Origin of the sequence: Reyranella sp. (assembly GCF_965279625.1) — a bacterium.
GTDB lineage: Bacteria > Pseudomonadota > Alphaproteobacteria > Reyranellales > Reyranellaceae > Reyranella.
Genome location: NZ_OZ257251.1, coordinates 1908219 through 2133160 on the forward strand (window position 1 = coordinate 1908219; position 224942 = coordinate 2133160).

The 224942-nt window shown below is 66.1% G+C and carries 210 protein-coding genes, 1 tRNA gene and 2 pseudogenes (2 of these 213 cut by a window edge); 90 read left to right on the forward strand and 123 right to left on the reverse strand.

All coding sequences use genetic code 11. The features are described 5' to 3' along the window. The 13 genes from hisD to ACQY78_RS09385 all read right to left on the reverse strand — a co-directional run. On the reverse strand, positions 1–971 hold the 5' portion of the coding sequence (gene hisD, locus ACQY78_RS09325) for a histidinol dehydrogenase (RefSeq protein ID WP_428684905.1). It extends 328 nt beyond the left edge of the window; 971 of the gene's 1299 nt are visible here — the first part of the coding sequence; its start codon is at positions 969–971; its stop codon lies beyond the left edge, outside the window. Then, positions 961–1641: an ATP phosphoribosyltransferase gene (hisG, locus tag ACQY78_RS09330; protein WP_428684907.1), complete on the reverse strand. Its 681-nt coding sequence runs from the start codon at positions 1639–1641 to the stop codon at positions 961–963. The genes hisD and hisG overlap by 11 nt, the downstream gene beginning before the upstream one ends. Positions 1642–1689: 48 nt before the next feature. After that, complete coding sequence (locus ACQY78_RS09335; RefSeq protein WP_428684909.1) at positions 1690–2115, reverse strand: DUF2948 family protein; 426 nt, start codon at positions 2113–2115, stop codon at positions 1690–1692. A gap of 5 nt (positions 2116–2120) precedes the next feature. Continuing rightward, complete coding sequence (gene murA / locus ACQY78_RS09340) at positions 2121–3404, reverse strand: UDP-N-acetylglucosamine 1-carboxyvinyltransferase (RefSeq protein WP_428684911.1); 1284 nt, start codon at positions 3402–3404, stop codon at positions 2121–2123. A gap of 12 nt (positions 3405–3416) precedes the next feature. Beyond that, a complete protein-coding gene (dcd, locus tag ACQY78_RS09345; RefSeq protein WP_428684913.1) occupies positions 3417–3971 on the reverse strand; it encodes a dCTP deaminase in 555 nt (184 codons plus the stop codon). A 33-nt stretch (positions 3972–4004) separates the two neighbouring features. Beyond that, complete coding sequence (locus ACQY78_RS09350) at positions 4005–4181, reverse strand: hypothetical protein (RefSeq protein WP_428684915.1); 177 nt, start codon at positions 4179–4181, stop codon at positions 4005–4007. A 75-nt stretch (positions 4182–4256) separates the two neighbouring features. Then, positions 4257–7352, reverse strand: a complete 3096-nt coding sequence (locus ACQY78_RS09355; RefSeq protein ID WP_428684917.1) for an efflux RND transporter permease subunit — start codon at positions 7350–7352, stop codon at positions 4257–4259. Between the two features lie 22 nt (positions 7353–7374). Next, positions 7375–8505 carry an efflux RND transporter periplasmic adaptor subunit gene (locus tag ACQY78_RS09360; protein ID WP_428684919.1) on the reverse strand — a complete coding sequence of 377 codons (1131 nt, stop codon included), beginning with the start codon at positions 8503–8505 and terminating at the stop codon, positions 7375–7377. Positions 8506–8561: 56 nt separating this feature from the next. Next, positions 8562–10097: an efflux transporter outer membrane subunit gene (locus ACQY78_RS09365; protein WP_428684921.1), complete on the reverse strand. Its 1536-nt coding sequence runs from the start codon at positions 10095–10097 to the stop codon at positions 8562–8564. A gap of 16 nt (positions 10098–10113) precedes the next feature. Further along, positions 10114–10812 (reverse strand): CerR family C-terminal domain-containing protein, encoded by a 699-nt coding sequence (locus ACQY78_RS09370; RefSeq protein ID WP_428686346.1) that lies wholly within the window; start codon positions 10810–10812, stop codon positions 10114–10116. A 217-nt stretch (positions 10813–11029) separates the two neighbouring features. Next, positions 11030–12826: an acyclic terpene utilization AtuA family protein gene (locus ACQY78_RS09375; RefSeq protein ID WP_428684923.1), complete on the reverse strand. Its 1797-nt coding sequence runs from the start codon at positions 12824–12826 to the stop codon at positions 11030–11032. 2 nt (positions 12827–12828) lie between these two features. Then, positions 12829–13806 (reverse strand): Bug family tripartite tricarboxylate transporter substrate binding protein, encoded by a 978-nt coding sequence (locus ACQY78_RS09380; protein ID WP_428684925.1) that lies wholly within the window; start codon positions 13804–13806, stop codon positions 12829–12831. A 37-nt stretch (positions 13807–13843) separates the two neighbouring features. After that, entirely contained in the window at positions 13844–14629 is a 786-nt protein-coding gene (locus ACQY78_RS09385; RefSeq protein ID WP_428684927.1) for an enoyl-CoA hydratase, read from the reverse strand. Positions 14630–14707: 78 nt separating this feature from the next. Here ACQY78_RS09385 and ACQY78_RS09390 point away from each other — a divergent pair, with 78 nt between their 5' ends. Further along, positions 14708–15622, forward strand: coding sequence for a PaaI family thioesterase (locus tag ACQY78_RS09390; RefSeq protein ID WP_428684929.1), 915 nt, complete (start codon positions 14708–14710; stop codon positions 15620–15622). On the opposite strand, the gene ACQY78_RS09395 is transcribed toward ACQY78_RS09390, so the two are convergent. Continuing rightward, the gene (locus tag ACQY78_RS09395) at positions 15586–15942 is read right to left on the reverse strand and encodes an Hpt domain-containing protein (RefSeq protein ID WP_428684931.1); all 357 of its coding nucleotides are present in this window, start codon (positions 15940–15942) and stop codon (positions 15586–15588) included. The genes ACQY78_RS09390 and ACQY78_RS09395 overlap by 37 nt on opposite strands. Beyond that, positions 15939–18065 carry an ATP-binding protein gene (locus tag ACQY78_RS09400; protein WP_428684933.1) on the reverse strand — a complete coding sequence of 709 codons (2127 nt, stop codon included), beginning with the start codon at positions 18063–18065 and terminating at the stop codon, positions 15939–15941. The genes ACQY78_RS09395 and ACQY78_RS09400 overlap by 4 nt, the downstream gene beginning before the upstream one ends. Positions 18066–18228: 163 nt before the next feature. On the opposite strand from ACQY78_RS09400, the gene ACQY78_RS09405 reads away from it, so the two are divergent. Both ACQY78_RS09405 and ACQY78_RS09410 read left to right on the forward strand, forming a co-directional pair. Beyond that, positions 18229–18936 (forward strand): response regulator, encoded by a 708-nt coding sequence (locus ACQY78_RS09405; protein WP_428684935.1) that lies wholly within the window; start codon positions 18229–18231, stop codon positions 18934–18936. Between the two features lie 54 nt (positions 18937–18990). Next, a tRNA-Ile gene (locus ACQY78_RS09410) sits at positions 18991–19066 on the forward strand. Positions 19067–19531: 465 nt separating this feature from the next. Here ACQY78_RS09410 and ACQY78_RS09415 read toward each other — a convergent pair. The 4 genes from ACQY78_RS09415 to ACQY78_RS09430 form a co-directional block, all read right to left on the reverse strand. After that, complete coding sequence (locus tag ACQY78_RS09415; protein WP_428684937.1) at positions 19532–20110, reverse strand: NADPH-dependent FMN reductase; 579 nt, start codon at positions 20108–20110, stop codon at positions 19532–19534. A 259-nt stretch (positions 20111–20369) separates the two neighbouring features. Then, positions 20370–21809, reverse strand: coding sequence for an amidase family protein (locus ACQY78_RS09420; RefSeq protein WP_428686347.1), 1440 nt, complete (start codon positions 21807–21809; stop codon positions 20370–20372). A gap of 294 nt (positions 21810–22103) precedes the next feature. After that, positions 22104–23204 (reverse strand): mandelate racemase/muconate lactonizing enzyme family protein, encoded by a 1101-nt coding sequence (locus tag ACQY78_RS09425; protein ID WP_428684939.1) that lies wholly within the window; start codon positions 23202–23204, stop codon positions 22104–22106. 272 nt (positions 23205–23476) lie between these two features. Continuing rightward, a complete protein-coding gene (locus ACQY78_RS09430) occupies positions 23477–23863 on the reverse strand; it encodes a GlcG/HbpS family heme-binding protein (RefSeq protein ID WP_428684941.1) in 387 nt (128 codons plus the stop codon). 315 nt (positions 23864–24178) lie between these two features. On the opposite strand from ACQY78_RS09430, the gene poxB reads away from it, so the two are divergent. Beyond that, the gene (poxB, locus tag ACQY78_RS09435; protein WP_428684943.1) at positions 24179–25900 is read left to right on the forward strand and encodes a ubiquinone-dependent pyruvate dehydrogenase; all 1722 of its coding nucleotides are present in this window, start codon (positions 24179–24181) and stop codon (positions 25898–25900) included. Positions 25901–25946: 46 nt separating this feature from the next. On the opposite strand, the gene ACQY78_RS09440 is transcribed toward poxB, so the two are convergent. Then, a complete protein-coding gene (locus ACQY78_RS09440; RefSeq protein WP_428684945.1) occupies positions 25947–26957 on the reverse strand; it encodes an alpha/beta fold hydrolase in 1011 nt (336 codons plus the stop codon). Between the two features lie 153 nt (positions 26958–27110). Next, a complete protein-coding gene (locus ACQY78_RS09445; protein ID WP_428684947.1) occupies positions 27111–28268 on the reverse strand; it encodes a carbohydrate porin in 1158 nt (385 codons plus the stop codon). Positions 28269–28645: 377 nt separating this feature from the next. On the opposite strand from ACQY78_RS09445, the gene ACQY78_RS09450 reads away from it, so the two are divergent. Both ACQY78_RS09450 and ACQY78_RS09455 read left to right on the forward strand, forming a co-directional pair. Further along, on the forward strand, positions 28646–29497 hold the full coding sequence (locus tag ACQY78_RS09450; RefSeq protein ID WP_428684949.1) for an enoyl-CoA hydratase/isomerase family protein: 852 nt from the start codon (positions 28646–28648) through the stop codon (positions 29495–29497). 70 nt (positions 29498–29567) lie between these two features. Further along, the gene (locus ACQY78_RS09455) at positions 29568–30245 is read left to right on the forward strand and encodes a type 1 glutamine amidotransferase domain-containing protein (protein WP_428684951.1); all 678 of its coding nucleotides are present in this window, start codon (positions 29568–29570) and stop codon (positions 30243–30245) included. Between the two features lie 2 nt (positions 30246–30247). Here ACQY78_RS09455 and ACQY78_RS09460 read toward each other — a convergent pair whose 3' ends face one another. The 8 genes from ACQY78_RS09460 to ACQY78_RS09495 form a co-directional block, all read right to left on the reverse strand. Continuing rightward, positions 30248–30706 carry a MaoC family dehydratase gene (locus tag ACQY78_RS09460; RefSeq protein WP_422033919.1) on the reverse strand — a complete coding sequence of 153 codons (459 nt, stop codon included), beginning with the start codon at positions 30704–30706 and terminating at the stop codon, positions 30248–30250. Then, a complete protein-coding gene (locus ACQY78_RS09465; protein WP_428684953.1) occupies positions 30703–31008 on the reverse strand; it encodes a sigma factor in 306 nt (101 codons plus the stop codon). Before ACQY78_RS09465 ends, ACQY78_RS09460 begins: the two co-directional genes overlap by 4 nt. Before the next feature lie 3 nt (positions 31009–31011). After that, complete coding sequence (locus ACQY78_RS09470) at positions 31012–31545, reverse strand: cupin domain-containing protein (RefSeq protein ID WP_428684955.1); 534 nt, start codon at positions 31543–31545, stop codon at positions 31012–31014. 2 nt (positions 31546–31547) lie between these two features. Continuing rightward, positions 31548–33689, reverse strand: coding sequence for a molybdopterin cofactor-binding domain-containing protein (locus ACQY78_RS09475; protein ID WP_428684957.1), 2142 nt, complete (start codon positions 33687–33689; stop codon positions 31548–31550). Position 33690: 1 nt separating this feature from the next. Further along, positions 33691–34170 carry a (2Fe-2S)-binding protein gene (locus tag ACQY78_RS09480; protein ID WP_428684959.1) on the reverse strand — a complete coding sequence of 160 codons (480 nt, stop codon included), beginning with the start codon at positions 34168–34170 and terminating at the stop codon, positions 33691–33693. An 88-nt stretch (positions 34171–34258) separates the two neighbouring features. Next, positions 34259–36055 carry a succinate dehydrogenase flavoprotein subunit gene (sdhA, locus tag ACQY78_RS09485; protein ID WP_428684961.1) on the reverse strand — a complete coding sequence of 599 codons (1797 nt, stop codon included), beginning with the start codon at positions 36053–36055 and terminating at the stop codon, positions 34259–34261. After that, positions 36056–36304: a tautomerase family protein gene (locus ACQY78_RS09490; protein ID WP_428684963.1), complete on the reverse strand. Its 249-nt coding sequence runs from the start codon at positions 36302–36304 to the stop codon at positions 36056–36058. Between the two features lie 11 nt (positions 36305–36315). Continuing rightward, positions 36316–37026, reverse strand: a complete 711-nt coding sequence (locus ACQY78_RS09495) for an SDR family NAD(P)-dependent oxidoreductase (protein ID WP_428686348.1) — start codon at positions 37024–37026, stop codon at positions 36316–36318. 281 nt (positions 37027–37307) lie between these two features. Here ACQY78_RS09495 and ACQY78_RS09500 point away from each other — a divergent pair, with 281 nt between their 5' ends. Continuing rightward, on the forward strand, positions 37308–40223 hold the full coding sequence (locus tag ACQY78_RS09500) for an ATP-binding protein (protein ID WP_428684965.1): 2916 nt from the start codon (positions 37308–37310) through the stop codon (positions 40221–40223). Here ACQY78_RS09500 and ACQY78_RS09505 read toward each other — a convergent pair. Then, positions 40133–40909 carry a response regulator transcription factor gene (locus ACQY78_RS09505; RefSeq protein ID WP_428684967.1) on the reverse strand — a complete coding sequence of 259 codons (777 nt, stop codon included), beginning with the start codon at positions 40907–40909 and terminating at the stop codon, positions 40133–40135. The genes ACQY78_RS09500 and ACQY78_RS09505 overlap by 91 nt on opposite strands. Before the next feature lie 250 nt (positions 40910–41159). Between ACQY78_RS09505 and ACQY78_RS09510 the strand changes: the two genes are divergently transcribed. The 7 genes from ACQY78_RS09510 to ACQY78_RS09540 all read left to right on the forward strand — a co-directional run bounded on the left by ACQY78_RS09510 (position 41160) and on the right by ACQY78_RS09540 (position 44979). Further along, positions 41160–41705 carry a cytochrome P460 family protein gene (locus tag ACQY78_RS09510; RefSeq protein WP_428684969.1) on the forward strand — a complete coding sequence of 182 codons (546 nt, stop codon included), beginning with the start codon at positions 41160–41162 and terminating at the stop codon, positions 41703–41705. A gap of 10 nt (positions 41706–41715) precedes the next feature. Next, entirely contained in the window at positions 41716–41979 is a 264-nt protein-coding gene (locus ACQY78_RS09515; protein ID WP_428684971.1) for a high-potential iron-sulfur protein, read from the forward strand. Further along, positions 41976–42611 (forward strand): isochorismatase family cysteine hydrolase, encoded by a 636-nt coding sequence (locus tag ACQY78_RS09520; protein ID WP_428684973.1) that lies wholly within the window; start codon positions 41976–41978, stop codon positions 42609–42611. Before ACQY78_RS09515 ends, ACQY78_RS09520 begins: the two co-directional genes overlap by 4 nt. A gap of 51 nt (positions 42612–42662) precedes the next feature. Next, a complete protein-coding gene (locus ACQY78_RS09525) occupies positions 42663–43535 on the forward strand; it encodes an alpha/beta fold hydrolase (protein WP_428684975.1) in 873 nt (290 codons plus the stop codon). A gap of 157 nt (positions 43536–43692) precedes the next feature. After that, a complete protein-coding gene (locus tag ACQY78_RS09530) occupies positions 43693–44112 on the forward strand; it encodes an organic hydroperoxide resistance protein (RefSeq protein WP_428684977.1) in 420 nt (139 codons plus the stop codon). A 33-nt stretch (positions 44113–44145) separates the two neighbouring features. Then, positions 44146–44379: a hypothetical protein gene (locus tag ACQY78_RS09535; protein ID WP_428684979.1), complete on the forward strand. Its 234-nt coding sequence runs from the start codon at positions 44146–44148 to the stop codon at positions 44377–44379. Between the two features lie 3 nt (positions 44380–44382). Further along, positions 44383–44979, forward strand: a complete 597-nt coding sequence (locus ACQY78_RS09540; protein WP_428684981.1) for a hypothetical protein — start codon at positions 44383–44385, stop codon at positions 44977–44979. A 43-nt stretch (positions 44980–45022) separates the two neighbouring features. On the opposite strand, the gene ACQY78_RS09545 is transcribed toward ACQY78_RS09540, so the two are convergent. Continuing rightward, the gene (locus ACQY78_RS09545) at positions 45023–45835 is read right to left on the reverse strand and encodes an enoyl-CoA hydratase/isomerase family protein (protein ID WP_428684983.1); all 813 of its coding nucleotides are present in this window, start codon (positions 45833–45835) and stop codon (positions 45023–45025) included. A gap of 201 nt (positions 45836–46036) precedes the next feature. Here ACQY78_RS09545 and ACQY78_RS09550 point away from each other — a divergent pair, with 201 nt between their 5' ends. The 3 genes from ACQY78_RS09550 to ACQY78_RS09560 all read left to right on the forward strand — a co-directional run bounded on the left by ACQY78_RS09550 (position 46037) and on the right by ACQY78_RS09560 (position 52255). Then, the gene (locus ACQY78_RS09550) at positions 46037–47617 is read left to right on the forward strand and encodes an aldehyde dehydrogenase (NADP(+)) (protein WP_428686349.1); all 1581 of its coding nucleotides are present in this window, start codon (positions 46037–46039) and stop codon (positions 47615–47617) included. Between the two features lie 265 nt (positions 47618–47882). Beyond that, the gene (locus ACQY78_RS09555) at positions 47883–51071 is read left to right on the forward strand and encodes an efflux RND transporter permease subunit (RefSeq protein WP_428684985.1); all 3189 of its coding nucleotides are present in this window, start codon (positions 47883–47885) and stop codon (positions 51069–51071) included. Continuing rightward, positions 51068–52255, forward strand: a complete 1188-nt coding sequence (locus tag ACQY78_RS09560) for an efflux RND transporter periplasmic adaptor subunit (protein ID WP_428684987.1) — start codon at positions 51068–51070, stop codon at positions 52253–52255. Before ACQY78_RS09555 ends, ACQY78_RS09560 begins: the two co-directional genes overlap by 4 nt. 189 nt (positions 52256–52444) lie before the next feature. Here ACQY78_RS09560 and ACQY78_RS09565 read toward each other — a convergent pair whose 3' ends face one another. Genes ACQY78_RS09565 through ACQY78_RS09590 form a run of 6 tightly spaced genes read right to left on the reverse strand, consistent with a single transcriptional unit; the run spans position 52445 to position 57593 of the window. Then, positions 52445–53755: an NtaA/DmoA family FMN-dependent monooxygenase gene (locus ACQY78_RS09565; protein WP_428684989.1), complete on the reverse strand. Its 1311-nt coding sequence runs from the start codon at positions 53753–53755 to the stop codon at positions 52445–52447. A gap of 2 nt (positions 53756–53757) precedes the next feature. Beyond that, a complete protein-coding gene (locus ACQY78_RS09570; protein ID WP_428684991.1) occupies positions 53758–54468 on the reverse strand; it encodes a DUF1028 domain-containing protein in 711 nt (236 codons plus the stop codon). Then, a complete protein-coding gene (locus tag ACQY78_RS09575) occupies positions 54465–55172 on the reverse strand; it encodes a DUF1028 domain-containing protein (RefSeq protein ID WP_428684993.1) in 708 nt (235 codons plus the stop codon). The genes ACQY78_RS09570 and ACQY78_RS09575 overlap by 4 nt, the downstream gene beginning before the upstream one ends. Beyond that, the gene (locus tag ACQY78_RS09580; protein ID WP_428684995.1) at positions 55169–55888 is read right to left on the reverse strand and encodes a DUF1028 domain-containing protein; all 720 of its coding nucleotides are present in this window, start codon (positions 55886–55888) and stop codon (positions 55169–55171) included. Before ACQY78_RS09580 ends, ACQY78_RS09575 begins: the two co-directional genes overlap by 4 nt. Continuing rightward, on the reverse strand, positions 55885–56601 hold the full coding sequence (locus ACQY78_RS09585) for a DUF1028 domain-containing protein (RefSeq protein WP_428684997.1): 717 nt from the start codon (positions 56599–56601) through the stop codon (positions 55885–55887). The genes ACQY78_RS09580 and ACQY78_RS09585 overlap by 4 nt, the downstream gene beginning before the upstream one ends. Further along, positions 56598–57593, reverse strand: coding sequence for a LysR family transcriptional regulator (locus ACQY78_RS09590; RefSeq protein ID WP_428684999.1), 996 nt, complete (start codon positions 57591–57593; stop codon positions 56598–56600). The genes ACQY78_RS09585 and ACQY78_RS09590 overlap by 4 nt, the downstream gene beginning before the upstream one ends. 135 nt (positions 57594–57728) lie before the next feature. Between ACQY78_RS09590 and ACQY78_RS09595 the strand changes: the two genes are divergently transcribed. Genes ACQY78_RS09595 through ACQY78_RS09630 form a run of 8 tightly spaced genes read left to right on the forward strand, consistent with a single transcriptional unit; the run spans position 57729 to position 66565 of the window. Next, positions 57729–58748, forward strand: a complete 1020-nt coding sequence (locus ACQY78_RS09595; protein ID WP_428685001.1) for a glutamate cyclase domain-containing protein — start codon at positions 57729–57731, stop codon at positions 58746–58748. 35 nt (positions 58749–58783) lie between these two features. Next, entirely contained in the window at positions 58784–59812 is a 1029-nt protein-coding gene (locus ACQY78_RS09600) for a glutamate cyclase domain-containing protein (RefSeq protein WP_428685003.1), read from the forward strand. 22 nt (positions 59813–59834) lie between these two features. Beyond that, complete coding sequence (locus ACQY78_RS09605; protein WP_428685005.1) at positions 59835–61412, forward strand: ABC transporter substrate-binding protein; 1578 nt, start codon at positions 59835–59837, stop codon at positions 61410–61412. 37 nt (positions 61413–61449) lie between these two features. Continuing rightward, positions 61450–62400 carry an ABC transporter permease gene (locus ACQY78_RS09610; RefSeq protein WP_425064371.1) on the forward strand — a complete coding sequence of 317 codons (951 nt, stop codon included), beginning with the start codon at positions 61450–61452 and terminating at the stop codon, positions 62398–62400. Next, positions 62400–63311 carry an ABC transporter permease gene (locus ACQY78_RS09615; RefSeq protein ID WP_428685008.1) on the forward strand — a complete coding sequence of 304 codons (912 nt, stop codon included), beginning with the start codon at positions 62400–62402 and terminating at the stop codon, positions 63309–63311. Before ACQY78_RS09610 ends, ACQY78_RS09615 begins: the two co-directional genes overlap by 1 nt. Further along, positions 63308–64294 carry an ABC transporter ATP-binding protein gene (locus ACQY78_RS09620; RefSeq protein ID WP_428685010.1) on the forward strand — a complete coding sequence of 329 codons (987 nt, stop codon included), beginning with the start codon at positions 63308–63310 and terminating at the stop codon, positions 64292–64294. Before ACQY78_RS09615 ends, ACQY78_RS09620 begins: the two co-directional genes overlap by 4 nt. Next, positions 64291–65265: an ABC transporter ATP-binding protein gene (locus ACQY78_RS09625; protein WP_428685012.1), complete on the forward strand. Its 975-nt coding sequence runs from the start codon at positions 64291–64293 to the stop codon at positions 65263–65265. The genes ACQY78_RS09620 and ACQY78_RS09625 overlap by 4 nt, the downstream gene beginning before the upstream one ends. Beyond that, complete coding sequence (locus tag ACQY78_RS09630) at positions 65258–66565, forward strand: NtaA/DmoA family FMN-dependent monooxygenase (protein WP_428685014.1); 1308 nt, start codon at positions 65258–65260, stop codon at positions 66563–66565. Before ACQY78_RS09625 ends, ACQY78_RS09630 begins: the two co-directional genes overlap by 8 nt. A 101-nt stretch (positions 66566–66666) precedes the next feature. On the opposite strand, the gene ACQY78_RS09635 is transcribed toward ACQY78_RS09630, so the two are convergent. From ACQY78_RS09635 to ACQY78_RS09665, 7 genes are read right to left on the reverse strand one after another with little or no spacing between them, the layout of a single operon-like run. Continuing rightward, entirely contained in the window at positions 66667–67971 is a 1305-nt protein-coding gene (locus ACQY78_RS09635) for an NtaA/DmoA family FMN-dependent monooxygenase (RefSeq protein WP_428685016.1), read from the reverse strand. Further along, positions 67968–68786, reverse strand: a complete 819-nt coding sequence (locus tag ACQY78_RS09640; protein ID WP_428685018.1) for a GntR family transcriptional regulator — start codon at positions 68784–68786, stop codon at positions 67968–67970. Before ACQY78_RS09640 ends, ACQY78_RS09635 begins: the two co-directional genes overlap by 4 nt. Positions 68787–68808: 22 nt before the next feature. Next, complete coding sequence (locus tag ACQY78_RS09645; protein ID WP_422030290.1) at positions 68809–69651, reverse strand: ABC transporter permease; 843 nt, start codon at positions 69649–69651, stop codon at positions 68809–68811. A gap of 4 nt (positions 69652–69655) precedes the next feature. Then, complete coding sequence (locus ACQY78_RS09650) at positions 69656–70570, reverse strand: ABC transporter permease (protein ID WP_428685021.1); 915 nt, start codon at positions 70568–70570, stop codon at positions 69656–69658. Between the two features lie 18 nt (positions 70571–70588). Next, positions 70589–72094: an ABC transporter substrate-binding protein gene (locus ACQY78_RS09655; RefSeq protein ID WP_428685023.1), complete on the reverse strand. Its 1506-nt coding sequence runs from the start codon at positions 72092–72094 to the stop codon at positions 70589–70591. 44 nt (positions 72095–72138) lie between these two features. Then, positions 72139–72819 (reverse strand): DUF1028 domain-containing protein, encoded by a 681-nt coding sequence (locus tag ACQY78_RS09660; RefSeq protein ID WP_428685025.1) that lies wholly within the window; start codon positions 72817–72819, stop codon positions 72139–72141. Continuing rightward, positions 72816–73544 (reverse strand): DUF1028 domain-containing protein, encoded by a 729-nt coding sequence (locus ACQY78_RS09665; protein WP_428685027.1) that lies wholly within the window; start codon positions 73542–73544, stop codon positions 72816–72818. The genes ACQY78_RS09660 and ACQY78_RS09665 overlap by 4 nt, the downstream gene beginning before the upstream one ends. A 122-nt stretch (positions 73545–73666) precedes the next feature. On the opposite strand from ACQY78_RS09665, the gene ACQY78_RS09670 reads away from it, so the two are divergent. Both ACQY78_RS09670 and ACQY78_RS09675 read left to right on the forward strand, forming a co-directional pair. Beyond that, positions 73667–74641, forward strand: a complete 975-nt coding sequence (locus ACQY78_RS09670) for an ABC transporter ATP-binding protein (protein ID WP_428685029.1) — start codon at positions 73667–73669, stop codon at positions 74639–74641. Then, entirely contained in the window at positions 74638–75600 is a 963-nt protein-coding gene (locus tag ACQY78_RS09675) for an ABC transporter ATP-binding protein (protein ID WP_428685031.1), read from the forward strand. Before ACQY78_RS09670 ends, ACQY78_RS09675 begins: the two co-directional genes overlap by 4 nt. 75 nt (positions 75601–75675) lie before the next feature. Here the strand turns inward: ACQY78_RS09675 and ACQY78_RS09680 are convergent, their stop codons facing one another. The 6 genes from ACQY78_RS09680 to ACQY78_RS09705 form a co-directional block, all read right to left on the reverse strand. Further along, positions 75676–76305: a hypothetical protein gene (locus ACQY78_RS09680; RefSeq protein ID WP_428685033.1), complete on the reverse strand. Its 630-nt coding sequence runs from the start codon at positions 76303–76305 to the stop codon at positions 75676–75678. Positions 76306–76525: 220 nt separating this feature from the next. Further along, positions 76526–77221, reverse strand: a complete 696-nt coding sequence (locus tag ACQY78_RS09685; RefSeq protein WP_428685035.1) for a CBS domain-containing protein — start codon at positions 77219–77221, stop codon at positions 76526–76528. A 98-nt stretch (positions 77222–77319) separates the two neighbouring features. Next, positions 77320–78303, reverse strand: coding sequence for a zinc-dependent alcohol dehydrogenase family protein (locus tag ACQY78_RS09690; RefSeq protein WP_428685037.1), 984 nt, complete (start codon positions 78301–78303; stop codon positions 77320–77322). A 216-nt stretch (positions 78304–78519) separates the two neighbouring features. Beyond that, the gene (gene torT / locus ACQY78_RS09695) at positions 78520–79581 is read right to left on the reverse strand and encodes a TMAO reductase system periplasmic protein TorT (RefSeq protein WP_428685039.1); all 1062 of its coding nucleotides are present in this window, start codon (positions 79579–79581) and stop codon (positions 78520–78522) included. Between the two features lie 45 nt (positions 79582–79626). Beyond that, the gene (locus ACQY78_RS09700) at positions 79627–80409 is read right to left on the reverse strand and encodes an ATP-binding cassette domain-containing protein (RefSeq protein WP_428685041.1); all 783 of its coding nucleotides are present in this window, start codon (positions 80407–80409) and stop codon (positions 79627–79629) included. Between the two features lies 1 nt (position 80410). Beyond that, on the reverse strand, positions 80411–81454 hold the full coding sequence (locus tag ACQY78_RS09705) for an ABC transporter permease (RefSeq protein WP_428685043.1): 1044 nt from the start codon (positions 81452–81454) through the stop codon (positions 80411–80413). A 141-nt stretch (positions 81455–81595) separates the two neighbouring features. On the opposite strand from ACQY78_RS09705, the gene ACQY78_RS09710 reads away from it, so the two are divergent. Further along, positions 81596–82642 carry a LysR family transcriptional regulator gene (locus ACQY78_RS09710; protein WP_428685045.1) on the forward strand — a complete coding sequence of 349 codons (1047 nt, stop codon included), beginning with the start codon at positions 81596–81598 and terminating at the stop codon, positions 82640–82642. On the opposite strand, the gene ACQY78_RS09715 is transcribed toward ACQY78_RS09710, so the two are convergent. The 4 genes from ACQY78_RS09715 to ACQY78_RS09730 are packed head-to-tail and all read right to left on the reverse strand — an operon-like array spanning position 82624 to position 86517. After that, positions 82624–83628 (reverse strand): FAD-binding oxidoreductase, encoded by a 1005-nt coding sequence (locus tag ACQY78_RS09715; protein ID WP_428685047.1) that lies wholly within the window; start codon positions 83626–83628, stop codon positions 82624–82626. The genes ACQY78_RS09710 and ACQY78_RS09715 overlap by 19 nt on opposite strands. Positions 83629–83636: 8 nt before the next feature. Beyond that, positions 83637–84674 carry a hypothetical protein gene (locus tag ACQY78_RS09720; RefSeq protein ID WP_428685049.1) on the reverse strand — a complete coding sequence of 346 codons (1038 nt, stop codon included), beginning with the start codon at positions 84672–84674 and terminating at the stop codon, positions 83637–83639. Between the two features lie 26 nt (positions 84675–84700). Beyond that, positions 84701–85336, reverse strand: coding sequence for a flavin reductase family protein (locus tag ACQY78_RS09725; protein WP_428685051.1), 636 nt, complete (start codon positions 85334–85336; stop codon positions 84701–84703). Between the two features lie 11 nt (positions 85337–85347). Further along, positions 85348–86517: an aromatic ring-hydroxylating oxygenase subunit alpha gene (locus ACQY78_RS09730; protein WP_428685053.1), complete on the reverse strand. Its 1170-nt coding sequence runs from the start codon at positions 86515–86517 to the stop codon at positions 85348–85350. 205 nt (positions 86518–86722) lie between these two features. Between ACQY78_RS09730 and ACQY78_RS09735 the strand changes: the two genes are divergently transcribed. Together ACQY78_RS09735 and ACQY78_RS09740 are read left to right on the forward strand one after the other, a co-directional pair. Continuing rightward, positions 86723–87034: a non-heme iron oxygenase ferredoxin subunit gene (locus tag ACQY78_RS09735; RefSeq protein ID WP_428685055.1), complete on the forward strand. Its 312-nt coding sequence runs from the start codon at positions 86723–86725 to the stop codon at positions 87032–87034. A gap of 32 nt (positions 87035–87066) precedes the next feature. Then, positions 87067–87858 (forward strand): alpha/beta fold hydrolase, encoded by a 792-nt coding sequence (locus ACQY78_RS09740; protein WP_428685057.1) that lies wholly within the window; start codon positions 87067–87069, stop codon positions 87856–87858. Here ACQY78_RS09740 and ACQY78_RS09745 read toward each other — a convergent pair. The 7 genes from ACQY78_RS09745 to ACQY78_RS09775 form a co-directional block, all read right to left on the reverse strand. Beyond that, a complete protein-coding gene (locus ACQY78_RS09745) occupies positions 87855–88475 on the reverse strand; it encodes a L,D-transpeptidase family protein (RefSeq protein ID WP_428685059.1) in 621 nt (206 codons plus the stop codon). The two genes, ACQY78_RS09740 and ACQY78_RS09745, sit on opposite strands and share 4 nt — an antisense overlap. Before the next feature lie 415 nt (positions 88476–88890). After that, complete coding sequence (locus ACQY78_RS09750; protein WP_428685061.1) at positions 88891–91416, reverse strand: cation-translocating P-type ATPase; 2526 nt, start codon at positions 91414–91416, stop codon at positions 88891–88893. 3 nt (positions 91417–91419) lie between these two features. Then, positions 91420–92526 (reverse strand): SbmA/BacA-like family transporter, encoded by a 1107-nt coding sequence (locus ACQY78_RS09755; protein ID WP_428685063.1) that lies wholly within the window; start codon positions 92524–92526, stop codon positions 91420–91422. Beyond that, positions 92526–93470 (reverse strand): glucokinase, encoded by a 945-nt coding sequence (glk, locus tag ACQY78_RS09760; RefSeq protein ID WP_428685065.1) that lies wholly within the window; start codon positions 93468–93470, stop codon positions 92526–92528. Before glk ends, ACQY78_RS09755 begins: the two co-directional genes overlap by 1 nt. Continuing rightward, a complete protein-coding gene (locus ACQY78_RS09765; protein ID WP_428685067.1) occupies positions 93467–94852 on the reverse strand; it encodes a GH1 family beta-glucosidase in 1386 nt (461 codons plus the stop codon). The genes glk and ACQY78_RS09765 overlap by 4 nt, the downstream gene beginning before the upstream one ends. Positions 94853–94866: 14 nt before the next feature. After that, a complete protein-coding gene (locus ACQY78_RS09770) occupies positions 94867–95940 on the reverse strand; it encodes a zinc-binding dehydrogenase (protein ID WP_428685069.1) in 1074 nt (357 codons plus the stop codon). 114 nt (positions 95941–96054) lie between these two features. Then, entirely contained in the window at positions 96055–96585 is a 531-nt protein-coding gene (locus ACQY78_RS09775) for a DUF308 domain-containing protein (protein WP_428685071.1), read from the reverse strand. 100 nt (positions 96586–96685) lie between these two features. Here ACQY78_RS09775 and ACQY78_RS09780 point away from each other — a divergent pair, with 100 nt between their 5' ends. From ACQY78_RS09780 to ACQY78_RS09790, 3 genes are all read left to right on the forward strand, one after another. Further along, positions 96686–97489 (forward strand): CBS domain-containing protein, encoded by an 804-nt coding sequence (locus ACQY78_RS09780; RefSeq protein ID WP_428685073.1) that lies wholly within the window; start codon positions 96686–96688, stop codon positions 97487–97489. A 77-nt stretch (positions 97490–97566) separates the two neighbouring features. Next, the gene (locus ACQY78_RS09785; RefSeq protein WP_428685075.1) at positions 97567–97776 is read left to right on the forward strand and encodes a hypothetical protein; all 210 of its coding nucleotides are present in this window, start codon (positions 97567–97569) and stop codon (positions 97774–97776) included. A gap of 19 nt (positions 97777–97795) precedes the next feature. Next, on the forward strand, positions 97796–98092 hold the full coding sequence (locus ACQY78_RS09790; protein WP_428685077.1) for a c-type cytochrome: 297 nt from the start codon (positions 97796–97798) through the stop codon (positions 98090–98092). Between the two features lie 27 nt (positions 98093–98119). On the opposite strand, the gene ACQY78_RS09795 is transcribed toward ACQY78_RS09790, so the two are convergent. Beyond that, positions 98120–98479 carry a hypothetical protein gene (locus tag ACQY78_RS09795; RefSeq protein ID WP_428685079.1) on the reverse strand — a complete coding sequence of 120 codons (360 nt, stop codon included), beginning with the start codon at positions 98477–98479 and terminating at the stop codon, positions 98120–98122. Positions 98480–98641: 162 nt separating this feature from the next. Between ACQY78_RS09795 and ACQY78_RS09800 the strand changes: the two genes are divergently transcribed. Further along, positions 98642–99121, forward strand: coding sequence for a DUF992 domain-containing protein (locus tag ACQY78_RS09800; RefSeq protein ID WP_428685081.1), 480 nt, complete (start codon positions 98642–98644; stop codon positions 99119–99121). A gap of 126 nt (positions 99122–99247) precedes the next feature. On the opposite strand, the gene ACQY78_RS09805 is transcribed toward ACQY78_RS09800, so the two are convergent. Both ACQY78_RS09805 and ACQY78_RS09810 read right to left on the reverse strand, forming a co-directional pair. Next, positions 99248–99535, reverse strand: coding sequence for a hypothetical protein (locus tag ACQY78_RS09805; protein WP_428685083.1), 288 nt, complete (start codon positions 99533–99535; stop codon positions 99248–99250). After that, entirely contained in the window at positions 99532–99867 is a 336-nt protein-coding gene (locus ACQY78_RS09810) for a hypothetical protein (protein ID WP_428685085.1), read from the reverse strand. The genes ACQY78_RS09805 and ACQY78_RS09810 overlap by 4 nt, the downstream gene beginning before the upstream one ends. A gap of 95 nt (positions 99868–99962) precedes the next feature. On the opposite strand from ACQY78_RS09810, the gene ACQY78_RS09815 reads away from it, so the two are divergent. The 3 genes from ACQY78_RS09815 to ACQY78_RS09825 all read left to right on the forward strand — a co-directional run bounded on the left by ACQY78_RS09815 (position 99963) and on the right by ACQY78_RS09825 (position 100827). Continuing rightward, entirely contained in the window at positions 99963–100178 is a 216-nt protein-coding gene (locus ACQY78_RS09815; RefSeq protein ID WP_428685087.1) for a hypothetical protein, read from the forward strand. 64 nt (positions 100179–100242) lie between these two features. Further along, positions 100243–100656 (forward strand): translational machinery protein, encoded by a 414-nt coding sequence (locus ACQY78_RS09820; RefSeq protein ID WP_428685089.1) that lies wholly within the window; start codon positions 100243–100245, stop codon positions 100654–100656. A gap of 24 nt (positions 100657–100680) precedes the next feature. After that, a complete protein-coding gene (locus ACQY78_RS09825; protein ID WP_428685091.1) occupies positions 100681–100827 on the forward strand; it encodes a hypothetical protein in 147 nt (48 codons plus the stop codon). Positions 100828–100875: 48 nt separating this feature from the next. Here ACQY78_RS09825 and ACQY78_RS09830 read toward each other — a convergent pair whose 3' ends face one another. From ACQY78_RS09830 to ACQY78_RS09865, 8 genes and pseudogenes are all read right to left on the reverse strand, one after another. Continuing rightward, complete coding sequence (locus ACQY78_RS09830) at positions 100876–101556, reverse strand: helix-turn-helix domain-containing protein (protein WP_428685093.1); 681 nt, start codon at positions 101554–101556, stop codon at positions 100876–100878. A gap of 88 nt (positions 101557–101644) precedes the next feature. Then, entirely contained in the window at positions 101645–102637 is a 993-nt protein-coding gene (locus ACQY78_RS09835; protein ID WP_428685095.1) for an ABC transporter ATP-binding protein, read from the reverse strand. Then, complete coding sequence (locus tag ACQY78_RS09840; protein ID WP_428685097.1) at positions 102624–102995, reverse strand: response regulator transcription factor; 372 nt, start codon at positions 102993–102995, stop codon at positions 102624–102626. Before ACQY78_RS09840 ends, ACQY78_RS09835 begins: the two co-directional genes overlap by 14 nt. Before the next feature lie 50 nt (positions 102996–103045). Then, a complete protein-coding gene (gene fixJ / locus ACQY78_RS09845; RefSeq protein WP_428685099.1) occupies positions 103046–103657 on the reverse strand; it encodes a response regulator FixJ in 612 nt (203 codons plus the stop codon). Next, positions 103650–104780: pseudogene (locus ACQY78_RS09850) on the reverse strand (two-component system sensor histidine kinase NtrB); the annotation flags it as partial. The gene fixJ and the pseudogene ACQY78_RS09850, both read right to left, overlap by 8 nt. Before the next feature lie 101 nt (positions 104781–104881). Continuing rightward, complete coding sequence (locus ACQY78_RS09855) at positions 104882–105097, reverse strand: hypothetical protein (RefSeq protein ID WP_428685101.1); 216 nt, start codon at positions 105095–105097, stop codon at positions 104882–104884. A gap of 13 nt (positions 105098–105110) precedes the next feature. Further along, on the reverse strand, positions 105111–106454 hold the full coding sequence (gene hemN / locus ACQY78_RS09860) for an oxygen-independent coproporphyrinogen III oxidase (RefSeq protein ID WP_428685103.1): 1344 nt from the start codon (positions 106452–106454) through the stop codon (positions 105111–105113). Then, on the reverse strand, positions 106454–107293 hold the full coding sequence (locus ACQY78_RS09865; protein WP_428685105.1) for a universal stress protein: 840 nt from the start codon (positions 107291–107293) through the stop codon (positions 106454–106456). The genes hemN and ACQY78_RS09865 overlap by 1 nt, the downstream gene beginning before the upstream one ends. A 145-nt stretch (positions 107294–107438) precedes the next feature. On the opposite strand from ACQY78_RS09865, the gene ACQY78_RS09870 reads away from it, so the two are divergent. Beyond that, entirely contained in the window at positions 107439–108128 is a 690-nt protein-coding gene (locus tag ACQY78_RS09870) for a sulfite exporter TauE/SafE family protein (RefSeq protein WP_428685107.1), read from the forward strand. A 189-nt stretch (positions 108129–108317) separates the two neighbouring features. Here ACQY78_RS09870 and ACQY78_RS09875 read toward each other — a convergent pair whose 3' ends face one another. Both ACQY78_RS09875 and ACQY78_RS09880 read right to left on the reverse strand, forming a co-directional pair. Beyond that, a complete protein-coding gene (locus tag ACQY78_RS09875) occupies positions 108318–108452 on the reverse strand; it encodes a hypothetical protein (protein ID WP_428685109.1) in 135 nt (44 codons plus the stop codon). A 99-nt stretch (positions 108453–108551) separates the two neighbouring features. Next, positions 108552–109388, reverse strand: a complete 837-nt coding sequence (locus tag ACQY78_RS09880) for a DUF2189 domain-containing protein (RefSeq protein ID WP_428685111.1) — start codon at positions 109386–109388, stop codon at positions 108552–108554. Positions 109389–109512: 124 nt separating this feature from the next. Here ACQY78_RS09880 and ccoN point away from each other — a divergent pair, with 124 nt between their 5' ends. From ccoN to ACQY78_RS09930, 10 genes are all read left to right on the forward strand, one after another. Beyond that, positions 109513–110976 (forward strand): cytochrome-c oxidase, cbb3-type subunit I, encoded by a 1464-nt coding sequence (ccoN, locus tag ACQY78_RS09885; RefSeq protein ID WP_428685113.1) that lies wholly within the window; start codon positions 109513–109515, stop codon positions 110974–110976. A 12-nt stretch (positions 110977–110988) separates the two neighbouring features. After that, on the forward strand, positions 110989–111714 hold the full coding sequence (gene ccoO, locus ACQY78_RS09890) for a cytochrome-c oxidase, cbb3-type subunit II (RefSeq protein ID WP_425064317.1): 726 nt from the start codon (positions 110989–110991) through the stop codon (positions 111712–111714). Between the two features lie 13 nt (positions 111715–111727). Further along, on the forward strand, positions 111728–111880 hold the full coding sequence (locus ACQY78_RS09895; RefSeq protein WP_428685115.1) for a cbb3-type cytochrome oxidase subunit 3: 153 nt from the start codon (positions 111728–111730) through the stop codon (positions 111878–111880). Between the two features lie 10 nt (positions 111881–111890). Next, on the forward strand, positions 111891–112751 hold the full coding sequence (gene ccoP, locus ACQY78_RS09900) for a cytochrome-c oxidase, cbb3-type subunit III (protein ID WP_428685117.1): 861 nt from the start codon (positions 111891–111893) through the stop codon (positions 112749–112751). A gap of 19 nt (positions 112752–112770) precedes the next feature. Beyond that, positions 112771–114243 carry a cytochrome c oxidase accessory protein CcoG gene (ccoG, locus tag ACQY78_RS09905; protein ID WP_428685119.1) on the forward strand — a complete coding sequence of 491 codons (1473 nt, stop codon included), beginning with the start codon at positions 112771–112773 and terminating at the stop codon, positions 114241–114243. Between the two features lie 10 nt (positions 114244–114253). Further along, a complete protein-coding gene (locus ACQY78_RS09910) occupies positions 114254–114730 on the forward strand; it encodes a FixH family protein (RefSeq protein ID WP_428685121.1) in 477 nt (158 codons plus the stop codon). Beyond that, the gene (locus tag ACQY78_RS09915; RefSeq protein ID WP_428685123.1) at positions 114727–117102 is read left to right on the forward strand and encodes a heavy metal translocating P-type ATPase metal-binding domain-containing protein; all 2376 of its coding nucleotides are present in this window, start codon (positions 114727–114729) and stop codon (positions 117100–117102) included. The genes ACQY78_RS09910 and ACQY78_RS09915 overlap by 4 nt, the downstream gene beginning before the upstream one ends. Continuing rightward, entirely contained in the window at positions 117102–117257 is a 156-nt protein-coding gene (gene ccoS, locus ACQY78_RS09920) for a cbb3-type cytochrome oxidase assembly protein CcoS (protein WP_295137193.1), read from the forward strand. Before ACQY78_RS09915 ends, ccoS begins: the two co-directional genes overlap by 1 nt. Beyond that, positions 117257–117448 carry a hypothetical protein gene (locus ACQY78_RS09925; RefSeq protein WP_428685125.1) on the forward strand — a complete coding sequence of 64 codons (192 nt, stop codon included), beginning with the start codon at positions 117257–117259 and terminating at the stop codon, positions 117446–117448. Before ccoS ends, ACQY78_RS09925 begins: the two co-directional genes overlap by 1 nt. 71 nt (positions 117449–117519) lie before the next feature. Next, positions 117520–117891, forward strand: a complete 372-nt coding sequence (locus ACQY78_RS09930; RefSeq protein WP_428685127.1) for a hypothetical protein — start codon at positions 117520–117522, stop codon at positions 117889–117891. Positions 117892–117917: 26 nt separating this feature from the next. Here the strand turns inward: ACQY78_RS09930 and ACQY78_RS09935 are convergent, their stop codons facing one another. Further along, a complete protein-coding gene (locus tag ACQY78_RS09935) occupies positions 117918–118667 on the reverse strand; it encodes an alpha/beta family hydrolase (protein WP_428685129.1) in 750 nt (249 codons plus the stop codon). Between the two features lie 212 nt (positions 118668–118879). On the opposite strand from ACQY78_RS09935, the gene ACQY78_RS09940 reads away from it, so the two are divergent. Next, positions 118880–119863 (forward strand): Bug family tripartite tricarboxylate transporter substrate binding protein, encoded by a 984-nt coding sequence (locus ACQY78_RS09940; protein WP_428685131.1) that lies wholly within the window; start codon positions 118880–118882, stop codon positions 119861–119863. Here ACQY78_RS09940 and ACQY78_RS09945 read toward each other — a convergent pair. The 4 genes from ACQY78_RS09945 to ACQY78_RS09960 form a co-directional block, all read right to left on the reverse strand. After that, entirely contained in the window at positions 119860–121725 is a 1866-nt protein-coding gene (locus ACQY78_RS09945; protein WP_428685133.1) for a TRAP transporter large permease subunit, read from the reverse strand. The two genes, ACQY78_RS09940 and ACQY78_RS09945, sit on opposite strands and share 4 nt — an antisense overlap. A gap of 67 nt (positions 121726–121792) precedes the next feature. Next, positions 121793–122806 carry a TRAP transporter substrate-binding protein gene (locus tag ACQY78_RS09950; RefSeq protein ID WP_428685135.1) on the reverse strand — a complete coding sequence of 338 codons (1014 nt, stop codon included), beginning with the start codon at positions 122804–122806 and terminating at the stop codon, positions 121793–121795. 123 nt (positions 122807–122929) lie between these two features. Then, positions 122930–124015, reverse strand: coding sequence for an amidohydrolase family protein (locus ACQY78_RS09955; RefSeq protein ID WP_428685137.1), 1086 nt, complete (start codon positions 124013–124015; stop codon positions 122930–122932). Positions 124016–124022: 7 nt separating this feature from the next. Next, positions 124023–125006, reverse strand: a complete 984-nt coding sequence (locus tag ACQY78_RS09960) for a Bug family tripartite tricarboxylate transporter substrate binding protein (RefSeq protein WP_428685139.1) — start codon at positions 125004–125006, stop codon at positions 124023–124025. A 328-nt stretch (positions 125007–125334) separates the two neighbouring features. Here ACQY78_RS09960 and ACQY78_RS09965 point away from each other — a divergent pair, with 328 nt between their 5' ends. Both ACQY78_RS09965 and ACQY78_RS09970 read left to right on the forward strand, forming a co-directional pair. Further along, positions 125335–126675 carry a glycosyl hydrolase 108 family protein gene (locus tag ACQY78_RS09965; protein WP_428685141.1) on the forward strand — a complete coding sequence of 447 codons (1341 nt, stop codon included), beginning with the start codon at positions 125335–125337 and terminating at the stop codon, positions 126673–126675. Positions 126676–126699: 24 nt separating this feature from the next. Beyond that, on the forward strand, positions 126700–130299 hold the full coding sequence (locus ACQY78_RS09970; RefSeq protein ID WP_428685143.1) for a hypothetical protein: 3600 nt from the start codon (positions 126700–126702) through the stop codon (positions 130297–130299). Positions 130300–130332: 33 nt separating this feature from the next. On the opposite strand, the gene htpG is transcribed toward ACQY78_RS09970, so the two are convergent. From htpG to ACQY78_RS09990, 4 genes are all read right to left on the reverse strand, one after another. Beyond that, positions 130333–132237, reverse strand: coding sequence for a molecular chaperone HtpG (htpG, locus tag ACQY78_RS09975; RefSeq protein WP_428685145.1), 1905 nt, complete (start codon positions 132235–132237; stop codon positions 130333–130335). A 79-nt stretch (positions 132238–132316) separates the two neighbouring features. After that, positions 132317–135157 carry an autotransporter outer membrane beta-barrel domain-containing protein gene (locus tag ACQY78_RS09980; RefSeq protein WP_428685147.1) on the reverse strand — a complete coding sequence of 947 codons (2841 nt, stop codon included), beginning with the start codon at positions 135155–135157 and terminating at the stop codon, positions 132317–132319. Between the two features lie 270 nt (positions 135158–135427). Beyond that, positions 135428–135961 (reverse strand): inorganic diphosphatase, encoded by a 534-nt coding sequence (gene ppa, locus ACQY78_RS09985; protein ID WP_428685149.1) that lies wholly within the window; start codon positions 135959–135961, stop codon positions 135428–135430. 91 nt (positions 135962–136052) lie between these two features. Beyond that, positions 136053–137720 carry an MFS transporter gene (locus ACQY78_RS09990; RefSeq protein WP_428685151.1) on the reverse strand — a complete coding sequence of 556 codons (1668 nt, stop codon included), beginning with the start codon at positions 137718–137720 and terminating at the stop codon, positions 136053–136055. A gap of 160 nt (positions 137721–137880) precedes the next feature. Here ACQY78_RS09990 and ACQY78_RS09995 point away from each other — a divergent pair, with 160 nt between their 5' ends. Then, positions 137881–138525 carry a response regulator transcription factor gene (locus ACQY78_RS09995; protein ID WP_428685153.1) on the forward strand — a complete coding sequence of 215 codons (645 nt, stop codon included), beginning with the start codon at positions 137881–137883 and terminating at the stop codon, positions 138523–138525. Between the two features lie 112 nt (positions 138526–138637). Here ACQY78_RS09995 and ACQY78_RS10000 read toward each other — a convergent pair whose 3' ends face one another. Then, the gene (locus ACQY78_RS10000) at positions 138638–142057 is read right to left on the reverse strand and encodes a NahK/ErcS family hybrid sensor histidine kinase/response regulator (protein WP_428685155.1); all 3420 of its coding nucleotides are present in this window, start codon (positions 142055–142057) and stop codon (positions 138638–138640) included. A 76-nt stretch (positions 142058–142133) separates the two neighbouring features. Here ACQY78_RS10000 and ettA point away from each other — a divergent pair, with 76 nt between their 5' ends. After that, a complete protein-coding gene (gene ettA / locus ACQY78_RS10005) occupies positions 142134–143807 on the forward strand; it encodes an energy-dependent translational throttle protein EttA (protein ID WP_428685157.1) in 1674 nt (557 codons plus the stop codon). Between the two features lie 29 nt (positions 143808–143836). Then, positions 143837–144292 (forward strand): hypothetical protein, encoded by a 456-nt coding sequence (locus ACQY78_RS10010; RefSeq protein WP_425064295.1) that lies wholly within the window; start codon positions 143837–143839, stop codon positions 144290–144292. A 162-nt stretch (positions 144293–144454) separates the two neighbouring features. On the opposite strand, the gene ACQY78_RS10015 is transcribed toward ACQY78_RS10010, so the two are convergent. Both ACQY78_RS10015 and ACQY78_RS10020 read right to left on the reverse strand, forming a co-directional pair. Continuing rightward, the gene (locus ACQY78_RS10015) at positions 144455–146107 is read right to left on the reverse strand and encodes a tetratricopeptide repeat protein (protein ID WP_428685159.1); all 1653 of its coding nucleotides are present in this window, start codon (positions 146105–146107) and stop codon (positions 144455–144457) included. 89 nt (positions 146108–146196) lie between these two features. After that, positions 146197–148068, reverse strand: a complete 1872-nt coding sequence (locus tag ACQY78_RS10020) for a nitrilase-related carbon-nitrogen hydrolase (RefSeq protein ID WP_428685161.1) — start codon at positions 148066–148068, stop codon at positions 146197–146199. A gap of 78 nt (positions 148069–148146) precedes the next feature. Here ACQY78_RS10020 and ACQY78_RS10025 point away from each other — a divergent pair, with 78 nt between their 5' ends. Continuing rightward, entirely contained in the window at positions 148147–149247 is a 1101-nt protein-coding gene (locus ACQY78_RS10025) for an NAD(P)/FAD-dependent oxidoreductase (protein ID WP_428685163.1), read from the forward strand. Here ACQY78_RS10025 and ACQY78_RS10030 read toward each other — a convergent pair. The 5 genes from ACQY78_RS10030 to ACQY78_RS10050 all read right to left on the reverse strand — a co-directional run bounded on the left by ACQY78_RS10030 (position 149244) and on the right by ACQY78_RS10050 (position 153294). Further along, positions 149244–149771, reverse strand: coding sequence for a hypothetical protein (locus tag ACQY78_RS10030; RefSeq protein WP_428685165.1), 528 nt, complete (start codon positions 149769–149771; stop codon positions 149244–149246). The genes ACQY78_RS10025 and ACQY78_RS10030 overlap by 4 nt on opposite strands. Before the next feature lie 246 nt (positions 149772–150017). Then, on the reverse strand, positions 150018–150842 hold the full coding sequence (locus ACQY78_RS10035; protein ID WP_428685167.1) for a sugar phosphate isomerase/epimerase family protein: 825 nt from the start codon (positions 150840–150842) through the stop codon (positions 150018–150020). A gap of 66 nt (positions 150843–150908) precedes the next feature. Then, entirely contained in the window at positions 150909–151718 is an 810-nt protein-coding gene (gene cysE / locus ACQY78_RS10040; protein ID WP_428685169.1) for a serine O-acetyltransferase, read from the reverse strand. Between the two features lie 103 nt (positions 151719–151821). Continuing rightward, positions 151822–152418 (reverse strand): MlaC/ttg2D family ABC transporter substrate-binding protein, encoded by a 597-nt coding sequence (locus ACQY78_RS10045; RefSeq protein WP_428685171.1) that lies wholly within the window; start codon positions 152416–152418, stop codon positions 151822–151824. Between the two features lie 81 nt (positions 152419–152499). Then, a complete protein-coding gene (locus ACQY78_RS10050; protein ID WP_428685173.1) occupies positions 152500–153294 on the reverse strand; it encodes an MlaA family lipoprotein in 795 nt (264 codons plus the stop codon). Between the two features lie 227 nt (positions 153295–153521). On the opposite strand from ACQY78_RS10050, the gene ACQY78_RS10055 reads away from it, so the two are divergent. The 7 genes and pseudogenes from ACQY78_RS10055 (at position 153522) to ACQY78_RS10085 (ending at position 162047) form a co-directional block, all read left to right on the forward strand. Beyond that, positions 153522–154502, forward strand: a complete 981-nt coding sequence (locus ACQY78_RS10055) for an ArsR/SmtB family transcription factor (protein ID WP_428685175.1) — start codon at positions 153522–153524, stop codon at positions 154500–154502. Beyond that, a complete protein-coding gene (metF, locus tag ACQY78_RS10060; RefSeq protein WP_428685178.1) occupies positions 154499–155425 on the forward strand; it encodes a methylenetetrahydrofolate reductase [NAD(P)H] in 927 nt (308 codons plus the stop codon). Before ACQY78_RS10055 ends, metF begins: the two co-directional genes overlap by 4 nt. Further along, positions 155422–159128: pseudogene (gene metH, locus ACQY78_RS10065) on the forward strand (methionine synthase). The gene metF and the pseudogene metH overlap by 4 nt, the downstream one beginning before the upstream one ends. Before the next feature lie 74 nt (positions 159129–159202). Continuing rightward, a complete protein-coding gene (locus tag ACQY78_RS10070; RefSeq protein ID WP_428686350.1) occupies positions 159203–159925 on the forward strand; it encodes a sulfite exporter TauE/SafE family protein in 723 nt (240 codons plus the stop codon). Between the two features lie 50 nt (positions 159926–159975). Then, a complete protein-coding gene (locus ACQY78_RS10075; protein WP_428685180.1) occupies positions 159976–160497 on the forward strand; it encodes a hypothetical protein in 522 nt (173 codons plus the stop codon). A 105-nt stretch (positions 160498–160602) separates the two neighbouring features. Continuing rightward, positions 160603–161469, forward strand: coding sequence for a phytanoyl-CoA dioxygenase family protein (locus ACQY78_RS10080; RefSeq protein WP_428685182.1), 867 nt, complete (start codon positions 160603–160605; stop codon positions 161467–161469). Positions 161470–161534: 65 nt separating this feature from the next. Further along, positions 161535–162047 carry a DUF992 domain-containing protein gene (locus ACQY78_RS10085; RefSeq protein ID WP_428685184.1) on the forward strand — a complete coding sequence of 171 codons (513 nt, stop codon included), beginning with the start codon at positions 161535–161537 and terminating at the stop codon, positions 162045–162047. A gap of 4 nt (positions 162048–162051) precedes the next feature. Here the strand turns inward: ACQY78_RS10085 and ACQY78_RS10090 are convergent, their stop codons facing one another. The 5 genes from ACQY78_RS10090 to ACQY78_RS10110 form a co-directional block, all read right to left on the reverse strand. Beyond that, entirely contained in the window at positions 162052–162909 is an 858-nt protein-coding gene (locus tag ACQY78_RS10090) for a TauD/TfdA dioxygenase family protein (protein ID WP_428685186.1), read from the reverse strand. 22 nt (positions 162910–162931) lie between these two features. Continuing rightward, positions 162932–163891: an AEC family transporter gene (locus tag ACQY78_RS10095; protein ID WP_428685188.1), complete on the reverse strand. Its 960-nt coding sequence runs from the start codon at positions 163889–163891 to the stop codon at positions 162932–162934. A 135-nt stretch (positions 163892–164026) separates the two neighbouring features. Beyond that, positions 164027–165169: an acyl-CoA dehydrogenase family protein gene (locus tag ACQY78_RS10100; RefSeq protein WP_428685190.1), complete on the reverse strand. Its 1143-nt coding sequence runs from the start codon at positions 165167–165169 to the stop codon at positions 164027–164029. Between the two features lie 40 nt (positions 165170–165209). After that, positions 165210–166406: an acyl-CoA dehydrogenase family protein gene (locus ACQY78_RS10105; RefSeq protein ID WP_428685191.1), complete on the reverse strand. Its 1197-nt coding sequence runs from the start codon at positions 166404–166406 to the stop codon at positions 165210–165212. Then, positions 166407–167603: an acyl-CoA dehydrogenase family protein gene (locus ACQY78_RS10110; RefSeq protein ID WP_428685193.1), complete on the reverse strand. Its 1197-nt coding sequence runs from the start codon at positions 167601–167603 to the stop codon at positions 166407–166409. Positions 167604–167873: 270 nt separating this feature from the next. On the opposite strand from ACQY78_RS10110, the gene ACQY78_RS10115 reads away from it, so the two are divergent. Beyond that, complete coding sequence (locus ACQY78_RS10115) at positions 167874–168524, forward strand: OmpW/AlkL family protein (protein ID WP_428686351.1); 651 nt, start codon at positions 167874–167876, stop codon at positions 168522–168524. 121 nt (positions 168525–168645) lie between these two features. After that, positions 168646–169116 (forward strand): DUF2867 domain-containing protein, encoded by a 471-nt coding sequence (locus tag ACQY78_RS10120; protein WP_428685195.1) that lies wholly within the window; start codon positions 168646–168648, stop codon positions 169114–169116. Here ACQY78_RS10120 and ACQY78_RS10125 read toward each other — a convergent pair. Further along, entirely contained in the window at positions 169113–170324 is a 1212-nt protein-coding gene (locus tag ACQY78_RS10125; protein WP_428685196.1) for a CaiB/BaiF CoA transferase family protein, read from the reverse strand. The genes ACQY78_RS10120 and ACQY78_RS10125 overlap by 4 nt on opposite strands. A gap of 142 nt (positions 170325–170466) precedes the next feature. Between ACQY78_RS10125 and ACQY78_RS10130 the strand changes: the two genes are divergently transcribed. Then, the gene (locus ACQY78_RS10130) at positions 170467–171594 is read left to right on the forward strand and encodes a CaiB/BaiF CoA transferase family protein (protein WP_428685198.1); all 1128 of its coding nucleotides are present in this window, start codon (positions 170467–170469) and stop codon (positions 171592–171594) included. Then, positions 171594–172811: an MFS transporter gene (locus tag ACQY78_RS10135; protein WP_428685200.1), complete on the forward strand. Its 1218-nt coding sequence runs from the start codon at positions 171594–171596 to the stop codon at positions 172809–172811. The genes ACQY78_RS10130 and ACQY78_RS10135 overlap by 1 nt, the downstream gene beginning before the upstream one ends. A gap of 49 nt (positions 172812–172860) precedes the next feature. Here ACQY78_RS10135 and ACQY78_RS10140 read toward each other — a convergent pair whose 3' ends face one another. The 4 genes from ACQY78_RS10140 to ACQY78_RS10155 all read right to left on the reverse strand — a co-directional run bounded on the left by ACQY78_RS10140 (position 172861) and on the right by ACQY78_RS10155 (position 179673). Further along, a complete protein-coding gene (locus tag ACQY78_RS10140) occupies positions 172861–174021 on the reverse strand; it encodes a DSD1 family PLP-dependent enzyme (RefSeq protein ID WP_428685202.1) in 1161 nt (386 codons plus the stop codon). Next, the gene (locus ACQY78_RS10145) at positions 174018–174896 is read right to left on the reverse strand and encodes an SDR family NAD(P)-dependent oxidoreductase (RefSeq protein WP_428685204.1); all 879 of its coding nucleotides are present in this window, start codon (positions 174894–174896) and stop codon (positions 174018–174020) included. The genes ACQY78_RS10140 and ACQY78_RS10145 overlap by 4 nt, the downstream gene beginning before the upstream one ends. Positions 174897–174960: 64 nt before the next feature. After that, positions 174961–177735 (reverse strand): phosphoenolpyruvate carboxylase, encoded by a 2775-nt coding sequence (gene ppc / locus ACQY78_RS10150; protein ID WP_428685205.1) that lies wholly within the window; start codon positions 177733–177735, stop codon positions 174961–174963. A 39-nt stretch (positions 177736–177774) separates the two neighbouring features. Then, entirely contained in the window at positions 177775–179673 is a 1899-nt protein-coding gene (locus ACQY78_RS10155) for an AMP-binding protein (protein WP_428686352.1), read from the reverse strand. A gap of 42 nt (positions 179674–179715) precedes the next feature. On the opposite strand from ACQY78_RS10155, the gene oxlT reads away from it, so the two are divergent. The 3 genes from oxlT (at position 179716) to ACQY78_RS10170 (ending at position 182777) form a co-directional block, all read left to right on the forward strand. Further along, complete coding sequence (oxlT, locus tag ACQY78_RS10160) at positions 179716–180984, forward strand: oxalate/formate MFS antiporter (RefSeq protein WP_428685207.1); 1269 nt, start codon at positions 179716–179718, stop codon at positions 180982–180984. Between the two features lie 112 nt (positions 180985–181096). Beyond that, positions 181097–182320: an acyl-CoA dehydrogenase family protein gene (locus ACQY78_RS10165; RefSeq protein WP_428685209.1), complete on the forward strand. Its 1224-nt coding sequence runs from the start codon at positions 181097–181099 to the stop codon at positions 182318–182320. 88 nt (positions 182321–182408) lie between these two features. After that, on the forward strand, positions 182409–182777 hold the full coding sequence (locus tag ACQY78_RS10170; RefSeq protein WP_428685211.1) for a YidH family protein: 369 nt from the start codon (positions 182409–182411) through the stop codon (positions 182775–182777). Here the strand turns inward: ACQY78_RS10170 and ACQY78_RS10175 are convergent. Further along, positions 182774–183382 carry a VOC family protein gene (locus tag ACQY78_RS10175; protein ID WP_428685213.1) on the reverse strand — a complete coding sequence of 203 codons (609 nt, stop codon included), beginning with the start codon at positions 183380–183382 and terminating at the stop codon, positions 182774–182776. The two genes, ACQY78_RS10170 and ACQY78_RS10175, sit on opposite strands and share 4 nt — an antisense overlap. A 25-nt stretch (positions 183383–183407) precedes the next feature. Further along, complete coding sequence (locus ACQY78_RS10180; RefSeq protein ID WP_428685215.1) at positions 183408–185345, reverse strand: primary-amine oxidase; 1938 nt, start codon at positions 185343–185345, stop codon at positions 183408–183410. 120 nt (positions 185346–185465) lie between these two features. On the opposite strand from ACQY78_RS10180, the gene ACQY78_RS10185 reads away from it, so the two are divergent. The 6 genes from ACQY78_RS10185 to ACQY78_RS10210 all read left to right on the forward strand — a co-directional run bounded on the left by ACQY78_RS10185 (position 185466) and on the right by ACQY78_RS10210 (position 190110). Continuing rightward, positions 185466–186392: a DMT family transporter gene (locus tag ACQY78_RS10185; protein WP_428685216.1), complete on the forward strand. Its 927-nt coding sequence runs from the start codon at positions 185466–185468 to the stop codon at positions 186390–186392. Continuing rightward, positions 186389–187159, forward strand: coding sequence for an SDR family oxidoreductase (locus ACQY78_RS10190; protein ID WP_304853707.1), 771 nt, complete (start codon positions 186389–186391; stop codon positions 187157–187159). The genes ACQY78_RS10185 and ACQY78_RS10190 overlap by 4 nt, the downstream gene beginning before the upstream one ends. A gap of 104 nt (positions 187160–187263) precedes the next feature. After that, complete coding sequence (pcaD, locus tag ACQY78_RS10195; protein WP_428685219.1) at positions 187264–188058, forward strand: 3-oxoadipate enol-lactonase; 795 nt, start codon at positions 187264–187266, stop codon at positions 188056–188058. A 31-nt stretch (positions 188059–188089) separates the two neighbouring features. Further along, positions 188090–189256 carry an acyl-CoA dehydrogenase family protein gene (locus ACQY78_RS10200; RefSeq protein WP_428685221.1) on the forward strand — a complete coding sequence of 389 codons (1167 nt, stop codon included), beginning with the start codon at positions 188090–188092 and terminating at the stop codon, positions 189254–189256. Positions 189257–189391: 135 nt separating this feature from the next. Next, positions 189392–189775 (forward strand): hypothetical protein, encoded by a 384-nt coding sequence (locus ACQY78_RS10205; protein WP_428685223.1) that lies wholly within the window; start codon positions 189392–189394, stop codon positions 189773–189775. Between the two features lie 65 nt (positions 189776–189840). Continuing rightward, entirely contained in the window at positions 189841–190110 is a 270-nt protein-coding gene (locus tag ACQY78_RS10210) for a hypothetical protein (protein ID WP_428685225.1), read from the forward strand. On the opposite strand, the gene ACQY78_RS10215 is transcribed toward ACQY78_RS10210, so the two are convergent. Next, entirely contained in the window at positions 190038–190457 is a 420-nt protein-coding gene (locus ACQY78_RS10215; protein WP_428685227.1) for a VOC family protein, read from the reverse strand. The two genes, ACQY78_RS10210 and ACQY78_RS10215, sit on opposite strands and share 73 nt — an antisense overlap. Before the next feature lie 92 nt (positions 190458–190549). Here ACQY78_RS10215 and ACQY78_RS10220 point away from each other — a divergent pair, with 92 nt between their 5' ends. Genes ACQY78_RS10220 through ACQY78_RS10235 form a run of 4 tightly spaced genes read left to right on the forward strand, consistent with a single transcriptional unit; the run spans position 190550 to position 194822 of the window. Next, positions 190550–191692 carry an alpha/beta fold hydrolase gene (locus ACQY78_RS10220; RefSeq protein WP_428685229.1) on the forward strand — a complete coding sequence of 381 codons (1143 nt, stop codon included), beginning with the start codon at positions 190550–190552 and terminating at the stop codon, positions 191690–191692. Continuing rightward, on the forward strand, positions 191689–192180 hold the full coding sequence (locus ACQY78_RS10225; protein ID WP_428686353.1) for a GNAT family N-acetyltransferase: 492 nt from the start codon (positions 191689–191691) through the stop codon (positions 192178–192180). Before ACQY78_RS10220 ends, ACQY78_RS10225 begins: the two co-directional genes overlap by 4 nt. 17 nt (positions 192181–192197) lie before the next feature. Next, positions 192198–193244 carry an MBL fold metallo-hydrolase gene (locus ACQY78_RS10230; protein ID WP_428685231.1) on the forward strand — a complete coding sequence of 349 codons (1047 nt, stop codon included), beginning with the start codon at positions 192198–192200 and terminating at the stop codon, positions 193242–193244. Positions 193245–193292: 48 nt separating this feature from the next. After that, on the forward strand, positions 193293–194822 hold the full coding sequence (locus ACQY78_RS10235) for an MFS transporter (protein ID WP_428685233.1): 1530 nt from the start codon (positions 193293–193295) through the stop codon (positions 194820–194822). Here ACQY78_RS10235 and wrbA read toward each other — a convergent pair whose 3' ends face one another. Both wrbA and ACQY78_RS10245 read right to left on the reverse strand, forming a co-directional pair. Continuing rightward, positions 194823–195422, reverse strand: a complete 600-nt coding sequence (gene wrbA, locus ACQY78_RS10240) for an NAD(P)H:quinone oxidoreductase (RefSeq protein WP_428685235.1) — start codon at positions 195420–195422, stop codon at positions 194823–194825. 50 nt (positions 195423–195472) lie between these two features. Then, positions 195473–196357 (reverse strand): pirin family protein, encoded by an 885-nt coding sequence (locus tag ACQY78_RS10245; protein WP_428685237.1) that lies wholly within the window; start codon positions 196355–196357, stop codon positions 195473–195475. 91 nt (positions 196358–196448) lie between these two features. On the opposite strand from ACQY78_RS10245, the gene ACQY78_RS10250 reads away from it, so the two are divergent. After that, a complete protein-coding gene (locus ACQY78_RS10250; RefSeq protein ID WP_428685239.1) occupies positions 196449–197342 on the forward strand; it encodes a LysR family transcriptional regulator in 894 nt (297 codons plus the stop codon). A 3-nt stretch (positions 197343–197345) separates the two neighbouring features. On the opposite strand, the gene ACQY78_RS10255 is transcribed toward ACQY78_RS10250, so the two are convergent. Then, positions 197346–198611, reverse strand: a complete 1266-nt coding sequence (locus ACQY78_RS10255; RefSeq protein ID WP_428685241.1) for a M28 family peptidase — start codon at positions 198609–198611, stop codon at positions 197346–197348. A gap of 4 nt (positions 198612–198615) precedes the next feature. Further along, positions 198616–199494: a LysR family transcriptional regulator gene (locus tag ACQY78_RS10260; protein WP_428685243.1), complete on the reverse strand. Its 879-nt coding sequence runs from the start codon at positions 199492–199494 to the stop codon at positions 198616–198618. A 116-nt stretch (positions 199495–199610) separates the two neighbouring features. Here ACQY78_RS10260 and ACQY78_RS10265 point away from each other — a divergent pair, with 116 nt between their 5' ends. The 5 genes from ACQY78_RS10265 (at position 199611) to ACQY78_RS10285 (ending at position 204204) form a co-directional block, all read left to right on the forward strand. After that, positions 199611–200375 carry an amino acid ABC transporter ATP-binding protein gene (locus tag ACQY78_RS10265; protein ID WP_428685245.1) on the forward strand — a complete coding sequence of 255 codons (765 nt, stop codon included), beginning with the start codon at positions 199611–199613 and terminating at the stop codon, positions 200373–200375. Positions 200376–200403: 28 nt separating this feature from the next. After that, positions 200404–201210, forward strand: a complete 807-nt coding sequence (locus ACQY78_RS10270; RefSeq protein WP_428685247.1) for an ABC transporter substrate-binding protein — start codon at positions 200404–200406, stop codon at positions 201208–201210. Between the two features lie 126 nt (positions 201211–201336). Next, positions 201337–202002 (forward strand): amino acid ABC transporter permease, encoded by a 666-nt coding sequence (locus tag ACQY78_RS10275; RefSeq protein ID WP_428685249.1) that lies wholly within the window; start codon positions 201337–201339, stop codon positions 202000–202002. Then, on the forward strand, positions 202002–203258 hold the full coding sequence (locus ACQY78_RS10280; protein WP_428685251.1) for a M20/M25/M40 family metallo-hydrolase: 1257 nt from the start codon (positions 202002–202004) through the stop codon (positions 203256–203258). The genes ACQY78_RS10275 and ACQY78_RS10280 overlap by 1 nt, the downstream gene beginning before the upstream one ends. 1 nt (position 203259) lies before the next feature. Further along, positions 203260–204204 (forward strand): arginase family protein, encoded by a 945-nt coding sequence (locus ACQY78_RS10285; RefSeq protein ID WP_428685253.1) that lies wholly within the window; start codon positions 203260–203262, stop codon positions 204202–204204. Between the two features lie 144 nt (positions 204205–204348). Here ACQY78_RS10285 and ACQY78_RS10290 read toward each other — a convergent pair whose 3' ends face one another. Both ACQY78_RS10290 and ACQY78_RS10295 read right to left on the reverse strand, forming a co-directional pair. Next, positions 204349–205134 carry a dienelactone hydrolase family protein gene (locus ACQY78_RS10290; RefSeq protein ID WP_428685255.1) on the reverse strand — a complete coding sequence of 262 codons (786 nt, stop codon included), beginning with the start codon at positions 205132–205134 and terminating at the stop codon, positions 204349–204351. Between the two features lie 93 nt (positions 205135–205227). Continuing rightward, positions 205228–206205, reverse strand: coding sequence for a Bug family tripartite tricarboxylate transporter substrate binding protein (locus ACQY78_RS10295; RefSeq protein ID WP_428685257.1), 978 nt, complete (start codon positions 206203–206205; stop codon positions 205228–205230). A gap of 60 nt (positions 206206–206265) precedes the next feature. Between ACQY78_RS10295 and ACQY78_RS10300 the strand changes: the two genes are divergently transcribed. Further along, entirely contained in the window at positions 206266–207951 is a 1686-nt protein-coding gene (locus tag ACQY78_RS10300) for an N-acyl-D-amino-acid deacylase family protein (RefSeq protein WP_428685259.1), read from the forward strand. Between the two features lie 26 nt (positions 207952–207977). On the opposite strand, the gene ACQY78_RS10305 is transcribed toward ACQY78_RS10300, so the two are convergent. From ACQY78_RS10305 to ACQY78_RS10330, 6 genes are all read right to left on the reverse strand, one after another. Continuing rightward, the gene (locus ACQY78_RS10305; protein ID WP_428685261.1) at positions 207978–208286 is read right to left on the reverse strand and encodes an RNHCP domain-containing protein; all 309 of its coding nucleotides are present in this window, start codon (positions 208284–208286) and stop codon (positions 207978–207980) included. A 92-nt stretch (positions 208287–208378) separates the two neighbouring features. Then, positions 208379–208609, reverse strand: coding sequence for a bacteriocin (locus ACQY78_RS10310; protein ID WP_428685263.1), 231 nt, complete (start codon positions 208607–208609; stop codon positions 208379–208381). Between the two features lie 337 nt (positions 208610–208946). Next, complete coding sequence (locus tag ACQY78_RS10315) at positions 208947–209894, reverse strand: OmpA family protein (RefSeq protein ID WP_428685265.1); 948 nt, start codon at positions 209892–209894, stop codon at positions 208947–208949. Positions 209895–210045: 151 nt separating this feature from the next. Then, a complete protein-coding gene (locus ACQY78_RS10320; RefSeq protein ID WP_428685267.1) occupies positions 210046–210261 on the reverse strand; it encodes a hypothetical protein in 216 nt (71 codons plus the stop codon). Between the two features lie 181 nt (positions 210262–210442). Next, positions 210443–212011 (reverse strand): ABC transporter substrate-binding protein, encoded by a 1569-nt coding sequence (locus tag ACQY78_RS10325; RefSeq protein WP_428685269.1) that lies wholly within the window; start codon positions 212009–212011, stop codon positions 210443–210445. Next, positions 212004–213653, reverse strand: coding sequence for a GMC family oxidoreductase (locus tag ACQY78_RS10330; protein WP_428685271.1), 1650 nt, complete (start codon positions 213651–213653; stop codon positions 212004–212006). Before ACQY78_RS10330 ends, ACQY78_RS10325 begins: the two co-directional genes overlap by 8 nt. Before the next feature lie 106 nt (positions 213654–213759). On the opposite strand from ACQY78_RS10330, the gene ACQY78_RS10335 reads away from it, so the two are divergent. Further along, on the forward strand, positions 213760–214902 hold the full coding sequence (locus ACQY78_RS10335; protein ID WP_428685273.1) for an amidohydrolase family protein: 1143 nt from the start codon (positions 213760–213762) through the stop codon (positions 214900–214902). A gap of 163 nt (positions 214903–215065) precedes the next feature. On the opposite strand, the gene ACQY78_RS10340 is transcribed toward ACQY78_RS10335, so the two are convergent. From ACQY78_RS10340 to ACQY78_RS10365, 6 genes are all read right to left on the reverse strand, one after another. Then, positions 215066–215680, reverse strand: coding sequence for a hypothetical protein (locus ACQY78_RS10340; protein ID WP_428685275.1), 615 nt, complete (start codon positions 215678–215680; stop codon positions 215066–215068). After that, positions 215677–216210 (reverse strand): TIGR00645 family protein, encoded by a 534-nt coding sequence (locus ACQY78_RS10345; RefSeq protein WP_428685276.1) that lies wholly within the window; start codon positions 216208–216210, stop codon positions 215677–215679. The genes ACQY78_RS10340 and ACQY78_RS10345 overlap by 4 nt, the downstream gene beginning before the upstream one ends. 11 nt (positions 216211–216221) lie before the next feature. After that, on the reverse strand, positions 216222–217307 hold the full coding sequence (locus tag ACQY78_RS10350) for a serine hydrolase domain-containing protein (protein ID WP_428685278.1): 1086 nt from the start codon (positions 217305–217307) through the stop codon (positions 216222–216224). 62 nt (positions 217308–217369) lie between these two features. Next, positions 217370–217609, reverse strand: a complete 240-nt coding sequence (locus tag ACQY78_RS10355; RefSeq protein ID WP_425067410.1) for an Lrp/AsnC ligand binding domain-containing protein — start codon at positions 217607–217609, stop codon at positions 217370–217372. A 27-nt stretch (positions 217610–217636) separates the two neighbouring features. Further along, positions 217637–219250: a DEAD/DEAH box helicase gene (locus tag ACQY78_RS10360; RefSeq protein ID WP_428685281.1), complete on the reverse strand. Its 1614-nt coding sequence runs from the start codon at positions 219248–219250 to the stop codon at positions 217637–217639. Positions 219251–219401: 151 nt separating this feature from the next. Continuing rightward, complete coding sequence (locus tag ACQY78_RS10365; RefSeq protein ID WP_425067412.1) at positions 219402–219698, reverse strand: cupin domain-containing protein; 297 nt, start codon at positions 219696–219698, stop codon at positions 219402–219404. Positions 219699–219836: 138 nt separating this feature from the next. Here ACQY78_RS10365 and ACQY78_RS10370 point away from each other — a divergent pair, with 138 nt between their 5' ends. The 3 genes from ACQY78_RS10370 to ACQY78_RS10380 are packed head-to-tail and all read left to right on the forward strand — an operon-like array spanning position 219837 to position 222265. Beyond that, positions 219837–221129, forward strand: a complete 1293-nt coding sequence (locus ACQY78_RS10370) for an MATE family efflux transporter (RefSeq protein ID WP_428686354.1) — start codon at positions 219837–219839, stop codon at positions 221127–221129. Between the two features lie 28 nt (positions 221130–221157). Further along, a complete protein-coding gene (locus ACQY78_RS10375) occupies positions 221158–221841 on the forward strand; it encodes a class I SAM-dependent methyltransferase (protein ID WP_428685283.1) in 684 nt (227 codons plus the stop codon). A 10-nt stretch (positions 221842–221851) separates the two neighbouring features. Continuing rightward, entirely contained in the window at positions 221852–222265 is a 414-nt protein-coding gene (locus tag ACQY78_RS10380) for an MAPEG family protein (RefSeq protein ID WP_428685285.1), read from the forward strand. Here ACQY78_RS10380 and ACQY78_RS10385 read toward each other — a convergent pair. Next, positions 222262–224942, reverse strand: partial view of an FAD-dependent oxidoreductase gene (locus ACQY78_RS10385; protein WP_428685287.1) — the 3' portion only. 823 nt of this gene lie beyond the right edge of the window; only the last 2681 of its 3504 coding nucleotides appear in the window; its start codon lies off the right edge, out of view — the gene reads right to left on this strand; it ends in the stop codon at positions 222262–222264. The two genes, ACQY78_RS10380 and ACQY78_RS10385, sit on opposite strands and share 4 nt — an antisense overlap.

Genomic DNA, 224942 nt, shown 5'->3' on the forward strand with positions numbered 1-224942 from the left:
ATGGCGTTGACGATGGCCGGCGCGGCAGCGAAGTCTGGAACGAGGATGACGGCGCCATTGTCGCGCCAGCTGGCGGCGGCGATCTCTGCTCGAGCCAGGGTCTTCAGCTCGTCTTCGACGGCGCGCATGACGGCATCGGCGAAGGCCGCATCGTCGGCGATCAGCACCGATTGCGAGGACGGATCGTGCTCCGCCTGCGACAGCAGGTCGGCCGCGATCCATCGAGGGTCGTTGTGACGGTCGGCGACCACAAGAATTTCGGAGGGGCCGGCGATGAGGTCGATGCCGACCTGACCGAACACGCGACGCTTGGCGGCAGCGACGTAGGCGTTGCCGGGCCCGGTGATCTTGTCGACCGGCTTGATCGATTCCGTGCCGTAGGCCAGGGCCGCCACCGCCTGGGCGCCGCCGATGCGCCAGATCTCGTCGGCGCCGGCAATCCCGGCCGCGAGCATGACCAGGGGATTGAGCGTGCCGCCGGGAGTGGGCACCACCATGACGATGCGGCCAACGCCCGCGACCTTGGCCGGCACGATGTTCATCAGTACCGAGGACGGGTACGCCGCCGTGCCGCCCGGCACGTAGACCCCGGCCGCATCCACCGGCCGGTAGCGCGCGCCCAGCCGCGTCCCGGTCGAGTCGGTGAAGTCGACATCCTTCGGCATCAGCTCACGGTGGAAGGCCTCGATGCGCCCGGCGGCGAAGGCCAGCGCCTCACGCTGCGCCGCCGGAACCTGCGCCGCCGCCGCGTCGCGCTCGGCTTCGGAGACGCGCATGTTGGACGCCGTGATGCCGGCCCAGTCGAATTTGGCAGTGTAGTCGACGACGGCCGCATCGCCGCGCGCGCGTACGTCGGCCACGATGCCGGCGACCACGCGGTCGACGTTTTCGTCGGTGTCCCGATTGCGCCCGAGGAAGGCCGAAAATTCCTTTTCGAAACCCGGCGCCGAGGCATCGAGCCTAAGCGGCACGGGAAACCCCGAGGGCAACGTCGCGGAAACGGTCGATCCAGTGGCCAACCCGCTCGGGCCGCGTCTTAAGCGCGGCACGGTTCACGATGAAGCGCGAGGTGATGTCGGCGATGTGCTCGACCTCGACGAGGCCGTTCTCCTTCAGCGTGCGGCCGGAATCGACGAGATCGACGATGCGGTGGCTGAGGCCGAGCGACGGCGCGAGTTCCATCGCGCCCGACAGCTTGACGCACTCCGCCTGCACGCCGCGCGCCGCGAAATGCTTGCGCGTCACCTCGGGATACTTGGTGGCGATGCGCACGTGGCTCCAGCGCCGCGGATCGTCCCTGCCCGCCATCTCGACGGGCTCGGCGACGGCAAGGCGGCACTTGCCAATGCCGAGATCGATCGGCGCGTAGATCTCCGGATAATCGAACTCCATCAGCACGTCGGCGCCGGCGATGCCGAGATGGGCGGCCCCGAAGGCCACGAAGGTCGCCACGTCGAAGGAGCGGACCCGGATGATGTCGAGGTCGGGATGGTTGGTTGCGAAGCGGAGCTGGCGGGCATCGGGGTCGGCGAAGGCCGCTTCCGGTACGATGCCCGCACGCGCGAAGACGGGGCCGGCCTCCTTGAGGATTCGGCCCTTGGGCAGCGCCAGGATGAGTTTCTCGTTAGCGTCGCTCGACACGACATGTCTCCAGTAACGAATGCCCGCCCCTGATCGGAGCCGGAAAGGCTATTCGACCGGGTGGGCGGGCTTCCACGGGGTGGGCCAAGGCTCCCCAACATCCCCCAAATGGCATGCGAGCCGGCCGATTTCCAGCCGGATAGCCCGGCCCGCCGAAAAGCGCAGCAGGACTGAATGGTCGTTCTCCAGCACTACCGCGAGCAGTTCCAGCATCCGATCGGGCTCAGCCGTGGGGATGTCATGGTGCCGCACGGCCGTCACATCGTTGAAAACGAGGGCGGAATGGGTCCGGGAATGGCCGGTTCCAGCGTCCGGATCGGCTTCCCAGCGGAACCGGTTCAGCAGCAGGACGAAGCGCCTTTCGTCCTTCAGGAAGGCGCAGTCGCGGACCGCCACCAGCGCGTCCTGGATGGCGGCCGAAAGGATGGCCAGGTCGTCGGCATCGAGCGCGCTCAGCTTCAGCTTGGCCGTCATGCGCTTCAGCCCTTCAACCGCTCGATGTCGGCGCCACAGGCGCTGAGCTTCTCCTCCAGCCGCTCGAAGCCACGATCGAGATGGTAGACGCGATGCAGCATGGTGTCTCCCTCGGCCGACAGGCCGGCGATCGCCAGCGACACCGAGGCACGCAGGTCGGTCGCCATGACCTCGGCGCCGCGCAGCTTCGGAACCCCGCGCACCAGCGCCGACTGGTGATGGATGGTGACGTTGGCGCCCATGCGCGCCAGTTCCGGCACGTGCATGAAACGGCTCTCGAAGATGGTCTCGGTGATCATCGAGGCGCCCTCGGCCCTCGTCATCAAAGCCATCATCTGGGCCTGGAGATCGGTCGGGAAGCCCGGAAACGGCTCCGTCATCACGTCGACACCGTGCAGCGCGCCGTTGGTCCGGTGCACGCGCATGCCCTTCTCGGTGTCCTCGAGGGTGACGCCGGCCGAGCGCAGGCTGGCCGCCACCGTGTCGATCAGGTCGACCCGACCGCCGATCAGTTCGACGTCGCCCGCCGTCATGGCGACGGCCATGGCATAGGTGCCGGTCTCGATACGGTCGGCAATGACCGCATGCTCGATGGCGTTGAACGAGGTCACGCCCTCGATGGTGAGAGTCTCGGTGCCGATCCCGCCCACCGGCACGCCCATCGCCGACAAGCACTCGGCGAGATTGGCGATTTCGGGCTCGCGCGCGGCATTGTCGAGCACGGTCGTGCCCTTGGCGAGCGCGGCCGCGATCATCAGGTTCTCCGTGGCGCCGACCGACACTTTGGGGAAAGTGTAGCGTGCGCCCTTCAGGCCGTTGGGGGCCCCTGCCACCATGTAGCCGCCGTCGATGTCGATCTCCGCGCCCATCGCCCGCAGGCCGGCGATATGCAGATCCACGGGTCGGGCGCCGATGGCGCAGCCGCCCGGCAACGAGACCTTGGCCTGCCCCTCGCGCGCCAGCAGCACGCCCAGCACCAGCATCGACGCGCGCATCTTGCGCACGATGTCATAGGGCGCGGTGGTCGAAGTGATCTTCGACGCCTTGAGCACCATGGTCGTGCCGTGGCTGTGGCCGTTTTCGCCAGCGGTGGCGTCGATCTCCACGCCGTGCTGGCGCAGCAGCTGCATCATGGTCGTGATGTCGGCCAGCCGCGGCACGTTATGGAGGGTGAGCGGCTTGTCGCTCAGCATGGAGGCCACCATCAGCGGCAGGGCCGCGTTCTTGGCGCCGGAGATGTGGATCTGGCCCTTGAGCTGGCGGCCGCCCCTGATGCGAATTCTGTCCATGGTCGCCTCCGCTCAGATTTTCGGCAGGGTGACGCCGCGCTGCCCCTGATACTTGCCGGCCTTGTCCCGGTAGGAAACCTCGCAGGGCTCGTTGCCCTGGAGGAAGAGGAACTGGCAGGCGCCCTCGTTGGCGTAGATCTTCGCGGGCAGCGGCGTGGTGTTGGAGAATTCAAGGGTCACGTGTCCCTCCCACTCCGGCTCGAGCGGCGTCACGTTCACGATGATGCCGCATCGCGCATAGGTCGACTTTCCGACGCAGATCACCAGAACATCACGCGGTATGCGGAAATATTCCACCGTCCGGGCGAGTGCGAAGGAATTCGGTGGGATGACGCAGACGTCGGTATTGCGGTCGACGAAACTCTGCTGGTCGAAGTTCTTGGGGTCGACGACCGAGGAATTCACATTGGTGAAGATCTTGAAGTCATTCCCAACCCGGGCGTCGTAGCCGTACGAGGACAGGCCATATGAAATGACGCCTTCGCGCTTCTGGGCGTCGACGAAGGGCTCGATCATGCCCTTCTCCTGCGCCATGCGGCGAATCCAGCGGTCCGAGAGAATGCTCATTGAGGGCGCTTCTAAACGAGGGAGGGGGTCGGCTCAACCGCCGGTCTTGCCTGCGGTCCGGCCAATGTCCTGTCCCGTATCCGCCGGTTTCGGGACGTCCCCCTTGGCGCGCGCCTGCGCCTTGCGCCGCTTCAGGTTCTCGCGCAGGGCGGCGGCGAGCCGATCGGCGCGTTCGTCCTTCTCCGGGACCTGCTTCGAGGGGATGGTCATCCCGGAGAGGATACACCATTGCGGGTCGGCCGGGGCAGTCCTGTCTGCCGCCCCGGTCGAATATCGGCTCCCGCGTCAGTCGCCCGCCGCCGGGGCCTCGAGGGGCTCGCCGGCCCCCCGCTTCTTCGAATGGTCCGCTGCCAGCATCACGTAGACGGCCGGCACCACGAACAGGGTGAACAGCGTGCCAACCGAGAGGCCGCTGGCGATCACCAGGCCCATCGAGAAGCGCGACAACGCGCCCGCACCGGTCGCCACGATCAGGGGCACGACGCCCAGCACCATCGCCGCCGTGGTCATCAGGATCGGCCGCAGACGGATGGCAGCGGCTTCCTGGATGGCCTCGCGCCGTGACTTGCCGGCTTCCTGCAGTTCGTTGGCGACTTCGACGATCAGGATGCCGTGCTTGCTGATCAGGCCCATCAGGGTAACCAGGCCGACCTGGGTGTAGATGTTCAGGGTCGCCCCCGGCATGCCCACCGTGCTCAGCGCCATCAGGAAGATGAGCGCCCCCGCGATCGACATCGGGACCGAGAACAGGATGATCAGCGGATCGCGGAAGCTCTCGAACAGCGCGGCGAGCGACAGGTAGATGATGATCAGCGCGAAGCCGAAGGTGACGATGAAGCCACCGCTCTCCTGCACGTACTGGCGCGACGCACCGCCATAGTCGATCGAGTAGCCCTGGGGCAGAGTGCGCTGCGCCAGCTCCTTCAACGTGTCCAGCGCCTCGGCCTGCGACACGCCGGGGAAGGCGACGCCCTGGATGGTGGCGCTGTTGAGCTGCTGGAAATGGTTGAGCGACTGCGGGATCGCCTTGGTGGCGATCGACGCCACGGTAGACAGCGGCACCGTCGTGCCGTCGGCGGCCTTGATGTGGTAGTCGAGGATCTGGTCGACGTTCTGCCGCGACGACTGCTGGACCTGCGGGATCACCTTGTAGGAGCGGCCGTCCAGCGCGAAGTAGTTGACGTAGCCGCCGCCCAGCATCGAGCCCAGGGCGCCGCCGATATCGCTCATCTGCAGGTTCAGCGCCGAGGCCTTGTCGCGATCGATTACCACCGTTGCCTGCGGCGCGTCGATCTTGAGGTCGGTGTTGAGGAAGATGAAACGGCCCGTGGCGAGCGCTTCCTGCAGGAACTTCTGCGCCACGTCGTTCAGCGCCTCGAAGCCGCCCGTGGTGTTGATGACGAACTGGATCGGCAGGCCGGTCGAGCCCGGCAGCGGCGGCGGCTGGAAGGCCACGACCTGCGCGCCGGCGACACCTGCCAGCTCCTGCTGGACAATCGGCTGAAGCTGGTTGGAGGTCATGGCGCGCTTGTCCCACGGCTTCAGCACGTAGCCCGCGATCGACTGGCCGGGCACATCGAGCTGGAAGACGTGATCGGTTTCCGGATGGCTGGCGCCGATCTTGTAGATTTCGCGCGAATAGATCTGGCGCTGGTCGATGGTCGAGTTCGGCGCCGAGGTCGCCAAGCCGATGATGATGCCCTGATCCTCCTGCGGTGCCAGTTCACTGCTGGTGGCGGAGTAGAGGTAGAAGATGCTGCCGAGCACCAGAACGGCGAAGGTCCCGGTCACCGGCAGGTACTTCAGGCTGCCGGTCAGCCAGCGGGAATAGCCGCGCCGCAGGCGGTCGAAGACACGGTCGATGGCGCGGATCAGGCGCGCCTCCAAGCCGCGGTCGTCGTGACCGTGCGGCTTCAGCATCAGCGAGCACATCATGGGCGAGAGCGTCAGCGCGACGATCGCCGAGATGGTGACGGCCCCCACGAGGGTGAAGGCGAACTCGGTGAACAGCGCACCCGTCAGGCCGCGCTGCAGGCCGATCGGCACATAGACCGCGACCAGCACCACGGTCATGGCGATGATCGGCCCGCCCAGTTCGCGCGCCGCCTGGATCGCGGCCGCGAAAGGCTTCTGCCCCTCCTCGAGATGGCGGTTCACGTTCTCCACCACGATGATGGCATCGTCGACCACGAGGCCGATCGCCAGCACCAGCGCGAGCAAGGTCAGCAGATTGATGGAAAAGCCGAAGACGGCCATCATGGCGAAGGTGCCGATCAGCGACAGGGGAATGGCAATCACCGGGATGATCACCGAGCGGAACGACCCCAGGAAGGCGAAGACCACCAGCGTCACGATCACCAGCGCCTCGAGCAGGGTGTGGATCACCTCCTCGATCGAGCTGTTCACGAATTCCGTCGAGTCGTAGATGATCTGTCCGTTCAGCCCCTGCGGGAGCTGCGCCTGAATCGACGGAAAGACATCCTTCACACCCTTGATCACATCGAGGAGGTTGGCCGCCGGCGCCACCTGGATGCCGATATAGACCGCCTTCTGGCCGTCGAAGCTCACTTCAGATTCGTAGTCGTCGGAACCCAGGGTCACGTTGGCCACGTCGCTGAGGCGAACGATCGCGCCCTTGTCCTGCTTCAGCACGAGGTTGCGGAATTCCTCCAGCGAGCTCAGCGCCGTCGACGCCTTGAGCGTCACCTGCACCATCTGACCCTTGGTCGTGCCGAGGCCTGCAATGTAGTCGTTCGCCGTCAGCGCCAGGCCGACATCGGCCGCGGTCAGGCCATAGGCGGCGAGCTTCTGCGGATCGAGCCAGGCGCGCAATGCGAAGTTCTTGGCGCCCAGCAACTCGGCCGTCTGCACGCCTTCGACCGCCTGCAGCCGGGGCTGCACGACGCGCACGAGATAGTCGGTGATTTGATTGGGGGCCAGCTCCTTGCTGTTGAAACCGATATACATCGCGTCGATTGTCTGGCCGATCTTTACCGTCAGCACGGGCTGCTGCGTCCCGCTGGGCAGCCGGTTCAACACCGAGCTCACCTTGGTATTGATCTCCGTCAGGGCCTTGCTCGAATCGTAGTTGAGACGGAGATAGACCGTGATGGTGCTGACGCCGCTCTGGCTGGTCGAAGTCATGTAGTCGATGCCATTGGCTTGGGCGACCGCCTGCTCCAGCGGAGTCGTGATGAAGCCGGCGATCACGTCGGGATCGGCGCCGTAGTAGGTCGTCGTGATCGTGACGACGGCATTCTCGGTGCGGGGATATTGCAGCACCGGCAGGGCACTGATGGCGCGCAGGCCGACGACCAGGATCAGCAGGCTCACCACGCTCGCCAGCACCGGGCGGCGGATGAAGATATCGGTGAATTTCATGGGACGATGTCCTGCAGGCTGGCTATTTGTCGGCGATCTTCGGAGCGGCGTCGTTGGTCGGCACCGCACGGTTGTCGACCAGCACCGGCACGCCGTTGCGCAGCTTGATCTGGCCGGAGGTGACGACCGTGTCGCCTTCGGAAACGCCTTTCAGGATCGCCACCTGGTCGCCGCGCGTCGCGCCCGTCGTGACGAAGACCTGTCGCGCGACGAGCGCGGGCTTGGCATCGGCGCCCTTGCCCTTGTCGTCGACGATGTAGACCAGAGAGCCGTAGGGGTTGTAGCTCACCGCCGTCTGCGGCAGCGTAACCAGGCGCTGGGCCGTGCCGGTGTCCAACTCGACCGTGGCAAACATGCCGGGCAGCAGCTTCTGGTCCGCGTTCGGCAGGGTGGCGCGCACCTGCACGTTGCGGCTACCCGTCTCGATCTTCGGATTGATGGCCGTGATCTTGCCTTCGAAGGTCCGGCCGGCGAAGGCGTCGATCTTCGCCCTCACCCTGTCGCCGACCGCGATCTGCGCCACTGTCTGCTGAGGCAGCAGGAAGTCGACGAAGATGGGGTCCAGCGACTGCAGGGTCGCAATCATGGTGCCGGCCGCCAGGAACTGGCCGAGATCGACCTGCCGCAGGCCGAGCTTGCCGTCGAACGGCGCCCGCAGCGTCTTCTTGTCGAGGATCGCCTTCTGGACGGCGACCTGCGCGCGGGCGTTGCGCAGATTGGCTTCGTCGCTGTCCACGACTGCCTGGCTGATTGCCTGCGCCTTGAGCTGCTTGACGTCACGGTCGTAGGTGATCTGCGAGAGGGACGCCGTCGCCTCGAGAGACTGAAGTCGGGCTTCCTCGTCTTCCTTGCGCAGGGTCAGCAGCACCTGCCCGGCCTTCACCTCGTCGCCCGACTGGAAAGTAATCGTCTCGACGACGCCCGCCACTTCAAGCGACAGCTCGGCCCCGCGCACGGCGCGCAGGCTGCCGACCGCATCGATCTTGGGTTGCCAGTCGCTGGTCTCGGCCTTCGTGGCGGAGACGGTCTGGGGCATGTTGGCCATGCCGGCCATGGCTTCCTTGATCTTCCCGTTGACGAAGGTCTTGAAGCCGAACAACCCGCCGAGCACCGCGCCGACGAGAATGAGCATGATGAGCATTCGCTTGATCATCTTATGCCTCTTGAGCTGATCAGGATGACTTGATGTGAATTCGAGGGAGCGGCGGGTCAGTGACCCGCGCGCGGAAGCTTGATGTCCTGGATGGGCGGCAACGCGAAGCGCGTCGGCTTGCCCATCGATTTCGGATCGACGTCGCTGCGGTTCCACCAGCCACCGCCCAGCGCCTGAAACAGCGCCGCCGTGTCGGAGTAGCGCGCCGCCTGCGCCTTCAGCCGGTTGATGACTGCGGTCTGGTACGTCTGTTGTGCATTGAGCAGAGTGAGATAATTCACGGCGCCCAACTGGTACTGCTGTTCGGAAAGCCTGAGGCTCGCCGCCGCTGTCTGCTCGGCAGCGACCTGGGCGCGCAGCGTGTCGGCATCGTACTGCACGGCACGCAGGGCGTTGGCGACATCCTGGAAGGCCGACAGCACGACGCCGCGATACTGCGCAGCCGCGCGCTCATAGGCCGCGATCGCGGCTTGGCGCTGATGGTCGAGCCTGCCGCCGTCGAACACGGTCTGCGCGATCCCGAGGCCGATGCTCCACACGCCCGAGCCCGGCACGATCAACGAGCTGATCCCGCCCGAAGTGAACCCCAGCATGCCGGTGATGGTGAACTGCGGCATCTGGTTGGCGACCGCGACTCCGATGTCGGCGCTGGCGCCGCGGAGCTGTGCCTCGGCGGCGCGCACGTCGGGCCGCTGCTCGACCAGGGACGAGGGCAGGCTGAGCGGCAGTTCCTGCGGCAGCTTGAGCTTGGCGAGATCGAAACTCTCGCCGCGATCCTGGTCCGGCGAACGGCCGACCAGGCGCATGAGCTGGTTGCGCTGCTGGGCGAGCTGCTTCTGCAGCGGCGGCAAGGTCGCCTGGGTCTGCGTGAGCGTCGCCTCCTGGGCCAGGACGTCGGCACGCGAGGCGCCACCCAGGTCGAACTGGCGACGCACCACCGTCAGCGAATTGTTGAGGATGTTGATGATGTCGTTGGTCGCGTTGATCTGGGCTTGCAGCGAGGCAAGGTTGATCGCGGCGACGACGACGTTGGAGGACAGCGTGAGATACGTCGCCTCGAGCTGGAAGCGTTGGTTCTCCGCCGCGGCTTCCTTGGATTCGACCTGGCGCCGCACGCCGCCGAATACGTCGGGCGTATAGGAGATGTTGAGCGACGCCGCGGTGACGCCGTACATGACCGCAGCGCCCGTCTGCCCCTGGGAAGCCGGAGAGGCGAGCTGCTGTTGCCCCGAACCGTTGCCGCTCAACGTCGGGAACAGGCCGCCCTGCTGGGCGAAGTAGAGTTCCCGCGCCTGACGCAGCGCCGCCTGGGCGGCGTCGACGTCGGGATTGGCGCGCAGCGATTCGCGGACCAGCGTGTCGAGCTGCGGCGACTGGAACAGCACCCACCAGTCGCCGGGAATGTCCTGTTCCGGCACGAAGGTCTGGGCTCCGCCACCGGGCCCTGCCGCGGAGCTGGTCTGCGGCACTAGCGCCTCGGGCGTATAGCCGGTCGATGTCGGCTTGTCGGGTTTAACGAAATCCGGACCGGCCGTGCAGCTGGCAAGAAGAAAGGCCGTGAGGGCCACGAGAAAGGGCGAGCGCCTGTTCATGTTCGTACTCGCGAATCTATTTTTCGGGCGTGACCGCGCGGCAGATGGCAAGCGTCTGCTCGCGCACGATCTGCTTCATCAGCTGGACGTTTTCACCCTCGAGACCGACCGCTTTGAGTATGGGTCGTTTGTGGTTGTTGCAGAAGATGACGACCTGGCCGATCAGCGCCATCGTGCGCATCGTCATCTCTGGATCGGCTTCCGACTTGCCGTGAACGCGGGCGAACAGGGCCAGGCAGGGATTAAAGATCTGCTGCATGCCGTTCTCGTGCATCCGGTCGAGCCCGGGCGTTTCTTCGACCTCGGCGCGCGCGAAGATGAGGCGTCGGCTGTCGACCTGCGGGCCGCTCGTCACCACCGTGACGAAGGCTTCGAGCGTCTGGCACAGAAGTTCGGTCAGTTCGGGCGCCTTCGCCTCCGGACCTTCGAGTGCCGCACGGACACGCGGCAGCACCCCGGCCATGTGCCGCTCGGTGTCGGCGACGATGTCCTCGATGATCGCCCGATAAAGGCCTTCCTTGTTGCCGAAATAATACTGGATGGCCGGCAGGTTCACGCCTGCGCCCTCGGCGATCTGCCGGGTGCTGGCGCCCTCGTAGCCGTGAGCGGCGAACAGATCGAGCGCGGCTTCGAGGATGCGTCGACGGGTATCTTCGCCCCTCGCCTGGGTAGCGGGTCGACCGCGGGTCGGGGACCCGGCTTGTGTCTCGATCATGGTCACCTGGGAAACGCTGACCCGCTCCTTTTATTGTCGGTCGATATACTATGTCAATCGATAGATATTATACGCGGGCAACGCAAATTGCAGCCGTTTCGCCGGACGCGGCTCCGCGCTCAATTTGTCGGGGTCTTGAAAACGGCGATTGCCGCCGGAATGCCCGATCCCGGCGGCTGAGCGAACTTGCAGCGCTACCGCGAGGCAGCGAGGGAGCTTAGGAGGCGAGCTTCGCCGCCAGCGCCTTTGGCACGCGGACCGGCATGTCCAGCAGCATCTGGGCAAATGCCTTAGCCAGCGGATCGGCCTTCAGGGAGGCCATGCCGCCGCCGCCGAGCGCCTTGCGCAGCAGGAAGTTGAACCCCTTGATCCCCGGCAGACGCCAGCGCGTGACCGGTCCCTGGATACGGTGGGCGAAGTACCTGGCCACCGCCTCCTCCGTCACCTCGGCCTCGAGGATGGGCTCGTACTCCGGCTGGCGCGCGAAGATGCCGATATTGGCATTGTCTCCCTTGTCGCCGGAGCGGCCGTAAGCCAGCGCGATCAGCGGCACGGTCGTGGTGTCGCCCGCCGGCAACGGCGCCGCGGCCGACGCTTCGACCGGAAGCTGTGCCGTGGTGAAGCCGCCGCTCAGCGCGCCTTCCTGCATCGCGATCTGATGGCCGTCGACGTCGACCGTGACCGGCACCATCGACTTCGGCACGAGGCAGGAGAACATGCGGATGACGGGCGACGGCGAAACGCGACCGGCACCGAAGCTGCCGGTCATGCCGACCACGCCGCCGGTCGACATCGGCGAGATCTCGCGTCCAAGAAGCGACAGCGCTTCCTTCTGGTCATGTTTGGCGGCGATCTTAACGACGACCTCCCGGGCGTCGGGCACGCGCCCATGCGGCCCGTAGGTCGCCTCGCTGCCGATCACCTCGATGCTGACGTCGCGATAGTCCGCCATGCCCTTCTCGGCGAACATGCGGCGCGTCTTCTTGAGGATCGACTCCGCACTGTGGCGCCCCTTGGCCACCGCCTCGCGCCCGCCCATCATGAAGATCGAAGTGAACTTGTAGCCGTCGGGCCAGGTCGTCGAGACCTTGTAGGTGTCGGTGGGCGGCCGGCCCCGGGCGCCGCTCACCCGCACACGGTCCTTGGCCACCTGCTCGTAGGTCGCCTGGGTGAAGTCGCACACCACGTCTGGCACCATGTAGGCGCGCGGATCGCCGATCTCGTAGAGCATCTGCTCGGCCACCGTCGCGGTCGTGATGAGGCCGCCGGTATTGTCGGGCTTGGAGAGGACGAAGCTGCCGTCGCTCGACACTTCGGCGATCGGAAAGCCCATATTGTCGTAGTCCGGCACCAGCCGCCAATCGGTGAAGTTGCCGCCGTTGCACTGCGCACCGCATTCAATGATGTGGCCGCACAGCGTGCCGGCGGCGAGGCAGTCGAACTCCTCCGGCGTCCATGAAAACGCGTGGATCAGGGCACCCAGCGTCACCGCCGAATCGACGCAACGGCCGGTGATGACCACGTCGGCGCCTTCCGAGAGCGCCCGGGCGATCGGGAAGCCGCCGAGATAGGCGTTCATGCTGGCGATCTTCGACGGCAGCTCGGCGCCCGTATCCATCTCGCGGATACCGGCGGCACGGAACTCGTCGACCCGCGGCAGGATGTCGTCGCCGAGCACGACGGCGACCTTGAGCGTCACGCCCGCCGCCTCGCAGGCCTTGAGCACGGCGTCGCGGCAGGCCAGCGGATTGACGCCGCCGGCATTGGTCACGACCTTGATCTTCTTCTCGGCGATCTCGCGCGCCAGCGGCGCCATGACGACCGACACGAAGTCGACGGCATAGCCCGCCTGCGGGTTGCGCAGCTTCTGCGCCGCCATGATCGACATTGTCACTTCGGCGAGATAGTCGCTCACCAGATAGTCGACGTTGCCGCGCCGCACGAGCTGCACGGCGGCGGTCTCGGTGTCGCCCCAGAAGCCCGAATGGCAGCCGATACGGACTGTCTTCGACATGCTCACCCCTCCGGCTGGATGCCCGCTTCGCGCGCGAGCTTCGTCCATTTCTCGATCTCGGCCTTCTGGAAGGCCAACAGGTCCTCCGGCGAGCCGAGTTTCAGGATCACGTTGAAGTCACGCATGCGCTGCTGCATCTCGGGCTTCGAATACTCTTCGCGAATGATCGCGTTCACCTTGTCGACGATCGGTCGCGGTGTCCTGGCAGGCGCGAACATGGCGTACCAGCCGTCGAGGTCGAACTCGATACCCTGCTCGCGCAGCGTCTTGAGGTCGGGCAGGTTGGGCGAGCGTTCGCTCGAGATCGACGCGATCGGCTTCACGCGTCCCGATTTGATATGCGGCAGCACGGTGCCCATGTCGGCGACCATGTACTGCAGCGTGCCACTCAGAACGTCGTTCAGCGCCGGTGGTACGCTCTTGTAGGGCACCTGCACCGCATCGAAGCCAAGCAGACGCTTCAGCGTTTCGCCGGCGACCACGCCGGTGCTGTTGCCGGTGCCGTAGGAAAGCTTGCCCGGATGGGCCTTGGCGTAGGCCACCAGCTCCTGAATGGTAGCGAAGGGCGCGCTCGGATGGGCGACGATGCAGAACGGCACCAGGCCGACGAGCCCGATCGCCTCGAAATCCGTCACCTGGTCGTAGGGCAGGTTCTTCACCAATGCCGCGGCGGCGGCATGCGAGGTGTTCGAGGTGAACATCAGCGTGTGGCCGTCCGGCGCAGCGCGCGCCACGAAGGCGCCGGCGATCGTGCCGTTGGCGCCCGGCTTGTTGTCGACGGTGACCGGCTGGCCGACCTGGGCGGAGAGCTTCTCGGCGAAGATGCGCGCCATCGTGTCGGTACCGCTGCCGGCGGCGAACAGGATCACGATGCTGATCGGCTTGGTGGGCCACCCAGCCTGGGCCAGCGCCGCGGTCGATGCAGCCGGCCCCAGTGCCGCCGCCGCCGAGGACACGAGGAACTGACGCCGGTCGATCATGGTCTCGTTTCCTTCCCTGTTTTCTTTCTTTATCGTCTTACTTCTTCTTGCGATTGACGAAGGCTCTCATGCGCTCGATGTGCTCGCCCTCGGCGACCGACTGGGCGAAGGAATCGATGCCGGCTTGCACCGCCTCGTCGAGCGGCAGTCGCTCCCAGCGCCGCATCAGGCGCTTCTGCGCGCGCACGGCGAGCGGCGTCGCATCGACGATCGAATGAACGCAGCGCTCGATCGCCGCGTCGATCTTCGCGGTCTCGACGACCTCCTCGACCATGCCCCAGGCCTCTGCCTTGCGGGAATCGATGTTCTCGCCGGTCAGCAGCATCCACGAGGTGCGGCCCCAGCCGATCAGGCGGGGCAGCAACGCCGCCTCGACGACGGAGGGAATGCCGACCTTCACTTCGGGCATGCCGAAATGCGCGGTATCGGTGGCGATACGCAGGTCGCAGGCGGCCGCCACTTCGAGACCGGCACCCAGCGTGTAGCCTTCCATGCGGCAGATCACCGGCACGGGGCAGTCGCGGATCGACTGGCAGAGCTTGTGGACCAGGGTGATGAAAGCGCGGCCATCCTCGGATGTGCGCATCCCCGCCATGTGGTTGATGTCGGCGCCACCGATGAACGCCCGGCCGCCGGCGCCCGAGAAGACGACGACACGCAGGTCTTCCTCGGCCGACAGCGCATGGAAGGTTGCGGTGAGATCGTGCAGGGCCGCCGGGTTCAGGACGTTGAGACGCCGCGCATTGTCGAACACGAGATGGGCCACGACGCCGGCATCGCGCTTCTCGCGCCGGACCTCGATCTTGTGCGTGGCTTCCGCCATGACGTTTCGCTCCGTGGCTCTTTGTGATTGGCTGATTCTCCCCTATTAGAACCCGCCAACGCAGCTTCACAAGAGCCAATGCCCGACACCATTCCCGACCTTGCCTCCTGGGGCATCGACCTCTCCCGCTACACCGTGTTCGTGCCGCCGGATCCGTTCGAGGACCATGTCGGGCCGTTCTATTTCGACCTCCAGGGCGATGCCCGTCAGGCGGGCACGGTTCATTGCGTGCTGCCAACGCTGGCGCGCCACGGCAACTACATGGGCGGCGTGCATGGCGGCGGCATCCTGACCTTCGCCGACTATGCGCTCTGCCTGGTGGCCGGCCGCGCCGCCGACGGCGGGACCAACAGCTCCTTCGCCATGACGGTGAGCATCGCCGTCGAGTTCCTGAACGGTGCCCGCATCGGGCCGCCACTGGAAGCACGCGGCGAGCCACTTCAGGTCACGGGCCGTCTCGCCTTCGCGCGTGGCTCGATCACCCAGGAAGGCCGCACGATCGCCCTGTGGTCGGGCGTGTGCCGGCACGTCGCCCGCGCCAAGGCGATGGCGCGCAAGGACGAGCAGGCACCGTCACGCATCGCGCTGCCACCGCAGGTCGTGCCCGAGGGGTTCGAGCCCTTCAAGGCGAGCGCCTACTCCACCCATATCGGCCCGGCCTTCGTGCGCAAGGAAGCCGATGGCGCTTCGCTGGTGCAGCCGACGCTGGCACGCATGTGCAACTCCGGCGGCGCGCTGCATGGCGGCTACATGATGAGCTTCGCCGACACCGCCATTACGCGTGCCGCGGCGATGACGAGCGATCTCGCGCCGACCACCGTCTCCTTCGCCGCAGAGTTCCTCGCCGCCGGCGACATCTCCGCGCCGCTGTTCACGCGGGTCGAAGTCCCCAAGCAGGGCCGGTCGATTGCCTTCCTGCGGGGCCTTCTGGAACAGAACGGCAAGGCCCTGCTCTCCTACTCCGCAACGGTGATGCTGCGGCCGCGGGCCTGATCCGCGCCCGCCTGGGCAGCCACCCGCGCCACTTCCAGCGCCAAGGCTTTGACGAGGCCGCGTACGCCCGCCAGGTCCCGCGCCCGGGCCGCGCGCTCCACGGCGTCGGCGACCCCGCCGAGCGCCACCGCACCGATCATGCCCGAAGCGCCCTTCACCCGGTGAGCCGCCCGCGCGATCGTCTCCAGATCGTCGGTCCCGCGAATCTCGTCTTGGGCGCCGCGCGCCATATCGAGGAACTCGCGTTCGATTTCGGCGAGCGTGGACACGTCGCCACCGAACAGTTCCACGAGCCGGTTGCGATCGTAGGCCTGGCTCATGTCGCGTGCTCCCGTCGTTCATCGCGCAGCCAGATGTCCAGGGTCGCCTTCAACTGTTCGATGCCGAGCGGCTTGATGATGAAGCCGTCCATGCCGGCCGCCCGACTGCGCTCTTCCTCCGACTCGAGCGCGCTGGCGGTGACGGCCAAGATCGGCAGGCGTGCGCGCCCTGTCGAGGCCTCGTCTTCGCGAAGGCGCCGCGCAAGCTCGAAGCCGTCCATATCGGGCATCTGCAGGTCGGCGAGCATGAGATCGTATTGGCCCGAGCGCCACATCGCGAGGGCCTCCTCGCCGCTTGCCGCCACGTCAGCCGAGGCACCGACCAGTTCGAGCTGCCGCGCCAGGATCTTGCGGTTGACCGAATTGTCGTCGACCACGAGCACGCGGCCCCCCGAACGGCCGACCGGGCCAGGCGCCGGGGCCGCCGGCGCAGCGCACGACACCCGCCCCGCCGCCTGCGCGATCGTCCGCACCAGCACGTCCCGCCGCCACGGCCGCTTGAGGTCGGCGAGACAGAGCTGTTCCTTCGCGCCTTCGATCGTCACTGCCGTCTGCGACGACACCACGACATCGACTTCCGCGCCCGCGTCTCGCAGATAGCGCGCGATGGCGCCGCTCTCCTGCGGGTCCGGCAGAGAGAGGACGAGGGAAAGGTTCTCGAGCGGGAGGCTGCTGGCCGGGACAACACTCGGCGGTGCCGCCTCGAGCTTCACCGTGACGATGAAGGTCGAACCAACGCCTGGCGCGCTGTGCACCTCGACGCCTCCATGCATCGCCTCGGCGAGGCGGCGCACGATGGACAGGCCGAGACCGGTCCCACCGAAGCGGCGGGTCGTCGAACTGTCGGCCTGGACGAAGGGATTGAACAGCCGGTCGCGCTGGGCGGCCGTGAGCCCGATCCCGGTGTCGACCACCCTGATACGAAGCGCGAGTTCCCCATTATTCTGCAGGCCCGTCCGCTCCAGGAAGACCCGGATGCTGCCCTTCTCGGTGAACTTGATGGCGTTCCCCAGCAGGTTGAACAGGATCTGCTGCAGTCGCAGCGGATCGCCGACCGCGCGAGCGGGCACATCGGACGTCACGTAGGCCGACAGGATTAGGCCCTTCTCCGCAGCCCGGGCGGCCAGCGCCTCGGCCGCCCCTTCGATCAGCTCGACGGTAGAGAATTCGACCTGCTCCAGATCCAGACGCCCGGCCTCGATCTTCGAGAAGTCGAGAATGTCGTCGATGATCCGCAGCAGCGACGCCGCCGAATAGCGAACCGTTCCCAGCTGGTCGCGCTGGTCGGGCGAGAGCTCGGTGCGCTCCAGAACGTCGATCATGCCCAGCACGCCGTTCATCGGCGTCCGGATCTCGTGGCTCATGGTGGCGAGAAAGGTCGACTTGGCCTGGTTGGCCTTCTCCGCGTCGCGCTGAGCCGCAAGCGCGGCGTCGCGAGCCTGTCGGGCCTCGTCATAGGCGACCTGCAGCCGGCGCGCGAGTTCGTCCTTTTCGTAGGCGAGGGCGATATTGTCGTACTGCCAGCGGTGTACGTCGCGCACATAGGCCATGAGGTGGGCGACATAGGCGGCACCGGCAATGCCCACGATCTGGTAGAACGGATCGCCCGAGGCGACCAGAACCAGCAGCAACGGCGCCGCGGTGGCGACCGCGAAGGCATAGAAGGTCGGCGGATGGGCCGAGCGGATCGGCACGCCGGTGGTGACCGTGGCCAGCAGCACGAGCCCCAGCAGCATGCGCTGCAACTCGAAGTCCCTGGAGGCCAGCAAATACCCAGCCCAGCCACAGCAGGCTCCCCCGAGGAAAGTGAAGGCCGCGAACCACCGGCCCCAGCGCAGGGCATGCTCATCGTCGGGCCGGGCGCGGGCGAAACGGTGGCGAAGAAGGTCGAAGCCCAGGGTCACGGCGAGGTAGGCCCCAAACGGTCCGGCCAGTTCGACGAGGTCGATCTGCCGCCAGTAGATGGCGGCGATCACCGGCCACAGCACGAAGGAAAAGTAGCGCGACGGCGCCGATCCTTCGAACAGTCGCCGCACCAGCTCGGCACGGACGAACCGGTCCTGGCCGGCCGCCTCCCCGGCGTCGACCTGATTGGCGGCCGGGTCAGCGGCGGCGAGCGACATCAACCATCTCGAGACCAGGGTTTGAGCCGCCACCCCACGGGGCAGCTAGAGCTTGCGGATTTCCCGCAGCATCAATCGTATCAAAGATATCAAGAAAACGATATAATTCGTTGAGAAATAGTGTTAATTTGAAGGCATTGAAAGTCATTTATTAGGTTAAGTCATGCAGCTTCCGTCCGTTTTGTTGGTCGAGGACGACGCATTTCAACGCAAGGCCGCCGAGACCTATCTGTCCAGTCACGAGCTCAAGGTGACGGCCGTCGAGAACGGCGCCCAGATGCGCCGCCAGCTCTCCCGGTCGATGCCCGACCTCGTCCTGCTCGACGTCCAGCTTCCCGGTCCCGACGACGGTTTCGCGCTGGCCCGCTGGCTGCGCGAGAGCAACACCCGCGTCGGCATCATCATGCTGACGGCGGCGACCGATCCGGTCGACAAGGTCCTGGGCCTCGAAAGCGGTGCCGACGACTATGTCGCCAAGCCCTACGAGCCGCGCGAGCTGCTGGCCCGCTGCAAGAGCGTCCTGCGCCGGTCGGTCGCCAAGGCGACCCCCTCCCGGCTCGAGCGTGTGCGGATGGGCGGCCACGTGCTCGATCTAACCAAGCGCCAGCTTCTTGACGCCGACAACATCGATGTTCCGCTGACTTCGGGCGAGTTCGACGTCCTGAAGACCTTTGCGGAAAATCCCAACCGGCCCCTGTCGCGCGACTGGCTGCTGGAAACGACCAGCCACCGCGCCCGCGACCCGTTCGACCGGGCAATCGACCTCCGGATCACCCGGCTCCGCCGCAAGATCGAGCCGGCGCCGGACAAGCCGACGGTGATCCGCACCGTGCGGGGAGTGGGCTATATGTTCGTGCCGCCCGCCGAATAGCCGGGCTATAAGAGCCGGCCCCGGCGCGCCCGGGGCCCAGCCCGTCGGTTGCGGGGGCCCGTAGTTCAGCGGTTAGAACGAGCCGCTCATAACGGTTATGTCGCAGGTTCGAATCCTGCCGGGCCTACCAACCACTCGCCGCCGTTAACACCGGCGGCGGGCGGTTCGCCCAGAACCTCTGTTACGCGACATCGTGCGATGCTGCAGATACAGTCGATGTAGATCGATGATGAGGCGGAACGGGGCATGCCGGCGCGACAGTCCCAGGACGTGAAGCGCAACTTCAAGGCCGCTTCCACGACTCGCGGGCGATTGGGCCTCGCATATTCCGCCACCTCAAGAGAACTTACCAAGACGAGGCATGCCTCTACGTTCGGCCTCCGCACGCAGGAGCTGCAGAAGCGCCAGTCGACATGAACGATGAGCCCCGTCGGCACGCCGTGCGCTGGCGTCCCAATCCGTCGTCACACCGCCCGGAACATTTTCGCTTCGTTTTCGGCACTTGCCCCGGCCACTGTGCCGGGAGAGAGCACATTCCGGCGACTTAGGAGTGGCTTCGAAGCCGATTTAGCGACTAGGCGAAAACGGCGGCATATTAGGCCGATTTGCTGGACGTTGTGGCAGCCAGGGTCTGCGCCCAGGCCGCAAAGCTTGACATCACCTTGGTCAGAAACTCGCGAGATTCCGCCGAGACGAGAGCGCCACGTTCATCGAGCATACCCGCGACCTCCGGCAAGTACGCTTCCGGCTGCTGCATGACCGGCATGTTCAAGAACACCAGGCATTGGCGGATGTGATGGTTCGCGCCGAATCCACCCAATTTGTATGGGGAGACGCTGACCACGGCGGTGGGCAGGCCGTCCCAGACGCTGTGATAGGGCGGACGGGAACCGACATCGATCGCGTTCTTCAAGCCGCCAGGGATCGACCGATTGTACTCTGGCGTTACGATCAGGACCGCGTCAGCGGCCTGAATCTCGGAACGAAAACGAGTCCACGAGGCCGGCGGCGAAGAATCCAAGTCTTCGGTGTACAGAGGCAAGTCAGCCATCTCGACGATACGGCAATCCAGGGACGCCGGCGCGAGGCCCATCAAAACATGGGCAATCTTGCGGCTGTAGGCGTCTTTGCGAAGACTGCCGACGAGGACGGCGACGTTCAACGGGGTAACCATGGGGTTCGGCCTCCTGATTTGCGCCAGCCTGAACGGGCCAGCAGGCAAGAGGAAGAAAAGCCGATCCGCCTCACCGATCCATTGGACCTTGGTGCCGCCGATACTTGAGTATCAGGATGTCGCGACGTCGATCACGGCTTTCCCGAATGCGTCGGGGGCTCCTGCGGTAGCCGAGTCTCCAGCGGTATGGCAATCGCAACGTGGCCTGCGTAGGCTAAAGCTTCTCTGAAACGTCGCCATGATCGGCCGCTCGAGAGGATTAGGCCGCTGCCTCTGGCAACGTCCCTGCATTCTCCGCAATTGCCACAGGATCTATTGGTGAGACGGGCGTGCCGCGTGCCTCGATCGCCTTTCCCGCGAGCAGACACAGGTCTTCGCGAAAGTGACTGGCGACGATCTCTACTCCGACTGGAATGGAGCCGATCAGGTTGGTCGAGATCGTCAGGCTCGGCAGGCCCACGGCCGGCAGACCTCTCTGCACGAGCTGCGCGTTCCACACCCGCCAAAAGCCGGCCTCGCCCTTGAGGTCCAGCCCGTCGGGAAACGGCAGTTCGGCCGAAACAGGTAGCAACAAGACGGGGTACTCCGTGAGGAACAACCGCCATTCGCGAGTCGCGGTGGCCCGCCGGACCAGTGCATGGGCCACCAGATCCGGCTCAAAGGTCGCGACTCGCGCGCGAAATGCCGACACTACCGACAAAGCGCCGGGATCGCCGTCACGCGCGACGGCTTCCGACAGTTCTGCAAAGCCGTTACCGAGCCATAGACGCTCCTGCACGGCTGCAGCCTCCTTCAACGAAGGGACGTCATCGATCTCATCGACCTGCCAGCCGGCATCGACAAGCCGTCGTCCGGCATCACGCACGGCAGCTTCGACCTCCTTGACGACGGGCAAGCCGCCAGGACGCACGCACATTGCGGCACGAAGCGGCGCTGCGGGACCTTCCAGTGGCGCAGGCACCCACCAGGGGTCGCGAAGATCGGGAGCCGCTATGGCTGCAAGTGCAACGCGAAGGTCGTCGACGGTACGCCCGATCGGGCCGGCCGAAGACATCAGTTGCGGACCGATCGCCCGCTCCGGAGAGGATGCGTTGTAAGCGGGAACTCTTCCCAGCGTCGGTCGTAGTCCATGGACTCCGCAGGCATAGGCAGGATAGCGCACCGAACCGCCAGTATCGGTACCGATGGCGAGATGGCCGATCCCTGCCGTTACCGCGGCTGCCCCGCCCCCGGTCGAGCCGCCCGGCGTAAGCGCTGGATCTCGAGGGTTGCTCGTGCGCCCGTGGACGAGATTGCTCGTAAACCAGCGTAACGCGAAGGTCGGCGCATTGCTCCGGCCGAGCAGTATCGCGCCGGCACGTACCAAATTGTCGACTACGGGACTGTTGGCTTTCGCGATGAGATCCTTTTGCAGAACTGTGCCGTTCGTCGTGGCGAATCCCGCCTGATCGATGTTGACCTTCACCGTTACGGGGACTCCCGCCAAGGGACCCGGGTTCTCGCCGCGGCTCACCAGTTGATCAATTCGGTCGGCCTGTCGCAGCACCATCTCCGGCCGATGGGCGACGATTGCATTGATCTTTGGGTTGACCGCATCGAGCCGTTCCAGGGCTGCCTTGCACGCCTCGCGGGCAGAAACCTCGCGGGCCCGGACGAGCCGAGCCAACTCAATTGCGGGAAGACGCCAGAGTTCGATCATCATCGCTCCGATCCCTGAATGCGAATTCTGCTAGCGCCACAGATGAAATGGGCCTCAGTCTGCTGCGAGGCACCCTTGATGACAGGTCCATTGGCAGCCGCGGAATTGGACGAACGTATCGCCGACACCAAGGTGCAATATTCACGAGCTGTCTGTCGTCAGGCACCGGTCCAATCACTATCCGTCGAGCGGCAGAAACCGGGAGTATCCCCTAATCAGCTCAACGCGGGTCCGACGCCCAGCATGGCGCTCCCCGGTTTATCGTGTCCGCAATGGCGGTACGTAGGCGTGCGATCACTTCGCTGCGTAGTCGCGTAGCACATTCGGGTCCGGATCCAGTCCCAGGCCCGGCGCTTGAGGGAGGTCGAGATAGCCCTCGCGAGGGACAAGGGTGTCCCCGTAGATCCGCGCCTCGAGATCGAACATGCGCCACTCGATCAGTGACTCGGCCGCGCCATGCGCGGCCGTTGCATGCATTGCCGCCAGCAGACCCGGTCCGTCGTAGAACGTGTGGGCCATTACGGTGGTATTCGCCGCGCCGGCGAGCGAGAAGACTTTGCATATCTCGGTTATGCCACCCATCTTGGCCGGGCTTGGCTGAACGAAATCCACCGCGCCCGCCCCGAGGAGCCTGTCAAAGTCCATCAGGGTCGACACGTTCTCGCCGGCGGCAACTGGAATGCCGCCCAAGCGGCGCAGCTGAGCAAGGCCATCGTAGTTCTCCGGCGGCCAGACCGGCTCCTCCAGCCATTTCAGGCGGACATCCCGGAGTTCTTCGCACTTCGTCAGGGCCTCGTTCAAAGACCAGGCACAGTTCACGTCGAGAGTCAGGTCTGCTCCGGGTCCCGCTTCCTCGCGAGCAGCAAGAATGACCGGCACGTCCGTCTCGTGAAGCTTCAAACAGTGAAACCCCAGATCGAGCGCCCTTCGCACGGCCTCCCGCACCACCGAGGGTTCAGAATAGCGCGGCAGGCTGGCGTAGCATCGAAGCTTGCTGGCTCCGCCCCCGAGTAGGCGGGACAGTGGCCGGTTCGCGGCCTTTCCTGCGATATCCCAGAGAGCGATATCCAATGCCGACAGGCCGAAAAACAAGGGACCGCCGCGGCCAAAGACCTGCAGCGTCCGTTGGATTCGAAGCATGAGTGTGCCGATCTGCTCCGCATCCTGACCTATGCATAGGGGCGCCAGCACTTCGTCCATGGCGGCTTTGACGAGCGAGGCCGTTCGGAAGCCGAACGCCTCGCCCCACCCTTCGATGCCTTCGTCGGTAACCACCTTCACCAGGACGGATTCCGCGACCGGAAGATCCCTGCCGCCCCATACGGCCTCGTCGGTCCTGGCGCCCGCCCTGATCGGGATGTGCAAGACAACGGTTTCGATCCTCACGATCAACATCGTCAGCCTCCCTCAACAGCCACGTCTACTTTGAGCCCGCCTTGATCAGTTGCCATCGTGCGGACGCCGCGGATCGTCAGCGGAATTAAGACATTCCAACCCCAACGGACCCACGGCCGTGATCCGACTGACGTACTCGCCTGATCTGGCCCAACGAAAATGAGACGTGTTGCCGGGAAGCACGACGACGGTTCCTGGCGGAAAAGCCTCCAATCTGTGCGGATCTTGAGGACCGGCCATGATTTCCTCCAGATTGCGTGTCGGGGAGCGCATCACCGCAACGCTGCCGAAAGAATGGCAACATCCTCTTCGACGCTTCCTCCGCTCACGCCAACACCCCCGACGATCTGGTTGTCAGCGGTGAGAGGGGCGCCCCCACCCATCGCGCAGTACCTTGCCTGCGCCATTAGAGGAAAGAGCGGCTGACCCGGTTGCACCAATGGAAGAATGTCGGCTGTTGGCAGCCCAATCAGGGCCGACGTGTAGGCTTTCCGCTCGCAGAGCTCCATGGAGAAGGCCAGCGCACCGTTCATGCGGTGCTTGAGCACGATGTTGCCATGCTGATCGATGACGCAAACGGACACCGGCACCCGCGCGCGCGAAGCCTCGGCCTCCACACGGGTCGCAACGTTCTTCGCCAAGGCTAACAGGTCCATCATGGACTCCTCTGGTGCGGCCGTGCGCAAGGGATCACCGGTTGGAGATCCTGGACCCAGGCGCGGCGGCACTCCGTTTCTCTTCCCGGCCGTCAAAGTCGACCTGCCCACTCGATTCTGCATTGCAATCGACATGATCCTCCGCATCGCCAAAGCGACATGCCCGAGATTGGAGATCGCAGCGGTGCGATGCCAGTACACGAAGGTGTCGCCGATACCTTCGTTCTATGGAGCGTACGCCGTGCGCTGCGTCAGGGTGGCGACCACCTTAGCTATGGCTCCAGCCCTCAACCTTGCCCGAACACAAGGGAGTCGAGAATGACCAGGACAGCGGCCGACTACATGGCTGACGCGCTCGCCAAAGCAGGTGTGGATCGGATCTATGGCGTGGTTGGCGACTCTCTGAATGCATTCACCGATGCTTTGCGCCGACAGGATACGATCGAATGGATTCACGTTCGCCACGAAGAGTCCGCAGCATTTGCGGCGAGCGCCGAAGCGCACCTCACAGGCCGGCTGGCCGTGTGCGCCGGCAGCTGCGGCCCCGGCAATCTCCATCTTGTAAACGGCCTCTACGAGGCGCAACGCAGCCGCGTCCCGGTGCTGGCGATCGCGGCGCATATTCCCAGTACCGAAATCGGCATCGACTATTTCCAGGCGACACATCCCGAAATGGTCTTCAAGGAGTGTAGTCACTATGTGGAGCTCGTTTCGAATCCGGAGCAGCTACCGCAGATTCTGCAGCGCGCAATGCGAGCAGCGGTTGGCCAGAAGGGCGTTGCCGTTGTTGTCATTCCGGGCGATGTCGCCCTCAAGCCCCTCGACAGCAAAGTACCCAACTGGCAACTGCCTGCGCCGCCCGTTGTGCGCCCGACTGCAGTCACTCTTGATGAACTGGCAGACCTGCTGAACTCCGGGAATCGCGTGACCCTCTTCTGTGGTGCGGGTTGCGCCGACGCCCACGACGAAGTCGTGGCAGTTGCCGGGAAACTGCGATCGCCGATCGTTCATGCACTTCGCGGGAAGGAGCACCTCGAGTTCGACAACCCGTTCGATGTTGGGATGACCGGCCTGTTAGGCTCGGCGTCAGGCTATCGGGCAATCGCCAACTGCGACACCTTGTTGCTTCTCGGGACCGATTTTCCCTATCGCCAGTTCTATCCCGCGAACGCACGTATCGCCCAAGTGGACATTCGACCGGCGGCACTGGGAAATCGATGCGCTATCGATCTGGGCATCGTCGGTACTGTGCGTGACACACTCCCGGCGCTGCTTCCACTCCTGGACCAGAAGGACGACTCGAGCCATCTGGACGAGGCGGTTGCCGACTATCGCAATGCTCGCGCTCAACTGGACTCACTGGCAGAAGTCCGCCCGGACACACGGTACATTCATCCTCAATACCTGAATCACGTCGTAAGCGAGCTCGCTTCCGACGACGCCATCTTTACGTGCGACGTTGGCACTCCCGTCGCCTGGGCCGCGCGCTATCTGAAGATGAACGGGAAGCGCCGCCTGATCGGCTCCTTCAATCACGGCTCCATGGCAAATGCCATGCTCCAGGCTGTCGGAGCTCAGTCAACCTACCGCCACCGCGAGGTCATCTCGCTATCGGGAGACGGGGGCTTCACCATGATGATGGGTGAGTTCGTCACCCTGCTTCAGCACGACCTTCCGGTTAAGGTGATCGTCCTGAACAATGGAACCCTGGGTTTTGTTGAAATGGAGATGAAGGCTTCGGGATTTCTCGATACCGGCTGTGATCTCAGGAATCCAAACTTTGCGGCGATGGCGAATGCCATGGGTATCAAGGGCGTTCGGGTCGAGAGGCCACAAGACTTACCCTCGGCGGTCCGCGAAATACTCGCGCACGACGGCCCAGCACTCCTCGATGTCGTCAGCGCTCGCCAGGAACTTGTGATTCCCCCAGTCGCCAACATCGACGAGGTCACCGGGTTTGGCCTGTTCACCCTCAAGGCGGTTCTCGATGGTCGCGCCAAAGAGCTGATCGACCTCGCCAAAGTAAATTTGCTCCGCTGACATGCCGGTCACTGCGGGGCTCCACCGAACCTCCCGCGCGCTCCAGTCAGAGCTTTCCGACGTCGATCACGGCTTTCGCGAACGCGTCAGGGGCTTCCTGCGGTAGATTGTGGCCGATCCCGCCGGCAACCAGCCGATGCTGGTACTTACCCGTAAATCTGCGGGCGTAACTGGTGGGGTCGGGATGCGGCGCCCCGTTGGCATCGCCCTCCAGCGTGATGGTCGGCGTGACGATGGAAGGGAGCGACGCGAGCTTCCGCTCGAGATCTTCGAACCGCGCTTCGCCTGCCGCCAGGCCGAGTCTCCAGCGGTAGTTGTGAATGGCAATCGCAACATGATCCGGATTGTCCAGGGCGTCGGCAGATCGCCGAAACGTCGCCTCGCTGAATTGCCACCTGGGCGAGGCGAGCTGCCAGATCAATCGCGCAAATTCATGCGTGTACTTGCGGTAACCGGCTTCTCCCCGTTCGGTCACGAAATAGTACTGGTACCACCATTGCAGCTCGGCCTGGGGCGGCAGCGGTGCTCGATTGAGCTCCTGACTCCCGATGAGATAGCCGCTTACCGAGACGAGCCCGCGGCAACGTTCGGGCCACAGGGCGGCGAGAATGCAGGCCGTCCGTGCGCCCCAGTCACAGCCGGCCACGATCGGCCGCTCGAGGCCGAGCGCATCCATGAGCGCAATGGCGTCGACGGCAAGGGCCGCCTGCTGCCCGTTGCGGGGCGTCGACTCCGAAAGGAAGCGCGTGGCGCCGTAGCCCCGCAGATACGGGACGATCACGCGATGGCCGGCGGCTGCGAGGCGTGGCGCCACATCGACATAGGTGTGGATGTCGTAAGGCCAGCCATGCAGCAGAAGGACGGGCATGCCCGAAGCCGGGCCCGCTTCTGCATAAGCGACCTCGAGATCTCCAGCCTTGATCCGCCGCAGCGGACCAAAGCCGGCGTCGGGGGACGATTGCCCGAAAGCGGAGGGTGTTCCGACTGCAGTGATTGCGGCGGCGCCGATCACTGTCGCAGCGAGCACATGCCGGCGTCGGACTTTCACGGGTTCCATGGCAATTCCCTCCGACGAATGTCGTTAACGACCTCTGGACCGGATGCACCATGACGATCCCGGAGGCCCCGTCACAGCTATGCGAAGGTATAACCCTGACAGGGCCTGCCATGACTGCAGCGATACGGCAGCACCCTTTCAGGGACCCTTCCTTCAGAAAGTGATCGACGTCGTGAACCCGAACACGAGTGCGTTGGGATTGGCGCCAGTGCCGCCAGGATTGATCACGTACTGGATGCTGGGACGCAACACGACGCCGTTCACCGGTCGCAACGTGTAATGCAGCTCGAAGGGAAACTCGGCGCCCTGCACCGCGACCGGCCCGAGCCCGAGACTGTTCGCCAGGGCCTGCGACGCCGCGATGCGGCTGTTGACTCGGGTCATGCCGAACGCGAAGCCGACGTCGTCGTCCGGCCTCGATCGAAACGGGCCGGTATAGACTAGGCCGGCAGCCACCTGATTGTCGGTGGTCGAGCTCCTGTCGCTGGCCACCACGGCATTCAGGAAAGCACTGAGCCCCCTTCTCGTCTCCCAATCGGCGAGCGGTGTCAGTTGCTGGACGATGCTGAGATAGCCGCCTGCCCGTCCCTGCTGGCGGCGAGGTCGCAATCCGGTAAGGACATGCGGGTTGCCGCTGATGTCGCTCACCACGTCGTTTACGGCGGACGTGTCGTACCACGCCCCGATCTTGTAGCTGCCGGGCAACCCACCGGCGAGGCGCGGCAACCAGGCCAGCTCGATCGGGATGAGCACGCCCATCGAGCCCTTGAAGAGCACGGGCAGCAGCGTGTCGTTGGTCGACGCATATTGCGGATTGACGTCATACGCGCCGGCCTGCACGTAGCCAACGCTGTCAATGTTATAGCGCACCCGCGTCGCCCACTGGCTTACCGGCCAATTGTAGATATAGCCGGAAACGAGATTGCCGGGCGCCGCGCCACAGAAGGTCAGGTTCTCGAACTCGCAGGGGAACGACGCGAAATCCTCGCCGAACGTCATGCGGCCGACCTTCCAGTGGACCTTTCCGTCGAACAGACGTTGGTTCACCCAGAGCTGCGTCAGCCTCAGCGTCTGACCGCGGCCGTAGATCTCCTGGACCTGCTGGAGCGTACCCAATGAAACGTCGTCGCTGAGGTTACGCCCGGTGCGGGCTGTGACGGTGACCTGGAAGGTCATGCCTTTGAGGCCGGCCAGCCGCTCGAGGTCCAAAGTCGCGCCGGCAAGGTACTGGTCGGTATAGGCGGCCTGCTGCCGGACACCGCCCGTCGCGTTGACGGCGAACTCTCCAGTGTATCCGAACTGCAGATCCAAGCCGCGGTCCTGAAGCCAGAGGCGACGTCCATTCCAGTCGCCGAGAAGCCACGGAACGTCTCGTGTCCTGTCAGGCTCCTGCGGCGACGGCCCCGTGGCCAGAACAACATCCCCACTCACCAGAAGCGCCGCCAGCAGCGCGGCCCAGCTCACACGCTGCCAAAGCGACGCGATACGCAGACTTCGTTTCCGCCGGCGCATTGTATGGGACACCCGTCTCCTCGCACCGGGACATTCCGGACGATCTCATTGATGGCGGCCGCGTCGGGGCCAGGCGATTGAACGAAGGTGTCGCCGATACTTTCGTTCAATGGAGCGCAGGCTATGTGCGCCACATCTGTTCGCAGTCCCCAACGGCGAGCGAAGGAACTCTGCAGATGTCCCCATCCAACCGAGCGAAAGTCCGCGTTGCGCGGAGGAGCCCAGCCTACTGGGTCGTCACGCTCGACAACCCGCCCCTGAATATCGTGGGGCCTGCCGAAATGCGCGAACTCATGAAGGTCCTGGAGCAGCTCGAGGCCGATCGGAATGTGAAAGTGGTCGTCTTCGACAGTGCCGTGCCCGGCTTTTTCATGGCCCACTACGACCTCCTCAAGCCGCTCGAGGACTCGACCGGCATGGAGCCCGGACCGACGGGCATGCATCCCGTGCCCGACTTCATGGTGCGCCTCGCCCGGCTCAAGGCGATCTCCATCGTCTCGATTCGCGGCCGTGCGAGCGGGATCGGCAGCGAACTCGCGCTCGCCGCGGATCTGCGCTTCGCCAGTCGCGAGAAGGCGGTCCTGTCGCAATTCGAGGTCGGCGCCGGCTTCGTACCGGGCGGCGGCCCGATGGCGCGGCTGCCGCGCCTGCTCGGCCGTGGCCGCGCACTGGAAATCCTGATCGGCGCCGACGATTTCGACGGTGCGCTGGCGGAGCGGTACGGCTACGTGAACCGTGCCCTCCCCGATGCGGAGCTGGATGCCTTCGTCGATGCGTTGGCGATGCGTATCGCGGGCTTCGATCACCAGACGATCGCGGAGACCAAGCGGTTGTTCGATGTCGCGAGCCTTCCACCCGACGCCGAGATGCAGCCGGGCTGGGACGCTTTCATCGCCTCCGTGCAGCGACCGGCGGCCCAGGCCCGCCTCAAGATACTGGTCGCGAAGGGCCTGCAGCAGCCCACCGACGTCGAGCGACAGCTCGGCCGCTTCACGGCGCAGTACCGCGAGGCCGGCGCGGCCGAGTAACGGCCCCGTTCCCTTTCTTTCACCCCGGCATCAGCCGCCCCGCGCCGATGCCTTTCCCTGGAGATGGACGATGAAGATCCTGATGGTACTGACCTCGCACAACCGGCTGGGAAATACCGGCAAGCCGACCGGCTTCTGGCTCGAGGAGTTCACCGCACCCTACTACACGTTCCGAGATGCCGACGCCGACGTCACCCTGGTGTCACCCAAGGGCGGGCAACCGCCGATAGACCCCAAGAGCGACGATCCTGCCAACCAGACCACATCGATGACACGCTTCAAGCAGGACCCCGCGACGCAGAAGATCCTGGCGAACACGTCGCTCCTGAACGACGCCACGCCGGACGGATTCGACGCGATCTTCTATCCGGGCGGTCACGGTCCCATGTGGGATCTCGTCGACAACGAGAAGTCGATCAGCCTGATCGAGGCATTCTATGGGAGCGGCCGGCCCGTCGCCGCAGTGTGCCACGCGCCCGCCGTCCTCCACCGCGCCACGCACAAGGGCGAGCCGCTCGTCAAAGGCCTGCGTGTCACCGGCTTCGCCAACAGCGAAGAGGAGATCGTCGGCCTCACCAAGGTCGTGCCCTTCCTGGTCGAGGACGAGCTGCGACGACTGGGCGGCCTCTACGAGAAGGCGGCCGACTGGGCCGACTTCACTCTTGTCGACGGACACCTGGTGACCGGCCAGAATCCGGCCTCGTCCGGGTCTGGCGCGCGAAAGCTCCTGGAACTCCTGAAAGCCTGAGATCAGTGCAGGTTGGACGGCCGGCGGCGCACGAGCAGGCTGCCGGTCGCGACCTGCACGGCCTCGCCCGTCTGGTTGCTGGTCGTAAAGCGCACCCTGATCACGCCGTGATCCGGCCGCGACTTCGATTCCCGCACCTCCAGGATCTCGCTCTGGACACTGAGCACGTCGCCGGCACGCACGGGAAGCGGCCAGCGCAGTTCGTCGAACCCCATGCCGATCACACCGCCGGCCGGCCTGAGGCGCCCCTCGACCAGGAGCCGCATCGTGAGCGCGGCCGTGTGCCAGCCACTGGCGGCAAGGCGGCCGAACACCGTGCCGGCGGCGCCCACCTCGCCGAGGTGAAACGGCTGCGGATCGAACTCGGCGGCAAACGACTTGATCCGCTCCCCTTCGACCCTTGCCGTCGCCGAGCCGTAGACCTGACCGACCTGGTAGTCCTCGAGATAGTGCTCGCTCACCCGGCTCTCCTGAGGACATGATCGAAGATGGCAGCATGCACATGGATCGCCGCGCATGCCTCGAAGCCCAATCCGCCGTCGGGATCGAAGCGGCAGATCGCCCGCATCAACCCGACCTGGCCTTCGGCGATGAGATCCGAAGACGGCTTGCTGCCCGGCGTGTAACTGGCGGCGATGTCGACCACGAGCTGGCGATGCCGGCGCGCCAGCCCCACGGCGGCGGAGATATCGTGTCGCTCATGCCATTGCCGGCAGAGCGCCGGCGTCGGAGCGGCAGGGAGAGCGATGGAGGAAATGTTCATGCCCTACTCCTTCCCGGTGTGGCGTGGATCATCATGCGGGTCGACATAGTCGAGCCCGAGCGGACCGATGGCGCTCACCTGGCTGACGTACTCTCCCGATCTCGCCCAGTGGAAATGAGAGGTGCCGCCGGGCAGGACGATGACACTGCCCGGCGGGTAGGCCCGCAGGCGCGATTCGTCGAAGCGATCGCCGAGGCCGATGTAGAAGACACCGGAGATCACCGTGTAGACCCGATCCTCGGGATGGCGGTGCGGCGCGAGCTTCACGCCGCCCGGAACTTTCACGCGAATCGTATAGGGTCCCTCCTTTCCGGGGGTGCCAACGATGACCGCGAGACGAACGGAGGGCGGAAAAGCCGGGAAAGCGCGCCACTCGACCGTCTCCGGCAGGACGGCGAGAAACGCCGATTCTCCTGGTTGATGCGGCCGCGGCGCCGCCCCCTGCTGCTGGGCCTCGGCCTGGGAGGCCCCCATCAAGCTGCTCGCGGCGACGATAAGGGTCGACAGGCCGTGCCGACGATCGGATCGGGGGGTCATGGTCATGCCCTCGAGAGATCGATCGGCATCTTGCGCAGGCGCCGGCCCGTCGCGGCGAAGACCGCATTGGCGACGGCCGGCACGACGGCCGAGGTTCCGGGCTCGCCCATGCCTCCCGGCGCCTCGCTGCTCGGCATTATGTGCACCTCGATCGAAGGCGCTTGGTCGATGCGCAGCATCTGGTAGTCGTCGAAGTTCGACTGCTCGACCTTTCCGTCTTTTACGGTAATCTCGCCGTACAGGGCCGCGGTGATGCCGAAGTTCACGCCGCTCTCGATCTGCGCGCGGACGGTGTTCGGATTGACGACCATTCCGCAATCGACCGCCGCCACAACCCGGCGCACTTTCACCGATTTGTCGGCCGCCACCGCGACTTCGGCCACTAGTGCCAGGTAGCTGCCGAAGACGGATTGCAGAGACACGCCCCGGCCCGCTCCGGCTGGCAGGCTCTCGCCCCAGCCGGCCTTCCGTGCGGCGAGTTCCAGCACGGCCTTCGCCCGAGGCGCCTTGTCGAGCAGCGCCAGCCGATAGGCAACCGGGTCCTGCCGGGCTGCCGTGGCGAGTTCGTCCATGAAGCCTTCGACCACGAAGACGTTGTGCGACGGTCCCACGCTCCGCCAGAAGGCTGTGGGAATGCCGGGCGGCTCGACGCGCAGATACTCGACCCGCTTGTTGGGCAGATCGTAGGCGAGCTTCACGGCCCCATCGACGCTGTCGGGATCAAGCCCGTTGACGAAACCGGGCGGCAGCCAGCGCGCGATGACCGAGGATCCGGCGAAGCGATGGGTCCAGGCGACCGGCCGGCCCTTGTCGTCGAGGCCCGCCGAGAGGCGATCCAGCCAGTAGGGCCGGTACATGTCCTGGCGGATGTCTTCCTCGCGCGTCCACACCACTTTCACAGGTCCGGCCACCTTCATCGCGATCTCGGTCGCGCGCGTGACACCATCGACCTCGAGGCGGCGACCGAAGCCTCCGCCGATCAGGTGCTGATGCAGGACGACCTTCTCGAGCGGCAATCCGGTCACCTTGGCCGCCGCGGCTTGGGCGCGTGCAGCCACCTGGGTTCCCACCCAGACATCGCAGCCGTCCGGCCTGACGTGGACGCAGCAGTTCATGGGCTCCATGGTGGCGTGCGCCAGGAAGGGCACCTCATACACCGCGTCGATTTTCGTCCGTGCCGAGGCGAGCGCCGCCTCCGCGTCCCCGATCTGCTCGGCCACCGGCCCGGCGGCGAGCGTCGCCTGTTCGAGCTCGCGCGCGACCTGAGCGTTGCTCACCTGCCCGTGCGCACCGTCCTCCCACTGGATTTCGAGCGCGGCCAGGCCCTTGAGCGCGGCCCCCATGTGATCGGCGACGACGGCCACGGCATCGTCGAGGCGTACGATCTGGCGCACGCCCTTCACCGCTCTCGCGACCCGATCGTCGACCCGCTTCAAGCGACCGCCGAACACCGGAGACTGTGCCAAGGTCGCGACTTTCACGCCGACCGGGCGCGCGTCGATACCGAAGACGGCCGTGCCGTTGACCTTGCCGCCGGCGTCGAGCCTCTTGGCCGGGGTGCCGATCAGCTTGAAGGCCTTCGGGTCTTTCAGGGGAACATCCGTGGGAATCGGCAGCCGCGCTGCCGCAGCGGCGAGGACACCATAAGAGGCGCGGCGGCCGCTCGCCGTATGGATGACCTCGCCCGCCTCGGCGCGGCACGTATCGGGCGCGACCTTCCATTGCTCGGCTGCCGCCTTGATCAGCAGCGCGCGCGCGACCGCGCCGGCTTCACGAAGCGGCTTCCACGACGCCATGATCGAGGTCGATCCGCCGGTTGCCTGTACGCCAGCGAGCAGCGGGTTGCCGTAGGTCTTCTCGTCCGGCGGCGCGTGCTCAAGGCGAATGCGGCCGAGCGGGATTTCGAGTTCCTCCGCCACGAGCATGGGGATTGACGTGTAGGTTCCCTGCCCCATCTCGACATACGGCATGGTTAGCGTCACCTGGCCGTCGTCGCCGATATGCACGAAGGCGTTCGGCGCGAAGCCTTTGGCGGAGGCGGAGGCGGATGCCGGAGCTGCAGCAGCCGGCAGATTCACACTGACCAGGAGCCCGGCCGCGGCACTGGTTGTGACGAGGAAGTCGCGTCGAGAAAGTGCGGTCATGTCAGCCTCCCTGGCCCTTGCGGGCAGCGGATTGCGCAGCCTGCTTGATGGCTGCGCGGATGCGCGGATAGGTGCCGCAGCGGCAGACGTTGCCCGACATCGCATCATCGATGTCGGCGTCGCTCGGATTGGGATTTCCGGCGAGCAGTGCGGCCGCGGACATGATCTGTCCCGACTGGCAGTATCCGCACTGGACCACCTCGACATCGAGCCACGCCGTCTGCACGCGCGCGCCCGCGTCCGTTGCACCGACCGCTTCGATGGTCGTGATCTCCGACGTTCCGACGCTGGCAACCGGTGTCACGCAGGAGCGGGTCGCAACGCCATCGACATGCACGGTACAGGCGCCACAGAGCGCCTTGCCGCACCCGAACTTGGTGCCGGTCATGCCGAGCACGTCCCGCAACACCCAGAGCAGCGACGTGTCGTCGTCCACGTCTACATTGTGCTTCTTGCCGTTCACCTTGACGCTCAGGCTCATGTTCGCCTCCTGCTGCAGAGGCCGGAACGATGAACCTGAGACGGTCACGGATCGATTGAACGAAGGTATGGTCGATACCTTCGTATGGTTAGTAGACGCGCTTGCTCGGGGGGATGGGGGCCACGTCATTGCTGAGCGGCTTCAGGTGCACCGGCCGGTAGGCCAGCCGCACGCTGCCGTCGGGCCGCAGCCAGGCCAGCGTATGCTTCAGCCAGTTCGCATCGTCGCGTTCGGGGAAATCCTCCCGGGCGTGGGCGCCCCGGCTCTCGGTCCGGCCGATCGCCGAGTGCAGGCTCACGAGCCCTTGCGACATCATATTGTCGAGTTCCAGCGCCTCGACGAGATCGGTGTTGAAGATCATGGACCGGTCGGCAAGTCCAAGTTCGCCCTGCAGAGAGCCCACCACGCCGTTCAATGCGACGGCACCCTCGTCGAGTAGCGGACCATCGCGGAAAACCGCGCAGTACCTTTGCATGGCCTGCTGCAGGGCGAGGCGGATTGCACCGGCCGAGCGCTTGCCCTTCGCCCAGCGCAGCCGGTCGAGGCGATCTATGGCCCGTTCCGTCGCCTGCGCCGGCGGCGCGGCTAGGCGTTCGCCGGGACGGACGCATGCGACCGCGCGATGCGCGGCCGCGCGGCCGAACACCACAATATCGAGCAGGGAGTTCGAACCCAGCCGGTTGGCACCATGGACCGACACGCAGGCCGCCTCGCCGATCGCCATCAGTCCGGGCACGACGGCTTCCGGATCGCCGTCGCGCAGCGTCACCGCCTCGCCGTGTATGTTGGTCGGGACGCCGCCCATGTTGTAGTGGACGGTGGGCAGCACGGGGATCGGCTGGCGCGTCAGATCGACCCCGGCGAAAATCTTGGCGGTCTCGTTGATGCCTGGTAGTCGCTGGTGCAGCAGTTCCGGCGGCAAATGTTCCAGATGAAGGAGGATGTGATCCTTCTTCGGCCCACAGCCTCGCCCTTCGTTGATCTCGATCGTCATCGCCCGGCAAACGACGTCGCGGCCGGCAAGATCCTTGGCCGTCGGCGCATACCGCTCCATGAACCGCTCGCCTGTCGCATTGGTCAGGTATCCGCCCTCGCCGCGCGCCCCTTCGGTGATCAGGCAGCCCGAGCCGTAGATGCCCGTCGGATGGAACTGCGTGAACTCCATGTCCTCGAGCGGCAGGCCGGCACGCAGCGCCATCGCATTGCCGTCGCCGGTACAGATGTGCGCCGCCGTACAGGAGAAGTAGGCGCGCCCATAGCCGCCGGTCGCCAGTACCGTGCGGTGGGCCAGGAAGCGATGCAGGCGGCCATCCGCCAGATCCCAGGCGAGCATCCCGTGACAGGCGCCATCCTCGTCCATCAGGAGATCGAGCGCGATGTACTCGACGAAGAACTGCGTACCGTGCTTCAGGCACTGCTGATAGAGCGTATGCAGGATTGCGTGACCGGTCCTGTCGGCCGCCGCGGCCGTGCGCTGGGCCATTCGCTTGCCATACTCCAGCGTCTGGCCGCCGAACGGACGCTGGTAGATCCTGCCATCCTGCGTCCGCGAGAACGGCACGCCATAATGCTCGAGTTCGACGACCGCCGAGATGGCTTCACGGCACATGTATTCGATGGCGTCCTGATCGCCGAGCCAGTCGGAGCCCTTGACCGTGTCGTACATGTGGAAACGCCAGTTATCGCCGTCGCCCATGTTCCCCAGGGCGGCCGCCATGCCGCCTTGCGCGGCGACCGTATGGCTGCGCGTGGGAAACACCTTGGTCACGCAGGCCGTCTTGAGCCCAGAGGAGGCCATGCCCAGCGCGGCCCGAAGGCCGGCGCCACCGGCGCCGACGATCAGGACATCGTACTCGTGCTCGACGATTTCGTAGGAGGCGACCATTCACTTGCTCTTCGTTGCCTGATCGCCGCTGCGCCGCCGCCGGAAGTCGGCAACCGGGAGGCCGCCCCATCCCCAGTTCTCGAGCGCCACTTCCTCGATGACGACGAAGGTCGCTTCGGGCGGCTTGTTCAGCACCCTGGTGAGCAGCTCTGTCGCGCCTGCGATCAGGGCCGCCTTCTCGGCGGCCGTGACGGATTCCGCGCCGGGCGTATTGCCTTCTCTCGTCACCTGGATGAGGACGATCGGCATGGCAATGCTCCTCAGCGGCCGGCGCTCTGGCCACCGTCGACATGCAGGATCTCGCCGGTGACGAAGGGCGCTCCCTCCAGGTACAGAACGGCGCCGACGATGTCGGAGACGTCGCCCATATGCCCGACCGGGTGGAGCGCATCGAGCGCGGTATGGCTCTCCGGCGGATGCATGGGCGTGCGGATGATGCCGGGCGATACGGCGTTCACGCGTATGCTGCGCTTTGCATATTCGATCGCGAGGGAACGCGTCGCGGCGCTCAGGCCGCCCTTCGACAGCGAGGCCAGCACCGACGGAACGTGCGAATCGGCGTGTTCCACCAGGGTCGTGGTGATCTGCACCACGAGGCCGCCGCCCTGCTTCTCCATCTGGGCGATCGCGGGCCGGGTAATGCCGAAGAAGCCCGCAACGTTCACGCCCATGACGGCCTGGTAGTCGGCTTCGCTGTAGCGCGTGAACGGCTTGGCGAGAAAGAGGCCGGCGTTGTTGACCAGGGTGTCGATCCGGCCGAACCGCTTCATGCCCTCGGCGATGACCCGTTCGCCGGTGCTGACGTCCGAGATGTCGCCCGGCACCGCGAGGACATCCGGATCGCTCGTGGATCCGATCGAACGTGCCGTCGCAACCACGCGATAGCCGCGCTGCCGATAGGCCTTCACCAGGGCCTCGCCAATTCCCTGGGAGGCTCCCGTGACGACCGCAACCTTCTTTTCCGATTCCATCATTGCTCTCCTTCGCAATGCCAAGGAGATGAAATCGATCGCCGCCCAAGTCGATTGGACCATGGTGTCGACGACACCTTCGTTCAACGTTCGACCTTGGACGGATGGACTACTGTCCAGCCCGGTCTGCTGGCTTTCGTACCCAGGGCGCTGTTTCCAGTGTCTCCGTGCCAGGAGGCTGACGACGGCGAGGCCGGTAGCCCTCCGGATAAAATCCAAAGAAAAGGCGTACTTTATCGCAGGGCGCGCGCGGTTGATAATCAGTGCCTTCATCATGGATCGTGGATTTGCCAACGAGTGCGCCGCCCGACGTCTCGAGCCAGCATAAAGCGCGCGAGATCACCTTCGGACCCTTTCGGCTGCAGCCGGAGCGTCAGCTCCTGCTGCGCGGGACGGAGGAAGTGCGCCTCGGGAGCCGTGCCCTCGAAATCCTGATCGCACTGACCGAGCGCCCAGGCGAACTCCTGACGAAGGACGAGCTGCTCGCGCGCGCGTGGCCCAGGATCATCGTCGAAGAGGGCAATCTTCGTGCCCAGGTAGCGGCTCTTCGCAAGGCACTGAAGGACGGTCGGGACACCGCCCGCTACATCATCTCGGTGCCCGGCCGCGGCTATCGCTTCGTGGCCCCCGTCACGCCATCGGCGACACCGATCGCACCGGCGATCGAAGTCGTGTCGGTCGCGGCCGAGCGGATGCTGCAGCTCCCCAAGCCGATCGCGCGGGTGATCGGCCGGGCCGGCGTCGTTGCCGAGGTGAGCAAGCGCCTGCAACATCGCAGGCTGCTTACGATTGTCGGTCCCGGGGGAATCGGCAAGACCACGGTTGCGCTGAGCCTCGCCGACGGAATTGCGGATCTCTATCCCGATGGCATCGTCTTGATCGATCTCGCCCCCGTCTCGAGCTCGATCGTGCTGTCGAGCGTCGTGGCATCAGCACTCGGCCTGGCGGTGGTCGCGGACGATCCGATTTCGGAACTGGTCACTTTCCTGCGCGACCGCCGGCTGCTGCTCATCTTCGATAGTTGCGAGCACGTCCTGGGGACGGCCGCGGCGCTTGCAGAAGCGATCCTGCGCGGAACCAGCGAGACGCGCGTCCTCGCCACGAGCCGCGAACCGCTGCGAGCCGAAGGCGAGAATGTCCTGAACCTCGATCCGCTGGAAACGCCTCCCGAGACCGCCGTGCTGACCGCCCGCCAGGCGATGGCATTCCCGGCCGTCGAGCTCTTCATCGAACGCGCCTCGTCGAGCGCCGAGTCCTTCGAAGTCACCGATGAAACCATACCGATCGTATCGAACATCTGCCGCAAGCTCGACGGTATGGCGCTCGCCATCGAACTGGCCGCCAGCCGCGTGCACACATTCGGCTTGCATGAGCTCGCCACCCAACTGGACGATCGCTTCCGGCTTCTGATGCAGGGCCGGCGCACGGCGCTTCCCCGGCATCGCACGCTGACCGCCGCACTCGACTGGAGCTACCAGTACCTGGATGGCACGGAGCAGGCCGTGCTGCGACGGCTCGCCATATTCGTCGGCGGTTTCACGCTCGAGGCCGCCCAGGCCGTCGCCATCGGGCACAACGACATGGCCTCGGATATTGTCCGTGCCCTGGCCGACCTGGTCGCCAAGTCACTCATCTCGGTGAATTCCAAGGAACGAACGCCGATCTATCGCCTGCTCGACACCACGCGTGCCTATGCGATGGAGAAGCTTGTCGAATGCGGAGAACTCGCGACGACCGCCCGTTGCCACGCCGAGCACTATCGCGTGGTCCTGGTGCGCGCCGGCGGCGATGCCGAGACGATGGAGCTCCGGGATTGGCTCTCGACCTACGCGCGCCAGATCGACAACGTGCGAAGGGCCCTCGACTGGGCCTTCTCGGTCAACGGCGATCCGATGCTGGGCGTGGCGCTTACCGAGGCCGCCCTGCCGCTCTGGATGCACCTGTCGCTCATGAACGAGTGCCGGTCACGCGTCGCCCAGTCGTTGTCGGTGTTGACCTCGCGCGCACAGCGCAATCCCCGCCTGGAACTCCAGTTCCAACATGCGCTGGGTGCCGTACTCCTCAACATCGAGGCGTCCGGTCCGGAGATCGAGACCGCGCTGAACGAAGCGCTGAGGATCGCCGACGATCTCAACGATACCGACTACAAGCTCCGTGTCCTGTGGTGCCTATGGTGCCTCGCCCACAATTGCGGCGCCTTCCGCGACGCCCTGGCCCTCGCCGACCGGTTCTGCGAAGTCTCGAAGGAGTCACGCGATCCTGTCGATCCCCTGACGGGGGAACGCATGCGGGGCTTCACGATCCACTTTCTCGGCGACCAGGGCACGGCCCGCCGGCAGATCGAGTACATGCTCGACAACTACGTCGCGCCCGTCCATCGCGCCCATATCATCCGCTTCCAGTTCGACCAGAAGATAACGGCCCGCAATTTCCTGGTCTCGATCCTGTGGCTGCAAGGCTACGCCAGCCAGGCCATGGCGATGAACGCGACAAATGTCGAGGAGGCCCAGGCCTTCGACCACACGATGACACTCTGCAATTCGTTGACCAAAGGCGCCTGCCTGCTGTCGTTGCTGGCAAGCGACCTGCACGGCGCCCAGCAGTATATCGACCTGCTGCTGAAGCGCTCGGCGCGCGATGGCTTGCCGATCTGGCACGCCTGGGGCAAGTGCTTCCAGGGAATCCTGCACATCAAGCAGGGCAATGTCGCCGACGGGCTCGACCTGCTGAAGGCGACCCTGGCTGGTTTGCCCGAGAACCGCTTCTCACTCCGGCACACCTGGGTGTTCGCCGAGTATGCCGACGGTTTGCGTATCGCAGGACGACTCGACGAGGGCCTCGATGTGATCGAGAAGGCTCTCGGCATGTGCCGGCGGGACGAGGAATACTGGTGCATCCCCGAAGTCCTGCGGATCAAGGGTGAACTTCTCCAGGCCAAGGGCGGTCCAACGGAGTACCGCACCGCCGAGGAACTGTTCCTGGAATCGCTCGACTGGGCCCGCCGACAGGAAGCCCTGTCGTGGGAGTTGCGGACGGCTCTCAGCCTGTGCCGTCGGTACCATCGCGACGGACTTCGGCGCGAGGCTCGTGTGCTTCTCTCGCCGATCTACGGCCGGTTCATCGAGGGATTTGAAACGTCCGACCTGCGCCAGGCCAAGGCGCTGATCGAGGAACTCGCGGCGGGCGACGCCGACTGAACCTGTTTCATGCGGCCCTGGCCTGTGTACGACTCAAGCTTGAGCTTGCCCGCGCTGTTCACGAGAGCCACCAGGGTTCGGACGTTCATCTTGCGCATCACCTTGCCGCGATGCGCCTTCACCGTGATTTCGCTGATCCCCAGCTCGCCACCGATCTGCTTGTTCAAGAGGCCCGACACGACCAGCGACATGACCTGACGTTCGCGCTGGCTGAGCAAAGCGTAGCGGCCTCGCAGCGCCTTGTCCTCCCTGTGCTGTACCAGCAGGTCCTTGCTCCGTTCCAATGCCAGCTCGACCGAGGCGATCAGGGCGTCCTGGCGGAGGGGCTTGGCCAGGACGTCGACGGCGCCTGCCCGCATGGCTTGAACCGTGCCCAGAACGTCCGCGTGACCGGTAACGCAGATGACCGGCGTTTCTGCACGCTCGTCCGCGAGATGTTGCGGCATGGCCAGCTCGTAGAGCACCAGGCAGCTTGGCACGCTGCATTCGGGCTCCGAGAGCAGGGCTTCGGCGGAGGCAATCTCCCGAACCCGCCAGCCCATGTCGTCGAGCGTGGCGGCCATGCCTCGGCAGGCAGAGGGGTCCTCTGCGACGATGAAGACGATGCACGGCGCGACGGACCCGATACTGCCTGCCATGGCCGAGGGGCGGCCCGCGCTGGGCGCCGGATAGGACGAGGGTCGCATGATGGATTCTCCTGGGTTGCGCAGCACCGTCTCCCGGCCGTCCCGAATCCCCCCTAACCACGACGGGCCGGGACTTTGGCTCTTGCACGGTGTCTGCGCAGCCTGCGGCTCTCGAAGCCGAACAGCCAATCAATCGTCGTCAAAAGTTGTTAAATCGAGCAGCCCCCTCCGCCGCAATACCATCGTGCAATAGCCCGCCACTCGTCTCCGCCACATCTTCTGGCCACCAACACCACAACGGGAGCGGGCCATGAAGAAGCTGCTGGCGCTGACCTTGTCGATCACCGCGGTCGGGCTGATCTCCTTTGAAGGCCGCAGCCTCATTGCACAGGACACAGGGGCACAGAAATACAGCCTCCAGGTTCCCGATGGTCTGCGGTTCGACGAGTTCAAGGGATACGAGGACTGGCAGGTCATCTCGGTCAGCCAGGTCGATGATCTGCTCAAGGTCGTCGTTGGCGACCGCGCCATGATCGACGCCTACCGGGCGGGTGGGCCGGCCAATGGCCGTGCCTTTCCGGACGGCGCCAGGATGGCGAAGATCATGTGGAAGTCGGTCCAGAACCCGGACTCGCCCACCCCGGCGCAGGTCGCCGGACCGCTCCAATTCATCGACTTCATGGTGAAGGACAGCCGGCGCTTCGCTGCGACGGCGGGCTGGGGTTATGCCCAGTTCAACTACGACGCGACATCGGGCTCCTTCCAGCCCGACGGCCGTGGCACGGATTGCGGCGCTGCCTGCCACAAGCTCGTGGAGGCCAAGGACTCCGTGTTCGCGGCGTACGGCCGGCGCTGAAGGTTCGGCCATGACAAAGCACCGACCCTCGCGGCGCGCGCTTCTCGGCAACGCATCGATCGGCCTGTCGATTGTGGTCGCGGGTGTCGACCGCCCCGGCCTCGCGTTCCAGAAACTCAGCCAGGCCGATGCCCGGTACCAGGGCACGGCCAAGGGCAGTCAGCATTGCGTGGGCTGCATTCACTTCCAGCCGCCACACGGCTGCAGGTTCGTGCAGGGCGAGATCAGCCCTGATGGCTGGTGCCAACTCTTCACCAGGAAAGCCGGAGCATGACCCAGGAAATCGCCAACGCCTATCCATCGGCATCGACCGCAGTGCTGCTGGTCGATCCCTACAACGACTTCCTGTCGGAAGGCGGCAAGTACTGGCCCATGGCCCAGAAGGTGGCTGAGGAAGTGCGGCTGCTCGAGCATCTGCGCGCCGTCGTTGCCGCTGCCCGGAAGGCTGGCATCAGGATCTTCTTCGTGCCGCATCGCCGGTGGCAGCTTGGCGACTACGAAGGTTTTCTGCATCCCACGCACACGCAGCTTCGTACGGCCAAGCGCCAGGGCTTTGCCAAGGGGACCTGGGGCGGAACGTTCCACGACGATTTCCAGATTCAGCCCGGCGACATTCTGATCAAGGAGCATTGGAACTCGAGCGGCTTCGCCAACACCGACCTCGACTACATGCTGAAGCAGTTCGCCATCGAGCGTATCGTGGTGATCGGCATGATCGCCAATACCTGCGTCGAATGCACCGGCCGCTTCGGCACCGAGCTGGGCTACCACGTCACCCTGGTGCGCGATGCGACCGCGGCCTACAGCCGGGAAGCCATGCACGCGGCCCATGAGATCAACGGCCCGAGCTTTGCCCACGCGATTCTGACGACCGACGAGCTCGTCGCCGCTTTCGATCGCGCCTAGCGGACGCGCCACCGGCGTCCCCAAACGCAGCGACATCATGAGGTTCGATCCATGAGCACAGCGTATCGCACCCGGCAGGTCGGCGACGTCGAGATCTTCTATCGGGAAGCCGGCCCTCCCGACGGCCCGGTCGTCGTCCTGCTTCACGGATTTCCGACGGCAAGTCACATGTTCCGCGATCTGATTCCCCTTCTGGCGCGCGACTATCGCGTCATCGCGCCCGACCTGCCCGGCTTCGGCAACACTTCGGCGCCTCCGCGTGGCCAGTTCGACTACACGTTCGACAATCTGGCGGACGTGATCGATCGCTTCCTGGAGGCGCTTCAGCTCGATCGCTACGCCCTGTACATCTTCGACTACGGCGCACCGGTCGGCCTGCGGGTCGCGTCGAAGCATCCCGAACGCGTGACGGCCCTCATCAGCCAGAACGGCAACGCCTATCTCGAAGGGTTCGGCAACTCGTGGGGCATCTGGCAGGCTTACTGGCGCGAGCCGACCGCTGCGCATCGTGAAGCCTGCCGCGTGTCCCTGAGCCCGGACATGATCCGGAACTGGCAGTATTTCGACGGTTCCGACCGGACGAGCGTATCTCCCGACGGTTACACACTCGACATCGCCTATATGGCCCGCCCCGGCCGGTCGGAGATCCAGCTCGACCTGATCCTCGACTATCGCAGCAACGTGGCACTCTATCCGGCCTTCCAGGCCTATCTCCGCAAGCATCGGCCGCCTCTGCTGGCGGTGTGGGGCCGCAACGATGCACACTTCATACCGGCGGGGGCACTCGCCTTTCGCACCGACGTGCCCGACGCCGAAATCCGCTTCGTCGATGCCGGCCACTTTGCGCTGGAGACGCATGCGGCGGAAATCGGCGCACTGATGCTCGGTTTCCTCGGACGCACACTGGCGCACCGCCGACGTTGAGGGCCGACCAGGAGCCCGCGCTTCGCCCATTCACTCCTCTCACACCAAGGAAGGAGCCAGTCCATACCTTCGCATAATGGATCACGCTCCGGCCATGCCCCAGTCTTCAAGGGGCAGGACGTGACCGGCTCGACCACCAGCCTTCCAGGAGCATCCGATGACCAAGTCCACCACGAAGACCGTCTACACAGCGAAGGTCCACACCGTCGGCGGCCGCGAAAAGGGCGAGGCGCGCAGCAGCGACGGTCGCCTCGACGTCAGGCTCTCGGTGCCGGGTGGCCCCGGTACCGGGACCAACCCCGAGCAGCTCCTGGCCGCCGGCTGGTCCGCCTGTTTCGAGGGCGCCATCATGCTCGTGGCCCGCGAGAAGAAGGTGCGGATCGAGCATCTCGCGATCGACGCCGAGATCGACCTCAACCTGGGGAGCGACGGCTACTCGCTGAGCGCGCGCCTCAACGTCAGCCTGCCAGACATCGATCGCAAGCTTGCGCAGGAGTTGGTGGACGGCGCACACGAGGTCTGCCCGTACTCGAAGGCGTTGAAGGGCAAAATCGGCATCGCCACGACGATCGTCTAGCTCGGACCGAATCGAGCATTCAGGAGGCCATCGATGACCAAGGCTGAACGACTCCGGATCGAGATTCGCGACCGAGAGCGAACGCTGCAGGCGCTGAAGCATCGGCGCGATCATACTTCCAGCCGGGACGCGCTCCCCGCCGCTGTAGAAACGCCCGCCGAGACGATGGATCGCAAGCTCGATTCCGCCCTGTCCGACAGCTTCCCCGGAAGCGACGCGGTGTCGTTCCTGGAGCCCACGCCAGACAAGCCGACCGGCTTGCGCTGATCCATGCGCCCCGTCTTCTCCATGGTTGCACTGTTGGCCGCCCTGTCTTGCCTCTCCGCAGGCCACGCCAGCGCTGATGAACCGGGTCGGGGCTGGCAACTCGAACGCGACGTCGATTCGCCGACCTATGCCTTCATCGAAACCGCTATCACCGACCTCGACGTCGACGTCATGGTGTTGTCGTGCGAGCCGACCGAGCGGAAGAGCGGCTTGCAGCTAAGACTCTATCCTCCGGAACCCGGTCCTTTCCGGTCGGCGCAGTCGAGTCCCGTCGAGTTGGCCCCCGATGTCGTGATCGACATCGACGGAAGGCGGTATGCCGCTCGCCTCCTTTTTGCCGATGATTTCGTGGTGGTGGCGAACGCAGCCGACGGGCCTGTGCCGGTCCTGTCGGCGTCGCTTGTCACCTCGTTGCAGAACGGGAGGCACTTCACGATGAGGCTGCACACGCTGGAGGACTCTCCCTCCTCCAGCGCAACGCCGGCGTTCGAGATCACCGCCGACCTTCAGGCGGGCATCGGCGGCGCAGCCATTGCCGTGCTGCGCCGATGCGGTACGCCGAACGACACCCTGGCTTCCGGCCCGGCCAGAGCGCGTTGAGCGGCGAGCCGGTCCCGGCCCGGAGGCAACCGGTCACCCCCTGTCACTCGACCACTGCTTTCCCGAGGGAGAGCTCGACGGCGGTTCGCCGCTGAAGTCCTTGGGCCAGCAACCTTGCCATGCGCGCCTGCGCGCCGGGACGGGCGACCGACTGGAAGAAAGCCGCCAGGGCCGGCGGAAAGGCTGCATCTGGCGGCAGCGACGCAAGGTCGAGCAGCGACTTGGCATGGACGATCGCGTGCTTCTCGAAGCCGGCCAGGCGTTGGGCGAGGCCGTCGACGAACGCCGGCAGCTCAGCATCGGGCAGGGCACGATTGACGTACCCGTAGCGCTCCGCGACGGCGCCCGAAAAGTCATCCGCGCCCAGCACGACCTCCATCGCGCGCCCGCGTCCCATCAGTCCGGCGAGCCGTACCATGGGATTGCCGCCAGGCACGGCGCCGACGCCGACCTCGAACTGGCCCAGGATCGCGCGCTCGAGGCTGGCGAAGCGCATGTCGCAAGCCAGAGCAAACTCGCTGCCCGCTCCCCGCGCGCGCCCCCGAATCTCGGCGATCGAGACGACAGGTGCCCGGGAGATACGGACGAGGACATCGAGCCATGGATGGAGGCCTGACGGCCCCGGTGGCATCTCCGCCGTCCGCCTCTTGTCGGCCAGGACATCCCAATGAGCGAGGAAGAAGTCGGGATCGGCGCTGCGGAAGACGATTACCTTCACATCGGCATCGGTCTCCAGCTCCGCCAGCAGGGCTTGCAGCTCGACGATCGTGTCGGGGTCGATGAGGTTTATCGGCGGATTTTCGAATGTCGCGATCCAGAGGGCCGGGTTGCCTCGATCGATCCTGAGCTGCTCCATGCTGCCTCCTCACTCTCTATTTCGAGCACTGACGTGCCGATCGATGGCAGGAGAATCGATGGCACGAAGGTATCGACGACACCTAGGTGCAATACCGGCGCACTCCCCACCCCTTCACTTTCAACTAGGGAAGCGACCTCCGAGCCGGAGGTCGTCCCTCACAGTTTATCGTGGAGCTGCACCATGCCTGTTCAGGGAAACATGTTGATCGGACAGTCGGCGCTTCATGGCGCCGCCCCATCGCTCAACGCCTTCGATCCCACGCTCGGCGCGCCTATCGAGCCTTCCTTCGGCGGTGCGACGGCCGCCGACGTAGATCGCGCCTGCTGCCTGGCCGACACCGCATACGACTCCTACAGCCGAACCGATCCGGAACTCAGGGCAACGTTTCTCGAGGCGATTGCCACCAATCTCCTGGCGCTCAGCGACGAATTGGTCGACAGGACCATGTCGGAGACAGGGCTTCCCAAGGCACGGATTCAGGGCGAACAGGCACGAACCGCCGCGCAGGTTCGCCATTTCGCCTCGGTCGTGCGCTCAGGCCTCTGGCGCCGCGCGACCATCGTCTCCGCCGACTCGAAGAAAGCCGCGCCAAGCCCGGACATGCGGCTGCACAAGATTGCACTGGGGCCGGTCGTGGTGTTCGGCGCGAGCAATTTTCCCCTGCTCTACTCGGTGGCAGGCGGCGATACCGCGTCGGCCCTCGCGGCCGGCTGTCCGGTGATCGTGAAGGCGCATTTCTCGCATCTCGGGACGTCCGAACTCGTGGGTCGCGTCCTCCAGAAAGCTGTCGCCGACTTCGGCCTGCACGAAGGCGTGTTCTCCCTCATCGTCGGCGCCGGTAACGCGGCTGCCGAAGCGCTCGTCGACCATCCCGCCATCAAGGCGGTGGCCTTCACCGGCTCGCAGGCCGGCGGCATGGCGCTGGTCCGCCGGGGACAGCAGCGCCCCGAGCCGATCCCCGTCTTCACCGAGATGACGAGCGTAAATCCCAACTTTGTGTTGCCGCACGTGGTGGCGACCCGGGGCGAAGCGCTTGCGGTCCGCTTCGCCGAACAGGTGGCTGCGGGTGTCGGCCAGATGTGCCTCAAGCCCGGCGTGCTCATCGCCCTCGAGGGAAACGGGTTCGAGGCCATGCGCTCGGCACTGCAGGACGCGGTCTCGGCCAAGCCGGCAGCTACGATGCTGAGTCCCGGCATTCACGACGCCTATGGCCGCCGCACCGAGCGGCAACGCGCGGCCGCCCCGGTCATTGCCTCCGGCGGGGCGCCCTCCGGGAAGAATGACGGCCAGGCGCTCCTGTTCGAGATCAACGCCGACGCCCTACTGGCCGACATCACGCTGGCGGAGGAAATGTTCGGCCCGGCCGCCTTGTTGGTCCGATGCAGCCAGTTCAGCGACATGGTCCGGGTCGCCGAGCGCCTGCCCGGCCAACTCACGATGACGCTTCAGATGGATGCCGAGGACACCGCCCTGGCGAAGGCGCTGATGCCGGTCCTGGAGCGCAAGGCTGGCCGCATCATAGCGAACGCCTTCTCCAATGCGGCGGTCGAGTTCACCTCAGCCACCAATCATGGCGGCCCGTTTCCGGCAACGAGCGACAGCCGCTTCACATCGGTGGGCAGTTCCGCGATCGACCGCTTCCTGCGGCCCGTATCCTACCAGAATGTTCCGGCCGTGCTGTTGCCGCCGGCTCTAAGGGACGAGAACCCGTACGACCTGACGCGCCTGCGCGATGACCGGTTCGAGACGTTACGACAGAAGCGCGAGGCGGTTCGTTGAGAGACCGCAACGTCGGCCAGTTCCATCTGCAAAAGCTGACATCCACATAGCTGCAGTACGTCGAGAGAGGCGAGCCGTCCTTCCATACCTTGGTATAGGCCCCGCAACTGCTCGTATGGATATGAAGACGGCGCCCGGCGGCGTCTATTGGCAGCGACAGGCCAATGCCGAGAAGGATAGCGCCGATGCCCTCCATGCCGCCGTTCGCCCCGCCCCGTCCGGCCGCCCACGTCTTGAGGCACCGGATCGCGCGCGAGAGGATCCGATGAGCATCGTCCGGTTCGCGCTGCGCTTTCCGTACACCTACTACGTCGTGGCGACGCTGATCGTCTTCCTGGGCGGTATCGCCGCTCATTCGATGCGGACGGACATCTTTCCCGAGATTCGCATTCCGGTCGTCACGGTGATCTGGAGCTACTCCGGTCTCAGCACGCCGGAGATGGAGCAGCGGGTCACGACCTACAGCCAGTACGCCATCAGCGGCAACGTGAACGGCATCCGCAACATCGAAGCGCAGACGCTGGCGGGCTTGTCGGTACAGAAGGTGTACTTCCAGCAGGACGTCAATCTCGACCTCGCCATCTCGCAGATCGTCGCGGCGACCAACACGATCCGCGCGCTGATGCCGGCCGGTATCCAGCCGCCCGTCGTCGTGCAGTTCAATGCCTCCAGCGTGCCGGTCCTGCAGATCGCGCTGAGCTCTGACACGCTGAATGAGCAGCAACTCTATGATTACGGCATTTACCGCGTGCGCCAGCAGCTCGCGCCGATTCCGGGCCTCACCCTGCCGACACCGGCGGGCGGCAAGTACCGCCAGATCATGGTCGACATCGATCCTGCGAAGCTCGTGGCGCGGGGACTGACGCCGCTCGACGTCGTAGCTGCGGTCAATGCGCAGAATCTCACCCTGCCATCCGGTACCGCGAAGATCGGTGACACCCAGTACCTCGTGCGCACGAACGGAATGCCGTCGACGATCGACGAGCTAAACGACATCCCGGTCAAGGTGGTGAACGGCGCGACCGTGTTCGTGAAGGACGTAGGCCAGGTCCACGACGGCTGGCTGGTGCAGCAGAACATGGTGCGTCAGGACGGCAAGCACTCCGTGCTGCTGAGCATCATCAAGAACGGCAACGCCTCGACCCTGGAGGTGGTGAATCGGGTCAAGGAGGCGCTCGAGACGATCCGCAAGTCCGCGCCGCCGGGTATGGAGATCCATGAACTGTTCGACCAGTCGGTTTTCGTACGCGACGCGCTGTATGGCGTGCTCCGCGAAGGCGCCATTGCCGCCGCGCTGACCGCAGCCATGATCCTGCTGTTCCTCGGTTCCTGGCGATCGACGCTGGTCGTGATGATCTCGATCCCGCTGTCGATCCTCGCCTCGCTGGTGGCGCTGTACTTCCTCGGCGAGACGATCAACACGCTGACCCTGGGCGGGCTGGCGTTGGCGATCGGCATCCTGGTCGACGATTCCACGGTCACCATCGAGAACACCCATCGCCTCCTGACCGAGGAGAAGATGGGCCTGCCGCTGGCAACCCTGCATGGGGCGGCCGGCATCGCCATTCCGACCCTGGTTTCGACGCTTGCGATCAGCTGCGTGTTCACCTCCGTCGTTTTCCTCGACGGCCCCGCCAAGTTCCTGTTCACGCCGCTCGGCCTCGCCGTGGTGTTCGCCATGCTGGCGTCCTACGGCCTGTCGCGGACCTTGACGCCCATCACGATCGGCCTGCTGCTCCGGGGCGAGCACCATGCCGCGCCGGGCGAGGCATCTGGCGTCTTTGCCCGGATCCATGGCGCTTTCGACGCCGGCTTCGAACGGCTGCGTAAGCGCTACGCCCTTCTGCTCGAAGAACTGATCGGTCGCCCCGTCGCCGTCCTCCTGGTCGCGGTCCTCGTGGTCGGCTCCGGCGCCGCGGTCTTCGCGGTGGTCGGCCGCGACTTTTTTCCGGTGATCGACGCCGGCCGCCTTCAGCTCCATGTCCGCGGCCCCGCCGGCATGCGCATCGAGGCGACCGAAGGGCTCTTCCAGGCCGTCGAGAACAAGATTCGCGAGATCATCCCCGCCCATGATCTCGACCTGATCGTCGACAATATCGGCCTCCCGGCGCGGCCCTACAATCTGGCCTTCAGCGACGGATCGACCATCGGGGTGAACGACGGCACCGTGCAGGTCGCCCTGAAGGAGGGCCATGCACCGACCGCGGAATATGTGAGCCGTCTGCGGCGGGAACTGCCTGTCGCGTTTCCCGAGGCGGTCTTCTATTTCCAGCCGGCCGACATGGTCACGCAGATCCTGAACTTCGGATTGCCAGCGCAGATCAACGTTCGCACCGTCGGCTACGACCGCACAAACAACCTTCGTGTCGCCCGCGAGATCCAGAAGCGGCTCGCGGCGATCCACGGCATCGTCGACGTGCACCTCCAGCAGGAGACTGACGCGCCTTCCTTCCTTGCCCGGATCGATCGCACACGCGCGGCGGAACTCGGGCTCAACACCAGCACGATCGGGAGCAACATTAACATCAGTCTGAGCTCCTCGGAGCAGGTGACGCCGAACTTCTGGACCGACCCCAAATCCGGCATCCCCTACTACATCGCGGTGCAGACGCCCGAGGCCCAGGTCGCCTCGCTCAACGATCTCGGCAACACGCCCGTGTCGACGGCGGTCGCCAACGGTCCCGCGGTCGGTGGCGTGCCGGTGCCGGGTCTCCTCAGCAACGTCGCGACCTTCACGCGCCAGAGCGTGCCGACCAACGCCAACCAGGCGAACATCCAGCCGGTCTACGAAGTCTATGCCGGCGTCCAGGGCCGCGACCTGGGACGGGTCGCCGACGACATCCGCGCCGCCGTTTCCGAACTCCAGAAGCAGATGGCTCCCGGCAACAGGATAGAGATTGTCGGCCAGATCCAGAGCATGGACCTCGCTTTTCGCAACCTGGGTGCCGGGCTGCTGTTCGCAGCGGTGCTCGTCTACCTGCTGATGGTGGTGAACTACCAGAACTTCGGCGATCCCTTCGTGGTCCTGCTCGCCCTGCCGGCGACGCTCTGCGGCATTGTCGTCATGCTCTTCGCCACCGGCACGACACTGAGCGTGCCCTCGCTGATGGGGGCCATCATGGCGGTGGGCGTCGCGTCGGCGAACTCGATCCTGCTCGTCACTTTTGCCCGCGAACAGCGCGACGCCGGCCTCGACGCACGCGCCGCCGCCATCGCAGCCGGCCACACCCGCATCCGCCCGGTCCTGATGACCGCCGCCGCCATGATCGTCGGCATGATCCCGATGGCGATCGGCGGCGCCGGCGAGGAACAGAACGCGGCGCTGGCCCGTGCCGTGATCGGCGGCCTGTTGTTCGCCACGCCGACGACGTTGCTGGTGGTGCCCTGCCTGTTCGCCTGGCTGCGCGCCGGAGCCAATGCGAGGGGCGGCGTCTTCAAGGAGCAATTGCCATGACCAGTACCCCGGCACTTCTGGCCGTGACCCTCCTCTCCGTGCTGGCGTCTGCCATCGGGGTCGGCACCTGGCAGTTGCACGAGCGCAGCGGCGCGGCGAAGGACGCCGCCGACCTCAGGCTCTCGGTCGTCCCGACCGTTCGGGTGGCCGACGTGCGCGCCGTCGGCGAAGAAAGGTCGGTGCGGCTGCCCGCCACCACGACCGCCTTCGCTGCGGCAAACGTCTTTGCACGCGCCAGCGGGTACATCGACCATCGCAGCGTCGATATCGGTGACCATGTGAAGGCAGGCGATCTCCTCGCGACCATCGTCGCGCCCGAACTCGACCACCAGATCGCCCAGGCGGAGGCGACGCTGGTCCAGCTCCAAGCGGCGCTGCATCAGGCCGAAGCCAATCAGGAACTGGCGCGCGTTACGTGGGATCGCGACCATCCCCTGGTAAGAGACGGGTGGTTGCCGCAACAGAGAGGCACAGTCGACGTGCAGACGCTGAAGGCGACCGAAGCCGCAGTCGCCGTCGCCCAGGCGAACGTTGCCGCGCAGCAGGCTCAACTGAAGGTGCTGAACCAGGAGAAGGCGTATCAGCGGGTGGTCGCGCCATTCGACGGAATCGTGACCCAGCGCAACATCGACATCGGCAGCCTGGTGCAGGCGGATGCCGTGAACGCCACCTTCATGTTCACCCTCCAGCAGAGCAGCGTGATCCGGACCCAGGTCTTCGTGCCGCAGGACGCGGTGGTCGGCGTCCGGCCCGGGATCAAGGCCGTTGTCACCGTGCCCGAACTGCCGGGGCGCCGGTTCGCAGGAACGGTGACCCGCATCGCCGATGCACTGCAGCCAGGGACCCGGACCTTGCTCACCGAGATCGACATCGCCAATCCCGACGGCGTGCTCCAGCCCGGGACCTACGCCACAGCCGAGATCCTGGTTCCGCGCTCGGTTCCGGCGCTGCTGATCCCGGCGGGCGCCTTCATCTTCAACCAGGATGGTCAGCAGGTCGCGGTCGTCGAGAGCGGTGTCGCGCGCCTGCGGCGGATCACGGTTTTTCGCGACCTCGGAACCGAGATCGAGGTGCGCGAGGGCGTCAAGGCGGGTGACCGGGTGATCCTCAACCCCGCCGTCGACCTACGCGACGGCGACCGCGTCAACGTCGCACCCAGCGCAGCCGTTCGAAAACCCACGTAGACGGTGGTTTCGGCTGTCCCTATCCGCGAACCTGCTTCGGCCATCGAATCCGTCTCATTTTATCCGATACCTTGGGACAGGATCGTCGATGCCTTCAACCAATCGACCGCCGTGCACCTCCCCGGTAGGAGGCACGGATGGGCCCTGCCTATATCTCCACCCTGGCTGCGTTGACCGGAAAGACTCGGTCTAAAACTCCATCAGATTGTCGCGGAAGTGTTTGTGCGCATACGCCTTGCGCGTCAGGCCTCGCCGCTGCAACTCGGGCACCAGCCCGTCGCAGATTTCCATGATGTAGCGGCGGTCGAAGTGGGCGTTGAACAGCAGGAAGCCGTCGCCGCCCACCTCCTGCATGATCTCCTGCATCAGACCCGCGACGTGATCCGGTGTGCCCAGCAGGTCGATGCCCTGCCGGCTGTTCAGCCCCGTCGCCAACGAGCGCGGCGTCTTGCCGATCCACTTGGCAAGCGAGGACTGGTGCCCATTGGTCCGCAGATGCTCCGGCAACGGCTCGTCGGGATCGAACTGCGCGAAGTCGATGTTGGTGAGGCGCGACATGCCTGAGAGCTGCAGGTCGAGATGCCTGCCGAAATCCTCCTGCTCGAGCCGCCGGCGTTCGCGGGCGGCCTCCATCGTCGTGTCGACGATCGGATACGCTAGATACAGGATTTTGACATCGTCCGGATTTCGGCCCCAGCCCGCGGCCTGGCGGCGGATGTCCTCGCGGAAGCTCTTCATGCCTTCGACGGAGACGGCGTTGGTGATGATCGTGTCGGCCCACCGGGAGGCGAAGGCCTGGCCGCGCGGCGAGCCGCCGGCCTGGCAGATCGGCACCCTCCCTTGGGGCGAACGCGGCGCGTTGATCGGCCCGCGCACCTTGAAATACTTGCCCTCGTGGTTGATCGGCCGGACCTTCTTGCCGTCGGCGAACATCGGCGTAACGGGATCCAGCACGACCGCATCCTCGTCCCAGGCTTCCCACAGCCTGGTGACGACGTCGGCGAACTCGTCGGCAACCTCGTAACGCTCATCGTGCGGCCGCTGGCCGACATGGCCGTAATTCTCGGCGGCGCCGTCATTGCTGCCGGTGACGCAGTTCCAGCCGATGCGGCCTTCGGTGACGTGGTCCAGCGAGTTGACGAGGCGCGCCAGCAGGTAAGGTGGATACTCCGAGGTCGAGAGCGTCGGCACGAGGCCGAGATGCTTGGTCGCCATCGCCAGCCACGGGACCAGCACGGCGGGATCGAGCTTGGGCGAGCTGGCGCCGTACTTGAGATAGGTGTCGTGGCTGCCCTGGTAGGTGTAGGGCACCATCGAAGAGTCCTCGATGATCATGTAATCGAAGCAGCCCCGCTCCAGCCCCTTGGCCAGGTCGACGAAGATGTCCGGCATCATCCAGCGATGCTTGTCGTATTCGGTGCCGGGCCACATCGAGCGCCACGCCTTCGGGCCATAGCCCTGCGACAGGAACCAGGCGAGATGGAAATGATCTTTCGCCATGCTCAGGCATCCGCCTTTTTCGGCAAGCTCGCCACGAACTCGGCCTGGCTCACGGCGAGGTCCGGACGGTGGCCACGATCGCGATAGAACTTCTCGTAGATCTTGAATTCCTCCAGCACGCGGCGCAGCTCGGTGACGGCGTCGTCATGCAGATCGACGCGCACATCGATATCGAAGTGATCGGGCTCGGAGGCCACGAAGATCGCGGCCGACCTTTCGGTGAGGTGCCCATCGTTGCCAACCTGGCCGCCGGCATCACGTCCGCCCTCGAGGGCCGCCAGCAGCCGGAACTCGAGTGCGGCGCCGGGATCGGCGAGAAAACCCGCAACGATGCCGTCCAGCACCTCCTGGCCCGCCAGAACATTGCCGAACGCCACGAAGCCATCGCCCTCGTGATGCCCCGCCCACGGCCGGCAGCCCGGGCCGGTATGGGCGCAAGTCCTGCCCTCGCGGTCGATGATGGCGATCTGGCGCCAGTCATGGTCGGGATCGTCGGCCTTGAGCGCGGCCATCACGCCGGCCGGCGCCATGCCCTGCTCCAGCAGTTCGAGCGCGATCAGGTCGTTGTCTCGTTTCACGTAGGCCTGCGTCTTGCAGACGCCCGCGCCGAAGCGGATGCCCTCGCAACGGCCGCCGGCGGCGATCGAGAAAGTGGTGATGCCGAGGCCGAGGCGGCCGGTATCGGGACAGCGTGCAATGATCGAGAAGGTCATGGCCTCGGCTCCTTCATAGAGGCGATGAACGCCTCCTGCCCGATCGCCCCGCGCGGGTTGCGTCCGCGGTCGGCGTAGTAGCCCTCGTACTGCTTGTAGACCGCCCAGACGCGCCGCAGCTCGTCGACCGCCTTGTCGTGCAGGTCGACGCGCAGGTCGATGTCGGGATGGATATGGCGCGAGGACACCTGAAGCGCCGCGGACCGCTCCGTCCGATGGGCCGTCGCGTTGCCCTGCCCCCCCGCGTCGCGGCCATATTCCAGGGCCATCAGCAAGCGATGTTCGAGATCGGCCTCGGGCTCCGCGAGGAAGCCCTCGGCGATCGCCTCGGCGACGTGCTGGCCGCGCAAGCCGTTGCCGGTGGAGATGTAGTTCTCGCCCGTCACCTCTCCTGCCCAGCCGCGCACGTTCGCACCGGTATAGGCTGCCACCGAGCCGCCGCGGTCGATCACGCCGATCTGGCGATAGCTGTGGTAGGCGTCGTTGGCCTTGAGATGCTCGAGGACCGCCTGGGCGCCGAGGCCCTGCGCGAGAAGGCGTAGCGCGATCGCGTTGTTGTTCTCGTTGGCATTGGCCTGGCTCACCGTGACCCCGGCATTGGAGCGGGTCGAATGGGCGTAGCGGCCCACCGTGACCGAATAGGTGGCGATGCCGATCCCGAGGCGGCCGGTCTTCGCGCAGCGTCCAAGGATCGTGTAGGTCATGCCCGCTCCTTGACGCGTCGGGCGTCGAGTTGCTTCGCGAAAACGTCCTGCGGGATGGCTTTCGACGGGTCGGTATCCCGGCCGCGATAGAACGCCTCGTAGAGCTTGAACTCCTCCAGCACGCGCCGCAGCTCGTCGACCGCCGTTTCGTGCACGTCGACGCGGACGTCGACATCGGGGAACTCGCGCCGGTCCACGACCTTGATCGCGGCGGAGCGCTCGGTGCGGTGGGCGTCGGCGGGGCCCTGGCCACCGGCATCGCGGCCGCCTTCGATGGCGCGCAGCAGGCGATATTCCAGCGCATCGTCGGGATGCATGAGGAAGCCCGCGACCATCGCGTCGAGCACCTGCGGACCGAGCAGGCCGTTGCCGAACACGACGCAGTCGGCCGCCTCCTTGTGGCCCGCCCAGCCGCGGCAGCCGGGGCCGGTATGGGCGGCAACCCTGCCATCGCGGTCCATGATCGCGATCTGGCGGAAGGCGTGCTTGGTGTCGTTGCCGGCGAAGATCTCCATCACGCGCGCGGGCCCGTAACCCTGCGCCAGAAGCTTGATGCCGAGCGGATCGTTGGTGCGGTTGGGAAACGCCTGCGTCTTGCAGACGCCCACATTGGCCATCACGCCCTCGCAACGTCCGCCCACCGCCAGCGAATAGGTAGCGATGCCGAGGCCGAGACGGCCCGTGCGCCGGCAGCGCCCGATCACGGAATAAGTCATCGTGCAGCCTCCTGTGTCTTGGCGAGCGTCTGGGCGAAGGCGTACTGCGGAATCGCATCCTTCGGGTTCTTCGCTCTCTCCCTGTAATAGCCGCGATAGAGTTCGTACTGCTCGAAGGCGCGTCGCAGTTCCTCGACCGCCTTGTCGTGCAGGTCGACGCGCAGATCGAGTTCGGCGTGATCGTAGTCGCCATAGACCATCACGGCGGCCGAACGTTCGGGGAGTGGGCCGTCGTTGCCGACCTGCCCGCCGGCATCGCGGCCCGCTTCAATCGCCGCGAGGAGCCGGCGCTCGAACGAGACCCCGGCCGCGCCTTCATAGGCCTTCGCCATGGCATCGACGACCGGTTCGCCCGCCAGCACGTTGCCCATGGCGACAAAGCCGTCGCCCGTGACATGGCCCGCCCAGCCGCGGTTCTTCGGACCGGTATAGGCTGCCAGCCGGCCCAGGCGGTCGATCACCGCGATCTGACGGAACTCGTGGTTGGCATCGTTGGCTTTCAGCTCGGCCAGCACATGCTCGGGCGCGAAGCCCTGCGCCAACAGCCTGATCGCCAGCGGATTGTTGCTCTGGTTGACGAAGGCCTGGGTCATGGTCGCGCCGGTATTCCCGCGCAGGCCAGTACAATAGAGGCCCACGGTGATCGAATAGGTCGCGATGCCGATGCCGACCTGGCCGGTCGTCGGACAGCGCGCGAGCAGGGTGTAGGTCATGAGCGTCTGTCTCCCGTCGGTGCCTTCGGCCCCGCACGCACGGAACGTGCCGAACCGGCCGCCGACGCCTCGCGCTTCAGCGGCGCATAGGCCAACTCGTGCAGATCCTGGAACTCGCCTTGAAGGACACGCAGGAATTCTTCTGCCGCGACCGGCAGCTGCCGCGCCGAATGCGTGATCGCATCGATCGTTGCGTTGTTCATCAGCCGGTCGCGGATCGGAACGGCGACCAGTTCGCCCGAGCGCAGACTGTCCGGAGCCGACAGGCGCGGGAGGAAGGTGATGCCGTGATTCACCTTCACGAATTCGACGCGCAGCTGGATCGCGTTGGTCTCGAGGGTCGGCGCGATGTGAATGCCCGCCGCGGTGCAGGCCAGCTCGATCAGGCTGTGACTGCCGGTGTGCTTCATCGGAGACGCGATCGGATAGGCGGCACAATCGGCCAGCGAGACCTTAGGCCGCCCGGCGAGCGGATGATGCGCCGACATTACCGCGACCAGGGGCTCGCGCATCTTGAACACCGTCTCCAGCTCCGCCTCGGCGGGCGGATAGAAAGCGAGCCCGATATCGGTGCGGCCTTCGCGAACGGCAGCCACCACCTGATCGGAGCCGTCGATCGTGATCTCGAACTGGATGCCGGGATATCGCCGGCTGAAACGGGTCACGGCGCGCGGCAGCAGGTGCGGCACCAGGGTTTCGATCGAGCGGATGCTGACGGTGCCGCGGCGCAGCCCCTTCAGCGCGTCGATTTCCGATCGCACGCGCTCGATCTGGCGCAGGTTGGTCTGGGCATGGCGCAGTAGGATCTCCCCAGCCGAGGTGAGCTTCACGCCGCGCGCATGGCGCTCGAACAGGGGAACGGCGAACTCTTCCTCGAGTTTCTGGATCTGTCGACTGAGCGCGGACTGGGCAATGTGCAGTTCCTCCGCCGCCTCGCGTATCGATCCGAGCCTCGCAATCGCTGAGAAATAACGCAGGGACTGATTGATCATTTCTTGGTCTCTCCTGCCCTGAGACTGATGCCGAACCGGCATCGCTTCAACGCCGAAATGGCGCTTGTCCGATCACCCTGCGAAGCCCCAATTCACCTTTGGCATCTGATCGACGGCAACGAGGGAGACATCGCTATGCTCGATATGGTTGGAGAAGCCGTCGACCGGCTGATCACGATCGAAGCCAAGAACCACGGCATGCCTCACGGCATCCTGCTGCCGATGTATCTCGCAGCGCGCAAGGTCGCGGGAGACAAGCCGGTCACGATGGCGGCCGCCAGAGGCCTGCAGCAGGCGCTCGGCAAGGGCGACGTCGTCTTCATCATGACCGGCGCGGGATACGAGCCCACCATGCCCAAGGGCGAGAGCGATGGGCCGCCGGGTGCCGCCTCGCTCGCCCGCATTCTCTATCGCGGCCTCGGTGCCGTCCCGGTCTTCGTAAACGAAGCCTGCCACGCAGATCCGATCGTGGCGTCCAGCGAGGCAGCCGGCCTGATGGTGAAACCGTTCGATCAGGCGCGCGATCGTCATCTCGGCGCTGCCATCGAGAACGCACCGGAAGACCAGTCGAAGATTGATGCGTGGATCGCCGACATCTACGCGAAATACCAGCCCAAGGCGGTGGTCGCCGCCGAGCGCCTGGGCGCCGGCGCCGACGGCAACGTACACACCGCGACCGGCCTGCCACTCACCGGCCCGGAGTCCAAATTCCAGGGCTGCATCGACATCGGCGGCGTCATCACCGAAGCGAACAGGCGCAAGATCTTCTCGGTCGGCATCGGCGATCATGGCAACGAGCTGGGTTTCGGCACGATCTACGACACGGTCGTGCAGACCATGCCCAAGGGCAAGGCGCTTGCCACCGTCGTGAAGACCGACGTCGTGATCCCGGCGATGATGTCGAACTGGGGCTGCTACGGCATCGAGGCCTGCCTCGCGTACCTCTTGCAGAAGCCGCAACTCATCCATTCGCCGGACATGGAGAAGCGCATCGTGCAGGCCTGCCTCGACGCCGGCGGCCTCGAGGCAATGTACTGCACGACCGAGTTCCTGGTCGATGGGCTCGACGGCGAGACGTCGATGGCCTGCATGCAGTTCCTGTCCAACATCGTGCGCAAGAATCTCGAGCCGCCCGACGCAGGCCTGACCCACTGATCCCAAACTTCCAACTGAACGTGCAGAGGTAAATCATGGCTATCGACGAGATCGTCGGCGATTCGATCGACCGCGCCATCAATGTCGAGATGCGCTTCCGGGTCGGGCTGCCGCGCGGCGTGACCTATCCGCTCTACGAAGCGGCGCGCAAGAAGCAGAAGAAGCCGCTCGCCTGGCTGGCGGCAAAGCTGCTGAAGGAGTCGATCAAGCCCGGCGACAACGTCTTCGTCATCACCGGCGCGGGCACGCCACCGGGCCTGCCCGCCGGCGAGACCGACGGCCCGCCGGGAGCAGCCGCGATCGCGCGGGCGATCGAGTTCGGCCTGGGCGGCAAGCCGATCCTGATCAGCGAAGAGCGCAACATGCCCGCGGTCATCAAGTCGACCGAGGCGGCCGGTCTTGCCGTCTACGACGAGGCGCTGTTCAAGCAGCGCCGCTCCTGCGCCATGGCGATCAACTTCCCGCTGGGCGATGCCGCCGGCAAGAAGGCCGCGGCCGCGCTCATCAAGAAGTACAAGCCGGCCGCCATGGTGTTCATCGAGAAGGTTGGCCCCAACAGCAAGGGCGTCTACCACTCGATCATGGGCACGCCCCGCACGCCGGACAAGATCGCCAGCGCCTACCACCTGGCGGACCAGGCCAAGACGGCGGGCATTCCCACCGTCGGCATCGGCGACGGTGGCAACGAGATCGGCTGCGGCGTCATCAAGGAAGCGGTGGCGGAGATCCAGCCGTTCGGCAAGGACTGCGGCTGTCCCTGCCATGGCGGCGTTGGCACGGTTACTGAATGTGATGTCCTGGTCTTCGCGGCGGTGTCGAACTGGGGTGCCTACGGCATCGCGGCGGCGCTGGCGGGCCACTTGGGGGACCGTGAGATTCTGCACGACGAAGCAACGGAGCTGCGGATCGTGCAGGCGAGTGTCGATGGCGGCGCGATGGACGGGGCCTATTCCCGCCTCATCCCCTACGTCGACGGCACGTCGGACAAGATGCAGGCCGCGTTGATCACGATGCTTCATCAGATCATCGAGAACGGTCTGAAGGAATACGACCGAGGGTTCTGAGTTCCATTTATTGGGGGCGGCTATGACCAAAGGGTTCCAGACGACGAGCGGCAAGGGAACGGGCCGCGGCATTAGCCGTCGCGCCTTCGGAGCGGGCGCTCTCGGCACAGGCCTTATTTTGGGCACGGGCCGCGCGCCCGCGCTGGCACAGGGCAGGCGCGACCTCCGGGTCGGCACCTGGGGCGGCGAGTTCGGCAATCTCAGCCCCGTGATCCGCTCGGACATCCAGGGAAGCCTGGTCATGTACAACGTGTTCGACGGGTTGGTTAAGATCAACTTCAAGGACCGTGCAATCGAGCCCTTGATGGCGCTCGAGTGGACCCAGCCCGATCCGCTGACCTGGCGCATCAAGATCCGCGAAGGCGTGAAATGGCAGAAGGGCTTCGGCGAGTTCACCGCCGAGGACGTGGTTTACACCTTCAACTTCCACATGTCGTCGAAGAGCTTCCAGATGGGAACTGCGCTGTTCCCCATCGAAAGCGTGAAGAGCGACGGCAGGTACGTGGTCGAGATGAAGACCAAGCAGCCGTTCGGCGCCTTCCCCGGCGTCACCATGGGCTACGGCGGCACGATCATCTCTGAGAAGGCACACAAGGAGATGGGCAACGACGCCTACAGTGCCACGCCCGTGGGCAACGGTCCCTTCCAGATTGAGAGCAAGAAGGGCACCGAGATCGTCCTGGCGAAAAACCCCGACTACTGGCGCCCGGGCTTCCCTAAGCTCGACCGCGTCGTCTATCGCGCCATCCCCGATTCGACGACCCGCCTGCAGGCGCTGCAGAAGGGCGAACTCGACTTCGTGACCCATCCCGATCCCAAGGACATGAAGGCCCTCCGCAAGGAAGCCAAGTACACGATCAAGTCGACACCGGGCTGGGCGTGGGACTACCAGCAGTTCAACCTCAAGGCCAAGCCGGACGCGCCCTACCAGAACAAGCTGGTGCGCCAGGCGATCTCCTATGCGATCGACCGCGAGGCGATCGTGAACGAGATCTACTATGGCGAGGCGATCCCCACGGACAACCAGATCCCCGCCGGCTACATGGGCCATCGTCAGCCGATGCTGAAGTACCCGAAGAACGGCGACCTCAAGAAGGCCAAGGAGCTGATGGCCCAGGCCGGCGTGAAGGGCTACGAGGTCGAGGTCATCACCTCCGACAAGGACTGGCTGCGCAAGGAGCTCGAACTCGTCGCCGCGATGGTCAGCCAGATCGGCATCACCTACAAAATCAAGAACATGGACATGGGCGGCTTCAACAGCCTGTGGCTCAACCAGAAATTCGACCAGCACCTCGAGGACATCACCCTCGTCGCGCCCGACCCCGACGCGACGTCGTGGTGGTTCCTGAACAGCAAGGGGAACGCATCGGCCTACAGCGTGCCGTCGATGGACGTGATGCTCGACGGCGCGCGCAGCGAACTCGATCCGGCCAAACGCGAGGCCATGTATCACAAGATCGTCGACACGACGCTCGAGGAATGCCCGATCATCTATCACTGCAACACGAACAACATTCAGATCTACAACAGCAAGCTGGTCGGCTTCGAACCGGCGCCCCAGGAATACACCGAGAAACTCGACACGGTTTCGTGGTCTTGATCCGCACAAGGGCCCGCACAAGGGATAGTCGCGGCTGATGTGGTCATATCTCGGGCGTCGCCTGATCCAGGTCCCGCTGGTCCTGCTGGTCGTGTCGCTGATGACCTTCGCCATCACGCGCGCGACGCCGGGCGATCCGGTGACGATCATGCTGGGCATGCAGACCTCGCCCGAGGCGGCGAAGGCAATGCGCGAGGAGTTCAACCTCGACCGCTCGTTGCCCGAACAATACGGGCTGTGGATCGCCAAGGTCGTGACCGGCGACCTCGGCCGCTCGATGCGGCTCAACGATCCGGTCACCACGCTGATTGCCGAGCGGTTGCCGATCAGCCTGCAACTTGCCTTCGCCGGCATGCTGTTCGCCCTGGTGGTTTCCATTCCGCTCGGCGTGATCGCGGCGCTCCGGCGCAACAGCTGGATCGACTACCTGTGCACCGGCTACACGGTGGCGGGATTCGCCATCCCGAACTTCGGACTGGCGCTGATCCTGATCTATGTCTTCTCGATCAAGCTCGACTGGCTGCCGATCACCGGCATCGGCTCATCCGAGGCCGAGGAAGGCGGGCTGTGGAAGCACTACAGCCCCTTCATCATTCCCGCTATTGCACTCGGCGCCCTTCAGACCGCGATGCTGACCCGCCTGCTTCGCTCCAGCATGATCGACGTGCTGTCTCAGGACTACATGCGCACCGCACGGGCCAAGGGTCTGCTGCCGTCCACCATCGTCATCGTCCATGCGCTCAAGAACGCGATGATCCCCTTCGTCACCATGGCCGCCGTCCAGTTCGGCTACATGATCGGCGTCCAGGTGACGATCGAATATATCTTCGCGGTGCCCGGCATGGGATCGGCGGTGTTGAACGCCGTGATCAACCGAGACTTCCCGGTGATCCAGGGCTTCACGCTGGTGATCGCGGTCTTTTTCCTGCTGATGAACATCCTCGCGGACATGATGTACGCGCTGCTCGATCCGCGCATCCGGTACTGATGCCCAACAAGATGACCGACACGCGCGCCCGTCCCCTGCAATTCCGCGGCTCGCTGGCGCTGGCCGTGCAGCAATTCCCGCGCAACCGGGCCGCCACGGTCGGCCTGCTCATCCTGTTCGCAATCTGCTTCGCGGCCGCCTTCGCACCCTGGGTCGCTCCCTACGATCCGATCCAGATCAAACTCTCGATGAAGCTAAAGCCGCCGTCGTTCGAGCACCTCATGGGCACGGACCATTTCGGCCGCGATGTCTTCTCCCGCATGCTTTGGGGCGGACGGACCTCGCTCTCGGTCGGCCTGCTGGTCGTGGGCTTTGCCTTCATGCTGGGCGTGCCGCTGGGCCTTGCGTCGGGCTATTTCGGCGGCAAGGTCGACAATGCCTTGATGCGGCTGGTCGACGCCTTCCTCACCTTCCCGCCCTTGCTGCTGGCGGTGGCGCTGGTCGGCCTGCTGGGACCGGACATCAAGAACGTGATGCTGGCGCTCGGCCTGGTGCAGGCGCCGATCCTGGCGCGCATGGTTCGCGGCAGCACCCTGGCCGTGCGCGAGGATGTCTATGTGACCGCCGCCCGCGCGCTGGGCGCCAGTCCGCTGCGCATCGTGCTCTCGCACCTGTTGCGCAACATGGTGTCGCCGATCGTCGTCCAGCTCACCGTCGTCTTCGCGGCCGCCGTCGTCTCGGAGGCATCGCTCAGCTTCCTGGGCTTCGGGACGCAGCCACCGGCGCCCAGCTGGGGCCGCGACATGAGCGAGGCCCGCCGCTTCCTGGCCGACGCGCCATGGATGTTCCTGGCGCCGACCTCAATCATCGCGGTCTGCGTCCTCAGCATCAACTTCATGGGCGACGGGCTGCGCGATGCGCTCGACCCGCGCGCCTGGCGCACGCGCCGCAGCGTGGGAGCCGACGCATGAGCCTGCTGCGCGTCCGCAACCTCCACACCCGCTTCGCCACCGATCGCGGCGACGTGCGCGCGGTCAACGGCGTGTCGTTCGATCTCGAGGAGGGCGAGATCCTAGGCCTGGTGGGCGAGAGCGGCAGCGGCAAGAGCGTGACGGCGCTATCGATCATGCGCCTCGTGCCTGAGCCGCCGGGACGCATCTCCGCCGACAGCCTCGCCTTCGACGGCCGCGAGCTGCTGGCTCTCAGCGAGGCCGAGATGCGCGAGGAGCGCGGCTCGAGCATGGCGATGATCTTCCAGGATCCCATGCGCTCGCTCAATCCGGTGCTCACCATCGGCCGGCAGATGACCGAAGTGCTGCGCCGCCACCAGAAGCTCGACGGCGCGGCCGCGAAGCGCCGGGCAATCGAGCTGCTTGAGACCGTGGGCATCCCCTCGGCGGAAAAGCGCCTCGGCGCCTATCCGCACCAGTTCTCCGGCGGCATGCGCCAGAGGGTGATGATCGCCATCGCGCTGTCCTGCAATCCCCGCCTGCTGATCGCCGACGAGGCGACGACGGCGCTCGACGTCACCATCCAGGCGCAGATCGTCGATCTCGTGAAGCGCCTCACGCGCGAGCGCGGCACGTCGGTGATCTGGATCAGCCACGATCTCGGCGTCGTCGCGGGCCTCTGCGACAAGGTCAACGTCATGTATGCGGGCAACGTGGTCGAGTCCGGGCCGATCCGCGAGTTGTTCCATCGCCCGAGCCACGGCTACACGCTCGGTCTGATGGGCTCGACGCCGCGGGTCGACGGCACGGGGGTCCGCCGCCTCACGCCCATCGAGGGTATGCCGCCCAGCCTGATCGAACCGATCACGCTCTGTCCGTTCCTGCCGCGTTGCCGGGTCTCCGTTCCCGCCTGCCAGACAGTCCCACCGGAGCGCCGCGATTTCGGCGCCGATCACTGGGCCCGCTGCCTCGCGGATCTGAAACCTGGAGATCGGGCGTCATGAGTACGCTGCTCGAAGTCGAGGACCTGGAAGTCCATTTCGGCCGGCCGGACGCGCCGGGTACGGTGAAAGCCGTCGACGGCGTGTCGTTCAAGGTCGAGAAAGGCCGAACGCTGGGCCTCGTGGGCGAGTCGGGCTGCGGCAAGTCGACGACCGGTTACGCGATCCTGCAGCTCGTCCGCGCCACCTCGGGCCGGGTGCTGTTCGACGGCACGGATCTCCGCCAGCTGGGCAGGCGCGACCTGCGCCGGATGCGGCGCAAGCTACAGATCATCTTCCAGGACGCGCACGCTTCGCTCAATCCGCGCATGCCGATCGGCGATCTCGTCGGCGAGGCGCTCGATATCCACGGCCTGTTCCGCGGCGCCGCGCGCGCCGGCCGCATCCGCGAGCTGCTCGACATGGTGGGCCTCTCGGGCTCGCTGTTCGAACGCTACCCGCACGAGCTGAGCGGCGGCCAGGCGCAGCGCGTCGCGATCTGCCGTGCCCTGGCCGTCGAACCCGAACTGATCATCTGCGACGAACCGGTGTCGGCGCTCGACGTGTCGATCCAGGCGCAGATCGTGAACCTGCTGCAGGACCTGCAGGAGCACCTGGGGCTCACCTACATCTTCATCAGCCACGATCTCAGCGTGGTCCGGCATATCAGCGACCAGGTGGCCGTGATGTATCTCGGCAAGATCGTCGAGATGGCCAGCAAGGAAGAGATCTACACCGCGCCGGCGCATCCCTACACGAAGTCGCTGATGTCGGCAGTGCCAGTGCCCGATCCCGATGTCGAAACGCAGCGTCAGCGCATCATCCTGAAAGGCGACCTGCCCAATCCGGCCAACCCGCCATCAGGCTGCCGCTTCCGTACGCGCTGTCCCGTCGCCGTGCCCGAGTGTGCCGCCGTAGACCCGCCGCAGTATCCGCTGGGCGACGGTCACTGGGCCAAATGCATCCGTCTCAATGGAGTAAACCCGCATGCCTAAGCCGTTTCATCTCGCCTGGTTCCTGGGCCAGAGCTTCGCGTCCAAGAACTGGCGCTCGATGTGGGCCGGCAGTGCCTCCGACGTCCAGCGATGGATGATGCCCGACCTCTTCATCGACCTGGCCAAGGGGATGGAGCGCGGTTGCTTCGACTACATGATCATCGAGGACTCCTCGAACGTGCCCTATACCTACAAGGGCAACCACGATACCTACCTGCAGTACGCCCAAGGGTCTCCCAAGCTCGACCCGCCGGTCCTGGTACCGTACCTGGCGCAGGCCACCACGCATCTCGGCATCGTGCCGACGCTCTCGATCTCGGAATACCCGCCCTATCTGGCGGCGCGTCTCATCAATTCGCTCGACCATGTCACCGAGGGCCGCATCGGCTGGAACTGCGTGACGGGCAGCAACGACGGCACCGCACAGAATTACGGCCACGAAAAGCACCGGCCGCATGACGAGCGCTACGAAGTGGCCGACGAATTCGCCGATGTCGTCACCAAACTGTGGGAAGCGTGGGACGAGGACGCGGTCGTGCTCGATCGCGAGACGCCGATGTTCGCCGACGGCAAGAAGGTCCGCCCGATCCACCATGAGGGCAAGTATTTCAAGGTGCGCGGGCCGATCAATGCGCCGCGCTCGCCCCAGGGGCGCGTGCCGATCGTGCAGGCCGGCGGCTCGGCGGCGGGCAAGAGTTTCGCCTCGAAATGGGCCGACACCATCATCACCGAAGGCGCCAACATCCAGAAGATGAAGGCCTATCGAGAGGAGGTGCGCGCCAACGCCGCCGCCATGGGGCGCAATCCCGACGACATCAAGCTCCTGTTCCTGTGCTCGCCGATCGTCGACACGACGATGGAAGCGGCGCGCGAGCGGCGGCGGCTTCAGCAGGAAGACTCGCTGAAATATGTCGACATGCAGCTTGCCGGCATGTCTCGGCTGACCGGCATCGACTTCTCCAAGTTCGATCTCGACGAGAACCTGCCGATGGACCTGAAGACCAACGGCCACCAATCGTCGCTGGCCCGCTGGCTCGGCAAGCCCCTGCGCGAGATCGTGCGCGGTTACGCCGCCAAGGGCAGCCTCGATTACACCGGCACGCCCGAACATGTGGCCGGCGTGATGCGGGAGGTCATGGAGGAAGTGGGCGGCGACGGCTTCCTGATCTCCGATACGCCCATCGACCGCCGCGGCGTAATGGAGGTCTGCGACGGGCTGGTGCCGGAGCTGCAGCGCCAGGGCCTGACCCGCAAGGCATATGCCCACAAGCACCTGCGCGACAACCTGCTGGAATTCTAGCTCTCGCGCTTCCTGCCATCTGAAACGAAGCGGCAGGAGGGATCTCCTCCTGCCTCAAGGACGACGTTGCGATGACCGGCGACTTCGATTCGGGAAGGTCGTCAGAATTCCAGCAGATTATCCCGCAGGTGCTTGTGCGCGTACTGCTTGCGCGTCACTCCGCGGCGCTGCAGTTCCGGCACGAGGCCGTCACAGACTTCCATGATGTAGCGGCGATCGAAATAGCTGTTGAAGATCAGGAAGCCGTCGCCGCCCACCTCCTGCATGATCTCCGCCATAAGGCCGGCGACATAGTCGGGCGTGCCGGTGAAGTCGATTCCGCCCTTGCGCGAGTAGCTCTGCAGGATCGAGCGCGGCGTCTTGCCGATCCATTTGGCGAGCGACGACTGGTGGCCGTTGGTCGTGAGATGCGGCGGCAGCGGCTCATCGAGGTCGAACTTCGAGAAGTCGATGCCGGTCAGACGTGACATGCCCGACAGATGCAGGTCGAGATGCTTCTCGGCCTCGGCGGCCTCCATTCGTGCACGGTCCCGGGCCGCCTCCATGCTGACATCGATGATCGGATGGGCCAGGAACAGCACCTTGATGTCATCGGGATTGCGGCCGTGTTCGACCGCCTGCTTTCGGACCTTGTCGCGATAGGCCTTCATGCTTTCGATGCTGCCGCCGCCCTCGGTGATGATGGTGTCGGCCCAGCGCGACGCGAACTGCTGGCCGCGCGGCGAACCACCGGCCTGGCAGATCGGCACCCTTCCCTGCGGCGAGCGCGGCGCGTTGATCGGCCCGCGCACCTTGAAATACTTGCCTTCGTGATTGATGGCATGGACCTTCGAGCCGTCGGCGAACATCGGCTTCTCGCGGTCGAGCACGACCGCATCGGGCTCCCAGGCCTCCCACAGCTTCGTCACGACGTCGGCGAACTCGTCGGCCACGTCGTAGCGCTCGTCATGCGGCCGGTGCTTCTCGTGGCCATAGTTCTGTGCCGCGCCGTCGTTGCTGCCGGTCACGCAATTCCAGCCGATGCGGCCCTCGGTCGTATGGTCGAGCGAGTTGACCAGTCGCGCCAGCAGGTACGGCGGATACTCCGACACCGACAGCGTCGGCACGATGCCGACCGTCTTGGTAGCCATGGCGAGATAGGGCACCAGCACCGCCGGATCGAGCTTGGGCGCACTCGCCGCGTACTGCAGGTACGAATTGTGCGAACCCTGGTAGGTGTAGGGGACGTTCGAGCTGTCCTCGATGATCATGTAGTCGAAGCAGGCCCGGTCCATGCCCTTCGCCAGATCGACGAAGATATCCGGCATCATCCAGCGATTGATGTCGCTGCCGGGGAACTCGCTGCGCCAACTCTTCGGGCCATAGCCCTGCGACAGGAACCACGCCAGATGGAACGGCTTCTTCATGACTGAGACCTCACGCTACGATGATTGGGGTTCGCCGCCTCCGGACCGGCCGGCAGCGGGCGCGCCAGATCGGCCTGCTGGCGATGGCGGAAGAGCTCGATCTTGGGCACGAAGCGATCGGAGCGGAGGTAGAGGTCCGAGTAGTAGATCGCCACGCCCTCGATATCGAAGTAGGTGCGCTGGAGCAGCAGGAGGGCGGCACCCGGCTCCACATCGAGGCGCTTGGCGAGCTCGGCGTCGGCCGAGATCGCCGAGGAGGCCTGCTGCACGCGAAAAGCCTGAACCCCACAGTATTTCTCGATCAGCGGGATGACCTGCGCCGACCGCATCTGCTCGGCAATGTCGGACGGCAGCCGCTCCGCCAGCCCTTGCGGCAGGTATGCCCGGCAGAACGCGATCGGGCCGGTCGGCCGCACGCGGCTCCAGGAGATGCGCAGGATGCCCTGGCTCGACGGCGCCTCCAGAAGCGCCGCGACCCGGTCGTCGCCATGCTCGGGCAGGCGGTCGATGCCGTGCAGGTCGAAGCGCGCGTCAGGATCGTGGATCCTGAGATCCTCCAAGGCACGCGCGCTCCAGTCGCGGCTCTCGGGATCGCTTTCCAACACGAAGGTGCCGCGGCCCGGAAAGCGCCGCGCCAGCTTACGCGACACCAGCTCCTCCACCGCCGAGCGGGCGGTGTGACGGCTGACGCCGAACTCGGCCATCAGCTCGGCGTCGGTCGGGAGCTGGGAGCCCAGCCTGTAGACGCGCGTGGCGATTCTCTCGCTCAGCAGCTGGTAGATCCTGTAGTAGGCCGGAACCGGATCTCGACGCATTTCCTCTCCCTCTCTTCTTTTTTTATCGCCGGTCCGCGCGCCGCGGATCCAGCGTCTCGCGCAGCCCGTTGCCCAGCAGGTTTACCCCCAGCACCAGCAGCACGATGGCGATACCCGCGAGATTGGCGATCCAGGGTGCGACCAGCAGCCGGTCGCGACCCTCGGCCAGGATATTGCCCCAGGTCGCCGTCGGCGGGGGCACGCCGAGACCAAGGAAGCTCAGCGCCGTCTCCTGCAGGATGAGCTGGCCCACCTGCAGGGTGGCAATCACCGTCAGCACCGGCGACATCTGCGGCAGGATGTGCCGCCACATGACGTAGCGGCTCCCCGCTCCCGACGCGACCGCCGCCTCGACGAACGGCCGTTCGCGCAGCGAGCGCGTCAGGTTGAAGGCGACGCGCGTATAGCTCTCCCAACCGGCAAACCCCAGCACCAGGACCAGCACGACGACACCGCCGCCGAACACCGCGACCACGACGATCGCCAGCAGGATCTCCGGGATCGCCTGGTAGCCGTCGGCAAAGCGCATGATGACCTGTTCGGTGCGCCCACCGACATAGCCCGCGACCAGTCCCAGCGTCGTGCCGAAGGTGAGTGCCACCAGCATCGCCATCAGGCCAACGGCGATGGAGAGCCGCGAGCCGTAGATCAGGCGCGACAGCAGATCGCGGCCGAAATTGTCGGTGCCCAGTGGGTAGGTCCAGCTTCCCTTTGCTTCCCAGACCGGCGGGCGCAGCCGCAGCATCAGGTTCTGCGCATAGGGATCGTGCGGCGCGAGCAGGGGCGCGAAGAGCGCCAGCACGCACATGCCCAGCACGAGCACGATGCCGATCTGGATCTTCAGTCGCGGGCCGAACCATTTCATTTCATCACCGCAGCCGGATGCGCGGATCGATGGCGGCCTGCACCAGATCGACCAGCAGGTTGGCGGTCACGATGGTGACGGCGACGATGAACACGGCGGCGATCACGATCGGCACGTCGCGCTGGAAGATGGCGCTCACCATCAGGCGGCCGACACCCGGCCAGGCGAAGATCGATTCGGTCACCACGGCTCCGCCCATCAGGCGGCCGAGCTGCAGTCCGACCAGGCTCACCACCGGATTGAGGGCGTTAGGCAGGACGTGCAGCCAGAGCACGCGGGCGGGACGCGCGCCGCGCGCGCGCGCGGTGACGACGAACTGCTCGCGCGCCGTCTCGAGCACGCTCACCCTCGTCACCAGGATGAAGTTGGGCACCAGGAACGTGGCCAGCGTCACCACCGGCAGCACCATGTGCTCCCAACCGCCCTGTCCTGAAGTCGGCAGCCACTGCAGGTCGAGCGCAAACAGCTGGATCAGCAGAATCCCCAGCCAGAAGCTCGGCATCGACTGTCCCACGACCGCCAGCACCGAGATGACGAAATCGGGAACCTTGTCCTTCCACACCGCACAGGCAACACCACCCAGCACGCCCAGCCCGATGGCCAACAACAGACTGAGGGAGAGGAGCTGTAGCGTCGAGCCCAGCCGCTCGAGCACGATCTCCATGGCCGGCCGCTTGAACTGGATCGACGTGCCGAAGTCTCCCTGCAGCAGATCGACCAGGAAGTAGCCGAACTGCACCGGCAACGGCTTGTCGAGATGCAGCTCGGCCCGGAGCACCGCCTCCTGCTCGGGCGTCGCATCGAGGCCCAGATAAATCGCCACCGGATCGCCGGTCAGCCTCAGGACGACGAAGACGAAGGCGATGACGAAGACCAGCGGGACCGGCACCAGCAGGAGGCGTCGCAGGAGGTAGCGCATGTCAGTTTCCTGCCGACGTCACGGCTTCACGCTGACCTTGTGAAGACGCAGCAGCGAATCGCGGGAAGGCCGCCAGCCGGAGACCTTTTCGTTGCGGCCCGAAATGCGCGGCAGGCCGAGCAGGAAGATCGACGGCACCTCGTCGTGCATGATCTCCATCATGCGGTTGTAGGCTTTCAGCCGGGCGGGCTCGTCCATGGTCGAGCGCGCCTCGAGCCAGAGCCTGTCGAACTCCGTGTTCGTCCAGTAGTTCCGCTTGCTGGCTTCGGTGTACCAGACGGTATTGAAATCGGCGTCGCCCACGCTGAACCAGCCGACCTGGTACATCGGTCCCTGCTCGCGCGAGCGGTCGAGCTGGGACCACACGCCGCCCTCGACGACGTTGACGCTGGTCTTCACGCCGACCGCCGACATCATGCCGGCAACAGCATTCGCGATGTCGACGTCGGAGAGATACCGCCCCGACAGCGTGTTGATCTTGTTCTCGAAGCCCTTGGGAAAGCCAGCTTCCGCCAGCAGCGCCTTGGCCTTGGCCGGATCGTAGGGCCGCGACTTGAGGTTTGGGTTGTAGCCGAACGTGGCCTTGGTCACGAGCTGGCCGTCCAGCACCGAGCCGTAGCCGCCCAACATCTGCTTCAACAGCATTTCCTTGTCGATGGCATAGTCGAGCGCCAGCCTGACGCGCACGTCGTTGAACGGCGGCTTGCGCGTGTCGAACGTGTGCACGAGGCTCACCGAGGATTCGACGGCGTCGATCTTCAGATTCTTGCGCTTCTCGACCGAAGGCAACAGGTCGACGGGAATCTCCTCGATGATGTCGGTCTCGCCCGCCACCAGCGAGGCCACGCGCGTCGCCCCCTCGGGAATGGCGCGGATGCGCAGCTTCTTCATCGCCGGCGCACCGCCCCAGTAGTCCGGATTGGCAGCCAGATCGTAGCGGTCGCCCGCCACCCAGCTGACGTATTTCCACGGGCCGGTGCCCATCGGCTTCTTGTGCGCTTCGGCCTGTCCGACTTTCTCCGTATGTGCCTTGGACTCGATCGGGATGTCTGCCAGGCCGCGCAGCAGCAGCGGCGCTGGCGAGGCGGTCTTGATATCGACCGTGTAATCGTCCACGACCTCGGTCCCGGTGACGCCCGCGATGCGCGTCTTGCGCGCATAGACCTGCTTGGGATCGATGACATAGTCGATCGTGAACTTGACGTCGGCGGCGGTGAACGGCGTGCCGTCATGCCACTTCACGCCCTTGCGCAGGAAGAAACGCCAGTGCGTGGGGCTGATCGCCTCCCACTTCTCGGCCAGCGCCGGCACCAGCTTGTCGTCGCTGTCGCGCGCGACCAGCGGCTCCCAGGTCTGGTAGCAGAGGCTCAACGTGATGTAGGCGCCGCCCGTGGGCGCAATGGAATCCGTGAAGAGCGAGGCGCCCACCACCAGCATATCCTTGTCCTTCTGTGCCTGCGCCGCCGACGCGCCGACGACGACGGCCAATGCCGCCGCCAGAGTCGTTCTCAGGATCGCACGCATAGACACCCCCTCGCCGATGACACTCCTGTTTCGATTTCCCCCGGTTATTTTTTCTGCTGATCGCGCCAGCGATCGTCCCGCGGCAGGCGCGGGTTGTAGGGTCGCTCGCTGTAGTAGGGCAGCAAGGGACGAAACCATTCGAAGATGCGGCGCAGCTCGCCGATCGGCTCTTCATGCAGGTCGACGCGCAGGTCGATGTAGGCGAAGGGCTCGTCGCCGTAGACCAGGAGCGACGACGAGAAATGCCCGTCGGCCTGGCCGCCGGCGCGTCCGCCCGCTTCGACCGCGCGCACCAGCCGCTCTTCCAGCAGCTCCTCGCCCGTGGTTTCCATCGACCGGGCCATCGCCTCGGTGACCTGCGGGCCGACAATGCCGTTGCCCATTACCAACCATCCCTTGCCGATGAGGTGGCCGGCATAGGCGCCGTTCTCATTGCCGGTCATGGCGGCCGCATTGCCCCAGGCATCGACGACACCGATCTGGCGCAGCGACGCGTTGGGGTCGCTGCTTTCGAGCTCATGGATGATCTTGCCGGCGTGGTAACCGAGCCCCATCAGCTTGGTGCACAGCAGGGTCAACCGGGGGTCGGCGATCGCCTGCACCGAGGCGGCCGCCATGCGCGGAATGACGACCGGGCAACGGTTGCCCACGGCCGGCGCATGCGTCGCCATGGCGACGCCCAGCATCTTGGTCCGCGGACAACGGCCGACGACGGTGAAGGTCATGGGTTCGCACCTGCCGCCTTGGCCCGAGCCTCGACCCAATCTTCCACGACACCCAGCGCCGTCGGCTGCCAGGGCCGCGTCTCGTAGTACTCGATCTGCGGGCGATACAGGTCGAAGAGACGGCGCAGCTCGCCGATCGGCTCGTCATGCTCGTCGACCCGCAGGTCGACCAGCGGGTATTCCTGGGCGCGATAGACGATCAAGGCCGCCGAATGCTGACCGCCATGCTGGCCACCGGCATCGCGACCGGCCTCCAGCGCCGCCATCAGCCGCGCTTCGAGATCGTCGCCCTTCATCGCCTTGAAGGTTTCAGCCATTGCCGATGCCGTGCGTTCGGAAATCAGGCCATTGCCCATGGCCACCATGCCGGGCTCACAGAAATGACCCGACCAGTCGTGATTGCTCGCGCCGGTCCGCGCGACCGCATTGCCGTCGCGATCGATCACGGAAATCTGGCGATGCTCGATATGAGGATCGCTGACCGCGATCTCCTCGATTGTCTTTGCCGCCGAATAACCGAGGCCGAGCAGGCGCAGGCCGAGCGGACCCAGGCGCGGATCGGTGACGGCCATGGTCACCACGACGCCGAGGCCCGGCTTCACGAAGGGACAGCGCGTGCCGACGGCCATGGGTCGCGTCGATATCGCCACCCCGAACTTCCCGGTCTCCGCGCAACGAGCCGAAATCGCAAAGGTCGAGAACTCCTCACCCAATGGCCCCAACATTGCTTTCTCCTGCTCGTGTCTTGCACGAACCTTAAAGGCCCCTATTGTACGCTTCAATGTCTAATTGTCCGGTCATTACAGCATTCTGAGTTGTAGAACCGCGCAAGGGAGCCTTCTTCCTCATGGCGCTGTTGGAAATCGAAGATCTGTCCGTCGCGTTCGGGCCCGCGGAGAACGCGACCACCGTCGTCGACGGCGTGGACTTCACCGTCGACAGGCACGAGACCGTTGCCCTGGTCGGCGAAAGCGGCAGCGGCAAGAGCGTCACCGCCTTGACGATCATGCGCCTCCTGCAGGAGCCGGGCCGGATGACACGCGGCGCCATCCGCTTCGAGGGCCGCGACCTTGCGCGTCTCGGCGAGCGCGAAATGGCGGCGATCCGCGGCGATCGCATCGCCATGATCTTCCAGGAGCCGATGTCCTCGCTCAATCCGCTGTTGTCGATCGGGGCGCATGTCGCCGAACCCTTACGGCTCCATCGCGGACTGTCGAAGCGCGAGGCGCGGGCGCGCGCGATCACCCTGCTCGACCGGGTCGGCATTCCCTCGGCGGCGCAGCGCTACGACGACTACCCGCACCGCATGTCCGGCGGCATGCGCCAGCGCGTGATGATCGCGGCGGCGCTCGCCTGCGATCCCGCGCTGCTGATCGCCGACGAACCGACGACCGCGCTCGACGTCACCATCCAGGCGCAGATCACGGACCTCCTGGCGGACCTGCAGGCCGAGTTCGGCATGGGCGTGCTGTTCATCACCCACGATCTCGGCGTCGTTGCCGAGCAGGCCCATCGCGTCGTGGTCATGTATGCGGGCAAAGTGGTCGAGCGCGCGGCGACCGCCACGCTGTTCGAGTCGGCAGCGCACCCCTACTCCGCCGCGCTGCTGCGCTGCATGCCGGGCGACGACGAGAAGACGGACGAGCGGCTGGCGGTCATCGAGGGCACCGTGCCTGCGCCGACGGCCCTGCCCGCCGGATGTCGCTTCGAGCCGCGCTGTCCTCAGGCCATTGCCGCCTGCCGCACCGAGGAGCCCCCGCTGCTCGCGCTGGCCGCCGACCATGCCGCCGCCTGCCTCAAGCCGCTGGTGGCTGCACGATGAGCGAACTCCTGGCCGCGCGTGGCCTCACCAAGCATTTTCCCGTCCTGGGTGGACCGCTGGGCATCGCCCGGGTCGGCACGGTGCGCGCGGTCGAGAATGTCGACCTCTCGCTTGCACGCGGCGAAGTGCTGGGTCTGGTCGGTGAAAGCGGCTGCGGTAAGTCGACCTTGGGCCGTCTGCTGATCCGCCTGCTCGATCCGACGGCCGGATCCGTGACCTTCGACGGTCACGACATCGCTGCGGCGGAGGGTGCCGAGTTGCGGGCGCTGCGCCGCCGCTTCCAGATGATCTTCCAGGATCCCTATGGATCGCTCAACCCGCGCATGCAGGTCGACGAGATCGTCACCGAACCGCTGCGCCTGGCCGGCCTGTCGCGCAAGGACTGCCGCGAGCGCGCACCGGCGCTCCTCGCCCGGGTCGGGCTCACTCCCGAGCATGGCGCGCGCTACGCCCACCAGTTCTCAGGCGGCCAACGCCAGCGCATCGGCATCGCCCGCGCGCTGGCCCTTGATCCGGCGCTGATCGTCTGCGACGAACCCGTCTCGGCACTCGACGTCTCGGTGCAGGGCCAGGTGGTCAACCTGTTGCGCGACTTGCAAGCCGAGCGCGGCCTGAGCTACGTGTTCGTCTCGCATGACCTCCGGATCGTGCGGCACATCGCCGATCGCGTCGCCGTCATGTATCTCGGCCGCATCGTGGAGATCGGCGACAAGGAAACGATCTACCGTCGGCCCTTGCATCCTTACACCGAGGCCCTTCTCGCCGCCGTGCCAGTTCCTCGCCCCGGCCGTCCACGTCGTCGCGCCGCCGTTCAAGGCGAGATCCCGAGCCCGATGAACCCGCCCACGGGTTGCGCCTTCCATCCACGCTGCCCCCTGGCGACGGATCGGTGTCGGACGGAGATGCCCGTCCTGCGTGCGGTCGCCGATCGCGAAGTGGCCTGTCACCTGGCCGCTTAGCCCGAACATGCACCGGAGTAGCGCGGCCCACGCTATGGCGTGGGGATCATCGATCTCCCGTGCAGGCATGCCCCTTCAATGCGTCGGGCTCGCGAGCGCGACGTTCTGCGGTGCCGGGCTCGTGGCGCAGCGGCGCACCGCGGCAACGGTGTTGTTGTGCGTTCCGGCAGGGCCGGCCTGAAGGTCGACCACCGCCTCGCCGTCGAAAGCAGCGGGCTCATCCGCCGCTTCGGCGACGAGATCGAAGCGCAGCCGCATTGTCGTGCCCTGCTCCATCGCATCGAGCAGGCGGGTGGAAAGGCGCGGAAACATCTCTTGGGTCTCGTCGCTCAGCACGACATGGTCTTCGGCAAACAGCAGACCGACCGGAGAGACATGGTCGTCGATGACGATCGCGGCGCGCGGATAGGCCTTCGCACGAGCAACGTCCGCGCCATCGGGCATCAGGGCGTCGTCGTTGGACAGATAGAGCTGTAGTTGCAGGACGCGGCGGGCCTCGGCCTGCTCGCAGGCGAGCACCACGACGTCGAGATTGAGATCACGGCTGCGCGGCTCGATCATTGCGTAGCTCGGGGAATCGACGCCCTGTTCGGCTGTCCAGCCCCCGTTTCCGTCGAGGCCGCTCGCGAGGACCGGGACCAGACACAGCCTGGACGCGATGCCGGCCATCAGGGCCGTTCGCATAATCCGCCGCAGAACCTGCATGATGACAATCCTTCCCGCGATGACGGCAAGTTAGCCGGCAATGACGAGGCCGGGCCTGATCCTGATCAAACCGGCGCAGGATCGGCAGGCCAGCCTTCGCCCTTGCTGCAGGTCGAAGAAGTGGGGGAAAGGCCGACGCGGAGACCTGGCAGTCGGACGCAGCTTTTGGCCTGCTCGCGCTCGAAAAAGCGGGAACCCAATGGCTCCTGATCGCCCTCTCCTAGACGCCCATGCCGACGGTGGCGGGCAGCGAACGCAAGTGGCTCTTGACCCTCTTCACGCCAGCGACGTTCTCGGCGGCGACCCGGTAGGCCTTCCGCACTTCCTCGCCCTCCACAAAGCCCCAGAGATGGACGGCGCCATCCGTGACCACGACGTTGACCGGCCAGCGCGACTTCCAGGGCTCCTTGTCGAACGACTCGACCACGGCCTTCCGGAGCTGCTTGTCATCCGGGTGACCCTGGGCCCCCTCCGGCTCGCGCGACAGCAGCGCCGCTAGCAGGTTGGCCCGGCTCACGATGCCGACGATCTTCTCGTCCCGCACGATCGGGATGCGCTTGACGCGGTGCTTCTCGATCAGAGCGACCAGCTCGCCCAAGGTGGCTTCATCGCTGGCGGTGACGACGTCGCGGGTCATGACGTCGGCGACCTTGCGGGCATGGGACGTCACATAATCCCGAGCGGCTGTCGCCTCGCTGTCCAGCAGGCGCAGCAGCCATGACTTTCGCGGCGCCGTCTCGATCTCGGCGCGATGAATCAGATCGGCCTCGCTCACGATCCCGACGACATTGCCCTTGTCGTTGACGACCGGCGCGGCGCTTACACCGGCGCCGAGCAGGAGTTCCGCAGCATCGAACACCGTTTCCTTGACGTTCACGCAGACGATGCTCTCGGTCATGATGTCCTTGGCGCGCATATCCCGGTTCCCTTCGGTCAATCTGATGGTGCACGGTCGCCCAAGGCACGACCGGCCGCATTGCGCCATGTCAAAGTCTCGGTACCGGCCCTGTCGGGTCAGGGCACCAGGACAGCCGCGCCCTGAAAGGCGCCCGCACGCAGATCGGCAATTGCTTCGTTGGCGGCCGAGAGCGCGTAGACGGTCGTCGTCGTCTTCACCGGCACCATCGGCGCCAGCGCCAGAAACTCCCGGGCGTCTTCGCGCGTGAGGTTGGCGACCGAGAGAATCTGCCGCTCCTCCCAAAGGAGCTTGTAGGGAAAGGACGGTATGTCGCTCATGTGGATGCCGCCGCAGACCACGCGCCCGCCCTTGCGAACGACCTTCAGCGCTGTCGGCACGAGATCTCCGACCGGCGCGAACAGGATGGCGGCGTCGAGGGATCGTGGCGGAGCCTCATCGGAGCCGCCGGTCCAGATCGCACCCAACGAGCGGGCGTGGGCTTGCGCTGCAGCATCTCTGGGGCTGGTGAAGGCATAGACTTCCCGCCCCTGCCATCTGCAAACCTGGGCGAGGATGTGGGCGGCCGCCCCAAAGCCGTACAGGCCGATCCGATGTGCGTCGCCGCAGAGCTTGAGCGACCGCCACCCGATCAACCCGGCGCATAGCAACGGGGCCGCGGCCACCGGGTCATCGAAGCCCTTCAGCGGGAACGAGAAGTCCGCACTGGCCACGACCTGGGTAGCGAATCCGCCATCTCTCGTGAGGCCGGTGAAGACCGGACGATCGCAAAGGTTCTCCCGCTCGGACGCGCAATACGGACAATGGCCGCATGTTCCGCCGAGCCACGGCACGCCGACGCGTGTGCCCAGGCGCGCGGCCGGCACGCCCGTCCCCACTGCTTCGACAATGCCGACGATCTCATGGCCGGGCACGATCGGATGCGAAATTCCGGGCAGCTCGCCGTCGAGGATATGGACGTCGGTGCGGCATACGCCGCAGGCCTCGACCCTGATCAGCATGTCGCCAGGACCTGGACGGGGATCGGGTCGCTGCTCGAGGTGGAGCAACCCGCCGGGGGAAGAAAGAACCATGGCCTTCAAGGAAGGATCCCTTCTCCTTCGGACCGAGCGGCGCCTTCTGGCAGCTTGAGGCTGCCTTGAGCTGGGTCGGATCGCTCGGAGTGCAGGCCTTGATAGGAGATTCGCGACCATCGCGACTTGACGGAGATCAAACGCGAACCAGCGCCAGGAGGCTGAAATAAAAGGGCCGCGGATGCGGCCCTTTTCTCCTCGAATGATGCCGGCTCGCCGGGACGACTATTTCTTGACGGCGTCGATCCTGAACACCGGCTTGAAACCGTCCGGCGCGATCAGCGTCGTGCGGTCGTAGGTGTTCACGTTCTTGCCGTCGATGATGCTGAACTTGCGGCTCGCCACTTTGACCTCAAGCTTGCCTTCGAGAAGGCGCAGCGCCTGGTCGACACTGATCCGCGAGCCCAGAAGGTTGTTGTCATTGACGGTCGCCATGACGATGCCGTCGCGCACGGCCTGCTCGATCGGCGGCGTCGAGTAGAAGGCAATCAGCTTCTTGTCCTTGATGCCCTTCTCCTTGACGATCTCCATCGCGCCTTCGATGGCCGGCGCCACGCCGCCAATTATGGTGAGATCGGGATAGGTCTGCAGGGCATCCTCCAGCAGCTTCATCTGGGTGGCCTTGCCGGTGTCGCCGTAGATGACCTTCACCAGTTCGACGTCCGACCCGGCGATGGCGTCCTTCATGCCCTTCACTGCATCCTCGACCCACTGCGAGCCGGCTGGCCCCGCCAGCCAGACCATCTTCTTCTTGCCCGAGCCCGCCGGATAGGTTCCTGCCAGGTACTTGCCGGCAGTCGCGCCCGCGTAATAATACTGGGCGAGCGCCGCCGCCGCGATCTTGTCCGTCGTCACGCCGTTGCCGAGATCGAGTACCGGCACGCCTTTGCGAGACAGTTCCTCGATCATGCCGTTCAGGCCCGACTTGGAGACGGCATTGACCAGCACGGCGTTGCCACCGGCGGCAACGCAATCCTCGATCTGCTGAATCTGGCCCGCGACGTCGTCATAGCCACTTGCGGCCATGATGGTGGCCGAGACGTTCTGGCGCTTGGCCTCGATCATCACGCCATAATCCTTGGCGACGTAGTAGGCGTCCTTCATGTGCGGGAAGGCGACGCAGAGCTTCCACGGCTTGGTCAGCGCACCGACCGGAAGCGGCTTGTAGATGGCTGTCGGATTCTTCTCGTCCACCATCAGCTCGGCCGTCCAGTCGTCGGCCGCAAAAGCCGCCCCCGCCTGCAAGGCCAGCACGGCCGAAAGCGCAATCCCAGAAATCTTCCTCATGACACGGCTCCCACTGCTTTACCCCGAACCGGGGTAATGGCTCCCCTAGACCCGGCCATGGATGATCATCGACGTGATGTCCTGACGGGTCGCCCCCTCCGTCGGCACCACGCCGACCAGATTTCCGTTCTTGAGCACGGCCACGCGATTGGAGATGCTCATGACATGCTCCATGTTGTGGCTGACGATCAGGAACGAGATGCCGCGCTGGGACAGGCGCTGGATGAGATCGAGCACCTTCTGCCCTTCGTGCACACCTAACGCCGCCATCGGCTCGTCCATGATGATCAGCTTGATGTCACCGAGCAGCAGCCGACTGATGGCGACGGCCTGGCGCTGACCGCCCGACATCGTGCTGACCGGACGGTCGAGATACGGCATGCGGATGTCGAGTACGCGCAGCAGCGCCTTCGTGCGCTCCACCATCTCGGCCCGCCGCAGCAGGGGCAGCACGCCGAGAATCCTCGTCGAAAGCTCGCGACCGAGGAACACATTCTGCGGGACGTCGAAGCAGTCCACGAGGCCCAGGTTCTGGTGCAGCGTGGCGATGCCCAGGTCGTGCGCGTCGTGCGGATTCTGGATGTCGGCCAGTCGCCCGCTCACGTGAATGGTGCCTTCGTCGGGCACTTCGGCACCGGACAGGATCTTCACCAGAGTGGACTTGCCGGCGCCGTTGTCGCCGACCAGCGCCATGATCTCGTTCTCGCGGACTTCGAGTGATACGCCGCTCAGGGCGCGATTGCCGCCGAACGACTTGACGATGCCCGAGGCCTTGAGAAGCGAGGTGATGCCCGCCGCGGGGCGCGGGGGTGCGAGAACCTGATCCATGCTATTCTGCCCGAACCTGCTGCATCATCTTGATCCGCACCTGATCGACTACCACCGCGAGGATGAGCAGCACGCCCAGCACGATGAGTTGCTGGTAGCTGGGGACGCGCAGGAGATTCATGCCGTTGGTCACGAGCGTGACGAAGAATGCACCCAGCACGACGTTCCCGACGCGCCCGATGCCGCCGAAGAAGGAGACGCCGGCGATGACCACGGCCGTGATCGATTCGAGCACGTGCGTGCTGGCCAGCGTCGCCTCGCCCGTCCCGACGCGGGCCGTCAGCAGAATTCCGCCTACCGCCACGATGACCGAGCACATGACATAGGCCATCACCATGTGGAGTCGCGTGCTGATGCCGGCGAGCCGACTGGCCACGATGTTGCCGCCCAGCGCATAGATGCGGCGCCCGAACGGCGTCCAGTTGAGAATGTAGTACATGATCAGGAACACGCCGCCGGCGACCCATACCGGCGCCGGAATACCGAGGGGCGCTGCATAGGCGAAGACTTCGCCGAACTGCTTGGGCATGCCGTACATCGGCATGCCGCCGCTGATCGTCAGGGCGACGCCCGACAGGATCGACAGCATGCCCACGGTCATGATGAAGGGGTTTACGTTCAGGACGGCAATGCCGATGCCGTTGATCGCGCCGACCACGGCACCGATGGCCATGCCCGCTGCGATACCGGCGGCAATCGCCAGCCAGGGCGCGGTCGGATCGCCCGCCAGTACGGTGGCCATCACCAGGGCGACGCAGACGCTGATCAGCGCCTCGGTCGACCCGATCGACATGTCGATGCCCCGCACCAGCAGGGTGAGCATCTGCCCGATGCTGACGACGACCAGGAAGCTGGAGGCGCGGGCGACGTTGAAGAGATTGTTGTAGGTGAGGAAGCGGGGCTCGGCGATGGCGAAGCCCACGATGGCGATGACGAGAACGATCGGCAGAATGCCGCCTGCGAGGAAGACCCTGCGCGCGATGCCGGAAAGACGTCCCAGCAGATCGGGCAGGAACCTATGCTCCACGACGACGCGCTCAGACATCGTCTTTTCTACGATTTACCATGGCCATCCCCTTGATCTTTCCGAGATTAGCCTACAGACGGGCTGCATGCGGCAAATTGATATTTTCAATGACGAAACCAATAATTTTGATATTCAGAGCCGATCGCAAACGGGAATCAGATGGCCAAGCAACCCGCACACCAAGTCCGCTCCCTCGAGGGCCTCGCCCGGAGAATAAACTGGAACCTGCTGCACATGTTCGTCGTGGTCGCCGAACAGCAGAGCCTGTCCCGCGCCGCTGGCGTGCTGGGCCGCGGTCAACCGGCGGTCAGTGCAGCCTTGAAGAAGCTTGAGGAGCGACTCGACTGCAAGCTGGCCACGCGCGGTCCGACCAACTTCGCCCTCACCCCCGCCGGCGAAGTCCTGTACCGGGAGGCCCGGGAGATCGCCAACGGCATCGACCGCATCTCGCTTCTGATCGCCGACATCAGCGGTGAGCTCACCGGCACCGTGCATCTCGCCATGGCCAGCCACATGACCAGTCCGCTCCTGAACGAGGCCTTCGCGGAATTCCACCGCCGGCACCCCAAGGCCACGTTTCTCACCACGGTGATGTCCAGTCCCGACATCATGAAAGCGATGGCCGCGAGCACGATCCATTTCGCCATCACACCGCTCTACCAGACGCCCGACCAATTTGAGTGTTTTCACCTGTTCCGCGAGCACTGCGCCTTCTATTGCGGACCGACCCACCGGCTGTTCGGCCGGCGCGACGTGACCGCCGCGGAGCTGCGCAACGAAGCGTCGGTGACCTATTACCGGCCGACGACGATCTCCTACACGCTGCAGACGATTGCGGATGCCCATGCCGAACTGCAGCTCGCGGAACCCGCCGCCGCCGTCTCCAACCACATGGAGGAAGTTCGGCGCATGATCATCGCGGGTATCGGCATCGGAGTGATCCCCATCCATATCGCGGCGCGCGACGAGAAGGACGGGCTGCTCTGGCGGCTGCCGCCCTACAAGCCGATGATGCCCGTCGATATCTTCATGATCACCAACCCGCGCGTTCAGCCCAGCCGGGTCGAGCAGTCACTTATCGACGTCATCAAGGAACTGGCGGACGCCCGGCCGCTCAAGGAGCGGACCTACCCGCAGGCGCTGGGCCTGTCGTTTGCGCCGCCCACCGCAGCCCGCGGCCGGCAGGGTCAGAAGAAACGGTCGTAGTGGATGCGCTCCGCCGGCACGGAGCGGCCCCGAGCCAGCAGCGACACGACCGCCTCGGCCATCGGCGGCGGCCCCGCCAGATAGAAGTCGGCATGACTGAAGGTTTCCGGCGGCAGGTCGGCGACCAGTTCGTGGACCAGCCCGGTGCGGCCCGCCCAGCGCGAATCCTCGCCCGAAACGATGGGGTGGAACCGCAGCCGGTTTCCGAGCCGCGGCAGATCCCGCAACATCGCCTCGCCGCAGATATCGTCCGCCGAGCGCCCACCATAGAAGAAATCGAAGCTGCCGCCATGCTGAGGGCCCAGCCGGTCGAGCCCGCGGGCAATCCCGATCATCGGCGACAGGCCAGAGCCGCCCGCGATGCACACGACGTTTCGCGCGGTGGCGGCTCGCAGATAGGCGCGGCCGTAGGGACCGTCGAGGACGGCACAGGTGCCCGGCCGCAGATCGAACAGCACCGACGTCGCCGCGCCACCGCGAACGCGCCGGACGATGAAATGCCATTCGCCCTCTTCGTTTGCGACATTCGACATCGAGTAGGCACGCATCGAGGCGAGGCCGGGCAGTGACAGCAACGCATACTGTCCGGGAAGGAAGGAAGCCGGTCGAGCGGTGCGGAAGCGAAACTCGCGCATATCGTGGGTCAGGTCCGCGACCGCTTCCAGCGTCGCGTCCAGGCGCGCCGGCAGCGGCGCCGCGTCGGCTTCGCCTCGGCCGATCATCCTGATGCGACAATCCGAGGTCGGACGCGATTGGCAGGCCAAATGGCGACGCCGGCCGCGGTCGCGCTCCGACAGGCCTGGCGCCGCGGGCCACAGGTCGGCGATCTCGCCCTCCAGCAGCTCGAACTTGCAGGTGCCGCAGCCGCCAGCATTGCATTCATAGGCGAGCGGCAGCCCCGCGCGCAGCCCGGCCCGCAACACCGCATCGTCGGCCGCACAGTCGAAGGCGGCGCCCAGCCGGTCCTCCTGGATCCGGTACGCCACGAGACGTCCTAATCCAGCCGCCGAGACAAGGCTTCGTGGAGCTTGGCCAGCCGTCCCGGCCCCACGAAGTCGCCGTCCTTCACCAGCTGGACATCGCCGACCCACAGCGACTGATCGAAGACGATGCCATCGGGATGGTTCTCGCCGCCGCCCGGCTCCCACCATGGCAGGCCCATGCCGATGGCGTTGGAACCCGGCAGGCGGATGTCTTCGATGAACTGGCGTTGGGTGAGCATGGTGCCCGGATGGAAGCCCAGCGTGAAGTGGACGAAGTAGCCGAAATCACCCGTGCCGCCGGCGCGGCGCAAGGCACGCGCGAGGCTCGGCCGGTCCTCGGTGCCGCCACCGGTGAATCCCTTTATCTTGCCGTCGACCTCGATGGTGATGGGCTCGCGCAGCGCGCGGTAATATTCGTCGAACAGCGCCTGGATGACGATCCTGCCCTTAACGGTATCCATCACCGGATAGAAGCTCTGCGTACCGGGCACGGTGTTCATGCCCGGGCTCTGGCAGACGCGCTGGCGGATCATCTTCAGCTTGTCGAGCGTCAGCGTCACGTCCGTGCCCTTCGGGCAGGTGAAGCGGACCTGCTGGCCCGCCGCCTCGGCGAAGAACTCGGCCAGGGCGACGTTGAAATCCATCATCGCCGCGAAATCGACGCAGCCATAGAGCCGTTCGAAGCTGTCGGCCTCAGCGAGCGCCAGCAGCGCATACCGGCAGCGGTTGGCGTCCATAGCCGCCGAATGCGCGCCCGATCCCGCATGATAGGGAAAGCAGAAGTCGAACCAGACGTCGCAGGAGACGACCGCCGCCTTCAGAGCATCGGAAACGTAGGGGTCCGACAGGCCGCCCTGGAAAGGAAGTTGCGGGGCCATGGCGACCAGCGGCTTGCCGCCGGACTGAATCACGGCATCGGCCACCGCCTGGATCAGCTTGCTCTCCGTGGCCGTGTCGGCCGTGATCAGCACGGTCTCGCCGTTGCCGACCGCGAAGTGCTTGTTGACCAGGTTGTCTGCCGCCCGCAGCAGCCGCTTCGACGTGAACATCGGCACTTTTCCCTACGTTGCGGCGCTCAGGCGCTCTCGACGGTTACACGCGTGGGCCTCGGCATGGTGAACGTCTCGCGCACCACGGCATATTCCTGGTAACCGAGCCGCGCGATCGGCTCGAGCCGGTCGATCTTCAGGAGCCCGTCCTGCAGGAGATCGTCACGGATATGGACGCCCAGCACCTCGCCCAGCACCATGCAGTTCGGGACGCCGCCGAACGATCCGGGCATCGAGATCACCTGGACCAGCCGGCATTCGAGATGGAGCGGCGATTCCTTGACGCGCGGCGGACGCACGAGCTGCGATGGCTCCTTGGTCAGCCCCGCCAGCTCGAACTCGTCGACATCGCTGCCGGCCGGCGCCGAGGAAACGTTCAGCGCCTCGCGCAGGCTATAGGTCGCGACATTGACCACGAACTCGCCGACGTCGCGCACCGCGCGCAGCGAGTCCTTCTCACCACCCTCGACATGCGCACCCACCGGGCAATAGATCACCAGCGGCGGATTCTCGCTCACGAGGTTGAAGAAGCTGAACGGCGCGAGGTTCACCCGGCCCCGGCCGTCCACCGTCGACACCCAGCCGATGGGTCGCGGCACGACGCACTGCTTCAGCGGATTGTGCGGCAACCCGTGGTCGTTCCGCGCGCATTCGTAGAACATCGCCTGCGGTCCTATTCGGCCGCAGCAGCCATCTGCCGGTCGCCGTAGATACGGCCGAGATTGTGCAGGATGAAGTGCTGCACGCCTTTTTCGAGCCGGCTCATGCGGCCGGGAACGAAATGCTTTGCCCGCGATGCGTTCTGCAGCGACTCGACCATCGCCACGTCCTCGCCCAGGATCTTGTCGCTCATTTCGAGGAATTGTCGCTTCACCTCGGGGAAGTTAGGCGACTCGACGACGTGCCTGGGGAAGACGATGAACTGCTTCATGATCATCGTATTCACGTCGACCGGCCAGGACGAATAGAGCATCACGTAGTCCGGCCGCACGAAGAAGTTCACGTTGGGCGTAATGACGCCCGCTTGCGAGAAGCGCGGCGGCTTGTCCTTGAGCGCCGGGATCGGCTCGACGAAGACCTCGCCCGACTTCGTGTGCGAGCCCGCATCATACTCGTTGATGAAGACCTGCCCGCGCTTGCGCGTCTCGTACGGCACGTCGGTTGTCTTCATGTAGCGGCCGATCGTGTCCTTGTGCAGCACGCCGATGTGATAGAAATCGATGAAGTTCTCGACCATCAGCTTCCAGTTGCAGCTGAGCGGAATGTCGCGCTGGATGCCGAGCCGCATCGGCTCCATGTCGAGGTAGCCGAACTTCTCGGCGAATTCGGCGATGAAGGTCTCGAACGTTTCCGGCGTCTTGTTCAGCGACACGAACACCCAGCCCTGGAAGGTCTCGCACGGCAATTCTGGCAATTTGCAATTCTTGCGGTCGAAGCCTTCGGAATCGCGCATGTAGGGAGCGCCGATCAGCTGACCCTCAAGATTGTACAGCCAGCCGTGATAGGGGCAGGTGAACTCCTTCGTGTTGCCCATGCCGGTGGCGACTTCCACGCCGCGATGGACGCAGGTGTTGGAATACGCGGCAATCCGGCCCTCGGACGTCCGGCAGAGCAGAACCGGCTGGTCGACCAGGCGGAACGTCTTGTAATCGCCCGGGTTGGCGATCTCCTCGGCACGGCCGATACACAGCCAGTCCTCGCCGAAGATCACCTGCTTCTCACGTTCCAGCACAGCGGGATCGTGATACATTTCTCCAGTTGGATGAGCGGCCTGCGTAACCGGCAGGAAGGTCTTGGCGTAGGAACCTTCGAGTTCGCCCGCTTTTGTCGTCGCGCTGTCCATTGCTTGGCCCTCTTGCTTGGTGGCGAGCATGACGCCGCATCAATCTCCGCTCAAATCGATACGATCTATGTGAATATCGCTTCCATCGATGAACTCCGGCGATCGGAATTGACGCGCCCCCGAGGGGAGTGGTTTACATTTCCTAAGTACATCGAGTTAATCGATATTAATGATAAACATATCATCTATGTTGATGTGAGGGTGAATGACGACCTGGCACAAGGCGGCAGAGACGAGCGCGCTGGCCGATAAGGACGTGATCGGTATCGAGATCAATGGGATGGAGATCGCCCTCTTCCGTCTAGAGGACGGCTACTTCGCCACCGCCAACATATGCACCCACCAGTTCGCCTTTCTCTCGGAGGGTTATGTTGAGAAGGGTTGCGTGGAGTGCCCGCTTCACCAGGCGTTCTTCGACATCCGCACCGGCGCCGTCGTCGAAGGCCCGCCCGAAGAGCCGCTGAAGACCTTCCCCGTGAAAGTCGAAGGCACCGACATCTTCGTCGGCGTGAGCTGACGCGCGCCTACGTTCTTCCAGGAGGATCTTCCATGGCCCCACCGATTCGCATCGACTATTCGATCGTGGGAGACGGCCCCACCGTATTCCTGACCCACGGTGTCGGCGCCCGGCGCCAGGTATGGGACGGCGTCGTCGCCCGGCTCGCGCCGCACTTCCGATGCATCTCCTACGACCTAAGGGGACATGGCGGATCCGACGGCGCGGCCGCGCCCCTCGGCGTCGACGAGTTCGCCGCCGACCTGGAGGCATTGCGAGCGGAACTCGGGATCCAGCAGGCGCACTTCATCGGCCACTCGCTCGGCGGCATGATCGTACCGACCTACACACGCGCCCATCCCGAACGCGTCAAATCGCTCAGCCTGATCTGCACGGCAGCGTTCCGCAGCCCCGAGGCAAAGGCAAATGGCGCGAAGTTCGTCGAGAAGCTCTATGCCGAAGGCATGCCCGGCATCCTCGATACGATGCTAGATCGGTGGTTCACCGAGGAATTCCGGCGCGAGCAACCCGACGTCGTCGAGACGCGGAAGCAGCAGATGCTGAACGCCGATCCCAGGGTCTACCGGGAAACCTACAAGGCGTTTGCGACCACGGACATGGGCCCCTGGCTGCACGAGATTTCCGCCCCGACGCTGGTGACGACCGGAGAATTCGATCCGGGCTGCAGTCCTGCTCTGAACGAGAAGATCGCGGCAGCCCTCCCGAATTCGGAGCTCGTCATCCTCCCCGCCCTCCGGCACTCCGTCCTGGTCGAAGCCCCGGATCTCGTCGGCAACCTGCTCCTGCGGTTCCTTCAATCGGTCGAAGCGCGCGCGGGCGGCTAAAGCGGGCCCCGGCACTCTTCCGAAGGGCGCTCGCCCGGCGCGACCGCGGCGACGGATTGCTGCCTGTAGACGTCGGGAGAGTCGCCGAGACGCCCCTCGTCGTCGGGAAAGCGCGTGCGATACACGATGGCTACGGGAATGTTCGCCGTCAGGAGTTCCCGGTGAGTCCCGACGCGCGCGATCGACCGGTCGATCTCGGCCTCGCTTACGTCGAGCGCCCAGGCAGCCAGAGCGCGGGCCTTTTCCACCCGCACACACCCGTGGCTGAAGGCGCGGACCGGACGGTCGAAGAATCTGCGGTCGTTGGTGTCGTGGAGGAAGATCAGCTGATCGTTGTCGAGCTCGAACAGAATCCGGCCGAGCGGATTCTGTGGCCCAGGCGGCATGTGACGCGCCCCCTCGAAGCGCATCATGGCGGGCGTCGGTGTCCAGGACGGGTTGAAGGTGACCGCCCAGATCGCCGTCGACAGCTCGGGCGTCGGGGTCAGCGGTCGGCCGACGACGACGCGGCTGCGCAGGACATATTTCCCGTCCTCGAGTGCGACGAGTTCGAACGACGGGATGTTGACGACGACCAGCTTGCCACGCGACGGCACCGCGATGCCGATCCCTTGCAAGGCCGCCGCCAGAGGCGAGACCGGCGGGCTTGGCGGGACCGGCGTGACGGGAGGAGCGGGGTTCGGGGCGCCGGCGCATCCTGCAATCGTGAGAAGCAGGGCGAGGACGGCCGCCGACCACGCTCGTGCGTGAGAAGAACGCATCAGCCGCCCGTGAGGAGTTCGCTGATCATTCTGCCAAGCGTCCAGCGCCGCTGGCAATTATGTCCATAGGCGCCGGCATGGAGAGCCCAGGTTTCATTGAAGGCCTCGCGATAGAGGGCCTGTGCTCGCGGGGGAGTTGCTGGCAGATGGAGATCGGCAGAGTGGCATTGCTGGAGTAGAGCATGACGGTCTCGGCCAAAATGATGGGCAGCGCGTCGACAATGCCGGCCACGGCCCCGCGACGCCTTGACCTATCTCAACAGGAGGAGCGTCACTTGCGCAGACTCTGGCGCCACAACGGCTTCAGGGCTTCCAGACAAAGGATCAGGACCACGGTCACGACCAGCGACACGCCGAGATCGTCGGCATGCAGGGGGCCGAACTGAAAGAGATCCATCGCCGGCAGCCAGGTGAGCGCCGCCGTCATCACCGAGGCCACCACGGCCAGCAGGAACCACAGGAAAAGGTTCGGGCGCCGCAGGGCCACTGACAGTGACGACGAGAAGGAGCGGTTCACGACGATCAGCCCGACATTGATCAGGACGAGGGAGGTGAACATCAGGGCACGCAGTTCTTCGGTCGGCATGTCGCGGCCGATCCCCACCAGAAGAACGACGGCAAGGGCGACCAGCGCCAGCGCGCCCTGCAACAGGCTGAAGACCATCATCGGCGTCGACAGCAGGCGGCTGTCCGCGGACCGCGGCGGCCGCTGCATCAGGTCGCGTTCCTCGGCCTCGGCCTCGAAGGCGATCGAGCAGACCGGATCGATCACCATCTCGAGGAAGGCAATGTGGATGGGGCTCAGCATGAACGGCAGGCCGAACAGCAGCGGCAGCAGCGCGAGGCCGGCGATGGGTATGTGCACCGCCACGATGTAGGCGCTCGCCTTCCGGAGATTGTCGTAGATGCGCCGGCCCAGACGAATGGTCCGCACGATCGAGCCGAAATCGTCGTCGAGCAGAACGATGGCGGAAGCCTCGCGCGCGACGTCCGTGCCACGGCCTCCCATCGCCAGGCCGATGTGAGCCGCCCTGAGCGCCGGCGCATCGTTCACTCCGTCGCCCGTCATCGCAACGATCTCGCCGTCGGCCTTCAGGGCCTGCACGAGGCGCAGCTTCTGCTCCGGCATGATGCGGGCGAACACGTTGGTCGTGCTCACGCACTCGCGCAGGGCGGCATCGTCCATGCTCTCCAGGGAATGCCCGTCGACGACCTTGCCGGCATCGAGGCCCGCCCGCCGGGCGATCGCTTGTGCCGTGGCCGGATAGTCGCCCGTGATCATGATCACCCTGATCTGCGCCGATCGGCATTCGCCGATCGCGGCCGGCACGTTCTCGCGCAGCGGATCGGCGAATCCGACGAGGCCGAGGAATTCGAGATCGAAGCCCGCCTGCACGTCCGGCAAGGGACCGTCCGGCAGTCGCGCCTGAGCGACTCCCAGCACGCGCATGCCCTCGCCCGCCATGTCCTCGACCGCGCGGTGCAGCCACGCCTGTCCGGCAGCGTCGAGGCGACAGAGAGAACCAACCGCCTCGGGTGCGCCCTTCGTCGACACGGATCGACTCCCGTCGGCGTCCTGCCAGACATGGCTCATCGCGAGCAGCGTCGGCTGGAGGCTGTAGCGTCGCACGAGCTTTCCGGCTGCAGCGCCACTGGCCTGGGCCGCGAGTGCCTTTTCCATCGGGTCGGAAGGTTCGGGCGAGCTTGCGCCCCGGGCGACCTCGATCAGGACGGCAGCCTCGGCATCTGGTTCACTGTGCCCGGCGTGCCACGTCGTTCCCGACGTGCGCACCTCCGCCAGGTTCATGCGGTTCTGGGTCATCGTGCCCGTCTTGTCGGAGCACAGGACCGTTGCGGCGCCGAGCATCTCGATCGCCGAGGCGCGACGCGTCAGGACCCGCACCCGAGACAGGCGCCACGCGCCCATGACCATGAAGGCCGTAAGCACCAGGGGAAATTCCTCGGGCAGGAGAGACATGCCGATGGCAATCCCGCCAAGCACCGCCTGCAGCCAGTCCCCTTGCAAGACCCCGATCAGGAGCACGACGGCCAGGCTGGCGGCGAGCCCAACCGCGGCGAAGATCCGGACGAGACGCCGCGTTTCCGCCTGCAGCCGCGGCGGTTCCGGGGTGATCGCCTTCAGCGATTGCCCGATGCGGCCCAGCTCGCTGTTCGGTCCGGTCGCCCGAACCACCGCAACGCCCTCGCCACGAACCGCAAGCGTGCCCGAATACAGGTACGGCGTGTTCTCGCCGCCGGGGCGCGCCATGGCGGCAATCGTGTCACCGGTGCTCTTGCCGACGGGAACCGATTCGCCGGTGAGCAGCGATTCGTCGACGACGAGGCTGCTGGCGGACACGACGATCGCGTCGGCAGGAATGCGATCGCCTTCGAGCACCACGATCGTATCGCCGCGCGCCACCTCCCGGCCCGGGATGCGGCGCCGCTCGCCGTCCCGGATGACCAGCGCGCGCGGGCTCGCCTGATCGCGCAAGGCCGCCAGCACGCGCTCGCTGCGGGTCTCCTGCACGACCGTGATCAGGACTGACATGGTCGCAAAGGCGAGCAGGACGATCGCCTCGCCGTGATCGCCGAGCACCAGGTAGATCGCACCGGCTGCGAGCAGCAGCGCAAACATCGGCTCCCGGAGCACATCGGCGACGATGCGCAGGATGCCCCGCCCGTCGCCCGTGGGAAGTTCGTTGAAGCCCTCGTCCCGCAAGCGCGCCTGCGCGTCTGCCTGCGAGAGACCCGCCCGCCACGACGTTTCGTCGTTCACGATCTCAGGTGGGGGCAACGCTCATCTCCCGGAAGAAGCTTCAGAGCCCGTGGGCCGGCGCGGTTGGCCCAACTGGTCGACCGCCAGCAGCAGGACGCCCACCCGGCTGGCTGACGAAGCCCACTCGGCGAGACGCGGATAATTGTCGACCAGCCAGTTGAACGCGATCTGGACGGCCGCGAAGGCTGCCGCGGCCTGGGTCACCTCGCCGAGCGACAACGAGCCGTCGAGGTACTTTGGAACGGACAGGATCAGGCCGATGATGGGCGCCAGCAGCGTGTTGCCGGACGATACCAAAGTGGTCCGCACATGCTGGCCGCACAATAATCGCCAATTCCTGATCACCTCGTCGAGCGCGAAACTCACCGGCCCCGCTGGTGCGCCCGCTCCCACGGCGGCGACCGGCGCCGTTCGAAGCCGGGCGACCGCAAACTTCAGCTCCGATTCAGCCTGGTTCTTCCGCTCGATGACATGCGCCATCCGGCGACCCACCAGCAGCATCGCTCCCGTCGTGACCATGGCGTAGGCGATACTGGCGAACACCAGGTAACCCGGCAGTTCGAGCCCCAGCCGCGAGGGTCCGATGGCGATCGCGCCGCCTACCGTCCACAGGACCACGACAAACGTCACGGCTGTCAGCACAGAGGAAAGCAGGCCGGTCACGAGATCTATCGGGGCATCGGTGGCGATGCGCGCATCCTCGGCGATCCGGTACTCCGCAAGCTGTGGTTCGTCGCTTCCGGCCTCGAGGCGCCGGTAGTTGCCGTTCTCTAGCCAGAGACCGAGGAGGTGCGCGGTGAGCCAGGCGCGCCACCTCCGCTGGAAGGTCATCCGTGCCCAGACTGCGAAGGCGGCGAGGAAAACGCTGCAGGCCGCGAGACCAGGGAGCAGATATGTCTGGTGGCGGATCCCCGCGCCATTGCGCTTTTCCAGCGCGTCGAAGAAGTCGCGATTCCAGACGTTCAGCCGGTACTGCACCAGAAGCTGCGCCACGACACAGAGGGCCAGCAGCCCGATCAGGGTCCACGGCACCCAGGAGTCCTTGCCGCGACCGAACCCAAGGGCACTGTGCCAGAAGCGCCTGAGCGGACCCGGGCCGACGGCGGAGGCGCCATCGTCGGTCCTCATCAGCCCCTCCGGGCCGCAAGCGCCGCCAGGCCCAGGAAGGTCGGCTCCGGCCGAACGATGACGGCGGTGGGGATCTGGCCGAGATATCCGGCGAAGCGGCCCTTCGCGGCAAAGCGTGAGCGGAACGACGAATCGCGAAGAGCCGGGAGAATGTGGGGCGCGATCCCTCCGCCGATCAGCACCCCGCCGCGGGCCGCAAAGGCGAGCGCCAGGTCGCCCGCGTAGGATCCCAGGAAGCCGCAGAACAACTCGAGCGCGGCAGCGTAGCGTGGCACCGTATCGTACAGCGCGCCCCTGACGATCTCCTCCGGAGACGGAGAGCCCGGCTCGTGGCCGTCCCGCATCGCCAGCGCCGCCTGCAGGTTGGCCAGTCCTGCCCCCGACAACACGCGTTCGGCGGACACATGACCAAAGCGGCCGCGCAGCATCTTGAGGATCGCGGCGTCGGCGGCGTCATTCGCCGCGAGCGTGGCATGCCCTGCTTCGCTGGCCACGACTCGTGGAGAAGTACCGGGAAGATAGCAGGCGACGCCAAGCCCGGTGCCCGGCGCGATCACCGCCACGGCGTCGCTCATGACGGACCCACCTTCGCCCACGGCAATCACGTCCTCGGCGCCGAGGTGAGGGACCGCCAAGGCCAGGGCCTCGAGATCGTTCACGAGATCGACCGATTGAAGACGCAGCGTTTGCCGCAGGCTTTCGGCATCGAGCGTCCAGGGGGCGTTGGTCAGTTTGCAGCGACCGCCCGAGACGGGCCCGGCCGCGGCGATCACCGCGCGATCCACGACGGTGCGCTCCGCCTGGCCGTTCAGGAAGTGATGCGCGGCATCGTGCAGGCTGGCGTAGGCGCCGGTGCGCAGAGATTCGATCGGCCCCAGCCACCCGTCGGTGAACAAGGCGAAGCGGGTTCGAGTCCCCCCGACATCGACGAGGAGGCAACTCATGGCACGCCGCCGCGAACCTGTGCGGCGATCGTCGCCTCGTACCAACGGGCCGAGGCCTTGGGGATGCGACGCTGCGTCGGATAATCCACGCGCACCAGGCCGAAGCGGTTGGCGTACCCCGCGCCCCATTCGAAATTGTCGAGCAGCGACCAGACGAAGTAGCCCCGCACGTCGGCACCCAGCGTAACGGCCTCTTCCAGCGCATCGATGTAGCGTGAGAGATAGTCGATGCGTTCGACGTCGTTCACGCCGCCCGTCGCATCGCCAGTCTCCTCCGCGCCGGCGCCGTTCTCCGTCACGTAGACCGGCAGCCGATATCTGTCGCAGGCGTCGAGCAGCGTATCCCTGAAGCCTTCGGGATCGATCTGCCATCCGATCGGCGAGCGCGGCACATTGGCCGGCGCATCGCTCCAGGCGAATCCCAGGCGCGACGCGGCGTCGGCCCTGGCGTAGATCGGCGAATAGTGGTTGACGCCGAGCCAGTCGATCGGACGCCGGATCCGCTCCATGTCGCCCTCCTGCAGGAACGGCGCAATGCGCTCGGCGAGCACCTTGGGATAGACACCGCGCACCTGCGGGTCGGCGAAGGCGCGGTTCCAGTAGTCGTCCAGCAGCGCGGCGGCAGCGCGATCGGCTTCCGTCGGCGCGACGGGTCGCACCGGCTGCAGGTTGCAGATGGTCCCGAGCGACACGCCGGGCAGATAGGCCCGCAGCACGTCGATCGCCGCGCCGTGCGCCAGGTTCACATGATGGATCGCGGCGTGATGCTGCGCCGCATCGTCTACCGCGGGCGGATGCCAACCGAACGCATAGCCGAACAGCGTGAAGACGCCCGGCTCGTTGAAGGTGGCGAACCGCTTCACCCGGTCGCCGAGGCGGCTCGCCACCAGGCGGGCATAGTCGGCGAACCAGCTCACACTGTCTCTATTGGCCCAGCCTCCGCGATCCTGCAGCGCCTGCGGCAGGTCCCAGTGGTACAGGCAGACCCAGGGCTCGATTCCCGCCGCGAGCAGCCCGTCGACCAGCCGGTCGTAGAAGGCAATCCCGCGCTCGTTCACGGGCCCCTGCCCGTCCGGCAACACGCGCGGCCAGGCGACCGAGAAACGATAGGCGCCGACGCCGATGTCGCGCATCAGGGCGATGTCCTCGGCGTACCGATGGTAATGATCGCAGGCGACGTCGCCGGTGTCGCCGTTGGCGATCCGCCCGGGCTCGTGGGAAAAGCCGTCCCAGATGCTGGGACCGCGACCGTCTTCCCGGGCCGCCCCTTCGATCTGATAGGACGACGTCGAGACGCCCCACAGGAAGTCGGGGCGCAACAGGCGCCGCGCCGGCTGCGAAGCTACGATCTCGCCGTCGAAGCCGGAAGGAGGACTGACCATCGGGGCGCTCTGCGTCAGGGGGTGAGGGCGACTTTGAGAACCCCGTCCCGCTGATGCGCGAAAAGGTCGTAGGCCTGCTCGATGTCGGCGAGCTTGAATCGGTGAGTCACCAGCGCGCCGAGATCGGCTCGCCCCGCGGCGATGACGTTCATCAGCCGCCGCATGCGCTCCTTGCCTCCGGGGCAGAGCGACGTGACGATCTTGTTATCGCCCAGGCCCGCCGTGAAGGCATCGAGCGGGATGCGCAGGTCCGTCGAATAGACGCCGAGACTCGACAGCGTGCCACCCGGCCGCAACACACGCAGCGCATTCTCGAAAGTCTGTTGCGTGCCCAGGGCTTCGATCGCGACGTCGACTCCGCGACCCGACGTGAGTTCTCGGATAGCCGCCACGGGATCGCCCTTCTTGAAGTCGACGACATGATCGATCCCCAGCTTGCGCGCGACGGCCAGCCGCGCCGGCACCGTGTCGACGCCGATCACCGTGGTGGCGCCCATCAGCCGCGCGCCCAGCGCCGCACAGAGGCCGATCGGCCCCAACGCGAACACCGCGACGATGTCGCCGATCCGGACGCTGCCGCCCTCGGCGCCCGCGAATCCGGTCGACATGATGTCGGGGCACATCAGCACCTGCTCGTCGGTCAGGTTCGACGGGACCGGAGCGAGATTCGTCATCGCGTCCGGCACCAACACGAACTCCGCCTGACAGCCGTCGATCGTGTTGCCGAAACGCCAGCCGCCTGCCGGCTTGAAGCCATGCCGCGTGTCTGGGCCATCCTGCGAGTGCGCGCCGCAGAGACAGGCGTAGCTGTGCCCGCTCGGCGTGATGGCGCCGGCAATCACGCGCTGGCCTTCCTTGTAGCCTTTGACCTCGGAGCCCAGCTTCTCGATGATTCCGACCGGCTCGTGGCCGACGATCAACCCCTTGGCGACGGGGTATTCGCCGCGAAGGATGTGCACGTCGGTGCCGCAGATCGTCGTCGTGCTGATCCGCACGAGCGCATCCAACGGGCCGACATCGGGCACCGGTCGCGACTCGAGGACGATCCGGCCCGGCTCGGCAAACACCGCCGCCATCATCTTTGGCATGGCTTCCTCCGTTGTTCGCGATCACCGTAGGCGCGAGCGACCGGTCGGGAATTGATATGCCTCAAGCCCGAACGACCTCAGTTGACCGGGTTCACCAGCCTTGTGATCGGCCGCTCAGGTCGATCGGCCGAGCCAGACTCCTACGCTTGCGAACAGGGTCCCGAGGGCGAGGGCAAACCATCCCGTTACCCAGATCAGCACCTGTTCTCCCGGCTCCGGCCACAGAGCGAGTGCCAGTCCGAACAGGAGCGCCCCCAGCCCGTCCAGCGCCAAGACCCAGTCACCATCGACTGTCTTGCGCAGCTCGAGCGCGGCCCAGAGCTGCAACGCCCCGGTCGAGATCGCCCAGATGGAAATGATCCCGACCAGGTGCCCGACGAGCAGGTCGAGCGCGAACAAGGCGCTGCCGGCACAGGCGAGGCCCGCCAGCCCAATCACACCTAGCCATATCCGTGGCGCGCCGCGGCGCGCGTGGCTCGCGGCGGTCAGGGCCAGGGTACCGTCCACGAGGGAATAGCCCCCCCAGAGGACCGCCAGACCCGTAACCGTCAACCTCGGCCAGAAGAATACGAGAAAGGCAAAGAGCAGCGCCGCCGCACCGCGCAGCAACAAGAGCGAGCGATGATCGGCAACCGCCGCAAGCACCGGCTCTCCGTTTTCAGTCTCCCCGTCCCTCACAGGCCCACCTGTTGGATTCCGTTCGCGCTCATGGTGCCAGCTAAGGGGCAAAGAGTCCCGCGATGCCGTGATCCAGATCAAGCCCGATCCGCGGCGACCGCTTGATCTGGGACAAGGCGCAGGGGCGCCCCCTCGGGTGAACTTCCCTCCAGACTCTCCGCAGAACCCCGAGGTCGCCATGCATGTCCAGCAGATCATGAGCAAGCCCGTCATCACGATCGAGGCCGGCGCCTCCGTCTTCGAGGCCGCCGAGAAACTTCTCACTTCGGGGATCAGCGCCGCGCCCGTCGTCGACACGGACGGCCGGATGATCGGCATCGTCAGCGAGGCCGACCTGATGTTCCGCGCCGAAACCGACACCTCGCCCTTCCGATCGTGGTTTCAACGCCTGCTCGCCGATGATGCGGTCATCGCCCGCGACTATGTTCGCACGCATTCACGCCGCGTGACCGACGTCATGACGAAAGACGTCGTAACGGTTGGCGAGCATACGGAAGTGAAGGAAGTCGCCGCGCTGATGAAGCGCCACAACATCAAGCGCGTACCCATCCTTCGCGATGGCAAACTGGTCGGCCTGGTGAGCCGCTCCAACCTGCTGCTGGGGCTCCTGTCGCGTCAGCCGCTCGGCGACGCGACGGCCAATGACGAGGAGATCAAGCAGCAAGTGGAAAAGGAAATCGGTCGCATCGGCGCAATTGTCGGTCCGACGACAAACGTCGTCGTCGACAAGGGCGTGGTGCATCTCTGGGGGTACGTGCGATCCGCCGAGACGCGCGATGCCATGCGCGTGGCCGCCGAAAACGTCCCCGGCGTGAAGCGCGTGGAGCACACACTCGGGCTGATACCCAATGAGATCAATTTCGCCGCCTGAACGGCACCCCCAGAAGAAGGAGCGGCAGAATGGGCTCGGGACGCGCATTGATCACCCTGTGGGCGGTTGGGAGCGCCATGACATGGGTCGGCTGGATGCTGCTCCTCAACCAGTCGTGCATCCGCCAGGCCGACGGCCGGCTGTGGTGCCAGGCGGACAATGCATGGCTTCCGTTCCTGCGCGGGGCGGCGCGGGACCCGTTCGAACTCGCCCTGATGGGACTCGTCCCCTCGGTACTGCTCCTCGTCGTCGGCATCGCCCTATTCCGGGCGCTCCGCCGCTCCTAGTCAGATCATGGAGAGCCCGATGAAAAGATCGATTGCCCTGCTGTTGCTTCTGCCTATTCCCGCCCTGGCCCAGAGCCCCCGCTACGGCGCTGCCCTGGCCGAACGCTGGTGCATGGCCTGCCACGTCGTCGAGCCCGCACCGAAGACCGCCAGCGCGAACGGCATCCCGAGCTTCTCCGCCATCGCGGCCAAGCCCACGACGACCGCCGAGCAGCTCAAGGCCTATCTGTCCGCCGGACACACGCGCATGCCCGACTTCTCTCTCAGCAACGGTGAGCGTCAGGCATTGGTCGATTATATCCTGAGCCTTCGCTAGCCCACGTGAACGGCGGGGCGCGGACGCTCATCCCAGGAGCTGGGTCGTCTGCTGGGCTTCGGGCGTCGCACCGGAAAGCGCGACGCTGGTGATCAACCGGGCCAGACGCGCGGCCTCGTCGGAATAGTCTTCTGCGGCCCGGACGCTCCAGGCGCCCTGGGCCTGCCAGAGGCTCGCGGCGTCGCGCGCCGACAGCAGCGTCAGGTATGTCGAGACATTGTCCTTGAAGCGGCGTTCGGCGAATCGTGAGACCTCGCTCTGCCAGGCTGCGCCAGCGGCAGCCCATTCCTCGAAGCAATCGGCATAGGTCGCCAGGGCCGAATTCCACGTGTTGCTCGCCGGCAGTGACTCCACGCTCGGCAGCTTGTCCGTATGCATGTCGCTCATCTCACCCTCCGCATCCGGCACCTTTTGTAAGCCCAGACGAAGCAAGGGCCGTTGATCTGCATCAACCTCGGCGAGCTTGATGCAGATCAACGCTTCCTTGGTGCCTCAATCCTAACTTCGCCCCCGCGGAGAAACCCTTTCCGCGTCCCCAGGAGACAAGCGATGAAAATGTATGCTGCGGCCCTCACGGCGGCGCTGTCCATTCTTCCCCTCGGTCTTGCGGCACAAGCGCAGACGCCTCCCAAGGGCGTGAACGCCGGCTCGCTGACCTGCACCGTTTCCGGCGGCGTCGGCTTCGTATTCGGCTCTTCCAAGGATCTCGACTGCATCCTGGCCAAGACCGACGGCACCGCCGAACACTACTCGGGCACCATCAAGAAATACGGCGTCGATCTCGGCTTCACCAAGCAGGGGCATGTCGTCTGGCTGGTCTTCGCGCCCGGTCAGGTCGCCAAGGGTGCGCTCGCCGGCGACTATGTCGGTCCGACGGCCAGCGCCTCGGCAGGTGTGGGCGCGGGCGCCAACGTCCTGATCGGTGGCGGCAACAAGCAGGTCAGCCTGCAGCCGGTCAGCGTCGAAGGCAATATAGGCCTGAACGTCGCCGCTGGACTGGCCGAAGTCACGCTCAAGGCGGCCAAGTAACCAATCAGTTCACGTAATCATGGCGGGATGCGCCCGGCGGATCCGGGTCGCATCCTGTCTCTCCCCTTCGGCGCGATGCGCCCCACGCGAGCCGTCGAACCCGAGCTCGGACCTCAAGCATGAGGCTTAGCGGCGGCGCATCTGCACGACAAGCGCCGCAATGAGTCCCGCCACCAGGTAGATGCAGCCGACGATCAGTGGAGCATAGACATCACCGAGGGACACGGCGATCGCGCGATAGGCCGATAGGGTCAGAAAGGCCAGGCTGACGGCCAGCAGCAGGCCGACGATCAGATAGGCGGCCACGGTGGCTGCGAGCCGCCGTCCGGAGGCGACGAGAACACCGGCGCCCACCGTCGCGAGCGACCTGGCCAGTGCCACCAGCAAGGAGCCGGCCTCCGAGGCAACGCTCATTTGCGCCGCACCAGGAGCGCCAGCACGAAGCCGGCGGCCGTGGCGAGACCGAGCGCCGCGAGCGGCTTGCGCCGTACAATGTCGGCAAGTCCTTCCTGCCCCGCGTCGACCGTTTTCGCGGCGACTTTCGCCTTGTCGACCCATTCGTCCGCCAGCAGGGCCGCACGCGCGAGCAATTCCCGCGCGGCTTCGGCGGCCGCGGTGGCGGCCTCCGTTCCCTCGCTCTGCGCGGCGCGGGCAATGGCTGCGGACGCCTGGTCGAGATGTTCACGCAGGGCAGCGGCTTCCGTCCCGAGGTAGCCGAACCTGTCCTTGGAAATGCACTTGGTCATGAAAATTCCCCTCCGCGCGAAGGATCGGCGCCGGAGCCGGGCAGCGCCTTGACCTGCATCAAGGCGCGGCAGGACCGCGAAGACACAATCACGCTGTGCGTACGTTCGTCTTCCGCTGCCCGAGCACGGGCTACAACGTCCAGGGCCGCTACGATGAAGGTAACGGGCCCCTGCCCGCATTCGTCGGCCAGCATTGCCTGGCCTGCAGTGGACTGCACGTCGTGGATCCGCTGACCGGCAAAAGGATGAGCGAATTGCGCGCCGTCGCCGCCCGCCGGCGATCGTCCGATCCGACTTCATCGGACGATTGACCTGAATCAACGCATCGCCGCGCGCGCCGAGTCACCATTCTCAAATCGCCATCGGGAGAAACCATTGACCCACAGTCACGCCATCGTCTGGATGGACAGCAAGGAAGCCCACGTGTTCCGTTTCAACGCCGACGATGTCGAGCGCGAGAACATCAAGGCCCACAGCCCGTTCCGGAAAGTGCACCATAAGGCGGGCGTCATCGGCGCAGGTCATGCCGCCCTCGACCTCAGCTTCCTCGATCACATCGTCGACGCCATCCGCGGCACCCAGGAGTGGCTTTTGGTCGGCCCGGCGCAGGCTAAGCAGGACCTCGTGCACCACCTCGACAAGCATCTGCCGCACGTCAGGAAGACGCTCGTAGGCGTCGAGGCGATGGATCACCCGACCGATGGAGAGCTGATCGATCATGCCCGGCGATCCTTCAAGGCCATCGATCGACTGCGGCCGAACGCCCCTGTGGGGGGCGTAGCCCACTGATCACCGGGAATGAAGGAGGTTCAGATGACCGATATTCCGATCTACTTCCTGCTGCTCGCCTGCGGCTCGTTCATGCTGCTGGGCATTTCCGTGGCCTCGGCCACCGCGCAGTACCTGCGATCCCAGCAGGCGCGGGCTGTCGTCGTCGCCCGGAAGCCGGCCAGACGCTGACCGGCGCATCCATGCGGCGGCCCCCTTCGCAGGGGTCCGCCATCGGGATCAGGCATCGAGCTGGCGCAAGGCGGCCATGTTGCAGAGATCGACGGAGCGGCTGCCGGCCTGAAGCCGGATCAGGCCCTTGCGCGCAAACTGGGTCAGGGTACGCGATACCGTCTCGATGGTGAGGCCGAGATGGTCGGCGATGTCGGAGCGCTGCATCGGCAGCTCGATATGCTCGTCGTCGCTGGAGATCCGCCGGGCCATGTCGAGAAGGAAAGTCGCGATCTTCTCCTGGGCCGTCTTGCGACCGAGCAGCAGCATGTGATCCTGGGCGCGGCCGAGACACTTCATCATCGACGCCAGCACCTGGTTGCCGAACGCCTGATCGGCGGCCGTCAGCTCGTCGAGCCGCGAGCGGCGAAAGGCCACGAGCGTGGCATCGCTCAGGGCCTCGGCGGTGAAGCGATACTCGGTCCCCGCCTCCAGCCCGAAGATGTCGCCCGGAAGGTGAAAGGCATCGATCTGCCGGCGACCGTCGCTCAGCAGCTTGCAGGTGCGGATCGAACCGGAAACCACCTTGTAGAAATACTCCGCCGGGTCCCCTTCAGCGAACAGCTCGTCACCCTTTGCCAGCATCCGCGGCAGGCCCGCCGTCGGGATGCCCGCATACTGCATGTTTGCGGCGCCCCGCAGGGCGACAGCAGCGGGAATACGAGCAGAAATCGCTGAATTCGTGTGCATGGCGGGCTCCCGACTTGGTGTGTCTTGATGGACACAGGGATAGGGCCCGGCCGGCTGGCCGACCATTCGGGTCTTGAACTAAGGGATTCTACGTAGGCGCCGGGCTCGCCGTCGGGGCCGCGAGATCGTCCAGGACGCCCGCGAACAGACGGTACTTGACGGAGACGACCGCCAGCTCGCGGGCCCAGTTCACGATGTCGCCCCACGGGTCGTTGAGCTTGCCCAGTCCCGACACCACCGCGACCACCGTCCCGACCTCGATCTTGCCCTGCAGCACCTGCCAGCCGCCGAAGCAGAGCGCCGAGGCAACGGCCAGGTGATGCATCATGTTCATCAGCAGGTTCATCGTGAACTTGATTCTGTAGATTCCCATGTTGAGCGTGAACACGCGCTCGATCGGGTCCTGCGTCCAGCCCCATCCGATGCGGCCGCCCGATGCCCCGCGACCGGCGGAGATGCGGCTCACGAGTCCGCCGCTGATGCCGCGCTTGACGAGGATGCGCGACTGGGCTCGGCGGTTGATGGCGCGCTGCAGCAAGGGAACGAAGACGACCTGCGGCAGGAAGAATGCGAGGCCCAGAAGCGCCATGCGCCAGTCGAGAAAGAGCATGTAGATGATCACGCTCGCCAACACGCCGCCCTGCAGCAGCGGCTCGGACAGGCTGACGCCCGTGAAGCCGCCGATGGGCTCGGCTTCCTCGAGCACCATGGAAATCTCGATGCCAGCTTCCTCGCCGCTGACATCTCGCGTGGCGCGATCGGCATACTCGCCAACCAGGCTGCGCAGGCGGCGCACCGAATCCTCGGCGACCCAGCCTCGATAGACGTTGAGACAGAGCTTCAGGCTCTGCTCGGAGAGCACGACGCCGACATAGGCCGCCGCCAGCCACAGCACGGTCTCGAAGGCGCCGCGATCCACCAGCACGTTGATCACGCGGCGCTGCAGCTCCAGCGGAGCCGTGCTTAGCAGGAAGACGAGGACCGAGAGGACCGCGAGGGCCGCCTGATGGCGCCCCGACGAACGCAGTACGAAGCCGAGGATGGTCGATGGCATCGCGGCATGACCGTCAGGGCCTGGCATCGAGGACACGCCTGATACTGACGACCAGGTCTGCCAGTGGCTTCTCCAGCACATCGCAGATCCCGAGACCGGACGCCCGGGCGCGCAGGGAGCGGGTCACCCGACCGCTGATCAGAAAGACCGGCAAGGTAACGCCCCGGCTGCGCAGCCGCTCGACGAGCTCCAGCCCATCGATCTCGGGCATGCGGTAGTCGATGACGAGGCAGCTGCCGGCCGGGAGCTCATCCTCGGCGAGCAGGGCTTCCGGCGTCGGATAGAGGCGGACGCTGAACCCCTCCATCTCGAGCGAGAACTTGAGAGAGTTGCGCACCGCGGCATCGTCATCGACGAGCAGAATCACATCGGGAGCCTTCAGCATGCGGCAACGTCGCCCGAGGCGACCGGCGCCGCGTTGATCCAGCGCAAAATCTAGGAGTCTCCCTCGACCATGAGGACCATGCGGACCAGTTCGGAAAGGCTGTCGGCCTGCATCTTGGTCATCACGTTGGCGCGATAGACCTCGACGGTCCGGGCGCTGATGCCGAGATCGTAGGCGATCACTTTGTTCGCCTTGCCGGCCGCGAGGCCTCTCAGAACATCGCGTTCCCGCCCGGACAGCGCATCGAGCCGCTTGCGTATCGCCAGCATCCGGTCGTCGCGTTCTCGGTTGCGGGCATGGCTGTCGAGGGCCGACCGGATCGCCGACAGAAGGGTCTCGTCGTCGAACGGCTTTTCGATGAAATCGACGGCGCCGGCCTTCATGGCTTCCACCGCCATGGGCACGTCGCCGTGGCCCGTCATCACGATCACGGGAAAACCGGCCTTCAGCTCGACCAGGCGACGCTGCAGCTCCAGCCCGTCCATCTCCGGCATGCGGATGTCGGTGACGACGCACCCCGACTGAGCGTCCGGAAGGGCCTTCAGGAAGGCCACCGCCGAGTCGTGGACACGCACGGCGACGCCCGCCGTGCTGAGCAGGAAGGCAAGCGACTGCCGGACGTCGACATCGTCGTCGATCACATGCACGACCTGGCTAGCCATCGTCCGTCTCCCGTTCGTGTGCGGCCGCGCGCAGGGTGAAGTGGAAGATCGTCCCACCGTCCGGAGGCGATTCCACCCAGATCTTGCCGCCATGGGCCTCCACGATGGTGCGGCAGATGGAGAGGCCGAGGCCCATGCCCTTCCGCTTGGTCGTGACGAAGGGCTGGAAAAGCTGCTTCGCCACCTCCGGCGCAAGGCCCGCCCCGGTGTCGGCGACGGTTACCTCCACCTGGTCGTCGGGTGCGGCCGCCGTGGCGATATCGAGGCGCCGGACGGCCCCTCCCTCGCTCATCACCTCGATGGCATTGCGCATCAGGTTGACCAGCACCTGCTGGATCTGGATGCGATCGGCGAGCACGAGATCAGCCACGGGATCGAGCCTGAACATGACGGCAATCCCGTGCTCCCTCGCACCGACGAGCGCGAGCGTGCTCGCATCCTCGATCAGCTTGGGAAGGCTCTCGATCCGCCGTTCGCTTTCCCCGCGCGCCACGAACTCGCGAAGGCGACGGATGATCTGCCCGGCACGCAGGGCCTGGTCGGCGGCTTTCGAGACCGCGTCCTTCAACATCTCGATGTTCTCGCCCTCCATGCGTTCGAGCAGGCGGCGCGAGCCCTTGAGATAGTTGCTGATGGCCGTCAGCGGCTGATTGATCTCGTGGGCGAGCGTCGAGGCCATCTCGCCCAGTGCCGTGAACCTCGACATGTGCGTCACTTCCGATTGCAGCTCCTTCATTCGGTCCTCGGTGAGCTGCTGGTCGGTCAGGTCGCGGATGAAGCCGGTGAAGTGATGGCGATCGCCGGTGCGCAGCTCGCCCACTGTGAGATGCATCGGGAACGTCGTCCCGTCCTTGCGCTGGCCCACCACGATCCGGCCGATGCCGATGATCCGGCGTTCGCCTGTCGAGAGGTAGCGCCCGATATAGGCATCATGCTGCTCGCGATAGGGCGACGGCATCAGAAGGCTGACGTTGCGCCCGCACGCTTCATCCGCGTCATAGCCGAACAGGCGCTCCGCGGTGGTGCTGAGCGATTCGATACGGCCACGCTCATCGATGATGATCATGGCGTCGGGCACGGTCTGCAGGATGGACCGCAGGCGCGCTTCCGCCGCCTCAAGCGCAAGCGCGAGCGAGGGTTCGCTCATCAGGACATCCGGCTCATCGGCGCATCACCATGACAGAATGACTTATAGCATGCGCCGACGTGCCGGTGGCACGGCAATCAGGGCCTTATGAAGGAGAGCGGGGCATCCTCGTCGAGATTGTCGATCGCCGCCGTCAGCTCCGACGCGATGTCGTCGTTCGAGCGGCCGAGCCTGAAGATGCGGATCGCTTCGGAGAGCAGGCAGCGCGCGACCACGTCGCCGGCGATGCCCTTGCCCGCTGCCTCCGCCAGTGCGGCTTCGACATGCCGAGATACCAGTTGATGAGTGCTCATGACGATCCCTTCTTCAGATTCCGCGTGAATGCCGGCCGTCGGCGTGGGCGAGGTGGGCGTCGAACGCTGCACAGACGAAGCGCACCAGCGGGCGCCCGCGCTCGGTGACGTGCAGTCTCTCGCCGTCGCGCTGCACCAGCCCGTCGCTGACCAGCTGGGGAAGCGCCGCCACTTCCGAGATGAACGATTGCGCCGAGGCACCGTGACGACGGCAGACGTCATCGAGGTCGACCGAGAAACTGCACATCAGCCTCTCGATGATCTCGCCGCGAAGCCGGTCGGCACCGGTGAGCTCCAGCCCCCGAGCCGAGGCGAAGCATCCGGCCTCGATCATCGACTGATAGCGTCCCGGATCGGCGATGTTCTGGGTGTAGCCGCGCGGCAGGCTCGATATTGCCGAAGCGCCCAGGCCGACGACCGACGGCTGGTCGACCACGACATATCCCTGGAAACTGCGCCGCAGGCGGCCGCGGTCCGCCGCGGTGGAAAGCGCATCGCTGGGCCGCGCATAATGATCGAGGCCGATTCTCTTGTAGCCGCCCTCGACGAGGCGCTGCGCCACGAGATCGGCCATGACGGCACGAGCCTCCGCGCCCGGCAGGCTCTCCGCCTCGATCAGGCGCTGGCGCGCCTTCATCCACGGCACATGGGCGTACGCAAAGACGGCAAACCGGTCCGGCGCCAGTTCGAGTGCGGCGTCGAGCGTGCGGGCGAGCGTCTCCGGCGTCTGCTTCGGCAGGCCATAGACGAGATCGATGTTGATGCGGGCGATGCCGGCGGCACGGATCCGCTTGATCGCGGAGGCCGTATCCTCGATCGACTGCAGCCGGTTGATCGCCTTCTGCACGTCCAGATCGAAATCCTGGACGCCGAAACTCACGCGATCGACGCCGATCTCCCGCATCGTCGCCACGAATTCATCGTCACAGAATCGCGGATCCGCCTCCATGGAGGTCTCAGAGCCGCTGCGCCGATCGAAGCGTGCGGCGAGCCGCTTCGCCACCGCAACGAGGTTAGCCGACCCCAGCTGCGACGGCGTACCGCCGCCCCACTGGATCTGACCGACCATCATTCCCGGCGCGGCCTCGGCCACGAGATCGATTTCCTTCGCAAGCGCACGGGCATAGGCGCCAAGCGATTCCGAGCGGTTCATCGCCGCCGTGTGGCAGGCACAGTACCAGCACAGACGTGCGCAGAAGGGTACATGGAGATAGATCGTCGAGCAGTCGCGGCCCAGGTCTCCGAGCCAGGCCTTGTGCTGCACGGCGCCCACGGCGCCGTGGAACTGGGCGGCCGTCGGATAGCTCGTGTAACGAGGAACCGAGCGGTCGTAGGCCGCGATGGTGGTGGCGTCCATCAGTGCGAGATCAGCACAGGAATGGTCATGCTGGACAGGAGCGTGCGGCTCACGCCGCCCAGCACCATCTCGCGCACACGTGAGTGACCATAGACACCCATGACGATGAGGTCGCTGCCGATATCGGCGGCCCTCGACAGGATGACGGCGCCCACATCGCTGTCGGCGGCGACGTCGCGCTGGACCGTCACGTTCACTCCATGACGGGTGAGCCAGAGCGCCACATCGGCTCCAGGCTCGGCGCCGTGCCCGTCGGGCGACGTGCGCGGGTCGACCACCAGGACGACGACTTTCTTTGCCATGCGCAGGAACGGCAAGGCATCGGCCGCGGCCCGCGCGCTTTCGCGACTGGCGTTCCAGCAGAGCAGCACGGACTCGCCGATCGGTGCGCGTACGCCGATATGCGGCACGACGAGGGTCGGCCGGCCGCTCGCCAGGACGACGGCTTCGGGCAGGTCCGAAGGGGTCGGTGTCTGGGCATCGGGATCGGTCTGACCAAGCACGAGGAGATCGGTGTAGCGTGCCTGCAGGACGAGTTCGGAGTCGATGAAGCCGTCCGTGACACGCCATTCATGCGAAGGAACACGACGTTCCTTGACGGCCTTCTCGAAGGCCGCGAACGCGGTGGCCTGGTCGGCGTCGGCGCTGGCTTCGTAGCTGGCGAACAGCGAGTCCATCGCGACGCCGCCTTCGAAGAAGATCGGCGCTTCGAGCGGCGGACGAGCGTGCAGGCCGACCAGATGGGCGCCATAGCGCTCCGCCAGTTCCGCCGCCACGGTCAGCCTCTGGCCCACTTTGGGGCTCGCATCGCAGTGAACGAGAATCGTCTTGTAGGCCATGGGCATCCTCCTGAAGTCGGTCGATCGTGCCCGGTCGCGAAGCGTGCGACCTTGACGCAGGTCAATCGCCACACCGGAAATTCATGGTCCATTGCCGGCGATGGACCTCATTTCCCGTTTCTTTGCGATGTGCGGCGACGGCCTCATGGCTGCCGCATCGATGCCGTTCGGCCTACCGGCGGCGCTGCTCCTGGCCGGCCTCGCTGGCAGTCTCGTGCATTGCGTGGGCATGTGCGGTCCGTTCGTGCTGGGCCAGGTGATGGCCTCCGCCGAAAGCCCGGGGGACCGACCCTATGGCGAGTGGCAGCGGCTGACCGGCGCCCTGCTCGTGCCCTACCATCTCGGGCGCTTCACCACCTATACGGGGCTCGGCGCCGTGGCCGGAGGCGTAACGGCCGTGTTTGCGTCGCTGGAAGTGTTCGGCTGGCTGTCGGCGATCCTTCTGGTCGCGGCCGCCGGCCTGCTGGCAGCTCAGGCTCTCGGCATGGCCCTGAATGCCGCTTCGCCCGCCACGAACCTGGTGGCCCGTCTCGCCGGTCCATTCTCTGCTTCATGCACGCCCGTCGCGCGGTACGGACTCGGTGTCGTCCTGGGCTTCCTGCCCTGTGGCCTGCTCTACGGCGCCCTGGCGGCGGCGGCCGGCACCGGATCCGTCCTGTCGGGGGCCATTGCCATGGCATGCTTTGCCCTCGGCACCGTACCGGCGCTCGTCGCCGTTGGCTGGGGCGGGCTGATCATGCGCCGCCAGCTGCGGACGGTCGCGAAGTGGATAAGCCCGCCTCTTCTCGCGGGCAACGCGCTGGTCATGCTCGCCTTGGCCAGCCAGCGGCTCTAGCAGGCCGGTAAAGCAGGCCTTTCAGGCCTGCCGGCCGGCAATATCGACCCCTCAACGGTCACCACGGCACCTGTTTCGGGGGGGGGGGTGCGACTCCGGATTCGTTGGTTTCGTTTATTTCGTTTGTTTCGTTTATTGCCAGGATCCCGGCCTTTTCAACGGCCTGCTGGAGTGACGCCGACCACGACCTTAGAAGGTCGCGAGCGTCTCCAGGAGTGTGGCCAGACCCAGCACGGCCAGAATGGCCGCGAACAGCCACAGCGCGATACCGCCGACGTCCTGGGCGAACTCTTCGGGAGTCATAGGCTTCCGTTGCTTGACCATGCCCCTCTCCTTCGAGCGATCTGTCATCGCGCCGGTCGGCACGTAGGATCGCAACTGTCGTTACGAGTTCGGCTGCCGACCGACCATTCGGGAATTGAACTAAGGAGTACTACGGAGGGTCCGTTGTGGAAGTGACGTGCCCTCGGCGGGCTCCGGCTCGAAGCTGATGACGTCGCGGTAGGCATGCCAGGTGGCGTGCGCGACCAGCGGCAGCGTCACGACCAGCCCGAGCAGTCCCACGATCATGCCGAGGCCGGTGAGGAACACGATCACGCAGGCCCATAGAAGCATCGGCCGGAAATTGAGACGTGTGGCCGCCACCGAGGTCGCGATCGCCTCGAACATGTTCGAGTTCCGACGATCCAGGAGATAGGGAATGGAGAAGGCGCCGATCGCGAAGGCGATGGCCGCCAGAACCGCTCCCAGCCCCACGCCCAGCGCCAGGAAAGGCAGGCTCTTAGAGCTCGTCCAGACGAGATCGAGAAAGCGGTCCCAGGAAGGGACGGTGCGCCATTCGAAGATGGCGAACAGGAGCTGCGCCATTCTCATCCAGGCCAGATGAAAGAGCAGGAGCAGCACGCCCATCAGCGCGATCTGCTCGGGATTGCGTCGCCAGGCCATCAGGGTCGACTTGCCGTCCACGGGCTGACCGGCCTCGAGGCGGCGGCTGATCTCGTACAGGCCGGTGGCGATGAAGGGGCCGACATAGAAGAAGCCGGCGCTGAGCGGCAGCACGAGATAGGGCAGATCGAAGCGCAGCATCAGCACGATCGCCAGCCATCCGGCCGCTACGGGCACCAGACCATAGGAGAGACTGGCAGCGGGTGCGGCCACTATGTCGCGCCAGCCGGCGGCAAGCCATGTCCACGGACGATCGACCGGGACGCGCCGGATGAGGGGCCGGGGCGTCGGAAACACCGCAATGGTCTCGCTCATGGCGCCTCACATTCAGATTGCATGCAGCATTGTGATCCGCCGCTCGGCGCACTGGCCTTGACCCAAATCAAGGGAACGGGCGGCGCGATCTCCTACGGTTCCCCCGACCATTCGGGGAGTAAGCATGCCGAGCCAAGCCGTATTGACAGCCAACCAGCGGCCGGCGCCGCGTTACGTCGAGGACGTGATCCGCGCGGCTGTCGTATTGACCATGTTCTGGGGCATCGCGGCCTTCCTGGTCGGCGTCGTCATCGCGGCCCAGCTGGTATGGCCGCAGCTCAGCTTCGACAGCCCCTACCTGACATTCGGCCGCCTGCGGCCGCTGCATACGTCTGCAGCCATCTTCGCCTTCGGCGGCACCGCGCTGATCGGCACGGCCTTTCACGTGGTGCAGAGGACCTGCCGCGCACGGCTGTTCGGCGGCGAAGCGCTCGGCTGGTTCGTGCTGCTCGGCTACCAGTTCTTCATCGTCACCGCGGCGCTGGGTTATCTGTTCGGCATCACGCAGAGCAAGGAGTACGCCGAGCCCGAATGGTTCGTCGACCTCTGGCTCACCATCGTGTGGGTGGCCTACCTGATCGCCTACCTGGGCACGGTGCTGAAGCGCGAAGAGCCGCACATCTACGTGGCCAACTGGTTCTACCTGGCCTTCATCATCACCATCGCGATGCTGCACATCGTCAACAACCTGGCCCTGCCGGTCTCGATCACGGGAACAAAGAGCTACGGCGCCTGGTCGGGCGTCCAGGACGCGATGATCCAGTGGTGGTACGGCCACAACGCGGTCGGCTTCTTCCTGACCGCGGCCTTCCTCGGCATGATGTACTATTACATCCCGAAGGCGGCGAACCGGCCGGTCTACTCCTACCGTCTGTCGATCATCCACTTCTGGTCCCTGGTGTTCATGTACATCTGGGCCGGCCCCCATCACCTGCACTACACGTCCCTGCCCGACTGGGCCCAGACGCTGGGAATGGCCTTCTCGGTCATGCTCTGGATGCCGAGCTGGGGCGGCATGATCAACGGCCTGATGACGCTGTCGGGCGCGTGGGACAAGCTCCGCACCGATCCGGGCCTGCGTTTCTCGGTCACCGCCGTCGGCTTCTACGGCATGGCGACCTTCGAAGGACCCGTCATGTCGATCAAGGCCGTCAACTCGCTCAGTCACTATACCGACTGGACGATCGGCCACGTCCATTCCGGCGCGCTGGGCTGGGTCGCCTTCATCGTGTTCGGCACGCTCTACTACCTGATCCCGAAGATGTGGAACCGGCCGGCCATGTGGTCCACGCGCCTGATCAGCTGGCACTACTGGATCGCGACCATCGGCATCGTTCTCTACATCACGGCGATGTGGGTGAGCGGCATCATGCAGGGCCTGATGTGGCGGGCCTACGACGAGCTCGGGTTCCTCCAGTACTCGTTCGTCGAGACCGTCGCTGCCATGCATCCCTTCTACCTGATCCGTCTGCTGGGGGGCGTCTGCTTCCTGAGCGGCGGGCTGATCATGGCCTACAACATGTGGCGAACCATCCGCACGGAAACGGAGACGCTCGCCACCCAGACCCAACCGGCACTCGCGGCGTAAAGGAGCGTTCCAATGTTTATTCGCCACGAGACGATCGAGAAGAACGTCATCCTGATGCTCGTCCTGACGCTGATCACGGTATCGATCGGCGGCCTGGTCCAGATCATCCCGCTGTTCACCATCGAAACGACGATCGAGCGCATCGACGGTGTGCGCCCGTACACGCCGCTCGAGCTGATGGGCCGCAACATCTACATCCGCGAGGGCTGCTACCTCTGTCACAGCCAGCAGATCCGTCCCTTCAAGGACGAGGTCGAGCGCTATGGCCACTACAGCCTCGCGGCCGAGAGCATGTACGACAAGCCGTTCCAGTGGGGCTCCAAGCGCACCGGACCGGATCTCGCGCGCGTCGGCGGCCGCTATTCGAACGACTGGCACGTCGCCCATCTCGCCTCGCCGCGTGCCGTCGTGCCCGAAAGCGTGATGCCGGCCTATCCGTTCCTGGCCGACCGCCCGCTCGAGTATGACGACATCGCCCAGCATCTCCGCACGCTGCGCAGCGTCGGCACGCCCTACACCGACGAGATGATCGCCAACGCCCGCGCCGATCTCGAGGCGCAGGTCGATCCGGACCGCGATCCGACGGCCATGCAGAAGCGCTATCCCCGCGCGCCCGTCGCCAAGTTCAACGGCGAGACGAACAAGATCACCGAGATGGATGCGCTCGTCGCCTACCTGCAGATGCTGGGGACGCTGGTGCAGTTCGGCGACATCCCGCCCGACCGGCTCAAGCAATAGAGAGGAGCCCGCCATGACCCTCGAAAGCCTGCACGAGTTCCTCGCCTCCTTCTGGACGGTCTGGGCCGTCATCATCTTCCTCGCGATTCTCTTCTGGGCGCTGCGGCCGCGCAATCGGAAGCGCTTCGAGAAAGACGCCCGCATCCCCCTCGACGACGACCGCTGAAGGACCGGCCATGCCAACCAAGATCGAGAAAGACACACTGTCCGGCCAGAACACCACCGGCCATGAGTGGGACGGCGTCAAGGAGCTGAACACGCCGCTGCCGACATGGTGGGTTTATACCTTCTACGCCTGCATTGCCTTCGCCGTCGTCTACTGCGCCCTGTACCCGTCCTGGCCGTGGCTCACCGGCCATACGCAGGGGCTGCTCGGCTACTCGAGCCGCGCCGAGCTGCGCCAGGAACTCAGTGCCCAGGCAAAGGAACGCGCCACCTTCGTCGACCGCATCCGCGCCGCGTCGCTGGCCGACATCCGCAAGGATCCGGAACTGTTCAACTTCGCCATGGCGGGCGGCCGCTCGGCCTTCCAGACCAACTGCATGCAGTGCCACGGCGCCGGCGGTGGCGGCAACACGGGCTTCCCCAACCTGGTCGACGACGACTGGATCTGGGGCGGCAGCATCGACCAGATCTACGCCACCATCGAGCACGGGATTCGCAACACCGACGACAAGTCGCGCCAGTCGATGATGCCGCGCTTTGGCGCTGACGGGCTGCTGACCGGTGCGCAGGTGGCGGCCGTGACCGACTACGTGCTCAGCCTGTCCGGCAAGGCCAAGGCGACGCCCGAAGGCGCGAAGATCTTCGAGGAGCAGTGCGTCGCCTGCCACAAGGAAGGCGGCAAGGGCAACCAGGAGCTGGGCGCGCCCAACCTCTCCGACGGCATCTGGCTCTACGGCGGCAGCCGCGACGCCATCTACCGCTCGATCTTCTACGCCCGCAACGGCAGCATGCCGGCGTGGAGCGGCAGGCTCGACGAGGCGACGATGAAGATGCTGGCCGTCTACGTCCACGCGCTGGGCGGCGACCGCTAGGCGCGGTGCGGGTCGAACGATGGTCTCCCCCGCCCGCAAGGCCGACATGGCCCCGCCCCGGCCGCCGACGCCGGAGCCGCCGCCGCTCTATGCCCCGCGCACGAGGGTCTATCCTCGCGCGATCGCGGGAAAGTGGCGGCAGATCAAATGGGCGACGCTCGTCCTGCTTCTCGGCCTCTACTATGTCGTGCCCTGGCTGCGCTGGGATCGCGGCCCCGGCGCGCCCTCGCAGGCCATCCTGATCGACCTCGACCATCGTCGCGGCTGGTTCTTCGACATCGTCATCTGGCCGCAGGAAATCTACTTCGTCACGGGGTTCCTGATCCTGGGCGCGTTCGGCCTGTTCTTCGCCTCGTCCCTGTTCGGCCGGGTCTGGTGCGGCTTCACCTGCCCGCAGACCGTCTGGACGGACCTCTTCATGTGGGTCGAGCGGCTGATCGAGGGCGACCGGAACGAGCGCATGCGGCTCGACCGCCAGCCGCTGTCGGCGGCCAAGGCCGCACGCAAGACCCTGAAGCACACCGCCTGGCTGGCCATCGCCGCGGCCACCGGCGGCGCCTGGGTCTTCTACTTCGTCGACGCTCCGACCACGCTGGTGAAGATCTTCCGCGGCGAGGCCTCGATGGAGGTCTATGTCTTCGCAGGCCTCTTCACCGCCACGACCTATGTCCTGGCCGGCTGGGCGCGCGAGCAGGTCTGCACGTACATGTGCCCGTGGCCGCGCTTCCAGGCCGCGATGCTCGACGAGCAGAGCCTCATCGTCACCTATCAGAAGTGGCGCGGCGAAAAGCGGGGCAAGCACAAGGCCGGCGACAGCTGGGCCGGCCGCGGTGACTGCATCGACTGCAATCTCTGCGTCGCCGTCTGCCCCACAGGAATCGACATCCGCGATGGCCAGCAGATCGAATGCATCGGGTGCGGCCTGTGCATCGACGCCTGCACGCAGACGATGGAAAAGGTCGGGCGTCCGACCGGGCTGATCCGCTGGGATACGCTGGCCGCGCAGCAGGCGAAGGAAACCGGTGCCGCTGCCGTGCCGTGGCGGCCCGTCCGGGCGCGCACCCTCCTCTACGCCGCCCTGCTCAGCGTCGTCGCCGCCGTGATGCTGGTGGTCTTCGCGCTGCGCGCCGACACCGAGCTGACGGTACAGCGCGACCGCAACCCGAACTACGTGCGTCTGTCCAACGGCGACATCCGCAACTCCTATGCCGTCAAGGTGCTGAACAAGCGCCGCACGCCCCAGCATGTCCGGCTCGAGATCGATGGTCTGCCGTCGGCGCAACTGGGCTTCGTCGGTGCCGATGTCGACGGCAGCGGTCCGACGGCGACGCTGTCGGTGCAGCCTGACGCCGTGGGCACCTTCCGCGTCTTTGTCACGGTGCCCGCCGCGGCGGCGCCGTCCGGCGCGAAGCCGATCACCTTCACCGTGCGCGACGAGGCCAGCAGCGGGGGCGCGTCGCACGACGCCGTCTTCGTCGGCCCGGGACGCTGAGGAGAGCACCATGAACACCACCGCCCTCGCGCGCGGCCGCCACATCCCCTGGTTCTTCGTCGCGGGGTTCGCGATCGTGTTCGCCGTCAACGCAACGATGATCACAATAGCGGTCGGCTCCTTCTCCGGCCTCTACACGCCCAAGCCGCGCGACCGGGGCCTGCACTACAACGAGATCATTGCGGCCCAGCAGGCCCGGGATGCACTCGGCTGGCGGGTCGAACCCATCTGGCGGCCCGACAGCGGAACTCTCGAGATCGCCGTGTTCGATCGCGCCGGCCAGCCGCTCGCCGGCGCGCAGGTCGCCGTGGCGCTGGTGCGGCCGGCCGAAAAGGGTGCGGTGCTGGGCGTCGAGATGGCGCCCGTGGATATCGGCCGTCATGCCGGCCACGTCACCCTGCCGGCGCGCGGCAACTGGGATGCCGATATCTCCGTCGAACAGGGCGGCCAGCGCTTTGCGCAGACACGCCGGATGTTCCTCAGGTGACCGACGCGGTCCTCTACGCCCCTGCCGTCGCCACTTCCGCGGCCACACGAACGTGCGCGCATTGCGGTGAGACGCTGCGGAGCGGGCCGGACGCGCAGTTCTGTTGCCCGGGATGCGCCAGCGCGCACGCCATCATAGGCGCCGCCGGCCTGGGCGCCTTCTACCGCCGCCTCGAACAGACGCGCGCCCACCGTCCCGAACCGCTCGACATCGACTTCGCCGCCTATGCCAGGCCCGACGGACACGGCGGTGCCTCGCTGGAGCTTCTGGTCGACGGGCTCGACTGCGCCGCCTGCGTCTGGCTGATCGAGAGCCTGCTGGCGCGCAATCCCTTGGTCACGCGCGCGCGGGTCCATCTGTCGACGCGCCGCCTGGCGCTGGCGTGGCAGGGATCGGTCGACGACGCCAACGGACACGCCGGCCTGGTCGCGGCCCTCGGCTTCCGGCTGGCGCCCTACGACACCATCGCCGCCGCGGCCGGCGACGATCGCGAAACCCGCGAGCTGTTGCGTGCCATGGCGGTCGCGGGCTTCGCGGCGGCCAATGTGATGCTGCTCTCCGTCGCCGTCTGGGCGGGCCATGACGGCTCAATGGGCGACGCCACGCGCGCGCTCTTCCACTGGCTGTCGGCGGCCATCGCCCTGCCGGCGGTCGCCTATGCCGGCCGGCCGTTCTTCCGCTCGGCCCTGAACGCACTGCGCGCCGGGCGCACCAACATGGACGTGCCGATCTCGATCGGCGTGACGCTCGCCTGCATCGTCAGCCTGCACGAGGCCTGGGTTGGCGAACAGCACGCCTATTTCGATTCGGCCATCACGCTCCTCTTCTTCCTCCTGATTGGGCGCTACCTTGACCGCCGCGCGCGCGGGCGCGCCCGGCAGGCCGTCCATGCCCTGCTGGCGCTTTCCAGCCGCAGCGCCACGGTGATCGGCGCCGACGGCACCACGGCCTCGCGCCGTGTCGACAGCCTCGTTCCGGGTGACCTGCTGCTGGTCGCCGCCGGCGAGCGGCTGGGCGCCGACGGCATCGTGAACGAGGGCGTCTCCTCGCTCGATGCCTCACTGGTGACCGGCGAGAGCCTGCCACAGCCGGCCTTTCCCGGCGTCAAGGCCTTCGCCGGTACGATCAATCTCGGCGCGGCCCTGCGCGTGATGGTCACGGCGGCGGGCGACAACACGCTGCTTTCGGAGATCGTGCGCCTGGTCGAGGCCGCCGAACGCGGGCGCTCCCGGTTCGTGGCGCTGGCCGACCGGGTCGCGCGCGCCTATGCGCCCGTGGTCCACCTGACGGCCCTGCTCACCTTCCTGGGCTGGATCCTGCTGGGTGGGCTCGCCTGGGACCGTGCGCTGCTGGTCGCCACCGCCGTGCTGATCATCACCTGCCCCTGCGCGCTGGCGCTGGCGGTGCCGGTCGTCCAGGTCGTGGCCAGCACGCGACTCCTGCGATCGGGCATGCTGCTCCTGTCGCCGACGGCGCTGGAGCGCCTGGCGCAGGTCGATCACGTCGTCTTCGACAAGACCGGCACGCTCACCCTCGGACGGCCCGAACTGGTGGCGGCGCCGGACGATCCCGAGGCCCGGCAGCTTGCCGCCTCGCTCGCGCTCAACTCCCGCCATCCGCTGGCCCGTGCCCTCGTGCGCGCTCTCCCCGAGGCGATCCCGGCCGCTGGTGTCGTCGAACATCCCGGTGCGGGGCTTGAGTGCGATGGCGGCGTGCGACTGGGGTCGGCGTCCTTCTGCGGCATCACCGATCCGCTGGACGACGGAAGGTCGGAACTGTGGCTGTCGCGGCCGGAGCGCCCGCCCGTGCGCTTTGCCTTCGCCGACCGGCTGCGGCCGGACGCCAGGCCGACCGTTGCCGCGCTGCGCCGAAGCGGCCTCAGCGTCGAGGTCCTGTCTGGCGACCGGCAGGCCGCCGTCGCGGAAGCAGCGGCAGCAGCCGGCATCGCCGAGTGGCGCTCCGGCGTCACGCCGGCGGAGAAGGCGCAGCGCCTTGCCGCGCTTGCGGCCGAAGGCAAACGCGTCCTGATGGTGGGCGACGGGTTGAACGACGCGCCGGCCCTCGCGGCCGCCCACGCCTCGATCTCGCCGACCACCGCCGCCGAGGCCACGCAGTGCGCCGCCGACGCCGTGTTCCAGGGCGACGCGCTCGGACCCGTCGCGGAGATCCTGCAGGTGGCCCGCCGCGCCGACCGCCTGGTCCGCCAGAACCTGGCCCTGGCCCTCCTCTACAATCTCAGCGCCGTGCCGCTCGCGATCCTGGGCCACGTGACGCCCCTGATCGCGGCGGTGGCGATGTCCTCGTCTTCCCTGCTGGTGATCGGCAACGCCCTGCGCCTCGGCGCCGGCGCACCCAAAGGCGGGAGGTCCTGATGGACAGCCTGCTCGTCCTGGTGCCGGCAGCGCTCATCCTCGGGCTGCTCGCCCTCGCGGCCTTCCTCTGGGCCCTGCGCAACGGCCAGTACGACGATCCCGATGGGGCCGCGGGCCGCATTCTTTTCGATGACGACGACACAAGGAGCAAATGATGTCCTACTGGATCATGGGAACGATGGCCGCCGTGATGGGCCTGGTCGGCCTCCTGATGGCGGGTGCCGCGAAGGACTCCGGCATCCTGGCCTTCGGGCTCGGCCTCTCGCTCTTCGGCGTGCTGTTCTGCTGGTTCATGATCAAGACCAGCTTCGACGAGGCGGAACGGAACGCTGCCGAAGGCAACTAGCCGGGATTGATCTGGATCATGGGCGGATGAGTCCTGGCGGGCATAGTGCGCCATCGCCAAAGGAGAAAGTCATGCCGCTCAAGAAGATCGTCCTCGAACTGGCCCGGACGCCCGAGTTTCCCAACGGCAGCTCGAACCATGGCTACGAATTCGTGGCGCCGCTCGACGCGCAGGGTCACCTGCAGCCGGACGGCTGGGCCAAGCACAAGGCCGCCTGCACCGTGCGCCGCTTCTGGGAAAAAGCCGATGACGAGACCGGCCATCTGATCCATCGCCGCGACGGCAAGTGGGCCTTCTCCTACCAGCCGGGAGACGACGACGACGAGCCGATCTTCCGCTTCGACACCCACAGGTTCGTGGCGGGCGAATACGTGTCCGTCACCGAGCATGACGGGGTCCAGCGCCCGTTCAAGGTCGCGAAGGTCACGCAGAAGGTGGTGTGACGCCCACGCTCGACGAGCGAGTGGACTCAGCGAGAGCGCCGGCTGTCTGAGGTCACGGCGCGCATCCATTCGCTCGAGACTTCCGCTAGTTCGGCGAGAATCTCCTGGTTGGTTCGGCCCGACCGCACCAGGACAGCAAAGGAATGGTCGGCCTGCACCACCGGCCTGTAAGTCGCGCGCTTGCCCAGGCGCTTCATGACCTTCCGCAGCAGCGCAGGCTCAGCAAGCGCATCGCGCGTCCCCTGGATGAACAACTGGGGTATGTGGATGTCGAGCAGGTGCGCCGCACGCTCCACCGAAGGTTTCCCGGATGGGTGCAGCGGAAACCCCAGGAACACAAGGCCCCTGATGCCCGGAAGGGGATCCAGCGCCTGGGCCTGCGACGTCATGCGACCGCCGAACGATTTGCCTCCCGCGAACAGCGGGAGTGCCGGCGCCAGTTTCGCTGCCTTCTGAACGGCCGCACGTATCGCCGCGTGGGCCGTGGCCGGCCGGTCCGGCCGCTTCGAGCCTGCCTCCATATAGGGAAACTGGAACCTGAGGGTGCTGACCCCTCTTTCAGCCAGCAGCTCGGCCACGGAAGTCATGAACGGATGCAACATGCCGGCCCCTGCGCCATGTGCCAGGACAAGCAGCGCCGAGGCATCGTGAGCCTTCTGATAAACCGCCGAGACACGCGTTCCAGGCTCTATCGACAGGTTGAGGCGTTTGACGCGCGCATGAGATTTCATGCTCGGAGTGTGCCGCGAAAAAGCGACAGGGAGAAGAATCCACATGGCGCGCACGCAGCCGCGCTGTTGTAGCAGCGACGCAGATTAATCTTCCGTTCCGGACGAAGGAGACGATGAGGCGATCTCCTCTTCGCAAAATCATCGATGCGAAGATTCGATGTATGAGCCCGGCACGCGCTGCCACGCTTGGCTCGCAATTTTCCACGGATTCGAAGTGGTCCGGGGCATTGCGCGTTCACCAAGCGTAGGAGTTCAAAATGACGGGCAGCACAGCAACACGGCGCCGCTTTCTCGGTGCCGGCGCCGCCGCAATCGCTGCAACGGCGCTACCGCTTCAGCTACGTGCCGAGGCCTATCCGGGACGCCCCATCTCCTACGTCGTGCCTTTCCCACCAGGCGCCACCAACGACAGTTCCGGCCGCATCGTCGCCCGCAAGCTTGGTGAGAAACTCGGCCAGACGATCGTCGTCGACAACAAGTCGGGCGGCGGCGGATCGATCGGCGCCGAGTTCGTCGCCAAGTCGAAGCCGGACGGCCACACGCTGCTCAATGCCTCGACCGGCAACCTCACGATCGCGCCGCAGCTGGTGCGAACCGGCTATGAGCCGTTCCGCGACTTCAAGCCGGTCGGCTATGTCGGTGCGTCCCGCTCCGTGTTTGCGATCCACCCCTCCCTGCCCGTCAAGACGCTGCAGGAATTGATCGCCTACGCCAGGGAAAACCCGGGCAAACTCAATTTCGGCTCGGCCGGCAACGGCTCCGGCGGACACCTCGCCGGGGAATATCTCAAGCTTCGCGCGAACATCGACATGGTGCATGTGCCCTATCGCGGCAGCGCGGCCGCCGCGAAGGATGCGACCGCCGGTCTCGTGCAGCTCATCATCGATCCGATCACGGCGCCGCTGGTGCGTTCGGGACAACTGCGCGGCCTGGCGGTTTCTGGAAACGACCTGCGCGACGACCTGCCCGGCGTGCCGAGCATCGCCGACGCCGGCATTCCCGACTGGGAGCTGAGCAGTGGCTTCGTCGCCGTCGCGCCGGCGGCGACGCCGGCGGCGGTCCTGGCGCGATTGAACGAAGTCTTCGCCGAAATCCTGGCGGATGCGCCGACCATCGCCTCGCTCAACGCGATCGGCCTGCGGCCCCTCGTGCTGACCCCCGACGAAATCGTCGCGAGCCTGAAGAAGGAAAGCGACACGAACCGCCGCATCATCGAGGCCGCAAAGATCACCGCCGATTAGAGGAAGGCGACGGAGAGCCACGGCACGGCGGCGATGACTGCCAGGCCCGCCATCAACGCCAGCAGGTACGGCCAGATCGCCCCGATGGCGTCATCCGGCGAGACATTGCCGATCCGGCACGCCAGGTAGAAGCCGATGCCGATCGGCGGTGTCATCAGGCCGATATTCATCGCGGTCACGATGGTCATTGCGTAGTGGATGTCGTTCAGGCCGAGGCTCTTGGCGATCGGAAACATCAGCGGGGCCATCAGCACGATCGCCGGCAGGCCCTCGAGGACGCAGCCGAGGATGAGGAACACGACGATGCTGAGGATCATGAAGACGATGGTGCCACCCGGCATCGACGCCATGAACTGTGTGACGTCGCGCGCGATCCCCGCCTGTGTGATCGCCCATGCCATGGCCGAGGCCGTCCCCAGGATCAGCAGGATCGAGCCGGTCAGCGCCGCCGTTTCCACCAGCATGGCGTAGGATTTCTTCAGGCTGATGCCGCCGTAAAGAACAACGCCGACAAAGGCCGCATACAGGACCGCGATGGTCGAGACCTCGGTGGCCGTCGCGACGCCGCCCGACACCGTGCTGCGGATCAGGAACGGCAAGACCAGCGCCGGTGCCGCGATCAGCGCGGTCCGGCCGATGACACGCAGGCTCGGGCGCTGCACGCCCGACATGTCCTCGTGGCGCGCCTTCCAGCGGGCGAGGATGGCAAGGCCCAGCAGCAGGACCATCGCGATGGCGAAGCCGCTGGTGAACAAGGCGGCGATCGAAACACCCGCCACCGAGCCCAGGACGATCAGCACGATGCTGGGCGGTACCGTGTCTGCCATGGCCGCGCCGGTCGCCAGCAGGGCGATCATCTCGCGGGGCTTGTTGCCGCGGCGCTTCATCTCGGGAAACAGGGCCGGCGCGACGGTCGCCATGTCCGAGACTTTGGAGCCGGAGATGCCGGACACGACGAACAGCGACCCCAGCAGTACATACGACATGCCAGCGCGGATGTGACCCAGCCACGACGCGAGGAAATCGACGATGGCCTTGCCCATGCCGGTGGCGTCTAGGATGCAGCCGAGCAGGAGGAACACCGGCACCGACAGCAGGATGATACTCGACATGCCCTCATCCATGCGACCGATCACGACCGACAACGGCGCCGTGGTGCCGAAGGCCAGGTAGCTGATCGTGCCGATGGCGAAGCAGAAGGCGATCGGCACGCCGCAGGCGAGGCTGACCGACACGAAGAGGACGAGGAACAGCAGCAGCTTCGAGTTCCCGGCCCTGACCAGCTGCGGCGAGAAATGCCATAGCAGCCCGGCGATCGCGCCGACGACGACGAGCGCCACGAGCAACTGCGGAAGGGCCGACGACCGCAAGGCGTAGCGGATCACCAGGGCGAGCATCAGGACGATACCGAAGGGGATCGCCGCCACGCGGAAGCTGTTGGGGATGCCGAGCGCGGGCGTAGTGATGAACCACTCGTCCATCGTGTAGTCGACCGCATGCGGCAGCAACGCGACCAGGACGGTCGCGACCACGACGAGACCGAACGCATCGATGAAGGTGCGGCGGCGCTCGGAGAAGAGGTTCACGAACAGGGTCAGGCGAAGATGCTCATTGCGGTCGAGCGCCATCGCCGCCCCGAGCATCGCGACCCAGATGAAGCTGATCGAGCAGACCTCGTCGATCCACACGACCGGATAATTGAACAGATAGCGCGAGGCCACGCCCGCCAGCAGGAGCAGGACGATACCAAGCATGAGCATGGCCGCGATCGCATTGATGGGTTCGAGCCACTTCCAGCGACCGCCGGGGCTCGGGTTACCCAGCGACTCGGACAGGGCAAGTTCTTCAGCAGTCGCGGTCATGACGATTTTCCGAACGGATCAGCAGAAAGAAGACACCCCGGACTTTTCAGGCCGGGGTGTGTCGCACTCAGCTCAGCTTGCCGGTGTACTTCTCGAGGATGGACCAGGCCTCGTCACCGTACTTGCCCTTCCACTCGGCGTAGAAGCCGGCGCTCCGCAGCTTGTCGCGGAAAGCCTCCGGCTTCGGCTGGTTGATGAGCATGCCCTTGTCGGTCAGCTCCTTCTGCAGGCCCGCATTGAGCTGAGCCACGTCCTCACGCTCCTTCACGCCAGCGGCGTTCACGTGCGTGGCGACCACGGTACGCAGGTTCTCCGGCAGCCGCTCCCAGGCCCGGCGGTTGGCCAGGAACCAGAAGCCGTCCCACATGTGGTTGGTGAGCGAGCAGTATTTCTGGACCTCGTAGAGCTTTGCCGTCGCGATGATCGCCAGCGGATTCTCCTGCCCGTCCACGACCTTGGTCTGCAGCGCGGTGTAGACCTCGGAGAAGTTGATGCTGGCCGGCGCCGAGTCGAACGCCTTGTACATCGACGTCCAGAGCGGCGAGACCGGCACTCGGATCTTGAAGCCATTCAGGTCTTCCGGCCCCTGGATCGGCTTGGTCGAGGACGTCGTCTGACGAAACCCGTTGTCCCAGATCTTCTCCATGGCGACGAGATTGGCCTTGGCGATCTGGTTGCGCACATACTGTCCGAGATCGCCGTCCATCGCCTTCCACACCGACGCATAGTCCGGGAAGGCGAAGCCGATGCCGTTGATCGAGGCCACCGGCACCAGCGTCGACAGGATCAGGCCGGACAGGGTGAAGAATTCGATGCCCCCTGAGCGCAGCTGGCTCAGCATGTCGGTATCCGAGCCGAGCTGGTTCGACGGGAAGATCTGGATCTCGACCCGGCCGTTGGTCTCGGCCTTGATCGCATCCGCCATCTCCTTGGCCCGCAGGTTCATCGGATGGGCGACCGGGAGATTGTTGGCGTACTTGTAAGTGAATTCCGCGCTCTGGGCGCGAGCGACCCAGGGAGCCGTGACGGCAATGCTGCCCAATGCGGACGCCCCGAGCAGCGTCCTGCGAGATACCTTCATGCTTTCCTCCGATCCATTCGGTCTTGTCGGTTTGCCGACCGGGTTCGTCCCCATGTGGCAAGAGGCCGGCAAATACTATGAATTCCCTGCTACTGACAGATCCCCGTCGCGATGGCCGCCCGGCTATTTTGCCTGGAGATCGACCGCCAGCGCCGCCGGCAGGCGGTCGAGGCCGTAGGTGCGCATTGCGCTGCCGCTGTAGAGCGCGGTCTTCTCGGCCGCGCCGGCGCTGGCCGTCAGGCGCTTGAAGGCGTTCCACAGGACCGGGTAGCTGCACTGGCCCTTGTCGACCGGGAAGTTGCTCTCGAACATGCAGCGGTCGGCGCCGAACGCCGCGATGCAGGGCTCGATATAGGGCGCCCAGGTCTTCGCCAGCTCCTCCGAGCCCGGCGGCTTCGGCTTCTTGTGAAAGTCGAAGCCGTTCACGAACATCGTGAGGCCGCCGAGCTTCACCCGCACGTTGGGCAGCGCCGCCAGCTCCAGCATGCGCTGCTTCCATTCGGGATAGACTTCCGCGTGCCTGCCGCGGAACGGACCGATGCCGAGCGGGCCGCCGACATGGTCGACGACGATCTTCAGCTCCGGCACGGCCTTCGCGAGCTTCACCACATGCGGGAGCTGCGTGTGATAGGCCCAGACATCGAGCGGCAGCCCCTGCTTGGCCAACCGCCGCGCGCCCTCGGCGAAGGACGGGTGTTCGAGCGGTCCCGGCGGCTTCATCACCAGATTCGACGTGACGTCGGGCGAGGCATGCCAGGCGGTACGGTTGCGGATGCCGCAGAACCGGCCGCCGGCGATGGCGCGATGCTTATCGAGCAGAGGCTCGACGCGGTCGCCCAAGGTCAGATCGACCATGCCGATGATTCCGGCGCAGGCGCGCGTCGGCCCGTGACGGCCGCTCGCGCTCACCGCCGCAGCGCCGGTCACGAACTCGGTCTCGCCGAGCGACTGCTCGTCGGCCGGTCCCGAGGCGCGGTACATCTCCCCGCACTGCACGAAGATGGTCGCGCGGATGTCGTGACCGCTCGCCGTGTCGCCCAGCAACTGCGGCAGCAGGTAGGAATGCCCGCCGTCGCGTTCCCAGAGGTGATGATGCGGATCGACGATGGGCAGGCCGGGCTCGAGGATCGGCTCCTCGGTCAGCCCGAGCCAGTCCTCGCGCACGATGATCTGGCGACCGTGTCCCAGCAGCGGATCGTCTTCAGCCATGCTTCACCTATTCGATGCGGATGTCGGCGCTCTTCACCATCTCGGCGAAGAAGGCGATCTGCTTCTCGCGGAACGCCGTGAACTCGACGACCGTGTTGGGCTGCGTCAGGGCCCCCAGTTCGGCCAGCCGCTTCGCCACGGTCTCCATCTTCATGACGGCGTTGACCTCGGCGTTGAGGCGCGTGATCAAAGCGGGATCGGTGCCGGCGGGCGCGAACATGCCGTTCCATTCCCAGGTCTCGAAACCAGGCAGCACCTCCGAGATCGCAGGGACGCCCGGCAGAACGTCGACCGGCTTGGGACCGGTGTGCGCCATGCAAGACACGTCCTTCGAGGTGAGCAGGGCCACCGTGCCCGGGACGTTGTTGAACAGGAGCGGGATGCGGCCGGCGAACAGGTCGTTCCGCACCGAGCCCATTTCCTTGTAGGGCACGTGATTGATCTTGATGCCGGCCTTCTGGTTCAGCAGCTCGAGCGACACATGCTGCACCGTGCCGATACCGGTCGAGGCGCAGTCGAGCGTCCCCGGCTTGCTCTTTGCCAGTGCAATCAGCTCGGGGATCGTCTTGGCCGGGAACTGCGCGTTGCGCACGAGCGTGACGGGGGTCTGCATCGTCTGGGCGACCGGCAGAAGGTCGCGCTGCGTGTCGTAGGGCAGCTTGCCCGCGAACAGCGACGGGTTAACCGACTGGGCGGTGGCATCGTAGAGGATCGTGTAGCCGTCGTTGGGCGCGCGCGCCACGATCTGGGCGGCGATCGTGCCCGCCGCACCCGGCTTGTTGTCGACGGTGAAGCTCTGGCCGAGCTTCTCACCCAGCGCCTGGCAGTAGATGCGGCAGACAACGTCCGCGGTCCCGCCGGCACTGTAGGCATTGACCACGCGTACCGGCTTGTTGGGCCAGGCCTGGGCGCGAGCGATCGCCGGGGCCGCCAGTGTTCCGGCAGCGGCGCCCAGGAAGGTACGGCGGCGAATGATCCCGTTCTTGGACATGATGTTTCCTCGTCACATTCAGTTCTTGTCGACTGTGACGAGAGACTTCAGACACCGCGCGTTGGCCTACAAGTGCAATCAGCGGCGATCGTCTGCACGCCGGAACGAAAAGCCTATGCCCGCTCGCCCGGAACGCAGCACCTGCCGTATCGCAGGTATTTTACTACTAATGATTGCTTAATTTAATCAATCACCTCACACGCGAATTTTTGGGTTCTCGACTCCCATTTTTGTGCTTTACCCATGCAAAAATAGGGAATTGCCTCCTCTCGCCCTTCTGAAATGATTCAAGAGACGCTTTACGACGCGCTCCGAGGGGAGATGAGCGATGTTGCCATTGGTTGCCATTGCCACGGCCGTCATACCGGACCTCATCAAAATCATCGCGGGAGACAGGGCAGGCAAGGTCGCCGACTCGGTCGCACAAGCCGTCACCGCGGCAACGGGCACCGCCGACGCCGAGGCCGCCCAGAGGATGATCGACGCAAATCCGGCGCTTGCCGCGGAGCTGCGCGTCAAGCTGGCCGAGATCGCCCTGCAGGAAACACGACTGCAAAATGAGAAGGAAGCAGCCGACCGGGCGGCACGGTCTCAGGCCGAAGAGAAGCAGCGGCAGGACGCCCTGAACCTCCTGCGGGCGCAGTTCGAGAACGACCAGAAGCTGCGGGAACAGCAGTTTTCTCAGCAACAGGCACAGCTGAAGGCGGCTATAGAGCAGACGGCCAGCGCGCGCGCCCTGCAAATCGATCTGATCAAATCCGGGGGCCCCATAAAGTGGGCGCCCGTGGGCATCTCGATCGTCGTGACCGTGATGTTTGCCGGCGCTCTGCTCATGCTGCTGCTCACCACGCCGCCCCCTAAGGACACCCCGAGCTATTCCGAGCTGATCAACATATGCATCGGCGCGCTGGTGGCTGGCTTCTCCACCGTCATCAGCTTCTGGCTCGGCTCCTCTCAGGGTTCGCGGGAGAAGGACACGGCCGTCCAGCAGATGCAGGTCACGCAGGCCGCACAAGCGACCCAACAGATAGAACTCGCGACCCGTCAGGCGAAGGAAATCGCCCGGTCGAGAGAAGAAGTTCGCGATCGGCCGTCCGCGGGACCGGTCACCATCGCCGTCGCGCCGGCGCACAAGGGTTCCAACTTCGATGCTTGCCTCACCCTGGTTCTGGGTGCGGAGGGAGGGTTTGCGAATGACGCGCGCGACAAGGGCGGCGCCACCAACTTCGGCATCACCATCGGCACCCTCACCGACTGGCGCCGCGGCCGTTCGTCCGATGCGACCGTCACGATCGACGATGTCCGCGCGCTGACGCTCGACGAGGCCAAGGAGATCTACCGGTCGCGGTATTGGAACGTCCTGCGATGCGAGGACCTTCCGCCGGGTGTCGATCTCCTGGTCTTCGATTTCGGCGTGAACGCCGGCACCGCCCGTTCCGCCCGTGTGCTGCAGCAGGTACTGGGCGTCGAGCAGGACGGCTCAGTCGGCCCGGTGACCCTGAACGGCCTCAATACATGCCCCGCCGACAAGGTCATTCGCGATTTTTCGGCCCGGCGGCTCGACTTCTATCGCAGTCTGGACGACTTCTCAGTATTCGGTGCCGGCTGGACCAACCGCACGAACAGCATGCTGGAAGCGGCCCTGAGGATGGGCGCGTCCCGAGCCTGATCGCGCAGGCCCGGAGTCCAGCCGATGTCGGGAGACCGCAATGTATCGTTGCCCGTGGCGGCACTGGGCGTGTTGGCGTTCTTCTTTTCGACGGCCCTCCTCACGCAGCACGCTTTCGATCTGTTGCGGCTAAGCGAAGGCGACACGGTAAAGGAACGGCCTCTGGCACAGCCGCCGGTGGAAGCGCGACTGTGGGAAGATCCGCTGGCGGCAACGGTGCGACATCAGGACAGGCTGAACAACCTCTGCTCGGGTTCACGCAAGAACCGGCCTGCCCTATGCCCGCCGGACAACAAGTACCGGCCTGACCTGTCCATCTCTTCGGATTCGGACCGCCTCACCGTCATAGCCGCGCTCGTTCCCGGCTCCAGCTTCGTCGGCGTGGAGGAGGCACGGCGTCGCATCCGCTACGCCATGCTTTCCGGGCTCGCCTCCAAGGGGTTCGTTCCCGAGAACAGCGAGCGTCTGGGCCTCCTCACCGTCCCGCTTTGCGACTCGTTCCATGACTGCCCGGCCGACAAGCCCGACGGCACGCGTTCCGACCTGAACGTCCCTTATGAAACCCTGACGACGGATGATTCGGGCGCCCGCCGCCGGATCGCGATCCTGTGGCTGGACGACTCCAAGCTCGGCGAAAAATGGCTGCGCAAGGTCGTCATTCTGCTGGGCACGGTCATCCAGGTCAAAGTCGAGAAGCTCAGCATCATCGGCCCCTATACCTCGGACAAACTGGTCGACGCGATGGAGGATGTCGCCGAGCTGGCCCAGGGAGCGAATCCGGGGAAAGGTGAAACAGTCAAGGAAGGAGACCAGAAGAAGAGGGAGACGAACTTCTGCGCCAACTGGCTGCGACTGCAACGCGTCGACCTCGTCAGCCCCTATTCCACCGCAGACGCCCGGCAACTCATCAAGGCCGCAAAATTTCCGAAGAGTGACGGGCCCGTCGGCACCCTCCCGAAAGACTGCGACGAGCGCGCGAGCCGGATCGAGGTCCAGCAATACGCGCGCGCCATGACCGATCCGATCGACAGGCAGTTCCAGCAGCTCTTCAGTTCGCGGCAGGCTCCGCTCGTCGAACCGTTCTTTCTGCGCACCATTGGCTCGGATACCGTCCAGATTGCACAGCTTAACGCCGAACTCTGCGCGCGCGGCCTGGACGACGGCAGCGGCGGACGCATCGTCATCCTTCGGGAATGGGACTCGATCTATGCCCGGAGCCTGGCCGACAAGCTCGGAAAGACCCTGGAATGCGCCACGGGAAAGCCGGCGCCGCGCGGGCACGAGAAAACGAAGTTCGATCTCTACTCCTATTTTGCAGGTATCGACGGGATAACGCTCGAGGGCGTCTCGAAACAGCAACGCCTGGTGCCCCGCGCCGACGGCGACAAGAAGCGCGATGAAGGCAAGGAGCCGCAACTCGAATGGCCTGAGAACAGGGACCAGCGAGACTATGTCCGGCGGTTGGTCAATCAGTTGCAGCAGGAAGCGGAAGCCGACCGGCGCCACACAGTGAGAGCGGTCGGCATCATCGGGCTGGACGTGCACGACAAGCTGATCCTCGCCCAGGCCCTTCGCCCCGCTTTCCCCGAGCGCATGATCTTCACGACCGACCTGGATGCGAGACTGCTGCATCCCGAGGTCACCAAATACACGCGCAATCTGGTGATTGCCTCAGCCTTGCCGCTCTCGGTTTCGGAACTAGATCCACCCGTCGAACAGTCAGTGAAGGTCTCGCCTTTCCGCGATATCTATCAGACGGCGACATATCTGGCGGCGCGCCACGCCGTTTCCGGCTCGGACGGCGGATCACAGAAGGCCACGGCTGCGACGTCGCTTCAGAAATCCTACCTCTACGAAATCGGGCGGCATGGCGCCGCTGTGAAGCTCTCGTCGCGCAGCTATCGGGTCGATCTCGAGGACGGCATCAGGCTGGACTCCGACGAACCGCTTCCCGATCAGATGGAGGCCCGGCGGTTCTATGCGATCCTTCTTTTCGCCGTCCTGGTTGGGTTCGGCGGGTTCATCCTCTTCGTCCAGCCAGGGCCGGCGCTTCGGGAAGCCATCTCGGGCGACATGCCCTTCGACGTCTCGACGATGGCGATTTCAGGACTGACAGCGGCGTCGTGGGGCTTCGCGGCCGGCGTCGTGGCTGAACTGGCGATGCCGGGCCGCATCGGCCTTGGCGGCGCATTCGCCGCCGCCCTTGCGGCCACCCTGCTCTTCTGGATCGCCGTCTATCCCGGTTCGAATCCTGGCAGGACCACACTCACGGTGGGCACCACCTGGCGCTGGATCACGGGACAGCGAGTCCTTCGCGCAACACTGTTCGTCCTGGTCATTGGCGGCGGGTATCTTCTCATCCCCAGGGCGAGCGCCGGAACTCACGAGCCCCTTGCCTTCTTCAGCGGCGTCAGCAGCTGGCCGTCGGAACTGCTGCGCGCGCTCGCGCTACTCCTGTTCGGCTGGTTCATCGACTTTACTTGGCGAGGTGCGGCAGAGACGACCCGGCAGGTCGGGGCGAAATACTTCGCCGTCAAGACGGTCCCGAAGACGCGCCTCGGAAGCGTCATTACTTATTTCCGGCGGAACCCGGCGCGTGCCACCAACTTCGCCTGGCGCCGTGTGGTCAAAGGGCTTCAGGATGCAACGCTGTGGATGTGGCGTCCGGAGATTTCCAGGCGCAGCGATCAAACCAACGCGCGGCACCTCCTCGAAGATGCGCAACCGGGCACCACCTCCAACGACGGCGGTATCGACGGCACCCGGATCTGGCGGCGCTACATCCGCCTGCTGCACGGGGGTCCGCGGTTCCTGCGCACCGTGATGTGGCTGGTCGCGGTCTTCTGTTTCGCCCTGCTGGAGACGAAGCTCTTCGGCGGCGAAGCCCCGGAGGTACCGGCTCGCGGGATCGGAGACCGTTCGCTTTTCTACTGGACGATCGTGATGGCTGTCGTCGCAGCCATCATCCTGATGGTTCTGGTGAGCGACGCCACGATCCTCACCTGGCGGTTCATCCGGATTCTGCGCAACAAGCGAACGATCTACCCGCAGGAGACAATCCGGAGGTTCGCCGTGGAGCTGGGACCGCAGCTTGCCGATCGCGCCGCCCGTCCGATTGCGGCACGCATTCGCGATCGGACTTACGCCAACCGGCGACGGCGCAATTCCATACTCGACCCCTGGATCGACGCGCGGCTGCTGGCCGACCACACCGATGCAATCGCACGACTCATCTTCTTTCCGCTCATCCTGCTCGGCCTGCTGTTCCTGGCTCGCAGTCCTCTGTTCGACAACTGGTCGTCCGCCAGTGTCGTGATCGTCGTCCTCGTCACCTACCTGCTCTGGACCATCGCCATGGCCACGATGCTCAATATCTCCGCCGAGATGGCCCGCCGCACGGCCCTGGAGGCGATGCGAAATGATTTGCTGTGGCTCCAAGGGTCGGGCGAGAAGTACCGGCTGCTGGCCGAGCGCTTTCCCTCCCTGATCACGCAGGTCGAGCAACTGCGCAAGGGCGCCTTCGCGCCCTTCTTCGAACAGCCGCTCGTCCGAGCGGTGCTCGTCCCCCTCGGGGGCGCGGGCGGACTCCAGCTCCTCGAGCTGCTGTCGTTCGCCCGCTCCTAGAATGTCGGCAACCTGTGGAGGTTCGACCGCCGATCAGCGCGTCCGCAAAGCCCGCACGACATATTCGTTGAGGCGGCGCGCGAAGGCCGCCGGATCGGACGGAATTTCGCCGTCCAGGATGCAAGCCTCGTCGAGCAGCAGGTTCGCGAGGTCGTCCACGTCCTGCGCGCGGTCTTCCTTCTTGGCCGTGCCCAGCGCCCTGACCATCGCGTGCTTCATGTTGAGCTCGAGGATGGGCTTGGTGCCGCTGCCGCGGTTCTGGCGTTCGAGCAGGCGCTCCAGTTCGCGATCCCGGCCCTGCGCGCTCGCCACCAGGCAGGAGGCGCTGTCGGTCAGGCGCGTCGAGGCCTTCACGTCCGCCACCTTGTCGCCGAGCACCTGCTTGGCGGCCTCCAGCACGGCGGCATCGTCTTCGACGGTATCGGCACCGGCTTCCTTGGCCTTCTCCTCGTCGACGAGGGGGATCAGGCCGAAATCGACCTCGCCCTGGCTCAGCGACTTGAGCGGCTTGCCCTCGAATTCCTGCGGCAGGGTCGTCCAGAAGGCATCGACCGGATCGGTCAGCAGCAGCACCTCGACGCCCCGCGCCTTCGCGGCCTCGAGCTTGGGATTGGACTTCAGCCGGTCGAGGCTGTCACCCACCAGATAGTAGATCTCCGTCTGATTGGGCTTCAGGTCCGCCACGTACTCCTTGATCGAGCGCGGCGTGTCGCCGGCGGTCGAGGCGAAACGCGCCAGACCGAGCAACTGGGCGCGCCGCTCCTGATCCTCGTAGAGTCCTTCCTTGAGGATCGGGCCGAAGGTCTCCCAGATCTTGCCGAACGCCTCGGCATCCTTCGTCGCGGTGCTTTCCAGCTCCGACAGGACACGGCCGACGAGACCCGAGCGGATCTGGCGGACCTGCGGATTGTTCTGCAGCATTTCGCGCGACAGGTTGAGCGGCAGGTCCTCGCTGTCGACCACGCCGCGCACGAAGCGCAGATAGGCCGGGAGCAGCTCGGCATCGTCGGTGATGTAGACGCGGCGGACGTAGAGCTTGACCCGCCCCTTGCGCGCCGGATCGGTGAGATCGAACGGCGGCGTGCTCGGCACGAACAGCAGCACCGCATAGGACTGCCGCCCCTCGACCTTGTAGTGCAGGGTCAGCGCCGGCTCGTCGAACGCCATGGCGATCGAGCGATAGGCCTGCGTGTAGTCCTCCGGCGTCACTTCGGACTTGGAGCGCTGCCACAGCGCGCTGGCGGCATTGACCTGCCGCGCCTCACCCTTGTCGTCGACCAGCTCGATCGGGAACAGCACATGGTCGGAATAGGTCCGCACGATGCGCTCCAGCTCGTAGGGCTGGAGATAGCGCGCCGCGTCTTCCTTGAGGTGCAGCACGATCTCCGTGCCGCGCGCCACGCGCGCCGCCTGTTCGGGCGTCGCGGGCGCCACCTCGAAGCCGGCACCGCTCGCGGAGGTCCAGGTCCAGGCCTCGGCCGAACCGGCACGGCGGCTGGTCACCTCGATGCGGTCGGCCACCATGAAGGCGGCGTAGAAACCCACGCCGAACTGGCCGATCAGGCCCAGCCCGTCCTTGGCGTCCTGCAGCCCTTTCAGGAAGGCCTTGGTGCCGGACCGCGCCAGGGTGCCGAGATTGTCGATCAGCTCCTGCCGGTCCATGCCGATGCCGTTGTCGGCAATGGTCAGCGTCCTGGCCGCCGCATCGGGCTTGATCCGGATGGCCAGGCGCTCGTCGCCCGCGAGAAGCTCGGGCCGTGCGATGGCTTCGTAGCGGACCTTGTCGCAGGCGTCGGAGGCGTTCGATACCAGCTCGCGCAGGAAGACGTCCGTCTCCGAATAGACCGAGTGGATCATCAGGTTCAGCAGTTCGGCCACTTCGGCCTGGAACTGGTGCTTCTCCGGGCTGCCCTGGGCTGCCGAACCGTCGACGTTCATTGCGCTTGAATTCCTCGCGGTTGATTTTCCGGCGGTGGATATAGGAAATGGAGCGCGGACGGCAAGAGTGTCCGGCGCTCTACCAGGTCATGCGGAAGCCGGCGGTGAGGGCATGGGCATTGTCCTGGCCGGAGACCTCGCCCTCGTAGCGGAGATAGATCGACGTCGCGTCGGCGACGGCAGTGGTGGCAGCCAGCCCCAGTACCACGCCGTCGCGCTGGGGCGCCACGCCGTAGGTCGTGAACGGCGCCACCGGCGCGCCGGCGAACGACGCCGTCACAGGCCGCGCCGTGTCGGCATATTCATGGCTCCAGCCCAGCCGCGCCTTCAGGGCGAGGCGATCGCGCCAGCCCAGGTCCATCGAGCCGCCGAGCTGGGCACCCAGCACCGTACGCAGCGAATTCGTCGTCTGCTGCGCCACCGAAAGATTGAGCGAGCCCGCTCCCGTTTCAGTGAAGGCGTTCTGGGTGCCGGTATAGGCCTGCAGCCGCACGAACGGCGTCACAAAGGCCTCGGCGAGGCCGCCGATGTCGAAACGGTAGCCAGTTTCGACCTGACCATAGACCTGGTTGGCACCGGTGAACCCGTAGGCCGTGCGCGGCGCCAGGCCCGGGATCACGATGCTGCGCCACATCTCGTTGGCGGAGTAGGCATAGCCCGCAATGGCGTCGGCGTAGACCTTGCCCTCGCTGTAGTTGGCGTAGACGCCAGCCTGGACGGTGTTGGAGTTGCCGGCGCCGCTGAAGCCGCCGACCCACTGGTTGGCGTTCTGGTAGCCCACCGTCGCGCCGACCCGCAGGCCTTGCGCCACGAGGCGATCGAGGCCGCCGGCAAAGCCGCCGACATTGTAGGTCAGTGCGCCGCTATTGCTGCCGCCGGTGCTGATTGTGCCCAGCCCACCGAGCGCACCGCCCCAAGCGCCCCACAGGGCGGGAGAAGCCGTGTCGCAGGCGACATCGCAGGCTTCGGCCAGTGCGACGCGGTTCGAGCCGTCCAGACCGCCGCCACCGCCAGCCTGTCCGGCGAAGTTGCTGAGGAAGAGCTGGGTGCCTTGCACCATCGAGCTCGAGAAGCCGGAGTAGTTCTGGCCACTGATGGCGTTCATCACCGTCTGGCCCTGCTGGGTGGAAAGGCCCGCGAGCGCCGTGACGACGGTGGCGTAATCACCGGTCGCATTCGGTGCTGTGGCGTCGAGCACCGCGCCGACCGCCGCCTGGTTGGGCGTCAGGGCCGCCTGCGCAAAGCCGCCGACCTGCAGGTTGAGGTAGGCGTTGTTGGCGTCGTAGCTCAGCGTCGGGATGAGAAACGGCAAGGTGCTGGTCGCCGACTGAAAGGCGCCGCTCAATCCGCCCGTTGCCGTCACCAGCGTGTAGCTGGAGCGGGGCGCGAAGGCGCCGGGCTGGGCAATAACCTGCAGGCCGCCGTCCAGTCTCGCGGTGCCGTCCACCAGAAGCCGATCGGCGGCGGTCGGTGACACGCGCATTCCCATCGTGCCGGCCGCCGTCTGGACGAAGGTGCCGCTGATCTGGTGTGTCGCGCCGGCGCCGGCGGCGCTGATGCCGAGCCAGCCGCTGTTCTCGAAGCGGGCATAGGATCCGGCCGCGATCGACACCAGGCCGTTGATGATGCCGTTGTTGACGACGATCGATCCCATTGCCGTGGCGTCGGTCTGGATGGCGTATCCGCCCGGCACGGCGTTGATCGTACCCGCGTTCAGCAGCGTGCTGAAATCGCCCGACATCTGCACGGCCGTGCCGCCGGCGCCCGTCACGCCGATCGTGCCGTAGTTGGTCACGACGCCATAGGTGCCGTTGCTGATGCCGATGCTGTTGGCCCCCGTCATCAGGATGGACCCGTTGTTGACGACGTCGTCGCCCGCGCCGTTGATCGCCACCGCGCCGGCGGCACTGGAGGTGAGATTGGCTGAATTGGTGACGGGATTGTAAAGCCCTGGGATGTTGACGGTGTAGGCCTTCGTCTCGCGGCCCTCGACGTACACGCCGATGACGGTGCCGCCATAGGTCGAATTTGCCGACGTCACCTCGGCGCCCGGCACGATGATCTCCGTCCAGGTCGCAACGCCCGCCGCATCGACGGAGACGGCCCAGGCATGTGGCCTGAGGTCGGTGCCGATGGAATCGGCAACAAGATTATAGGTATTGGCCCGGCCGCCGCTGGTGATGCCCTCGAAATGCGTGAAGAGGGAATCCGGAGCATCGTATCGCGTGAAGACGCTCGTCGTCTGATTGTAAATGTAGCCATGCTCCGTCGGGATGAGCACAGGCCCGGGTCCCGAGTTTTCGCCGTAGCCGCCGGCGATCTTGTTGCCGTAGACGCCGTAGGCCGTGGTGCTGAGCGCGCCCGGCTTGTTGTTGTTCGTGAACGTTGCGGTCGGGATGTCGTAGATGAAGGCATTTCCGGTCGGGAGATTGGTGTCGTAGTTGCCGACGACCTGGTTGCCAAAATTGCTGTGGGCGATGGTGTAAAGGGTCGAGGCGATGCCGGGATAGCGCAGCGTCGTGAGCTGCGATGCGGACGGCGCCGCCGCATCGAACAGGTAGCCGAGGTCGTAGGGGCTGGACACCGTCGTGATGTAGCTCCCGACGACGCGCAGGATGCCCGTGGAGGAGCCGAAGCTCGGACCATAGGGCGTGCTGCTGCTGGCCCCGGGGTAATTTGACTGGTTGGCCGTCGCCGTCGGGAACGGTGCGATGGTGGCGTTGGTCAACCCGAACAGCAATCCGCCCGTGTCGCCCCCGCTGTTGGGGATCGAGTAGTTGCCCGTCATGTTGTCACCGCGAATGCCGGTGACCGTCGTGACCCCGCTCGTGCCGTATTGATAGCGCTTGAAAACGAGCTGCGCCTGCGCCGATCCGGCAAAGAGGCAGAGGCCCGCCACACCCACAGGGATCGCGAGCATGCTTAAGCAAGCGCTGGCAGCGCCCCGCGCCGGTGTGTCTACCATGACCTTCTACCATCCAGACTGACCCGGCGAGCCCTGCCGCCACGGCCGACCCTTATCGGTACTGACCCCGCTGGAACATGATCCCGGCAATGCCAACGCTCTGTAGCCTGCCAGCATTCGCCAACAAACAGAAATTCGGCGTAGATTCAGTGACAGGAAAGACGCGCAGTCAGCAACGCTCTGACATCGCCGTGCATGGCCCGCTGAAGAGGCGAGACGACCGGATCAGCGCTTCTGCTTGGCGCGCTCGATCGCTTCCGTGATCAGGCGCCTCGCCTCGTCGACATCGCCCCAGCCCAGGAGCTTCACCCATTTGCCGGGTTCGAGATCCTTGTAGTGGATGAAGAAGTGCTCGATCTGCTGACGCGTGATCTCCGGCAGGTCGCCGACGGTCTTCACGTGCACATAGCGCTGGGTCAGCTTGGGCGAGGGAACGGCGATGATCTTCTCGTCGCCGCCGCCATCGTCCTCCATGCGCAGCACGCCGATCGGGCGCACGTTGATCACGGCACCGGGAATGATCGGGCGGGTGTTGGCGACCAGCACGTCGATCGGGTCGCCGTCGTCCGACAGCGTGTGCGGCACGAACCCGTAATTCCCCGGATATCGCATCGGCGTGTACAGGAAGCGGTCGACCACCAGGGCGCCGGCTTCCTTGTCCATCTCGTACTTGATGGGTTCGCCACCGATCGGCACTTCGATGATGGCGTTCACGTCTTCGGGCGGCCGGTGGCCGATGGCAATGGCTTCGAGTTTCATGGCGCGATACTTACCGGAGCCGCGGCAAACATCAAAAAAGAAACCGGCGGCCCTTGCGGACCGCCGGTTCCTTTTTGTCGCAGAGGACGCGTCAGTCGTCGGCGTAGATGTCGCGATCCTTGGTTTCCGGCATCAGGAACAGGCCGACCACGAGGGTCATGCCCGCGATCACGATCGGATACCACAGACCGGAGTAGATGTTGCCGGTCGCCGCCACGATGGCGAAGGCGGTCGGCGGCAGGAACCCGCCGAACCAGCCGTTACCGATATGGTACGGCAGCGACATGCCGGAGTAGCGGATGCGGGTCGGGAACAGCTCGACCAGCAGGGCCGCGATCGGGCCGTAAACCATCGTCACGTAGATGACGAGAATGGTCAGGATGACGATGACCATCGTCATGTTGATCTGCTTCGGGTCCGCGGCGGCGGGATAGCCGGCGGCGCGGATCCCCGCGGTCGCCTCGGCATTGAACGCGCGCTCCTTGGCCGCGCCCTCGGCCCCCGCCTTCGCCTTGTCGAAGGAGGTGATGATCTTGTCGCCGATCTTGATCTGCGCCGGCGTGCCGGCCGGAGCCGCCTGGTTGCCGTAGTTCACCGAGTTGCGGGCGAGGAACGACTTGGCGATGTCGCACGAGGAGGTGAACGACGCCGTTCCCGTCGGATTGAACTGGAACGAGCACTCAGCCGGATCGGCGATCACCACGACCGGGGACTTCTCGATCGCCGCATTGAGCGCCGGGTTCACCGCATTGGTGAGCGCGTGGAACAGCGGGAAGTACGTGACCATGGCGAGCGCGCAGCCCGCCAGGATGATCGGCTTGCGGCCGATCTTGTCCGACAGCCAGCCGAAGAAGACGAAGAACGGCGTGCCGATGAGCAGCGCCACCGCGATCACGATGTTCGACGTCGTGGGATCGAGCTTCAGCGTCTGGGTGAGGAAGAACAGGGCGTAGAACTGGCCGGTGTACCAGACGGCCGCCTGGCCGGCCGTGCCGCCGAACAGCGCGATAAGGGCGATCTTGGCGTTCTTCCAAACGCCGAAGGCCTCGCGCAGCGGCGTCTTGGAACCCTTGCCCTCGGCCTTCATGCGCTTGAAGGCGGGCGACTCCTCGAGCTGCAGACGGATCCAGATGGAGACGCCCAGCAGGATGATCGACAGCAGGAACGGAACGCGCCAGCCCCACTCGGCGAACTGCTCCGGCGTGAGCGCGAGACGCAGCGCCACGACGACGAGCAGCGACAGGAAGAGGCCGACGGTTGCCGTCGTCTGGATCCACGAGGTGTAGAAGCCGCGGCGATCGTGCGGCGCATGCTCGGCGACGTAGGTCGCCGCGCCACCGTACTCGCCACCCAGCGCCAGGCCCTGGAGCAGACGGCAGGCGATGAACAGGATCGGGGCGGCAATGCCGATCGAGGCATAGCTGGGAAGAATACCGACCACGAAGGTGGCGATACCCATCAGGGTCATCGTCACGAGGAAGGTGTACTTGCGACCGATCAGGTCGCCCAGGCTGCCGAAGAACAGCGCGCCGAACGGACGAACCGCAAAGCCCGCGGCGAAGCCCAGCAGGGTGAAGATGAAGCCGGCCGTCGGATTCACGCCGGAGAAGAAGTTGGCGCTGATGTTGATGGCGAGCGCGCCGGCGAGATAGAAGTCGTACCATTCGAAGACGGTGCCGACCGAGGAGGCCACGATGACCTTCCTCTCTTCGCGCGTCATCGGACGACCGCGATCGTTTACCGAGCCTACAACGGCCATGTGCGTTTTCTCCCCTGGACACTGTGTGGGTGCCCTGACACGGACCCCTTCTTGATTCTTGTGTAAATCGCACGTCCTGTGTGCTGCAATTCGACCAAGGTCCAAGGTCGCGTAGAGTGCGTCGCAGCATTTTCTACCGTGCCGCAACAAAGATGACTGGATGTCTGGGGAAACGCTCTCCTTCCTGATCGCCGACGACCATCCCATGGTCCGCGACGCGCTGGCGTCGGCGCTGGGACAGTCGTTCGCGGGCGCGCGGTTCGAGAGGGCGGGCACGCTCGACCAGGCGAAGACGGTTCTGGACCGTGAACCCGAGACCGATGCCGTGCTGCTCGATCTCGACATGCCGGGCATGGACGGCCTCACCGGCCTCGCCCGCCTGCGCGCCGAACACCCGACTGTGCCGATCGTCGTCGTGTCGGCCGCGCGCGAGACAGCCGTCATTCGCCGCGCCTACGAGTTCGGAGCCTCGGCCTATATCGACAAGTCCGCGCCGCTCGACGAGATCGCCGCCATCGTGCGCGCCGTGCTCGACGGCGAGATCTTCACGCCGCCCGACGCCGTGCCCGGCGACACCTTCGCCCAGCGCGCCGCGCAGCTCACGCCGCAGCAGTGGCGTGTACTGGCGCTGATGGTCCAGGGCGACCAGAACAAGCAGATCGCCCACAAGCTCGGGGTCGGGGAAGCCACCGTGAAGGCGCATGTAACGGTGATCCTGCGCAAGCTGGGCGTGCGCTCTCGAACCCAAGCCGTCATCGAGTCGCGCGGTCTGGCGCTGCCGCCTTCGGAGACGATCAGGACCTAGCAGACCCGCCGTCCTGAGCGCAGCGAAGGACCTTGCAGCGCGATCTGTGGCCTCCTTGGCGGACGCGAGATCCTTCGCTGCGCTCAGGATGACAAGAAACTTGTGGGCGAGGCTACGCCGTCAGCCGCCCGGCAGCCGAACTCCTCAACCGGAGCAGCGCGCGCAGAGAGGCGGGCTTCACCGGCTTGTGCAGCAGCTCGACCTGCTGCGCCCGCGCCCGCAGACGCAAGGTCGGGTCGCGATCGGCGGTCACCAGGGCCGCCGGAACGGCGCGGCCCCAGGCCTCGCGCAACGCGACCACGGCGTCGAGCCCGTCGGCGCCTTCGTCCAAATGAAGATCGGCCAGCACGAGGTCGGGCAGGCGCCCTGCCCGCGCCACCGCGTCGAGCGCTTCGGACGGCGACGCCGCGGTCGCGACCTTGCAGCCCCAGCCTCCGAGCAGCACCGCCATCGCCTCGCGCACCCTCGCCTCGTTGTCGAGGCAGAGCACGAAGCTCTCGGCCTCGATCGACGGCAGGGGTTGCGGCGCCGGCGCCGCACTGGGCGCGGCCGCCACCGCCGCCACCCTCGGCACGGTGACCGAGAATGTCGAGCCGCGGCCCGGCGCCGAGGCGAGGCCCACGGGAAGATCGAGCATGCGCGCGATGCGGTCGACGATGGCGAGGCCGAGGCCCAGCCCCCGCTCCTCGCGCGGCCCCTCGTCCTCGGGCTGCAGCCGCACGAACTCGTCGAAGATCACGGCCTGCTTGTCGGGCGCAATGCCCGGCCCGTTGTCGCGCACCTCGATGCGCAACGAGTCGCCCACGCGGCGGCAGCCCAGCAGGACCCGCGCCGGCCTTCCCTCGCTCCGGCCGTAGCGCAGGGCGTTCGAAAGAAGGTTCTGCAGGATGCGGCGCAGGAAGGCCGGATCGGTGTCGACGAAGGCGCGCGTCGGCACGATCGCCAGCTCGACGCCGTGGCGCGCGGCCGTCGGCGCGAAGGCGGTGGCCAACGACTCGAACAGCGGCTGCAGCGCGAACGCCCGCTTCTCGGGCTTGAAGGCGCCGGCATCGAGCTTGGAGATGTCGAGCAGCGCGTCGAGCAGCGATTCGACGGCGCCCAGGCTCGCATCGATCTTGCCGCCGAGATCGTTGCGCGGATCGCGGTCGATCATCGCCGCCGTGAACAGCCGCGCGGCGTGCAGCGGCTGCAGCAGGTCGTGGCTGGCCGCCGCGATGAAGCGCGTCTTGCCGAGATTGGCCGCCTCGGCCTCGGCGCGGCTGGCTTCGAGCTCGGCGGTGCGCTCGGCCACGCGCTGCTCCAGCGTCTCGGCGGCGCGGCGCAGCTGGCCGTCGCTGTCGCGCAGCGCCTCGGCGGTGCGCACGCGGGCCGTCACGTCGTTGCAGGTGGCGACGAACCCGTCCTCGGGCAGCGGGTCGAGGCGCAGCTCGATCACGCGGCCGTCGCGGATGGCGATCTCGTGCGTCTGCGGCGACTCGGGCCGACGCAGCAGGGCCACGACATCCGGGGTGGCCCCGAACTCGCGCGGCGCGGCGCCGACCGCCACCGCATCGTCGTCGAGCGCCAGCAGCGCGGTGAAGCGGTCGTTGAAGATCTCCAGTCGCCCCTCGCGATCGAAGGCCGCGATGCCCATGCCGACATGGTCGAGCGTGTTGCGCAGGATCTCGTAATTGTAGCGGATCGCCTCGGACGCCTCGTCGATGATGGCGCGCGCGCTGCGCGTCAGCAGCCGCCCGCGCCGGACCGAGGCCGCCACGATGACGCGCGCCGAGGCGGCGCCCAGCGTGCCCGACAGCATGCGCTCGGTGCGCGCGAGCGCCGTCTCCATCGACAGCTCGCCCGACAGGAGTCGCGCCGCGCGCTCCACGCCGACGAAACGCGCCAGCAGTTGGCGCAGCTCTTCGATGCGGGCGGCGTCGGCCGGCGTACGCCGCGACGGCGGCGCTGGCTCGGCGCCTAGCACGAAGGCATCCGCCTGCTCGCGGTCGCGGCCGACCGGCCGCACCAGCAGGGAAACGCTGACCAGCAGCGCCGTGTTGACCGCGAGGCAGGCCAGGAAGCCCTGCAGCACCGGATCGAGGCTGGCCAGGGAGTCCGGCAGGTACGGCATGAATGGCGCCACCGGCCCGTCCCCTGCCCCCTGATGGAGTGTCGGCAGCAGGAGCGCGTAGAGCCAGACGACGAAGCCGCCTGTCAGGCCCGCCACGACGCCGAACCGGTGCGCGCGCTGCCAGTAGAGGCCGAGCACGAGGCCGGGCGCAAAGTTGGCGACGGCGCAGAAGGAGATGAGGCCGATCGAGGCGAGCGGCAGGTAGCCCGAGATGATGCGCTCGTAGGCGTAGCCCGCCATCAGGATCAGCACCACGGCGGCGCGGCGCACCAGCACCACCAGCGGGCCCATGTCGCGCACGACGCCGGCCTGGCGCCTCAGCAGGTAGGGCATCAGCAGCTCGTTGCCGATCATGCCCGACAGCGCCATGCAGGCCACGATCACCATCGAGGTCGCGGCTGAGAGACCGCCGATGAAGACGAAGGCCGACAGCCAGCTCTCGCCGCCGACCAGCGGCAGCTGCAGCACGTAGAGGTCGGGGCTGACGTTCGGCCCGAGCAGCAGCAGGCCGGCCGCCGCGATCGGGATGACGAAAAGGTTGATCAGCACGAGATAGGCCGGGAACAGCCAACGCGCCGTGCGCAGGCTGGCGGGATGATCGTGCTCGACGACAGCCACGTGGAACTGGCGCGGCAGGCAGAGGAAGGCCATGCCCGAGAGCAGCGACATCACCACCCAGGTGAGCGGCGAGGCCTCGCGCGTCAGCCGCTCGGCCACAGCTGGCGCCTCGGCCAGGCGCCCCACCATGTCGGCCGGCCCGTCGAACAGGAACCACACGACGAACGGTCCGACCGCCAGCAGCGCCAGCAGCTTCACCACCGATTCGAAGGCGATGGCCAGCATCATGCCGCGATGCTGCTCGGAGGCCTGCACGTTGCGCACCCCGAACAGGATAGTGAACAGCGCCATCAGCGCCGCCACGATCAGCGAGGTGTCGGCATGCACCACGCCCGGCGCCCCGCCGACCCACGGCGAGGGTGCTGCAATGGTGCGAAACGAGGAGGACACGGCCTGGAGCTGCAGCGCGATGTAGGGCAGCACGCCGACAGTCGCGAACAGGGTGGCGGTGACGCCGACGGCGCGGCTCTTGCCGTAGCGCGAGGCCAGGAAGTCGGCGATCGAGGTGACGTTGTGCTGCTTGGCCAGCCGCACCATCTTTCGCAGGATCGGGTAGCCCAGGGTCACGACCAGGACCGGGCCGGTATAGATCAGGACGAAGTCGATGCCCGAGGTCGCCGCCCGCCCGACCGCGCCGTAGAAGGTCCAGGAGGTGCAGTAGATGGCCAGCGACAGGCCGTAGACGACCGGCGCCACCGAATTCCGCGACCAGTCACGCGCATAGCGGTCGCCGAAATACGCCACGGCGAAGAGCAGCCCCAGATAGGCCAGCGACAGGGCCAGGACAGCCGGTTCCACCAGCATGCGTGCGCGTTTCTCCCCGGCGTCATTGAACCGTCTGGGCGGGGCCGCTACAAGCTCCGCACATCAAGGAATCAGCATGGCATCCTACCAGTACATCTACGTGATGAAGGGTCTGAACAAGACCTTTCCCGGCGGCAAGCAGGTCCTGAAGGACATCTGGCTGTCGTTCCTGCCCGGCGCCAAGATCGGCGTGCTCGGCCTCAATGGCTCGGGCAAGTCCACCCTGCTCAAGATCATGGCCGGGCGCGACGACAGCTTCACCGGCGAGGCCTGGGCAGCCGAGGGTGTGAAGGTCGGCCTGCTGGAGCAGGAGCCGGGCCTCGACCCCGCCAAGGATGTGCTGGGCAACGTCATGGATGGCGCCGGCGAGATGGCCAAGATGCTGGCGCGCTTCGAGGAGGTCTCCAACGCCTTCTCCGACCCCGACGCCGACATGGACAAGCTGATCGCCGAGCAGGGCGAGTTGCAGGAGAAGATCGACGCCGGCAACGGCTGGGACCTCGGCCGCACCGTCGAGATCGCCATGGACGCGCTACGCTGCCCGCCGTCCGACGCCAACGTCGAGAAGCTCTCGGGCGGTGAGAAGCGCCGCGTGGCGCTGTGCCGCCTGCTGCTCTCCAAGCCCGACATGCTGCTGCTCGACGAGCCGACCAACCATCTCGACGCCGAGTCGGTGGCCTGGCTGGAACGCCATCTCGCGGAGTTCCCGGGCACCGTCGTGGCCGTCACCCATGATCGCTACTTCCTCGACAATGTCGCCGGCTGGATCCTCGAACTTGACCGCGGCGCCGGCATCCCGTGGGAAGGCAACTACTCGTCCTGGCTGAAGCAGAAGGACAAGCGCCTCGAGCTGGAAGAGAAGACCGCCGACGCCCGCCGCCGCACCATGCAGCGCGAGCTCGAATGGATGGGCACCAGCCCGTCGGCCCGCCGCTCCAAGAGCAAGGCGCGTATTGCCGCCTACGAGCAGATGGTGGACGAGGACAGCCAGCAGACGCTCGACCGGGCGCAGATTGTCATCCCGGCCGGCCCGCGCCTGGGCGACCATGTCATCCGCGCCGAGGGCATTTCCAAGGGCTTCGGCGACCGGCTGCTGATCGACAACCTCACCTTCAACCTGCCGCCGGGCGGCATCGTCGGCGTCATCGGCCCCAATGGCGCCGGCAAGACCACGCTGTTCAAGATGATCACCGGCCTCGACAAGCCCGACACCGGCACCTTCTCGGTCGGCCCGACGGTGAAGCTGGGTTATGTCGACCAGAGCCGCGAGACGCTCGATCCCAACAAGAGCGTGTGGGAGGAGCTTTCGGGCGGCCTCGACATCATCAAGCTCGGCACCAAGGAAGTGTCCAGCCGCGCCTATTGCGGCTCGTTCAACTTCAAGGGCGCCGACCAGCAGAAGAAGGTCGGCCAGCTCTCGGGCGGCGAACGCAACCGCGTGAACCTCGCCAAGATGCTGAAGAGCGGCGCCAACGTGCTGCTGCTCGACGAGCCGACCAACGACCTCGACGTCGACACACTGCGCGCGCTCGAAGAGGCGCTGGTCGAGTTCGCCGGCTGCGCCGTCGTGATCTCGCATGATCGCTGGTTCCTCGACCGCACCGCCACCCACATGCTGGCCTTCGAGGGCGACAGCCATGTCGAGTGGTTCGAGGGCAACTATCAGGACTACGAACTCGACCGGCACCGCCGCCTCGGCACAGACGCCGACCAGCCGCACCGCATCAAGTACAAGCCACTGGTCCGCTAGGCCGGCGGGCGCAGGAACGGCGGCACGGCATGAACCCGCTCAACGAAGTCCAGTGGGGACACGACTGGGCGTGGGGCGTGCCGCTGATCGCGCTGACCTGCGTCATCCACATCCTCTGCCTGGCGGTCTTCACCGCCCGGGTCGACAAGGTGCTCGACACGATGCGGGACCGTGGCCGCCACGTTACCCTCACCTTCTCGCTGGTGATGGCGCTGGCGGTGACCCTGGTGACGACCCTGCACATCCTCGAAGGCGGCATCTGGGCGCTGGCCTTCCGCTACCTCGGCGCCATCCCCGACAACCGCTCCGCCATGCTCTACTCGCTGGGCGCGCTCACCACCTACGGCGACACCACCATCCACCTCGCCCACCAGTGGAAGATGCTGGGCGGGCTGGAAGCGGTGAACGGCATGCTGCTGTTCGGCCTGACGACGGCCTTCCTGTTCGCGATGATCCAGCGGGTGCTGCCGCCGGCGAAGCGGTGACAGGCCGTCGAAAACAGCGGGGTCCTGGCGAATAAACGAAACAAACGAAATAACCGAAATAAATGAAACGAATGTCGCACCCCTGGAATCCCAGGTCTGAGCGACCGTCGGCGCAACAATGTTGCGCGCCGACACTTCTGAAAAGCCTATTCCAACAGCCTGCTAGGCGGCTTCGCGTCGGCACAGGCACGACGCCCTCACCGGAAACTCGGTCCGCGCAGACGCCAGATCCAGCCGCGCCTTGATCAGCGGCGCCTCGACGGTTTCACCGCGCCGCGTCAGGCATTCGTGAAGGCCGTGCAGGCTCCAGACGTTTTCCGGATGCCAGCAGGCGCGGTTGGTTTTGCCGTCGAAGCCGAGGTCGGCGCGATAGACGGCTTCCGCCTCGGCGAGGTGGCCCCGCTCGAGCAGCAGCGCGCCCAGCGCATGACGGGTCGGCTGCATCCAGCCCCAGGGCTCGTCATAGGGCAGCGAATCGTCGAGTTCGACGGCGCGGCGCAGATGGGCGAAGGCGAGGTCGAAGTTGCCGCGGCGATATTCCAGCTCGCCGGTCAGCATCTCCTCGGCGATGGCCAGCAGGTCGACTATCGTGTTGTTGTGCAGGCGCCGGCTCTCTGGCACGCGCGCCTTGGCGGCGCGGAAGGCGGCGCGCGCCTGCTCGGCCTCTGCGATCTCGCCCAGCACCGAATGCGCCACGCCCTTGGCGTAGAGCGTCATCGCCGTGGTCGAGCAATAGAGGTCGGGATCCTTCGGCAGCTCCTGCGCGATGATCTCGCGCCACTTACCGAAGCGCACCAGCACGTGCTGCTTCATCGAAAGATAGCCCTCGACGAAGTCGGCCATCGGCGGCGATTGAATGCGCAGCAGCTCTTCCGGCGTGGTGTCGATCAGCTCCTGCGCGGCGGTGATGGCGGGCGTGTACTGGCCGAGGAACATGGCGCCGTAGACGATGAAGTGATGGTCGTGGCTGCGGTACATCGAATAGACGTTGAGGGCGCCCTCGCGCGCCAGGTACTTGCGGTCGACGACGACGGCCTTCTGGTTGTAGACGACGACGTCGCGATAGTTGCCGCACAGCACGTCGATATGGGTCGGCATGTGCACCAGGTGGCCGGAGTCCGGCACGAGGTCGCGCAGCCGGTCGCCGGCGCGCAGCGCGCGTTGCGGGAACGGCGACATCTCCATCAGATGGACATACAGGTGCAGCAGGCCGGGATGGTCCCAGCTCGCGGGGATGTCGCGAAAGGCGCTTTCCAGCACCTCGACCGCCTCTTCCGTGCCGGCGCCGGGCGTCGGCTGGCCGGTCTTGAGGTCCCACATCTGCCACGGCGTCTCGTTCATGATCGCCTCGGCGAACACGGAGCGCAGGTCGAGATCGTGCGGATGGGCGCGGAACAGCTTGCGCATCTCGACGGTGAATTCCTTGTCCCACGTCGTCTGGTCCTCGATCGCCTCGCGCTGCGGGTAGCGCGCCGGCAGCGCACGGATCAGCGCCTGCTCGACCGGCGAGGCATTGGGCGCGGCGGCGAGCGCGCGCTGCATGGCGTCGTACGAGGCTTCGAGCGCGCGCTTCTTGCCGGCCGGATCGTAGCGGTGCCAGGGGAGATTGTAGTTCGGCCCGGCAGCGTAGGAGATGCCCCAGTACGCCATGGCGCAGCCGGGATCGATCTCCAACGCCTTCTCGAAGCACTTGATCGCTTCGGCATGGTTGAAGCCGTAGAGCCAGTTCAGTCCGCGATCGAACCAGAGCTGCGTCTGCGGCGACGAGGTGGTGACGGTGCGCTTGTAGGCGCCGAGATCGTAATAGTCGTCCATGGTCCATGTCCCCCGCTGCGATCCGGGGCCATGGTGCCGTCGGGACCGGCCGGGCGGCAAGCCCGGCCGTTCTCCCTGCGGTGGAGCGCTCAGCGGCAGGGCGGTGCGCCGGTCCCCTGGGTCCGCCACTGCTTCAGGCAGTCGCTGTCGTCCTTCATCACCAGCGGCACGAACAGCAGCGATTGCTGGCCGGCGATGAGCTGCTGCTGGTTGATCCAGGTGCCCGGTGCCGGCACGCGCGTGCGATAGCGAACGACGCTTTCGCCGGCCGCCGCCGTCAGCGTCGGCGTATCGACGACCGGTTCGGGCCCGTAGATGCCGGCGGCCGTCGCATTGCCGACGCGGCGGCCGCCGCTCACCAGCCAGAGCTGGTTCTGCTTGGCCGAAGCATAGGGGAAGAAATCCGCGCGGCCGGTCGGCGGATCGTTGACGGCGAAGAGCTTGGCATCGATCTGCACCTTGAGCGGCTCCGGCCGTCCCGCCGGCGCGGCCAGGATGTCGGCGCGCAGGGCTCCGTAGAGGCCGCCGAGTTCCGGCACGCGCAGCTCGTCGCCGGTGGCGAGTCCGATGCGGCCGAGCGGCGTGTCGATCACGACCGGCTCGTCACCGGCGCTTGCCCAGGCCGCGGTCGCGGCCGACAGGTGCGTGGCGCGATAGCGGCCGAGCACGGTTCCCGTGGGCCCGGCCAGCACGACCGTATGATAGACCTTGTCGCCCTCGCGCTCGGGATAGGAGCCGGCCACGAAGCCGCTGCCGGCCTTGGCCGCCGCCGAGAGAGCCTGCTCGAAGGCACCCTCGCGCGCTTCGGCCTTGGCCTTGATGTCGGCGGCGGACAGGCCCGACGGCAGCGCGGAGAGTTCCGGCAGGACCAGCAGCTCGCCCGCTTCGGGACGCGCCGACGACAGCAGCGACGGTCCGTCGGCCCATTGCGCGGCCGACAGCGCGACGGAGCGGACCGACGTCGTGGCGTTGCCGTCGGTCGGGCTGCGATGCAGAGCCAGCAGCGGCACGTAGAGATCGGAACGGCGGCGGGCGAGCTGGGCGGTCCGCTCGGCATCGGCCTCCGCCGGGACGATGGTGGTCGCAAAGACGCCGGCGAGGCCGGGCGCCAGCGTTTCGGGCGGCACCACCGGCGCCTGCACCAGCTTCTCGCCCTTCGGCGACCAGATGCTCGAACCGCCATTGTAGTAGAGCTTGCCGCCCGTGATCGGGTTGGTCTCGATGCCGCTGCGCGTGGCACCCACGACCCACACGCCGTTCTGGGCGCTGAGGTACTGGACGTTGGACACGGTCGAGTGATTGCCGGTCGCCTCGGCGGGCGGCGTGCCCGGCATCACGCGATCCGACACAGAATGCCAGGCGATGATCTGGGCGCCGCGCAGTGCCGCCAGACGACCATATTGCCAGTAGGTGTCGTCGTAGCAGATCAGCAGCGCGATGCGGCCGATCGGTGTCTCGAACACCTCGACACCGGTCGTGCCTGGCGCGAACACCTTCTGGTCCTGCGGGTTCAGCCCGTTCTTGCGGTACTTGCCGATGATGCCGTTGGGCCCCAGCAGCACCGCGGTGTTGTAGGCGAGGCCGGTCGCGGCATCGCGCTCGGCAATGCCCACGCTCATGTACATGCCGGTGCGCTGGAGGACGGGCAAAAGCGCGGCCGTCGTCTTGCCGGGAATGGTATCGAGGAAGGGCGCGAGCTGCTTCGAGCCGCTGAACAGATAGCCGCTGACCGCGGTCTCGGGGAATACCGCGTAATTGACGTCCTGCCGCGCCACCTGCTCGGCCGCCTGGACGAGCCGCGCGACATTGCCGTCGAGATCGCCCCAGGCCGGCACGAAATCGATCGCCGCCACCTTGATTGGCTTCTGCCCCACCGGCGCCTGGGCCGAGGCTCCGGCCGCGAGCGACAGCCAGCCGGCGATACCCGCCAGGATGGCGAGTCCCCACGATTTCCAATTCATGTACGTTTCCCCCTGAAAGTCTTCGCAACATATTGCACCAGCGACGCAGCCTCCAGTGCCGCCGTGGGTTGATCGGACATGAGCAGCGAGAAGCGGATCGTCATCTGCGGCGGCGGCGCCATCGGCGCGGCCATCGCCTATTTCCTCAGCCGCCGCGGCGCCCGGCCGGTTGTGGTCGAGCGCCACGAGGTCGGCGGCGCGGCCTCTGGCAAGTCGGGCGGCTTCCTGGCACTCGACTGGTGCCGTGGGACGGCCATAGACCGGCTGGCGCGGCGCAGCTTTGCCCTGCATGCGAGCCTCGCCGAGGAGCTGGGCAATCCATGGGGCTACAGAAGGCTCACGACCTTTGCCGGACACGCCGCCGAGGGCCGGCGCGCGCACGGGGAGGCCGGGCGGCCGTGGCTGTCCTCCGACGTGACGCTGACGGGCCAGATCGGCTCGCCGCAGACGACGGCCCTCGTCGAGCCGCGCGCCTTCACCACCGGGTTGATGCGCGCCGCGGAGGCGAACGGCGCCGAGCTGCGCCACGGCATCGTCACGGGATTGATGAAGAGCGCGGCCGGCGCGATCGGCGGAGTCACGCTCGAGAGTGGCGAGACCGTCGAAGCCGATGGCGTGGTGATTGCGATGGGGCCGTGGTCGATCCTCGCCTCGCGCTGGCTGCCGCTCCCCGCCGTCTACGGCTTCAAGGGCCACAGTCTCGTCTTCCGCACCGGCGATGCGGTGCCGGCCGAAGCCCTGTTCCTCGAATACGAGGAGGCGAGTGGCGAGGCGCTGACACCCGAAATCTTCGCGCGGGCCGACGGCACGGTCTGGGCCTGCGCGGTTTCGAGCACCGCCTCGCTGCCGGTCGATCCAGCCGACATCACAGGCGACGCCGGCGCGCACGAACGGCTGGAGGCGCTGTGCCGCGCCATCTCCCCTGCCCTCGCCGCCGCGCCCATTGTCGCGCGCCAGGCCTGCTTCCGCCCCGTCACCGAGGATGGGCTGCCGCTGATCGGCGCCGTGCCCGGCATCGAGGGCGCCTGGGTCGCGACCGGTCACAGCGTCTGGGGCATGCTCAATGCCCCCGCGACCGGCGAGGCGATGGCCGAGCTGATTCTCGACGGCACGACGAGCCATGTCCCGCTGAGGCACTTCGATCCCCGCCGGCTCAAGGCTTTCGCGGGACGGCGCTAACCGTCCGGCCGGCTCGTCCAGCGGGGCGGCAGGAGCCTGGTGTTGAGGAGGAACGGCACGCTGTTGTGGCTCAGGCGAATCGCGCCGATGAACGGCAAATCGTAGGAGGCGTGGAAATAGATCTGCGAGCGCTGCACCACGCCGTAATCCTCGTTGAGCGGCGGCAGGCCGAACAGGGCACGGAACGGGCATTTGAAGGTCGCGGACTCGCCGGGCTTCAACTCGCCGGTCGAGCCCGCCGGGAAGCGCACATCAGTCGCCTCGATGAGGGTCGGTTCGCGCCCGGAGGCACGCACGTAATCGAGAACGCAGGCAAACTTCAGGCCCTTCATCGCAAACCACGGACTGGGATTCTCCGCCGTGAAGGTCGCGTCGAAGGGCGAGCCGGCTTTCTGCTCCTCCGAGGCATAGCTCGGTACCGGACGGATCGCCCATGCGCCGATCCCGATGCCCGCGATCACCACCATCACCGCCAGAAAGACGATGAGACTCTGCAGCGACTGCGCGCCGCTGTGCGCCATCATGCGCAGTTCCTGCTGCAGGGTCGTGGTCGGGGGCGGCAGCGGCCTCGGCGCGGGCGTCCGGGGCGCGGGTTTGCGCGCCCTTGCCTTCGTGCCGGACGCGGGCGGCCTGGGGCCGGAAGAAGGCGGTTTCGCGCCTGAAGAAGCGCTCTTCCGGGACTTGCTCGGGGTCTTCTTCTTCTGCGCCATCGTGCGAACACGTAGCGCGTCCGGCCAGCGCCATCCATCCCGCCACTGGTCGCAGGCGCGTCAGCCGAAAGCGATCTCCAGGGCGCGCCGCGTCGCCGCCGCGCCCTCGTATGCGACGTCGGTGGCCGGCCTCTCCCACTGCGCGGGATTTGGCGCCTCGTAGCTCACCCAGCCCTCATAGCCTTTCTCGCCGAGGAGCTGGAACAGCTCGCTCCAGCGCACCACGCCCTGCCCCGGCGGCAGCCGGTCGACCGGCGGCACGGCATTGGGCGGCGCGTCGGGCACGTCGCTGTACTGCACGTAGAAGATTTCCGCAGCCGGCACGTCCTCGAAGCCGCGTCCGGGACGACCGCCCCGCTGCAGGTGATAGGCATCTAGCAACAGGCCGACGCTTTTCTGTCCGGCCTTCGCGATCAACTCGCGCAGGATCTCGAGGCGGCTCACGATCGGATGCTGAAACTGGTATTCGAGCGCGAGCCGCAGCCCGTGGCGCGCCACGATCTCGCCGGCATGGCGAATGTTGTAAACGCCTTCTTCCAGCGACGCGGCGCCGGGTCCGATGCCGCTCATCACCGTCACGCAATCGAGCATGACCGCCCGCTCGCACGCCTCCTCCAGCGACGCGAACAGCCGCTCGCGATCTTGCCTGGCGGCAAAGGTCCAGCCGTACTCGCAGCCGACGGCGCTCACGGGAAGTCCATTGCTTTTGACGCAGCCCAGCACCTCGGTGTTCGACAGGCCGCGCTCCCGCGCCCGCATGAAGTCGACGCGACGCAATTCGACCGCGTCGAAACCGCCGGCCTTGGCGGCAGCCAGCGCCTCCTCGAACTGCGTCGTGTCGACCGTCCAGAGATGCAGCGCGAGACCGCGGAACTTGTGATGCATGAAGAATCCCCCCGCCCGATTATGGACGGCGGCGACAAACGCTCAAGCGGCCCGTCGAAGGTGTTTCTAGATACGGTGATCCATGTCGAGCGCCGGTTCCGGCACGTCGACGCAGCCGATGATGCGGGCGGGGACGCCGGCCGCCGTGCAGCCGGCTGGGACAGGATCGAGCACCACGCTGCCGGCCGCGATCTTGGCACAGGCGCCGATCTCGATATTGCCCAGCACCTTGGCGCCGGCGCCCAACAGCACGCCGCGGCGCACCTTGGGATGGCGGTCGCCGCGCTCCTTGCCGGTGCCGCCCAGGGTGACGCCGTGCAGCATGGAGACGCCGTCCTCGACGACGGCGGTCTCACCGATCACGACACCGGTGCCGTGGTCGATGAAGATACTCTTGCCGATCACCGCGCCGGGATGGATGTCGAGGGCGAACAGCGAACTCGACCGGCTCTGCAGGAAGTGGGCGAGCGTACGCCTGCCCTGCATCCACAGCCAGTGCGAGGCCCGGTAGGTCTGCAGCGCGTGATAGCCCTTGAACCAGAGCAGCGGGTCGAGATGGGACGTGCAGGCCGGGTCGCGGTCGGCGACCGCCACGATGTCGGCGCGGGCGGCGAGGCCGATGCCGGGATCGGCCGCAAGGGCCTCGTCGAAGGTCTGGCGGATGAGCGCGGCGGGCACCTCGGTCGTGCCCACGAGGCGCGCCAGGTGATAGCTCAGCGCATTCTCGAAGCGCGGCTGGCTCAGGATCGTTGCATGGAGGGTTCCGGCCAGCACGGGCTCGCTGGCGGCAGCCGCATGAGCTGCCTCGCGGATCCGGTCCCAGACCGGGTCGACCGAACGCAGCTCGGCCGGGTTCTTGGCAATCGCGCTGTCCATTGCGCTCTCCTCCGCTCCGCTTCCGCCCCCTGCGGCGCTCACGGAGCGCTCGCACGCCTCCCTGGTGGAAGACTACGCCGGGCGCCTCATGGGTGCAATCGAGCTACTGGGCGGCCCGGGCTTCGAGTTCCCTGACCAGCGGCTCGACCTTTCCGCCGTTGTTCTGGATGTAGGAATTGAAATCCGAACGTCTAGTCATGACCATGCTGACGCCCTCGACCTTGACGTCGGCGATGCGGTCGTTGCGGACTTCCCATTCGAGCTTGATGGGCTGCCCGGTCGTCTGGTTCAGCCGGCTGTCGACCATCGTCACGCCATTGGCGCGCGGCGTTACCTTGCCGATGGTCAGCGTCTGGCCGCCGTACTGGCCGAAGCGCTCGCTGTAGGCCTTGGCCTCGGCGGTGGCGACGGCCTTGAGGAAGCGCGTGCGCTCGCTCTCGGTCGCCTGGTTCCAGTGGGTGCCGAGCGCCGAGCGCGCCATGGCCGGCATGTCGAAGTTGGTCTGGAGAACGGCCAGGATCGCGGCCTGCCGGGCGGCGCCGGTCTTGGTCTTCACGATCTCGATGACCTGTTGCGCCGTGCTCTGCACGATCTGTGCGGGATCGGCGGCAAAGGCCGGCCCGGCAACGGGGACGGCCGCGAACATCGCGGCAGTGGCGGCAAGCTGCAACACGACACGACGAGAGGCGAGCTTCGACACCGTGCACTCCTATGACGAAATTTGGGGGAAGCGTTTTAGCGCGGACGGCGGATCAACGCACCCTCGCCCGGGCGCGTTGCCCTAGCGGACCAGTGCCAGGTTGTCGCGACGCTCCAGCTCTGCGCCCGCGCTGGTCTTCTCGCGCTTCTGACGGATCTGGTCGGCGCGGTTCTGCGTGTAGGCCGAGCGCAGCGCCGCGTAGTAGTCGACGCTGTTCTTCTCGAGATCGTCGAGCGCGAAGATGGTCCGCGACCGGTAGTCGACCGCGTTCATGCCGTAGCGGGCGATCTGCCAGACATCCCAGTCGACCGCCAAGTTGTAGGTGAGAATACGGAACGGATCGACCAGATAGTCCATCATCAGGCCGGTGGCGTCGCGCGCGTTGGACGGACCATAGGCGGGAAGCATCAGATAGAATCCGCCATTCTCCGGCTCGACACCCGCCCACAGGCCGATCGTCTTGCCGAAATCCTCCTTGGTGCGCTCGAGCCCGAAGCTCGATGCCACGTCGAAGATGCCGGCGACGCCGATGGTCGAATTCACGAGAAAGCGCGCCATGGTCGTGGCGGCGCGATTCGGAGCGCCCTGGAAGACCTCGTTGATGGCCGTGACCGGCTCGCCGAGATTGTCGAGCACGTTGCGGACACCGGTCTGCGCCCGGTCGGGCAGCAGGTCGCGATACATGACCGCCAGCGGCCGCAGCGCAATGATGTCGACGACGCGGTTGATCGAGAAGATGAAGCGGTTCGGGGTTTCCAGCGGATCCCACACCTCGGCCGTGCCGGTATCGCCGGAGGCGCAGCCTCCAAGCACCGTCCCGGCAAGGGCGACGGCGACAACCGAACGGCGAAGGCTGGCTGCAATGGCTTTCGTCACACCGAACATCAACGCCAACCCCGGATCATCCCGCTGGCCCGGGACGCCGGGCCACAAAGCGTGACGCGACGTTCATTCGTCGCATTGAAAGGATTGTTGCATACCGAGGCTGTAGTTTGAAGCGATTACGGGCACCGCCTTCGACGCTGTCGGTTTCTTGTGTTTCACGGTTCGCCATCGGTCCAATGCTATTGCATACATAAAGATATGCTTATATCATTCTTCCCATGGAGCACCTACTCACCCTGCTGCGGGCCGCTGCCGAAGACACCAGGCTGCGCATCCTGGCCTTGGCGGCGCGCGAGGACCTGACCGTCAGCGATTATGTGAATGTGCTGGGGCAGAGCCAGCCGCGCGTGTCGCGGCACCTGAAGCTGCTGGTCGAGGCGGGCCTGCTCGAGCGATTCCGCGAGGCGCAGTTCACGCGGTTCCGCCTGACCAATGGCGGCGAGGATGCTGCCCTGGTGCGTGAATTCGTGCGCCGGCTCGACCCCAAGCACCCCCGGATCGCGACCGACCGCGCCCGGCTGGACGCCGTCCAGCAGCGCCGCCAGACGGCAGCCGCCCGCTTCTTCCGCGACAATGCCCAGCGCTGGGACGAGCTGCGCGCGCTGCATGTCGCCGATCGCGAGATCGAGCGGGCGCTCAGCCATCACCTGCCACTCGGCGCCCGCCGGCTGCTCGATGTCGGCACCGGCACCGGCCGGCTGCTCGAGGTGCTGGCGCCCAAGGTCGAACAGGCCATCGGCGTCGACCAGAGCCGCGAGATGCTCGCGCTGGCCCGTGCCAATCTGGCGCGCGCCGGCATCGACAATGCCGACATCCGCCAGGGCGACATGTACGCCCTGCCCTTCGGGTCCGACAGTTTCGACGTCGTCACCATTCATCACGTGCTGCACTATGCCGACGATCCCGCCGCGGCGCTGGCCGAGGCCGCGCGCGTCGTGAAACCCGGCGGCTCGGTCCTGGTGGTCGACTTCTCGCCGCACGACCTCGTCGAGCTGAAGCGCGAGCATGCCCATGTCCATCTGGGCTTCGCCGACAACCAGGTGCAGGGCTGGCTGCGCAGCGCCGGCCTCACGCCGCTCGAACCGATCCACTTCCCCGGCCGCCGCCTGATGACGGGCATCTGGCGCGGCGAGCGCGAGCTACCGGCTCACACCGCCCCGCGGCCAGCCACCGTTTCCGCCCATGGAGAGTCACGATGAGCCCCGATACCGGTCCGATCGGCAGTCCCCTGAGCTCCACGGGGAGCGCGACCGAATTTCCCGCCCGCGCGCCGCAGCGGCTCGCCGTATCGTTCGAGTTCTCGCCGCCGCGGACCGATGCGGCCGAGCACACGCTGTGGGAGACAGTGAAGCGCCTGACCCCGCTCCATCCCTCGTTTTTCTCGGTGACCTACGGCGCCGGCGGCTCGACTCGGCAGCGCACCCACGACACGGTGGCGCGCCTCAAGAGCGAGACCGGCATCGATGCCGCCGCGCACCTCACCTGCGTCGCCGCCACCCAGGGCGAGATCGACGACATCGCGCGCGCCTACTGGGATGCCGGCATCCGTCACATCGTGGCCCTGCGCGGCGACCCGCCGGGCGGCATGGGCGGCCAGTACACGCCGCATCCCGGAGGCTATGCCAATGCGGCGGCGCTGGTCGCGGGCCTCAAGAAGATCGGCAACTTCCAGATCAGCGTCGCGGGCTATCCTGAGAAGCACCCCGCCTCGGCCGACGAGAAGGCCGATCTCGAGAACCTCAAGGCCAAGGTCGATGCCGGCGCCGACCGTTGCATCACCCAGTTCTTCTTCGAGGCCGAGGACTTCCTGCGCTTCCGCGACCGCGCGGCGGCAGCCGGCATCAACGTGCCGATCGTGCCCGGCATCATGCCGGTCTCCAACTTCTCAGCCGTCAATCGCATCGCCGGCCTCTGCGGCTCCAAGGTGCCGCCGTGGTTCTGCAACATGTTCGACGGGCTCGACGACGATCTCGAGACACGCCGCATGATCGCCGCCACCGTGGCTGGCGACCTCTGCCGCCGCCTGCGTGACGAGGGCGTGGAGCAGTTCCATTTCTATACGCTGAACCGGGCAGATCTCACCTTTGCGATCTGCCATCTGCTGGGAGTGCGCCCCCGATGACCCACGAGGAAAAGGCCGAGCAGCTGCGCGAGATCGGCTCGCAGCGCATCCTGATCAAGGACGGGCCCTATGGCTCGATGATCCAGAGCTACAAGCTCGACGAGGAAGGATTCCGCGGCGGCCGTACCTTCAACCACGACCAGAAGGGCAACAACGACCTCCTGAACCTGACGCGTCCCGACGTGGTGGGCGAGATCTGCAACGCCTATCTCGACGCCGGCGCCGACATCGTGGCGACCAACACGTTCAACTCGAACTCGATCAGCCTGTCCGACTACGGCATCACCGGGATGGCGCGCGAGATCAACGTCGCCGCGGCGAAGCTGACGCGCGCCTGCGCCGATGCCGCCACGGCGCGCGACCCGTCCAAGCCGCGCTTCGTGGCGGGCGCGCTGGGGCCGACCAACAAGACGCTTTCGGTGTCGCCCAAGGTCAGCGACCCGGGCTTCCGCGCCGTCACCTTCGACGAGGTGAAGGACATGTACCGCGAGCAGATCGACGGGCTGCTCGACGGTGGCGTCGACTTCATCCTGGTCGAGACGGTGTTCGATACGCTGAACGCCAAGGCCGCCCTCGTCGCGGTCGACGAGGCGGGCGAGGCACGCGGCGAGGTCCTTCCGGTGATGGTGTCGATGACGCTCACGGACCTGGCGGGCCGCAACCTCTCGGGCCAGACGGTCGAGGCCTTTTGGCACTCGGTGCGGCATGCCAAGCCGATCACCATGGGCCTGAACTGCAGCTTCGGCGCGACCGAGCTCCATCCCTACGTGCAGGCGTTGAACCCGCAGGTCGACAGCATGCTGTGCATCTATCCGAATGCCGGGCTGCCCAACGAGCTCGGCGCCTACGACGAGCCGCCGGAAATGACCGGCAAGCTGGTCAAGGGCTGGGCCGAGAACGGCTGGATCAATGTGGTCGGCGGCTGCTGCGGCACGACGCCCGCCCACATCAAGGCGATCGCCGAGGCGGTCAAAGGCATCACGCCGCGCACTTGGCATGTCCTGCCACCCGCGCTGCGTCTCAGTGGCATGGAACCGGCGAGTTTCTTCTAATGGCTCAGGATATCGATATCGACAGCAAGCCGGCGCCGCGTGCGATGTTCATCAACATCGGCGAGCGCACCAACGTCACCGGCTCGGCCCGCTTCAAGAAGCTGATCCTGGAGGGCGACTACACCGCCGCCATCGAGGTCGCGCGCCAGCAGGTCGAGAGCGGCGCGCAGATCATCGACATCAACATGGACGAGGGACTGCTCGACGCCGAGCTGGCGATGGACACGTTCCTGAAGCTGATCGCGGCAGAGCCCGACATCGCGCGAGTGCCGATCATGATCGACAGCTCCAAGTGGAGCGTGATCGAGGCCGGCCTCAAGTGCGTCGCCGGCAAGCCGATCGTGAACTCGATCTCCATGAAGGAAGGCATCGAGCCGTTCATCGCCCATGCCCGCAAGGTCCGCCGCTACGGCGCTGCGGTCGTGGTCATGGCCTTCGACGAGAAGGGCCAGGCCGACACCAAGGAGCGCAAGGTCGAGATCTGCGCCCGCGCCTACGACATCCTGGTGAACCAGGTGGGTTTCCCGGCCGAGGACATCATCTTCGATCCCAACGTCTTCGCGGTGGCCACCGGCATCGAGGAGCACAACAACTACGGCGTCGACTTCATCGAGGCGACGCGCGAGATCAAGAAGCGCTGCCCCGCCGCCAAGATTTCCGGCGGCGTGTCCAACCTGTCCTTCGCCTTCCGCGGCAACGAGCCGGTGCGCAAGGCGATGCACTCGGTGTTCCTCTACTATGCCATCCAGGCGGGCATGGACATGGGCATCGTCAATGCCGGCCAGCTCGAGGTCTACGACCAGATCCCGCAGGAACTCCGCGACGCCTGCGAGGACGTGATCCTCAACCGCAATCCCAACGCGACCGAGCGGTTGCTCGAGCTGGCACCCAAGTACAAGGGCACCGGCGAGGTTGCCGAGACGCAGGACGCCGAATGGCGCAGCTGGCCGGTCGAGAAGCGGCTGGAGCATGCGCTGGTCAAGGGCATGGACCAGTTCGTCGTCGCCGACACCGAGGAGGCGCGGCTGCAGATCGCGCGTCCGATCGAGGTGATCGAGGGCCCGCTGATGGCCGGCATGAACGTGGTCGGCGACCTGTTCGGCGCCGGCAAGATGTTCCTGCCGCAGGTGGTGAAGAGCGCGCGCGTCATGAAGAAGGCGGTGGCGCATCTCCTGCCCTACATCGAGGCGCAGAAGACGGCGGGCTCGCGGCCCAAGGGCAAGATCGTCATGGCGACGGTCAAGGGCGACGTCCACGATATCGGCAAGAACATCGTCGGCGTGGTCCTGCAGTGCAACAACTTCGAGGTCATCGACCTCGGCGTCATGGTGCCGTTCCAGGACATCCTGAAGAGCGCCAACGACAACAAGGCCGACATCATCGGCCTCTCCGGCCTGATCACGCCGTCGCTCGACGAGATGGTGACGGTGGCCGAGGAGATGACGCGGCAGGGCATGAACCTGCCGCTCCTGATCGGCGGCGCCACGACCTCCAAGGTCCACACGGCCCTTCGCATCGCACCGCGCTACAACGGCACGACCGTGCATGTGCTCGACGCCTCGCGCGCGGTCGGCGTCTGCTCGGCGCTGGTCTCGGAGTCGGGCTCGCAGGCCGAGGACTTCGCCATCAAGGTCGCCGCCGAATACGAGGCGATTCGCGTGGAGCGCGCGGGCGGCACCAAGGAGAAGGTGATCGCGCTCGAGGCGGCGCGCGCCAACGACTTCAAGATCGACTGGCCCGCCTACGCGGCGCCCAAGCCTGCCATTACGGGCACGCGCGTGTTCGCCGAATACCCGCTGCACGAGCTGGTCGAGCGCATCGACTGGACGCCGTTCTTCCGCGCCTGGGAGCTGGCCGGCAACTATCCGGCCATCCTCGAGGATCCCGTGGTCGGCGACAGCGCCAGGAAGCTCTATGCCGACGCGCGCAAGATGCTGGACCTGATCGTGCGCGAGAAGTGGCTGACGGCCAAAGGCGTGGTCGCCTTCTGGCCGTGCCGCCGCGAGGGCGACGACGTCGTGATCTACAGCGACGAGACGCGCACCAAGGAAATCTCGCGGCTCTTCTTCCTGCGCCAGCAGATCGAGAAGCGGGCGCCGCGCGCCAACATGTGCCTGGCCGACTTCGTCTCGCCCGAGGCTGACTGGATCGGCGGCTTTGCGGTCACCGCCGGCCACGGCATCGAGGAGCATCTCGCGCGCTTCAAGGCCGACCACGACGACTATTCGGACATCCTGCTGAAGGCGCTGGCCGACCGTCTCGCGGAAGCCTTCGCCGAGCGGCTGCATGAGCGCGTGCGCAAGACCTTGTGGGGCTACGTCCCGGAGGAGGCGCTCTCCAACGAGGAGCTGGTGCGCGAGAAGTATCGCGGCATCCGCCCGGCGCCGGGTTATCCCGCCTGCCCCGACCATAGCCAGAAGCCCGAACTGTTCCGGCTGCTCAATGCGGGGCAGAACGCCGGCATCCAGCTCACCGAGAGCTTCGCGATGATGCCGACCTCGGCGGTCTCGGGCTACTACTTCGCCCATCCCGAGGCTCAGTATTTCGGCGTCGCCCGCATCGGCAAGGACCAGGTCGAGGACTATGCCAGGCGCCGCGGCGTCTCGATCGAGCAGGCGGAGAAGTGGCTGCGACCGAACATCGGATACTAAGGCGGGATCGTTCTCCTCTCTTCCGATAGGGAGAGAGGAACATGAAAGCGGGCGAGGTCGAGAGCGCAACGATGCTGAGCTACGCCCTCGTCCTGTTCGTCGGGCTGATCGCCGGCACAGTCAGCGGTATCGTCGGGACCGGCGCGACGGTGATCTTGCTGCCGGTGCTGGTCATGGTCTTCGGGCCGCGCGAGGCCGTGCCGATCATGGCGGTCGTCGCGCTGATGTCGAACTTCGCCAAGATCACCGCCTGGTGGCGCCACATCGACTGGCGCGCCGCCGCCGCCTATGCGGCCGGCGGCATTCCCGCGGCGGCACTGGGCGCCCGCACCTTGCTGGCGCTGCCCGAAAACACGGTCGAGACCGCGCTGGGCGTCTTCTTCCTCGCGATGATCCCGGGCCGCCGCTGGCTCTCCGCGCGCAACCTCGTGCTGGGTTATCGCGGGATGTTCGCAGCCGGCATCGTGATCGGCTTCCTGACCGGCATCGTGGTCTCGACCGGACCGCTCAGCGTGCCCGCCTTCGCCGCGCACGGACTCGTCAAAGGCGCGTTCATCGCCACCGAAGCCGCGGGTTCGCTCGCGCTCTACATCAGCAAGGCCCTCACCTTCCAGGCCTTCGGCGCGCTGCCCACCGACATCATGGTGAAGGGGTTGATCACCGGCTCCTCTGTAATGGCCGGCACCTATCTCGCGCGCCTGATCGTCGAACGCCTGAGCGTCGCCGCCTTCCAGTACATGCTCGACATCGTCATGGCCGTATCGGGCGTCGCGCTGCTTTGGCAGGCGCTGAGGTAGACGCGCGCGAAATTGATTGGCAAGGAGGGGCCCCTTCAAGGAGACCGACCATGGCAATCACGAAGAAGCAGGAACTGCGCGCCCTCACCGAGAGCGAGCGCGAGCTGGTGGCGCTGTCGGGTGTGCGCGCCGCGCGCTCGATGACCGACTCCGAACTCAACCGGCTGGTGAAGCGGATGCGTACGCGCCGCGACCGCGCGCGCACGGTGGCCGACCGGCAGCGCCGCGAGATGCGCGGCAAGGCGCGCCCGCGCGGCGCGACGCCGCCGAAGGCCGACGAGGGCTCAATGGTGAAGCTCGAGGTCCTGTCGGCGGCACTCGCCCGCCTCGAGACGGAGACGACCCGCCGCGGCGAGATCAAGGCGAAGGCCGCGCTGGTCGAGAGCGCGAAGAAGGCGCTGGCGCTGAAGCAGAAGGCCAAGACGGCCAAGCCGCAGGCGAAGGCCAAGGGACCCGCCAAGGTCGTTCGCGGCAAGGCGCGCGTCGCCGTCGAGAACCACGTGCCGGGCTCGGTGCGCGGCAGCGTCCGCAAGCAGGGCGCGCGCGCCCAAGCCAAGCGCGACGCCCGCTAAGACCTCTTCCGGGCACAACCTCGCCCGGCCGCCAGGCGAGAAGCCGTCGCCGACACGGGCGGCGGATCGCGCTATGCTGGCCAGCACGCTTCCAGGGAGGAACGCATGCTGGCCAACACCACGCGCACACTCACCGAGGCACAGCGCGAGCAGTGGGCCGTCGACGGCTACCTGCAGATCGAAGGCGCGCTGTCCCCGGCCGAAGTGGATTTCTTTTCGAAGTTGCTCGACGACAAAGTGCGCACCGAGCCCGGCTATGAGCCCGCGCCGGGAGCACTGCCGCGCGGCCACTATGCGTGGAAGCTGCCCGACCAGAACAAGGACGCGTTCATGGATCGGCGCGACCTGCTACCCTATCATCAGGCCTTCGTCGACCTGATCGACCGGCCGGGGATCTTTGACCTGATCCTCGATCTGATGGGCCCCTACATCCAGTTCTCGATGAGCCAGGCGATCGTGCGCGCCTCGACCGACACCTTTCCAGGCTACACCCACACCGACGGCGGGCAGGCCCAGAAATCGATCCGGGTCAGCGAGACCAGCAGGCCGCTCGCGGTGAAGGTCATGTACCTGCTGACCGACGTGACCGCGCCGGACAGCGGCAACTTCACGGTCTTCCCCGGCAGCCATCTGCGCAGCTTCCCGGAGCGCGCCGAGCGGATCCCTCATCCCGGCATGCCGGGCGCCGTGCCGCTGCTCGGCAAGGCCGGCGACGCCTATGTCTTCCCGCACGCGCTGTGGCACGGGCCCTCACCCAACCATTCCGGCAAGGCGCGCAAGACGCTGCTCTACAATTACTGCCAGATGTTCATGCGGGCCTACGATTTCAGCGGTCCCTACGCCGCGCTCTTCGACCACTGCACGCCGCGCCAGCGCCGCCTGCTGGGCGACCTCGGCCACGATTTCAGGCCCGGCGACTTCTTCTACGCCCCGGAGGATCAGGAAGCCGTGATGACGGGCGCCAGGCCTTGAGTCGTGGTAGTGGCTGTCTCCCGGACGGGCGCTCCTGCGAGCCGCCCTCCCCAACAGGAGTGTCTATGAAGAACGTCGTCATGACGGCCGCACTGGCCGCCCTCGCCCTCTCGACCGGTGCCTGCAGCCTGCAGCAGTCGAGCGCACAGCAGCTCAACACCACCAACGCCAATTCCCGCATCTACATTGGCTCGCTGACCTGCAACGTCGGCGGCAGCACGGGCTATATCCTGGGTTCGGCCAAGCCGCTGGACTGCGTGTTCCTCGGCAAGGACGGCGTCTCGACGGCGCAGTACACGGGAACGATCGACAAGGTCGGCATCGACATCGGCTACACCAAGGCAGTGCACACGATCTGGCGCGTCTATTCGCTGGGTTCGGAGCGCGGCGCCACTCAGCTGGGCGGCACCTATGTCGGCGAGCAGGGCACGGTCGCGGCCGGCACTCAGGCCGGCGGCAACTGGATCTATGGCGGTCCGAATGCCGAGATCGGCATGCTGGCCTCGGGCGTCGTGAAGGATGCCGGCTACAACCTGGCGACCGGCGTGGCCGCCATGACGATCCGCCTGAAGCAGTAGGCTTCTAGACCGACGCAGCCGTCGCCGCCTGCAACGCGCAGCCGGCGACGGTGATACGGTGCATCAGGCGCCGCTCGCCCTGATAATCGTTCTGGGCGCTGTGCCAGGTGGCACGGTTGTCCCAGAAGGCGATCGAGCCGTTGCTCCACTGGAAGCGGCTGGTGAAGTCACCCCGCGTCACGTGCGCGTAGAGATAGTCGAGCAGCGGGTTGCTGTCCTCGACGCTCCAGCCCTCGAAATGCAGCGTGAAGTCCGGATTGACGTAGAGCGCTTCGCGGCCGCTCAGCGGATGGCGGATCACCACCGGGTGCAGCACGTCCCCCACCTTGTCGGCATTGTGAAAGACGATGTCGCTGCCGCTCGCCTGGCGTGCCGCGGCGCCGAACCGGTGCGCCGAGGAATGCACCGCGTTGAGGCCACGGAGCGTCTTCTTGAGGCCTTCCGACAGGGTCTCGAAGGCCCGATAGACGTTGGAGAACAGCGTGTCGCCGCCCTTCGACGGCAGCTCGCGCGCCACCAGGATCGAGCCCATGGCGGGGATCTGGTCGTAGGTGTGATCGGTGTGCCAGCGTTCGCCGATGTTCTTCTGCTGCTGCGGCTCCTTGCGCACCTCAGCGATCTGCGGATAGCCGGCGACGGGCGTGAAGTACCGGTTGATGTCAATCTGGCCCCAGCGCTGCGCGAATTCGATGTGCTGTTCGGGCGTCAGCGCCTGGTCGCGAAAGAAGATCACGCCGTGCTCGACGAAGGCGCGTTGCACCTCGTCCCACTGGCGATTGCTCATCGACTTGAGATCGAGCCCCAGCACCTCGGCACCGCAGCCGCCCTCGAGTTCGCGCACCTGAACCGTCTCGTACGTCATGGCCAACCTCCGATCTTTGAGCCTACCGCGGCTGCACCCCGAGCAACAACAGTGCAACGGACAACGTGAGGACGCTGGCGGCGGTCGAGATCACCACGGCGTTGGTCGCGCGGCCGACGCCGATCGCGTACATCTGGGCGATCAGATAGACATTGGCGCCGGCCGGCAGCGCGGCGTTCAGGGTGGCCACGTTGAGCCACAGCGGATCGAGCGGGAAGACATAGCGGCCGATCGTCCAGACCAGGACCGGCAGCACCGCGAGCTTAAAGACCGAGGCAACCGCCGCCGGTTGCCAGTGCCCCTTCAGACCGACATGGGCGAGCGAAGCGCCGACCATGATCAGGCCGCAGGGCGGCGCCGCCGCCGCAAGGGCCTGCAGGATGCGGTCGACTACCGCAGGCGTTGCAATTCCGGGCACGTGCGTCGTGATCTCGCCCCACAAGAGGCCCGCGAAGATCGCCGGGATGACCGGGTGCTTCAGCATCGAGAGGGCCGCACCGCCCAGGCGCTTCAGCACGTTGCCGCGCCCACCGCCGGCCCCGTCCATCTCCATCAGGAAGCAGGTGAAGCTGAGCAGGATCAGCGAGTGGACGCTGATGATCATCAGCAGCGGCACCAGCCCCTGTTCGCCGAAGCCGTAGCTGATGAACGGGATGCCGATGCCGACGCCGTTGGAGAAGGAGCCGCTCAGCGCAAACATGGCGCGATCGCCCAGCCGCAGACCCTGCATACGGCCGAGCACCATGAGCATGCCGTAGAGGACCATCACGCCGCTGAAGAAGGCGAGCAGCACCTGCGGCTCGAGCGTCTCCAGCCGCACCTTGGCCATGGAGCGGAAGAGCAGCGCGGGGAACAGGGCGTAGAAGGTGACGGCAGTGAAGCCGCGCAAGCCTTCCGGACTGAGGAGCTTGCTGCGGCCGATCACCCAGCCGACCAGCACCATGCCGAACACCGGCACGATGATGTCGACGATCGCGTTCATAAACCAAGAACGCGCCACTCCCGTGGCGCGTTCTCATCGTTTCTGCACGGCGCGGGCTCTCGCGCCACAGCGTTTTCACCGAAGCCGGCGAAAACGCGAGAAGGCGCTGTCGCCCGCCGGCGCATGTGAATGCGCTTAAGCCGCCATCGCCAGGTTGCTGTAGCGCGTCAGGTGGTGCTGCTGGTTGCCGAACATCAGGTCGATCATCGTCAGCCGCTTGAAGTAGTGGCTGACCGCCATCTCGTCCGTGACGCCCATGCCGCCGTGCATCTGCACCGCGCTCTGGCCGCAGAACTTGCCCGACTTGCCGATCTGGACCTTGGCGCCCGAGGCGGCCTTGGCGCGCACCGTGGGATCCTTGTCGTCGATCTTGAGCGAGGCCATCAGGGTCATCGAGCGCGCTTCCTGCGCGTTGGTGAAGCAGTCGACCATGCGGTGCTGCAGCACCTGGAACTTGCCGATCGCCACGCCGAACTGCTTGCGGGTCTTGATGTACTCAAGCGTGGCCGCATTGATCGCGTCCATGCAGCCGGTGGCCTCGGCGCAGAGTGCCACGATGGCGCGGTCGACCGCTTCCTCGACGACCGGGAAGGCGTCATCGACCTTGCCCAGCACCGCCTCAGCGCCGACCGAGACCTTGTCGAAGGTCAGTTCGGACGCGCGCAGCGCATCCTGGGTCGGGTAGTCGCGACGGCTGAGGCCCTTGGCCTTGGCGTCGACCACGAACAGCGTCAGGCCCTTGGGCTCGCGGGCCGAGCCGGCGGTGCGGGCCAGCACGATGATCTCGTCGGCGGAGGCAGCGTTGTAGACCACTCCTTTGTGGCCCGAGAGCGACCAGCCGTTGCCTTCCTTGGTCGCCTTGAGCGAGACGTCGGCCAGGTTGTAGCGGCTCTGACGCTCCAGCCAGGCGAAGGCGAACTGCTTCTTGCCCTCGATCATCGGCGCCAGCAGGGCGGCCTTCTGGTCGGCGGAACCCGCGCGGGCGATCATGCCGCCGCCCAGCACCACCGTCGGCAGGAACGGCTCGAGCACCAGGCCCTTACCGAACTGTTCCATGACGATCATCGTCTCGATCGGGCCGCCGCCGTAGCCGCCATCCTCTTCCGAGAAGGCCATGCCGAGCCAGCCCAACTCGGCGAACTGCGCCCAGTTCTCGGGCAGCCAGCCACGCTCGGTCGCCACGATCTTGCGGCGGTTCTCGAACGTGTACTTCTCACGGGCGAAGCGCTCGGCCGATTCCTGCAGCTGCTTCTGTTCGTCGGAAAGGGACAGATCCATGTTTCTCCTCCGGAATTCTTGAACGCGGTTATAGCCCTCGTCAGAGGCCCAGCACCATCTTCGAGACGATGTTCTTCTGAATCTCGGTGCTGCCGCCGTAGATGCTGGTCTTGCGCATGTTGAAATAGCGCGGTGCGGCCGGCGGGGCGTGGTCGGGCCCGATCGGGGTCTCGTTTGTGTCGTGGAACAGCATGCCGGGCTGGTAGGGCTGGGCGTACTCGCCCACCGCTTCCATGGTGAGCTCGGCGATGCGCTGCTGGATCTCCGAGCCGCGCACCTTGAGGGTCGAAACCTCAGGCCCGGGCGCGCCGCCCTGGGCCATGGTCGACAGCACGCGCAGCTCGCTCATCTCCAGCGCCTGGACCTGCAGGTCGATGTCGGCGATCTGCGCCGTGAAGGCCGGATCGTCGGCGAGCGTGCCGCCATCCTGCGGCTCGATGCGGGCGATCTGGCGCAGCATCGCGACGCCGCGCTTTGAGGACGGGACCTCCGCGATGCCCAGCCGCTCGTTGGCCAGCAGGAACTTGGCGCAGGTCCAGCCCTCGTTCTCCTTGCCGATCAGGTTCTCGACCGGGACCTTCACATTGTCGAGGAACACGTCGTTCACGTGATGGGCGCCGTCAGTCATGATGATCGGCCGCACGGTGACGCCGGCGCTCTTCATGTCGATCAGCAGGAAGGAGATGCCCTCCTGCGGCTTGCCGTCCGGGTTGGTCCGCACCAGGCAGAAGATCCAGTCGCCCCAATGGGCGAACGAGGTCCAGGTCTTCTGGCCGTTCACGATGTAGTGGTCGCCCTCCCTCACCGCGCGGGTTCGCAGGTTGGCGAGGTCGGAGCCGGCGCCGGGCTCGGAATAGCCCTGGCACCACGAGACTTCGGAGCTGCGGATGCCCGGCAGGAAGCGCTCTTTCTGCTCTTCGGTGCCGAACGTGTAGATCACCGGCCCGACCATCTTCGGACCGAACGGCAGGATGCGCGGCGCGCCCTCCTCTGCCAGCACGTTCTCGAACAGGAAGCGCTGCGTCACGTCCCAGCCGGGGCCGCCGTACTTCTTCGGCCAAGTGTAGGCGAGCCAGCCCTTCTTCCCGAGCGCCTTCTGCCACACGATGTGGTCGTCGCGGTCGTAATGCTTGCCGGAGAAGGTCTTCTCGCGGGTCGCGGGCGAGAGGTTCTCGCGCGCGAACGCCCGCACTTCGTCGGCGAATGCCTTGTGTTCCGGCTTGAGCGACAGGTCCATCTAGAGCCCCAACACCATCTTGCTGATGATCCCCTTCTGGATCTCGTTGCTGCCGCCGTAGATCGTGGTCTTGCGCGTGTTGAAGTAACGCGGCGCGGCGAGGTGGGCATAGTCGGGACCGACCGGCTCCTCGTTGGTGCCCTGCCACAGCAGGCCCGGCAGGTAGGGCGCGGAATATTCGCCGACCGCTTCCATCGTGAGTTCGGTGATGCGCTGCTGGATCTCCGAGCCGCGGATCTTCAGGCCCGAAACTTCGGCGCCGGGCTGGCCGCCCTGCGCCATCTGCGACAGCACGCGCAGCTCGGTGAATTCCAGCGCCGTCACCTGGATCTCGAGATCCGCGATCTTCTCGGCGAAGGCCTGGTTCTCGATCAGCGGGCGGCCATTGTCCTGCTCGACGCGGGCGATGTCCTTCAGCGCCTCGACGCCGCGCTTGGACTGCGGCACCGCCGCGATGCCCAGCCGCTCGTTGGCCAGCAGGAACTTGGCGCAGGTCCAGCCCTCGTTCTCCTTGCCGACCAGATTCTCGACCGGGACCCTGACGTTGTCGAAGAAGACCTCGTTCACCTCGTGGCCGCCATCGGCCATGATGATCGGCTTCACCGTGATGCCGGGCGTCTTCATGTCGATCAACAGGAACGAAATGCCTTCCTGCGGCTTGGACTTCGAATCGGTGCGGACAAGGCAGAAGATCCAGTCGGCCCAGTGGCCCATCGTGTTCCAGGTCTTCGACCCGTTCACGATGTAGTGGTCGCCGTCCTTCTCCGCCTTCGTGCGCAGGCTGGCGAGATCGGAACCCGAGCCGGGCTCGGAATAGCCCTGGCACCACCACACGGTGCTCTCGCGGATCGCCGGAAGATACTTCTCCTTCTGCGCCTCGGTGCCGAACGTGTAGATCACCGGGCCGACCATCTTGGTACCGAATGGGATGATGCCCGGCGCATATTCCTCGGCGCAGATGTTCTCGAAGATGTAGCGCTGGGCCGGCGTGAAGCCCGGGCCGCCATGCTTCTTCGGCCAAGTGTAGACCAGCCAGCCCTTTTTCCCGAGCGCCTGCTGCCAGCGCATGTAGTCGTCGCGGATCAGGTGCTTGCCGTTCTTCACCTTGTCGCGCACGTCGGCCGGCAGGTTGGCGCGCACGAAGGCCCGCACCTCGTCGGCAAATTTCTGTTCTTCAGGCGTGAAAGCGAGGTCCATGTTCCCCTCCCGAGGAGGCATTTCGATTTGGCGGGAGTTTAGCCACGAGCCCGTTCCGGACAAGCGTCCATAAACCGTCTGGCGATTGACCGCGCCGAGATGCGGAACGGGTTTACGTAAAATTGTCGCTCGTAAGCACGGCCGATTGCGCGCCGATTGATCCAGGTCAATTCCCGTTTCCGCCAGATGGCGTTCACTTTTCCCCGATAGAGTGGGGAGAGTGCGATGCAGAGAGTTTCAATCGCTGGCGCGATGGTCGCGGCAGCCCTTATGTCTTGCTCGCTGGGGCAAGCGGCCAAAGCAGACGACACCGAGGTTCAGAGTCCCTGGCAGGTCCGCGTCCGCGCCCTGGGCGTGCTCCCGGCCTCGTCGGGGAGCACGGTGAACGTACAGGGCGTCCCGGCGCTTTCGACGCCGAATTCCGGCCTGTCCATCGGCAATTCAATCGTCCCCGAAGTCGACATCAGCTACTACATCACGCGCAACGTCGCGGCCGAGCTCATTCTCGGCGTCACGGCTCACAGCATCACCGGCACCGGCGCCCTCGCGAACACCAACATCGGAAGCGCGTGGCTCCTGCCCCCGACCTTGCTGGCGCAATATCACTTCACCGATTTCGGCGCCTTCAAGCCCTATATCGGCATCGGCTTGAACTACACGATCTTCTTCGGCCAGAGCGCCGGCTATACGCAGACCAACGGACTCGGGGTGACCAACCTCAGTATCAACAATACCGTCGGCGGCGCCGTCCAGGTCGGCTTCGACTACATGATCGACAAGCACTGGGGCGTGAATTTCGACGTCAAAAAGTACATCTTGCGCCCGACCTACAATGCCACGGTCAACTACACCATCCCGGTGAGCGGGACCGCGGTCATCGATCCCTGGATCATTGGCGCCGGCGTGACCTACAGGTTCTAGGCCCACGGGGCGAAAGCTCGATCGATATCGGCGTCGCTCAGGCCGGTTTCGCGCAGGACGGATCGTCCCGCGACAGCGGGTCTCGGGGTTCTCTCCGGGACCCGTTCCCATATTCTGTGCCATGAGCCGCATCGCCCCACCCGCCGAGAGCCGCCTCCGTGACTGGTATCCCGGCGCCAGCCTGACCGACAGTTTTGCCGTCACCCTGCCGCCGGGTGCGCCCGCCGACGTCGACACCCTCGCCACCCTGCTCTTCGCCGACCTGCCCGTGTGGTTCACGATCCTGCTGGCGATCCGCGATCGGGTGATGACGCTGTTCGGGGTGAAAGCCTCACACGCCCTGGAGGCCAGCGAGCACATCGCCTTCTTCCCCGTCCTGTCGCGCTCGGCCGACGAGATCGTCCTGGGCGCTGACGACCGCCATCTCGACTTCCGCACTTCGGTCCTCCTGCGCCGCACCGACAGGACGCTCGTCGCCACGACGGTCGTGCGTTGCCACAACCTGCTGGGCCGCCTCTATCTCGCGGCGATCCTGCCCTTCCACATTCTGGTCGTGACCGACGCGTTGCGACGCCTGCGCCGCCGCCTCTAGCGTTCCGCCGGCACGATCAGCACCTTGTCGGTCTTGAGCTTCTCGATCGCCTCGTCGCTCAGACCCGCCTCGCGCAGGACCTCGACGCCGTCGCCGCCGATCTGTGGGGCATGGCGGCGGAACTCGACCTTGGTCTTCTCGAAGTCGAGCGGGCTGGCGAAGGTGGTGATCGGGCCCTCGGTGGGGTGCTCGCGCTCGGTGAAGAAGCCCGTGGCCTTGAGGTGGGGGTCGTCCTTCAGCTCCTCCAGCGTGCGCACCGGCATGGCGGGAATGTCGGCCTCGTCGAACATGTCGAGCCATTCCTGCGTTGGGCGATGCTTCAGCAGCTCGGCCAGCACCTGGTAGAGCTCGCTGAAATGCTTGGCGCGCTCCATGCGGTCGACGAACCTCTTCTCCTTGGCGAGATCGGGCCGCTCCGCCAGCTCGAAGAACTTGATCCAGTGCGCGTCGGTATAGGGCAGTGCGCAGATGTAGCCGTCCTTCGTCGGGAACGGATGGCGGAACTTGTTGATGATGCGGTCGTAGCCCATGGGCGCGCGCTCAGGGTTCCAGGTGGCGCCGAACAGGTGCTCGGTCAGCCAGAACGAGGCCAGGGTCTCGAGCATCGGCACCTCGATCATCTGGCCCTCGCCCGTGCACTTGCGATGGTAGAGCGCGCCCAGCACGGCGATGCAGAGATGCAGCCCGGTCGTCTTGTCGGCGATCAGGCTCGGCATGAAGCGCGGCGGCAGCCCGTCGACCCGGCTCTGCAGCGAGGCCGCGCCCGAGACGCCCTGCACCAGGTCGTCGAAGGCCGGCTTGTGGCCGTACGGCCCCTTGCGCGCATAGCCCAGCGAATAGGCATAGATGATCGACGGGTTGATCTTCTTCAGCTCCTCGTAGCCCAGGCCCAGCCGCTCGATCGCCTGCGGCCGGCTGTTGTGGATGAAGAGATCGGCGTCCTTGATCATGTCCTTCAGGACGGCGCAGGCGGCGGGCTTCTTGAGGTCGAGGCAGACCGACCGCTTGTTGCGGTTGGCTGCCATGTAGATCGGGCCCATGCCCGGGGCGTTGCCGAGGCTGCCGCCCGAGGCCCGCAGCAGGTCGCCCTCCGGCGGCTCGACCTTGATCACGTCGGCGCCCATGTCCGCGAGATGCTGCGTGGCGAACGGCCCCAGCAGAACGGCCGTCAGATCGATCACACGCACGCCCTGCAATGGTCCCGGCATTTCCTCGTCCCCGCTATGTCGTTTTGATCTTGTCGGAACCGTGCCATCGCCCCTTGCGAAATGGTAGTCCTACGGTAACACCTCGTCCCGAGGCGCTTCGCGGTGCGATGCGCGGGGCATTTCTGGAATTTGGGGTCATGTGATGGCTGGAGCGCTGGACGGTCTGCTGGTGGTGAGTGTCGAGCAGGCCGTGGCCGCTCCCTATTGCGCCGCCCGGCTGGCGGATGCCGGCGCCCGCGTCATCAAGATCGAGCGGCCCGAGGGCGACTTCGCGCGCGGCTACGATGGCTATGTGCACGGCCAGTCGAGCTACTTCGTCTGGCTGAACCGCGGCAAGCAGTCCCTCACCCTCGATTTCAAGGCGAAGGACGATCTCGCCCTGCTGCACCGGCTGATCGCCAAGGCAGACGTGCTGATCCAGAACCTGGCGCCGGGCGCCGCCGAGCGGGCGGGCTTCGGCTCCGCCGCCATGCGGGCGGCGCACAAGAAGCTGATCACCGTCGACATCTCGGGCTATGGCGACCACGGCCCCTACAAGAACCGCCGCGCCTACGACCTGCTGGTGCAGGCCGAGAGCGGCCTCGCCTCGATCACCGGCACCGAACATGCGCCGGGCCGGGTCGGCATTTCCGCCACCGACATCGGCACCGGCATGTATGCGCACGCCGCCGTGCTGGAGGCGCTGATCGCCCGCTGCCGGACCGGCGAGGGCCGCGCCATCTCGGTCTCACTCTTCTCCTCGATGGCCGAATGGATGACCGTGCCGCTGCTCGGCATGGAATATTCCAACTACGAATGGCCGCGGCTGGGCCTCACCCATCCGTTCATCGCGCCCTACGGCGTCTATCCGACCTCGGACAAGGTCCCGGTCCTGATCTCGATCCAGAACGACCGCGAGTTCGAGCGCCTGTGCCACGGCGTCATCGACCGGCCCGGCCTCGAAAAGGATCCGGACTATGCGACCGGCAAGGCACGCAATGCGCGGCGCGACGAGACCAACGCCATCGTGGCCAGGAGCTTCGAGTCGCAGACCTTCGCCGATCTCTCGGCCCGCCTCGAAGCCGCGCAGATCGCCTGGGCGCGGGTGAGTAGCGTGAAGGACCTCACGACCCATCCGCAGCTCCGCCGCACCGGCTTCAACTCGATCGGCGGCGAGGACGTCTCGATCCCGGCGCTGGCCGCCTCCTATACCGGCGAGCCTGAGCGGCTGGGCGACGTGCCGACGCTCGGCCAGCACAGCGAGGCGATCCGCAAGGAGTTCGCCGCCTGATGTCCGACGGGCTGTCGGGCCGTCTGCTTCAAGGGGCGAGGCTCGCGGCCTATGGCGCCGCTTACTTCTTCGCCGCCGGCGCCTTCATGAGCTACTGGCCGGTCTGGCTGCGCGACCGCGGCGTCACCGACACCGAGATCGGCACGCTGTTCATGTCGCGGCAGATCGTGACGGTGATCGCCACGCTTTCGGTCGGCTGGGTCGCCCATCGCCTGGGCGGACCGCGCGGCGTCATCGTGGCGCTGGGCATCGCCTCCGTCGCGATGATGGGCGCCTATCAGGTCTCCCATTCGTTCCTGGCGATCTTCGTCGTCACCATGCTCTGGGGTTTCCTGTGGTCGCCGCCGATGCCGCTCTATGACGGCGTGCTGGTGACGGAGACCAAGAAGCACGGCCTCGACTATGCCCGCGTGCGCATGTGGAGCTCGGTCGCCTTCATCTTCGGCACCTTCCTCACCGGCATTGCCGTCGATCGCTACGGCCCGCCCTGGGTACTCTATGTCGGGATGGCGAGCATCGTGCTGCTGGCGCCGTTCGCGCTGCTGCTGCCGCCCGCCGCCCCGCGCGCCGCCGCCGCGCATGGGCATGCGCCGTTCCGCGTGAGCGAACTGCTGCGGCAGCCGCCGTTCCTCCTGTTCCTGCTGGCCTGCGGCCTCTGCCAGGCCAGCCACTCCGTGCTCTACAGTTTCGGCACCCTGACCTGGCGCGGCGCCGGCATCGACGACGTGACGATCAGCGCGCTGTGGGCCGAGAGCGTCGCCATCGAGATCGTGCTGATGCTGTTCGGCGGCTGGCTGCTGGCGCGGCTCGGCGTCTGCGGCCTGATCGCGCTCGGCCTCACGGCCGGACTGGTGCGCTGGACGGCCATGGCCTTCACGACAGAGCTGTGGGCGCTGGTCCTGCTGCAGGCGCTGCACTCCTGCACCTTCGCCGCCTGCCATCTCGGCGCCATGGCGTTCCTGCAGCGCGCGCTGCCGACACACGGCGCGGCGATCGGCCAGAGCCTCTATTACGCGCTGGGCACCGGCGCCACACAGGCAGTCGTCTACCAGTTCTCCGGCATTCTCTATTCCGACTACGGCCAGCGCGCGTTTTTAGGCATGACCGTCGTCAGCGCCCTCGGCCTGTGCGCGCTGCTTCTGCTCGCGCGGACGTGGAAGGGCGGGCTGGTGGTGGGGAGTTCAGAAGCGAAAGGTCCCTCGCTGCGCTCGGGATGACAATTAAGAAAGAGGTGTCATCCCGAGCGCAGCGAGGGACCTTTGTCTCTCAGCGCGACCGGCCGCGCGCGGTGACCGGCCAGATCTCGACCAGCGTATCGCCTTTCACCACGTGGTAGCTCTCGTAGAGGTTCACGGTCGGGTCGCAGTGCGGCGGCGTCAGCACGACCTGGTCGCCCAGCTTGGGCGCCGGCTGGCCCTTTGGCGCGATCACCGCGAGATGCTCGTCGCCCATGAAGCGGGTCGTGGCGCCTTCGACGGCGCCCTTCAGGATCACCGGCGGGCCCTTCTCGGTGGCCATTGCCTTCAGCCCGGCATCGACCGTCACCATGCCCGGCGTGTTGGCGCTGACCGCGCGCGAATCGATCTGCAGCGCCTGCTCGAAGGTCGGCTTGTCGAGGCCGCGCAGGTCGCAGACGTTGTAGTCGTGGTCCATGAACACGTAGGAGCCGACCTGCAGCTCGGTGAAGACACCGAGCTTGGCGTCGATGTAATGCGTGCCGGTGCCCGAGCCGGTGACGATGCCCGGCTTCAGGCCCGCCTCTTCCAGCTTCGCCAGGATGCCCTGGAGGTATTCCGTGCGCTCCTTGATCTGGGCGGTGCGCTCCTTGAAGTCGACGATGTGCTGGTGGCTTCCGCAGTAGAACTGGACGCCGGCATAGGCGAGCGACCTGAAGTTGGCGACCTTCTGCACCAGCTCGACCGTGGCCTCCGGCGAGGCCGTGCCGGTGCGGTGGATGCCCGGATCGATGTCGACGATCACGGTGAGCGGCTTGCCGGCCTTTGCGGCCGCCGCCGCCAGCGCCTCGGCATTGGCAGGATGATCGACCACCAGCATCAGGTCGGAGACCTTCGCATTGAGTTCGACGAGCCGCTGGATCGCCTGCGGCGTCACCACCGGCGAGGTGATGTGCAGGCTCTGGATGCCGGCTTCGCCCAGCGCCTCTGCTTCACCGAGCTTGGCGCAGCAGACGCCGAGCGCCCCCGCTTCCATCTGGCGGCGCGCGATATCGGCCGACTTGTGGGTCTTGGAATGCGGCCGCAGCTTCACGTTATGCGCCTTGGCGAAGTTCGCCATCTCCGCGATGTTGCGGTCGAGCATGTCGAGGTCGAGCACCAGGGCCGGCGTGTTGAGCGAGCCGCGCGAGCCCTGCTGTCCGATGAGATGCCCGTGCAGGCGCCGGGCTTCACTGGGGGCTTCGCTGGTCATTTCTTCAGTCCTTCGGTTTGCAAGGTGCGGACGACCATGGCTTCGCCGGTCGTGCCGCGGTTGACGCCGGCGCTCTTCATGAAGGTGTTGTCAGAGCCGGTGCCCCAGAGCGCAACGCCCAGGGCCAGCAGGCCGCCATCCACCTTCACCGTCTCGCCGGTGATGAAACGTGCCTCGTCGGAGGCAAGGAAAGTCGCCACGTCGGCGATATGCTCGGGCTCGCCGCGGTCGGGCCAGGGCTGCTGGGCGAATTGCTTCTCGTACTTGTCGGGCCGGCCGCGATGGACCAGCGGCGTCGAGATGACGCCGGGCGCGATGCCGACCACGCGGATGCGATCGGGCCCCAGCTCGGCCGCCACGTTCTCGATCAGGCTGATGCAGGCCGCCTTCGCCGCCGAATAGGCATGACTGCCGCCGCCGCCGACCATGCCGGCGATCGAGGCGGTCACCAGGATCACGCCGCCGTTTCCCTGTTCCTTCATCGCCAGCGAAGCATGCTTCATGCCGAGAAACACCGAACGCGTCAGCACCGCGAACGTATAATCCCAGTCCTCGACGCTCGTTTCGGCGATCGGCCCGAAGGCGCCGCCGACGCCGGCATTGAGAAAGGCGATGTCGAGCCGCCCGAAACGGCCTTTGGCCTCGGCGACCATTGCGGCGACATCGGTCTCCTTCGAAACGTCGCAGCGCACGAAGCCGACGCTGTCGCCGAAGCCCTGCGCCCTGGCGACGGCCAGCGTCTCCGCGCCATTGGCCTCGTTGAGGTCGGCGACCAGCACCTTTGCGCCTTCGGCAAGAAAGCGCATCACGGTCGCACGGCCCATGCCGCTCGCGCCCCCCGTGACGATGGCCACCTTGCCCGCCAGTCGATTCATGCTGTTCAGCTCCTCCGATGCCATGGTGGTGTCGCTGGCATCGCGAGGCAAGTCTAGCATTTCCCTAGCCACTATTGCGCAGACCGGCCGCGATGCCGTTGATGCTGAGGTGGATGCCCTGCACCACCGTAGGATCGGGATCGCCGGCGCGGTGGCGTCGGAGCAGTTCGATCTGCACGTGGTTCAGCGGGTCGATATAGGGGAAGCGATTGCGGATCGAGCGCGCCAGCAGCGGGTTGAGTTCCAGCAACGTCTTCTGCCGCGTGATGGCGCAGACCGCATCGATCGACGCCTGCCATTCCTGTTTCACGCGGGCGAAAACCCGCTCGCGCAGCGCCTCATCGGTCACCAGCTCTGAATAGCGCGAGGCGATGGCGATGTCGCTCTTGGCCAGCACCATGTCCATGTTCGACAGGATGGTGCGGAAAAACGGCCAGTTGTCGTGCATCTCCTGCAGCATCGCTACGCCGTCGGCCGGCCGCGCGGCGGTCCAGGCCTCGATCGCGGCGCCGAACCCGTACCAGCCCGGCAGCATCAGGCGACACTGCGCCCAGCTGAACACCCAGGGAATCGCGCGCAGATCCTCGATGCCCTGCTTCTTCGAGCGCGAGGCCGGCCGGCTGCCGATGTTCAGCGAGGCGATCTCCTCGAGCACGGTGGATTCGCGGAAGTACCGGTCGAAGCCCTCCGTCTCGTAGACCAAGTCGCGATAGGCGCGGAAGGCGTGCGCCGACAGCTCCTCCATGACGGCGAGATAGTCGGCGGGCGGCGGCGGCCGGTCGGCGTCGAGGAGCGAGGCCTCCAGGGTGGCGGCGGCCAGGGTTTCGAGATTGCGCCGTCCGACCTCGGCATTGGAATACTTGCCGGCGATCACTTCGCCCTGTTCGGTGATGCGGATGGCGCCCTGCACGGCGCCGGGCGGCTGCGCCAGGATCGCCTCATAGCTCGGCCCGCCGCCGCGGCCCACCGAGCCGCCACGACCGTGGAACAGGCGCAGCCCGACCTGATGGCGCTTGAAGGTCTCGATCAGGGCAAGCTCCGCCTTGTAAAGCTCCCAGGTCGAGGTGAGATAGCCGCCGTCCTTGTTGCTGTCGGAGTAGCCCAGCATCACTTCCTGGGTGTCACCGCGCGAGGCGAGCAGGCGGCGGTAGGCCGGCAGGGCGAGAAGCTCGTCCATGATCCGCCCGCAGCGCTGCAGGTCGCCGATGGTCTCGAACAGCGGCACGATGTCGACATCCAGCCGGCCCTCGCGCGGATCGAGCAATCCGCCTTCCTTGAGCAGCACGGCCACTTCGAGGATGTCGGAGACGCTGTCGGCCTTGGAGATCACGTAGTTGGGCATGGCGGCGCGGCCGTAGCGCCGATGCGCATCGGCCGCCACGCGCACCAAGTCCACTTCCGCCGCCGCTTCGTCGCCATAGGAGAGATAGGGCGAGGCGAGCGGCCGCATGTTGCCGAGTTCGGCGACCAGAAAATCGACGCGCCCCTCCTCGTCGAGCGAGGCATAGTCGATGCCGGCCCCGGTTGCCGCCACGAGTTCGGCCACAACGCGGGCATGCACGTCGGAATTCTGGCGCAGGTCGAGCGACGCCAGATGGAAGCCGAAGACATCCACGGCGCGTCGCAGCGAGCGCAGGCGGCCGCGCGCCAGGTCCGCCGAGCCGTTCTCCGCCAGCGACCGGTAGAGCGTGTCGAGGTCCGCTTTCAGATCCTGCACCGTCTCGTAGGCGGGCGCCGGGCCGACCGGCGGTTGCGGCGGCTCCAGCCTGTCGAGCGACCACGCGGTCGCGGCCAGCCGCGCATAGATGCCGACGATGGCGCGGCGGTAGGGCTCATCCTTGCGCTCTGGCGCGCGATCGGCCGAGCTCTCGACCAGTCCGCGCAATCCTTCCGAGACGTGCACGATGCGGCCGTCGAGCGACAGTTCGCTGCCCAGCCGGTGCAGTTCTTCGAGATAGAAGCGCAGCGCCCGCTGGCTCTGCAGGGTGAGCGTCTGGCGCGTGACATCCGCGGTGACGTAGGGATTGCCGTCGCGGTCGCCGCCGATCCAGCTGCCCATGCGCAGGAAGGACGGCACGTCGATGTCCTGCCAGGCCGCTTCGATGCTCCCGAGCCGGTCTTCGAGATCGGCGTAGAAGATCGGCAGCGCGCGCAGGAACGTATGGTCGTAATAGGCGAGCCCGTTGGCGACCTCGTCGATCACCCGAAGGCGCGTGTCGCGCAGGATGCTGGTCTGCCACAAAGTGAGCACGGCGCGGCGCAGCGTCTGGCGGTTGGCCCGAAGCTCCTCCGGCGTGAACTCGACCCGGTCGCGCTCGTCGAGCAGCCGCGCGATCTCCATCTCGCGGTCGATCGAACTCTTGCGCCGGATCTCGGTCGGATGCGCCGTCAGGACGGCACTGCACAGCGCGCGGGCGAAGAAGCCCTGCAGCCGCTCGCGGGAAACTCCAGCCTTCACGGCGCGGCCGAGCGCATAGGCCATCGTGCCCTGCGCCGGCGGCGCCTTGGCGATGGCGAGGGCCCGCGTGCGGCGGATGTGGTGCTGGTCTTCGGCGATGTTGGCCAGATGCGAGAAGTGCCCGAAGGCGCGGATGATGCGAAGGGCGCGATCCATCGGCAGGCTGCTCATCGTGGCCTGCAGTTCCTGCCGCGCCGCCTCGTCGGCGTCACGATGGAACAGCACCCCGGTGCGGCGGATGTGCTCGACCAGGTCGAACACGGCGTCACCTTCCTGGTCGCGCACCGTCTCGCCGAGAATGCGCCCGAGGAGCCTCGTGTCGTAGCGCAGCGGCACGTCCTTCTTGGCCGCTTCCCGATTGGACGTTTCGATCTGGTCCATGGACTGCCCTTCACTCCTGTCCCGAGACCCAAGCACGGTCTAGGCCACTTCGATGACGCCCTCGCCGCCGGCATAGAGTTTCTCGACCAGCGCCTTGCGGCGGTCCAGCGTGGCGCGCTGATTGATATAGCCCTTGTCGGTGATCTCCTGGCCGTCGACCTGCGGCGGCTCGGTCATCAGCAGGACGCGCTTTACCCGCATCGACGAGCCGCGACCTTCGGCGTTCATTTTCGCGAGGCCTTCCTTCAGCGTGCCGACGACGGCGGGATGGGCCAGAAGCTCGGGCAGCGGGAACTGGGCGCCAGCGTCGCCGGCGAGCTGGCGGCAGGCCGCGACGTTGGGGAAGCCCAGTAGGCCGACATACTCGCGGTCCTGGCCGCAGACCACGGCGTCCTGCAGCACCGGCGAGGCGGCGGCGATGGCCGTCGTGCGCAGGGTGCCGACCAGCACGAAGGTGCCGCTGGTCAGCTTGAAATCCTCGACGACGCGTCCGTCGAAGATGATGCCCTGGCTCGCATCCCCGGGATCGACGAAGCGGCCGGCATCGCCGATCCTGTAGAAACCCTCCTCGTCGAACATCTGGGCCGTGAGCTCCGGCTGCTTGTAGTAGCCCGGCGTCACGATCACGCTCTTCACCCGCAGCTCGTAGCGCCCCGCCGCGCCGGTCGGCACCATCTTCAGCTGCACGCCCGGATAGGGAAGCCCCACCAGGCCGACGCGCTCCGACGCCCAGTGCACGCTGGTCGCCGTCGGGGCCGTCTCCGTGGCGCCCCAGCCGGTGACGAAGGGAATGCGATAGCCGGTGTGCTTGACCGCCAGCGCCTCCATACGTTCGTAGAGATCGCCGGGCAGGGTCGCGCCGCCATAGGAGAGCACGCTGATGTTGGCGAAGAAGCGCAGCGCCAGGGCGTCGTCCTTCTCCAGTGCCGTAGCCAGCATCGCGTAGCCCGCAGGCACGTTGGAGAACGATGTCGGCGAGACCTCGCGCAGGTTGCGCAGCGTCTCCTCGAACAGGCCGGGCAGCGGCTTGCCGTCGTCGATGTAGGTCGTGCCGCCCTCGTTCAGGTTGCCCTGGAAGGTGGCGTTGCCGCCCATCGTGTGGTTCCACGGCAGCCAGTCGAGCATGACCGGCGCCACGTCGCTCGCCTTGCGCACCCGCGCCATGCTCATCATGGCGACGTTGGCGCACATCATTTCCTGCGTGTTGATAACCGCCTTCGGCATGCCGGTACTGCCGGAGGTGAACAGGAATTTGCCGACCGTCTTCGGCCCGATGTCAGCGATGGACTTGGCGACCGCATCTGTTGCTTTCGTGGCCACCAGCTCCGTCCACGGCAGCGACTGCATCTTGGGCGGCGGCTTGTCGACATGGACCAGCACCACACCTTCGAGGTCGAGCGCCGCCAGCGCGCGCGCGTAGATCTCGCCATTCTGCACGAAGACCAGGCCGGGCTTGATCAGCTCGAAGACGTATTTCAGCTTGGCGTGGTCCTGGCTCATCACCGAATAGGCCGGCGAGACCGGCGCGACCGGCGCGCGCGCCTGCATGGCGGCCATGGTCAGCAGCGCGAACTCGATGGAGTTCGACGACAGGATCATCACCGGCCTGTCGGGGCCGAAGCCGCGGTCGAGCAGCGCCTGCGTGACCGAATCGACCTGACGCTTGGCCTCGCCATAGGTGACCTTCAGCCACTCGCGCGCCGGTCCGCGGCGCTGCGCCAGCCACAGCCGGTCCGGCACCTCGGCCGCCCATTTGGCAAGCAGTGCCGGCACGTGGGGCGCATAGGGCTTCAACTGGTGGTTCGACTGCAGCACGACGGTGCCGTCGTCACGCCGCTCGACATTGATGTCGCGGCTCAGGAATTCGATGGGCTTGAACGGAACTTGCATTACACTGTCCAACGACGTTCTCCCCGGCGCCTGTTCTGTCGACGCGATTTAGGGACGGGAACCGCCCATCGGCAAGGGAGCGTTTGGCCAGTGTCGCCCAGCAATTCGTCGGTGCCAGCATCGCCGGCAGGCCGCTGGCTGCAATTGTGCGCCGGACTTCTCTGCATGGTCGCAGTCGCCAACCTGCAATATGGCTGGACGCTGTTCGTCCACCCCCTCCATGACAAGTACGGCTGGAGTCTCGGCAGCATCCAGACCGCCTTCGCCATTTTCGTCATCGCCGAAACATGGTTGGTGCCCTTCGAGGGCTGGATCGTCGACCGGTTCGGTCCGAAATACGTCGTGGCGGCCGGCGGCGTGCTGGTCGCCGCGGCCTGGACACTCAACTCGGTGGCCGATTCGCTGCTCCTGCTCTATGTCGGCGCGGCGCTGGGCGGGATCGGCGCCGGCGCGGTTTACGGGACCTGCGTCGGCAATGCCGTCCGGTGGTTTCCCGACCGCCGCGGCCTGGCGGTCGGCTTCACGGTCGCCGGTTTCGGCGCGGGCTCGGCGCTCAGCATCATCCCGATCCAGGACACGATCGCCACGCACGGCTACCAGACGGCCTTCCTGTGGTTCGGCCTGGTCCAGGGCCTGATTGTGGTCGTCACGGCCTGGGCCCTGCGGGCGCCGCCCCATGGCGCGTCGGTCGCGCCAGCCCCTCGCCTGCTCCAGACCGCGCGCGATTTCGGCCCGATGGAGGTGCTGCGGTCCCGGATTTTCTGGCTGCTCTACTTCATGTTCATCCTGGTCTACTCGGGTGGCCTCATGGCGACGGCGCAGATCGCGCCCATCGCGCGCGACTTCAAGGTTGCGGACGTGCCGGTCAACCTGCTCGGCCTCACCCTGCCTGCGCTCACCTTCGCCATCACCCTCGACCGCGTCATGAATGGCGTGACCCGGCCGCTCTGCGGCTGGGCGTCCGACCAGATCGGCCGTGAGAACACCCTGTTCATCGCCTTCCTGCTGGAGGGCGCCGGCATCTGGGCGCTCTGGGTCTACGGCCACGATCCGCTGCTGTTCGTGATCCTGGGCGGCCTGGCGTTCTTTGCCTGGGGCGAGACGGCGAGCCTGTTTCCGACCATCTGCACCGACACGTTCGGCACGAAATACGCGACCACCAACGCAGCCCTGCTCTATACGGCCAAGGGCGTGGCCTCGCTGCTGATCCCACTGGCGAGCTTCTGGGTGGTCGAGACCGGAAGCTGGCACGACGTCTTTCTGGCCGCCGCGCTCTTCAATCTGCTCGCCGCCTTCCTGGCCCTGGCCGTCCTGAAGCCGCTGCGGCTGCCGGCGCAGCCCCGGCCCGGCGAGGTCTAGCTTCCCAGCCGCGACCGCCGACCGCGAGTCGAAACCGGCGTGCGACCTGAATGCCCGTTCACATTGTAGCGGTTTTCGGCCAGAGTCCGCCGCAGCACAAAGGGAGAGAGCGATGGATTTCGAATACTCGGATCGCAGCAAGGCGCTGCTCGAGAAGCTCAACAAATTCATGGACGAGGTCATCTATCCGGCCGAGCCCGTCTACGAAGAGCAGATGGAGACCGCCAAGGATCGCTGGCAGCTCCCGCCGATCATCGAGGAGTGCAAGGCCGAGGCCAAGAAGCGCGGCCTGTGGAACATGTTCCTGCCGGCCGACCGCGAGACCGGCGACACGCACGGCACGATGGGCCTCAGCAACCTCGAATACGCCCCGATCTGCGAAGTGCTCGGCCGCTCGTCGATCGCCTCCGAGGCGGTCAACTGCTCGGCGCCGGACACCGGCAACATGGAAGTGTTCGCCCGCTACGGCACGGCAGAGCACAAGGAGAAGTGGCTGAAGCCGCTGCTCAACGGCGATATCCGCTCCTGCTTCGCCATGACCGAGCCGGCGGTCGCCTCGTCCGACGCGCGCAACGTCGAGTGCCGCATCGAGTCCGACGGCAACGACTATGTCATCAACGGCCGCAAGTGGTGGTCGTCGGGCATGGGCGACCCGCGCTGCAAGGTCATCATCCTGATGGGCAAGAGCGATCCCAGCGCGCCGGCCTACCGCCAGCAGTCGATGATCGTCGTGCCGCGCGACGCCCCGGGCATCAAGATCGTGAAGATGCTGCACGTGTTCGGCTATGACGACGCGCCGCACGGCCATGCCGAAGTGGTCTACGACAATGTTCGCGTGCCGAAGTCGGCCATCCTCCTCGGCGAGGGCCGCGGCTTCGAGATCGCCCAGGGCCGCCTCGGACCGGGCCGCATCCATCACTGCATGCGCGCCATCGGCGTCGCCGAGCGGGCGCTCGAGATGGCGATCAAGCGTGCCAAGAGCCGCACGGCGTTCGGCCAGAAGATCTCCGAGATGGGCGTCACCAAGGCCCATGTCGCCGACATGCGCATGGAAATCGACATGGCCCGCCTGCTGGTCCTCAAGGCCGCCTGGGCGATGGACAAGTTCGGCAACAAGGAAGCCCGCCAGCAGATCGCGATGATCAAGGTGGCGGTGCCGAACATCACCTCGAAGGTCGTCGACCGCTGCCTGCAGCTGCATGGCGCCGGCGGCGTCAGCCAGGTGTTCAAGCTGGCCAGCATGTACGCCCACCAGCGCACCCTGCGCCTGGCCGACGGTCCGGACGAGGTCCATCGCGACCAGGTTGGCCGTCTCGAGATCGCCAAGTACAACTGAGCCCCGTTACCGGGACGGAACGAGGCGCGATCCCCCGGGATCGCGCCTTTTTCTTTGGAGCCGGCGCCAGATGCAGGAGACACACACCGTGGACAGTCCGAAGAAGAGCCGGCACGTCACCGATCATCTGGCCAACGAACGCACGTTCCTCGCCTGGATCCGGACGTCGATCGCGGTGATGACGCTGGGTGTCGCCATCAACCGCTTCGCGCTGTTCCTGATGGAAATGCACCAGATCGTGCCGCAGGTGCGCGATCTCGCCAACCGCCATGTCGAGAAGCTCGGGATCGGGCTGGTCATGCTCGGCATCGTCATGCTGGCCGGTTCGACCTGGCACTACCTTCATGTCGGCAAGACGATCGACGACGAGACCTATCGCCCGTCCGTCAAGGTCATGGTCGGCACGGCCATCGCGATCGGCCTGATCGGCGGCTCGACGCTGCTCTGGTTGTTCTAGCCCTTGCCCGGCGCCGATTGCGGCGCGGCTGGCGGACCGTCGGGCATGTCGAGCAACTCGCTCTCCGGCGCGCCGGCCTCGTAGGCTTTCACCAGCGCTTCGGGATCGAAGGCGATACCGATCGGGTTCTTCCTGAAGGCCTCGGTCTGGAAATAGGCGGCCGTCGCCTCCTTGGTCACGTAACGGTCGACCTGCAGTTCGACGCCGTTACCGTCGGGATCGCGATAGTAGATCGACACGGTCGGCCCGTGATGGATGCAGCGCGACGGCTCGATCCCCAGCGCCCTGACGCGTCGATAGGTCGAGAGCAGCGCGCCGATGTCGCCGAACGTATAGGCGACATGGGCCAGTCCCGAGGTCTGCGCATCGGGCGCCTTCAGTCCTGCGAGGTTCACGATGCCCAGCCGATGATGTTCGTCGTCATAGGTCAGAAAGCAGATGTACTCGGTGCGCTGGACGACGTGCATGTTGAGAACCGCCGAATACCAGTCGATCATCGGCTGCACGTTCGACGAGCGCAGCACGAAGTGGGCGAACAGGATCGGCGTGGCCGGCTTGTCCGACAGGCTCCGGCGGCGCGATGCGGTGTCGATCAAGGTATCCATGGTAATCTCCTCGTTCGAGGGCGCGTCAGTCGACGCAGCAGCTCATGCTGCTGGCGGAGGGCGGGACATCGAGCGCCGGATTTTCACTGAAGAATCCGGTGGGATGAAGGGCGAAACCGGCGGTGATCACGGGCTGGACCGGAAAATCCTCGGGACGCGGAATATGGTGCAGACCGAAACTGTGCCAGATCACGACATCGGTATCGACCAGCGGGCGATCCGAGGCCGTCCAGGCGGGCAACCCGTCGCCGCCGCTGCTCTGGTTGGGGTAGCGGCCGGCCGCGTAGATCTCGTCGGGATGGTAGGCGGTGACCCAGAGTTGCCGGGTCATGAAGGCCGCGCGCCGGGTCACCATCGACTGGGGATGTGAGAAGGTGGGGATCGGGCTCAACGGCAGCAACTTGTAGGCGGTGGGCTGGCCCAGCCGATTGCGGGCCTCCGCACTCTCGATCTTCCAGAAGCGCGCGGCGTTGAAGTCGACGTTGCGCTGCGCGCTCAGTTCGGTTGCCAGGACCGTCGCGCGCGTGGTGAAGGCATTGCCGTAAGGATTGTCGGCGTCCATGGGCAACGCCACGGTGTCGACCTCGACGACGCGGTTGCGCTCGCCGTCGACCGCCACGTCGAGGCGCATGTTGAAGACGTGCTGATGGTAGTGGGCATAGACGCCCGGCGACACGATCGTCCCATAGTCCGGCGCTTCGCCGGGCCGCAGGCCGGCGGTGTTCATGATACCGGTCGCCTTCATCTCGAAGTGGATCGAGCCGTCCTGGTGAAAGTACCAGAACGAGCCGTACTCGTAGTTGCCAATGGTCGAGATCGACGACACGACCAGCCGCCGGGCGCGCCTCACGTCGACCTCGCCCGTGAACAGGTCGGTATGCTTCCACAGGATGCCGAAATCCTCCTCGTGCAGACAAACCGCGCTCTCGATGCAGTAGGGATCGCCCTTGCTGTCGGCCAGCCAGGCGTCCAAGTATCGGATGGCGCCGAGACAGTCGCAGCCCAGCGTCAGGGAATTGGCCAGCACGCCGATGCCGTACTCGCCGACATCGAAGGCATTCTTGCGAAAATGCCCGCCGCCGGGGTGTCCGTAGGGCACGACCATCTCGGACAACGCGGCCCGGTGCAGCACTGACCGCAGCCGTCCCTCGTCCTCGTAGCCGATCGCATGCAGCACCAGTCCTTCGCGGGCATTGAAGCCGACGCGGAAGCGCCATTTCTGCCAGCGTACCTCGTTGCCCTCGACGACGAAGCTCGGGCCCGCCGGCTGGACGATTTCCAGCGGCTTCACGTCATCGCGAAAGACGCTTCGATAGCGGGCGGCATAGTTGCGATCGAGCCTCGGGACGTCGGCCACGCCGTAGTCGTCGACGCGCAGCACCTCGGCACGGTCGAGATCGACGACGGCACATAGGCCCTCGATGGGATGGGCATAGCCGTTGTCGTTCTTCTCGCTCCGGTACCAGCAGAAAGTATGCGAGAGCCGCCGGCCCTCTTCATCCGGCAGCCCGTAGTTGCCGGCAGACCAGGGGTCGACCTGGACGTTTTCGATGTCGGTGATGCCGCGACGGGCCAGCGCCTCGCGGAAGCGTGGATCGGCCCGCGCCACCTCTCCGACCAGCGCTATGTCGTCGAACAGGATGCGCGGCCGGACGCCGGGAACATGCCGCCAGTCCACGACCTTATCGGCGACGAGGTCCACGCGGGCCTCCCAGACCTGGCCGTTGGTGCGGTCGAAAGCGCAAACGAACGCCTCGCGCGGGAACGACGCTCCCGCCCGGAAGTCACTCACGACGCTCTTCTCGGGTTCTTGCAGGCTCACCGTCTCGAACATCATGCCAGGCCCGAGATCGTGTACCGTTCGCACCGCCATCGACGCTCGGCGGATCTCGTCGGGGCTCAGTGGATCGAGCGGATGGCGCGGCGCCGCGTGCGTCGGAGTCTCGGCGATGGCATCGGGCATGGTTTTCCCCCTCGACGGCATTGTCACGGTGACGATTGCGGAGCGCAAGACTCGCCGAGAGGCTGACCTGCAAAAGCAGTGCCTTGACCCTGAGCGTGTCTCAGCCTCCTCTGCAGGCACATGTCCGCTCCCGCCATCGATACCACTGACAGCCTGTCGCGCCTGATTCCGTCACGCACGGCGCGCGGCTTCTTCCTCGCCGTGCTGTCGGGCCTCTTCTTCAACTTCCTGAATGCCTCGGTGAAGGAGCTGGCGAGCGAGATGCCGCCGCTCTATGTCGCCTGGGGCCGCTGGGTGGCGGGCGTGGCGCTGATCGCGCCCTATCTCTTCTGGCGCGCCGGCCTCGCCGGCATGAAGACGCAGGACCTGAAGCTCCACTGCTTCCGCGGCCTCTTCCATACCTCGGGCTATGCGCTGTGGTACGAGGCCGTGGTCTGGCTGCCGCTCGCCACCATGGCGGCGCTGGGCTTCACCGGCCCGATCTTCGTCACCCTGGGCGCCGTGATCTTCCTGCGCGAGACGGTGCACTGGCGGCGCTGGCTGGCGGTCGGCATCGGCTTCGCAGGCATGCTGATCATCGTCAGGCCGGGACTCGTCACCGTGAACCCCGGCATCATCATGATGCTCTGCGCCGTGCCGCTGATCGCCGGCTCCAACCTCGTGGCCAAGGTCGTGTCGGGCCGCGACAAGCCCGCCGTCGTCGTGCTGTGGCAGAGCGTGATCGGCGCGATCTGCTTCACGCCGCTCGGCCTGTGGTTCTGGCAGACGCCGACCCTCGACCAGCTCCTGCTGTTCCTGGCGGCCGGCTTCTTCGGGACGATGGGCTATTTCTTCATCACCTGGGCGTACCGCCTGCTCGACATTTCCGCCCTGCAGTCCATCACCTTCCTCGGCATCGTCTGGGCCGCCTTGATGGACGTTGCGGTCTGGGGCAAGACCTCGGACATCTGGACCTTCGTGGGCGCGGCGATCATCGTGGCGTCCACGACATACATCGCCCACCGCGAGGCAAGAGCGGGGGCCGCCGCGGGAGGAAAGAAGAAATGACGGATCGTCTGGCCGGCAAGGTTGCGCTCATCACCGGCGGTGCCTCGGGCCTCGGCGCCAATGCCGCCGAACTCATGGCCAAGGAAGGCGCGCGCGTCGTGGTGGCCGACGTCGCGGTCGATCGCGGCAAGGCCGTCGCCGACCGGCTGGGCTCGGCCGGCCACTTTGTGAAGCTCGACGTCACCAGCGAGGACAACTGGAAGGCCGCGATCCAGGAAACCGTCGACAAATTCGGCGCCATCCACGTGCTGCTGAATTCGGCCGGCATCGGCCTCAGCAAGACGGTTGAGGAGATCACGCTCGAGGAATGGCGCAAGGTCCACGCGATCGATCTCGACGGCGTGTTCCTGGGCTGCAAGCACGGCGTCGCCGAGATCAAGAAGCACACGGCCCGCCTCGGTGGCTCGGTGATCAACATCTCGTCGATCTCCGGCATCATCGCCGGTGCCAACATGGCGGCCTACAACTCGGCCAAGGCCGGCGTCCGCTTGCTCAGCAAGTCGGTGGCGCTGCACTGTGCAAAGTCGGGCTACAACATCCGCTGCAACTCGGTGCACCCGACCTTCATCGACACGCCGATCCTAGACAAGTATCGCGACCGCTTCGGCCAGGACCTGATGCAGCAGAAGCTCGGCAAGCAGGTCCCGATCGGTCGCCTCGGCCGGCCCGAGGAAGTGGGCTGGGCGATCGTCTTCCTCGCCTCCGATGAATCGAGCTTCATGACCGGCTCGGAAGTGATCATCGACGGCGGCATCTCGGCGATGTGATTAAGTGTCGTCCTGAGCAATGCGAAGGACCTCACATGGCGGCCAGACGGCAACCGTGGTTGGCGTGAGATCCTTCGCTGCGCTCAGAATGACAAGGGGTTCAAATGCTGCTCAATCTCGACGGACGTAAGATCTACTTTGACTTGGCCGGGCCGCAGAATGCGCCGGCGGTCTGCTTCACGCATTCGCTGGCCGCCGATGGCGGCATGTGGACCGAGCAGCTGGTGCCACTTCTGGCCGCCGGTTATCGCGTGCTGCGCCTCGACATGCGCGGGCATGGCGGCAGCCAGCCGGTCGAGGGCGACTACACGATGGACGAGCTGGCGGGCGACGTGAAAGGTGCGCTCGACGTGCTGGGCATCTGGAAGGTCCACTATATCGGCCTGTCGATCGGCGGCATGATCGGCCAGGGCTTTGCCCTCGCTTATCCGGAGCGCCTGCACTCGCTGACCTTGTGCGACACCCACCCCTCCTCGCCCGACGATTCGGCGGGCCTGTGGGACCAGCGCAAGGCGGCCGTTCGCGAGAATGGCGTGAAGGCGCTGGCCGACGGCAACATGGAGCGGTGGTTCACCTCGGAGTTCAGGGAAGCCAATCCGACGCGCTGGAAGGAGATCCACTCGACCATCTGCGGCACGTCGGACCTGGGCTTCCTGGGCTGCGCCGCGGCCATCCAGAACTTCGACTATCTCGACCGGCTGCCGACCATCAAGATCCCGACCCTGGTGATCTGCGGCGACGACGATCCGGCGACGCCGCCCGATCGCAACAAGCTGATCGCCTCGAAAATCCCCGGCGCGCGCTACGAGGACATCGCCAAGGCCCGCCATCTGCCCAACGTCGAGCGGCCCGAGCCGTTCAACCGGCTCATGATGAGCTTCCTCGGCCTCAACCGCTAATCAGCGCCGCCGTTGCGCGCAAGGACCCACCATGGATTTCGCCTTTTCCGAAGACCAGCTCGCCATCAAGGACAGTGTCGCCAAACTCTGCGCCGGGTTCGACGACAAATACTGGCTGAAGAAGGACAAGGACGGCGGCTTCCCTGAGGACTTCTACCGCACGATGGCCGACGCGGGGTGGCTGGGCATCGCGATGCCGGAGGAATATGGCGGCTCGGGCCTCGGCATCACCGAGGCCTCGATCATGATGCAGGCGGTGGCCGAGTCGGGCGCCGCCCTGCAGGGCGCCTCGGCGATCCATCTCAACGTGTTCGGCCCCAACCCGATCGTCGTGTTCGGCACCGAGGAGCAGAAGAAGCGCATCCTGCCCGACATCATCAAGGGAAAGGTGAAGGGCTGTTTCGCGGTCACCGAGCCCGATGCCGGCCTCAACACCACGGCGCTCGAGACCAAGGCGGAGCGTGACGGCAACGGCTATGTCGTCCACGGCAAGAAGACCTGGACCACGACGGCGCAGGTCGCCGACAAGATGCTGCTGATCGCCCGCACCACGCCGAAGGAGAAGTGCAAGCGGCCAACCGACGGGCTGTCGCTCTTCTACACCGACTTCGACCGCAGCAAGATCGAGGTGCGCGAGATCGAGAAGATGGGCCGCAAGGCGATCGACACCAACCAGGTGTTCATCGACGGGCTGAAGGTGCCGCTCGAGGACCGCATCGGCGAAGAGGGCAAGGGCTTCCACTACCTGCTGCACGGTCTCAATCCCGAGCGCATCCTGATCGCGGCCGAGGCGATCGGCATCGGCAAGGTCGCTCTCGCCAAGGCGACGCAGTACGCCAAGGAGCGGGTCGTGTTCGGCCGGCCGATCGGCAAGAACCAGGCGATCCAGCATCCGCTGGCCGAGAGCTGGATGCAGCTCGAGGCCGCCAACCTGTTGACCTTCAAGGCGGCCTGGCTGTACGACAACGGCAAGGAATGCGGCGCCGAGGCCAATTCGGCCAAGTATCTCGGCGCCCGCTCGGCTTACGACGCCTGCGAGCGCGCGATCCTGACCCATGGCGGCTACGGCTACGCCAAGGAGTTCCACGTCGAGCGCTTCCTGCGCGAGGTCATGATCGCCCGCATCGCCCCGGTGAGCGAACAGCTCATCCTCTGCTATGTCGCGGAACGCGTGCTGGGACTGCCGAAGAGCTACTGAAAACGGGGCTAAGGCGGCCGATTGGGGCAAAAAGAGGGCGTCTGCAGACGATTGTATCGTTTGTATCCGCAACCCCTTGGCGATTCAGGACGTTTGTTTAGTACCTGATCGCAACCAATTCACGGGAGCCTCCCAATGACTCGCAACCAGCTACATGCCGGCCTGGCGCTGGGAAGCGCGTTCCTCATGGCAGGCATCGTGGCCTTCGCCCCGCCGGTTCCGCCCGCCTCGGCCCAGAGCCAGGCCGAGCGAATCTGCCGGGAGCAGGGCATTACGCCGAAGACCGAAGGCTATGAATACTGCCTGTCCCAGGCGACGCGCGCCCTGGAATGGGGCAAGCCCGAGATCGCCTATACGATGGCGCGGGTGACCGCCGACGCACGTGATTCCTGCCTCGAATCTGGCCTGTCGCCCGCCACTTCGGGCTACAAGAGCTGCATGGAGCGCGAGACTCACGCGCGCCGCCTGCTCGTGTTCACCGACGAGCCGCAATACGACCGGGACATCGCTCACCAGTAGTCGGTCTCGGATCCGCGGCAACTGTCCCGCGCGGCCGGCGTTCCTCGAGGAACAAGGAGCATTCCATGAATCGCCTCAATACGGTCTTCGCCGTGGTCGGCGCTGCCGTCGCCGTGGCCACGATGTCCCCGCAGGTTCACGCGCGGTCCGGCCACACCTTGGCCGTGGCAGAGAAAGCCTGCCTGGATCAGGGCATCAAGCCCCACTCGACCGCCTTTGAGAAATGTGTCGAGCGGGTTGCCGACGCCTATGACCGCACCGGTCAAATGCCGAAAGTGACGTGGCCCACCGCATCGATTGGCCAGGACGGGTTCCAGGCGATCTCCCAGGCGTGACCGTCGGGATCGGCCACATAACCACGAAAGCCGCCATGGGGCGGCGCATCGGCCGGCCGCAGCAGACGGCCACCCGACCACACGAGTTTGTCGAGAAGCGGCTGCACCGCGTCCTTGGCCGTTACGTTGTGAGCAAGGCTGAACGCACCCGGGACGTTGCCGGCCTGCCCTGAGTCCGCCGCGAGCGCGGCCGCAAGCCAGGTCGCGAGGACCATCCCGTTCATCTGGTAGAAGACGATTTCCTCCGATTCGAAAATTGGCTTCCAGCCGAAGCCCTTGACGTAGAAGCGCTTCGACCGCGCAGGCTCGGCGATACCGAGCGTGATGACGGCAATCTGTTGCTGCATCCTTCCCTCCCATGATCGCACAGCGGACGGTTTCTCAAACTACGACGAAGACCGATCTGCCATTTTGATCGATGTCGGCATAGGCTCGGCCCATGCAACCGCTCCCCTCTTCCGTCCTTCCCGCCGGCGTTCGCGCCCGTATCCTCCCCGGCATCAACGGCCTCGACATCCACGTGCTCGAAGCCGGCTTCGACAAGAAGGCGCCGGCCGTGATGCTGTTCCATGGTTTCCCGGAGATCGCCTATAGCTGGCGCAAGGTCCTGACGGCACTCGCCGACGCGGGCTATCACGCTATCGCCCCCGACCTGCGCGGCTATGGCCGCACGACCGGCTGGAGCGCCGACTTCGACGCCGACCAGATCGGCTTCCGCTTCACCAACCTTCTGCGCGACGCGATCGGCGTGCTCTATGCCCTGGGCCATCGCACGGCCGAGGCCGCGGTCGGACACGATTTCGGCTCCTCGGTCGCCTCCTATGCCTCGCTGGCGCGTCCCGACATCTTCAAGCGCATGGCGCTGATGAGCGCGCCCTTCCCGGGCCCGTCTTCCGTTCCCTTCGACACTGCCGGAAAGCCGGCAGCGCCCAAGGCACCGGACGTCCATGCCGCGCTGGCGGCGCTGCCACGCCCGCGCAAGCATTACCAATGGTACCAGTCGACGCGCGAGGCCAACGAGGAGCAGTGGCACGCCAAGCAGGGCCTGCACAATTTCCTGCGCGCCTACTATCACTACAAGAGCGCCGACTGGAGGGCGAATAAGCCCTACGAGCTGAAGGGCTGGACCGCCGAGGAACTGGCGAAGATGCCAACCTACTACGTCATGGACCTGGCCGAGGGCATGGCCGAGACCGTTGCCAAGCAGATGCCGACGGCTGAGGAGATAGCGGCCGCCCGGTGGCTCACCGACGACGAACTCGCGGTCTATGCCGGCGAGTATGAGCGCACCGGCTTCCAGGGCGGCCTCAACTGGTATCGCGCCCGCACCAGCGGTCGCGTGACGCCCGAACTCGAAATCTTCACCGGCCGCACCATCGACCAGCCTTCGACCTTCATCTCGGGCAAGACCGACTGGGGCAACTACCAGTCGCCCGGCGCGCTGGAGAAGATGCAGAAGAGCGCCTGCACCAACATGAAGGAAATCCACATGGTCGAAGGCGCCGGCCACTGGGTGCAGCAGGAACAGGCCGCCGAAGTGAGCCGCCTGCTGATCAAGTTCCTGAAGGAAACGAACGCCTGACCGAACTGGCCCGTGTTTCCGCGGGCGACGAGGCCGCGCTCCTCGCCCTCAACAACGCCCATGCCGTCGAGCTCTCCTGGCTCGACGCGCCGCGGCTGAACCACCTTCTCGGCCAGGCCTTCTACGCCCGGCGCGCGGGCAACGTCGCCGCCTTCCTCATGGCCTTCGACCAGGACGCCGACTACGACAGCCCCAACTACCTGTGGTTCCGCGCGCGCTACCCGCGCTTCGTCTATGTCGACCGCATCGTCGTCGCCCCGGCCATGCGCAAGCGCGGCCTGGCGAACCGCCTGTACGAGGATCTTTTCCGCCATGCCGCCGCCGCGGGCCACGATCGCGTCGTGTGCGAAGTGAACTCCGACCCGCCCAACCGGGCATCCGACGCCTTCCATGCGGCGCTCGGGTTCGCCGAAGTGGGCCACGCCGAGATCCATGGCGGCGCCAAGACCGTCCGTTATCTCGCCCGTTCCCTCGTCCCGGCACGCTGACACAGGAGGCTTCCCTTATGTCCGACCTCGCCGCTGTCGATTTGCTCATCGTCGATGTCATCACCGACAATCTGAGCGACACCTATGCCAGCAAGCCCGCCTTCGCGGTGTCGGAGATGGCCAACATCCTGAAGGCCGGCGCGCAGGAGATTTCCGGCGAGACGCTGCTGGTGGCCAATCTCGGCTACGGCTTGCGTCTCAGGACGAAGATCGGAGCGAAGCAGCACACGCTGCTGTTCGATACGGGAACCGAGGGCGCGGCCTTCATCCGCAACTGTCGCAACATGGCGATCGATCTCGGCGAGGTCGAGGAGATCGCCGTGACGCACGGCCACTGGGATCATATGGGTGCGCTTCCCGCCGCTCTCGATGCCATCGCCAGGCGCCGCGGCCGGGGCAGCGTGGCGGTCCACGTCAATCCCGACATGTTCAACGAACGCGGCGTGCTGCTGCAGGACGGCACGATCTTCCCGGCCGCCCGCGTGCCCACGCCCGCCCAGATGGAGACGCAGGGCGCGCGCGTCGTCAACGACGGCAAGGCGCGCACCCTGCTCGACGGCCACTTCTACTACAGCGGCGAGATTCCCCGGGTCAGCGCCTTCGAGAAGGGCCGTGAGGACCATCTCTGCCGCAAGGACAATTCCGAGGAGTGGCGGCCCGACCCATTCCTGATGGACGAGCGCATGCTGATCGTGAACGTGCGCGATCTCGGCCTCGTCGTGTTCAGCGCCTGCTCGCATGCCGGCATCGTCAATGTCTGCACCGAGGCGAAGCGCCTGTTCCCCGAGATTCCCATCTACGCGGTCATGGGCGGGCTCCATCTCGGCGGCGTGATGGAGCGTCTCATTCCACAGACGGTCGAAGCGCTCGAGCCTTTCGACATTGGACAGTTTATCACCGGCCACTGCACCGGATGGCGGGCGCTGCATGCGCTGGCCAACGCCTATGGCGATCGCGTCAGCCAGTCGGCCGTCGGCACGACCTACACGTTCGACGCCACCGTGCCGCCGCCGGCGCGTGAGACCAGGCCGCCGACGAAATTCGAGACAAAGCCGACCTGGTAAGCCAATAGTTCCGCCGCATCGCCTCTTCGCAGCAGCGGACATCGAATCTTGACCGAAGCGTCTCCCGGCCCCTTCTCTCTCGGCGCGCTTCGGGCCGCCGCCCTCGAAGGGCGGGAGCCACCGCCGCTGAGGTCGGTCGCACGCCTGAAATCGTATCGCTGGTTCGTCGTCGGCACGGTCTGCATCGGCGCCGTCATGGGGCAGGTCGATGCCAGCATGACCCAGGTGCTGCTGCCGCGGCTCGAGGTCGAGTTCGGCGCCCGCCTCGCCAGCGTGAGCTGGGTCGCCGTCGCCTACCTGCTCGCGCTCGCCTCCTTCATGCCGATCTTCGGGCGGCTATCGGACATGTTCGGCCGCAAGCTTCTCTACACCGCGGGATTCCTGCTCTTCATCGCGGGCTCGGCCCTGTGCGGCTACGCGACGAGCCTGCCCTGGCTGATCTTCTTCCGCGTGCTGCAGGCGATCGGCGGCGCGCTGATCACCTCCAACAGCGTCGCCATCGTCGTCATGATCATGGGACCCGAAGAACGCGGCCGCGGCCTGGGCCTTCAGTCGGCGGCTCAGGCGGTCGGACTGGGCGCAGGCCCGGCGATCGGCGGTTTCATCCTCGACACGCTGGGCTGGCAATGGGCCTTCTGGATCAATGTGCCGCTGGGCATTGCGGGCGCGATCCTAGGCTGGTTCGTGCTTCCCCAGACGGCCAGCCCGCCCACGCACGAACGCTTCGACTGGCGCGGCGCGATCCTGATCGCGCCGGCGCTGACCGGCTTCGTGGCGGCGCTGAACGAGCTGCACGCGCTCGGCCCGACCTCGCCGATCCTGTTCGCCTGTCTGCTGGTCGGCACCGTCTGCGCCATCCTGTTCGTGCGCACCGAGCATCGCAGCGCGAGCCCCTTGCTCGATCTCAAGCTGCTCACCAAGCCCGCCTTCCTGCTGGGCAACCTGGCAAACTTCACGTCCTACGCCACGCTGTTCGGCGTGTTCTTCCTCGTGCCCTTTGCCTTGGTACGCATCTATCAGGACACGGCCCTTGCCGCGGGTCTGCGCCTGTCGATCCTGCCGGTGATGCTGGGTCTGCTCGCGCCCGCGGGCGGCATGCTCTACGACCGGCTGGGCGCCCGCCTGCCGACCTGCCTCGGCATGCTGATCTGCATCGCCGGGCTCGCGACGCTCTACTTCTTCCTGGACGGCACGCCTGCGAATCTCTGGCTGGTCACGCTATCCTTGGCGGTCATCGGTGTCGGCCAGGGCCTCTTCATCTCGCCCAACAGCAGCGCCATCATGTCCGCGGCCCCGGCCGGCGAAACCGGTCAGGCGGGCAGCGTCCTGAACGTGATGCGCATGCTGGGCATGAGCACCGGCATCGCCGGCGCCTCCACCCTTCTTTCGCTCTCCCTTGGCAGCAGCAGCGGCAGCACGCTCGACCTGCCGACGGCAACGCTCGTCGCCGCCAGCCGCGATGCCATCCTTCTGCTGATCTGTCTCGCCGCAGTGGCGGGCCTGATCTCGCTGATCCGGCCCCGCGGCGTCGCTGGACGCGACGCCGGGGCCGTTCATCGAGATCAGATCGTCGAGTAATCAGGCGGCGAGCTTCTTTGCCGTCTCCGCGACCCGGCGGCCCTGGTAACGGGCGCCGACCAGCTCGTTCTCCGAGGGCTGGCGCTGGCCGGTGCCGCCGGCGATCGTGGTGGCGCCATAGGGGCTGCCGCCGGTGATCTCGTCGATCGTCATCTGGCCGGCGTGGCCATAGTCCAGCCCGACCACCACCATGCCGAAGTGCAGAAGGTTGGTGATGATGGAAAAGAGCGTCGTCTCCTGGCCGCCATGCTGGGTGGCCGTCGAGGTGAAGGCGCCGCCGACCTTGCCGTTCAGCGCGCCCTTGGCCCACAGGCCACCGGCCTGGTCGAGGAAGCTCGCCATCTGCGAGGACATGCGGCCGAAGCGCGTGCCGGTGCCGATGATCACCGCGTCGTAATCGGCGAGATCCTCGATCTTGGCGACCGGGGCCTTCTGGTCGAGCTTGAAGTGCGCGGCCTTGGCCACCGCTTCAGGCACGGTCTCGGGAACGCGCTTGATGTCGACCTGGGCACCGGCCTCGCGGGCGCCGGCGGCAATGGCTTCCGCCATCGTCTCGATGTGGCCGTAGGTCGAGTAGTAAAGAACGAGAACCTTGGTCATTTCAGTCTCCAGTTGTCGGTTGCGGTTGAGGGGTTGAGGAAAGGAAGGCTTCAGGCCGCGATCCGGCCCATCCGGCCGGCCTGATAGTCGCGGACCGCGCGCTCGAGCTCGTCGATCGAGTTCATCACGAACGGCCCGTGCCGCAGGATGGGCGCATCGAGAGGGTCGCCGCCGACCAGCAGGATCTCGCTGTCGGCCGTAGCCGTGATCTCGAGAGAATCACCGGCCGTCAGCCGTCCGAGCTGGCCCGCGTCGAGCCGACGCTCGTCGCCGCCGACGCGCACGGCGCCGACCATCACGTAGATTCCGAGTTCGCCCGGGCTGCTCACAGGAAGCTCCGCGCGGGCACCGTCCCGGAGCGAGGCGTGCACGACGAACGGCGCGCCTGACGTCGCGATCGGTCCCTGGAGATCACCCAGGCTTCCTGCCACGAGCCGCGCCACGACCCGCCCCTCGTCCGCTGTGATGGTCGGGATCTCCGACGCCTTCACGTGGCGATAGGCCGGCTCAGCATGCTTGCCGCCCTTGGGCATGTTGATCCAGAGCTGGACGCCATGGACGTGACCGCCCTCGCGGCGGAGCTGCTCGTCCGGGCTCTCGTCGTGGACCACGCCACGCCCGGCGCGCATCCACTGGACCTCACCCGGCCTCATGCTGCTGGTGTTTCCGAGACTGTCCTTGTGCGTCTGGCTGCCTTCCAGCAGCAGGGTCAGGGTCTCGATGCCCGCATGCGGATGCGCCGAGGCGCCCTTGGCCTCGCCCGGCCGCACGTCGATCGGGCCGAACTGGTCGAGGAAGATGAACGGGCCGATCGCCTCGTAGGCGTTCGACGGAATGGCGCGGCGCACTTCGAACCCGTCGCCTTCGAGAGTCCGGAACGCCTCATGGATGGAAACGAGCTGGCGCCCGCTTTTGCTGATGGTCGAAGCCGTCATGGCCGCTCTCCTTGGTACGACGGCTATGTAGGGGGTGAGCATTTGCCTGAAAATCCGTATAATATTGAATGATCTTTTCAGTTATTTAGACATGACGACAACGCCTGGCACCCCCTCCTTCGCCCAGCTTCAGGTCCTGCTTGCCGTGGTCGATGCCGGCAGCTTTGCTGCCGCCGCCCGTCGCCTCAACCGCGCGACCTCGGCGATCACTTACGCCATCGACAATCTCGAGGCGCAGCTCGGCCTGCCCCTGTTCGACCGGGTCGCCACCCGCAAGCCCGAGCTGACCCAGGCCGGGCGGGCCGTGCTGGCCGAGGCCCGCGCCGTAACGCACGGCGTCGACATGCTACGCGCCAAGGTGAAGGGCCTGCTCGAAGGGCTGGAGGCCGAAGTCTCGCTCGCCGTCGACGTCATGCTGCCGACCGCCCGTCTCGTCGACGCGCTGCAGGCTTTCCAGACGACATTCCCGACCGTGCCGTTGCGGCTCCATGTCGAAACGCTGGGCGCGGTCACACAGCTCGTTCTCGATGGCATGGCGACCATCGGCGTCAGCGGGCCGAACGTGGCGGCCGGCGGCACCGAGAGCATCGCCATCGGCGGCGTCCAGCTCGTGCCGGTCGCCGCGCCCTTCCATCCTCTGGCACGTCTCGGTGGGCAGGCCCGTGGCGCCGCGCGCGAGCACGTCCAGCTCGTCCTGAGCGATCGCTCGAAGCTGACCGAGGGCCAGGATTTCGGCGTGGTCGGCCCCAAGACCTGGCGACTCGCGGATCTCGGCGCCAAGCACGCGCTGCTGCTGGCCGGCGTCGGCTGGGGCAGCATGCCGGCGCCGATGGTGAGGGGCGACCTCGAGGCCGGCCGCCTCGTCGAACTCGATCTCTCCGACTGGTGGGCGGCGACCTATCCGCTGCGCGTACTGCACCGCATCGACAGCCCGCCCGGCCCTGCCGCGCACTGGCTGATCGAGCGCTTCAAGAGTCAGGTGTAGCGTTTAGCCACGCCACCGCGCGGCTTCGGCCGGATCGGCATTGCAGGCCGCAGCGACCAGCGCGGCCGTCAGCATCGTCGCCTGCCGCAGCTCGCTTTGGGCGACCTTGTCGCGCGTGTCGGCGGGCGTCAGCACGACGCGCAGATGGGCGTTGGGATCGTCGAAGCCCGCCACCAGCCGGATCGCCGGGATGCCACCCGCTGCGAAGTTCGCGTGGTCGGAATTGGTCATCAGCGGCCGCACGGTGCGCAGGGATTGGCCATTGGCCTCGGCAACGCCCAACAGGAAAGGCTCGACGCCGGCATAGCCGCTGGTGAGGGCAGCGAGGTTCGGGCTGCCCGCCACCGAATCGAGATTGACGTTGAGCGCGATCTTCGCGCGTTCCGCCTCGCTCAGCGCCTTCACATATTGCGCCGAGCCGGTCAGCGCCCATTCCTCGACGCTGAAGAACATCACCCGCAGCCCGCGCCGCCACTTCGCGACTTCCGGCGACAGCGCCCGCGTCACCGCCAGCACGGCGGCAAGCCCGGTGCCGTTGTCCATCGCGCTTTCGGCCAGATCGTGGCCGTCGACATGCGCCGACAGCACCACCCATTCGTCGGTCTGGCCGGGATAGTCGAAGACCAGCGTTTCGGTCTCGGCCGGCCCTTCCGCCGTCTCGATGGCGATCGTCACGGACGGGAAGCCGGTCGAACGGCGCGCCAGCTTCGCCGCCGTCTCGGGCGAAATGCCGAGCGCGGGAATGCCCTCGCCCGAGTCGCGGCCCGAGGAGCCCGCCACCACATGGCCCGCCAGCGGACCGCCGATCAGGAATCCCACCGCGCCATGAGCGCGCGCCATGTCGTACTTGCGGCGGCGATGGATCGTTCCCGCCGCGAACATCAGCTCGTGCCGCACCAGCACGATGCGGCCGGCGATCTCCGCCTTGTTCGCCTCGAACTCGTCAGGCGTGCCGCGCCCAAGGTCGATCACCTCGGCGGTGAGGCCCGGTGTCGCGATGGTGCGCACCAGCGGATGGCACGGCGCAAAGGCTCCGCCCGGCAGCTCGAGCGTCGCCGACCTGGGCTGCCAGCCATTGTAGGGGACCGGAATCGACCGGCCCGAATTGGCCGGCGAGGCCGCCCGCACCCTCTCCCGCAGCAACGCGAAGGCCTTCTTCTCGCTCTCGGTGCCCGAGAGACGGCCCCCGCAATCGCAGATGTCGTTGAAGTCGCGCCACAGCGCCTCGTCGGCCGCGAGGCGGCCCATCAGGTTGGCGTCGAGACGCATGTACTCACCCTTTCAGTTTGTCGTCGAGCATGTCGAGGAACGCCGTCGCCAGAAGCGAAGGTTCGCGGTCGCGGCGGTGGAAGGCGCCGATGTCGTATGTGACGGCGGGTTCGAAGGGCCGCGTCACGAAGCCGAGATGCTCGAAGCTGCGCGCCGACAGCGGATCGACGATCGACCAGCCGGCGCCCGCCGCCACCAGCCCGCAGAGGCTGGCGAAGAATTCGGCCTCGACCACGGCATTGATCGATACGCCCGCCGCCGAAAAGACGCTGCGGATGCGGTTGGGCACCTGATGCGACCGCGCCGGCATCACCATCGGATGCGGCCCGAGCAGTTGTGGCGTCAGAACCTTGCAGGAGGCGAGCGCATGGCGCGGCGGCAGGATCGCGACGCAGCGCATGCCGTAACGCCGGACCTGAACCTCGCTTTCGTCGATCGGCAGCTCGGCGATGCCGATGTCGAAGCTCTCGGTCGGCAGGAGCTGGCTCACCACGTCGGAATGGCGCGAGATCAGCCGCACCGCCACGCCGGGACGCTCGGCGAGGAACTGCGCCACGAGGTTGGGCAGGAGGGAAATGGCGGCCGAGGGATGGCTGGCGATCGTCAGCCGACCCGACTGGCCCTCGCGAATCTGCGCCGTCGCGGCCTGCAGCCGGTCGACCTCGCCCAGCACGCGACTTGCTTCCGCATAGAACAGCATGCCCTCGGGCGTCGGCTTCAGCCGGCCGTTGGCGCGCTCGAACAGGGAGAAGCCAACCGCCTCCTCCAGACGCGCGATCTGGGTGCTGACCGCGGGCTGGGTCACACCCATGGCGCCCGCGGCGGCGGTCATGGAGCGGTGATCGACCACCGCCCGGAAGGCTTCGAGGAGCTTGACGTCCATACTCTATAAACAGCCGTTATAGATCATTTTGTCTATTCTACCTGACTCTACTAGCAAAACTCCTGCCGATCCGGCAGGCTGTAATCCATCGGCATAGTAATTGCTTATGGAGTGTCATGAGCAGCACCACCCCTCTCATCCTTGCGGACGGCATCACCAAGCGCTTTGGCGCCAACCAGGTATTGACCCGCGTGTCGCTGGAAGTCCTGGAGCGCGACGTCGTCTGTGTCGTGGGTCCGTCGGGCTCGGGCAAGACGACGCTGCTGCGCTGCCTGGCGCTGCTGGAAGAGCCGAGCGAGGGCCGCGTGGTGATGGAGGGCGTGCCCATTTCGACGCCATCGCCGGACAAGCAGGTCAAGGCCGCCGCCCGTGACGTGCGCTCCGAGATCGGCATGGTCTTCCAGCACTTCAATCTTTGGCCGCACATGTCGGTGCTCCAGAACCTGATCGAAGCGCCGATCCGCGTGAAGAAGATGCCCAGGGACAAGGCCGTCGCCATCGCCGAGTCGCTGCTGAAGAAGGTCGACCTGTTCGAGAAGCGCGACGCCTATCCGGCGCGCCTGTCCGGCGGCCAGCAGCAGCGCGTGGCGATTGCCCGCGCTTTGGCCATGTCGCCCAAGGTCCTGCTGTTCGACGAGGCAACCAGCGCGCTCGATCCCGAGCTCCGCCGCGAAGTGCTCGCCGTCATGCGCCAGCTCGCGCGCGAGGGCATGACCATGCTGGTGGTCACGCATGAGATGGGCTTCGCGCGCCATGTCGGCACGCGCACCGTGTTCATGGATCGAGGCGAGATCGTCGAGGCGGCGCCGGGTTCGGCGTTCTTCGATGCGCCGCAGACGGAGCGCGCCCAGCGCTTCCTGCAGCAGTTCGCGGATGAGTGATGGGGAAGGTCAACAAGGGAGACCGATGATGGGTGTAGCAAGGATATTGGGTGCGCTCGCGCTGGCCGGCACGGTTGGCGCATTTTCGATCACGGGCGCGCAAGCGCAGCAGACGCAGTCGCGTCTCTTCGAGATCACCAAGAGCAAGAAGCTGCGGGTCTGCCAGTTCCCGCTCTACTATTCGATCTCGTTCCGCAACTCCAAGACCGGCGAGATCGAAGGCATCGACGCCGACCTCGCGAAGGAACTGGCCAAGGAACTCGACGCCAAGCTCGAGATCGTCGAGTCGAGCTTCGGTTCGTTCATCGCCGATCTGCAGGCCGGCAAGTGCGAAATCGGCATGTTCGGTGTCGGCGCCACGATGAAGCGCGGCCAGGCCGTCGAATTCTCCAAGCCGTACCTGCTGACCAACCTCTACGCGGTTACCCGCAAGGACAGCAAGATCAAGGAATGGAAGGACATCGACCAGAAGGGCGTGAAGGCCGCGGTGTCGCTCGGCAGCTACATGGAGCCCTTCATGAAGGGCTACGTGAAGAACGCCGAGGTCGTCTCGGTGGCGCCGCCCAACACGCGTGAGGCCGAGCTGGTCGCACAGCGCGTCGACGTCATCATCACCGACTTCCCGACCGCCATCAAAGTGACTGACGAATTCGACTGGGCGACCTACATCCTGCCCAACGAGAAGCTGGCCATCACGCCATACGCCTACGTCGTGCCGCAGGGCGACCAGATCTGGCTGAACTACGTCAACCTGTTCGTCGACACGATCAAGCTCGACGGACGGCTGCTGAAGTACGCCAAGAAGCACAAGCTCGACCCGATCGTCGCGCCGTAATCAAGCTTGCCTCCCCATTCAAATGGGGAGCGTCAGCGTCTTACGCTGACGGAGGGGCCATGACCCCTCCGTCGCCGCAAGCGGCGCCACCTCCCCATTTGAATGGGGAGGAAAAGTGAGGAGTGGATGTTCAAATACCAATTCCGCTGGGACACGGTCTGGGGAAGCTTCGACTTCCTGATGGGCGGCCTGCAGATGACGCTGATCATCTCGGCCATCACCCTGGTGCTGGCGATGCTCGGCGGGCTGGTCATCGCGCTGCTCGACATGTCGCGCTTCCGGGTGCTGCGCTGGATCGGCATCTCGATCGGCGAGGTCGTGCGCAACACCCCGATCCTGGTGCAGCTCCTGTGGGTCTACTACGTGCTGCCGATCGTGTTCGGCGTGCGTATCGAGGCCCTGGTCGCGCTGATCATCGGCCTCGCCCTCTATCAGGCTTCCTTCATCTCCGAGGTCTATCGTTCCGGTATCCAGAGCGTGCCCAAGGGCCATCGCGAGGCCGCGCAGGTGCTGGGCCTGACGCCGCTGCAGTCGTTCAACCGCATCGTGCTGCCGCAGGCGATCCGCATGACGCTGCCGCCGCTCGCCTCGAACTTCGTGCAGCTCATCAAGTTCTCCTCGCTGGGCGCCGTCATCTCGGTGAGCGAGATCACCCGGCGCGGCATGGAGCTCTCGGCCACCAACTTCCGGCCGCTCGAGACCTTCACCTTCATTGCCGTGGTCTACTTCTTCATCTGCTGGCCGCTCGCCATGGCCATCCGCTTCTGGGAACGAAGGCTGCAGGCCCGCTAATGTCGTCGAAAGTCCGTACCGAACTGGCGCGCCGCGTCGAGGGCTCGCTCGACCGTCTCATCGAAGTGACGCAGCGGCTGGTGGCCATCGCCTCGCCCAACCCGCCGAGCGACACGTTCGACGTGGCCGCGGTGGCCGAAGCGCTGCTGCGCGAGATTCCCGGCATCGAGATCGAGCGGGTCGAACCGGAGCCGCGCATCGTCTCGCTGATCGGCCGCATCCGCGGCCGCGCGCCGGGGCGCCGCCTGATCTTCAACGGCCATCTCGACACCTTCCCGCTACTCGAGAACCTGCCCTGGACCGTGCCGCCGCTGGGCGGCGTGCTGAAGGACGGCAAGCTCTACGGTCGAGGCGTCTGCGACATGAAGGGCGGCATCGCCTGCTCGCTGCTGGCCGCCTTGTTGTTGGCCGAAAACCGCGATGCCTGGGACGGCGAGATCGTGCTCACCCTGGCCGGTGACGAGGAGAATATGGGCTCGCTGGGCTCGGGCTATCTCCTCCAGAATTTCCCGCATGCCGCCGGCGATGCCAACATCTGCGGCGATGTCGGCTCGCCCAAGGTCGTGCGGTTCGGGGAGAAGGGCCTGATGTGGGTCGAGATCGAGACCACGGGCTCCCCCGCCCACGGCGCCCATGTCCACAAGGGCACCAACGCCATCGACCGGCTGCGGACCGCGCTCGACTACCTGAAGCAGCTCGAGGACGTGCCCTTCCAATCGCCGCCGGTCGTCACCTCGGCGATCGGCAAGGCCAAGCCCATCTCCGAGCCGCTGTCGGGCGCCGGCGAAGCCGACACGCTGTCGAGGGTCACGGTAAACATCGGCACCATCGAGGGCGGCACCTCGCCCAACCTCGTGCCCACGCATGCGATTGCCCGCGCCGACATCCGCCTGCCGGTCGGCATCACGACCGATGTCCTCGCGGCGAAGCTCGACGAATGGCTGGGACCGCTCGAAGGCGTGAGCTGGAAGGCGATCCGGCGCTTCGAGCCTTCTTTCACCGATCCCGGCCATGAGATCGTGACACGCACCGCCTCGGTCGCCGCCGAAGTGCTGGGCGAGACACCTGCCGTCAACATGAGGGTCGGCGGCTCGGACTCGCGTTGGTATCGCATGTTCAACGTGCCGACCGTGGTGCTGGGCCTCACGCCCTTCAACATGGGCGGCGCGGACGAATATGTGCTGGTCGACGAGCTGCTGGCCGTCGCAAAGATCCACACACTGGTCGCCTACGACTTCCTTTCCGCGGAGCTTTGACATGGACCGTCTGTCCGACGACGAGCTGTTCACCCTACCCATGACCTTCATGGGCGTGCCCTACGGACGGCCGGGCCCGGCAAACAAGGCCGCGATCCTCGGCATCCCGTTCGACTGCGGCACCAACATGCGCATCGGCGCGCGCGGCGGCCCCGACTCGGTGCGCCAGCAGTCGCAGTTGATGCGGCGCTTCAATCCGACCAATGCCGACTTCGATCCCGCGACCGCGCTGGGTCTGGTCGATTGCGGCAACGTGAAACTCACGCCCTCAAAGATCGTCGATGCCTTCGAGCGGATCGAACAGGCCGCCGACCGCATCGTCGAGGCCGGCGCGGTGCCGATCACCATCGGCGGCGACGGCTCGGTCACCGTTCCCGTCGCCCGCGCCGTCGGCAAGAAGTACCCCAAGATGGCCGCGCTCCACATTGATTCGCACACCGATTCGTACCCCTACGGCTCGGAGGAGAAGTACAACTCCGCCACCCAGTTCACCCATGTCGCCGAGGAAGGCCTCGTCGATCCCGAATTCTCCTGGCATGTCGGCATCCGCAGCACGACCTACGCGCAGGGCGTGGTGCCGCGCGCCATGAGCCTGGGCTACAAGGTCGTGTCGATCGACGAGTTGATCCGCGGCGGGTTCGCCCAGCGCATGGCCGAGTTCCGCGACAAGGTCGGCAAGCGGCCGGTCTATCTCTGCTTCGACATGGACGTGTTCGACCCGTCCTGCGCGCCCGGCGTCTGCACCCCTTCATGGGGCGGGCTCAGCGCCCGCGAAGGCATCGACCTGCTGCGCTGCCTCACGGATCTCAACATCGTGGCCGTCGACGTAAACACGGTGAGCCCGCCGCAGGACGTCAACGGCATGGCCGCCCACCTCTGCTCACACGTGATCTACGAGACGCTGGTGCTGCTGTGCCGTCAGATGGGTCTGGCGGAGGCTCAGTAGTAAATACGCACGACCTCATCCTGAGGAGCGCGAATCGCGCGCGTCTCGAAGGATGGGCCACAGACTCGGTGCTCGTTCCCATCCTTCGAGACGGCCGCTGCGCGGCCTCCTCAGGATGAGGTTATTGGTGGGAGACGCAGCGCGCTACCGCAGGTACTTCGCGAAGAACGCCTTCGTCCGCGCCTCCGCGTCGGGAGCGGCGACGGTGTCATAGGCGAGATGGTGCTGCTTGCCCGCCGCTCCCGGCACGTTCCGGTCGGCGACCTTCGAGTCGAAGCTGTGATAGGCGTTGGGGTAGTAGACCGCCTCGACGAGGTCGCCGCGTCGCAAGCCCAGGACCAGGCTCCGGCAGCGATCGGCCGGCGTCCAGTCGTCCTTGTCCCCCGCCAACAGCAGTACCGGGATGTCGATGCCGCCATCGAACTGCGGGTTGCAGCCGGGATAGTAGGCGACGCCAGCCGTCAGGCCGCGTTGCGCCAGCCCGAAATTCTTCTGCGCCGAGCGGATCACCGTCGAGCCGCCATGGCTGTGGCCGATGATGCCGACCTTTCCCTTCACCACGTCGGGCCGCGTCGCCAGATAGTCGAGCGCGCCCGCGATGTCGGCCACGCGCATGTTGGGTGTCACCACGTTGGGCGTCGTGCACACGGCCTTGGTGCCGCGCGGGCCGAAGGAATCCGGCGCCAGCACGAGATAGCCCCAGCTCACCAGCAGCTTGCCCCAGCCGTTCGTATGCGGGTTCGTGCCGGCGCAGCTGTGCGCCAGGATGATCGCCGGAAACGGTCCGTTGCCCGGCGGCTTGTAGACCCAGCCCTTCACCTCCGGTCCGGCCTGGCTGCTGCCGACGGTAACGCTGGGGAAGCTCACGGACTGCGCCCAGGCAGGACCGCCCAGGGCCACGAGAAGGACAATCACGAACAGACGGATCATGTCGCACCTCATCCGCTGGGGGCGCGCCACTCCAGTGGCGCGTCTTCGTTTGATGCAGACAATGATCGCGCCACTGGAGTGGCGCGCCCCAGCTCACTCCGGCTGGATGCCCGCCAGCTTGGCGATTTCGCCCCAGCTCACCAGCTCCTTTTTGATCCGCTGGGCAAAGGCGTCCGGCGCCTCGCCGCCCGGCAGGCTCGACAGGTCGCGGATCTTGGCCTGCATCTCGGGCTCGGCCAGGACCGCCACGACATCGTCGCGCATGCTGTTGGCGAGCGCGGGCGACATCTTGCCCGGACCGAACAGCGCGAACCAGGCGGTCGTGTCGACGCCCGGCGCGCCCGCCTCGGCGATGGTCGGGATGTCCTCGAGGCCCGGCAACCGCTTGGTGCCGCTCACCGCCAGCATGCGCAAGGTGCCCGCGCGATGGTGCGACATCACCGTGAGCGGGCTGGTGAAGCCCACCGGGATGTGGCCGCCGGCCAGCTCCTGCATCATCGGCGCGGCGCCCTTGTAGGCCACGTTCTCGATCTGCAGCCCGCTCTTCACGCGGAACAGCTCGCCCACCATGCGGGTCGTGTTCTCGGTGCTGCCGAACTGATACTTGCCAGGATTGGCCTTCGCCGCCGCCATGAACTTTTCCATCGAGTCCATGCCCGCCTTGGGCGAGCCGATCAGCGCGAGCGCCCCCTCGATCAGCGGCGTCACCGGCGTGAAGTCGCGTTCGGTGTCGTAGGGCAGGACCTTCGTGGTGTAGGGATTGATCGTGTGGGCGCTGGTCGTGACCAGCAGCGTGTAGCCATCCGGCGGGGCCTTCGCCACGATCTCGCTGCCCAGGATGCCGCTGGCGCCGCCCTTGTTGTCGATGATGACCGTCTGCTTCCACCGCTCCGCGAGGCGCGGGATGACGAGGCGCGCCACCAGGTCGGTACCGCCACCCGCCGGATAGGGCACCACCACCCGGACCTGCTTGGTCGGATAGTCCTGCGCGCGGACGATCGCCGGCGCCATTCCGAACGCCGCACCCGCGGTGCCTGCAGCCACGAACCCGCGCCGCGTCATGCCTGTCATGCAATCCTCCCGTTCCATTTCCTTGGCGACAGACTAGGGTCAATGCGGGAGGAAAAAAACATGTTCGATCTGGTCATCAAGGATGCGGAAATCCACGACGGTACGGGCGCCCAGCCCCTCAAGGGCGACCTCGGCGTGAAGGATGGCAGGATCGCCGCCATCGGCCCGAAGCTCGGCGCCGCCCGGGAGACCGTGAAGGCCGACGGGCTGGCGCTGGCGCCGGGCATCATCGACGGCCACACCCATTACGACGCGCAGATCACTTGGGATCCCTTCGTCGATCCCTCGCCGGCACTGGGCGTTACCACGGCGATCCTGGGAAATTGCGGCTTCACCATCGCGCCCTGCAAGCCGGCCGACCGCGATCTCACCATGCGTCATCTGACCCATGTCGAGGGCATGTCGCTCGACGCGCTGCGCGCCGGCATCAACTGGGGCTTCGAGAGCTTCCCGCAATATCTCGACATGCTGGAGAAGAACGGGGTCGGCCCCAATGTCGCCTGCTTCGCCGGCCACTCCGCGATCCGTACCTTCGTGATGGGCGGCGACGCCACCGAGCGCGCAGCCAGTGCGGACGAGGTGACGCGGATGGCCGACCTGGTGCGCGAGGCGATGGCGGCGGGCGCCGTCGGTTTCGCCTCCTCGACCTCGGAAGCGCACAATGGGGAGGGCGGCACGCCGATGCCGTCGCGCCTTGCGGACGACCACGAGCTGCGCACGCTGGTCAAGGCGATGGGCGAGCGCGGAACCGGCGTCTACATGCTGACCAAGGGCCGCACGACCACCATTCCCTATCTCGAGGGACTGGCCGCCGAGTCGAACCGGCCGGTCGTGATCGCCGCGCTGTTCCATTCCAACACGAATCCGGAAGCCGCGTTCACCACGCTCGACCAGGTGAACGATGCCCGCGCCCGCGGCCGCACCCTGGTGGCGCAAACCTCCTGCTGCCCGCTCAGCATGGATTTCACCTTCCACAGCCCCTACCTGTTCGAGAGCATGCAGGCGTGGAAGCCGGCGATGGCCGCGCACGATCCGGCCGAGCTCGCGAAGATCTATCGCGATCCGGCCTGGCGCGCCTCGGTGCGCGAGGAGCTTTTAGCCAAGCGCGGCCGGCTGCTGTTCAACGGCGAATGGGACAAGCTGTTCGTCGTCGAGACGGCGAAGGACGAGAACCGCGCGATGGAAGGCGCCACGCTGGCCCAGCTCGCCAAGGCTGCCGGCAAGGAGCCGCTCGACTTCATCCTCGACTTCGCCCTGTCGGAGAATCTCGACACGATGTTCGTGGCGCAGCTCCTGCACAACGACGACGAAGCGGTGGGCCGCATCCTCGCTGACCCCAACACCCACATCTCGCTGAGCGACGCCGGCGCGCATCTCACCTTCTTCTGTGACGCCGGTTTCGGCCTCCATCTGATGGGCCATTGGAGCCGCGACCTCGGCGTGCTCGACCTGCCGAACGCGGTGCATCGTCTGACGGGTCAGCCGGCAAAGCTGTTCGGCATCCAGGATCGCGGCCTGCTGCGCGAGGGCCTCGCCGCCGACCTGATGCTGTTCGACCCGGCGACGGTGGCGCGCGGCCCGAAGCGCCGCGCCCACGACCTGCCGGCCGGCGCCGCCCGCCTCACCGCTGGCGCGGTCGGCCTGCACGGCGTCTGGATCAACGGCGCGAAGGCTGCCGACGAGACCGGCTTCTGCGCCGACCCGGCTTCGCGGCCCGGCCGGGTGCTGCGTTCGTTTGCTTCCTAGCCTGCGCACCTAACTCGCGGAAACCCTCAAGACATGGCTCGCCGGCGGGCCACCTCGACCAGGGCGCGCGAACTGTCATCGGGTGAGGATTTGTTTCTCTTCACCTGGCCGCACTTCACGCACTTGTGCACGATGATGTAGCGGCCGCGCGCTTGCTCGACCGCGATCGGCTCCATCAGCCCGCCGCAGTCAGCGGCGCGGTCACCGGGGTTCTCGTCCACGTGTTTGCTGCACAGGCAGGACGGGCAATGGTTCGTGAAACCGTTGCCCTGTACGGCGGTGCCGCAACGCTCGCAGGTGAAGTCCTCGATATTGCGCGTGAAGAGACGGGCCATGCCTCGCATTTTCGCATTGCCACCTCCGATCCGCACACGAAAAAGGGCGGGCACCTCTCGGTGCCCACCCCGCTTCCGTCAGAGAGGCGAAGTTAGCGGTAGTAGCCGTCGTTGCGCGGCGTCGTCGCCGCGCCGATCGCTGCGCCACCCAGGCCACCCACCACCGCGCCGGCCACCGGCGAGCCCATGGTGGACCCGACCACGGCGCCCGTACCAGCACCGATTGCGCCGCCGGTGAGGGCACGATCCGTCGGGTTGTTGCCGCATGCGGCGACACCCAGGCCGAGAGCCGCAACGAGAGCGATGTTCGTGAACTTCAGCATGAGAGTCTCCTGCGCGTGAATTGTTAGCGACAGAACGGATAAAGGGTTCCACGGTTGCGTGTACGGAAAGGCGGGCCAGAACGATCACGCTGCGGACACGGCCTCTTCCGAGGGGTCTCTGACGGCCCCATGCAAATAACCGGCAATCGAGGAGATCCCGGCCTACATTCAAGGATGAAGCAACCGGAGCAGCAGGTCTCCGGTCGCAGCCGACGCCACTCGGGGAGAGGGGTTGGAAGGCTGCAACCGGAGGGCCGGACGGTGAGGTCCGGCGTCCCTCTAACGCGCACCGCGCCAGCTGGTTGCTGGCGCGGGCGTCTCAACGTGAACGATCGTCTTACTGGATGACGATTTCGACGCGGCGGTTCTGCGGCTCGCGGACGTTCGGGCCGGTCTGGACCAGCAGGCCCTGCTCGCCACGGCCAACCACCGCGATCGCGGTCGCCGGCACGCCTTCGCGAACCAGGGCGTCCTTGACGGCGTTCGCACGACGCAGCGACAGCGCCATGTTGTAGGCCTCGGTGCCCGATGTGTCGGTGTGACCCGTCGCCGTGATGCGGGCGTTGCCCTTCTGCTTGTAGGAGTCGGCAGCCTGCTTGATCGTGGTCAGGGCCTGGGCCGACAGATTCGCGCGATCCCAGTCGAAGAACACCATGAACGACGGCGGCGCCACCATCGTCGGAGCCGGCGGCGGCGGCGGCGGCGGCGAGACGAACTTGTAGGTCACGCCGGCCAGGGCCAGGATGTTGTTGTTCTGGAAGGTCACATTGCCGAATGGCGTATTGACGCTCGGGTTCGTGGTGCCGACGTAGCGACCTTCGACCGTGAACCGAAGCTGCTCATTCACGTTGTAGGCAACGCCGAGCATGCCCTGATAGGCGAACTGGGTGCTGCCCAGCGAGGAATTGCTGTCGACGAATGCGACACCGGCACCGGCGCCGATGTAAGGCGTGATGACCGAGGTCGGCATGAAGTCGTACAGCAGGTTCGCCATCACGTTGAGCTGGCCGACCTTGCCGTTGATCGCCGTGCCCGGGATGTTGGCCGACGTCGGAATCTGGCCATAGCCGACTTCGAGTTCGAGGCGGGGACCGACGAAATCGTAACCCGCCTTGCCGCCGACCGCCCAGCCAGTCCAGGTGTTCACATTCGAATTGGAACCGATGAACCAGGACGCGCCGCCGCCGGCGCCGATATAGAAGCCTTCCTGCGCGTTGATCGACTGCGCGTGAACCGCCGCCGGCGCCAGAGCCGCGAAGGCCGCTGCTGCAAAGAGTTTCTTCATTCGAATTTCCCCGCTCTTGATGGAACCACGAACAGAAAAACTCGCCCGCCCCGATTTGGTTGCATTGCCGCCCCACTCGCCTCACCGTCTTCACTAGGTGATGCAATTTGGCCACAGTCTATTGTACTGCTCCGAACGGAGGGGCGTGGTTTTACAAGGTGACCGCGAGCTGTTCGAGCCGCATCAGTGCCTCATCCATCTTCTTTTCGTCGCCCGAGCGAATCGCGACAAAGCCAGCTTCCATGGCTTCGCGCCATGTCGGATCCCACGTTGGATGATTCTCCGAGCGCATCGGCATGATGGCGAGTTGATAGATGCGACGCGCGACCAACTCGGCCTTCGTCCAGGCTCCCTGTGCGGCGATCATCGTGCTTTCCTGCGTCGCCACATCCACCTCCCGACCAAGCTTGCGCCGCCTCAACGTCCCGCCTTGCGAAAAGTTCGACCGCCCCGCCTTATCGGGTCGGTTGCCCCGACCGGCTCGTCGACGTGGAATTCACCCGGCCGCGTCCGCCGCGCGTCTCAGCGACGGCCGCGCGGGAACACCTCTACTTCTTTTCGATGTTCCAGAAGACCGGCACGGGCGAGACGACGCTGCCGGTGATATTCTTTCGGATGGCCATCGCGTTGTTGTACTGGCCCAGGAAGGCATGCGTCGGAACCTCGGCGGCGCGGAGCTGGAGCTTCTCGACGATCTCCTTGCGCTTGACCTCGTCCGTCTCGTCGGCGAAGGCGTCACGCAGGCGCGTGATCTCGGCGTCGCACGGCCAGCCGAACCAAGCCTTGTCACAGGCTGCGCTGATGAAGCTGTAGGTCAGCGGATCGAGCGAATCGGCCCCCGACGTGGAGGTGATGAGCACGTTCCAGCCGCCCTTGTCCGGTGCATCCTTCTTGGCGCGGCGCGCGACCAGCGTCTGCCAGTCCATCGACTGCATGTCGACCTTCATGCCGGCCTTCTCCATCAGCGATTTGGCGATCGGCGCCATGTTCGTCAGCACGTAGAGATCGGTCGAATGGAGCAGCACGACCGGCGTGTTGTCGTAGCCGCCCTCGGCCAGGAGCTGCTTGGCCTTGGCGAAGTCGCTCTCGTACTTGTCGGCAAAGCCTGCGGTCGTCTCGTAGGGGCCGCCGCACATGAACATGGCCTTGCAGACCGTGTAGTATTCGGGGTCGCCGATGACACCGTTCAGAAAGTCCGTCTGGTTGAGCGCATAGAGCATCGCCTGCCGGTTCTTGGCATTGTCGAACGGCTTGAAGAGCTGGTTGAAGCGATAGATGTACTGGTTGCCCCACTTGTTGGTGGTCACCAGCGAGACGTTGCGGTCCTTCTTCAGCAGCGGATAGAGGTCGTGCTGCGGCGCCTCGATGACATCGATCTCGCCGGCCTGCAGCGCGTTCACCGCGGTCTGCTGGTCGGGAATGGCGAGCCATTCGACCCGATCGACTTTGGCGATCTTGCCGCCGGCCAGACCCGACGCGGGCTCGGGCCGCGGCTTGTACTTGGGGTTCTTGACGTAGACGGTCTTGTCGCCAGGCTTCCATTCATCGGTCTTGAAGATGAACGGGCCCGATCCAACGAACTCCTTGATCTGGTCCGTACCCGGCGTCTCGGCGATGCGCTTGGGCATGATGAAGGGATTGCCCGACGGCTTTGACAGCGCCTGCAGCACGACGCCCGTGGGCGACTTCAGCACGATCTGGAAGGTCTTGGCATCGACCGCCTTCAGCTCCGCGACCTTCGCCCACAGGATGTTGCCCAGGCTGTCGCGCGACGCCCAGCGCTTCAGCGAGGCGATCACGTCCTCGGTCGTGACCGGCTGGCCGTCATGGAATTCGAGCCCGTCGCGCAGCGTGAAGGTCCAGGTGAGCTTGTCGTCGCTCATCTTCCACGTATCGACCATCTGCGGCTTGATCTTGAGCTCGCCGTCCAGCGCGAACAGCGTGTCGTAGATCATGTAGGCGTGGTTGCGCACGATGAAAGCGGTGGTCCAGATCGGATCGAGGATCTTCAAGTCCGAATGAGCCACGACCCGCAGCGTCGTCGGCTGCTGCGCCATGGCAACGGCCGGCACCGAAAGGCCGACCGCCGCGATCAGTCCAAGAATCTTGTTACGCACGCATGCCTCCTTGTTTGTTGTCCGCAAGGACCATTGCAGCCGCCTTGTCGGCGATCATGATCGTGGGTGTGTTGGTGTTGCCCGACGTGATGGTCGGCATGACCGACGCGTCGACCACGCGGAGCCCCTGCAGACCGATGACCCTCAGCCGCCCGTCGACCACGGCGTGCGGATCCGACGGCAGCCCCATCTTCGCGGTGCCGACGGGGTGGAAGATCGTGGTGCCGATGTCGCCGGCCGCCTTGGCGAGAGATGCATCGTCGTCGCCGACACCGGGGCCGGGCAGATACTCCTCCGGGTGATAGGGCTGCATCGCGGGCTGGCGCATCAGCCGCCGCGTCACGCGGATCGCGTCGGCTGCCACGGTGCGGTCCTCGTAGGTCGCAAGATAGTTGGGCGCGATGACGGGCTTGGCCGACGGATCGGCCGAACGCAGCCTGATCGTGCCGCGCGAAGTCGGGCGCAGGTTGCAGGCACTCACCGTGATCGCCGGGAAGCGATGCAGCGGCTCGCCGAACTTGTCGAGCGACAGAGGCTGCACATGGAACTCGATGTTCGACCTTTCCTGATCCGGGGAAGAGCGCGTGAAGATGCCGAGCTGCGAGGGCGACATGGTAAGCGGCCCCTTCTGCAGCAATGCATATTGCATGCCCATCAACGCCCGGCCGATCAGCGAGTGATAGGTCATGTTGAGCGTCTTCACGCCGTTGACCTTATAGATGGCCCGCTGCTGCAGATGGTCCTGAAGGTTCCGCCCGACGCCGTCGCGCGCGTGCAGCACCGGAATCCCGGCCTCGCCCAGCCAGTCGGGCGCGCCGATGCCGGAAAGCTGCAGGATCTGCGGCGAGCCGACCGCGCCGGCGGCCAGGATGACCTCACCCTTCGCCCTTGCCTCGACCAGGCGGCCGTCCTGGCGATAGAGCACGCCGGTGCAGCGCTTGCCCTCGAACGAAAGCTTCTCGACCAGCACACCGGTTTCCAGCCGGAGGTTCGGCCGCTTCAGCACGGGCTTCAGGAAAGCGCGCGCCGCCGACATGCGCACGCCGCGCTTCTGGTTCACGTGGAAATAGCCGACGCCGGTATTGTCGCCGGTGTTGAAGTCCCCGGTGTGCGGAATGCCCATTTCGTTGGCCGCCTTGATCACCGCGTCGAGGACCTCCCAGCGTACACGCGATTCCTCGACCCGCCATTCGCCGCCGGCACCGTGATGCTCGGTGTCGCCGAGGAAGTGACTGTCGAGCCGGCGGAACACCGGCGCGACGTCGTCCCAGCCCCAACCGGTGAGACCGAGCTGCCGCCAGTGGTCGTAGTCCTGCGCCTGGCCGCGCATCGAGATCATGCCGTTGATGGCCGAGCAGCCGCCGACCACCTTGCCGCGCGGATAGTTCAGCGCGCGGCCGTTGAGCCCCGGCTCCTTCTCGGTCTGGAACATCCAGTCGGCGCGCGGATTGCCGATCGCAAAGAGATAGCCGGCCGGAATGTGGAACCAGATCCAGTTGTCGCGGCCGCCCGCCTCGAGCACGAGGACGCGGTTTCGCGGATCGGCCGAGAGTCGGTTGGCGAGCACACATCCGGCCGAGCCGGCGCCCACGATGATGTAGTCGAAGTCGCCGTCGATTCGGGAAGCAGCGGTGTCAGTCATGGTGCGAGCCGTAGCACACAAGCCGACCCGCGAAACAGTAGGGGCATTGCTCTGCCTTTCAGACGGCGCATAATTCCCTCAGAAAAACCGAAGGGAGCCAAACGCCATGCAATACAAGCGCATTTCGGCCGATAGCCACCTCGACCTGCCGTGGATGCCGCCCGACCTGTTCACCTCGATGGCGCCGCGCGATCTCAAGGAGCGCATGCCCTACGTCACCGACACCGACGACGGGCCGAAGTGGGTGGCGAAGAACGGCGCTTCGTTCGGCTTCAAGAACGGCGTCGGCCCATCCGGCTCGAAGTTCGTGCCCGGCAAGCATGGCCGCGTCGACATCATGGCCGAAACCGGCCTCTATGCCGACGGCGCCAGGGACATCCGCCGCATCTCCGATCCGCACCTGCGCATCAAGGACCTGGACCGCGATGGCGTTGATGCCGAGGTGATCTACGGCATCCTGGGCGCCGCCAGCCGCCTCAATGACCGCGAGGCGGGCAATGAGATGCTGCGCATATACAACGACTGGCTGAAGGATTTCTGCAGCCACTATCCCGACCGTCACATCGGCCTGGCCTGCCTGCCCTACGGCGACATCGACGCCGCCGTCGAGGAGACCTACCGGGTGGCCAAGATGGGCATCAAGGGTCTCGAACTCTCCTGCTCCTGGGACATGGAGCCGATGTGGCATCCGATGTGGGATCCGCTGTGGAAGGCGGTGAACGACGTGCAGCTGCCGTTGCACTTCCACACCTTCCCCAACGTCCCGCCCGGCACCATCGAGAAGTATCCCGGCCGGGTCGGCCGCTCGGTTTTCTTCACCGTGGTCTCCGGCTTTCAGATGAACCTGGTGAACATCCTGGCCGCGATCATGGGCGCCAACGTACTGGAGCGTTTCCCCAACGTCCGCATCGCTTTCGGCGAATCGGGCTGCGGCTGGATCCCCTACGCGCTCGACCGCATGGACTTCGAGTGGGAAGACCGCTTCCACGATCTCGGCATGAAGATGAAGCCGTCGGACTACTGGCGCCGCCAGTGCAAGGCCACGTTCCAGTTCGACCGAATAGGCGCCAAGCTGATCGACGACATGGGCGCGGAGAGCCTGATGTGGGGCTCCGACTACCCTCACGGCGACGGCGTGTGGCCGCACTCCGACAAGTACATCAAGGAACAGTTCGCCGAAGTGCCGGCCGAGCAGGTGAAGATGATCACCTGCACCAATGCCGGCAAGTTCTACGGGCTGATCAATTAGGCTAGCTAAAGAGCGAGGATCCTTTCCTCCCCCGTCAAACGGGGGAGGTGGCCGAAGGCCGGAGGGGGAAAGCCACAGGTCTGATCTCTCGCCGACGGGCACATCTTCGCGTTGCTCTCCCCCTCCCGGCCTCCCCCGTATGACGGGGGAGGAGAAGAATGAGTCAGACGAGATCGCTCTTCGACACGGTGTGCCGGAGGGCGAAGACTTCGCCCTCGGGGGCGTGTCTCTCGCGCGCGGCCTGCGCGGCTTCCACCGACCAGAAGAAGGCGACCAGCGCGCGTTCGATCTGCTGATCGGGCGCGCCGCGCAGTTCCTTTTCAGCCGTCTGCGCCTGGCCGATGTTGGCACGGCCGGAGAGCAGGTCGACGCGGGCCGTTTCCGGCGAGGCGAGCTTGTCGAAGGGCGCGACGTTGCTTGCCTTCATGCGCAAGGTCAGGACGGCCGCGCCGATCCCCTCGCCCCAGCGCTGCTCGACCGCGCAGACTGTGCGCGAGGTGTTGCGGAACTTGGGAAAGAGCGCTCGGCTCATCTCGCTGGGGCTGCGCAGGCGGGCGTAATAGGTCTCGCTCTCGAAGGCGACGGCTTTGTCGGCATCGTAGAACAACAGGTAGCGGCCAGGTCGGGTGAGGCCCTTGAAGCGACTGCCGCGCAGCCAGCCGGGACAGGAGACGCGCTCCTGCAGATGTTCGCGGCTATGCCAATGCTCGAAGAAGGCCTCGTCGGCCGCATCGATGTCGACCCAGATGGCGAGTGCCGCCTTGCCCCCGGTGCTCAATGCCCGCTCGCCCCCTTCTTGTCGGAGGCGATCTTGTCGATGTAGGTCAGCAGCAGGGCCGACACCACGAACGCCATGTGCATGACGACCAGCGCATAGAGCTTGCCGTTGTCGTAGTCGCCGGCTTCGAGAAAGCGCTGGAGCAGGTGGATCGACGAGATCGCCACGATCGAGCTTGCGAGCTTGATCTTCAGCGAACCGGCATCGAGCTTGCCGAACCAGGCGAGCCTGTCGCGTGAACTGTCGACGTCGATGTGGCTGACGAAATTTTCATATCCGGAGATGATCACCATCACGACCAGATTGGCGACCATGATCAGGTCGACCAACGACAGCACGGCCAGCACGAGATCGGCTTCCTCGGCGGTGAGCGCCTTGCGCATCAGTTCCCAGATCTTGAAGGGAAACTTCACGACCACGACGCCCAGCACGAAGACCAGTCCGATGTAGAGCGGCGCCTGTAGCCAGCGGCTGCCCATGACGACACGTTCGACGAAGAGTTCGAGTTTCTTGGCGGGCGTCGTCGTCATCGTCAGCTCTCTCATTTGGTGGCCGAGCAGGCCGTCCTCACGGCCTGCGTGAAAGTGACGATCTCCGCGCGGCGATCGTGGTCGGTCGGCGGCACGTAAGGCGGTTGCGGCAGGGCCGCGAGCGTCACCACCGAGAGATTTTCCTTGCGATAGATGTCGATGCGCTGACCGGCATGGCCAAGTGCGGCCATCACCCCGTCACCCAGCCACCAGCTGTAGCCGTAATGCGTGATGTCGGGGACGACCGGCGCGGGCACCTTGAAAGCAGGCGTCGCCGCCGCGTCGATCCAGCCCTCGGGCAGCACGCGCTTCCCGTCGATGACACCGTCGTTACGCACGAACTCGGCGAAGCGGCCGAAGTCGCGCAGGACCATGCCCGCGCGGCTGCCTCCGATCTCCTGCCCGTCGTCGCTTTCGAGCGTATAGAAGGCGTCGCATTCCATGCCGGCGGGCTGCCAGACCTTCTCCGACATGTAGTCGGCCAAGGGCTTGCCGACGGCGCGAGTAAGCGCGGCGCCTAACAGGAACGTATCGCCGGAATTGTAGAGAAAGGTGCTGCCCGGCGGATGGGCGCGTGGCAGCGAGGCCATCAGCTTCAGCACGCCGTCGGGCACCTTGTCGGCCAGCGACTTGCTGTAGCGGTTCACGTCGGACGTGCGGTCGGGATAGACCTCGGTCCAGCGCACGCCCGAAGACATCGTCATGACATGCCGCAACGTCACGCCTTCATAGGCCGAGCCCCTGAGGGCCGGCAGATAGTCTGTGAGGGGATCGTCGATCGACTTGATGACACCGTCATGAACCGCGGCGCCGACCAGCATCGCCGTCATCGACTTGACGGTCGACATGGTCGACCAGCGATCGTGCTCCTGGAGGCCGAGGCCGTAGCGTTCGAGCACGATCCTGCCGCGATGAATCACCAGGATGCCCACGACCACGTTGCGATCCATGAACGAGGCGATGTCGTGTTCGCGACCGCCGGCGACATAGACCGGCGCGATCTCAGGCCCGCGCGGTAGCTCCCGGGAATGGGAGCCGCGACGGATCGCACGATGGGCGAACAGCTTGTCGACGTTGCGGTAGGCGTAAGGCTGCAAGGACGGCGGGAGGAGCAGGAAATCCTCGCCCCGCGGGAGATGCCGGCGCGGAACGGCCGTGCTCAGGAAAACGCCTTGAAGGTGATCAGGGTGAAAGTGTCCTTCACGCCCGGCAGCGTCTGGATCTCGCTCGTCACGAAATGGCCGATGTCGGTCTTCTCGTCGAGATAGCACTTCATCAGGAGATCGTATTGCCCGGAGGTCGAGTAGACCTCCGAGACCTGCTCGACGGCGACGGCATTGTCGGCAACCTCATAGGCTTTGCCGAGCTCGCACTTCACCATGACGAAAATTGTCTGCATCAACGCCCTCCGCCGCGACGCGGGATTCTAGCGCGTCGGACGGGCGAGGAAAGCCGGCACGTGATCGCCGAGACCGACCGGCGCCGGGCTGTCGTCACGATCACGGCGGTCGGGACGGGGACCGCGATCCGAACGATCGGAACGTTCCGGACGACGCTCTGACCGGGGCTCGCGCGACGGCCTTGCTTCACGCTCGGGACGGGGATCGCGCTCGGGGCGCGCGGCTCGCTCCGGACGGGCCTCACGAGGCGGACGCTCGGCCCGCGGCTCGCGCGGCGGGCGGGCTTCGCGCTCGGGACGCGCTTCACGCGGCGGACGCGCCTCGCTCTCGGGACGAGCTTCCATTTCCGGCCGCGGCTCACGTTCCGCACGCGGCGTAGCCTCAGGACGCGGCTCGCGCGGCGGACGACCGCCGGAGCTGCTGCCGCTGCGGCCACGACTGCTGCTGCTGCTGCTGGAACCACCACGGCCGCGGCCACGGCCGCGACGGCGTCCATCGGATGGTTCGAAGGCCAGCAGTTCCATACCCGGGACTTCGACCCGCGGGATGGTCGTGCCGATCAGCTTCTCGATCGCCTCGACCAGGCCGCCCTCGTCGGGCGAGGCCAGGGTGAAGGAATGACCGGTGTTGCCGGCGCGGCCAGTGCGGCCGATGCGATGGACGTAGTCCTCGGGCGAGAACGGCACGTCGAAATTGAACACATGGCTCATCGCCACGATGTCGAGGCCGCGGGCGGCGACGTCGGAGGCGACCAGGATCTGGATCTCGCCCTGCTTGAACTTCTCCAGCGTCTCCATGCGGGCGGGCTGGCTCATGTCGCCATGCAGCGCCCCGGCATTGAAGCCGTGCTTCTTCAGCGAAGTCTGCAGGATCGCCACGTCGCGCTTGCGGTTGCAGAACACGATCGCGTTCTTGATGTCCTGTTCCTTGATCAGGGCCCGCAGCGCCTCGCGCTTGTCGTCTTCCTGCACGACCACGAGGCCCTGCACGATGTTCTTCGAGGCCGAGGCCGGCGCCGAGACCGTGACTTCCTTCGGATTGCTGAGGAAGCGGTCGGCCAGGCGCTTGATCTCCGGCGGCATGGTGGCCGAGAAGAACAGGGTCTGGCGCAGCGGCGGCAGGGTGGCGACGATGCGCTCGACGTCGGGGATGAAGCCCATGTCGAGCATGCGGTCGGCTTCGTCGATCACCAGGATCTTGACGTCGTTCAGCAGGATGCCGCCGCGCTCGAAATGGTCGAGCAGACGGCCGGGCGTGGCGATCAGCACGTCGGCGCCGCGTTCCAGCGCCCGCTCCTGGTCGGGAAAGCTCACGCCACCGATCAGCAGCGCCATGTTGAGCTTGTGGTTCTTGCCGTAGATTTCGAAGTTTTCGGCCACCTGGGCGGCCAGTTCGCGCGTCGGCTCCAGGATGAGCGAGCGCGGCATGCGCGCCTTGGCGCGGCCTTCCGAGAGAATGTCGATCATCGGGAGGACGAAGGAGGCGGTCTTTCCGGTGCCCGTCTGGGCGCATCCGAGCACATCGCGACCCATCAGGACAATGGGGATGGCCTTTTCCTGGATGAGGGTAGGCGTCGTGTAGCCCTTGTCGGCCACTGCCTGCAGTACCGGGGCGCTCAGCCCCAAACTCTCAAAACTCATTTAATTTCCGTAGTTTAGTCCATTCTTTCCGCTGGACTTGGAGCAGTCTCATAAGGCTCGAGGATCGAGCCGGACCGCTGGGCGGACCCCATATGACCCCTGCACGGGGCCAAGTCAATGCGAGCGGGCGCGGGGCAGCCCGGCGGAAGCGTCAGGCCTTGATCTCGATTTCGACGAAAACGAACTCGAAATCGTTGGGATTTATGACGTCGTGCTCGACCCCGGTCTGGCGGGAATAGGAGACGCCGGCCCGCAGGGGCGCCGGCACGGTCGCCTTGCCGTCGAAGATGTGCAGTTCGCCCGTCGTGATGGGCACCACGACATAGTCGTGATCGTGTCGGTGCCAGCCGGTGTGGCTGCCGGGCGGGAAGCGCCATTCCGTCACGATGACACGGTCGTTTTCGGTCTGGACCGAGGGCTTGGCGAGGGGGCGTTCGGAATGGGTCATGCGCGAAGGCTAATGCCTCGTGCAGCGTTTGTAAGGTGACACGAGGGCGCGGCCTGATATCGTGCATATGCACGCAATTGGAGACCCGCCCTGTCGCACCCCCTTCTCACCGCACCCATCGGCAAGAGCCTGTGGAAGCTGTCGGCCCCCACCACCGCCGTCATGATCGTGCAGACCTTCGTGGCCATTGCCGAGACCTTCATCTTCGGCCGGCTGGGAACCGACGCCCTGGCGGGCTTTGCGCTCGTCTTCCCGCTCATGATGATGATGACCATGATGGCGGCGGGCGGCATGGGCGGCGGCGTGGCGGCCGCCATGGCTCGCACCCTGGGTGCCGGGCGGACCGCAGACGCCCGCGCGCTGGTGCTGCATGCGCTGGTGCTCGGCGCGGCGCTGGCGCTGCTCTTCACTCTGCTCGCCTGGACGGTCGCGCCCTCGCTCTATCGCATGCTGGGCGGCGAAGGGGCCGCGCTCGGCAATGCCCTTACCTACTCCCACGTGCTGTTCACGGGCTCGATCTTCATCTGGGCCAACTTCTTCCTGTCGGCCCTGCTGCGCGGCGGCGGCGACGCGGCCACGCCCGGCCGCTACATGCTGATCTCCTCGCTCGCGCAGGTGCCGCTCTCCTATGTGCTTGCACTCGGTATCGGCGGCTGGCCGGGCCTGGGCATGGCCGGTCCTGCCATCTCCTCACTGCTGACATCGGCGGTCTCGGCCATGTTGCAGGCGCGCGCCCTGTGGAGCGGTAAACTGGGCTTCATCCCGGCAACGACCGGCATTGCCCTGCAAGGCCGGCTGTTCTGGGAGATCCTGCGGGTCGGTCTCATCGCCTCCTTCTCTGCCTTCACCGCCAACCTCACCGCCATGCTGGTCACAGGGCTGGTCGGCCGCTTCGGCATCGCCGCCCTGGCCGGCTACGGCATCGGCGTGCGCCTCGAATTCATGCTGGTGCCTCTGGCCTTCGGCATCGGCTCCGGCCTCACGACGATCGTCGGCGTGGCCGCCGGCGCCAACGACTGGCGACGCGCCGTCCGCGCCGCCTGGATCGGCAGCCTGGTCGCGGGCTTCGGCATCGGCGCCTTCGGCTGGATCGTGGCGCTGTTCCCGGAAGGCTGGGCCCGCCTGTTCACCAACGACCCCGACGTGATTGCCGCCACCGTGGCCTACGTGACGCGCGTCGCGCCCTTCTACTTCGTGTTCGGCATCGGCATGACCTTGTCCTTCGCCAGCCAGGGCGCCGGCCGGATGAAGGCGCCCTTCGCCGCCGGCGTGACGCGCCTGTTCGTGGCCTCGCTGGGCGGCTGGTTCGCCATCGAGCATCTCGGCTGGGGTTTGCCCGGCGTCTTCACAGCCATCGCCGTCGGCATCGTCACCTTCGGCACCCTGATTGCGGGGCCCCTGCTCGTGCACCCCTGGCGCGGAAGAGCGTGATAGGCTCGCTTCCTCACAGGAGGAAGCGATGCAACGGCCTTCGATCATCCGCACCTGGAACCGCAACGCCGCCGACGAGGAAGCCATGGGCGCGGCCCATGCGCCGATCTGGCGGCGCATGATCGACGTTTCGATTCATGAGGACCTGCGCCCGTCGACCGTGCTCGATTACGGCTGCAACCAGGGCGGCTTCCTGCGGATGCTGTACGACCGCCACCCGTTCAAGGCGGCCGTCGGGATCGACATCGCACGCGAGTCGGTGGACCGCGCCGAGCTGCTGAAGGGACATCGTCCGATCGACTACGAGTTGAGCGAGAGTGCGTCCGCGCTCGGCCGGACGTTCGACTTCGCCTTCAGCCACGAAGTTCTCTATCTGTTGCCCGACCTCGCCGCGCACGCCGACGACATCAAGGCGGCGCTGAAGCCGGGCGGGACCTATGTCGCCGCCATGGGCTGCCACAAGGACAGCGCCGTCTGGCCGCGCTGGCGCAAGGTGATCGCCGAAACGTCGTCGATCCCGCTCTACGATCATTCCTTGGACAATGTCGCCAAGGCGTTCAGCGACGCCGGCTTCCATGTCGGCGTGCGCCCCCTCGACCTCGACGCCTTCATGCCGGTGACGGTTGGCAGCGAGTATTTTCCCAAGGTCGTGGACCAGCTGCGCTATTACAGCCAGGACAAGGTCCTGTTCCGCTTCGTGCGCGCTCCCTAGGAGAACCCTCATGGCAATGCCGGCCCTGCCGTTCGTCACCGCCTTCTATGCCGCCCTCACCGGGCTCCTGTGCGTGCTGCTCGCCGCCCTGGTGATCCGTCAGCGCTTCCGGAGCCGCGTCAGCCTCGGCGACGGCGGCGATGCCGCAATGAGCCGCATGAGCCGGGTGTTCGGAAACTTCGCCGAGTATGCCGCGCTGGTGCTGGTCCTGCTGGCACTGATCGAGATCAACGGCGGCTCGCGGGTGCTGGTGCACGCGCTGGGCATCGGCTTCATCGTCGCCCGCCTGGCGCATGCCTTCGGGCTCGCCCGGACGGCGGACACCAATCCCGGCCGCGCGGCCGGCATCGTGCTCACGCTGCTGGTGATCGTCGTGGCATCGTTCGCCCTGCTGGTGATCGTGGCGCGGAAGATCTTCGTCTAGCCGCGCACCCCGAGCTGGCGCAGCGAGCGGTCGATCCAGAGGGCGCCGATCTTTTCCTGCACGGAGTTCTGGCGCAGGCGCTGGCGCAGATTGTTGAAATCGACCAGGTCGAGCCGCTGGTCCTGGTTGAAGCAGGAGAAGACCACCGTCTCCTTGCCGGTCTCCGGATCCCTGTGCAGCTGCAGGCACTGGGCGCAGATCTCCTTCATCATGCATTGCATTGGGGAGTTGATCGAGCCGAAGGCCACGTGCTCGGGCTTGAGGTACGGCTTCAACGCGGCATGCCGCGCCAGGCGCACCGCGTTCATCATGCCGTCGGAGCCGATGGCCACGATGCGATCGGCGGCACTGTAGGGAATCGGCTGGTCGCCGAGTTCGCCCGACGCGTAGAGGCGCATCGCCTCGACGATGTTGGTGACGACCGACTTGTCCTGCGGCCGGCCCGGTGCGAAGCCCGGCGCCTCGTCGCAGCACCAGACGACGACGTCGGCCGCGGCCTCGATCTCCTCGACCTTGTAGCGGTCGATCATGCGCTTGTAGCCGGCGAAGTAGAGCACCTTGCTGCCGGCCTTGCGGAAGGCCTGGCCGATCGAGAACAGCACGGCGTTGCCGAGGCCGCCGCCCACCAGCACGACGGTCTCGCCCGGCTCGATCTCGGTCGGCGCGCCGGTCGGTCCCATGACGATCACCGGCTCGCCCGGCTTCAGCATCGCGCACAGGTCGGACGAGCCGCCCATTTCCAAGGCGATCATCGACAGCAGACCCTTGTCCTTGTCGACCCACGCGCCGGTGAGCGCGAGGCCCTCCATGGTGAGGAGCGTGCCCTCGGCCCGCAGCGAGCGCGCTTCATAGTTCTGCAGGCGATAGAACTGGCCGGGCTCGAAATTGCGAGCGGCCGCCGGCGCCTCGACGATGACTTCGATGATGGTGGGCGTCAGCCGGTCGACGCGGACCACGCGGGCGCGCCACGAACGGTTGGCCTCGTCGAGAATCTCCGCCGGGGTGCGCCGGGCCGGCGGCAGCGCCGTCATCGCCCGCGTCAGCACCGGATAGCCCTGCTTGGCCCCGCCCATCGCCTTCACGACGTTGCCGGCGAACGAGGGATGCAGGTCGCCGAAGAACGACATGAAGCGATCGTCGGCGTGGCGGTACATCAATACGCGCACGTCGCCGGGCTTGCAGACGCGCTCGGGTGTCACGTGATTGCCGGCCTCGTCGAGGGCGCGGAAATACTTGCCGTCGATGAAGGCGTGCGTCGCATCCTCGCGCGCCAGCACCGTGTTGGGCTGCGTGCCCGCGGCGACCAGGATGGTGCGGGCCGGGAGCGTCGCCTCGACCGGGACGCCGTTCTGCTCGCCTGCCACCTTGAGCGCCCTGGCCTGCCCTGCCTCGTCGATCTCGACCGCGACGGGTGACAGGCCTTCGACGAAGCGGATGTCTTCCTCGAGCGCCTTGAGCACTTCCTCGTGGTTCAACGTATAGGACGGCGAATCGATCAGGCGGCGGCGATAGACGAGGGAGACGCCGCCCCAGCCGTTGACCAGCTTGGCGATCGCGGGCTCGCGGCCTTCGCGCGCCGCCTGTTCGCGCTCCGCCCGGATCGCGTGGGCATGAGAGAGGAACTCCTGGGCGATCTCACGCTCCTCGGGAGACCAGTTCGCCCCCACCGCGGCCTCGCCGCGCTCGGCGACCAGCGTCTCGTGGCGGCCGAGGAACTTCTCGACCTGCAGCGGATAGTAGGCCAGCGATTCAGTTGCCGTATCGATCGCGGTCAGGCCGCCGCCGATCACCACGACTGGCAGGCGAATCTGCAGGTTCGCAATGGACTCCTTCTTGGCCGCGCCCGTGAGCTGCAGCGCCATCAGGAAGTCCGACGCCGCGCGCACGCCGCGCGCCAGGCCGTTGGGCAGGTCGAGCACGGTGGGCTTGCCCGCGCCGGCGCAGAGCGCGATGTGGTCGAAGCCCATCGCGAAGGCGCTCTCGACCGTCACCGTGCCACCGAAGCGCACACCGCCGAACATCGAAAACTGCGCGCGCCGCTCCAGCAGCAGCCGCACCATCTTCAGGTAGTTCTTGTCCCAGCGCACCGTGATGCCGTACTCGGCGACGCCGCCGAAGCCCGCCATCGCCCGCTCGCCGAGATTTTCGCGCAAGGTCGCGACGTCCTTCACCGCCGCGAACGGCACGCGCGTGCCGTCCATTGCAACGCCCGACTGCGTCTCGGGCAGAGGCTCGATCTTCAGCCCGTCGATGCCCACCACCGTGTGGCCATCGTTCATCAGGTGATGCGCCAGGTTGAAGCCCGCGGGACCGAGGCCGACGACCAGCACGGTGCGTCCCGTGGAGGGACGCGGGACCGGGCGGCGCAGGTTGAGCGGATTCCAGCGCGTCAGCAGCGAGTAGATCTCGAAGCCCCAGGGCAGGCCCAGCACGTCCTTCAGGGTGCGGGTCTCGATCTGCGGGATGTCGACCGGTTCCTGCTTCTGATAGATGCAGGCCTTCATGCAGTCGTTGCAGATGCGGTGGCCGGTGGCCGCCAGCAGCGGATTGTCGACCGCCGCCATCGCCAGCGCGCCGATGGAGAAGCCCTCGCTCTTCAGCAGGTTCATCTCCGAGATCTTCTCTTCGAGCGGACAGCCCGCGAGCGTCACACCGAACGGCGACTTCTGGAACGCGC

What these genes read in the sequence shown, in the direction of transcription:
- ACQY78_RS09875 (WP_428685109.1), bottom strand. Translation starts at nt 108,452, where the DNA reads ATGGTCAAGCAACGGAAGCCTATGACTCCCGAAGAGTTCGCCCAGGAC.
- ACQY78_RS09335 (WP_428684909.1), bottom strand. Translation starts at nt 2,115, where the DNA reads ATGACGGCCAAGCTGAAGCTGAGCGCGCTCGATGCCGACGACCTGGCC.
- ACQY78_RS10015 (WP_428685159.1), bottom strand. Translation starts at nt 146,107, where the DNA reads ATGGACGACTATTACGATCTCGGCGCCTACAAGCGCACCGTCACCACC.
- metF (WP_428685178.1), top strand. Translation starts at nt 154,499, where the DNA reads ATGAGCCCCGATACCGGTCCGATCGGCAGTCCCCTGAGCTCCACGGGG.
- ccoP (WP_428685117.1), top strand. Translation starts at nt 111,891, where the DNA reads ATGCCAACCAAGATCGAGAAAGACACACTGTCCGGCCAGAACACCACC.
- ACQY78_RS09570 (WP_428684991.1), bottom strand. Translation starts at nt 54,468, where the DNA reads ATGACCTTCTCGATCATTGCACGCTGTCCCGATACCGGCCGCCTCGGC.
- ACQY78_RS09590 (WP_428684999.1), bottom strand. Translation starts at nt 57,593, where the DNA reads ATGATCAATCAGTCCCTGCGTTATTTCTCAGCGATTGCGAGGCTCGGA.
- ACQY78_RS09980 (WP_428685147.1), bottom strand. Translation starts at nt 135,157, where the DNA reads ATGCTCGCGATCCCTGTGGGTGTGGCGGGCCTCTGCCTCTTTGCCGGA.
- ACQY78_RS09660 (WP_428685025.1), bottom strand. Translation starts at nt 72,819, where the DNA reads ATGACCTTCACCGTCGTCGGCCGTTGTCCGCGGACCAAGATGCTGGGC.
- torT (WP_428685039.1), bottom strand. Translation starts at nt 79,581, where the DNA reads ATGAGGAAGATTTCTGGGATTGCGCTTTCGGCCGTGCTGGCCTTGCAG.
- ACQY78_RS09610 (WP_425064371.1), top strand. Translation starts at nt 61,450, where the DNA reads ATGTGGTCATATCTCGGGCGTCGCCTGATCCAGGTCCCGCTGGTCCTG.
- ccoG (WP_428685119.1), top strand. Translation starts at nt 112,771, where the DNA reads ATGGTCTCCCCCGCCCGCAAGGCCGACATGGCCCCGCCCCGGCCGCCG.
- ACQY78_RS09895 (WP_428685115.1), top strand. Translation starts at nt 111,728, where the DNA reads ATGACCCTCGAAAGCCTGCACGAGTTCCTCGCCTCCTTCTGGACGGTC.
- ACQY78_RS10365 (WP_425067412.1), bottom strand. Translation starts at nt 219,698, where the DNA reads ATGACCCATTCCGAACGCCCCCTCGCCAAGCCCTCGGTCCAGACCGAA.
- glk (WP_428685065.1), bottom strand. Translation starts at nt 93,470, where the DNA reads ATGAGTTGCCTCCTCGTCGATGTCGGGGGGACTCGAACCCGCTTCGCC.
- ACQY78_RS09795 (WP_428685079.1), bottom strand. Translation starts at nt 98,479, where the DNA reads ATGAGCGACATGCATACGGACAAGCTGCCGAGCGTGGAGTCACTGCCG.
- ACQY78_RS09565 (WP_428684989.1), bottom strand. Translation starts at nt 53,755, where the DNA reads ATGGCGAAAGATCATTTCCATCTCGCCTGGTTCCTGTCGCAGGGCTAT.
- sdhA (WP_428684961.1), bottom strand. Translation starts at nt 36,055, where the DNA reads ATGGTCGCCTCCTACGAAATCGTCGAGCACGAGTACGATGTCCTGATC.
- ACQY78_RS09940 (WP_428685131.1), top strand. Translation starts at nt 118,880, where the DNA reads ATGACGGGCAGCACAGCAACACGGCGCCGCTTTCTCGGTGCCGGCGCC.
- ACQY78_RS10300 (WP_428685259.1), top strand. Translation starts at nt 206,266, where the DNA reads ATGTTCGATCTGGTCATCAAGGATGCGGAAATCCACGACGGTACGGGC.
- hemN (WP_428685103.1), bottom strand. Translation starts at nt 106,454, where the DNA reads ATGGACGCCACCACCATCGCGGCCTACGACCGCTCGGTTCCTCGTTAC.
- ppa (WP_428685149.1), bottom strand. Translation starts at nt 135,961, where the DNA reads ATGAAACTCGAAGCCATTGCCATCGGCCACCGGCCGCCCGAAGACGTG.
- ACQY78_RS10035 (WP_428685167.1), bottom strand. Translation starts at nt 150,842, where the DNA reads ATGCATCACAAGTTCCGCGGTCTCGCGCTGCATCTCTGGACGGTCGAC.
- ACQY78_RS09805 (WP_428685083.1), bottom strand. Translation starts at nt 99,535, where the DNA reads ATGAGCGTTGCCTCGGAGGCCGGCTCCTTGCTGGTGGCACTGGCCAGG.
- ACQY78_RS09505 (WP_428684967.1), bottom strand. Translation starts at nt 40,909, where the DNA reads ATGCGACCCTCGTCCTATCCGGCGCCCAGCGCGGGCCGCCCCTCGGCC.
- ACQY78_RS09535 (WP_428684979.1), top strand. Translation starts at nt 44,146, where the DNA reads ATGACCAAGGCTGAACGACTCCGGATCGAGATTCGCGACCGAGAGCGA.
- ACQY78_RS09475 (WP_428684957.1), bottom strand. Translation starts at nt 33,689, where the DNA reads ATGACCGCACTTTCTCGACGCGACTTCCTCGTCACAACCAGTGCCGCG.
- ACQY78_RS09510 (WP_428684969.1), top strand. Translation starts at nt 41,160, where the DNA reads ATGAAGAAGCTGCTGGCGCTGACCTTGTCGATCACCGCGGTCGGGCTG.
- ACQY78_RS10360 (WP_428685281.1), bottom strand. Translation starts at nt 219,250, where the DNA reads ATGAGTTTTGAGAGTTTGGGGCTGAGCGCCCCGGTACTGCAGGCAGTG.
- ACQY78_RS09380 (WP_428684925.1), bottom strand. Translation starts at nt 13,806, where the DNA reads ATGATCGACCGGCGTCAGTTCCTCGTGTCCTCGGCGGCGGCGGCACTG.
- ACQY78_RS10295 (WP_428685257.1), bottom strand. Translation starts at nt 206,205, where the DNA reads ATGACAGGCATGACGCGGCGCGGGTTCGTGGCTGCAGGCACCGCGGGT.
- ACQY78_RS10030 (WP_428685165.1), bottom strand. Translation starts at nt 149,771, where the DNA reads ATGATGGCGCACAGCGGCGCGCAGTCGCTGCAGAGTCTCATCGTCTTT.
- ACQY78_RS09365 (WP_428684921.1), bottom strand. Translation starts at nt 10,097, where the DNA reads ATGAACAGGCGCTCGCCCTTTCTCGTGGCCCTCACGGCCTTTCTTCTT.
- ppc (WP_428685205.1), bottom strand. Translation starts at nt 177,735, where the DNA reads ATGGACCAGATCGAAACGTCCAATCGGGAAGCGGCCAAGAAGGACGTG.
- ACQY78_RS09395 (WP_428684931.1), bottom strand. Translation starts at nt 15,942, where the DNA reads ATGAGCCAGGCCTACGATCGCAACCGGCTCGTGGAACTGTTCGGTGGC.
- ACQY78_RS10090 (WP_428685186.1), bottom strand. Translation starts at nt 162,909, where the DNA reads ATGACGTACGAGACGGTTCAGGTGCGCGAACTCGAGGGCGGCTGCGGT.
- ACQY78_RS10210 (WP_428685225.1), top strand. Translation starts at nt 189,841, where the DNA reads ATGAATCGCCTCAATACGGTCTTCGCCGTGGTCGGCGCTGCCGTCGCC.
- ACQY78_RS10280 (WP_428685251.1), top strand. Translation starts at nt 202,002, where the DNA reads ATGTCGTCGAAAGTCCGTACCGAACTGGCGCGCCGCGTCGAGGGCTCG.
- ACQY78_RS10355 (WP_425067410.1), bottom strand. Translation starts at nt 217,609, where the DNA reads ATGCAGACAATTTTCGTCATGGTGAAGTGCGAGCTCGGCAAAGCCTAT.
- ACQY78_RS09645 (WP_422030290.1), bottom strand. Translation starts at nt 69,651, where the DNA reads ATGAAATGGTTCGGCCCGCGACTGAAGATCCAGATCGGCATCGTGCTC.
- ACQY78_RS09685 (WP_428685035.1), bottom strand. Translation starts at nt 77,221, where the DNA reads ATGCGCGCCAAGGACATCATGACCGAGAGCATCGTCTGCGTGAACGTC.
- ACQY78_RS09910 (WP_428685121.1), top strand. Translation starts at nt 114,254, where the DNA reads ATGAACACCACCGCCCTCGCGCGCGGCCGCCACATCCCCTGGTTCTTC.
- murA (WP_428684911.1), bottom strand. Translation starts at nt 3,404, where the DNA reads ATGGACAGAATTCGCATCAGGGGCGGCCGCCAGCTCAAGGGCCAGATC.
- ACQY78_RS10125 (WP_428685196.1), bottom strand. Translation starts at nt 170,324, where the DNA reads ATGCCGGGACCATTGCAGGGCGTGCGTGTGATCGATCTGACGGCCGTT.
- ACQY78_RS09945 (WP_428685133.1), bottom strand. Translation starts at nt 121,725, where the DNA reads ATGACCGCGACTGCTGAAGAACTTGCCCTGTCCGAGTCGCTGGGTAAC.
- ACQY78_RS09420 (WP_428686347.1), bottom strand. Translation starts at nt 21,809, where the DNA reads ATGATCGAACTCTGGCGTCTTCCCGCAATTGAGTTGGCTCGGCTCGTC.
- ACQY78_RS09640 (WP_428685018.1), bottom strand. Translation starts at nt 68,786, where the DNA reads ATGCGTCGAGATCCGGTTCCGGCCTACTACAGGATCTACCAGCTGCTG.
- ACQY78_RS09625 (WP_428685012.1), top strand. Translation starts at nt 64,291, where the DNA reads ATGAGTACGCTGCTCGAAGTCGAGGACCTGGAAGTCCATTTCGGCCGG.
- ACQY78_RS10135 (WP_428685200.1), top strand. Translation starts at nt 171,594, where the DNA reads ATGTCCGACGGGCTGTCGGGCCGTCTGCTTCAAGGGGCGAGGCTCGCG.
- poxB (WP_428684943.1), top strand. Translation starts at nt 24,179, where the DNA reads ATGACCAGGACAGCGGCCGACTACATGGCTGACGCGCTCGCCAAAGCA.
- ACQY78_RS09490 (WP_428684963.1), bottom strand. Translation starts at nt 36,304, where the DNA reads ATGCCGATCGTCCTCATCCAGGTGACGAGAGAAGGCAATACGCCCGGC.
- ACQY78_RS10220 (WP_428685229.1), top strand. Translation starts at nt 190,550, where the DNA reads ATGCAACCGCTCCCCTCTTCCGTCCTTCCCGCCGGCGTTCGCGCCCGT.
- ACQY78_RS09840 (WP_428685097.1), bottom strand. Translation starts at nt 102,995, where the DNA reads ATGCTGAAGGCTCCCGATGTGATTCTGCTCGTCGATGACGATGCCGCG.
- ACQY78_RS10200 (WP_428685221.1), top strand. Translation starts at nt 188,090, where the DNA reads ATGGATTTCGCCTTTTCCGAAGACCAGCTCGCCATCAAGGACAGTGTC.
- ACQY78_RS09740 (WP_428685057.1), top strand. Translation starts at nt 87,067, where the DNA reads ATGGCCCCACCGATTCGCATCGACTATTCGATCGTGGGAGACGGCCCC.
- ACQY78_RS09965 (WP_428685141.1), top strand. Translation starts at nt 125,335, where the DNA reads ATGTTGCCATTGGTTGCCATTGCCACGGCCGTCATACCGGACCTCATC.
- wrbA (WP_428685235.1), bottom strand. Translation starts at nt 195,422, where the DNA reads ATGACCAAGGTTCTCGTTCTTTACTACTCGACCTACGGCCACATCGAG.
- ACQY78_RS09870 (WP_428685107.1), top strand. Translation starts at nt 107,439, where the DNA reads ATGGCTGCCGCATCGATGCCGTTCGGCCTACCGGCGGCGCTGCTCCTG.
- ACQY78_RS10250 (WP_428685239.1), top strand. Translation starts at nt 196,449, where the DNA reads ATGACGACAACGCCTGGCACCCCCTCCTTCGCCCAGCTTCAGGTCCTG.
- ACQY78_RS09765 (WP_428685067.1), bottom strand. Translation starts at nt 94,852, where the DNA reads ATGGTCAGTCCTCCTTCCGGCTTCGACGGCGAGATCGTAGCTTCGCAG.
- ACQY78_RS09370 (WP_428686346.1), bottom strand. Translation starts at nt 10,812, where the DNA reads ATGATCGAGACACAAGCCGGGTCCCCGACCCGCGGTCGACCCGCTACC.
- ACQY78_RS09630 (WP_428685014.1), top strand. Translation starts at nt 65,258, where the DNA reads ATGCCTAAGCCGTTTCATCTCGCCTGGTTCCTGGGCCAGAGCTTCGCG.
- ACQY78_RS09990 (WP_428685151.1), bottom strand. Translation starts at nt 137,720, where the DNA reads ATGGCCGTTGTAGGCTCGGTAAACGATCGCGGTCGTCCGATGACGCGC.
- ACQY78_RS09680 (WP_428685033.1), bottom strand. Translation starts at nt 76,305, where the DNA reads ATGCAGGTTCTGCGGCGGATTATGCGAACGGCCCTGATGGCCGGCATC.
- ACQY78_RS10185 (WP_428685216.1), top strand. Translation starts at nt 185,466, where the DNA reads ATGTCCGCTCCCGCCATCGATACCACTGACAGCCTGTCGCGCCTGATT.
- ACQY78_RS09525 (WP_428684975.1), top strand. Translation starts at nt 42,663, where the DNA reads ATGAGCACAGCGTATCGCACCCGGCAGGTCGGCGACGTCGAGATCTTC.
- ACQY78_RS09770 (WP_428685069.1), bottom strand. Translation starts at nt 95,940, where the DNA reads ATGCCAAAGATGATGGCGGCGGTGTTTGCCGAGCCGGGCCGGATCGTC.
- ACQY78_RS10175 (WP_428685213.1), bottom strand. Translation starts at nt 183,382, where the DNA reads ATGGATACCTTGATCGACACCGCATCGCGCCGCCGGAGCCTGTCGGAC.
- ACQY78_RS10075 (WP_428685180.1), top strand. Translation starts at nt 159,976, where the DNA reads ATGGCAATCACGAAGAAGCAGGAACTGCGCGCCCTCACCGAGAGCGAG.
- ACQY78_RS09635 (WP_428685016.1), bottom strand. Translation starts at nt 67,971, where the DNA reads ATGAAGAAGCCGTTCCATCTGGCGTGGTTCCTGTCGCAGGGCTATGGC.
- ACQY78_RS09455 (WP_428684951.1), top strand. Translation starts at nt 29,568, where the DNA reads ATGAAGATCCTGATGGTACTGACCTCGCACAACCGGCTGGGAAATACC.
- ACQY78_RS10270 (WP_428685247.1), top strand. Translation starts at nt 200,404, where the DNA reads ATGGGTGTAGCAAGGATATTGGGTGCGCTCGCGCTGGCCGGCACGGTT.
- cysE (WP_428685169.1), bottom strand. Translation starts at nt 151,718, where the DNA reads ATGGACAGCGCGATTGCCAAGAACCCGGCCGAGCTGCGTTCGGTCGAC.
- ACQY78_RS09810 (WP_428685085.1), bottom strand. Translation starts at nt 99,867, where the DNA reads ATGACCAAGTGCATTTCCAAGGACAGGTTCGGCTACCTCGGGACGGAA.
- ACQY78_RS09835 (WP_428685095.1), bottom strand. Translation starts at nt 102,637, where the DNA reads ATGCCAGGCCCTGACGGTCATGCCGCGATGCCATCGACCATCCTCGGC.
- ACQY78_RS09595 (WP_428685001.1), top strand. Translation starts at nt 57,729, where the DNA reads ATGCTCGATATGGTTGGAGAAGCCGTCGACCGGCTGATCACGATCGAA.
- ACQY78_RS09730 (WP_428685053.1), bottom strand. Translation starts at nt 86,517, where the DNA reads ATGGACAGCGCGACGACAAAAGCGGGCGAACTCGAAGGTTCCTACGCC.
- pcaD (WP_428685219.1), top strand. Translation starts at nt 187,264, where the DNA reads ATGCTGCTCAATCTCGACGGACGTAAGATCTACTTTGACTTGGCCGGG.
- ACQY78_RS10145 (WP_428685204.1), bottom strand. Translation starts at nt 174,896, where the DNA reads ATGAATCGACTGGCGGGCAAGGTGGCCATCGTCACGGGGGGCGCGAGC.
- ACQY78_RS10380 (WP_428685285.1), top strand. Translation starts at nt 221,852, where the DNA reads ATGGCAATGCCGGCCCTGCCGTTCGTCACCGCCTTCTATGCCGCCCTC.
- ACQY78_RS09440 (WP_428684945.1), bottom strand. Translation starts at nt 26,957, where the DNA reads ATGGAACCCGTGAAAGTCCGACGCCGGCATGTGCTCGCTGCGACAGTG.
- ACQY78_RS10315 (WP_428685265.1), bottom strand. Translation starts at nt 209,894, where the DNA reads ATGAAGAAACTCTTTGCAGCAGCGGCCTTCGCGGCTCTGGCGCCGGCG.
- ACQY78_RS09700 (WP_428685041.1), bottom strand. Translation starts at nt 80,409, where the DNA reads ATGGATCAGGTTCTCGCACCCCCGCGCCCCGCGGCGGGCATCACCTCG.
- ACQY78_RS10110 (WP_428685193.1), bottom strand. Translation starts at nt 167,603, where the DNA reads ATGGACCTCGCTTTCACGCCTGAAGAACAGAAATTTGCCGACGAGGTG.
- ACQY78_RS10055 (WP_428685175.1), top strand. Translation starts at nt 153,522, where the DNA reads ATGGAGCACCTACTCACCCTGCTGCGGGCCGCTGCCGAAGACACCAGG.
- ACQY78_RS09800 (WP_428685081.1), top strand. Translation starts at nt 98,642, where the DNA reads ATGAAAATGTATGCTGCGGCCCTCACGGCGGCGCTGTCCATTCTTCCC.
- ACQY78_RS09675 (WP_428685031.1), top strand. Translation starts at nt 74,638, where the DNA reads ATGAGCGAACTCCTGGCCGCGCGTGGCCTCACCAAGCATTTTCCCGTC.
- ACQY78_RS10275 (WP_428685249.1), top strand. Translation starts at nt 201,337, where the DNA reads ATGTTCAAATACCAATTCCGCTGGGACACGGTCTGGGGAAGCTTCGAC.
- ACQY78_RS09955 (WP_428685137.1), bottom strand. Translation starts at nt 124,015, where the DNA reads ATGGCTGAAGACGATCCGCTGCTGGGACACGGTCGCCAGATCATCGTG.
- ettA (WP_428685157.1), top strand. Translation starts at nt 142,134, where the DNA reads ATGGCATCCTACCAGTACATCTACGTGATGAAGGGTCTGAACAAGACC.
- ACQY78_RS09665 (WP_428685027.1), bottom strand. Translation starts at nt 73,544, where the DNA reads ATGTTGGGGCCATTGGGTGAGGAGTTCTCGACCTTTGCGATTTCGGCT.
- ACQY78_RS09755 (WP_428685063.1), bottom strand. Translation starts at nt 92,526, where the DNA reads ATGAGGACCGACGATGGCGCCTCCGCCGTCGGCCCGGGTCCGCTCAGG.
- ACQY78_RS09585 (WP_428684997.1), bottom strand. Translation starts at nt 56,601, where the DNA reads ATGACCTACACCCTGCTCGCGCGCTGTCCGACGACCGGCCAGGTCGGC.
- ACQY78_RS09830 (WP_428685093.1), bottom strand. Translation starts at nt 101,556, where the DNA reads ATGCACACGAATTCAGCGATTTCTGCTCGTATTCCCGCTGCTGTCGCC.
- ACQY78_RS09575 (WP_428684993.1), bottom strand. Translation starts at nt 55,172, where the DNA reads ATGACCTACACGATCCTTGGACGCTGCGCGAAGACCGGCCGCCTCGGG.
- ACQY78_RS10335 (WP_428685273.1), top strand. Translation starts at nt 213,760, where the DNA reads ATGCAATACAAGCGCATTTCGGCCGATAGCCACCTCGACCTGCCGTGG.
- ACQY78_RS10305 (WP_428685261.1), bottom strand. Translation starts at nt 208,286, where the DNA reads ATGGCCCGTCTCTTCACGCGCAATATCGAGGACTTCACCTGCGAGCGT.
- ACQY78_RS10130 (WP_428685198.1), top strand. Translation starts at nt 170,467, where the DNA reads ATGGCTGGAGCGCTGGACGGTCTGCTGGTGGTGAGTGTCGAGCAGGCC.
- ACQY78_RS09540 (WP_428684981.1), top strand. Translation starts at nt 44,383, where the DNA reads ATGCGCCCCGTCTTCTCCATGGTTGCACTGTTGGCCGCCCTGTCTTGC.
- ACQY78_RS10100 (WP_428685190.1), bottom strand. Translation starts at nt 165,169, where the DNA reads ATGGATCTGTCCCTTTCCGACGAACAGAAGCAGCTGCAGGAATCGGCC.
- htpG (WP_428685145.1), bottom strand. Translation starts at nt 132,237, where the DNA reads ATGAACGTCGACGGTTCGGCAGCCCAGGGCAGCCCGGAGAAGCACCAG.
- ccoN (WP_428685113.1), top strand. Translation starts at nt 109,513, where the DNA reads ATGCCGAGCCAAGCCGTATTGACAGCCAACCAGCGGCCGGCGCCGCGT.
- ACQY78_RS09605 (WP_428685005.1), top strand. Translation starts at nt 59,835, where the DNA reads ATGACCAAAGGGTTCCAGACGACGAGCGGCAAGGGAACGGGCCGCGGC.
- ACQY78_RS09430 (WP_428684941.1), bottom strand. Translation starts at nt 23,863, where the DNA reads ATGATGGACCTGTTAGCCTTGGCGAAGAACGTTGCGACCCGTGTGGAG.
- ACQY78_RS09970 (WP_428685143.1), top strand. Translation starts at nt 126,700, where the DNA reads ATGTCGGGAGACCGCAATGTATCGTTGCCCGTGGCGGCACTGGGCGTG.
- ACQY78_RS09580 (WP_428684995.1), bottom strand. Translation starts at nt 55,888, where the DNA reads ATGACTTATTCCGTGATCGGGCGCTGCCGGCGCACGGGCCGTCTCGGC.
- ACQY78_RS10140 (WP_428685202.1), bottom strand. Translation starts at nt 174,021, where the DNA reads ATGACCAGCGAAGCCCCCAGTGAAGCCCGGCGCCTGCACGGGCATCTC.
- dcd (WP_428684913.1), bottom strand. Translation starts at nt 3,971, where the DNA reads ATGAGCATTCTCTCGGACCGCTGGATTCGCCGCATGGCGCAGGAGAAG.
- ACQY78_RS10230 (WP_428685231.1), top strand. Translation starts at nt 192,198, where the DNA reads ATGTCCGACCTCGCCGCTGTCGATTTGCTCATCGTCGATGTCATCACC.
- ACQY78_RS09355 (WP_428684917.1), bottom strand. Translation starts at nt 7,352, where the DNA reads ATGAAATTCACCGATATCTTCATCCGCCGCCCGGTGCTGGCGAGCGTG.
- ACQY78_RS10320 (WP_428685267.1), bottom strand. Translation starts at nt 210,261, where the DNA reads ATGATCGCCGCACAGGGAGCCTGGACGAAGGCCGAGTTGGTCGCGCGT.
- ACQY78_RS10310 (WP_428685263.1), bottom strand. Translation starts at nt 208,609, where the DNA reads ATGCTGAAGTTCACGAACATCGCTCTCGTTGCGGCTCTCGGCCTGGGT.
- ACQY78_RS10375 (WP_428685283.1), top strand. Translation starts at nt 221,158, where the DNA reads ATGCAACGGCCTTCGATCATCCGCACCTGGAACCGCAACGCCGCCGAC.
- ACQY78_RS10180 (WP_428685215.1), bottom strand. Translation starts at nt 185,345, where the DNA reads ATGCCCGATGCCATCGCCGAGACTCCGACGCACGCGGCGCCGCGCCAT.
- ACQY78_RS09960 (WP_428685139.1), bottom strand. Translation starts at nt 125,006, where the DNA reads ATGTCCAAGAACGGGATCATTCGCCGCCGTACCTTCCTGGGCGCCGCT.
- ACQY78_RS09470 (WP_428684955.1), bottom strand. Translation starts at nt 31,545, where the DNA reads ATGACCCCCCGATCCGATCGTCGGCACGGCCTGTCGACCCTTATCGTC.
- ACQY78_RS09735 (WP_428685055.1), top strand. Translation starts at nt 86,723, where the DNA reads ATGACGACCTGGCACAAGGCGGCAGAGACGAGCGCGCTGGCCGATAAG.
- ACQY78_RS09930 (WP_428685127.1), top strand. Translation starts at nt 117,520, where the DNA reads ATGCCGCTCAAGAAGATCGTCCTCGAACTGGCCCGGACGCCCGAGTTT.
- ACQY78_RS09670 (WP_428685029.1), top strand. Translation starts at nt 73,667, where the DNA reads ATGGCGCTGTTGGAAATCGAAGATCTGTCCGTCGCGTTCGGGCCCGCG.
- ACQY78_RS10085 (WP_428685184.1), top strand. Translation starts at nt 161,535, where the DNA reads ATGAAGAACGTCGTCATGACGGCCGCACTGGCCGCCCTCGCCCTCTCG.
- ACQY78_RS10105 (WP_428685191.1), bottom strand. Translation starts at nt 166,406, where the DNA reads ATGGACCTGTCGCTCAAGCCGGAACACAAGGCATTCGCCGACGAAGTG.
- ACQY78_RS10330 (WP_428685271.1), bottom strand. Translation starts at nt 213,653, where the DNA reads ATGACTGACACCGCTGCTTCCCGAATCGACGGCGACTTCGACTACATC.
- ACQY78_RS09855 (WP_428685101.1), bottom strand. Translation starts at nt 105,097, where the DNA reads ATGAGCACTCATCAACTGGTATCTCGGCATGTCGAAGCCGCACTGGCG.
- ACQY78_RS09555 (WP_428684985.1), top strand. Translation starts at nt 47,883, where the DNA reads ATGAGCATCGTCCGGTTCGCGCTGCGCTTTCCGTACACCTACTACGTC.
- ACQY78_RS09560 (WP_428684987.1), top strand. Translation starts at nt 51,068, where the DNA reads ATGACCAGTACCCCGGCACTTCTGGCCGTGACCCTCCTCTCCGTGCTG.
- ACQY78_RS09405 (WP_428684935.1), top strand. Translation starts at nt 18,229, where the DNA reads ATGCAGCTTCCGTCCGTTTTGTTGGTCGAGGACGACGCATTTCAACGC.
- ACQY78_RS09710 (WP_428685045.1), top strand. Translation starts at nt 81,596, where the DNA reads ATGGCCAAGCAACCCGCACACCAAGTCCGCTCCCTCGAGGGCCTCGCC.
- fixJ (WP_428685099.1), bottom strand. Translation starts at nt 103,657, where the DNA reads ATGGCTAGCCAGGTCGTGCATGTGATCGACGACGATGTCGACGTCCGG.
- ACQY78_RS10265 (WP_428685245.1), top strand. Translation starts at nt 199,611, where the DNA reads ATGAGCAGCACCACCCCTCTCATCCTTGCGGACGGCATCACCAAGCGC.
- ACQY78_RS10245 (WP_428685237.1), bottom strand. Translation starts at nt 196,357, where the DNA reads ATGACGGCTTCGACCATCAGCAAAAGCGGGCGCCAGCTCGTTTCCATC.
- ACQY78_RS10000 (WP_428685155.1), bottom strand. Translation starts at nt 142,057, where the DNA reads ATGCTGGTGGAACCGGCTGTCCTGGCCCTGTCGCTGGCCTATCTGGGG.
- ACQY78_RS09655 (WP_428685023.1), bottom strand. Translation starts at nt 72,094, where the DNA reads ATGCGTGCGATCCTGAGAACGACTCTGGCGGCGGCATTGGCCGTCGTC.
- ACQY78_RS10115 (WP_428686351.1), top strand. Translation starts at nt 167,874, where the DNA reads ATGTCTTGCTCGCTGGGGCAAGCGGCCAAAGCAGACGACACCGAGGTT.
- ACQY78_RS09465 (WP_428684953.1), bottom strand. Translation starts at nt 31,008, where the DNA reads ATGAACATTTCCTCCATCGCTCTCCCTGCCGCTCCGACGCCGGCGCTC.
- ACQY78_RS09520 (WP_428684973.1), top strand. Translation starts at nt 41,976, where the DNA reads ATGACCCAGGAAATCGCCAACGCCTATCCATCGGCATCGACCGCAGTG.
- ACQY78_RS09390 (WP_428684929.1), top strand. Translation starts at nt 14,708, where the DNA reads ATGCCCGACACCATTCCCGACCTTGCCTCCTGGGGCATCGACCTCTCC.
- ACQY78_RS09925 (WP_428685125.1), top strand. Translation starts at nt 117,257, where the DNA reads ATGTCCTACTGGATCATGGGAACGATGGCCGCCGTGATGGGCCTGGTC.
- ACQY78_RS10095 (WP_428685188.1), bottom strand. Translation starts at nt 163,891, where the DNA reads ATGAACGCGATCGTCGACATCATCGTGCCGGTGTTCGGCATGGTGCTG.
- ACQY78_RS10010 (WP_425064295.1), top strand. Translation starts at nt 143,837, where the DNA reads ATGAACCCGCTCAACGAAGTCCAGTGGGGACACGACTGGGCGTGGGGC.
- ACQY78_RS09785 (WP_428685075.1), top strand. Translation starts at nt 97,567, where the DNA reads ATGACATGGGTCGGCTGGATGCTGCTCCTCAACCAGTCGTGCATCCGC.
- ACQY78_RS09415 (WP_428684937.1), bottom strand. Translation starts at nt 20,110, where the DNA reads ATGGTTACCCCGTTGAACGTCGCCGTCCTCGTCGGCAGTCTTCGCAAA.
- ACQY78_RS10205 (WP_428685223.1), top strand. Translation starts at nt 189,392, where the DNA reads ATGACTCGCAACCAGCTACATGCCGGCCTGGCGCTGGGAAGCGCGTTC.
- ACQY78_RS09725 (WP_428685051.1), bottom strand. Translation starts at nt 85,336, where the DNA reads ATGTTCTACGAATGCGCGCGGAACGACCACGGGTTGCCGCACAATCCG.
- ACQY78_RS09515 (WP_428684971.1), top strand. Translation starts at nt 41,716, where the DNA reads ATGACAAAGCACCGACCCTCGCGGCGCGCGCTTCTCGGCAACGCATCG.
- ACQY78_RS09545 (WP_428684983.1), bottom strand. Translation starts at nt 45,835, where the DNA reads ATGGAGCAGCTCAGGATCGATCGAGGCAACCCGGCCCTCTGGATCGCG.
- ACQY78_RS09935 (WP_428685129.1), bottom strand. Translation starts at nt 118,667, where the DNA reads ATGTGGATTCTTCTCCCTGTCGCTTTTTCGCGGCACACTCCGAGCATG.
- ACQY78_RS10255 (WP_428685241.1), bottom strand. Translation starts at nt 198,611, where the DNA reads ATGCGTCTCGACGCCAACCTGATGGGCCGCCTCGCGGCCGACGAGGCG.
- ACQY78_RS09880 (WP_428685111.1), bottom strand. Translation starts at nt 109,388, where the DNA reads ATGAGCGAGACCATTGCGGTGTTTCCGACGCCCCGGCCCCTCATCCGG.
- ACQY78_RS10080 (WP_428685182.1), top strand. Translation starts at nt 160,603, where the DNA reads ATGCTGGCCAACACCACGCGCACACTCACCGAGGCACAGCGCGAGCAG.
- ACQY78_RS09360 (WP_428684919.1), bottom strand. Translation starts at nt 8,505, where the DNA reads ATGATCAAGCGAATGCTCATCATGCTCATTCTCGTCGGCGCGGTGCTC.
- ACQY78_RS09620 (WP_428685010.1), top strand. Translation starts at nt 63,308, where the DNA reads ATGAGCCTGCTGCGCGTCCGCAACCTCCACACCCGCTTCGCCACCGAT.
- ACQY78_RS09995 (WP_428685153.1), top strand. Translation starts at nt 137,881, where the DNA reads ATGTCTGGGGAAACGCTCTCCTTCCTGATCGCCGACGACCATCCCATG.
- ACQY78_RS09615 (WP_428685008.1), top strand. Translation starts at nt 62,400, where the DNA reads ATGCCCAACAAGATGACCGACACGCGCGCCCGTCCCCTGCAATTCCGC.
- ACQY78_RS09495 (WP_428686348.1), bottom strand. Translation starts at nt 37,026, where the DNA reads ATGGAATCGGAAAAGAAGGTTGCGGTCGTCACGGGAGCCTCCCAGGGA.
- ACQY78_RS09480 (WP_428684959.1), bottom strand. Translation starts at nt 34,170, where the DNA reads ATGAGCCTGAGCGTCAAGGTGAACGGCAAGAAGCACAATGTAGACGTG.
- ACQY78_RS09825 (WP_428685091.1), top strand. Translation starts at nt 100,681, where the DNA reads ATGACCGATATTCCGATCTACTTCCTGCTGCTCGCCTGCGGCTCGTTC.
- ACQY78_RS10190 (WP_304853707.1), top strand. Translation starts at nt 186,389, where the DNA reads ATGACGGATCGTCTGGCCGGCAAGGTTGCGCTCATCACCGGCGGTGCC.
- ACQY78_RS09865 (WP_428685105.1), bottom strand. Translation starts at nt 107,293, where the DNA reads ATGGCCTACAAGACGATTCTCGTTCACTGCGATGCGAGCCCCAAAGTG.
- ACQY78_RS10120 (WP_428685195.1), top strand. Translation starts at nt 168,646, where the DNA reads ATGAGCCGCATCGCCCCACCCGCCGAGAGCCGCCTCCGTGACTGGTAT.
- ACQY78_RS09450 (WP_428684949.1), top strand. Translation starts at nt 28,646, where the DNA reads ATGTCCCCATCCAACCGAGCGAAAGTCCGCGTTGCGCGGAGGAGCCCA.
- ACQY78_RS10165 (WP_428685209.1), top strand. Translation starts at nt 181,097, where the DNA reads ATGGATTTCGAATACTCGGATCGCAGCAAGGCGCTGCTCGAGAAGCTC.
- ACQY78_RS09705 (WP_428685043.1), bottom strand. Translation starts at nt 81,454, where the DNA reads ATGTCTGAGCGCGTCGTCGTGGAGCATAGGTTCCTGCCCGATCTGCTG.
- ACQY78_RS09350 (WP_428684915.1), bottom strand. Translation starts at nt 4,181, where the DNA reads ATGACCATCCCCTCGAAGCAGGTCCCGGAGAAGGACGAACGCGCCGAT.
- ACQY78_RS09600 (WP_428685003.1), top strand. Translation starts at nt 58,784, where the DNA reads ATGGCTATCGACGAGATCGTCGGCGATTCGATCGACCGCGCCATCAAT.
- ACQY78_RS09530 (WP_428684977.1), top strand. Translation starts at nt 43,693, where the DNA reads ATGACCAAGTCCACCACGAAGACCGTCTACACAGCGAAGGTCCACACC.
- ACQY78_RS09425 (WP_428684939.1), bottom strand. Translation starts at nt 23,204, where the DNA reads ATGTTGATCGTGAGGATCGAAACCGTTGTCTTGCACATCCCGATCAGG.
- ACQY78_RS09375 (WP_428684923.1), bottom strand. Translation starts at nt 12,826, where the DNA reads ATGTCGAAGACAGTCCGTATCGGCTGCCATTCGGGCTTCTGGGGCGAC.
- ACQY78_RS09550 (WP_428686349.1), top strand. Translation starts at nt 46,037, where the DNA reads ATGTTGATCGGACAGTCGGCGCTTCATGGCGCCGCCCCATCGCTCAAC.
- ACQY78_RS10215 (WP_428685227.1), bottom strand. Translation starts at nt 190,457, where the DNA reads ATGCAGCAACAGATTGCCGTCATCACGCTCGGTATCGCCGAGCCTGCG.
- ACQY78_RS09950 (WP_428685135.1), bottom strand. Translation starts at nt 122,806, where the DNA reads ATGAAGGTATCTCGCAGGACGCTGCTCGGGGCGTCCGCATTGGGCAGC.
- ACQY78_RS10020 (WP_428685161.1), bottom strand. Translation starts at nt 148,068, where the DNA reads ATGAATTGGAAATCGTGGGGACTCGCCATCCTGGCGGGTATCGCCGGC.
- ACQY78_RS09790 (WP_428685077.1), top strand. Translation starts at nt 97,796, where the DNA reads ATGAAAAGATCGATTGCCCTGCTGTTGCTTCTGCCTATTCCCGCCCTG.
- ACQY78_RS10285 (WP_428685253.1), top strand. Translation starts at nt 203,260, where the DNA reads ATGGACCGTCTGTCCGACGACGAGCTGTTCACCCTACCCATGACCTTC.
- ACQY78_RS09720 (WP_428685049.1), bottom strand. Translation starts at nt 84,674, where the DNA reads ATGTTCACGTCGAAGCGGCTGCTGCGGGCGGCAGACAACCTGGTCAAC.
- ACQY78_RS10260 (WP_428685243.1), bottom strand. Translation starts at nt 199,494, where the DNA reads ATGGACGTCAAGCTCCTCGAAGCCTTCCGGGCGGTGGTCGATCACCGC.
- ACQY78_RS10345 (WP_428685276.1), bottom strand. Translation starts at nt 216,210, where the DNA reads ATGACGACGACGCCCGCCAAGAAACTCGAACTCTTCGTCGAACGTGTC.
- ccoS (WP_295137193.1), top strand. Translation starts at nt 117,102, where the DNA reads ATGGACAGCCTGCTCGTCCTGGTGCCGGCAGCGCTCATCCTCGGGCTG.
- ccoO (WP_425064317.1), top strand. Translation starts at nt 110,989, where the DNA reads ATGTTTATTCGCCACGAGACGATCGAGAAGAACGTCATCCTGATGCTC.
- ACQY78_RS09400 (WP_428684933.1), bottom strand. Translation starts at nt 18,065, where the DNA reads ATGTCGCTCGCCGCCGCTGACCCGGCCGCCAATCAGGTCGACGCCGGG.
- ACQY78_RS09385 (WP_428684927.1), bottom strand. Translation starts at nt 14,629, where the DNA reads ATGGCGGAAGCCACGCACAAGATCGAGGTCCGGCGCGAGAAGCGCGAT.
- ACQY78_RS10290 (WP_428685255.1), bottom strand. Translation starts at nt 205,134, where the DNA reads ATGATCCGTCTGTTCGTGATTGTCCTTCTCGTGGCCCTGGGCGGTCCT.
- ACQY78_RS09650 (WP_428685021.1), bottom strand. Translation starts at nt 70,570, where the DNA reads ATGCGCTACCTCCTGCGACGCCTCCTGCTGGTGCCGGTCCCGCTGGTC.
- ACQY78_RS10025 (WP_428685163.1), top strand. Translation starts at nt 148,147, where the DNA reads ATGAGCAGCGAGAAGCGGATCGTCATCTGCGGCGGCGGCGCCATCGGC.